Origin of the sequence: Klebsiella sp. 10-1, assembly GCF_009758445.1 — a bacterium.
Lineage (GTDB): Bacteria > Pseudomonadota > Gammaproteobacteria > Enterobacterales > Enterobacteriaceae > Klebsiella > Klebsiella scottii.
Genome location: NZ_WQRE01000002.1, coordinates 344,617 through 573,731 on the forward strand (window position 1 = coordinate 344,617; position 229,115 = coordinate 573,731).

A 229,115-nucleotide genomic window follows, 5' to 3' on the forward strand; every position below is an offset into this window, starting at 1 on the left:
CGCGGGTGACGGTAGTGCCGGTAGCCAGGGTACCGGAGAAAGAGGCCTCGATATTGGCATATCCGGATGCGCTTAGCCCGCCGCTGCACTGAAGCTCAATATTAAAATTTTTGCCGCCGGCGTAAGTGCCGACGCCGTTCAGATCGCTGCGCTTAATGGTCCCGACATCAACGTTCATATTCTTACCGCTGAGTACCGTACAGGACGGCGAGACCACGGTAATCGCATTCGCGCTCAGGTAGGTTTCCAGAATCGGGTTGTTGCCCCGCTCCCAGTCGTAGGAGGTATATTTCCCCGCCGCCAGAGTACCGCTGCCGGTAGTCGCGGCCGTTTTAATAATCTCCAGCGTAAAGCGGGAGCCTTCCAGCGAGTAGTTGGTGGTCCGGTTGATGGTGGATGAGAAAACGTCGGGATAGGTGATGTTCACCGTCGCGCCGCCGCGGCTAAAGCGCATGCCGATACCGGGCACGTTGGTAGAGTAGATCTTATTCCCCAGATCGGTGGAGCCTGTAGAGACAATCTTCGCCGCAAAGCGGTTGGTACCGGCGGTACAGCTGTAGCTGGCCCCGCCCGGTGCATTCATCGTCCAGTCCCGGGAGACAATCACCGAGCCCACCGGCAGATCGGGGGGAACCACAACCCTGCCGACCACCATATCCAGGTTCACCGTAGGCTGCGAAAGGCGCGTACAGGCGGCCCAGGCGGAGGTGGTCCCCAGCGCCATTAAGCCAATAAAAAGCGTCAGTTGTTTACTCAGCGACATACCCTTTCCTTTGATTTTGCCTTGCCCAGTTCCACCGTGCACTGCCCGCCGCTCCACTTAACGGTCGCGTGCTGAACGCTGGCGTCACTGATAAACATCATGCTGCCCTGGCCGACAACGCCAATCTCTTTGCCGCTCGGATCGAAAATGCTGGCAGCGAACGGCAGCGGCTGGTTATTCGCCTGGCGCGCCTGAATCGTAATGTTGTTCTGTACCGTGGTGCCAAACGAGACCTTCACGACGCTACCTTCCCAGGGCACGACCTGGGCCACGGTACGATCGAAGGCGATATCATCCTGGCTGCCCTTCGGATCGATCTCGATGGAGTTAATCCGGTACGGGCGCAGATATGGCAGGATGGCGTAGCCGTTGCCGTCGACGCGGGTGCCCGGTGAGCCTGGCAGCATAGCGCCTGCGGCATCTTTCGCTTCGATAAGCGCCATCGTGCTGCCGCTTTCCGGCGAGAACACCACGCCGTGGCGATGGGCGATCAGCGTCCCGCTGGCGCCCAGGCCGCTCTGGCGATACCCCTCGCCCTGGCTATAGCTGCCGTTCAGCGTGGTCCACGGCGTGCGGTAGCTTCCGTTCAGCGCGACATCATGCTGGCCGCCGGTGGCGGTGGTCGTTGAAACGCCGTAGTTGAGGTTGTTCTCACTATCCAGCGAACCGTTGATCCCGATCTGCGAGCTGCTAAAGCGGGAGTTATTAAACGAGGTATTCGACGTCAGGTTGGCGGTCCGGTTTTCGCCAAACCACAGCGGATAGCTGAAGTTAAGCGAGATGCGATCGTCGCGATTGTGGCCGGAGCTGTCCGGCGTATAAACGCGCTGCGCGCTGGCGGACCACGAGAGGCGGCCGAACATATTGTTATAGCTGAGCTGATACTGCTTCTCGGTGCCCGAACGGTTCCAGTAATCGGAGATCCGGCCGCTCAGATAAAAACCGCCCCAGCCGTCCGGCAGGTTCTGGTTAACGGTGAAGGTCATGCCGTTTTTCTGCCGCCACAGGGTGTAGCTGCTGTTGCGGTTCTTCTCCTGGTCGACGGCGTACAGCGCGTCGTTCAGGTTGTAGTAGCCTTTGGTGGAGTAGCGATAGGCCGCCAGAACGATGCTGGTCTGGGTATCGGTAAACATCCGGTTAAAGGTGGCGCGGTAGCTCTGGCCGCTCTCGTCGAGGGTGTCGCTTTTCAGCCGGGAGTGGGTGATATCTAACGACAGCGCGCCGATACCGGTATTCATCCCGGTCCCCAGCAGGAACGCCTGATAGTCATCAAATCCCGTAACGCCGGTATAGCCGGTAAAGACGTTATTCAGGCCGTGCTGCCAGGTTGCCTGGTACAGCATCGGCTTATTCCGCAGCCCGCTGTCATCGACCTTACCGGCCGACAGCGCATAGCGGGTCATCCCCGGACGCAGCAGCTGCGCCACCGAGGCATAGGGAACGCTAAACACCTGCACCGAGCCATCGGCCTCTTTGACCGAGACTTCAAGATCGTTACCGTAGCCGGAAGGGTATACGTCCTGCAGAGTAAACGGACCCGGCGGTACCGAGGTCTGATAGATAATGTTGTTTCCCTGACGCACCGTCACCAGGGCGTTGCTCTGCGCCACGCCGCGAATTTCCGGCGCGTAGGAACGCATTCCGTCAGGGAACATGTTGTCATCGGTCGCCAGGTTTACCCCGCGCAGACCAATGGTGTCGAAAAATTCACCGTTGGTAAAAATCTGCCCGCCGCTGACGATCGAGTTGATCTGCGGGATCGGCCGCTGGAGATAGGTCTGGTTGCTGTTCCAGTGCGCTTTCCCCTGCTGCTGCTGCCAGTTCAGGTTGCCGACATGCTTGAGCAGCCAGCCGTCCCAGGAGAGACCCGCGTTAAGCCCCAGATAGGCGCTGCTGTTATCAGAGCCATTATTTGCCGAGGTGTGGCTGGTCCAGGTATTCGCCATCCAGCCGAGGTTCAGCGCCGCAATGCCTTTATCCCAGAATTCCGGGCTGACATAGTTTTTCAGGCGCTGATCTTCGTAGATTTGCGGCACGGAAATTTCCAGGCGCAGAGAGGACTGGATCAGGTTGTCTTTAACGTTTTCTTCGCTACGCCACTCCTTCAGGCGCCCGCAGTAGCCTTCCTGCTTCCCCAGCTGTGGGTTGAGCTTTTCCGCGGCAATGCCGTAACGTTCGAGCATCTCTTTGGTGTAGCAGATCCCCATGTTGCCGTCTTTATCACGGGTAACCTTCAGCTCATAGCGCCCTTTCCACTCGTTGTTGGTATAGACGTCGAGCGAATAGGTCCCCTCAGAGATCGCGCTGGCGGAGAAGCGTGACAGATCGACCTTTTCCCGACTGCCAACGATAAAACCGTCGTTAAACTGGTATACCGTTCCCGGGTTTTCCTGTCCGCTGGAAAATGGCGGAAAGCAGAACAGCGCCATGGCGATCGCCGAACTTAACCTTCCCGGGCAGATGGTCCTCTGCTTCATGATAGTGTCCCTTATTTAACGGCTACTTTCACTGCCACATCTGCACCATAGTCATTGATATTATTAATCGTCAGGGTCTCGCCTCGGCTAACGGCAGAAGAGAGGGCAACGGTCTGACTGGACTGTGGAGCAAGCATCACCGTTTTGCTGTTCAGGGCTTTGCCGCCGTCACGGGAAATACGGCTCACGGTGAGATAAAATGGCGTAGGGTTGCTGACCGACAGGCTGCTACCGCTGGCTGAAAGCGCTAATTTCTCCGGCGCAGCGTCACGGTTGCCCAATCCGGTCGGGCGGTAGATAAACTTAAAGCGCGAACGAATTGCCAGCTGCAGGATGTTCTGTCCTTCATTTTTTTGATTAGCCTCTACCGGCGGTATTTCCAGCAGATTAAGCCACCACAGCGTCTCTTTATCTTTGGCAAGCCCGGCGCTGCTGCCAAGCTTAATACGTAAGGTCTGCCCGCTTTTAGCATCCACGCGGGATATTGGCGGAGTAATAATAAATGGCGTGGTAATCGTATCCGGCGTGGCGTCGGCGTTGCCGTTATCCAGCCATGCCTGCGCCAGCGCCGGGCGATCTGCGGTATTAGAAAGCTGTACCGTTATTTCTTTTTCATTTCCGGGATAAATAAAGCGGGTGCCGTTAACAATAATATTATTGGCGTGGGCCGCAAAACTAAAAATGAAACAGAAATAAAGGGCAATACGCTTCATGCTGACCTCAGACGGGAAAAATAAGCGGCAGCGGCTGCCGCTTTATCAATGCATATAACCGCCTCAATCAAGGCGGTTTATTTTCAGACGATAATTACTGGTAGGTAATTTCGTAAGTCGCGTAGCTGTTAACCACGCCGGTAGTTACGGTAGCCGGGGTGCTGGTAGCATAGCCAACGAAGTAGGTGAAGCGCGCGCCATCCTGAACGGCAGAAGCATCGCCAGTTGCTTTAGGCTGAGTGCTGTCGCCCGGGATGATTTTGTTGTTCAGAGTAGTGGCATCGTCTGTAGACAGAACCAGCTGGATGTTTTGTGCACCGGCAGCTTCGGTGTTAGCCAGGTAGCCAACCTGTTTGCCGGCAGCGCCAGCCAGCAGGTTACCGCCGGTCCAGTTCACGCCCAGTTTAGATACGTCGTCTTGTTTGGTGCCGTCGGCAGCCTGGCAATCAGAGACGTCAATGGTGAAAGATTTCGGTTTCAGGTAGGTGTCTGCACCCGCCGCTTTCACTTCAGTTAAGGTTACCGGAGACAGGTAAACGTTAGCATCGCTGCCCTGACCGTTTACGGAAACAGTACAAGATACGTCGGTAACTTTACCGAAGAAATTAACCTGGCCACCGCCAACGCTGGTATCAGCCGCATTTGCCGCTGCCATACCGAAAAATGCCGTTGCCATTGCTGCAGAGAGAAGAACCTTTTTCATTGCCATTTCCTTGTCAGAGTGAGTTTTGTATCAATAAACCAACAGTAAATCTGCAGACGATAAGAAGCGTTATGCGATGCCCACCGCTGCAACTGTGAATAGAAACTTCGACTGACCGGAAGCCGCAATATTTAAGGCGTCAGGACGCGAATTCAAATAATGAATTCGATAATGCTGTCGGCGTCAAAGAATGCTATTTTTCGCTGATAAATATACATTTGCTTATAACTTGTTACATCACGCTGACGATAGCCATCACCTATTAATTATCCATAAACAATAATCAAAAACGATGTGTTTGTTATTTACTTCAGCAAGGATAAGGCGCAAAGGATATATCTGTGGGGGGGAAATATAATGACAAATATTGCTATTTGATGACCATCGGGAACAATCTGAATAATAGCGATGATAGGGTGACGCAAAATCCAATACAAAACGTTCTGCCGCCGCGCTGAGGTGACGGCCGCGCCCGGCGCCCGCTGGCCCTACAGCTGCAGCTGGAAGTGCCGGGCCAGGGCGCGCTGTCCTTCCTCGCTAACGGAAACCTCGCGAAAGCCCGGCGTCAGAACAAACCAGCCCTTCTGCTGACCATGCCGTAGTATTGCGGCGCCGACGCTCCCGCCGGCATGAAAGCGCCTTTCGCTCCAGTCCAGGCAGGCGCAGCACGCTTTGCGTCGGCTATCGCCGGTTAATACGATCCCAAGACGGGAAAAGTGCGCTTCGCCTGCCGGCGTCACCGCCGAACCGTCGGGCGTAATCCAGGCCTCGCGCAGTAAAAAGTGATAAATGCCCACCGCCAGCTCGCCGGCGAGGTGATCGTAACAGGTCCTGGCCCGGCGTAAATTAACCGGCGTCCGGGTCGTCAGCGTCAGCGCGCCCTTCCCGGCCATAGTCATCATATTCTCCACCAGGCCGGCGACGTCCGCGCCCGCCAGCCGGTAGTAACGGTGCCTCCCCTGCGCCAGGCAAACCAGCAGGCGGCTGTTCACCAGGCGGCTCAGGTGCGCGCTGGCAGTAGAGGCGGAAATGTCCGCCGCCGTGGAAAGCTCCGTAGCCGTCCAGGCCCGGCCGTCCATCAGGGCGCAAAGCATCTTTACCCGCGAGCTATCGGCCATGGCGGAAGCTATCGCCGCCACGGCGACGGCCAACGACTCATCATCGGTAATGACTGCGGCAGGTTTGAGCATAATGCCTCACGCGTTAGTGGCCCAGCGGCGCGTCGCCTCCTGCGCCAGCGGGAAATTATCGGTAACCAGAATCAGGCGATTATCATGGTCGCTGTACTGGGTCAAAATATTAACCCCCTGCCCGGCCAGCGCGCGGGCGATAGCCCCCAGCTCTCCCGGCTGCTCCTGCTTCAGCCGGCGAATGAGCGGCTGAGTGACCGCCATCACCGGGATCCCGGCCTGTTCCAGCACCGCTCTGGCGCGCGCGCCATCGGCTACCAGAAAATGGGCATGGCACTGGTCGTTCACGGTGAAAACGCCCCCGCCCTCCAGGCCCACGCCGCCGCTGCCGAGGGTTTGCCCGAGCAGCGCCAGCGCTCCCGGCCGATTTGGCAGAATCACATAAATATCATACATGGCCGCGATCCTCGCCTTTTTCCGCGCCGTATTCGCGGATCAGCCGGGCAATGCGAATCTGATAGGCGGCAAAGATATTCGTTTTTCCCTCCTGCTGGGCCTCCCGATGGGCGAGGTTATTTTTCCAGGCCAGCACCGCCTGCTCATCGCGCCACCAGGAAAGCGACAGGATCTTCCCCGGCGTCGTCAGGCTCTGAAAACGCTCAATGCTGATAAAACCATCGATGGTGCTGAGCAGCGGCTTAAGCTCCGCCGCGAGCTCCAGGTAACGCGCCTGGCCTGCTGGCGCAACCTCGGCTTCAAAGAGTACGGCAATCATTGTGTCATCCTTATTTATTCAGCGGTGCCGCCACTCTATGCCTCCCGCGCCCCCAATGCTTCGCCGCCGGGCGAAGTATTCCCTGCGCCGAACGGGTCAAAAAACCGCCAATGCATTCACCAAAACAATAGCTAAGGCCCTGGGGAAGAAAAATCTCAGCGCCGTCGGCGTTTATTTCGCCTGAGCAATAAATCACAGAGAATTTCAACAACCTGCTGTTTTTATTGATTAAGTAAAATTAAAACGTCACCTCACCGTCATCTTAATGGCACAAAAGTGTGATCTAAATCGCACTTTTTGCAACGCACGTTATAGTTAGCAAGCTTATTATAAACCCATCGAAAGCACAGCGCTTTCCACCTGAAAAGTTAAAAGGAAAAACACCATGAAAAACGTAAAATTACTTGCCGCCGCCGGTATGCTGTCCCTGGTTTCTTTTGCTAGCTTCGCTCAGCACCCGGTCAGCGTGACCGCAGATACTCTGGACAACGCGGAAGCTAAAATCGCGACCATCGCTAAAGATCAGGGCGCGTCTTACCACATTACCGAAGCCTATACCGGTAACCAGGTTCATATGACCGCCGAGCTGTCCAAATAAGAGAATGGTTGCAGAGGGAGCTGCCGGACTGGTCGCCTGAAGGCGGCCCGTTTGGCTCCCGCCGCGCAATAACCATGCAGCAATGTCGGGCCCCTTTATGGGGCCTTTTTTGTTAGCGCGCGCTGAATCGACAGCACGCTGAGCAGCACCACGATCAGCCCCACCAGCGCCAGCCCCTGAATCTTCTGTCCGAGAACAATCCAGCCCAGCAGCACCGCGGTAACCGGACTGAGCAGGCTCAGCGCCGATACGGCCACCGGCGAGAGGCGGCTAATCCCGCGGAACCACAGACCGTACGCCAGCATCGCCCCCGCCACGCACAGCCACAGATAGCCCGCCGCCTGGGTCAGGGTCACCTGCTGTAAAGGAGGATCGACCAGCAGCGCAATCGGCGCCAGCACTATACCGCCAATCAGCAGCTGCCAGCCCGTCAGCGCCACCACCGGGAGCGATATCGCCCAGCGTCGGGAGAGCCAGGTGCCCAGCGCCATGCTTAGCGCCCCTAAAAACGCCGCGCCAATGCCCAGCGGCTCCAGCACCGTCTGCGGAGAAAGCAGCAGCAGCGCCATGCCGATAATACCGGTACAGGCCGAAGCAACCGCCATCCACGGCGATCGCTGCCTGTCCACGGACCAGGCCAGCAGCATCACCAGCAGCGGCTGAATGGCGCCGATCACCGCCGCCAGCCCGCCGGGTAAGCGATAGGCGGCAATAAACAGCAGCGCCTGGAATGCGCCAATATTGAGGATCCCGGTGACGATCAGCTTCCACCACTCATCGCGAAGAGGAAAGCGGCGGCACCAGATTAACAGGGCGATCCCCGCCGGGAGCACCCGCAGCAGCGCCGCGATAAACGGCCTGTCCGCCGGTAATAGCTGCGAGGTCACGATATAGGTCGTCCCCCAGATAGCCGGAGCCAGGGCGGTCAACAGCAGGTCAAAAACGGGCGAGCGCGAGAGAAAGGTCATGATTTTATCTTCACATCAAGGTAAATTAGTCAGCAAAGTATGTATCGATAGATATCTTGATATCAAGGTAAGTGGGCACGAATGGACAAATCACCTCAGGCAGACGCCGTAGATCGAATTCTTGAACAGTGGAAGCGGGAACGTCCCGATCTTGACTGTAGCCCGATGGGGCCGATTGGCCGCCTGAAGCGCTGCGCCATGCTGCTGGAACCGCGCGTCGAAGCGGCGTTTATCCAGCACGATCTGGTGCGCTGGGAATTTGACATGCTGGCGACCCTGCGCCGGGCGGGAGAACCGTTTACCCTTTCGCCGACCCAGCTTTTTTCAACGCTGATGATCACCTCCGGCACCATGACCCACCGTCTGAAAGCGCTGGAAAAACGGGGATTCATACACCGCTTAGCGAATCCGCAGGACGCGCGAAGCATGCTGGTGGCCCTGACGCCAGAGGGGCGGGAGCGAATCGATCGCGCGGTCGAAACGCACGTCGAAAACGAACGCCAGCTGCTGGCGGGACTCTCTGCAGAACAGCGCCAGCGGCTGAATGACGCGCTGACGGTCCTGATGCGCCTGCTGGAAGAGAATTAGCAGCCGGCGGCGATATAGTCGCCGTTGGCGCTAATCGGGATCACCGTCAGGAACAGCACGCAGGCAAACAGAATCAGAATGATGCCGCCGGCAATCTTCACCGCCGGAACCAGCAGCTTCAGGCGACCGCCGTTACCGGCAAACAGGCTGACCGCCCGTTCGCGCGCGTAGCGTACCGCCAGCGACAGGCCGAGGATCGACAGGGCCGTCCCCAGCGACATGGCCATCACCGCGGCAATCCCCCAGCTAACGATCCCCAGCGCGTTGGCAAACAGCAGGATCATAATCGCCCCGCTGCAGGGCCTCGCGCCTATCGCCAGCACCACCCCGAGACGGGTTTTCCAGTCCACCTGCGCCAGCTCGCGCCCGACGCCGTGGTGGCCGCAGCCGCAGTTCGGACTATGGTCGCGCAGAGGGGTCAGCGTGCCGATCGCTATTTTTCGCGGCCGTAGGTTTCTTAGCGTTTGATAAATAATAAATGCACCGAAGGCACCGACCATCAGCGCGCTGATTTTTTCCACGTACCAGCGGCTGGCGCTGAGATCGCCGGAGGCAAGATTCAGCCCTACCGCCAGAATAAAAACAAACAGGATGGCGCACACGCCCTGCATCAGGCTGCCGAGAAACGGCACCGCCCGCGCCGCCAGCAGGCCCTCCTGATTAGTGCTGAGATAGGTGGTAACGATAAATTTTCCGTGCCCCGGCCCCACGGCATGCAGCACGCCGTAGAGGAACGCCCCGCCCAGCAGCCATACTCCGCCGCTATATTGATGGTTGTTGAGCTGCAAAAGATACATCACCAGATAGCGGTGTAGCGCGATCTGCGTTGCCAGGCACCACTGAATAAATGCGCCCCAGTGCGCATGGAGCCCCCATCCGCACGACAATAACGCCAGCGCAGGCAAGCCCAGCGACAGCAGGCGCCAGTCACGCGCGAGAATGCGAGTTGTCATCATTTTTCGCCATTAAGTGGATCTGAATTGACCGCCGGGCGGACTACGTTCCTCCTCCGCCAGCCCGCTAAATACGCATAACATCAGCCCAATCTATCGTCGTCAGGCAAGGAGATGCTTGTGGAACACCATACCGCTTCTGAGCGCCCAGACAGCCACGAAAGCCGCTTCCATAAAGAAGAGCTCCCCTTTTTCTGGGTGGTCAACGTCTATGCAAAGTATACCCGGCAGATGGAAGTCGAATTAAAAAAAATCGACATCGACCTCTCCCGCTTTCAGGTGCTGATGCTGGTTCATCAGTACCACCGGGCCAGCATCTCCCGCATCACTGAATACGCCGTCAGCAAAATGCCCACCGTCACCAAAATTGTCTGCCGCCTGCGCGACGATGGCCTGCTGACCACCCACGTCAGCGCCAGCGACGGGCGCGGCCGTTCATCACACGTAGAATCCCCCTATCCCCTCACTCACCGCGCCTTCAGCGGCGCTATCGCGACGGATTCAGGCTCTCCAGCGGAAACGGACGATCCTGCACCACGGTTTTCATGACCAGCGTCGATCGCAGGTGCTGAACGCCGGGCATCGCGGATAGCTTGTCGTCATACAGTTTTTGAAACGCCGGAAGATCGCGGGTCACCACGTGCATCAAATAATCCGGATCGCCAAACAGGCGCTGCGCCAGCACGATCTGCGGGATCTCTTCAACCGCCTCTTCAAAGGCGCTCACCGCTCGCCTGTCCCCCTCTTTTAAGGTTGCAAAGACGATCGCCGTAAAGTTAAAGCCCATTTTTACCGGGTCGAGGCTGGCGCGATAGCCGGTGATAGTACCGTCCTGCTCCAGCGCGCGCAGCCGTCGATGGCACGGCGAGAGGCTGAGATTGACCCGCTCCGCCAGTTCAGTTATCGAGAGGCGGCCATCGGCCTGCAGTTCGGCAAGAATTTTTCGATCTATGCTGTCCATTTGGAAGATTTTCACTTTTAAAGGGTGTTTTAAGCATAACATTGAAAGCTCATTGCGCATCATTCCCGATATTCTTGCTGTTAACTTTTCGCAAGAGTTTGAGCGCAATAGCCATGCAAAATGCACCAAACCACGGTGGGGACCGCTCACTATGGAAATGAGTTTTATCGCGAGCTTCTGGCTGGTCTCTTTTCTGCTGATTATCACGCCAGGGGCCGACTGGGCCTACGCTATCAGCGCCGGTATTCACGGGCGACGGGTGGTTCCTGCCGTAGCAGGACTGATGTCCGGGCATCTGCTGGCAACCCTCGCGGTGGTCGCCGGCGTTGGGGTGCTGATCGCCGGGCATCCGCTGGCGCTGTCGACCATCACGCTGTTCGGCGCGGCCTATCTGCTGTGGCTCGGTATCGCCATTTTGCGCCATCCGTCGGCGCCGTCGGCCGCAGAGCAGCGGGCGGATAGCTGGCAAGGCTGGGCAATAAAAGGACTTTGCATTAGCGGCCTGAATCCAAAAGTCTTTCTTTTATTCCTCGCCCTGCTGCCGCAGTTTACCGATCCGCAAGGCAGCTGGTCGGTGGCGATGCAGATGTCGGCACTTGGCTGCCTGCACCTGATAACCTGCACGTTTATCTATTTACTGGTCGGCTATGGATCGAAAACGGTATTAGGCACCCGACCCCAGATGGCGCAAAGAGTCAGCATACTTTCAGGCATCATCATGGTGATAATTGCTCTGTTATTATTCTACGAGCAGCTCGGATAATGCCGCCGTACGGGCGCAAAGGCAGGAATATCGTCCTGATCGTTTAATCCCTGACGCCGCTGCGTAAATTTATGGCGCAGCGGCCAGCACTATTTTGGTCAGCTTCCCGGCGTGGATTCCGCCTCGTGGAATACCCTCCGGCGCGGATCAAAAAGATCGCTTCAGACGCAAATAATAATAGCGTCAAAAAACCCGATAAAATTAGCCTGCTTATTCAGGCGTAAAAAACACCGGCACCGAAAATTCCAGATAGCTCCAAAAGACTCCAAACCCCCGTAAACAAGGCGTTCAGCTGGTTCAGCGGCGCCGGGGAGATTTCGCCCTCACCGCCGCGTTAATAATTGATCGCTGGCGCCACACATATCGCTTTACTTATTATTACTATTCTCCGCCTGAATTTTGCAGTATGGTTTAACCGCTGTTGTAGTGATGCAGTGAATGCTATCCGGCGTGCATATCGTTCTTCGCAAGCTGCGGGACATTTACGCAATATTCATCTGCGGTACGCGGCCAGAACCCTCCGTCAGGGAATGATGGCGAGCCCGCCGGGAGTTTAATTATTACAGTACTATGAGTCAGGAAAGCTCCAGACCCATAGCCTATGCCTCTATATTTACGGAGCGCATAATCAGGAGAAAAGCAGGATGAACCGGACGTTGAAGCCCCCAGGAAAACCGTATTCTTTCAACAAGATAAAAAACCATCCGTCACTCTTTATGAAGCCACCGCTCCTCAACTGCGGGGATCTTTATGTTTCATTCATTATCTCAAACATAATGACCTGCCGGCAGTAATATATGCTGGAATACTTTTCCTGCTCCCCTGAAAGTACCGCGGAGAGGTAGAGTTAACGATTACAAATTACAGTCGGATGTAAAAGCTGGCCTGCTGACGATGGCCAGAACGTAATGTATGCCTGCAATTAAAAGGGATGATAATGAAAAATAACACCGATATCAAAAAAAGGAACTTCCTGACTCAAGCCGAAATAGAGTCGCTGTTGAAAGCTGCCAATACAGGAGTGCACGCCGCGCGTAACTACTGCCTGACATTATTGTGTTTTATTCATGGTCTGCGCGCCAGTGAAATATGCCGCCTGCAAATATCCGATATCGATCTCCGTTCAAAATGTATTTATATTCATCGTCTGAAAAAAGGATTCTCTACTACCCACCCGTTACTAAATAAAGAGATTCAGGCATTAAAAAACTGGCTGGATATCCGTACCGGCTATCCCGATAGCGACAGCGAGTGGCTATTTTTGTCACGTAAAGGCAATCCCCTCTCACGCCAGCAGTTTTACCAAATTATTTCTTCATCCGGAGGCCATGCCGGGCTGTCGTTGGAAATACATCCGCACATGCTCCGCCACTCCTGTGGATTCGCGTTAGCCAACATGGGGATAGATACGCGATTAATCCAGGACTATCTCGGACATCGAAATATCCGCCATACCGTCTGGTACACCGCCAGTAACGCCGGCCGCTTTTACGGTATCTGGGACAACGCCAAAGAGAAGCGGCGTATTAGCCTTATCCAGTAATCTTACCTGACGCCAGGGAAGGCGTTGTCACGAGCAGTAAGCGGGGAAACATTAATAAATATTAACCATGCGTTAATTGAGATTAATGTTCCCGCAAGTTCTTATTTACTCAGCAAAGAATCAAATAGCGATATCCCTGTATATATTCCGGATATCCATTCGCTATTTATAACCAGACCAGGAACCTGCCCCGCCGGACGTAATTGCCGCAGTCAGTCTGGACACCGACAGCGCGGAGCAGCCGGAGCGTACGCCTGGTACGTAAGGATTATTCGCCACGTTTACCCATTGGAGCGCCCTGCAGGACGTGGCAAATAAATAGCCTGACGGGATAGCTTCGAAACCATTCAGCGCTATTTTTCATCTATAATATCGCCACCAATATCTTTTTCCCTTTTGATTTTATGGACCTGGCAACGATTACCGGCGACTCTATTGTGGTATTGAATAAAATCCATAAAAATAAGAATTATCGCGTGGCGATATTTTGGCTATGTGTAAATGTAATGTGATCGCCTATTTGAACTTAAATACCTTCATATAATACGGTTTTAACATCGCGGATTATTTTTTAATCAGCCTGAACATTTTTTCAGGCTGAGGCCTTCGTGTAAATTAAATACAGGAGCAATGTATTGTGAATCGACGTCGTTTTCTTACCGCCAAAGAAGTTCAGGCTATGATGCTGGCCGTACGGCACGGACCAACCGGCGAACGTGATTATTGTCTTATTCTGCTGGCGTTTCGCCACGGCATGCGAATCAGTGAATTACTCAACCTGCACTACCGCGATCTTGACCTCAGCGAGGGGCGCATCAACGTCCGCCGGCTGAAGAACGGATTTTCAACCATCCACCCGCTGCGCTTTGACGAGCTGGAGGCGATTGAGCGCTGGACTCAGGTCCGCGCCGGCTGGAAGGCCGCGCAAACAAGCGACGCTATTTTTATCTCCCGCCGCGGCACCCAGCTCTCGCGGCAGCAGGCGTATCGTATTATCCGCAGCGCCGGCGAAGAGGCCGGAACCGCGACCCACACCCACCCGCACATGCTGCGTCACGCCTGCGGCTATGAGCTCGCCGAAAGAGGGACAGATACGCGTTTGATTCAGGATTATCTGGGACATCGAAATATTCGCCATACGGTGCGCTATACCGCCAGCAATGCCGCACGTTTTGCCGGATTATGGGAAAGAAATAATTTGCTGGATAAAAGCGTCCCTGAGCAGAAGAAATAAATTATTACTTTGATAAATAAGATAAATTTCGTGAATGAACAGGTCAATTGGGGCCAAACTGTTTATATCATAAAAATGTTTTGTAATCTTTTGCAACTGGCAAGTGCATATATTTCCAAAAATAATAAATATCTAATTGATTAAGAACACTTTTTACCCCGACATTTATTTACTTTCATTTCCATACCATTCGTAACTCTGCCTTGTCCTCTCCGCTGACTCAGCCGCTCTGCCTACGCTACCAAAAATAAAAATACAGCATAAAAAACCACAAAATAGAAAACAAAAGGCCTTAAAAACCAAATAAACACTGAATAATCCACACTTTAAGCATTTTAGTCCAATGAGTCAAAATGGCCCCAATTGACTCATCGTTGGGGCAAAAACTGAGCAGAGCCGGCAGTCGGACCATTCGGCTGACATATGGAATGCCTGGAAGGCACAAAGACTGCCAATTTCGGTTCGTAATATCGACATTGTTTAAAGGAAAACAACATGAAAATCAAAACACTGGCAATCGTTGTTCTGTCAGCCCTGTCCCTGAGCTCCGCGGCGGCTTTGGCCGATACCACCACGGTAAACGGCGGGACGGTGCACTTTAAAGGGGAAGTGGTCAACGCAGCCTGTGCAGTAGACGCCGGCTCTATCGATCAAACCGTACAGCTGGGCCAGGTGCGTTCAGCCAAACTCGCTACCGCGGGCAGCACCAGCTCCGCCGTTGGTTTCAACATCCAGCTGGATGACTGTGATACCAGCGTTGCAACTAAAGCATCCGTCGCCTTCTCCGGCACGGCGGTCGATAGCACCAACACTACCGTACTGGCGCTGCAAAACTCTGCAGCCGGCGGCGCAACTAACGTCGGCGTACAGATCCTCGACAGCACCGGCACCGCGCTGGCGCTTGACGGCGCAACTTTCGGTGCCGCCACCACGCTGAATGATGGCACCAACATCATTCCATTCCAGGCTCGCTACTATGCAACCGGCGCGGCAACTGCCGGTACCGCTAACGCCGACGCGACCTTCAAAGTTCAGTACGAGTAATTGACACATCACGCACGGATGCTCGTCGGGCCAGGATGGCCCGTTATCCATACAGGACTGGGGTAATCACGATGCAAGGAATGAAATCAGGTCTGTTGATCTTTTTGCTGCCGCCGCTGGCGCTGGCCGGTAACCAGTGGAACGTAACCCTGCCCGGCGGCAACATGCGTTTCCAGGGCGTCATTATCGCCGAATCCTGCCGCGTTGAAGCAGGGGATCGGCAGTTGACGGTCAATATGGGGCAAATCAGCAGCAATCGGTTTCATTCAGCAGGAGAAGATACTGACCCCGTCCCTTTCGCGATCCATTTACAGGATTGCAGCACCGCGGTCAGCCAGCGGGTGGGAATGACGTTTCACGGCGTTGCTGATGGCAAAAATCCGGACGTGCTCTCGGTGGGCGAAGGCCCAGGGATCGCTACCGGCGTCGGCGTCGCGCTGTTTGACAGCCAGGACCATCTGATCCCGCTTAATAGCCCACCAACGACCTGGTCACAGCTGTATACGGGACCAACCACGCTACATTTTGTCGCCAAATATCGGGCGACCGGACGTCAGGTGACCGGCGGAGCCGCAAATGCTCAGGCCTGGTTTTCGCTGACCTATCAGTAACCAGCCAGCAGGCATACCGGATACGGGAAACAACGGTGAGTATAAAAGGGGAAAACGTGAGAAAGAGACTGGGGATAACGCGCAGCCTGTTAGCGGGATTGTTGATGATAGCCACCGGCGGGTTTAGCACCTATGCCGATGCGGGCGTGGCGCTGGGAGCCACCCGGGTTATCTATCCTGCCGGGCAAAAGCAGGTCCAGCTGGCGGTAACCAATAACGATGACAACAGCACCTATCTGATTCAGTCGTGGGTAGAAAATGCCGACGGTCAGAAGGACGGACGCTTTGTGATCACCCCGCCGCTGTTCGCCATGCAGGGTAAAAAAGAGAACACCCTGCGGATCATCGACGCCACCAACAATCAGCTGCCGCAGGATCGCGAAAGCCTGTTCTGGATGAACGTTAAGGCGATCCCGTCGATGGATAAATCGAAGCTCAGCGACAATACCCTGCAGCTGGCGATTATCAGCCGCATCAAGCTCTACTATCGCCCGGCTAAGCTGGCGCTCTCGCCGGACCAGGCGACGGATAAGCTGCGCTTTCGCCGCAGTGCGAACACCCTCACGCTGATTAACCCTACTCCCTACTACCTGACGGTGACCGAACTCAACGCCGGAACCCGGGTGCTGGAAAACGCGCTGGTTCCGCCGATGGGCGAAGCCTCGGTGAAGCTGCCGCCGGACGCCGGCAGCGAGATCTCCTGGCGGACGATTAACGACTACGGCGCGCTGACCCCGCGGATGAAGGGCGTCGCGCAATAGCTACGGGGAAACCAGCGTTATCCCCTGAAATATAATAAGAACTGACTGCCGGGCGACTTCGGACCGGAGGGATTATGTCACATCTGAAATATGGACCGAACCGTTTGGTTTCTCCTCGCGCCCGGCGTCATGCCCCGCTTTTTGCACGACGGCTGGTGCAGTTCCCGCTGCTGCTTGCGCTTGCCACGCAGGCCTTTGCCGCGCGGGCGGAACTCTATTTTAACCCGCGTTTTTTGGCTGACGATCCGGCGGCGGTAGCGGACCTCTCCAGTTTCGAAAAGGGACAGGAGGTACCGCCCGGCACCTATCGGGTCGATATCTACCTGAACAACGGCTTTATGACCACCCGCGACGTGACCTTTAAGGCCGGGGAAGAGGATCATCGGCTGGCGCCCTGTTTGACCCGCGGACAGCTGGCGAGTATGGGCGTCAATACTCCCGCCGTGGCGGGAATGGATGCGCTGGCCGCCGATGCCTGCGTACCGCTGACCACCATGATCAAAGAGTCCACCAGCCGCTTCGACGTCGGCCAGCAGCGCCTGTACCTGACCGTTCCCCAGGCCTTTATGGGCAACCGCGCGCGCGGCTATATTCCCCCTGAGCTCTGGGATGACGGAATTAACGCCGGGCTGCTGAACTACAACTTTACCGGCAACAACGTGCACAACGATATTGGCGGCAGCAGCAGCTATGCCTACCTGAATCTGCAAAGCGGCCTCAACCTCGGCGCCTGGCGCCTGCGCGATAACACCACCTGGAGCTACAGCAGCGGCGGCAGCTCATCGAGCAACGAGAATAAGTGGCAGCACGTTAACAGCTGGCTGGAGCGGGATATTGTCCCCCTTCGCTCGCGCCTGACGCTCGGCGACAGCTATACCAACGGCGACGTGTTCGACGGCATCAACTTCCGCGGCGCCCAGCTGGCCTCTGACGACAATATGCTGCCGGACAGCCAGAAAGGTTTCGCCCCGGTCATTCACGGGATTGCCCGCGGGACGGCGCAGGTCTCGATCAGGCAAAACGGCTACGAGATCTATCAGAGCACGGTGCCGCCCGGGCCGTTCACCATCAACGACCTCTATGCCGCAGGTAACGGTGGCGATCTGCAGGTCACCATCAAAGAGACCGACGGCACCCGCCAGGTCTTTACCGTGCCGTGGTCAACGGTGCCGGTGCTGCAGCGCGAGGGCCATTCGCGCTTCGCCCTGACGGCGGGGGAATATCGCAGCGGCAACGACCAGCAGGAGAAGCCGAAATTCTTCCAGGGGACGCTGCTGCACGGCCTGGCGGCGGGCTGGACGCTGTACGGCGGCTCCCAGCTGGCCGACCGCTACCGCGCCTTTAACCTCGGCGTAGGTAAAAACATGGGCGAGTTCGGCGCCGTGTCGCTGGACGTGACCCAGGCAAACGCCACCCTGCCGGACGACAGCAAGCATCAGGGGCAGTCGCTGCGTTTTCTCTATAACAAATCGCTTAACGAAATCGGCACCAATATTCAGCTGGTCGGCTACCGCTACTCCACGCGGGGCTATTACAGCTTTGCCGATACCACCTATAGCCGGATGAGCGGCTACGACGTCGAGACCCAGGACGGCGTTATCCAGGTGAAGCCCAAATTCACCGACTACTACAACCTCGCCTACAGCAAGCGCGGCAAGGTGCAGGTCAGCGTCACCCAGCAGCTGGGACGCACCGCCACGCTCTACCTGAGCGGCAGCCACCAGACCTACTGGTCAACCGGCAAAGCGGACCAGCAGCTGCAGGCCGGGCTGAACGCCGCGGTGGACGATATCAACTGGACGCTGAGCTACAGCCTGACCAAAAACGCCTGGCAGCAGGGGCGCGACCAGATGCTGGCGGTCAACGTCAACATTCCGTTCAGCCACTGGCTGCGCTCGGACAGCAAATCAGCGTGGCGCCACGCCAGCGCCAGCTACAGCATGTCGCACGATCTCGATGGCCGGATGACCAACCTCGCCGGGCTCTACGGCACGCTGCTGGAGGATAACAACCTCAGCTACAGCGTGCAGACCGGCTATGCCGGAGGCGGCGCCGGCAACAGCGGCGGCACGGGCTATACCGCGCTGAACTACCGCGGCGGCTACGGCAACGCCAACGTGGGCTACAGCCGCAGCGACGGCTTTAAGCAGCTCTACTACGGCGTCAGCGGCGGCGTGCTGGCCCATGCCAACGGCGTGACCTTAAGCCAGCCGCTGAACGACACGGTGGTCCTTATCAAAGCGCCCGGCGCGGAAAAAGTGAAGGTGGAAAACCAGACCGGCGTGCGCACCGACTGGCGCGGCTATGCGGTGCTGCCTTACGCCACCGAGTACAGGGAGAACCGGATCGCGCTGGATACCAACACCCTCGCCGACAACGTCGATCTTGACGACGCCGTGGTCAGCGTGGTGCCAACGCATGGCGCGATCGTGCGCGCCGACTTCAAGGCCCACGTCGGGATGAAGCTGCTGATGACCCTCACCCGCAACGGCAAGCCGGTGCCGTTCGGCGCCATGGTGACCTCGGCGAGTAATCAGAGCGGCAGCATTGTCGCCGATAACGGGCAGGTCTACCTGAGCGGGATGCCGCTGGCCGGTCAGGTACAGGTGAAGTGGGGAGACGGGCCGGATGCCGGCTGCGTGGCCGATTATCGCCTGCCGCCGGAGAGCCAGCAGCAGGCGCTCAGCCAGCTATCTGCCGTGTGCCGCTAAGGAAAGGATCATGATGACAAAATCGCTCTATTTGCTGATGGCCGTGCTGTCGCTTGCCGTGGCCAACGCTTTCGCCGCCGACAGCACGATCTCCATCAGCGGCTATGTTCGGGATAACGCCTGCGCGGTGGCGGGAGAATCAAAGGATTTTACCGTCGATCTGCTGGATAACGCCGCCAAACAGTTTCATGCCGTCGGCGCAACCACTCCCGTGGTGCCGTTTCGCATCGTCCTGTCGCCCTGCGGCAGTTCGGTTACCGCGGTAAAGGTTGGCTTCACCGGGGTGGCGGATAACAACAACACCAGCCTGTTAAAGCTGGACAGCGGCGCGTCGGCCGCGGCGGGGATGGGAGTGCAGATCCTCGATACTCAGCAGGCGATGCTGCCGCTGAACGCCGCTTCCTCGGCGATAGCCTGGACCACCCTGACGCCAGGGCAGACCAATATCCTGAACTTTTACGCCCGCCTGATGGCGACCCAGGTCCCGGTCACCGCCGGGCACGTTAATGCCACAGCGACCTTTACGCTGGAATTTCAGTAACCGGAGGCTGAGATGAAATGGACTCACCCAGGATGGCTGGTGGCCGGAGCGCTGCTCATGGCGGCCTTCTCGCTACAGGCCGCCGACGTCACCATCACCGTTAACGGCAAGGTGGTGGCAAAACCGTGCACGGTGTCGACCACGAACGCCACCGTCGACCTCGGCGATCTCTACACCTTCAGCCTGGTCTCAGCGGGGGCCGCTTCGGCCTGGCACAGCGTGGCACTCGATTTAAGCAACTGCCCGGTGGGCACCTCGCGGGTGGTCGCCACCTTCAGCGGCACCGCGGACGGCACAGGCTATTACAAAAACCAGGGCACCGCCGGCAATATCCAGCTTGAGCTGCAGGACAGCGGCGGCACCACGCTGAACAACGGCGCCAATAAATCGGTGCAGGTCGATGACGCCACCCAGTCCGCCCATTTCCCGCTGCAGGTCAGAGCGCTGACGGTAAACGGCGGCGCCACCCAGGGAACCATTCAGGCGGTGATTAACGTCACCTACACCTACGCCTGAATCAGGAGAGTACGTTTATGAAAAAAATAGTCACCCTGCTGGCCGCGCTGGCGATGATGGGCTGGTCGATCAACGCCTGGTCCTTCGCCTGTAAAACCGCCAGCGGACAAACGATCCCCATCGGCGGCGGCAGCGCCAACGTCTACGTGAATCTCTCTCCCGCGGTGAGCGTCGGGCAAAACCTGGTGGTCGATCTGTCGACGCAGATTTTCTGCCATAACGACTATCCGCAGACCATCACCGACTACGTGACCCTGCAGCGCGGCTCCGCCTACGGCGGCGTGCTATCGAGCTTCTCCGGTACCGTAAAATACAACGGCAGCTCTTATCCGTTCCCGACCACCACGGAAACCTCGCGGGTGATTTACGACTCGACCACCGATAAGCCGTGGCCAGCCGTGCTCTACCTGACGCCGGTCAGCACCGCCGGCGGGATCGCCATTACCTCCGGCTCGCTTATCGCCGTGCTGATCCTCCATCAGACCAACAACTACAACAGCGATTCCTACCAGTTCGTCTGGAACATTTATGCCAATAACGACGTGGTGGTCCCGACCGGCGGCTGCGACGTCTCCGCCCGCGACGTGACGGTGACGCTGCCGGACTATCCCGGCTCGATGGCCGTCCCGCTGACGGTGCACTGCGCGCAGAACCAGTCGCTGGGCTACTACCTGTCGGGCACCACCACCGGCTCCGGCAACGCGATTTTCACCAATACCGCCTCCGCCTCGCCGGCGCAGGGGATCGGCGTGCAGCTAACCCGCGGCGGTACGGCGGTGGCCGCCAACAGCCCGGTATCGCTGGGTACGGTCGGAACGTCGCCGGTTAGCCTTGGGCTGACGGCAGAGTATGCGCGCACCAGCGGGCAGGTCACCGCCGGCAACGTGCAGTCAATTATTGGGGTGACGTTTGTCTACCAGTAAGGCGCCGATCCCGCTGCCCGCCCCAGCGGTGGACTGCATCCTCTCGCCGTGTTCGATGGCCGCGGAAGGACTGTCTTCGATGCTCGGCGCGGGAGGGCGGCGGCCAACGTTTTTATCTCCTCAGGCTCATGACGCGCCGTCGCTTCCCGACCCGGCGACCATCAGACGGATCGTGGTGTTTCTGCCCGACGATCCCTTCTGGCTGCTGTTTACCCTGCGCCAGGCAGCGTTGCTGCTCGACCGTAGCGCCAGCGCGCTGCCGATGCTGATCCTCAGCCGCAGCCCCGCCGGCTGGCTGTGGCAAACGCTGCTGTATCTGGTGGGCAGCCGGCGCCGCCTTGCCGCCGTCAAAACCGTCGCCTCCGACCTGCCCTGCCGGCAGCTGGCCTCGCTGCTGGGCCAGGCTGCGCCGGACTACCCTTCGCTGGAGACGCTGGCCTGTGAAGAGGCGGCCGCGCGCGGCATTCCCCCGACGGGCCTGAGCAAACCCGAATTCAACGCCGCGCTGGACTGGCTGCGCGGATACAGCATCACTCGCCAGGCCGAGCTGCGGGGCGTTAGCCATAAAACCCTTTATAACCAGAGATTGTCAGGACTGAAAAAGATGGTGGAACATCATCCGCATCTCGCTACCCGCTTCCCCGGAAGCCAGGCAAAAGGGCACAAAGCGCAGGCTTTCGCCACGCTTTCGGCGTTTGAGCGCGAGTTCGTGCACGCGATCCACTGTCGGCAGGTGTTTCCGGTGTTCCAGCCCATTACCGATGGCCGGCTGATGCTCAAGGGGATCGAGGTGCTGTCGCGCTGGCGACGCAACGGCAATGTGCTGCTGCCCGGCGAGTTTCTGCCGCAGGTGCGTGCGGAATATGCGTGGCTGCTGTTAACGGCCTTTGCGCTGCGGGAAGCCGTACAGGGGATCAACCAGCATAGCGGCGAATACTACTTCTCGGTGAACGTCCCGCCGGTCATCGCCGGTCATGACAATCTCATCCGCATGATGGAAGCGGCCCGCCAGCAGCTGCTTGAACCACGCTGGGCGGAGAGGCTGGTACTGGAATTTGCCGAAACCGTCGATCTCAACCGTCAGGGTAAGATCGGCAACAATATCGTGAAATTACAGCAGCAGGGCTTTCGTATTATGCTCGACGACTGCTTTTCACAAAGCAGCGTGATGTTTCCGGTCCGCGCGGTGCGCTTTAGCGAGTACAAGCTCGACATGAGCATCGTGAATGATTTCCAGCACGACGCCCACGCGCTGGCGCTGGTAAAAAGCCTGATCTACTACTGCCAGCTGACCGGAAGCCGCTGCATTGCCGAGGGGGTGGATAGTCTGGAAAAGCTGAATATGCTGAAGGCGCTGGGGATCGACAGGTTTCAGGGCTATCTGATCTCCCCCCCGGTCAATCGCGAAAACCTCGAAGATCTTATTCAACGCTTTTCACCGGGGCGATATGCCACGCCCGTTGCCGGGTAACGCGCGCTTCTTACTGAAATCACGGCGGTTTATGCCAGCTCCCACCCTCCACTCTCCTGCATCCCGGCAGGGGGGGCGCTCTTTTTCGGAATATGCCTGGTTCCCTTTCCTTGACAAAAATTGAACAATTTTACACAAACTCACATTTGTTCATTTTTCACATTGCAAGGATGCCAATGAACCGCGAAGCCATTATTTGCAAAGCGATCGCCTCAGCTATAGGCCTGTTTTTTCTGCTGCCGGCCCACGCCGCGGGCCCTGACGATCAGTTTATTATTCAGCAGCAGCGTCAGAAGGCGCTGGAACAGCAGCTGACGCCGCCGACGCCGGACGTGCGCCTTTCTGAGCCCTCTTCCAGCTTCGGGCGTATCCCTTTTCCGACGGAAACCCCCTGTTTTCCCATCCACCGCGTGGCGCTGAGCGGCCAGCAGGCGCTCCCCCGCTGGCTGCCGCTGCAGCGCATTGCCGACCAGGCGCAGGGGCGCTGTCTCGGAGGGAAAGGGATTAACCTGCTGATGAGCACCCTGCAAAACCAGCTGGTCGATCGCGGCTGGATCACCACCCGCGTGCTGGCGCCCTCCCAGGATTTGAAAAGCGGTACGCTGAAGCTGGCGATTGTGCCGGGCTACGTGCGTCACGTACGGCTGACGCCGCAGAGCGACGACTACATCCAGCTGTATAGCGCTTTTCCGGCCCATGAGGGCAATTTGCTCAACCTGCGCGATATCGAACAGGGGCTGGAAAATCTCCAGCGTCTGCCTACCGTCGAGGCCAGTATGGAAATTGTCCCCGGCGACAATCCCGGCGAGAGCGATATCGTTATTACGCGCAAACAGTCGAAGATGTGGCGTCTGGGGCTCTCGCTGGACGACTCGGGCACGGAAACCACCGGCCGCTATCAGGGCGGCGTGACGCTATCTCTGGACAACCCCTTCTCGCTAAGCGATTTACTCTATCTCTCCGCCAGCCACGATCTGAACGATAGCGGCGGCAAGAGCAGCCGCAACTACATTGCCCACTACTCGGTGCCTTACGGCTACTGGATGCTAGGGGTCACCGGCAGCGACTACGACTATCACCAGACGGTGGCAGGCCTCAACAGCGATTACCGCTACAGCGGCAAAAGTAAAAATCTCGACGTGCAGCTAAGCCGCGTACTGCACCGCAGCGGTACGCAGAAAACGACCTTCACCTACGACGTTCTGGCCCGCGAAACCCGCAACTACATCGACGATACCGAAGTCGGCGTACAGCGTCGCCAGACGGCAGCCTGGCGCGTGGGGCTACAGCATCGCCACTATATCGGTCAGGCCACTCTCGACCTCGGCGCCAGCTACCAGCGCGGCACCCGCTGGTTTGGCGCGCGGCCCGCGCCGGAAGAGTACGTCGGCGATGCCACCGCGCTGAGCAAAATCACCCAGCTCAACGCCCAGCTCGACCTGCCTTTTACCCTTGGGACACAAAATTTCCGCTACAACGTGCAGTATCTACGCCAGATCAGCAACACCCCGCTGACGCCGCAGGATCAGTTCGCCATCGGCAACCGCTGGACGGTGCGCGGATTCGACGGCGAGCGCACCCTCAGCGCCAGCCACGGCTGGTACGTCCGCAACGATCTGGCCTGGCGCACCCCGCTGGAGAGCCAGGAGCTCTATCTCGGCGCGGACTACGGTGAAGTCGGCGGCTACAGCTCTGATTACCTCATCGGCCAGCACCTGGCGGGCGGCGCGATCGGCGTTCGCGGCAGCGCCTTCAATACCGGCTATGACCTGTTCGCCGGAACGCCATTCTCGAAGCCGGATGGGTTCCACACCAGCGCCGTGACTCTTGGCTTCAACCTGAACTGGAGCTGGTGATGCGCGTTGGACAATACGAGATTAAGGCGCCGCTGATCTTCGGCGGCGCTGACAACGAAGCCGAAGTGCTGGGGGCCAGCGTCTGGCTATGGATGCATTCGCCGATGCACCGGGATGCCCCGCTGCACGCCCTGCCCACGCTGCTGATGCCGATCATCAAGCGCCGTCAGTATGTGCTGGTTATCCAAAACGAGCGGCCGGTGTTTTTTCTCAGCTGGGCGTGGCTCAGCCGGGAGTCGGAAGCCCGCTACCTCACCCGTCCGGCGATTGAGATGCGCGAGACTGACTGGGACAGCGGCGACCGGATGTGGTTTTGCGACTGGATCGCGCCGTTCGGCCATACCGCCGCCATGAACGCCCTGATGCGCCAGGACATCTTTGCCGACCACTGCGCACGGGCGCTCTATCACCGGGGCGAGCAGCGCGGCAAGCGGGTGGTGACGTTCCACGGCCGCCGCGTCAGCCGCGAACAGGCCAGGGCCTGGCGGCGGACTCACCCGCTCGCCGTCAACCTGCCGGAAGCGTTTAAAGGACTAAACCATGAATAAGAACCTCTACCGTATTGTGTTCAACAAAGCGCGCGGCATGCTGATGGTGGTGGCGGACATCGCCCGATCCGGACGCGCCGGCTCCGCACGTTCTTCCGCGCCGGGACGCCTCCCGCGCCAGCTGCACGGCAAGGTCAGCGCCATCAGCCTCAGCCTGTGGCTGGCGATGGGCGTTATTCATCCGGCGCAGGCCAATATCGTCGCCGACGCCGGAGCGCCGAAAAACCAGCAGCCAACGGTGTTGCCGAGCGCCAACGGTACGCCGCAGGTCAATATTCAGACCCCGTCGGCCGCCGGGGTATCGCGCAATACCTACAGCCAGTTCGACGTCAACCAGCAGGGGGCGATCCTCAATAACTCGCATAAAAACGTGCAGACCCAGCTGGGCGGCATGGTGGCGGGGAATCCCTGGCTGGCGAAAGGGAAAGCGAAGGTCATTCTGAACGAGGTCAACTCGCGCGACCCCAGCCGGCTAAACGGGATGATAGAAGTGGCCGGGAAAAAGGCCCAGGTGGTGATCGCCAACCCGTCCGGCATTACCTGTAACGGCTGCGGCTTTATCAACGCCAACCGCGCCACCCTGACAACCGGCCAGGCGCAGATTAATAACGGCAATCTCACCGGCTATCAGGTCGAACGCGGCGAAGTGACCATCGAAGGCGCCGGGATGGAGAGCTCGGGGGCCGATTACACCGATATTATCGCCCGCTCGGTGAAGGTTAACGCCGGGCTGTGGGCCAAAGATCTGCGGGTCACCACCGGGCGCAACCGGGTGGATGCCGCCCACCAGCGCATCGAAAAAACCGGCGACGATCCGGCCACCCGTCCGCAGCTGGCGGTGGATGTCGCCAGCCTCGGCGGCATGTACGCGGGTAAAATCCGCATGGTCGGCACGGAGAGCGGCGTCGGGGTGCGCAACGCCGGCGCCATTGGCGCCCAGGCCGGGAGCGTGAACCTGACCGCCGACGGCCGCATTGAAAACAGCGGCACGCTGCGCGCCAGCGAAAACGCCGCCGTCCGCACCGCCGGCGAGTTCAGCAACGGCGGCGCGCTGACCGCCGGCCATAATGTGGACATTCAGGCGGCCAGCCTCACCAGCAGCCGCAGCAGCGTGCTGGCCGCCGGAGTACAAAATGACGGTAAGCTGGCGGAGAGCGGCGACCTGCGGCTGCACGCCGACGGCCAGCTGAGCGTCCACGGCCAGACGCTGGCCGGCGGAAACCTGCACGCCAGCGGCCAGGGGGTGGACGTCAGCGGCAGCCGGACCCAGGGCCAACGGGTCGAGCTGGACAGCGGCGCGGGCCACCTGCTCACCCAAAATGCCGAGGTCAACGCCCGGGATCTGACCCTGCGCAGCGGCCAAACGCTCAACAACGACGGCGGCACGCTCAGCGCCGACGCGATAACCCTCTCCGCCCGGCATCTTTCGAACCGCAAAGGCAAGCTGGTGCAGACCGGCGGCGGCACCCTGGCGGTCAATCTGCCTGGCGATATCGATAACCGGGAGGGGGAGATTGCCGCCAACGGCGATATTCAGCTCGCGGCGCACTCCGTCGATAACCAGGGCGGGAAAGTGCTGGCGGCGCAGGGCGGCAGCCTGACGGCACACGCCGGGACGACGCTGGATAACCGCAAAGGCACCCTCGCCGCGGCGGGCGATACCCGGCTCGACGCCAGCATTCTCAATAATAACGAGGGGCTGATTTCCGCCGCCACCGGCAGCGGCGAGATCCGCAGCACGCAGGCGGTCAGCAACGGCAAAGGGCGCATCGAAGCGGCCAAAACGCAGACCATCAGCGCCGCCGGGCTGGATAACCAGCAGGGCGTTATCGTCGCCGACCGGGCCACGCTGGCGCTCGCCGACGGCACCTTCAACAACCAGTCCGGCTCGCTGTACTCGCACAGCGCGCTGAATATTCACAGCGGCGCGCTCAATAACCAGCGCGGCTACCTCGCCAGCGGCGGCACGCTCACCTTCAAAGGGGGCGATGTTGATAACCGTGCCGGTCAGTTCGCAGCGGAGCAGGCCCTGAACGCCAGCTTCAGCGCCTTCCAGAACCACGAGGGCAGCCTGAAGGCGCTGGGCGCGATGACGCTGAACGGCGGCACGCTGGACAACGCTCGCGGGATCGTCGGCGCAGGCGGCGCGCTCGACGTTGGCGTCACCAGCCTCGACAACCGCCAGGGCACCCTGTTCAGCAACGCGGATACCCTGCTCCACGCCGACCGGCTGGACAACCAGGGCGGCCAGCTGGCGGCGCAGCGGACGCTGAGCGTTAACGGCGGGCAGCTGGTCAACGATAGCGGCGGCCTGATCCAGAGCGGCGAGGGCCTGACTCTCGCCGCCGACGATATCAGCAACCGCAGCGGCAGCATCATCAGCAGCGCAGCCGCCACCCTGCGCAGCCGGCACCTGCACAACGGCGGGGGAGAGATCCAGAGCGTCGGCGATCTGCTGATCGATAGCGCCCGCGGCATCGTGGACAATATTTCCGGGCTGATGCGCAGCGGCGCGACGCTAACGCTCACGGCCGCCAGGCTTATCAACCAGAATACTCTCGGCGACAATCAGGGGCTGGAGGCGCAGAACATCGCCCTGGCAACCGAGACGATCGATAACCAGAGCGGGATGATCCTGGCCGATAAATCGCTGACGGTACGCAACGACGGCGAGCTCAACAACCGCAGCGGCGGGCTGGCGGCCTCCGGGACGGTGGATATTCGCGGCGACGGGCTGGCGCTGCTAAACCAGGGCGGCACGGTGAAAGCCGGCGAGATGCTGCGCATCGACGCGGACGGTCTCGACGGCGGCGGCCAGCTGCTGTCACTCGGCGATATGGCGCTGAGCAGCCGCCAGTCGCTGAATAACAGCGGGACGATGGTGGCCAACGGCAGCTTCACGCTCATCTCTGCGGGGGATATCACCAACGGCGGTAAGCTGCTGGCGGGCAGCAGGCTCGATCTCACCGGCCGCAGCCTGAACAACGAGGCCAGCGGCGAAATTAACGCCGGGCAAAACACGCTTAACGTCAGCGACACGCTGTTCAACGCCGGGCTGATCGACGGCGGCTATACGCGGATTAACGCCGGAACCCTCACCAACAGCGGCAGCGGGCGCATCTACGGCAACGCCATTGGCGTCAACGCCGTCACCTTCAACAACCTGGCGGAAAACGGCACGGCGGCGACCCTTGCCGGGCGCGAGCGCGTCGACCTCGGGGTGCAGACCCTGAACAACCGCGACCACGGGCTGATCTACAGCGGCGGCGATCTGCTGATTGGCGGCGCGCTGGGGGATAACGGCGCCGCGATCGGCCGGGCGGGAACGATCGATAACCACAGCGCGACGATCGAGTCCGCAGGAAATATGACGATCGCCGCCGGGCAGATCAACAACATCAACGATCGCTTCGCCATCGGGATCGTCACCGTTGCTCAGGAGCAGGTGACCGAATATCAGCACACCGGCTCCCCCAACCGCTGGAACGCCGCGGACGACGGCGTGTTTGTCGACAGGAACTCCGCCGATGGCCTGCGCAATCTGAATACCCCGGACGACACCGGCAGTAATAACGATAGCTTCAACCAGTTCGACTATACCCGCACGGTGGAAGAGACGCGGGTCCTCGAATCCGACCCGGCGAAGATCCTCGCCGGCGGCAATATAACGCTCACCGGCGACCGCCTGCTGAACGATAAGAGCCAGGTCATCGCCGGCGGTACCCTGGCGATCGCCGGCCTGCAGGAGGTGAAAAACGACGACGTAACGGGCGAGCGGCGAACCACCGACGTCGGTACCGCCACCCACTACTACCGCATTCGCCACAAAGGGGGCGACGAGCAGGGCCGCGACCGTACCGCATATACGCCGCCGACCGAAATTCAGAGCATTTCCCTGAAGCCGGGGCAGCTTATCAGCGGCGGCAGCGTCGAGGGCACGCCTCTCACCATCGCGCCGCTGACCCCGCAGGGCACGGCGGCGGCGATCGGCGTGGCGGGCGCCGTCGCCGGTCAGCACACCGTTTCGCCCGGCGAGCCGGTCACGCCGCCGGCGGGCCAGCAGTTTGAGGTCACGCCCGCGGAAGGGGCGATTCGCATCGTCGGCCCGAACACCACCCTGCCGGATAACAGCCTGTTTACGGTCAACCCCGCCAGCGACGTGCCGTATCTGGTGGAGACCGATCCGCGCTTCACCAACCAGAAGCAGTGGCTCGGCAGCGACTACATGCAGCAGGCGCTGGCCGGCAACGGCGACACGACGCTGAAACGGCTGGGAGACGGCTACTATGAGCAGCGGCTGATCCGCGAGCAGGTGATCGCCCTGACCGGCCAGCGCTACCTTGACGGCTACACCAGCGACGAAGAGCAGTTTAAAGCCTTGATGGATCAGGGTATTACCTTCGGCAAACAGTACGCGCTGAAGAGCGGCGTGGCGCTGACCCCCGAGCAGATGGCGCTGCTGACCGGCGATATCGTCTGGCTGGTGAACACCACGGTGAAAATGCCGGACGGCTCGCTGCAGAGCGTGCTGGTGCCGCAGGTCTACGCCAAAGTTAAACCGGGCGACATCGACGGCTCCGGCGCGCTGCTCGCCGGGAATAACGTCAGCATCAGGCTCAACGGCGACCTCTTCAGCAGCGGCACCCTTAACGGCCGCCGCGTCCTGCAGCTTGACGCCGACAATATCACCAACCGGGCGGGTACCCTGACCGGCGACGACGTGCGCCTGAGCGCCCGCAACGATATCAATAACATCGGCGGCATCATCCAGGGCGACAGCAGCCTGCAGGCGGTGGCCGGACGGGACATCAACGCCACCACCACCCTCGCCGACGCCCGGAGCGTCAGCGGCGATAACCGCTTCAGCCGCACCACCATCGACAGCGTCTCCGGCATTTATGTCCAGGGCGATGACGGCAGTCTGACGCTGCACTCCGGCCGCGATATCACCCTCAGCGGCGCGCAGGTGGTCGCCAGCGGCGAACGCGGCGAAGTCCGGCTGGTCGCCGGGCGCGATATCCAGCTCAACGACGTCACCACCGCCTGGCGCGATAGTCTGGTGTGGGATGCCGACAACGCCCTCAGCCAGAGCCAGAGCAGCAGCACCGGCAGCGAAGTGACCGGCAAAGGCAGCGTCACGCTGAGCGCCGGGCACGACCTCAGCGCCCGCGGCGCCCTCCTCTCCTCCGGCGCAGCGCTGAACCTCGGCGCAGGCAATAACCTCACCCTCGCGGCGGGCGAAAACAGCCAGGACCTGGACGAGCGCCACAAGGTCACCGGCAGCAGCGGCTGGCTGTCCAAAACCACCACCCGCACCCAGGACAGCGTGTCGCGGCAGACGGCCCAGGGCAGCGAGCTGAACGGCGACAGCGTCAGCATCACCGCCGGCAACGACCTCACAGTGCGCGGCAGCAGCGTGGCCGGCAGCGGCGACGTGGCCCTGCGGGCGGGCAACAATCTGCGGATCGACACCCAGGATGAGTACAACAGCGAGCAGCACCTGAAGCAGGAGAAAAAATCGGGGCTGATGAGCTCCGGCGGGATCGGCTTCAGCTACGGCACCCAGAGCGTTAAAACCACCGATACCGGGGCGGATGTTACCCGGGCAGGCAGCACCGTCGGCAGCGTGAACGGCGACCTGACCCTGCGCGCGGGCGACAACCTGACGGTCAACGGCTCCGATCTGATCGCCGGGCAGGACATGGCCCTGAGCGGCAAAAACGTCGCCATTACCGCCGCCGAAAACCAGAGCCGGCAGACCCATGTGGTCGAACAGAAAACCTCCGGCCTGACCCTGGCCCTCTCCGGCGCGGCGGGCAGCGCCCTCAACAGCGTGGTGCAGGCCACCCAGGACGCCAAATCCGCGGGCAGCAGCCGCCTGCAGGCCCTGCAGGGGGTGAAGGCGGCCCTCTCCGGCGTGCAGGCCGGTCAGGCCGCCCGTCTGGATGCGGCGCAGGGCAACGATCCGGCCAACAACAATACCGTTGGCGTCAGCCTCTCTTACGGCAGCCAGTCGTCGAAATCGACCCGGCGCAGCGAGCAGACCACCGCCCAGGGCAGCAGCCTGACGGCGGGTCGCGACCTCAGCATCACCGCCCGCGAAGGCGACCTGAATGCGGTCGGCAGCCAGCTGAAGGCGGGCAACGACGTGGCTCTCTCCGCCAGCCGCGACCTGAACCTGATCTCTGCTGAAAATACCTCGCTGCTTGAAGGCAAAAACGAAAGCAAAGGCGGCACGGTCGGCGTCGGGATTGGCGTGGGCTCCGGCGGCTGGGGGATCAGCGTCTCCGCCAGCGCCAACAAGGGCAAAGGTAGCGAAAGCGGCAACGGCACCACCCACAGCGAAACCACCGTCGATGCCGGCAACAGCCTCATCCTCAACAGCGGACGCGACACCACCCTCACCGGTGCTCAGGTCAGCGGGGATAAAGTCATAATGGACGTGGGCCGCAACCTGACCCTCACCTCCGAGCAGGACAGAGACCGCTACGACTCAAAACAGCAGAACGCCAGCGCCGGAGGCAGCTTCACCTTTGGCTCCATGAGCGGCTCCGCCAGCGTCAACCTCAGCAAGGACAAGATGCACAGCAACTACGATTCTGTGGTGGAGCAGACGGGCATCTTTGCCGGCAAAGGCGGCTATGACATCACCGTCGGCGAGCATACGCAGCTGGATGGCGCGGTGATTGGCTCGACGGCGACGGCGGACAAAAACCGCCTCGACACCGGCACGCTGGGCTGGGGCGATATCGACAACCGGGCCGATTTTAAAACCGAGCACCAGAGCGTCGGCTTCAGCAGCGGCGGCAGCATCGGCAGCCAGTTCGCGGGTAACATGGCCAACGGCCTGCTGACCGGCGGGAACAACGAGGGCCATGACAGCAGCACCACCCGCGCGGCGGTCAGCGATGGTGACATCATCGTGCGGGATAAGGATAAGCAACAGCAGGACGTGGCGAACCTCAGCCGCGACGTGGAGCATGCCAACCAGACCCTGTCGCCGATATTTGATAAGGAGAAGGAGCAGCAGCGCCTGCAGCAGACCCAACTGATTGGCGAGATTGGCAACCAGGTGGCGGATATTGCGCGCACCGAAGGACAGATTAGCGCCATCAATGCAGGCAAGGCCGAGCTGGCGGCCCACGATGTGCACGAGCCGGAGAAAGGCGCCAGCAAGGAGGCCTGGGAGCAATATAACGCTCAGGTGGCCGCCACCGAAGGCTATAAGGCCGCGCAGCAGCAATGGGGGACCGGGAGCAGCGTCCAGCAGGCGATTCAGGCGGCAACCGCCGCCGTGCAGGGCCTGGCGGGCAGCGACCTGAAGGCGGCGCTGGCCGGCGGCGCGGCGCCGTATGTGGCGGAGGTTATCGGCCACTACAGTAATCTGGATGATGCGGGCAAGGTCGCCGCGCATGCGGTGGTCAACGCCGCCCTTGCCGCCGCGCAGAACCAGAACGCCCTCGCCGGCGCCGCTGGCGCTGCAACCGGCGAACTGATCGGCATCATCGCCACGCAGATGTACGGCAAAACGGTCAGCGAACTGGACGAAACGCAGAAGCAGACCGTCTCGACCCTGGCAATGCTGGCGGCGGGACTGGCGGGTGGGCTGGCAGGAGACAGCAGCGCCTCTGCGGTTTCCGGCGCGCAGGCCGGGAAAACGACGGTTGAAAATAATTATTTAAGCAGCACTCAGGCATTGGCCTTTGATAAGGAGCTTGCAGATTGCCGGAAATCAGGAGGTGATTGCCAGGCCGTTATTGATAAGTGGAAGCAAGTTAGCGATAAGCAAAGTGCTGAAACCGATCAGAAGCTGAAGGATAACCCGCTGGAAGCCGTAGTTGTTGATAAAGAAGTGGCTCAGGGCGGTATTGATATGGCCGATCGCCCTGACTGGTTGAATGGCATTGGTGCCGATGTAATGAGCAGTGATGAGGCCAAAGCCTACGTTCAGCAGTGGAACGGCCGGGATCTGACGAAAATAGATCAAAATAGTCCTGAATGGATGAAGTATGCCGCGTTCGTATCTGATCCAGAAAATCAGGCTGCATTAGTATCACTGGGAATGTTAGGTAAAGATCTTGTACTGATAGCAAAAAATAGTTTTACAACTAAGTCATTATTTAATGAAATGACAGCTCAGGGTATTAAGTTTACACCTGAAAATGTTGTGAGTGCTGCAAAAGACAGTAGCGGCAAGATTATTTTTCTTGAAAAAGGTAGCTCCAAAGCAGGGCTGCAACATATTGTGGAAAGCCATGGTAGCCAATTTGCGCAAATAGGTGTATCAGAGGCGCGCATTCCTGATATAGTAATGAAAGCCGTCACTGATGGTAAAATAGTTGGTTATCAAGGCAATGGCACTGGCCGTCCAATTTATGAGACCATGATAAACGGTAAGAAATATAATATTGCTGTCACCGTAGGAAATAACGGGTATATCGTGGGAGCCAATTTACGAGGTTCAGTAAAATGAAAAAAATAAAATTAATGGCTGATTATCAGTGTCATCCATTGTGGGGAGTAGCTCCTGAAGAACTTGGTGATATATCACCTGAAAAATTGCCAATATCTTCAGGATTAAAAAGTAGTCTTGAAGAGTGGGCTAAGCGATATGATGCCATTCTCAATATCGATGATCCTGCATCATCGGGTTTTAAAAATAAGGAAGAAGAAAAGTTGTTTATTGACGATGGCTATAAATTAGCCCAACGTCTTCGTGAAGAACTAGGGAATGAATACGAAATAATTTATCAGTCTTGAATGATAAAATCCCGGCCACTGAGCCGGGATTTTATCTTTAACGAGTACTTACTGTGGAGCAGACACAGGCTGGACTGGATAAACTGGCTAAAGGTGACCTGCCTGAAGGTGATAACATCACAGAAGTGATTGTGGATGGCTATAAGTGTTGGTATAGCAACAACAGGCGCTTGGCTAGGTGGAAATTTTGGTAAATATGCACCTGGAGTCATCAATTCAATAACAGGAAAGGAAGTACCTGGTTTCACTTTTGATACCGTAGGTTCACTTGGAACAGAGTTTTTAGGTGGGTATACAAAAGAGTTACTAAATAAACCTGTGCAGAAAGATACATCTAAACAAGATAACGAAGGAAAAAATGATTTCATATATCAAACTATTAATTTACTCTTGCATTTTCTGCATATTGGTCTGTTTTATTTTAGGCGTTGGAGCTTCATTCATCGAACATATTAAAAACGGTTACTTTTTGATCCCCGAAGGACAGATAAAAAGAGCAATTGTTTTTGGATGCATTGCAGGGGTGGCTATTACGTTAGCAACTATAGTTTTTAATTTAATAGATAAATACAACTCGCGAAAATTACCTCCTTCAGATCCTGATTGATCTTCACAAAAAACCCGGCCGCCTGAGCCGCCGGGATTTTACTTTAAGGATCAGTCACGGCTTCGATTCAGGCAATCATAGCGGGGCTTCTCCCGCCGGATGACCGGCAGGTCACCGGTATTATTAAGCGCACCGGGGAACATCTTGATCCATAAGTCCATTTTCTTCTTGCTGAAATGAGCCGCGCTTAACCCTTCGGCACAACCGAACAACTCCCGGCTGTTCTGGGCGGTGATCACAATGCAATCTGGCATCACTCTGATTTTTATCGGCATACCCGGTGTAAATCCGGCCTGCGAAAGCCAGTCACCCTGGAGAGGGATATAGTCATGCCGCATACGGTCATAAAACTCCGTGCGGTTAAGCGGTTGTGATGACTCCGTTGTGGATCTATTCTGCAAGTGCTTAACGGATTTTTTACGTAACAGCTCGCAATTTTCGCCACTAGTTTCTGATTCATCAGATTCTATTTTGGCAATAGCACTTTCTGGCTTAAAATTCTGCTCAGCCATATTCAACTCCTGTTCAGTTGTCTGTGGTTAGCGGTAAAAAGGTGGTGGTACACCTTCTTACCGCGCTCTTTAAAAACCTTCCTGTTTATTCCATCCCTCAGTTATGACAAGAGAAGTTTTATCTGGCTTCATTATATCGCACTGAATAAAAACACAGTATATATTGCATAGACATTGTTGATTATTGCGAAGTGGATTCAGGGAATAATATAATTTCATGTAACGTTGCATTATTAATAAGGACACACCGTTTTTCTGCCATCAGTAGCGGCATTGATGGTATGCATCCCCTGCCCTCCATCAAGAATGGCGGACTGCCGAACACCTCCGCCCATACCCTGGACACAGTGGCGAGTCAGATGTACAGGCAACGAGGTGAACGGCAACACTAAAGGGCAGCGCTGAGCGAGAAGCGGACATTCGGAATACATAGTTTATCTCCTGAGAGTCCAGGAAATCGTCCGCCCTCTTCAGAGTGACATTATAAATATGGATAGAGAATAAAGTCAGGCGTTAAGCCCACCGTAACTCACCGGAAAAAGTCATCCACCGAATCGCTCCACTCATGGCCGGACACAGACCATACCTTGTTTATCGGGGGAGGAAATCCGCTTCTGCAGTACCCATTTTTCCCCACGAAATCGAACGCTCCATGCGGATATCCGTTGATAAGGAGCACGCACTTCTGACTGTCTTCTGACCAGCCGATTTTAACGTCAGAAGGAATGTGGCCGTCTGAAATATCCTCGACATTGTAGATATGTACTGCATCCTGAATCGGGTTTCCATCAACGGACTCATCGAGCGCGTAGAAATACCCGGTCTGGCCGTCGTCTTCAAATACGGCGGCCAGCATCCCCTCAGGAGCCAGGCTTTTTATCACCTGCGCTTCTCCAGTAATGAGCTGAGCCTGTATCGTCACTAAAATCGTCATACCGATGACTCTCCTTTCCCTGGTTGTTTGGTTAGGCTGCTTTCTAACTGACAAGCAATCTACCATAACATCCCGATCGCGAATCACACTTCCTCCCATACCATGTTATGGTTAAAAACTTTCATAACATGAGGATAGATGCATGGTAGTCAGAACATGGCACGGATGCGTACCGTTCAGGCATGCAGAAGGCTTTGCAAATCATCTGCAAAAGACAGGTGTTGAACATTCTGAAGGGACACCAGGAAATCTGGGAGCATATGTACGCAGAGAGACGCAGGGTGAATGGGAGCATTTCTTCCTGGCAACTTACTGGAAAGATCTTGATGCCGTGAAAGCATTCGCAGGCGAACAGTACCAGATTGCAGTCACCTATCCGGATGACGAGCAATTTGAGTTGCTATCTGATCCTTACGTTTTCCAACACAATGTCCAGACGGTATCACCTCTATAGTCATTCACTGGCCGCTGCCATGAGGCGGCCTTTTTCTCTTCTGAGTCTGCCCAGTTCTCATATTTAATTTAATAAAGAGTTCTTTGCAGTACCACCGCCAGCACCCTCAGACTGATAACAACCGTAATAATTGAATGCTTTTCAGCGCAGTGAAAAATAATATTGTTTTGAGCATTATCGGACTGGACCAGTAAGGTTTGAAATGAAAGGATCGTGTTTGTGCGGGGGTATTCCTCCGAAAGATGTGCTGACAGTTTTTCTGAGGGATTATAATCACTGACAGGAATGTTCTTCTGCTAATCGCTTAACTAGCGACTTAAATGGCCGATTTGAGCGAGTAGAGGAAATTCGAAATTGTTCTCACCGCCAGTTAATCTTGACCAGGTCTGGACCATACTCGAGCCAGGGTCATAAAAGGCTCACCGACGAAAACGGTGAGCCTGCTTGCTTATTAACGTATCACGCTAACATTTTCCAGTTTCACTGAACTTTCAGGTTTATCACCTACTTGCACAGAGACCGGGACAAATACGTTGAATTCTTGCAGCCAGGCGAGTTTATTACTGCTTCCCTGCTGCCCTTCATTCGTTTCATAACACTCAACTAATAGATACTTCCCACTAAACTCAGGTGCAATGCTATTCGCGTCCCCAGGACTAACACCACTCAGATATGCAGCTTCCGACTTTCGTTCTGTGCGCTAATTTTGCTGCGACGGATGATCGGCTGCAGGCTCGGCACCGCCTTCGGGGAATAGCCGCTGACGCAGCGTCAGCGTCTCAGTCGGGTTCCCTAACAGGCCGCGCTGTTTCAGCTCCGGGATCACCCAACGGGCAAAATCCTCAAAACAGCCTGGAGAAAGCCACTGCGCAAGATTAATGCCATCGGTATCGCTCTCTTGCAGCCACTGCGCCAACTGCCCGGCAACGCTGGCACCACTGCCGACAAAGGTCTTCTGCCGCCCTAGCCCCTGCTCAGGATGAAATACTTCGCGCAGCGTGCGGCTCGGTTGTCCATCCTCGCCGGCGACCATTTTCAGCAGCGAGCGGTTAGAGTTGGTCTGCTGCCATGCCAGCGGCGCATCCAGCGAATGGCCGGAAAGATCGACGCCGGTGCTGGCGCCATAATGGATCAACGCGCCCTGTAAATCATAGCGCGCGCTTCGTTCTGAATAGCGCTGCTGCGCTTCACTCTCGGTCTCTGCGGTAATGACCGTTACCGCGCTGATAAACTTAATTGCCCCCGGCGAGCGACCAAACTCCGCCGCCCGCGACTTAATGGCCGTGACCTGTCGACGGACGCCGCTGGCGTCCAGCCCGGCGACAAACACCACCTCCGCATGACGAGCAGCAAAATCAATGCCGCGTGGCGAGCCCCCGGCCTGAAAAATGACCGGCGTCCGCTGCGGGCTGGGTTCAGAGAGGTGCGCGTCCGGTACGGTAAACCAGCGCCCCTGATGGCGGATCGGGTGGACTTTGGCGGGGTCGGTATAAAGCCCCTCCCTCTTATCACGCTTCAGCGCCGCCCGCTCCCAGGAGTGCTGCCACAATTTGTAGCTAACTGTCAGAAACTCGTCGGCACGCTCGTAGCGTTCGTCATGATCGATCTGCTTTTCCAGTCCGAGATTGCGCGCCGCGCTCTCCAACTGTGAGGTTACGACGTTCCAGGCAATACGCCCATTGGTCAGGTGATCGAGAGTGGTAAATTTTCGCGCCAGCAGGTAAGGCTGCTCATAGGTAGTGGAGACGGTGATACCGAACCCCAGCCGCTTTGTCTGTGCCGCCATGGCGGAGACCAGCAGCAGCGGATCGATAAGCGGAGACTGGATGCCTTGCTTAAGCGAGGCCGCAGGGCTGCCCTGCCAGCTGTCAATCAGCCCCAGCGCATCGGCAATAAACAGGCAGTCAAAATCGTTCTCTTCCAGCAGCTTCGCCAGACCTACCCAGTACTCAATATCGGTATAACGATGGCTTTGGTCCTGCGGGTCGCGCCACATACCGTAGTTAATATGTGAAACCGCCGCCATCGTAAACCCGCTGAGAATAATGTTATTGCGCATGTCATTTACCGAAATAAAAAGAACTGACAATAAATAAAACCATTTTTATCGACAATTATTAAATCCGGCAAACCAAAGTCGAAAACCGCAAATTAAAAAAATAGAATATAAAATCACAAATGCGCATTTATGCTCTTTTTTTTCCAGTGCTAACATCGCCTTCAGACCTGATGGAAAGACAAAAAATTCAGGCAAATATTACAAAGACCTGCATTCAAAACTTGGACATCGCCATGAAAAACAAGAACTTTCCATCCGGGATATTATTATCTCGTCGTAAGCTATTACAGCTTACGGCTATTTCCACCACATTATTAATGGGATTAGGACTGCCCGGTTTGTCCTTTGCTGAGGATAGCGATGAGAAATCTCGTTATGGCAAAATCTTAATTATTGGTCAGGCTCTGGAACCGACGATTTACGATCCTAACCGACAGTATTCTTATGAAACCTACCGGGTTGATAAACATATTTATGAGTCGTTGGTCGCAGAAGATCTCTCCGTACCCGCGGCGCAGGGCACCCCGCCGATCGTCCCCGGACTGGCGACCCGCTGGGAAATCAATGATGATGCAACCGTCTTTACCTTCCATCTCCGCGAAGGGGTCAAGTTCCATGACGGTACGTCGTTTGACGCCGAAGCGGTGCGTTTTAACGTGCGCCGTTATACCGATCCACAGTTTGAATACTATGACGCCCGCTCACAGGCCACCATGGCTCAGGTCTATCACGATCTGAAAGCAATTGAGGTCGTTGATCCGCTTACCGTCCGCTACACCTTCAACCAGCCTTTCCCTGATTTCCTGCGTTTCTTGCCGCAGGGCAACTGGGTTTCCGGTATTTTCAGCCCGGAGGCGCTGAAAAAATGGGGTCAGGACGGGCTGGCGGAGCACCCTACCGGCACCGGCCCGTACCGCTTTGTGCTGCGGGTACGCAACGACCGCACCGAGCTGGTTCGCAACGACGACTGGTGGGGCAAAAAGCCGTATATGGAAAGGCTGATCTTCCGTCCAATTCTCGACGGCAGCACAGGCGTCAGCGCGCTGCAATCGGGCCAGGTGGATATCCTGTCACGTACCCCGACCGACGCGGTAGATCTGCTCTCACAAAGCGGCTATACGGTGCACGACAGCACAGAGGCCAACCAGCTGTTCCTCGGCTGGAACTTTGCCAATAAATATACCAGCCAGCTGGCGGTCCGTCAGGCGGTGATTAAGGCCATCAACCGCGAAGAGCTGGTGAAATCGCTGCTCAACGGCCACGCGGTGGCGAGCTACAGCATACTCAACCGTTCTAATGAAGCTTTTCTGGCCGAGCAGAAAGACTATGCCTACGACCCGGAAGGGGCGAAAAAGCTGCTGGCCGATGCGGGCTACCAGCCCGGCGAAGTGAGCTTCACCATCATCACTTACGACCAGAACCAGCCGGTTATCGAGTGGATCCAGCGCGATCTCAGCAAGGTCGGCATTACCGTGAAGGTCGTGTCGCAGGAGTGGATCACCTACAGCTCGCATCTGGCCAACCTCGCCGATGACACCGGGCTGTTCACCATGGAGTGGGGGCTGATTAGCCCGCAGTGGCTGAACGTGGCGTGGAAAAACTACGTGGTTTCGCGGGGCAAAGGCGAAAAGGTGATTACCGGCGTCGCGCCGCTGATTGCCGAGGCCAGCGTAACCATCGACCGTCAGAAAGCGTTGACCCTGTGGCACCAGGTCAACCAGCAGTTCCAGCAGCAGGCGGCGTTCGTCCCGCTGCTGGAGCTGAACCGCGTGTTTACCACATCGCCTGCCGTCCAGGGCTTTAACGTACCGGCGCAGAACTTCTACGACCTGACCCGCGTGTGGCTGAAATCATGATACGCATCGTACTGCTTCGGCTGGCGCAGGCCGTCCCGCTGCTGTTTCTGATCTCGCTGCTGGTGTTCCTGATTGCTAAGCTGGTACCCGGCGACCCGATCGCCAACGCGCTGGCCGGCCAGCTCTCCGCCGAAGCTATCGAGCAGATCCGTCACGTCTACGGGCTGGATAAACCGGCGGCGGTCCAGTACCTGCTGTGGCTGAAAAATCTGTTCAGCGGTGACTGGGGAACTTCGCTGACCCTGCGCGCGCCGGTGGTAGAGGTACTGAGTAGCGCCTTCGCCAATACCGCCATCCTTACCGGCGCCGCGGTGCTGATGTGCCTGATCCCCGGCGTGGCGGTCGGCGTGGCGTGCGGTCTGTGGCAGAACACCCGCCGTGACCGTCTGGTGATGCTGTTGGTGCAGCTCGGCCACAACGTCCCCATCTTTTGGCTGGCGGTATTTTTCATCTGGCTGTTCGCCGTCAAGCTGCGCTGGTTTCCGGTCTCCGGCATGTACGACATGCGCGGCGATCGCGGACTCGGCGATCTTCTGCACCATCTGTTTTTACCGGCGCTTTCGACGGCGCTGATCTCAATGCTGATCCTCGCTCGTCAGGTGCGTAACAGCGTAATTGGCATTATGAATGCCGACTACATCCGCACCTACCGTGCGCTAGGCTATCCCACCGCGCTGCTGCTATGGCGGCACCTCGGACGCAATCTTCTGGCGCCAATTGTCAGCATTACCGGGCTGCAAATCGGCTACCTGCTGAGCGGCGTCATTTTTATCGAGAAAATTTTCGCCTGGCCCGGCATTGGCACCCAGCTGTACAACGCCGCGGCTGGCCAGGACTACCCCACCATTCAGACCGGGGTGATGCTGATTGCCGCTTGCTTCCTCGCCGTCAACCTGCTCAGCGACATCCTGCAGGATTGGCTCGACCCGCGCCACCAGGGAGCCCGCTAATCATGACCACGACCCTGTTCCTGCGCCGGCTCTCCCGACACGGGCTGGCACTGTTCGGCCTGTTTATTTTGCTCACCGCGCTGCTGGTCTCTCTGCTGGCTCCGTGGCTTTCGCCATACGACCCGCTCGCTTCGTTTGACGGCCTGCGCCTGGCGCCGCCGGGAACGCCGGGTCATTTACTCGGCCTGGATAATCAGGGACGCGACGTACTGAGCCGAATCATCTGGGGCGGGCGTAGCCTGCTTACGGCTTCGGTGCTGCCGATTATCTTCGCCGCGCTGATTAGCCTCGCGCTCGGCATGCTGGCAGGTTTTCGCGCCTCGGCCTTTTCCGAACTGATTATGCGCAGTATGGACATGCTGTTCGCCTTCCCGATGGTGCTGTTGGCCATCGGCCTCTCAGCAGTGCTGGGCAGCGGCTATCCGACGCTCATCATCACCCTGATTTGCAGCGTCATTCCCTACCTCACCCGCGTGGTCTATCGGGATACTCGCGCCGAGGCGGCGAAAGAGTACGTCGAGGCGCTACGCGCCCAGGGGGCGTCGACCGTCGACATTCTGTTCCGTGAAATCCTGCCCAACGTGGCGACGCCGCTGCTGGTTTACACCACCTCGTTGCTCGGCGGCATGGTGGTATTTCTGGCCGGCCTCAGCTTCCTCGGCCTCGGCGTACAGCCACCGCAGGCGGACTGGGGACGCATGGTTGGCGAAGGCGCGCAGATGATGATCCTCGGTGCGCCGCACGTCGCTACCGCTCCAGCCCTGGCGATCGTGCTGCTGTCGTTGGCTTTTAACTGGCTGGGGGACGGCTTGCGCGATCTCCTTGACCCTTACCAATAAGGAGCGGCAACCATGAGCCTGCTGCAGATTGCCCACCTTAACGTGCTTTTTCACCGCCAGAACGTGCAGGCGGTGGACGATGTCTCCCTGACCGTTGCTCCCGGAGAAGTGCTGGCGCTTGCGGGCGAATCCGGTTCCGGAAAAAGCGTCACCGCCGCCGCCATTCTCGGCCTGCTGCCTGCGGGCCAGGCGACGGTCAACGGCAGCATCGCTTTTGACGGCCAGCCCTTGTTGCACCAATCCACCGCGCGGCTTAATCGTCTGCGCGGACACGATATTGCGATGGTGTTTCAGAACTCGCTTTCCACGCTAGACCCGTCATGGCGAGTGGGCAAGCAGCTGCAGCACAATCTGCGCCGCCTGCATCCGGCGCTGGGGCGGCGCGCTCTGCGTGATGAGGCGCTGACGTGGCTTACCCGGATGAAAATCCGTCAGCCGGAGCAGGTAATGGCGCTCTATCCGCACCAGCTTTCCGGCGGTATGCGCCAGCGCATCCTGATTGCCCTCGCCGCCATGTGCCGCCCGCGGCTGCTGATTGCCGATGAGCCCACCACCGCTCTGGACGCCACCGTGCAGCGCGAGGTGCTCCAGTTGCTCAAAGAGCTGTGCCAGCAGCAGCAGATGGCGCTGCTGATCATTACTCACGATTTCGGCGTGGTGGCCGCGTTAAGCGACCGCGTCGCAGTTATGCAGCACGGGCGCATCGTTGAGCAGGGGTCAACGGCTGACCTTATCGCCGCGCCGCAGCACCCGTATACCCAATCGCTGCTGGCGGCGGTACCGTGGCCGAACACCACGCCGGTGGCCGAATACCACGACGAAGACGCGCCGCTGCTGCAAACCCGCGGATTGGGAAAAGATTTCTGGCGCCGGGAGACGCGGGGATGGTGGCCGAAAAAGGTGGCCGTTACGGCGGTTAACGACGTCAGCCTGACCGTTCAGCGCGGCGAAATTGTCGGCATTATCGGCGAGTCCGGGTCCGGAAAATCCACCCTGGCGCGGCTGCTGGCGCAGCTGATCCCAGGCGATCGCGGCGAAATGCGCTTTGCTGGCGAGCTGGTGAGCAACAAGGATAAGGACAGCATCACTACTCTGCGTTGTCAGCTTCAGTGCGTCTTTCAGGACAGCCTGGCCTCATTCAACCCGCGTCTGACGCTGGAAGAGCAGCTGGTTCGCCCGCAGTTCCGTCTTGGCACGGTCGCACAGCGTCCGCAGGCGGTAGCGCGCGCCAGGTCCCTGTTTAGCGAAGTTGGGCTGGACGTCGCTCTGCTGCAGCGCTATCCGCACCAGCTCTCCGGCGGTCAGCGCCAGCGCGCCAATATTGCCCGCGCCCTGGCGGTAAATCCCCGCTTCCTGCTGCTCGACGAACCCACCTCCGCGCTGGATCTCACGGTACAGGCGCAGGTAATGGCGCTGCTCACTCGTATGCATCGCCAGCACGCCCTGACCTGCCTGTTTATCAGTCACAACCTGGCCCTGGTCGCGCAGTTTTGCCAGCGCATTGTGGTGATGGCCCGCGGCCAGATAGTGGACGATTTCCCGCGCCACGCGCTGTACGCCGCGGATCGTCATCCGATCACCCGGCAGCTGCTGGCCGCCAGCTACCTGCTGCCAACGGGCACGACGGACGCGGCATTAAAACGTTTTGCCTGACCCATTTTAATAAGGACGCACCATGACAACCGCAAAAAAACAGCTGTTATTCAACGGCTTTATGATGAACGTCGTCGGCCATGTCTCCGCCGGACTGTGGCGGCACCCCGATGACCGAGCCAGCGAATACACGACTCTCGACTACTGGCTGCACATTGCGCGCCTGCTCGATGAGGCCGGTTTTGACGCTATGTTTATCGCCGACGCGCTGGGGCAGATAGACGTCTACCAGGGCAAACCCGATGCCGCGCTGCGTACCGCCGCGCAGTCGCCGGTCAACGATCCGCTGCTGCTGGTCTCGGCGATGGCCGCCGCCACCCGACAGTTGGGGTTTGGCATCACCGTTTCAACCACCTACGAGCATCCGTATCTGCTGGCGCGCAAGTTCACCACGCTCGACCACCTGACCAAGGGGCGAGTGGCGTGGAACATCGTGACGTCGGTGCTGGAGTCCGCCGCGCGTAACCTCGGGCTGGAAAAACAGATGGACCACGACGAACGCTACGAGCGTGCGCAGGAGTTCCTTGAGGTGACCTACAAGCTGTGGGAAGGCTCGTGGGAAGACGATGCGGTACGCCGTGACCGCGAGGCGGGCGTCTATACCGACCCCGCCAAAGTCCACCCGATCCGCCATCAGGGGCGCTGGTTTACCGTGCCGGACGCGCACCTCTCTGAACCCAGCCCGCAGCGAACGCCGGTGCTGTTCCAGGCTGGCACCTCTGACCGGGGTCGTCTGTTTGCCGCACAGAATGCCGAAGTCGTGTTCCTCGGCGGCACCACGCCGCAGTCGATCGCGCAGAATATCGACAAAATTCGCACCCTGGCGCATGAACAGGGGCGCGGCGCCGAGGCAATTCGCTTTATCACCGCCATCAGCGTGGTGGTCGATGAGGACGATGCCAGGGCACACGCCAAATTCCAGGACTACCTCAACTACACCAGTCAGGAAGCGGCGCTGGCGCTGTTCTCTGCCTGGACGGGAGTGGACTGGTCCGGCTGGTCGCTGGACGAGCCGCTCAAATATATCGAAACCAACGCCAGCCGCTCGGCGCTGGCCGGGCTGACGCGCATTGACGCCGAGCGCCAGTGGACGGTGGGCGATATCAGTAACTACATCGGCATCGGCGGCATTCACCCGACGCTGGTGGGTAGCCCGCAGAGCGTCGCCGACCAGCTGGAAGCCTTTGCCGACGCCTCCGGGGTTGATGGCTTCAACCTCGCCTACGCCATCAGCCCCGGCAGTTTCGAAGATTTTGTCCGCTGGGTGGTGCCGGAACTTCAGGCGCGGGGACGCATGCGTCGGGCGGACGGTACGTCGCTCACCCTACGCGAACGCCTGCAGGGTCGCGGGCAGCAGCGGCTGCGCGACGATCACCCCGGCACCCGCTTTCGTCAACTAACAGATGGCTATCCTCAGGAGGTGCAATGAGTATCCATCTGCACTGGTACCTGCCGACCAATGGCGACAGCCGGGGGATCGTCGGCGCAGGCGATGACTCTCAGCACATCAGCGGCATCAGCGGCCAGTTCCGCCCCGCCACCCTCGATTATCTGATCGATATTGCCCGCAGCGCAGAGCGCCTGGGCTTTGAAGGCGTACTGACACCGACCGGCAGCTGGTGCGAAGACGCATGGCTCAGCACCATGGCTATTAGCCAACACACCGAGCGGCTGAAGTTTATCGTTGCCTTCCGTCCGGGTTTTATTTCGCCAACGCTGGCCGCTCATCAGGCGGCAAGCTTCCAGCGGCTGACCGAGGGACGGTTGATGATCAATATCGTCACCGGCGGCGATCCGGTTGAGCAGCGCCGCTACGGCGACCGGCTGGATCACGACCAGCGCTACGCCCGCAGCGGCGAGTTTATCGCCGCGTTTAAAGGCGTTAGTCACGCCAGGAACAGCGGCCAGCCGTTCGATTTTCACGGCGAGCACTATCAGCTTGAGCAGGCCACCCTGCTACCCTCGCCGTGGTCAGTGCCGCCGGTGTTCTTCGGCGGTTCCAGCCCGGCAGCCCAGCAGGTTGCCGCCGCGCAGGCCGACACCTGGATTAGCTGGGGCGAACCTCCCGAACAGGTCGCTCAGCAGCTGGCGACGGTGCGCGCGCTGGCCGCCGCCCAAGGGCGTACGCCGAGCTTCGGCATCCGCTTTCACGTCATCAGCCGCGACAGCGAAGAAGAGGCCTGGCGTGAGGCCGCCCGCCTGCTGCTCGGCATAACCCCGGAGCGCATTCAAAGCGCCCAGCTGCTTTTGGGGCGCACCGAATCCGTCGGGCAAAAGCGCATGAGTGCTCTGCTTGACGATATTCAGGCCGAGAAGGTAACGCCGGAAAACGTCCGTCTGCTGGAGATCGCCCCTAACATCTGGAGCGGCTACGCGCTGGTGCGCGGCGGCGTAGGTACCGCCATCGTCGGCAGCCACCAGCAGGTCGCGGAGAAGATCCAGGCCTTCCACGCGCTGGGCATTGAACACTTTATTTTATCCGGTCAGCCGCATCTTGAAGAAGCTTACTGGTTTGCCGAGGGCGCAGGTGCCCTGCTACGCCGCAGCGGACTGCTGCACTCACCACACCAACCATAAAAAAACATCGCCCCTAAGAGAGGAACTATGAGCCATGCTCAGGACATTTATGCAGGACTTAACCACCAGGAATTCGTCCACTGGAAAGTAGTGGCTCAGGAAGTCGCGGACCGTCTCTATGCCACCTTGCTGGAGCGCGATCGCGCCAATAAACATCCGTTTGAAGAGATAGACTGGCTGCGTCAGAGCGGCCTGCTCAAGCTGGCGGTGCCGAAGTCGCTGGGCGGTGGAGGGGCGAATCTGGTGCAGGCGCTGGAGATTGGCCGCATTATCTCTGCTGCCGACGGCTCGATCGGCCAGCTGATCACCTACCACTACTCCAACGGTGTCTGGAGCTACATTCTCGGCAACCGCGAGCAGTGGGAGTTTATCGCCCGCGGCGTCGCCAACGAAGGCTGGTTCCAGTCGAGCATCAGCAACCCGCGTGACCCGCGCCTGAAGCTGGAATGGGACGGTAACGATCTCTACGTCACCGGGCGTCGCACTTTTGCCACTGGCGCTGCCGTTTCGCAGGTAATGACCATCGCTGTATGGATAGAGGATCGGCTGGTGCAGTACCAGGTTACCGCCGATCGGCCGGGGATCGTCTTTAACGATGACTGGGACAACCTCGGCCAGCGCCTGACCGCCAGCGGTACGCTGGAATTCAACCGCGTGCGTCTTCAGGAGAAAGATCGCCTCACCGGGCTGGAGGAGAAGCCGGAGAGCGCGCTGCTGCGCAACGCCCTGCGCAACCAGTTCAGCCAGTTGATTTTTGTCCACTTCTACCTCGGCATTGCCGAAGGCGCGCTGAAGCAGGCCGCCGCCTATTTCCGTGACACCGTACGCCCGTGGCCGGAGTCCGGCGTGGAGAGCGCGCTGGAAGACCCGTATCACCGGCTGAAAGCGGGCGAGCTCTCCTCCGATCTCGCCGCCGGGATCGCGCTGGCGGAAAAAACCGCGCACGCCTTCCAGGATGCCTTCCATGCCGGCGACGATCTCACCGAAACCCAATGGGGCGAACTGGCGCTGCTAACCGACCAGGCCAAGGTCATAGCCAACAACGTGGCGCTAAAAATCAGCAACGAGATCTTTGAGCTGACCGGCGGGCGATCCACCAGCAATCAGTACGGGCTGGACGTTTTCTGGCGTAACGTGCGTACCCACACGCTGCACGATCCGGTGACCTATCGTACGCGAGAAGTGGGCGACTACGTGCTGAGCGGCAAGCTGCCGACGCCGCGCGTCTACTCGCCGCCGAAACGCTAAGGAAGCGACGATGCCGGAGATTCGGATTATCTATGACCCCGCCGAGCTGCTCGCTGCCGCGACGCTGTTTCGCCAGGCGATGTTCGGCCTCCCCGGGGGCGTCACGCCGGTGGAGGCGTGGGCCGAACGCTACGTGGTGCCGGGGCGCGTTTATACCGCTTCGTTCGACGGCCAATTAGCGGGCACCAGCAACAGTTTCCCCGGCGAACTGACTCTGCCGGGCGGCCAGCGAGTGCCGCATGCCGCCGTCACCCACGTCGGCGTCCTGCCCCACTTCAGCCGTCGCGGCGTGCTGCGGGCGCTATTCAGCCAACAGCTGGCCGATCTTTACCAGCAGGGGGTAGCCGTCGCCACGCTGCGCGCTTCGCAGGGCACCATTTACGGGCGCTTCGGCTACGGTATCGCCACGGCTATTCAGGATCTTAGAGTTGACAAACGCGAGCTGTCATCGCTGCCCGCCGCCGAAGGTGATATTCGCCTGCTGCCTCACGCCGACGCCTGGGAGGCGCAACAAACCGTCGTGACGCGCTACCCGCAGCGCCACGCCGGCACGCTGACCCGCTGGCCGCAGTGGTGGGCGCTCCAGCAGCATCGTCTGGCGCACAGCAGCCTGAACCATTATGTGGCGCTGGCGCTCAAAGATGGCGAGCCTCAGGGCTTTGTGCGTTATCACGCCAGGCCCGACGACAACTGGTTGTACAGCGCTGAGCGCACGCTGGTGGTTGACGATCTGCACGCCGCTGACCCGCAGATAGCCGCGCAGCTGTTCGGCTATCTGCTGCAGCTTGATATCGCGCGCTATATCGAACTGCCGCACCGCCCGGTGGATGACGCCCTGCCGCTGCTGCTGGCAAATCCTCGCGCGGTGCAGCAAGTCAGGCGCGTCGACGAAAGCTGGCTGCGAATCCTCAACGTCGAGCGGACGTTTAACGCCCGAGCCCTTGGCGACGGCGAGGCGCTCACGCTGGCGATTGATGACCCTCTGATTGAGGCAAACCGCGGCGTCTGGCGGCTATCGTCTGGCGGCATTCAGCGCAGCGCCGGCCAACCGGATATCTCGCTTGGTATCGATGCGCTTGCCATGCTGCTGCTCGGCGAATACACCGCTCACCAGCTCGTGGCCGCACGCCGTATTCAGCCTCACCATTCGCAGTCCACCGCGCGTTTGACGCGCTTGCTGGCCTGTCATGAACATCCCTGGTCGGGGATTTTCTTCTAACTTTTTCTGGAGATTTTTTGATGCACAGCATTCGTTGGCCCCTGATGGGCCAGGCCCTTTTTGTTGCCTTCATCACTAGCGCAATGGTTCCGGCGTTTGCCGAAGAGGCTGCGCCACAGCCCGGTGGCACGCTGAAGATTGCCTCATTACAGCCGGATCTTGACGCCTTCGATCCGCTGACCGGCTACTCGGTTGACTCGTGGGAGATCCTGCGGGCGGTCACCCGCCAGCTGGTCACCTACCCCGGCTCGACCAGCAGCCTGAAGGATGACACCACGCTGGTTGGCGATCTGGCAAAATCATGGGACGTCAGCGCCGATGGCAAAACTTACACCTTCCACCTGCGCGACGGTATTCGCTTCGCCGGGCCGACGACGCGGCCCATTGTGGCAAAAGACTTCGTCTACGCTATCAAGCGTTTCTGCGATCCCAACAAGCAGGTGGCGGCGGTGAACTACTTTAACCTCGCTTTCTCCGGGTTTGCCGATTACTGCCAGGCGTTCAGTAAAGTCGCTACCGGCGATCTTGCCGCCAGCAAGGCGTTCATTGACGGCCACGAGATTGCAGGCGTCAGCGCGCCAGACGACAAAACGCTGGTACTGCGCTCCGACAGCAAAAACTACGACTTCCTCAACATTCTGTCGATGAACTTCGTCACCCCGCTGCCGGAAGAGGTCGCTTCGCGCTACTTCCCGGACTCACAGGAGTTTCGCAAAAACTTTCCGTCCAGCGGGCCGTATGAAGTCGCCAGCTACGCCAGCGGCCAGAAGCTGGTATTAAGCAAAGTGAAAGACTACAACCACGCGGAAGACCCGGCGCGTAAAGCCTGGGTTGACGCCATCGAGGTGAGTTTTACCGGCAACAACGAAGACAGCGTGATGCAGCGTATTCAGGCGGGCGATGCGGATCTGTCGCTGTACCTTGACGTACCGCCGCAGGCCGCGGTTCGTCAGTATCTGCTGAAAAAGAGCCCGTATCTGCACGCCGCCAACAGCGGTGCGGCGAACTTCATCGCCATTAACGCTCAGCCGCAGGCGAAGAGCGCCGGCGCAACAGCCCTGCGCGACCTGCGCGTGCGCCAGGCGTTGGCCTACGCGGTGAACAAGTCGCACCTGGTGCAGGCGCAGGGTGGGAAAATCGCCGCGCTGCCGCTGGGGCAGATTATCACCAGCACCCTGCTCGGCCATGAGCCGTTCGATCCGTACGCCACCACGGACAGTAAAGGCGACCCGGAAAAAGCCAAAGCGCTGCTGAAAGAGGCCGGACTGGCGGATGGGCTGACGTTGGATCTGGTCTATCGCGCCAATAACCAGTTCAGCACCCTGGCGGTGATCCTCAAAGAAGATCTGGCCCGCTCGGGGATTCGCCTGAACCTGATCCCGGTGCCGCCGCCGCAGTTTATGTCGTATTTACAAAGCCCGGAAAACCGCTGGGATCTTGCACTCGGTCAGACCTCCCCTGACTGGCAAGGTCCGGCGACGCGCATGCTGCTCGGAGGCTGGCTGAATTCAGATGCCTCGCCATGCGGGCGCGGCAACGTCTACGCCATCTGCTACAGCAACGACAAGCTGAACCAGTTAGCGAAGCAGGCCTACAGCTCGGACAACCCTGGCCCTATCTGGCAGGAAGCTGACCGCCTGGTCTCCGCTGACCTGCCGTGGATCCCGCTGTTTGAGAAACGCCGCATTGCGGTGACGTCTGAGCGCGTCACAAACTGGACGTGGTCTTCGCTGGCGACCCAGGCCGATATCACCAATATTGCGCTGAAGCCTTAAGGGGGCGTCATGCCATTACTCAATGTACGCGACTTAACAATTGGCCTTGACCCGCGTAGTACGCTGGTCAAAGGCGTCAGTTTTCACGTCGAGCCGGGAGAAACGCTGGCGGTAGTGGGCGAGTCAGGGTCGGGGAAAAGCCTGAGCCTGCTGGCGGTGCTTGGCCTGTTACCGACACAGATGCGCGTGCAGGGAGAGATTGTCTTTAACGACCAGCCGCTGCACGCCTTTACGGCGAATCAAAAGCGCCAACTGCGCGGCGCGCAGATAGGCTACGTGTCGCAGGACCCTCTAAGCAATCTGCACCCGCTGAAAAGCGTCGGGCGGCAAATCGAGGAGGCGATCCTCGCTCACCGGCGCGTGGGGCGTAAGGCCCTACGCACGCAGGTGCTATCGCTGCTGGCGGAGGTGGGCATTGCGGATGCCGCCCGCCGCTATCACGAGCGTCCGGCGAAGTTCTCCGGCGGCCAGCGCCAGCGGGTGATGATCGCCATCGCCATTGCGTTGAATCCGTCGCTGATTATCGCAGATGAGCCAACTACCGCGCTGGACGCCACCGTCCAGGCCTCAATTCTGCGCCTGTTGAAGCGGCTCCAGCGCCAGCATGGCTGCGCGCTGGTGTTTATCAGCCACAACCTACGGGTGGTGGCTGATATTGCCGACAGGATCGTGGTAATGCAGCACGGCCAGGTTGTCGAACAGGGTGCAGCACGCGCCCTTTTCGACGCGCCGCAGCATGACTATACCCGCTCACTGCTGCAGGCGGGCTGGCATCCGCGCGCCCCGTCTCCCTTCCGTTACGACGAGGCGACGCCGCTGCTGGAGGTGAGTCAGGTTTCGCGCAGCTTTGTCAGACCCTCGCGGCTCTGGCCGGGAAAAGCGGCCGCGCCGGTATTGGATGGCATCAGTTTTAGTCTGCATGAGGGGGAGATTCTCGGCCTGGTCGGCGAGTCCGGCTCCGGGAAGAGCACGCTGGGGCGCATCGTCGTCGGACTGGACCGCCCGGACGGCGGCACGCTGACGCTGGCGGGCCAGCCGTGGAAGGAGCCGGGTAGCCATCACCCGGAACGCCACGCGGTGCAGATGGTGTTTCAGGATCCCTACAGCAGCCTCAATCCACGGCGGCGCGTTGACGACACGCTGGCTCAACCGCTGCAGCTAACCGCCCTACGCGAACGCGGCCAGCCGCTGTCGCCGCTGGCGCTCAGGGCGGCTATCGACGATCTGCTGGCGCAGGTGGAGCTGCCCGCTTTAGCGGCCTCGCGCTACCCGTCGCAGCTGTCCGGCGGCCAGCGCCAGCGGGTGGTTATTGCCCGTGCGCTGGCGATGAAACCGAAGCTTATCGTCGCCGACGAGGCGGTGTCGGCGCTGGATATCACCACCCAGCACCGCATCATTCAGCTGTTTATCCGACTGCGTAGCCGCTATGGCCTGTCACTTCTGTTTATTTCGCACGACCTCGATGCGGTGGCGGCGCTGTGCGACCGCGTATTGGTACTGCAGGCAGGGCACATTATCGAACAGGGCAGCACCGAGCAGATCTTCCAGCGGCCCCAGCACGCATGGACGCGCCTGCTGCTTGCGGCCATTCCCGGCACCGGCCATCGTTTTAGCGAGGAGGTAGTCTATGAGTCAGCCGCTGCTTTCTGAGCCGTTCGCCCTCCCGCCTGTGACGTTCTGGCAGAGGCTGTGGCGGGAACCGAGCGCCCGTCGTGGACTGGTGATTGTGGCGCTGATGGTACTTGCGGCGCTAGCTGCGCCAATGGTCGCCGCATGGCTAGGTCATAGCGAAACCGGGCAGTTCCGTGATAGCGCGCTGTCGGATATGGGCCTTCCCGTAGGGCCGAGTGCAGCGTTTCCGCTCGGCGCGGATGATAACGGTCGCGACGTGCTGGTGCGCACCCTGTACGGCACCCGCATTTCGCTGCTGATCGCCGTCCCCGCCACCACTCTGGCAATGCTGATTGGCCTGTTCGTCGGGCTGTTTGGCGGCTATCGCGGCGGGCGCATTGACGCGCTGTGTCAACAGCTGATCAATCTGGTACTTTCGTTTCCGTTCGTGGTCACGGCGCTCAGCCTGCTGGCGCTGAATCAAGGCGGCGAGAGCGGTCCGCGCGTCGACCCTGTGTGGGTCGTGATCTTTGTGATTACCTTCTTCTCCTGGGGCTACTTTGCGCGCCTGAGCCGAGGGCTGGTGCTGGATCTGCGCCAGCAGGAGTTCGTGGCTGCCGCGGTGCTGATGGGTGAAAGCCAGTGGCGCATTTTGTGGCGCGATATCATTCCCGGCGTGTTGCCGACGATGGGCGTGTACTGGGCCATCCAACTACCTACCAACATCATCGCTGAAGCCACCCTTTCCTTCCTTGGCGTAGGCATTCCCGCACCCGCCGCAAGCCTTGGCAATATGATTGCCGACGTGCAGCGTTCGGCGATGTATCAGGTACAGCCGTGGTTTCTGGCTGCACCCGCGCTGGCGCTGTTTTTCATCGTACTCGGTTTTAACTGCCTCAGTAGCGGCCTGCGTGACGTACTGGACCCTCATCTGGAGCGACGATAGTCATGACTTTTTCCACTCTGTTTAACACGCTGCTGCGTAGCGCCCTGACGCTGCTGCTGGTGCTGATCGTCGCCTTTTTACTCACCCGTATCGCCTATCAGGATCCGGCGGTGATGCTGGCGCCGCGAAACGCCACGCCAGAGGCCGTTGAGGCTATAGCCCGGGCGCTGCACCTCAACGATCCCTGGTATCAGCAGCTGCGCTATTTCCTGCTGCGTGGCCCGGAGATCCAGGGCGCGCCGGTGGGCATGCTGCACTGGCCGCCAGCGCTGGGCTACTCGTTCCGTTTCCAGACGCCGGTCACCCAGCTGATTTTGGAGAAGGTGCCGGTTACGCTGTCGCTGGCGCTGGGGGCGCTGGTTATCTGGACGGTGGTGTCGCTGCTCACCGGCGTGCTGGCGGCACGCTACCGCGACCGCTTTGTCGACCGCCTGCTGGCGTTCTTCGCCTACGTCGCGCTGTCGCTACCCACCTTCCTGAGCGGGATGCTGATTATCTTCTTCCTGTTTTATCAGCTGTCGCTGTATAACATAAACTGGTTTCCTGCTGGCGGCTATGTGGCCCTGCGCGATGACCCGTGGCAGTGGGCGCGGCATCTGGCGCTGCCGTGGCTGACGCTGACGCTGGCTGAAACAGCTATTTTTCAACGCGTGTTGCGCAGCAGTATGCTCGACGTGCTGCACAAGGACTATATCCGTACCGCGCGGGCAAAAGGGGTGCGCGAGTGGCGGGTATACTTCGATCACGCGTTAAAGCCAGCGCTTAGCCCGGTATTGATGCTCACCGGGCTGGAGCTGGCGGCGATTATGGGCGGCGCAATTGTCACCGAGAAGATGTTCGGCCTCGACGGCGTCGGACGGCTGGCGATTGATGCGGCGCTGGACGGCGATTTCCCGGTAGTGATTGGCACCACCATTTTCGCCGCCTGCGTGTTTATTGTCTCTAACCTGTTGACCGATCTTTTTCACCGCCTGTTTTTACGGAGTCAATGAAGGTGTAAGCACCCCGTATCTATACCTGGTGGCGATGGACCGGCACGATGGCGCAGAAAACCAGCGGAAAGAAATCTCGGTGAAAGGGTATGCGCGCTCAGGCATGGGGAAGAGTCATTAATATTTCGAGCCTGGCAGCGCTGATGCCGCCGGACAAGAGGCCAGATTATGCTGCGGCGAAGGCCGGGAGATTACATAACGTTATTCCTGTTCGGGGCGGTTGCAAACGGTGAATACCGTTTCACCCGGCACCATTCATAGCTCCAGCCTGGATAAAGCCTTTCGTCAAACGGCTAAAAATATCGGGCTGGCTTACGATGCGCGGTGGGAAGACATTGACCGGTCGGTGCTTCCCATGTTCGCCCAGGTTCCGATGGGCCGCGTTGGTGGCATGTGGCCCGGACTCTAAAGGCGCAGCGGGTCGTAGCCCCGCTCAGCTGTTCAATGACATCGGCTTACTCCCCCCAGGAGGCAGGCCAAATAACCGACGCACCCAGTTCAGAAACGCGCCGTAAGGCCTGCCCAGACAAAGCATCATCAGCGCGGCGCCGAGAGTGCCTCGAATCAGCCCGCTTCCCGAGGCGCCGCTGAAGGCAATGATCAGCGCATAGATCGGCACCTGGAAACTGACCAGGGCCGCGCTGTCCCATAGCAGCTGAGACACCCGCCCAGGGCCGGCGCGCAGCATCAGCCAATCCCGCCAGATGCCGTAGGGTCTTGCGACCGGAACCATCAGGGCCGCTCCCAGAAGACGGGCGTGGAGAACCTGCTCCCACGTCATACCGGCTATCACCCGTTCGTTAATAATGCCGGTTGTCGTGAAGAAGAGGATCAGCGCAGCGGTATCTGCAATAAATGCGGTCCGACGCATCGACCGTTCCGGGGGTTGAGGCAAATTACATTTCCTGTCGTGGTGGGGGGATTAAACGCCTTCTCATTCACCGAGAAGCTTAAAACTATAGCATACGGGCATTTTGCAGGACCGCGGCCGCACGCAGGTGCGATATCCGCCGCCGCTCATTGCGGCGGCCCTGACCTCCCGCCGTAACCGAAACCATTTACCTGCCGCTCCCCCCGGATTACAGGCCTGTTAATACTTAGACGCGCATGCTGAAACCCATTTAAGATAATCAACCGCATGCTAAGCGCACGCCTCGCCACTGTCCGCACGGACAAGATGCCGCACTCTGCAATGTGCAAAAAAAGATAACAAGCGCCCGTTACGGGCTGCTCACCAGGCCGGTACCACGATGCTGGCCGGAATATTGGCTTTGAATGGGATAAGACTATGGGTTCACTGGTATCCGCAGCGGACGATTCGCTGCTGCGGCACAGGTCGTTCGTCACTTTTTGGCTGGCGCGCACCTGTTCATCGTTTGGCTTTCAGATGTTTTCGGTTGCCGTTAGCTGGCAAATTTACGCCATCACCCACAGCGCGATGGCGCTGGGGATGATCGGTCTGATGCAGTTCCTCCCCTCAGTGCTGCTGGCCCTGCCCGCCGGACACCTCGCGGATCAGTTCGATCGCCGGCGCATTGTGCTGTTAGGCCAGCTCATCGAATGGGCGGCCTTACTCGGGCTGGTGGCACTGACGCTGCTGCACTGGGCGGACAAAGTTGAGATTTGGGGGCTGGTCTTCTTAATCTCGGTGGCAAAAGCGCTGGAGTGGCCGGCGATCACCTCGATGCTGCCGGCGCTGGTGCCGCCGCCGATCCTCGCCCGCGCGATGGCGGCCAGCTCCGTCGGAGGACAGGCGGCGGTGATCGTCGGCCCAACCCTGGGCGGCCTGCTGTACGTGGCGGGTCCGGAAGTGGTGTACGGCGTCTCCGCCCTGTTCTATCTGTTCTCGATTGTGCTGGTGAGCCGGCTGCGCTACGAGCGGCCGCCGCAAACCCGCCTGCCGATGAACCTCAAGAACCTGTTTGCCGGCGTGCATTTTATCCGCGAGAGAAAAGACGTGCTGGGGGTGATCTCGCTCGATCTGTTTGCCGTGCTCCTCGGCGGGGCGACGGCGCTGCTGCCGATCTTCGCCCAGGATATTTTGCACACCGGCCCCTGGGGGCTGGGGATGCTGCGCGGTGCGCCATCGGTCGGCGCGCTGCTGGTGGGCGTCTGGCTCAGCCGCAACAAGCTGGAGAAGAACGTGGGCCTGATCATGTTCGCCTCGGTGGCCGGCTTTGGCCTGGCGACGCTGCTGTTTGCGCTCTCGACAAAGCTGTGGCTCTCCCTGCTGGCGCTGGCCGCGCTGGGCGGGTTCGATATGGTGAGCATGGTCATTCGCGGCGCGCTGGTGCAGCTGGATACGCCGGATGATATGCGCGGCCGGGTGAACGCGGTGAACGCCATCTTCATCAATACCTCAAACCAGCTTGGCGAGTTTGAATCCGGCCTGCTGGCGGCGTGGATGGGCGCCGTACCGGCCGCGGCGCTTGGCGGGATTGGCACGCTGGTGGTGGTGGCGGTATGGATGACCATTTTCCCGCATCTGCGTAAAAGGCAGAAGCTGGAAAATGAAGGCACCCGCTGATAGCAGAAACAAAGCCTGGAGATGCGGCGTACTTTATGCGCGAAGCCGGAAACGTGCTGCTGAAATAATATTGACGGGCACGGCTCCGGCAAAAAATTATGGCTAAGCTCTTTCTCAACGAAATAAGCGCCAAAAAATAGATCCCGGATGCGAGGAGCGCGCCTGCGTTCATCCCTGAAATTTAGCGCCGGCGAAAGCCGGCGTATTTATATCAGGCGCGGATATCATCGTATTCGCGGGTATTATCAAACTCATGTTTAGCAAACGGACATAGCGGGATAATTTTACGCTGCTCGCCGCGCATTTTTTCCACCACCTTCGCCACCAGCCGTTTACCTACGCCCTGCCCTTTCAGGCTCGCGTCCACGTCGGTATGTTCAATAATGCTGAGATGCTCCCCGGTGGGCACAAAAACAATTTCGGCAACCTGATTGCCCTCGGCGTCATTGACGTAAAACTTGTTGTGACCTTCCAGTATTTCCATCACTTCCTCACTTATTTTTGGCGATACTTCAGGGCGCCGCTCGGGCAGGTATCAATGACGCGCACGACCGTGGCGACATCCACCTCATCCGGCACGATCCACGGCTTACGTTTCAGATTGAAGAGCTTCGCGCTACCGCGTACGCAATTCCCCGAATGCTGGCAAATTTCCGTATTGAAGTAGACATCGATTTTCTCTCCCCTGTAGGCGCGAAACCCCGCGTCCAGTAGCTGCTTATCCATGACATTGCCCCATTATTTTTATTGTTCAGATCCTAAGCATAGTCCTGGCGGGAGGCGCTGACTACGGGCAGCAACAGAAACCCTCCGCCCCTATTTCGCCGGCCCCGGCGCCATTAATGCAAAATAAATGCGTTGATATTCACCAGTTTTGTAAAACCGAGCCTCAACCGGAGGCAGAAATATAGGCCTTGAGTCTTCCTGATTGCTCGCAGGGGGATTAAACTCATTCCACAATGATATGAGCGCGCAGGTACCCTCCCTTGAATCGTATAGTGAAGCTGGCCCCTCCGGCACTATTATTAACCTCGCCTTTAATTTCCGGCTGCTCTTTATCGCCGGCGATTCCGGTATTAGGCGCCGCATTTCCAGGCTGGTTCTTCTGTTTATTGGGCGGCGTATTTTTACTCATTCCCTGCCATATCCTGATCGTCCGCCGGGGCTGGCAGTCGCGATTTTCGCCGCTGGTCTTCAGCTACCTGGCGCTGATGTTCCTGTTCGCCACGATCCTGTGGTTCCTTTTCTTTGTTAACTAAGCCGCTATGACAAACTCCAGCCCAAGCGTATTACGGAAAAAGTGGCCCCTGCTGGCCCTCGTCCTCGCCGCGATCGTGGCGCTTATTGTGGTTATCTGGCAGCTCCAGACCTCGCCGGCCACCAACGACGCCTACGTCTATACCGACACCATTGACGTGGTGCCGGAAGTGAGCGGGCGGATCGTCGAGATGCCGATCCGCGACAATCAGCGGGTGAAAAAAGGCGATCTGCTGTTCCGCATCGATCCGCGCCCCTACCAGGCGATGCTCGACGATGCCAAAGCCCGGCTGACGACCCTCGATGCGCAAATCATGCTGACCCAGCGCACGATTAAGGCCCAGGAGTACAACGCCCGGTCGGTGGCCGCCGCCGTAGAGCGCGCCAGGGCGCTGGTTAAGCAGACCACCTCTTCCCGCACCCGCCTTGAGCCGCTGGTGCCGCAGGGCTTTGCCTCGCAGGAAGATCTCGACCAGGCGAGAACCGCGGAAAAGGCCGCCCGCGCCGAACTGGAGGCGACGCTGCTGCAGGCGAAGCAGGCCTCCGCCGCCGTCTCCGGCGTAGACGCGATGGTTGCCCAGCGGGCGGGGATTCTGGCGCAGATTGCGCTGGCGGAACTGCACCTTGAATTTACCGAAGTCCATGCCCCCTTCAACGGCGTGGTGGTGGCGCTGAAAACCACCGTCGGCCAGTACGCCTCGGCGCTCAAGCCGGTATTTACCTTAATGGATGACGACCGCTGGTACGTGATCGCCAACTTCCGCGAAACCGATCTTAAAAACGTCCGCCCCGGCGTTCCGGCGCGGGTCACCGTCATGACCAACCACGACAGATCCTTCGCCGGGGTGGTGGACTCCGTGGGCTCCGGGGTGCTGCCCGAGGGCGGGAGCGTGATTGAAGGCCTGCCGATTATTCAGAAGAGCATCAACTGGGTCCACGTTTCCCAGCGCTTCCCGGTGAAGATCGCCGTCAAAGATCCCGACCCTGAACTGTTCCGCATGGGCGCCTCCGCCAGCGCCGTGCTTCAGCCGCAGTAAGGGGAAGGCATGCAAAACATGTGGTCATTTCTGAGCCGGGAACTCCGCGATGTGCCGGGCCGGGCCAACTATACCCTGCGCCTGACGCTAAGCTGCGCGGTGCTGATCGTCCTGTTTATGACCCTGCAGATCCCCTTTCTGGCCGTCGCGCTGATCGTGGTGTTTTACGTCAGCCAGCCTAACGTGCTGATGATCAAGCTGGTGAGCGTGGTGTTTTTTATCACCGTCAGCGTGGCGCTGGGCAGCGTGCTGCTGATCATCAAATGGACCTATGATTATCCGCTGATCCGCCTGGTGGCCTCGGTATTCCTGTTTTTCGGCGCGATCTACCTGATGCGGGTGCTGGGCAAGCTGGGGATGGCCTTCTTCGTGGTGGCGCTGGTGGTTATCTACGCGCAAACCTTCCCGTCGATGACCAGCCAGAGCGAGGTTCTGGTGCGCCTGCTGCTGTGGCTGTGGGTGGTTATTAATACCGCCATTGTGGTCACGCTGCTGGTTAACGCCTGTTTTCAGCAGGCGTTTCCCGGCTACCAGCTCAAGGCGCGGATCGTCGTGCTGCTGCGCCAGGTTGCGCAGCTCCTCGTTCAGCCGGGGCCGCTGAAAAACCAGCCGACGTTTAAAGAGATCGCCGAAAACTTTGCCCAGCTAAACTCGCTCTATAAGCAGGCCACCCGCTCCAGTCCGGAGATTGCCGCCGACCCGCAGGGGTGGCAATCGCTGATGGCCGCCGCGCTGCATTGCTATCACCTTGCCGCGCTGCTTCAGCCGGGAGATGACCATCCCGCGGAGCGCCAGCAGCTCTCCGCCGCGCTCTCGGCGCTGGCCGGGAACCTGCACCCCGACGCGCTGCCCGCGCAGCCGGAGATCGTCGCCCAGGATACCGCCAACGGCGTGATCCTGCAGGAGATGGCCGCCACCCTGGGCAAGCTGGCCCGCGGCGAAGCGGTTGCGCTACCGGCCGGGGAAGAGGAAAAAGCCCCGCTGCTGCTGCCCGATGCCTGGAGCAATCCGGCCTACCTGCACTTCGCCCTCAAAACGCTGCTGGCGACCCTGCTGTGCTACGTTTTTTATACCGCCGCCGACTGGCAGGGTATTCATACTATTATGCTGAGCTGCGTGATTGTCGCCCAGCCGGGGCTAGGGGCGACCCTGCAGAAGACCTGGCTGCGCATCGGCGGCGCCCTGCTCGCGACCCTGCTGGCGCTGCTGCTGATCGTCTACGTTCAGCCGCATACCGAGTCTATCGTCGGGCTGCTGGGGATGACTCTACCGGTGATGGCGCTGTCGGCCTGGATCGCGGCCGGCTCGGAGCGCATCGCCTACGCCGGGATCCAGATTGGCTTTACCTTTTCGCTGGCCTTCCTCAACTGGTTCGGGCCGCTGGCCAATTTAACCGAGCTGCGCGATCGGGTTATCGGCATCCTGCTCGGGGTGCTGGTCTCTTCGATCGTCCACCTCTACCTGTGGCCGGATAGCGAAGCCGTGCAGCTAAAATCTCGCCTGGCGCGGCTCTACCGGCAGATCGCCGGCTACCTGCGCGCCGGGGATGATGAGGTCAAGCTGGTGCCCCTGTTCCACTCCCTGAACGGTGCCGAAACGCTGATGCATCGGGTGGCGGCCGAGCCGCTCAACGCCTGGGCCCACCCGCATCCGGAGGCCAAAACCTGGCCGGTCAAAGCGACCTGGCTCCAGGCCCAGGAGATCGTGCGCTTAAGCGAAGGCTACCGGCTGTACGCCGCGCCGGGAGATGATTTCCTGCAGCGCAGCGCCGCGCAGCTTCAGGCCTACGCTGATGATATCGAACGCCAGCAGGCCGCGCCGGAGCCGCTCCGCGGGCTTCATCCGGATCGCCACAATCCCTTTGGTCCGCCGCTGGCGACATTACTGACGACATTACCGACGTGGTCGTCCGCACCTTCAGCTATTCCGCGACAGGCAGATAAGTCATGAGAAAAATGGACACCGCAGCACGCTATCTGCGCTACTCACCCCTCGCTTTCCTCCTGCTCGCCGGGTGCGCGCTGATTCAGGACGAGCCCGCGCAGGTCAGGATAGTCAACCCTCAGCAGGCGGAACTCGCGCAGGTGATTCATCTGGCGAACAGCGGCTGGCCGGCGGCCAGATGGTGGGAAGGCTATGACGACGCTCAGCTCAACATGCTGGTGAACCGCGCGCTGCAGAACTCCCCGACCATGCAGGCCGCCCGGCTGCGCATTTCGCAATCGCAGTCAACCGTAGAGCTGGCGCAGTCGGCAATGGGCGTGCAGGCCACCGCGGTGGCGGCGCAAAACCGCCTGCGGGTGACCAATAAGCAGTTCACCTGGCCCTACTCCTACTCTCTGCCGGTCGATAAAAACGGCCCCTGGTACACCCTGAATACGGTGGGCGTCGGCGCGACGCTGAATATCGATTTATGGGGCGCCGACCGCGCCCACGTCGCGGCGGCCATCGGCGAGAAGAACGCGCGCCAGGCGGAAACCGCCGGTATCGAGCTGGATCTCGCCAGCAGCGTGGCGCAGCTGTACTTCGCGATGCAGGCCACCTTCCAGAAAATCGAGCTGCTCAACCAGCTGGAAGAGATTGCCCGCCTGTCGGTGCAGGCGCACGAGCACCGCACCCGCCGGGGCGTGGAGGATAGCGTCGATATCGCCAACGCCCAGGCCGAGCTGCTGGCGGCGCAGCAGCAGACGATTGCCGCCAAAGGCACCCTGACCCAGTATCGCGAAACCCTGCGCGCGCTGATTGGCGCCGACGCGCACAGCATGCCGGAGCTCCACCCGGTTCCGCTGCCGACGCTGCAGGAAACGCTGCCCGACTCGCTCTCCTTCGAGCTGCTGGCCCGCCGCCCGGATCTGCAGGCGCTGCGCGGCTACGTCAGCGCTTCGTTAAGCCAGGTCGATGCGGCGAAGGCGGCGTTTTACCCGCACTTTGATATCAAGGCCTTCTGGGGATATAACGCGCTGAGCGTCGGGGATCTGTTTAAATCGACGTTCCAGCAGATCAACCTGCTGCCCGGCCTCTATCTGCCGATCTTCGACGGCGGCCGCCTGAACGCCAACTTGCGCTCGGTGCGCACCGCCAGCAATATTCTGATTAAGCAGTACAACCAGGCCGTTCTCGACGCCGTTCGCGACGTGGCGATAAGCTCAAGCCAGCTCAACGATCTCAACCAGCAGGCGGCGCTACAGAAGCTGAAGGTGACCGCCGCCCTGGCCACCACCCACAGCGCCAGCGCGCACTATCAGCGCGGGCTGATCAGCTACTACGCCGCCCAGGAAGCGCGTCGGCCGGCCATCGCCCAGCGGCTGATGCTGCTGGATATCCAGGCCCAGCGCCTGAGCACCGACGTGACGCTGATCAAAGCGCTGGGCGGCGACTATCGCAGCCCGCTGGCTGAAATCAGCGCGAAGTAACGCGTCCGGGGCGGCGAACGCAGCCCCGCAGAAGTGACCGCGCGCTTAGTTTAATAGCTGCCACTCTCGCGCCTGATTGACCGCCTGGATGCGGCCGCTGACCTGCAGCTTTTCGTACAGCTGCTTGAGATGCCATTTCACGGTTTCCGCCGAAATCCCCAGCTCCCGCGCCATTCCCTTATTCGAGTAGCCTTCGGCAATCAGGCGCAGGGTTTGCCGTTCCCGCTCGGTTAAGCGTACGGCTACCGGCGCGGAGCGCCCGGCGTTAACCGGGACTCCGGCGGCGGCAAACTGCGCCAAAAGCTGCGTCAGATCGGCGCTGAACTCCGCCCCTGCCGCGCCGCGTTTAGCGATCAGCTGCAGTAACGACGCCAGCGCCGGGCCGCCGTCCAGCAGACTGCGCAGCAGCTTCTGGCGTATTGCCCGCCGCAGCGCGGGAACGCCGACCGCGACGGCCTGATCCTGGGCATTCGCCTGCCACAGGGCCTGCGCCTGCAGCAGCCGCAGGCGCACGGCGAACAGCCACTCCCCGCAGCGCTCCTGGGCGGTCGCCAGCGCATCGAGCCGCTGCGCCGCCGCCATCGGCTCCCCTTGGGCCATCAGCACCCGACTGTGGCTTAAGGCCAGCGAGGCGTGCGCCACATCGCTTTTGCCCGCGTCGCCGGCCAGCGCCTGCAGCCGGGAGAGCAGCGCTTCGGCGGCGGAGGTATCGCCGTCCTGCAGCAGTTGGCTGATTCGCTCGGCCAGCAGCGGAGCCTGCGCCCGCAGCCACCCGCGCTGAACCGCCAGCCCTTCGGCGTGCAGCAGCAGCGACGCCGCGTCCTCCCTGCGGGCGTTGAGTCGCGCCAGCTTCGCCAGCACGATGTAGCAGCGGCTGAAGCCGTCGGGGGGACAAAAATCATCGATCATCTCCAGGCGCAGCGTCAGCAGAGCATCAATGCGCTGCGTCTCCCCCTGCTCCCAGGCGATTTCGGCGAGGATCGGCGCCAGCGTCGCGCCGCTGCTGGAGCGGGCGCCGGTCTGCCGTTCCGCAGCGTGCAGCGCCCGGCTTGCCTGGCGTTCCGCCTCCGCCAGATTGCCCTGGCGCAGGTATCCCTGGGCCATGACGAAGGCCCGGTACACGCCGACGAACAGATTGCGGTTGGCCTCGCGCGCGCCCGATACCCGCTGCTGCACGTCGAGCGCCTGCTGAGGCCGGGAGTTGGCCAGATGACAGTAGCTGAGAATATTGCACACCAGGCCATCGACCCACACGTCGCCGCAGGGCACCTCCCGCAGCAGCGGCTCGACGATGGTAATACTCTGCGGAATATTCTCGGCAAAGGCTTCGCAAATCGCCCGCACCACGCGCAGCTTGACCCACGAGCTGTGGGCTAATCCTTCGCCGCTGGCCGCCGCCAGCGTTTCGAGCGCATCAAGCAGCCGGCGGGCATCCTGAAAGCGAAAGCGGTGCGCCAGCGCCCAGGCGAGGTTAATTTGCAGCTCGATCCGCGAAGGGTCCAGATCCGCCGGCAGATAGCCGAGCCAGCGCACCATCGTGTCGATATCCCCCTCTTCCGCCAGCGACTGCGCCCCCGCTTCCGCATGCCCGGCGCCGCCCTTACCCGCGGCAAGGGCGTGGCGTATCGCCTCCGCCCACAGCTGCTGTCCGGCAAACCAGCTGCCGGCGCGCTCGTGCAGCTGGCGAATATCCTCCTCACCGCCGTGCTGCAGGCGAGAAAGCAGCGCGTCGCGCATCAGCGGATGGTAGCGAAACCACAGCCCGCCCTCGTCGAGGGCGGAAAGAAACAGGTTGCGCTGCGCAATCCATGCCAGCATCGCTTCGCCGTTAGCTTTGCCGGTCACGGCGTCGCACAGCGCCGGATGCAGCCGGTTGAGCACCGACGTTTGCAGAAGGAAGTCGAGCACCTCGGCGGGCAAAGGGGCAAAAATGACTTCGTCAAGATAGCGGGCGATTGAGCGCGATCCGGCGTTCAGCCCGCCTGCAGCCGGATGGGAAGGCGCGCGGCCGCTGGATAAGGTGGCCATTTTCATCCCCGCGACCCAGCCTTCCGTCAGGGCCACCAGCCGGGGGATCTCCTGCTGGCTATATCCCGGCGATAGCGCGGCGGAAAAATAGGCGCTGGCTTCGCCGACGTTAAAGCGCAGCTCGCTATCGTCCACCTCCACCAGCTGATCCTGCATTTGCAGCCGGCTCAGCGCCAGCGTCGGCTGGCAGCGGCTGCCGATAATCAGGTGCAGGGCGGGCGGGGCGTGGTTCAGCAGCCAGCTTAGCCCCGCATGGATCGCCGGGTGGGAGATGTTCTGGTAGTCATCAACAATGAGATACAGCGGGTGCGGGCAGCGGTGGAGCTGGTTAACCAGCTCCGCCAGAAACAGCGTGAAATCGGCCGCAAGGCTGTCATCAGCCTGCTGGAGAAACGCCGGGCTCCACCCTTGCCACAAGGGCGCCAGCGCCGCCTGAAGATAGCGCATAAACAGCGGCGGCGGGCCGTCGTCTTCATCAATGCTCAGCCAGGCGATGGCATCCCCCTGCTGCTGCCGATGATGGTACCACTGGGCCAGCAGGGTCGTTTTGCCGAACCCGGCCGGGGCGCACACCAGCGTCAGCGCGCTGCCGGCGGCGGCATCCAGACGCTGCAGCAGGCGGTCGCGCAGCTGCAGCGAGCCGGGTGAACGAGGCGGCGTAAAGCGGGTGGCGATAAGCGGCAGTTTGCGCGTAAAACCCAAAGGTTGTTCGGGAACAAATTCACTCAGCGAGTCATCCGTTAAGGGCAAAAATTCCATCGTGCCGTTACCTTTTCATCCAGTCCATCCCCCGAGTGTAACTCAAGGAGAGGAGGTTGAACCAAGCCATCGCTGCGATCCCAGGGCGCTGCCCGCCTTTTCGTCGCTGGCCCCCTTATCCCCCCCAGCTGGGGGGTAGGCCACGTTTATCCGCCGCTATACAGTAGTTCCATTCTCTGGCGCTGATGCTCCCCTGGCCCGCTGCGCCCTTCTCGCGCCGGGCCTGCTACGCATCGGGCCGCCATCGTTTATTAATCAGTTCAAGGTGAGTACAGAATGGCTATCGAAAATAAAGTGGCGTTGGTCACCGGCGCGGGTCAGGGCATTGGCCGCGGGATTGCTTTACGTCTGGCTAAAGATGGCGCGTCGCTGATGCTCGTCGACGTCAACCCGGAAGGAATTGCCGCCGTCGCGGCTGAGGTCGAGGCCCTGGGCCGCAAGGCGGCCACGTTCGTGGCGAATATTGCCGACCGCGATCAGGTTTACGCCGCAATTGACGAGGCGGAAAAGCAGCTGGGCGGCTTTGATATTATTGTTAACAACGCCGGTATTGCTCAGGTGCAGGCGCTGGCCGACGTGACCCCGGAAGAGGTCGATCGCATCATGCGCATCAACGTCCAGGGCACGCTGTGGGGCATTCAGGCGGCGGCGAAAAAATTTATCGACCGCCAGCAGAAAGGTAAAATCATCAACGCCTGCTCCATTGCCGGACACGATGGCTTCGCCCTGCTGGGGATCTATTCCGCAACCAAATTTGCCGTACGCGCGCTGACCCAGGCGGCGGCCAAAGAGTATGCCAGCCGCGGCATCACGGTCAACGCCTACTGTCCGGGGATTGTCGGTACCGGCATGTGGACCGAAATCGACAAACGTTTCTCCGAGATTACCGGCACGCCGGTCGGTGAAACCTACAAAAAATACGTGGAAGGCATCGCGCTGGGCCGTGCCGAAACGCCGGACGACGTGGCCAGCCTGGTCTCCTATCTGGCGGGCCCGGACTCTGACTACGTTACCGGTCAGGCGATCCTGATCGATGGCGGCATCGTCTACCGCTAAATCCTGAAGCCGGGCCGCCTTCACCCCGCGGTTCGGCTGACATTGCCCTTCTTCCGCACGCCTTCTGCCGCTTAACTTCTGACTTAACTTCTCGCTTAACTTCACCCGCACGCCTGCCGGCTATGCATCATAGCGCTGGACTTAATTTTATATCGATCATAATATTTTACCCGACATAAAATTATCCTGTCGACATCGACATCAGCCCGACGGAGCAAATACGTGAATACCCCCCAACATACGCAGGGGCTGCGTGAGCAAAAAAAGCGCCTTACGCGTCAGCAGCTCTCCAATACCGCCACCGAACTGTTTATTCAGCACGGTTTTGATAACGTCACCATTGCCGATATTGCCGCCGCGGCCGGCGTCTCGAAAATGACCGTGTTCAACTATTTCCCGCGTAAAGAGGAACTCTATTTCGATCGCATCGACGAAATCCACCAGCTGCTGCAGCAGGCCTTCGATCGGCATCCCGGGCTGGCGCCGGTCGCGGTGTTCTCCGCGCTGGTCCAGGAGCTGATGAGCCAGCAGCATCCGCTGGTCAGAATGGATCGGCGGGTGGCGGCGTTCTGGCAGGGCGTTCACGCCAGCCCGTCGCTGCAGGCCTACGCGCTTGAGCAGTTTGCCCTCCTGACCCAGGCGCTAGGCGCCGTGATCTCGTCGCGCCTTCAGCGGCCCGACCAGGACCCGCTGGCGCAGCTGATCGCCAGCATCGTGCTCAACGGCTGGCGCATTGCCTTTAGCGACGCGCTGCGCCTGCAGCAGGACCAGCCCGCAGACGCCGTTCGCGAGCATTTCCTCGCGCTTCTCGAACGTAGTTTTCATGCCGCCAGCGCCGCCGCGCAGGATACTCCCTATGCGTAGCGCCCCGCGTTGAGCCGACCATGAACAGAACCCTGAGCGTTATTTTTATCACTATCTGGCTCGACGCCGTCGGCATCGGGCTTATTTTCCCGCTGCTGCCGCAGCTGCTTAAAGAGGTGGTTCACACCGCCGATATCTCCCCTTACATCGGCATTCTGGCGGCGCTGTATGCCCTGATGCAGTTTATTTTCGCCCCCCTGCTCGGCGCGCTAAGCGATAATTTCGGCCGCCGCCCGATACTGCTCATTTCACTGGCCGGGGCGGCGCTCAACTATCTGCTGATGGCTTTCTCCAGCCATCTTTGGCCGCTGCTGCTCGGGCGGGCTATCGCCGGCCTCACCAGCGCCAACATTTCGGTGGCGATGGCATGGCTGACGGACGTGACGCCGGCGGAAAAGCGCGCCGGCCGCTTCGGGCTGTTCAACGCCACTTTCGGCGCGGGATTTATTATCGGTCCGGTGCTCGGCGGCGTACTGGGCGATTACGCCCTGCGCCTGCCGTTCCTCGTCGCCGCAGTGCTGAACGGCGCTAACTTCCTGCTGGCGCTGCTGGCCCTGCAGGAGTCGCGCCGGCCGGCGAAGCGCAAAATGGCGCTCGCCGAACTCAATCCCCTCCGGCCTATGCGCTGGCTATTCTCGGCCAAAGGGCTGCTCAGCATCGCGCTGGTGTTCTTTTTCTTAAGCGCCACCGGGGAGGTCTACGGTACCTGCTGGACGCTGTGGGGGCAGGATATGTTTCACTGGAATGGGCTGTGGGTTGGCCTGTCGCTGGGCGCGTTCGGCGTGTGCCAGACGCTGGCGCAGGCCTTTTTGCCCGGCCCGGCAGCCCGCAGGCTCGGCGAGCGCGGGGCTATTCTCTGCGGCATCGCCAGTGCCAGCATAGCGCTGATTATCCTGTCGCTGGCCCACCAGGGCTGGGTTGTCTTTGCGGTGATGCCGCTGATCGCCCTCGGGGGCATCGGCGCGCCCGCCCTGCAGGCGCTGGCAACCCGCCAGGTCAACGCCGATCGGCAGGGGCAGCTGCAGGGCGTACTGGCCTCCACCGTCAGCCTGGCGTCGATCGTCGCGCCGCTGGCCTTTTCGTCGCTCTATTTCGGACTCAGAACATGGTGGCCCGGGGCCATCTGGCTGTCGGTGGTGGTGCTGTACGCGTTTGCCGTGCCGCTCATTTACCGCTGCACGCGCCGGGAGCCGTAGCTCGCAGACGAAAAAAAGCCGGCGCATCAGGCGCCGGCTTGCAGGATCTCGCTTCTTTTACCGTCAGGCGTTCGCCGCCGGCTGCTGTGCGGTTTTGGTCTGGGTATTTTCCAGCATCCGGCGTACCGGAACAATCAGCACGCAGAGTACGGCGGCGCAGATCAGCAGCGCGATCGAGCAGCGGGCGAAGAGGTCCGGCAGCATATCCAGCTGGTCGGCCTTCACGTGCCCGCCAATCAGGCCGGCGGCCAGGTTACCCAGCGCGCTGGCGCAGAACCAGAGCCCCATCATCTGACCACGCATTCTTTCCGGAGCCAACAGCGTCATGGTCGCCAGACCAATCGGGCTCAGGCACAGCTCGCCCAGCGTCAGCATCAGAATACTGCCGACCAGCCACAGCGGCGATACCCCTGCCCCGCCGTTGCTCAGCACGTTTTCAGCGGCCAGCATCATCAGACCGAAGCCGCCGGCGGCGCAGAGAATACCGATAACAAACTTGGTGATGCTGCTCAGACGGACGTTTTTACGCGCCATCGCCGGCCATGCCCAGCTGAATACCGGCGCCAGCAGAATGATAAACAGGGCGTTAATCGACTGGAACCATACCGCCGGAATTTCGAAACTGCCGATGGTGCGATTGGTGTAGTCGTTGGCGAACAGGTTAAACGACGTTGGCTTCTGCTCGAAGGCCGACCAGAAGAAGGCGGCTGAGACCAGCAGGATAAAGCACACCAGCAGGCGAGCGCGCTCTTTGCGGCTCAGGCCGGCAAAGGCGAACAGATAGATAAAGTACAGCGCGACCGACGCCGCAATGACGTACACCAGCGTACTGGCGACCGCCACGGGGTTAATCACGATAATGCCCTGAGCAATCAGGGTAATCACCGCCGCAACCCCAATCGCCAGCGCCAGCAGCCAGGCGCCGACGCCGTTTTTCTTCGCCACCGGACTATTCCAGGTGGAGTCCAGCCCCACTTCACCGTCATAGCGTTTCATGGCCGGAACGGCGAACAGGCGGAAGATAACCAGCGCTACCAGCATCCCGATACCGCCGATGCCAAAGCCCCAGTGCCAGCCGTGGGATTTGATCAGCCAGCCGGAGATCAGCGGGGCAATGAACGAGCCCATATTGATGCCCATATAGAACAGCGAGAATCCGCCGTCGCGGCGCGCGTCGCCCTTCTTATACAGCGTGCCGACCATCACCGAGATACAGGTCTTAAACAGGCCGGAACCGAGCACGATAAACATCAGCCCGATGAAGAACAGGGTGTCGCCCATCCAGGCAGAGAGGGCAATCGACAGATGGCCGAGCGCAATCAGAATCGAGCCATACCAGACGGCCTTCTGCTGACCCAGCCAGTTATCCGCCAGCCAGCCGCCCGGCAGCGCCGCAAGGTACATACTGCCGGCGAAGATACCGACGATCGCCGACGCGTTTTCGCGCGCCAGCCCCATTCCGCCGTCATAGACGGTGGCGGCCATAAACAGGATTAATAGCGGGCGAATGCCGTAAAAAGAGAATCGCTCCCACATTTCGGTAAAAAACAGCGACCCTAGCGGATAGGGATGACCAAAGAAGGTCCGACTTTCGTTTTTATTAACAGAGGAATGCATAACTTCTCCCAATAAGGTGCGCCGAAGCGCCTGTAAATCGCGGAAAGCGCGTTGACCATTTTTTCATTTGGCCAATCATTTACTTAAAATTTAATATTATTTAACCATTTGATAACCGGATAGTGGTTTTGTCTAGCCCCTTACCCAGACTTTTTAGATGAAAAGTCGACAAACGTCTACTTTTATAGATTTTAAGTTTGTCCAGGTGTGAATGCTGTTGACATTGCCATCTCGGGGATTTTTATAATTTTATTGTTTATAAACATAAAGTTAATGAATATCCATTCAGCAAAGATGGATAGCCAGCGGCGGCGGAATAACGTGATTAAAAGTAGGGTAAATACGCGGTTGGCAGAGTCTGTGTCGGGAAAGGCTGATAAATACGGCTATTGATTTGGCGCCGGTCGTCGGGCGCCAGCGGCCCCCCGCCGCTAAGCAGGGGGCCAGACGCCTATGCGGCGTCCTGTAAAATAAACATCCCGTACGGATGAATCTGCAGGAAGTAGCTATCCCCGACGTCAGGCTGCAGGCGGGTGGCGTTGATTTGCAGCAAAATCTGCTGGCCGTGCCACTCAACGATCGCCTCATACTGCGGCCCCATATAGGCCACGTGCCGGATGACGCAGCGCTGGCTCTCGCTCCCCTGCTGGCTGAGGGTAATCGCCTCCGGGCGGACGCCAACGGTGCCGCTTCCGCTGGCGGTAAAATGCGGCGGACGCGGCAGACGGTAGCCGTGGATCTCCACGCAATCGGCGCTGAAGCTGGCCGGGAACAGGTTCGCGTCGCCCATAAAGCTGGCCATAAAGCGCGAAGCGGGCTGACGGTACAGCGCCTGCGGCGAGCCAATCTGCATGATGCTGCCTTTGTTCATCACCAGCACCGTATCGGAGACCGCAAAGGCCTCGCTCTGATCGTGAGTGACGTACAGCGAAGTAATATTGAACTGCCTTTGCAGCTCGCGGATCTTATCCCGCATGCTGCGGCGCAGGTTGGCGTCAAGGTTGCTCAGCGGCTCGTCGAACAGCAGCACCTTCGGCTTGAGGATCAGCGCCCGGGCCAGCGCCACGCGCTGCTGCTGCCCGCCGGAGATCTGATCGACAAAGCGATCCTCATAGCCCTCCAGGTCGACCATCGCCAGCGCCTCCTTCACCCGCGCTTTTGTCTCGCTGCGCGATACGCCGAGCATCTTCAGGCCGTAGCCGACGTTTTCCCCCAGCGACATATGAGGGAACAGCGCGTAGGACTGGAACACCATGCAGATATCGCGCTGCTGGATGGAGCGGTGGGTAACGTCTTCGCCATCGATAAAAATCTGCCCGCTGGTGGGCTTTTCCAGCCCGGCCACCAGCCGCAGCACCGTGGTTTTCCCGCAGCCGGACGGGCCGAGCAGCGTCACCATCTGCCCCTGCGGAATGGCAAGATTAATGGTTTCGATAACGGTGTTATCGCCAAAGCGCTTGCCGACGTTGCGCAGCTCAACGAAATGTTTTTGAGTCATAGAATTACGCCTGATTTTTGGCTTTTGAGCGGGAGATTCGCGCCTCGCCGATCAGCCAGTCAAAGAGGAAAATAATCGCCAGCATCACGACTATCAGAATGGAGCCGTAGGCGATCGCCACGCCATATTCGCCGTCTTCTACCCGGTTGAGAATGTAGGCCGTTGCCACCCGGGTATCCGGCGTGACGAGGAAAACAATCGCGCTGACGGTGGTAATGGCGCGGACGAAGCTGTAGATCAGCGCCGACAAAGTGGCCGGCCGCAGCAGCGGCAGCAGGATATGGGTAATGGTGCGTAGGCTCCCGGCGCGCAGGCTGAGCGAGGCCTCATCCAGCGATTTATCGATCTGGCCCAGGCCGGCAATGCCCGCCCGAATGCCGACCGGCACGTTGCGCATCACCATCGACATAATCACAATCGCCGCCGTACCGGTGAGATAAACCGGCGCGCTGTTGAAGGCCAGGATGTACGACACCCCCGCCACGGTGCCGGGAACCGCGAAGCACAGCATGGTGGTAAATTCGATGGTCTTTTTGCCCTTGAACTGCTGGCGCACGACGACCCAGGCGATCAGCAGGCCAAAACCTGCGGTGATGGGCGCCGCAATCCCGGCGTACAGCAGGGTATCAAGCAGCGAAGGCCACGCGCCGTCGCTCATCCCCTGGCCAAACAGCTTAATAAAGTTATCCAGCGTCAGGGTATAGTCCACGCCCCAGTTGACGGTGAAGCTGCCGTAGAAAATGCTGCCGTAGAGCAGGGCGTTGAAGGCAATCCAGATCGCCAGCAGGGCCACCACGCCCCGCACCAGCATCGCCGGCAGCGGCTGCACGTCGCCGCGGTAGGACTTGCCGGAAACGGTCACGTAGGAGCGCTTGCCAATCCACATATACTGCACGCAGAACACCAGCAGCGAGAACAGCAGCAGGAATGCGCCGAGGGTGCTGGCGGCCTGATAATCCAGCTGCGAGCCGGTAATGTAGAAGTAGATCTGCGTCGCCAGCACGTCGAAGTTGCCGCCCAGCACCAGCGGGTTGCTGAAGTCGGCCAGCGACTGCACGATAACAATCAGGAAGGCGTTCGCCAGCGCCGGTTTGAGCAGCGGGACGAATACGCCGTTAAAGGTTTGCCAGCGGCTGGCGCGCAGGGTATACGACGCCTCCTCCAGCGAGGGGTGGATGGTCTTGATAGCGCCGTCGAGGATCATAAACGCCATCGGGGTAAAGGCCAGCACCTGCGCCAGCCAGATGCCGGTAAAACCGTACAGCCAGTTGGTGTTGGTCAGCCCGAACCAGGTCACCATAAATTCGGTCACGTAGCCGGAGCGCCCCATCATCAGCGTAACGCCAAGCCCCACCACGAACGGCGGAGTGACGATCGGCAGAATCGAGAAGATGCGCCCGATGATCGCGCTGCGCTTCGCGATGCGGGTGGTGTAAATCGCCAGCACCAGACCGAAGAAGGTGCAGCCGATCCCGACGGCAATCGACAGCAGGATCGAGTTGATAATGACCTGTACGATATGAGCCTGGGAGAGGACGCTGAGGAACGCCAGCGGCGCGAACTCCCCGGCCGCATTGGTGAACATCGGGATAAAAATGGCGATGCTCGGCCAGACGATAAAAATGCCGATCAGCGCGATGATGGTAATCAGCGAGCCAATCACAAAGCGGTCGCCGCCCAGCCATTCGAGGCGCGTCAGCGCCAGGGTCATGATCGCGCCCAGCGCCACGAACAGCACGATGGCGGCGTAGCCTAAACCCCGGCCCTCTACGCTGGCGCTGATGACGATAAAGGCCATGCACAGCAGCGCCCAGCCGGCGTCAAAATAGTGGCGGGCCCGCTGCTCGCGGCGCGCTTCGCTAAGCGGGCGGACCAGCAGCAGGCTCGGGAGCAGATACCATAGCCAGCTAACGTTGACCTGCGACCAGCCGTAGGCGGCGAGGATCTCATCGCGCGTCGACTCCAGCAGGCCGTAATCCAGGCTCCAGCCCGGCAGCAGGGCAAACGCCAGCCAGCCGAGTAAAACCCACAGGAATACCGCATCCCGTTTTTTCGCGGGATGAAGAGCTAATGTGTGTGACATAAGTTTTCCGGGTGTTGTTGGCCCGACGCGGACGCCGGGCGATAACCACTTGTCGCGGGCTTATTGACCCATCTTCACGTCGGCGACCCATTTGTTAATGAGCGCTTTGCGGACTTCCGTTGAGCCGTACTTATCCATGTCATAGCTGATAAGCTTGAGGTCATCGAGCTTCAGCGAGTTTGGCGAGGTTTCCGCCGTGGTGTTGGTGAGGATTTGATAAGATTTGCCCTTCTTCCACGCCAGCTCCTGGGCATCCTTCGACAGCACCCAGTCAACGAACAGCTTCGCGTTCTCCGCGTTGCGCGCGCCCTTCAGAATGCTGACGCCGCCAATCTCGTAGCCGGTTCCCTCGCACGGGGAGATCAGCTCCAGCGGCGCGCCCTGCTCTTTTTCCAGCGAGTAGTCGTGAAGGAAGCCGATGCCGATCGCCGTTTCGCCGCGCGCGGCGTTACGCGCCGGGGCGATGCCGGATTTGGTGTACTGGGAAACGTTGGCGTTGAGCTGTTTCAGATAATCAAACGCCTGGTCTTCACCCCACAGCTGGACGAAGGTCGCCAGCGCGGTGTAGGCGGTGCCTGAACTCTGCGGATCGGCAATCTGGATCTCGCCTTTGTATTCCGCTTTGGTCAGATCTTTCCAGCATTTTGGCACCGGCAGATTCTTCTCTTTCAGCCGCTGCGTGTTGACGCCGAAGCCGAGGATCCCGACGTAAACCGCCGAGGAGAGGTTGCCTTTCACCTTCGCCGGATCGCGGAATTTCTCCATGATCTGCGCCAGATTTGGCGACGGGTAGGCCTGCAGGAGCCCCATTTCACCGGCCTGCGACTGCGGGTCCAGCGTTCCGCCGTACCAGACGTCGGCCTGCGGGTTTTTCTTCTCCGCATCCACCTTCGCCAGGGTACTGCCGGAGCCGTTGCGGATAAATGAGGTTTTAACATCGTACTTTTCGCCGAACGCTTTGGTTTCGACTTCGCACATTTCGTTGGTGGCGCTGCAGTAGACCACCAGGCGGCCTTTAGCCTGCGCCGCGCCGGTAAGGGCGGCGAGCGCGAGCCCGGAAGCAATGAGGGTAGAGAGAAGCGTTATTTTCATTATTCAGCCCTTCAGGATGTTGTGTGATTGCGAGAAACGGTGACGCCCGCCATCAGCAGGGGCATCAGTAATAAACCCATCAATACGGCGGCAAGCGAGAGCAAGCTGAACATCCCCGACCAGCCGTAGCGTTCGATAACCTGCGACAGCGGCCACCCGGCCAGCGCGGCCCCCAGATAGGCAAATACGCCGAGAAAACCGCTGATCGACCCCGCCGCCTGCTTGTGCCCGCACTCAACGGCGGCAAGACCAATGAGCATCTGCGGACCAAAGACAAAAAAACCGACGCTAAAAAAGCACATCGCCAGCAGCGCGTAGTGGTGCACCGGCGCCAGCCACAGCGCGGCGACCGAGACCATTAACCCCAGCGTGAACAGCAGGAGCATCGGCGCGCGCTGGCCGCTGAACAGCAAATCTGAACCCCAGCCGGCAAACAGCGCCCCGAGCAGGCCGCCGGCCTCGAACAGCATGACCGTGGCGTTGGCGCTCAGCAGGTTGACGCCGTGGCTCTCCGCCAGCCAGATGTTGCCCCAGTCGTTGAGCGCGATGCGGATCAGATACACCAGCACGTATGAGGCGCCCAGCAGCCAGATCATCGGGTTCTGCAGCATGGTGGTGCGCAGCATCTGCCACAGCCCCATCGGCGGGCTCTGCAGCTCCTGGCGCAGCTCCAGCGGATCGTTGCGCCACTCGCCCACCGTCGGCAGCCCCTCCTCCTGCGGCGTGCCCCGCAGCTGCGTGGTCAGCCAGATGCCGAGCACGATGCTGATGAGACCCGGCGCCAGCATCGCCGCCCGCCAGCCGAAAAAGTGGGCGGCTAAGGCGCAAACCAGCGGCACGATCGCCCCGCCGATATTGATGGAGGTGTTCCAGCATCCCCACCAAAAGCCGCGTTCGTTGCGCGAATACCAGTGGGTTAACAGCCGGGCGCAGGGCGGCCATCCCCATCCCTGGAAAAAACCGTTTAGCGTCCAGATAAACAGCAGCACCGGCAGGGAGTGGCTAAACACGAACAGCACGTTCAGGACTCCGGTCGCCAGCAGGCCAATCCCCATAAACGCCCGCTGCCCGTGGCCGTCATGCCACAATCCGGCGGCAAATTTCGACAGGCCGTAGCTCAGATAAAACAGCGAGCCGATCAGCCCGATGTCGCTTTTGCTCAGCCCCATGTCCAGCTGCAAAACCGGCAGCACGTAGTTGATGCTTTTACGCGTCAGGTAGAACGCGGCGTAGCCAATCACCATGCACAGCAGCAGCCTCGGGCGCTGGGTCCGGTAGCGTTGAGCGATCTGTGCAGCAGACAGTGAGGGCATAGCGTTCTCCGTTTAGGCTGACGATATAAAAGCGCGGGGCAAAATGGATGAGAGAAAGTCCGGTGCGGCTAAGACTTTTTCCTGGTTAGCGAAGTGTTTGTGACGAAAATGTGGGCAGGTTAACAATTACGCGCGTGCCGCCGCGTGATTCCAGGGTCAGCTCCCCGCCGAGGGCGTGGACGCGCTCGCGAATGCCCTGCATGCCAAAGCCCGGCGTATTCTGCGGGCCGAGGCCGCTGCCGTTGTCCCGCACCTCGAGGTACAGGCCGTCGCCCTGCTGGCAAAGCAGGATCGCCACCTCGCTGGCGCCAGCGTGCTTGCTGACGTTATTGAGCAGCTCCTGCAGCAGGCGATAGAGGGTAAAGACCAGGGTTTCGTTGGCCGGCGGGGCCGCCAGCCGGTAGTCAAAGCGGCAGTTAATCCCGCGTTCGGCAAAGGCGAACTCCTTCACCAGATGGTGCAGCGCCTCCTTGAGCGACAGTTCGTCCAGCGCCGGGGGGCGCAGCTGGCGCAGCATCTGGCGGGTGGAGTGGTGAATGCGCTGGGCCAGCTCGCCGATCTGTCCGGCGGCCTCAATCGCCAGGGCGGTGCCGCCGGCCCGTTTGACCAGCTGCGACTGGATCTGAATGGCGGTGATGTTCTGCCCGATTTCATCATGCAGCTCGCGGGCGAGATGCTTGCGGGTGTCCTCCTCCGTGTGGATCAGCTTCTCCGTCAGCTCGCGCCGGGTCTGCAGCTCCTGCTCCAGCCGGCGGCGATAGCGATCGAGATTGAGCGCCAGGTGCTGCTGGCGGCTGATGGCGATACCCAGGCCGATCCCCAGCAGCGACTGGGTGGCGAGGAAAATTTCAAGCTCCAGCAGGTCCGTAAATCCGCCGCCCACCTGGCGCGCGATGGCGATCATCATGCTGCCGAGCAGACCGGACAGCACGCCGCCCTGCCAGCCAAACTTCCACGCCATCACCACGTTAGGCAAAAACACCACGATCAGCAGCAGCCGCTCCAGCGCCGGGGAGAGCACCATCTGGGTGCCGATGCCGATGATAAAAAACAGGCTACACCAGATAATCAGCGAGGCGCGCAGCGGCGGGTTGCTGGTATCCAGCCCCAGCAGCTGATAGCGATGCTGCTGGCGCAAAAACTCGAACATCAGATAGACAAACGGCGCCAGCAGCACGCCGCCGGTAAACGAGGCTAGCCCGAGCAGCGTCGCGGGGCTCTGCAAAAAGGCGATCAGGGCCAGGGTCTGGAGCAGCGCGTTGGCGCTGACCGCCGCAATCAGCAGCGACAGCCGCTGCCAGTAGAGCGGAAAGCGGTACCAGAAACGCTGCGCCATATACGCCGACAGCATGCCCACCAGCGGGACGATCGCAATCGTGTAGCCGGTCAGCAGCTGCTCGCTTCGCAGCCAGACGATCGCCGCCAGCGGCGGCAGGACAACCGCCGGCCAAAAGCGGCGCGGCAGCAGGATCAGCAGCGCCAGATAGACGCCCTGCGGCAGGAACAGCACCGCCTGCTGGCCGTTGTGGGTCAAATAAAAGCTGAGCGTCCACAGCATCAGCCAGCCGCTTCCCCAGGCCAGGGTGATAAACAGCGTCAGGATCAGATGACGGGACGCGCGTGTCATCAATGGCCCGTCAGCAGCTGATTATCGAGAGCGAAATGCACCAGCTCAATGGTGCTGCCGCACTGCAGCTTACCCAGCACGTTAGCCCGGTGCACGTGGACGGTTTTATGGCTCAGCGCCAGGCTGAAGGCGATCGCCTTAACGCTCTCCCCTTTCACCAGCAGCTCGAATATCTCCCGCTCGCGCGGGGTCAGGACGTCGAGCGCTTTTGGCGATGATTCGCCGCCGCGCAGCGCTTTGAGCGCATCAACGCACAGATAGTGGCCGCCCATCCCCACCGAACGTACCGCCTGCACCAGCTCCTCCGGGCCGCAGCGTTTGGTAAGATAACCGCTCGCCCCGGCATCGATGGCGCTCTGCACAAAAGCCGGGGTGTCATAGATGCTGAGAATAATGGCGCGAAATCCGGGGTGCTGCTGGCGCAGGCGTTTGAGCAGGCTCAGGCCGTTCTCGTCCGGCATGGCGACGTCCAGCACCGCAACGTCAATTTCGCTGCGCATCAGCGCGGTCCACGCCTCGGCGGCGCTGCTGTACTGTCCCGCCACGATAAGATCGTCTTCCAGATTTAATAGCTGGGCAAAACCGGATCGAACGACCACATGGTCATCCACCAGGGCGACTTTGATCATGATGAAATACTCTTGCCGGAAGGTCGTTTTATGATGCCTGTTACCGCGGCGCAGGCAATGCCGCAGCCGCCGTTATGTAATGCATGTAACAAAATTGCAATAAACCGCCCCGTACAAAAGATCGCCCGATAGAAAAATTTTCCGAATAGATGTTCCCCCTGCCGCGTTTACCCATCACCAACACCGCTGATGGAGTCCCTTGTTATGACAGAACTATCCCCCACCGCGCAGCGCCAGCGCTATGACGGCTTGACGCTGACGCTGCACTGGCTGACCGCCGCCTGCGTCATCTTTCTCTTTTCCAGCGCCCACATCTGGGCGTGGCTGGAACGCGGCACGCCGTTGCGAAAAGAGCTGCAGGCCCTGCATATCTCGTGCGGCATCGTGCTGGCGCTGACGATCGTCGTGCGCCTGCTGTGGCGTATTATCAGCCAGCGCTCCCCGCGCTACGCCCTGCCGCCGACCCGGGATTCGCGCCCGATAAAGCTTGCCGCGCACGCCGTCCACGGGATGCTGTACCTGTTGCTGTTCGCCCAGGCCGCGCTGGACTTTCTGTTTCGCTGGGCTCAACAGGAACCGTTCCGCTTTTTTGGCGGGCTCGATCTCTCCGGCTGGGTGAACATCGATCCCGCGCTCAGGCATAGCCTGGGGGAGTGGCACAACAACGTGGCGTGGGCGCTCATTATTCTCGCCTGCGCCCACGCGCTGGCGGCGCTGGCCCACCACTACCTGTTTCGCGATAACGTGCTGTCCCGCATGCTGCCCGGTCGCACCGGCCGTTAATCCCTGCCCTCCCGCGCGAATAGCGCGCGGGGGAGTTTAGGCCCGATGCCGGACTTTAGCCTCGATGGCGATATCAATGGTGACGGTATCCCCCACCAGCGCCACCACCCGGCTGCTGGTAAACCGGATCGCCGGGTAGCGATCGGCGTCGAAAAAAAGGCTACTTTTCATTTGCCAGGTCAGCAGGCTATTGGAGGCCGCGAGGGTGGCGACCGGGATGGAGACGCTCAGACGATCGTCCATGTCATTGTCCATATCCAGCGTCAGCTCCCCCGTTACGCCGGCAAGATGCGTCTGCGAGGTGCCGCCGAAAGCGTGCCATGAAAGCCCGATAGCGGTGTCGGGGGTGCTGATGCCGTAGCTAACCGGCATCGCGTACAGCGGGGCCGAGCAAGAGCCCGAAGGCCATAGCGGAAACAGTGCGCGTCATAGTGGGTTATCCTCAGTGTCGATAGCCGGTAAACGCGCCTGGATCCGTTTTTATTCATTTCTATTTTTGCCGGCGGATCGGTAATGAGCCGGTTTGCCGGCGACGCGCGTAGCGGTTGAGCGAATGAGTTGTTGATGGTAAACAGGGGAACGCTTAATACGGAGATCAATAAATGTCAGCAGCATACGCCTTTGTGGAAACCGTTCCCCCGGCAGACGATTTTTGTCGCCTGCGCGTCATCTCCGGTTTAACGCCCCGCCCTCTTGAGGCGGCTAAACGCGCGCTGCCCCGCAGCTGCCACGGCGTATACGTGGAGTATTCCGGGCTGATTGTCGGCATGGGACGCATCGTTGGCGACGGCGTGCTTAACTTCGAGATCGTCGATGTTGCCGTCGATCCGGCGCATCAGGGAAAGGGGCTGGGGCGAAAAATCATGGAGCATCTGATGGCCTGGCTTGAGCTGCATGCGCCGGCGGGCGCCTACGTCAGCCTGGTCGCCGACGTTCCCGAGCTGTATAAAAAATTTGGCTTTCAGCTGGTGCGCCCGGAGAGCGAAGGCATGGCGCTGGTGTGGGGATCGCAAAGGCGCTGAAGGTATGCATCGATTTCCTGATGGACTATTTTCAGCAAGATCCTCCCGTTGGCGAAGCGCTGTGGAGGAAAATCACCGCTGAGGATGGGGAGAACCGGCTGGTTTAACCAGGGGCAGGCAGGCGCGCTATCGGGGCCGCTAAGCGGCCCTTACCTCCCCGGGTTGCAGCCTGGAGCCGTTAGCTTCGTCGGCAAGTTCCCCTCCTCCACCCGAGTTAGCTAAATGGATGCGCTGCCTGCAATTACCCTGTGACAAGGGGCGATAAACTATTTACGGTTTATTATTTCCGCCGGGATAGCTTCGCCGTGGTATTTTTCGTAAATGGCGTTTAGTTTTCCATTTTTAAGATTGGTGACAATCCATTCATTTAATTTTTCTTTCAACTCCGGTTCACCTTTTTTAACTCCGATGGCTAAATCAAATACCGTTAGGGTTAATTTGGGCTCAAAGCTTAATTTAGGATTCTGTTTTTTAATCTGGTTAACCAGCGTGGCGGAAGTGGCGACCGCATATGCCTGACCGCTAACGGCGGCGGTGACTAAGGTTGCATCATCATCATAGCGTTGAATGCTATAGCCCTTTTTCATCGCATCCTGACTCAGCATTGAGTCCTGAGTGGTGCCGCGCGTAACGGTAATTGCATGCCCTTTTAAATCGGCCCAGTCACTGACTTTGGTGGCGGCAGGTGCCGCAATAACAGAGCGCAAGCCTGCATAAGCACGGGTAAAATCAATCACCTGCGCACGCTGTGGCGTGACGGACAGGGTTGAAATGACGATATCTGCCTTACCCGTTTGCAGGTTCGGAATACGCGTCGGTCCGGTAGTTTCAATAAATTTCAGTTTTAATCCCCAATCCTTCGCCAGCAGTTCAGCGGTTTCAACATCGGATCCTATCGGTTTCATCGCCGCATCCAGCATGCCTGAAGGCGGCAGTGACATATCGGTGGCGACACGCAGTTCGCCGCGTTGTTGAATGTCTTCCAGCGCGTTTGCCGAGGCCGGCTGGGCGATAAGTGCTGTTACCATGCTGGCGAGTAGGGCAATCGATTTTGCGTATTTCATTATTATTCTCCTGATGAGGATGGGTACAGGGTATCGGGTGAATTACAGATCGTTGGCAATAAACTCCTTTAAGGCCTCGGTTTCCGGCGCTTGCAAAATGGCGGCACTCCCGCTTTCATGCACTTTTCCCTGATGCATGAAGATCACTTTATCGGCGACTTTGCGTGCAAAATTCATTTCATGCGTCACCATGATCATCGTCATGCCGCTCCCAGCCAGCCGCTCAATAACGCGCAGCACTTCGCCGGTTAATTTAGGATCCAGCGCCGAAGTGACCTCATCAAAAAGCATCACTTTTGGTTTCATCGCCAGAGAGCGGGCGATAGCGGCACGCTGCTGCTGCCCACCGGAGAGTTGCTCAGGATAGCTGTCCACTTTATCCGCGAGCCCGACCTGTTCCAGAACGGAGAGCGCTAGCCTTCTGGCTTCTGCTTTCGGCATTTTTTTCACCGCGACCGGACCAAGCGTAACGTTCTGCTCAATGGTGAGATGGGGAAACAGGTTGTAGCTCTGAAATACAATACCAACGTCCTGGCGTAACTTACGCAAATCGACTTTGGGATCCTCCACTTTATAGCCACACACTTCGATACTGCCGCCATTGATGGTTTCTAACCGATCGATACAGCGGAGCGCAGTGCTTTTGCCCGAGCCGCTGGCACCAATCAGCGCCACGACCTGGCCCTGATTCACTGAAAACGAGACATCTTTCAGCACTGAATTATGACCAAAACTCTTCTGTACGTTACTTAAGGTAATGATTGACATAACTTTATCCTTATCCTCGATTAACGCGCGCCGCAATGGCCTGCAGGCGCTTAGCCTGTTTCTGTGGTGCTCCGCGTTCCAGCCTGCGGCTTAATGCTGAAACCGGAAAACACAGGCAGAAGTAAATGACGGCAACGATCAGATAGATAATAAAGGGCTGGAAAATCGAGTTGTTGATGAGCTGGCCAGCACGCGCCAGCTCGACAAAACCCACCACCGACGCCAGCGAGGTGTTTTTGATTATCTGTACCGAGAATCCAACGGTAGGTGGCGTTGCCAGCTTGATTGCTTGCGGCATAATCACTTTGAACATGCGCTGAGTGCGCGACAGTGCCAGACATTCGGCCGCCTCCCACTGTGCGCGTGGAACCGCTTGTATGCAGCCGCGCCAGATCTCACCGAGATAGGCGCTGGCATAAATGGTAAGAGAGATACCTGCTGCCAGCAGAGGAGCTATCGAATAACCGAGTTGAGGTAAGCCGAAGTAGACCATAAACATGATGATCAGTAGCGGCGTACCCTGAATTAGCTGCACCCATGCGCTGACCAGAAGACGCAGCGGCTTCAATGGCGCAATGCGTCCCAGCGCAATGAGGAACCCCACCAGACCGCCACCGCCAAAGGCCATTAGTGACAAAATCACCGTCCACAGCGTGCCATCAAGCAGAAACTGTAGATGGGCAAAGTTAAGAGGAATATTCATCTACGACTCTCCTTAAATCGACGTGCCAAGACGGCGGCGGCGAGGGAAAATCACCTGACCAAATAGCCAGAATATCACTCGCATCAACAGCGACAGCGCGATGTAAATACAGGCCACGATGAAGAACGTTTCAAAGGGGCGATAGGTTTCTGACTGGATAAAATTGGCCGTTGCCGTGAGCTCTTCCGCTGAAATTTGCGATGTCACCGATGATGCCAGCATCAGCAAAATAAACTGGCTGGTTAGCGAGGGGTAAACGCGCTCAATCGCCGGGCGCAGCGCCACATGCCAGTATTGCTGCCAGCGATTCAGCCCCAGCGTTTCGGCGGCTTCCCACTGGCCTTTGTGAATCGACTCGAAGCCGGCGCGCATAATCTCTGCCGTATACGCCCCGACGTTGATGGTGAGTGCAATGACTGAAACCGTGAAAGCGCTGAATGAGAAGCCCAGACTGGAGAGACCAAAATAGACCAGGAAGATCTGCACCAGAAAAGGCGTATTGCGAATCGACTCGACATAAACGCCCGTCAGGCGCGCCAACCAAACCGAATCAGAACGACGCGCCGCTGCGCAAAGCGTGCCGATCAGAAAACCGGTTAACGTCGTCACCAAAGCCAGTTTGGCGGTGAGTAGCGCGCCACTCCACAGAAGCTGCCACTGCGCGAGAATTGCTGTGAAATCGAGCATCATAAGGTCAACCCCGGTTATTTTGTTACGCTGTTTTGCTGGCCGGTCAGGCGGTCGTAAACTTTAAAGAGCGCCTGATTGCCGTTGGCACCTTCGCCATAGGCCTGCGCGTTTTGATACTGTGAGGCGACCAGCGCGGTAGCGGGCAGTGGGACCGGATGCTTCTGAGCGGCCTCCAGCACAAGACGCAGATCCTTCATCATCAGGTCGATGCGAAATCCTGCGGAGACATCACCGTCAATCATGGCGCTCCCCAGCTTATCGAGCATCCAGGAGGCTGCCGAACCGCCCATCAGCACCTCGCGCATCTGAGGAAGATTAATATCCCAGGCGCGCGCCAGCGCTAACGCTTCACAAATCGCCTGAATATTGATGCCACAAATCAGCTGGTTACATAGTTTTACCGTCTGCCCCGCGCCGGATGCGCCAACGTGATTGAGCGTGGTGCCCATCGCGCGCAAATAAGGAGTAGCCTGAGCAAAGCCCTCGGCGCTGCCGCCCACCATGATCGTCAGATTGCCGTTTTTTGCGCCGACCGGGCCACCGGAAACCGGAGCATCCAGCATCGTGACGCCAATTGTTGCCAGAGATTCGCTTAGCTGGCGCGTCGCGGCGGGTGCGATAGTGCTCATATCAACAAACAGTTTCCCGCGCGGCGGGTTGCTCAGCAGTCCGCCGGCACCGCGCACTATCTCTTCAACCTGCGGGGTGTCGGGCAGCATGGAGATGACGATATCGGCATCGCTGATAGCGCTGGAAAGATCGCTGACTACGTCCACGCCATACTGGCGGAGCGCATCACCTGCTGTTGTGACGACATCAAACGCGCGAACGGTAAAACCTGCCTGTGCCAGATTACGCGCCATCTCGCGGCCCATGACGCCAAGTCCAATAAACCCGACAATGCCGGAAGTGCTGTTACTCATCGTTATGCTCCAGGTTGATGGTTAGTTAAGTTGTTCCAGTTGAGCGAGCTTCGCGACGCGACGAACAAAGTCGTCGTCATGCACAAACTTCGCTTCGAGGAAAGCCATAATCAGATCGCGAGCGAGCCACGGCCCGACAATTTGCGCCCCCATACACATGACGTTGACATCGTCATGCTCCACCGACTGGTGCGCGGAGTGCACGTCGTGGCAGACCGCCGCGCGGATACCTTTTACTTTGTTAGCGGCGATAACCGCCCCGACGCCGGTGCCACATACCAGAATGCCGCGCCGATCTGCGCTGCTGCGCACCTTGCTGCATAACGCTAAGGCGATATCCGGAAAATCAACCGGTTCGGGGTCGTGGCTGCCGACATCGTCAATCTGATATCCGGCCTGATGCAGCCACTGTTTAAGCTCCTGCTTGAGGTGAAATCCTGCGTGGTCACTGCCAATCACAATCTGCATCTGCTGTTTTCCTTTTACGGAGTAGTGAAGGTCGATGAACCGCTGCTGGCCTTGAGGATGGTGGCGCGGCGGCGAAAATCTGAGCCAATCTCGAAGTGGCGGCCAAGTAACTCATCGGCTTTATTTTCATCACGTTCGACGATGGCGGAAAAAATGGCGCGGTGATGGTTAATGAGGAACTCTTCAATACCCTCGACCTGAATGATCTGCTCGCGGCGGTCAAGGTGTGAACGGCGCATCAGCATGCTGATGGACTGATAAATATTGATAAGCGTGGGCGAACCGGATGCGGTGACGATGCTTTCGTGAAACCTGAAATCCGCTAAAGCACCGAGTTCGGGGGTGCGAATGGTTTCGATGATTTCACCGAGACAGGCGGCCAGGCGATCGTAGTCACTTTGTGTCGCGCGGCGACAGGCTAAACGAACGGCCTGACGCTCAATAGCGATTCGTGCCTGCATGACGTCATCTACCACGTTGGGCTGGTGGGCAAGAACGAAAGTAAAGAATTCGCCGAGAATTGAGACATCAGGTTTGGTTACCACGGTACCAATGCCGTGGCGGATCTCCACCGCCCCGACCATGGCGAGCGCCCGCAGCGCCTCGCGAAGTACGGGGCGACTCACGCCTAACTTTGCCGAAAGCTCACGCTCCGGCAGAAGGCTATCTCCGGCTTTCAGTTCGCCATTGAGTAGCTGATCCCGCAAAAACTTTACAACTCGGTCGTAGCCGCTGCCGGCTTCTGTCTTTTCGCGCCTGATTTCCATGTGATCTCACCAGTGGTCTGTAGTGGTAATACCAATGGTAGATGTGTTAGTGAAATATTAACGTGATGTTGATCGTTAATTGATCAGTTGTTTTTGTGATGTAAGCAACAATGAGTGGAGAAAGCTGGACGGAACAAGAAAATGCTTAGCCGCTGGCTGACAAAAGGTTGTGGTGAACTGAGCAACGGCGGGCAGATGGGAAATGGACAGGTAGCGGAGAGGCTGCTGGTAGCGTGCGTTAGGATTTAGCTGAACCGGGAAAAGGGCCCGCACAAAAAATGATAGCGGAGCCGTCGCCCGGACCTATCGGGGATGATGAGAGATATTTGCGAACGGAGATCGGCCTGATTTTTCCCAGGCGGCGAGTTAACCTTCTTGTCCTCGAATAGCCGAGGGTGCCTGTACATTACTCTGCATTGAGCTGTCTCATCTCATTATCCCGCCAGCGTTCCCAACGGTTCCTGAGCTCACTCCTGCTGGTGCCAATATCTTCATTCAATATCGTCACCTGGCGTATGCGCTCAGCCCGGAAGTGACGAAAGCCGCCGCGTAGTTCGCACCAGCTAATGAGGAGACAGCAGTTCTGGTCATAGCCCAACACCACCGGCCAAACGGTTCTTTGAGTGATGTCACCGGACCTGGAGCAGTAATCCAGCAACAGCTTTTTGCCTTCCCGAATGGCGATGCGTATATTCCGCGTATCGGGTTTGAAGCTGCCTGACTCATCCGGTTTTATCCCTACCGCCGAATAAGATAAACAACCGAGCAGCCTTGCGGGGACTGCCGAGGCGATTTTTGCCAGCACATCGCTGGCGTTATTCGCCAGAGTCGCATCCGGTAAGCGCCGCACCAGCTCTGCGCCAAGAAAGATGGCTTCCAGCTCCTCGGCCGTAAACATCAAAGGCGGCATGTCGTAATCTGCACTTAAAACATAGCCACAACCCGCCTCCCCCTCTACCGGAACCCTTTGCCCTGCGAGATCCGCAATATCCCGGTAAATGGTTCGCTTTGATACTTCAAGCTCTTCGGCCAATTTCGCCGCGGTGACCGGAAGCGTCGAACGCCTGAGTATCTGGAGAATCTGAAACAGCCTGTCTGCACGTCGCATTTTTTCATCCTGTTGCCACCACGCTGTCAGCATACCTGAGTGAAGATATTTTTCAGAGGCCGCGCTATTCGCCGCCATAATGGAGCTTCGCTATGAAATTCGTATCTGTCCGCCTGATTGCGCAAAACATCAAAGACGTTGTGCAGTTTTATGAATTAGTTACCCGCAGCAAGGCTGACTGGCTAGCCCCGGTTTTTGCGGAAATCGTCACGCCGGTAGCCGTTATCGCCATAGGTAGCGTTGAGACGGTAGCTCTGTTCAAAGAGGGCAGCGCCCAGCCCGCATTGAATCGCTCGGTAATTTTGGAGTTCAGGGTCGAAGATGTCGATGCCGAATTTAATCTTTTAAAAGAACAAGTTGAAGTGGTTCATCCCCCTAAAGATTTACCCTGGGGAAACAGGACGGCACAGTTTCGCGATCCCGAAGGCTCGTTGATTTCACTTTATACTCCGGTAACGGAAGCAGCGAAAACGCGCTTTAATCGGGGATAAGAGAGAGACGAACCGATAAGAAGCTCTCCCGGCCGAAAGAAAGATGGGAGAGCTGCTCGGGGAAGCCCCACGCCTGAGGCGACGACGAACGGGGCCGGCCGAATCAGTTTATTTCAGCGGCAAATAGATATCCGTGAGCAATTCATGTTCCGCCACCTCATGCACAAAGTTGTGGTAATGAAAGAAGAGCGGGAAGTGGCGCAGCTCTTCTCCGCTACCGGGCAGCCAGTCGCGGTACAGAGCCTGCGCCAGCCCGGTTAACGCGTCGTGCGATCCCTGATGGCGCAGCACCGCGCATCGGCCCGCGGGGATGTCGCTATTAACCACCCCGAAGCGATTGTCTTCGGCAATCGGTGAGGTTACCGTTCCGCAAATATGGAACGCAAATTCATCCGACGGCGTTGTAGCCGGATCGTCCGGAGCAAGACCATACGTCTGGCTGCTGGCAACGGGCGAATAACCCGTGGTTTTTCGCCATTCAATAAAGCGGGCCGCAGTTTCGTTTATGAGCTCCGGCTGGCCACGGTGGCTCAACATGGCAACCGACGTGGCGGAAAAGTTAATGATCCTGACCTGACCTTGCATCGTTTTTCTCCTCGTTTGATAAGGTTCTGATATCCGCTGATGCCACTCTACCCAAGGGGGCTGCTGGCGAAACTGCGTCGGTGACAGACCAAACATTTGCCGGAAGGCGCGGCTAAATGATTCGGCATGCTGAAAACCGGCGTCGAACGCGATATCAGTGATTTTCTCTAACGGATTAAAAGCCAGCCGATAGGATGCGCGTTTTAAGCGCATCATCTGGATGTAACGACCAGGCGACATGCCGCAATAGCTGCAAAACTGACGATGGAAATGAAATGGCGAAAAGTGGGCCACTTCGCTGAGTTTTTCCAGCAACAGCGCGTCGTCAAGATGGCGGTCAATATAATCGAAAACCTGATTAAAACGTCTGGCGTAACTATCGGTTTTGTTATCACACATGGCTTCCTCCGTGCCTCTTAATATGCGCAAAGGCGATTTGATTTGCCTGACCGATCTTGCGCAAAATAACAAAACGTCAAAAGAAACCAGTCGCAAGGTGCGGCGTTATCAATGATGGCGCCGGGATGCGTCAAAAATGGAGTATGCCGCTCCAGAACTGGCGGTTGGCAATGAGCCGTTTTATTATCGAGTTCGGTGACCGCCTGAGCGATCGCCTTTAATACGGTGGCAGTTACACAGAATTATTTACAGGGTCTGTGATGGCATAGCATTTCAAGGGCTTTCCTGGAGCTGCGTTTGTTTGTGCCGACACGGTTTTGAAAGCTATAAAGCGCTGAGGTAATAGCAGCCCTATTTATGGTGATTTGTGGGTATTCCTGAACCAGACAGCCGCGCGAGCTGGTGACGCACTCAAATTACGATATGCAGATTTTAATCATCTGGAAGGCAACATTCTGAACCTGAAGGAGCAAAAGACCGGGAAAACCCGTTCTATTATGCTGGCAGCGAGAGCGCTCGAACTAGTTGCACAGCGCCGCGCTGATAATCCAGGGCATGAATATCTCTTCGAAGTTGACAGCAACCGGGCCAAAGACAAACCGATCTGCCGCGTAACAGTCTCAGCAAAATTTAATTACTCCCCCTCTGAGGTTATGCGGTTGGTCGCTCGTTCCAGGCATCCGTGAACTGAATATTCCCGTCGTGAATCTTCCATGTGATTTTCTCGTACTGCAAGCTGACACTTTCAACGTGGTTCATTTTGTCATTAGCTGCAAGTTTGCAGTTAGGAACACCGCAGTTAACACCTGTGATTTTCACGTTTTCCATCAGCACAGAGTAATACGGTACTTCCTGCCCTGCGTCGTTGATGTGCTAGAAACGAATCTCCGCGCTTTTCAGTGTCTGACCAGTTGCAGCGGCCTTATAAAGATACGGAGTAGAGCTATCAACTTCCTTTTCAATCATCATTGATGAATGTTGACGGGTCCCGGTGATCTTACCGTTGGCATTGTCTACAGGTAAGTTGATTCAGTGGCTCAGTCCGATGATCTCAATGCTGCCGTCACGATCCTGAACGTCAACAGATCCCTTTATGTCTGCACCGCCATCGTCTTTAAGCCACATATACGGGGGAATTGGCATTTTATTTGCTCCTTATTTTTCTAAGTAACATCATTGTTAAACGGTAAAGAACAGTTGTTATAGAAAAAACAACGATTACAGATATATAAAAATAGAGATCATAAAAGTTGTCGGCTCCAACCTCTCCAGGCCCGTAAACTATATGCCCAATCTGGCTGGCTAGTTCATGGCTCATCCATGTTTCAGGATTTCCGAGTGTGCGACCAACAACCAAAGATAAAAGGATGTAAAATGCTACTTTGATAACTCTACGGGCAAGTGTTCGAGCCATTGGCTACCACCTCAACCCAACCACGAGCCATAAGAGAACGCATACAGGGAACCTGAATAGGGGATGTGTTTATTTAATAGCGCGTTTCGGATGGTGGCAAAATCTGAGCTATGAGCTATCGTTATGCAACCTTCAGAGACAGTGCCAGGGTGAAGCCGAAACAATCCACTGTGAACATTGTTTATCCAGGTACCATCATCAATGCCCCAATCATCCTTATACAAAGCAAACCATTCATCACGCCCAAACTCGGTTCCGTAGTACATCTTATTGAATAAGTCTTGCGCTTTAGCCTTCGCCCACGATCCTAAACCACCTGATCCACGTTCAACTATCCAGTATTTGCCAGGTGGAATCGGGCCATTATCGGGTACGGCTCCACAGCCGCCCTTATTGCGATATATGCCTTTGCCAGAGTGGGCCATGAACACACCCACGCCGTACAGGTTGAAAGGTGCATAATCTGCCCCGTTCAGTATCAACTTTCCTTGTAGAGCCACAATAACCCTTTATTTAACATAGGTATTGATCGTTAATCGTACACCTACGCAATCGGATACGGGAAAGATATCTTCAAAGAAATTTCTGATTTTAGGCAATAGAAGCCATAAAGCCCCGTTAGTGGTAAGGAGACAAGTGGAGCGTAGCGACTTCATCAGATTGCCAGAGGGATCACGCCTTATCGGGTGCTCGTGTACCGTTAGGAGCGTGAGCGAAGCGTTGGCAGAGCCGGTTCTGTAGCTACCGGGGCGTTCCACTATTCACCTGTTTACGTGGCTCATAGAGCCACACATCGGGCTTAAATGCATGTAATCAATCTGCTTCGGGAATTGTGCCAGGCCAGGTATACGGCTTTTTGTTCGTTGTTGTGCTATCGCGGTAAGAACCCGGAACCACCGCCAGCGTGGTGGTATGCTCCCCATATACCACAGACCAATCACGCGACAGGTGCGGGCGTAGTTCAACGGGTAGTTAAAGTTGTACCTGTAAAGCAGGGCAACGTAACTAACTGAATAATCTAACTTGTTGATGATGCAGGAGATCTGGAGCGGGCGAAGGGAATCGAACCCTCGTATAGAGCTTGGGAAGCTCTCGTTCTACCATTGAACTACGCCCGCAAAGAGGTGCGAGGGTCATTATAGACCTTACGCACCGTCTGACAAGACTGAACCATGCTAACTGCTGATAAAATAACCCGTTAGCACTTAGGCTTACTGCCCTGCGGCGGTAAATAGCGCTGCGGATCGATGGCCGTTGCCCGGTAGCGTATCTGGAAGTGCAGACGCACGGAGTCGGCATCGGTGCTGCCCATCGTGGCGATCTGCTGGCCTATCTTCACGCTCTGGCCGTTATTGACCATCATTTTATCGTTATGCGCATAGGCGCTGATGTAATCATCGCTGTGCTTAATCATGATCAGATTACCGTAGCCGCGCAGCTGGCTGCCGACGTACACCACCTTCCCCGTTCCGGCCGCATACACCGGCTGGCCGCGCGTACCGGCGATATCAATTCCCTTATTGCCACCATCGTTTGAGGAATAAGGCAGGATGACCTTACCGCTGGTCGGCCAGCGCCAGCAGCGCTGTCCTACCGGCGGCCACGATACCGGCGGCAGGGCGGCCGGCGACTTAGCCGCAGCGGTGCGGGTCGCGCTGCTTTTCTTAGCGGCCTTTCCGGCGCTCGCTCCCGATGCGCTGTTCAGCTTCAGGCGCTGTCCCACTTCAATGGTATAAGGCGGCGAAAGATTATTCAGCCGGGCCAGATCTTTGACGCTGGTGCCGGTGGTGCGGGAAATTCGGTACAGCGTATCACCGCGTTTGACGGTATAGGCGGAACCAGAATCAGATGAACTGGAGCATCCGGCAATCACCAGGCTGCTAACCAACATCATCGTGATATAAAAGCGTTTTCTCATCAGGCGTCCTGCACTCAACACAAACTCTCACCTCGTCAGAATGGACGAATATCATACCAGCCCATAGCCGGATCCCCAATCGATACGCCTCTTATCCTTAAGGATTAAACGCCCGGCGGAAAGCGGCCAATATAGCGCCTTCCCGCCGTCCGCGAGGAGCCTGGGCTTGTTTTGATAATGCCTTTCGTCCGCAAATGATCTACCCTAACGGCCTGAGTACATGGCCCGGCGGGTTTGTACCGGGTCATTTTTTATTTTCAGGAGTCGTCATGACCGGGGAACACGTCATTTTGCTGGACGAGCAGGATAAGCCAGCCGGCATGCTGGAAAAGTATGCCGCTCACACCTTAGATACCCCACTACACCTCGCGTTTTCCTGCTGGCTGTTTGATGAACGGGGCCAGCTGCTGGTCACCCGGCGTTCGCTGGAGAAGAAAGCCTGGCCGGGCGTGTGGACCAATTCGGTCTGCGGGCACCCTCAGGAGGGCGAAACGTTCGAGCAGGCCGTCACGCGGCGCAGCCGCTTTGAGCTCGGCATCGAAATTACCGGCATCGCGCCGGTCGCGCCTCGGTTCCGCTACCGGGCCGTCGCCCCCAACGGCATCGTCGAGAACGAAGTTTGCCCGGTATACGCCGCCCGCGTCACCGGCCCGCTGCGGCCGAATAGCGATGAGGTTATGGACTATCAATGGTGCAGGCTGGAGGATCTGCTAAACGCGCTGGCGATAACGCCGTGGGCCTTCAGCCCGTGGATGGTGCTGGAGGCCACGGATGAGGACGCCCGCACGGCGCTGCAAAAATACGTTGCGTCACTGAGCTGAGCTTCGCCTCATACGGCCATCGCGCAGGATCGCGGCGCACCAATAAAAAACCCCGGCACGCAGGCCGGGGTTTTATCATTCGCGATCGGTCTTATTTAACCGGGCGCATTGCCGGGAACAGGATCACGTCGCGGATGGTATGGCTGTTGGTAAACAGCATCACCATGCGGTCGATACCAATGCCCAGGCCAGCGGTCGGCGGCAGGCCGTGCTCCAGCGCGGTCACGTAGTCTTCGTCGTAGAACATCGCTTCGTCGTCGCCGGCGGCTTTGGCGTTCACCTGATCGAGGAAACGCTGCGCCTGGTCTTCAGCATCGTTCAGCTCGCTGAAGCCGTTACCGATTTCACGTCCGCCGATGAAGAACTCAAAGCGGTCGGTGATTTCCGGGTTGTCGTCGTTACGACGCGCCAGCGGAGAAACCTCAGCCGGGTACTCGGTGATGAAGGTCGGCTGAATCAGGTGCGCTTCGGCCACTTCTTCAAAGATCTCGGTCACAACGCGGCCCAGACCCCAGCTCTTCTCAACCTTGACGCCGACGGCGGCGGCAATCGCTTTCGCAGAGTCGAAGTTATCCAGATCCGCCATCTCGGTTTCCGGACGGTATTTCTTGATAGCCTCGCGCATGGTCAGCTTTTCAAACGGCTTGCCGAAGTCAAAGGTCTGATCGCCATAAGGCACCGCGGTGTTGCCGAGAATATCCTGCGCCAGGGTACGGAACAGGGATTCGGTCAGCTCGATCAGATCCTTATAGTCCGCATACGCCATATAGAGTTCCATCATGGTGAACTCAGGGTTATGGCGTACGGAGATGCCTTCGTTACGGAAGTTACGGTTGATCTCGAACACGCGCTCGAAGCCGCCGACAACCAGACGCTTGAGGTACAGTTCCGGCGCGATACGCAGGTACATGTCCAGATCCAGCGCGTTGTGATGGGTGATGAACGGACGGGCGGAGGCGCCGCCTGGGATCACCTGCATCATCGGGGTTTCAACTTCCATAAAGCCGCGACCGACCATGAACTGGCGAATGCCGGCCAGGATCTGCGAGCGCACTTTGAAGGTGTTGCGGGATTCGTCGTTGGAGATCAGATCCAGGTAGCGCTGGCGATAGCGCGCTTCCTGATCCTGCAGGCCGTGGAATTTGTCCGGCAGCGGGCGCAGGGCTTTGGTCAGCAGACGCAGCTCGGTGCAGTGGATAGACAGCTCGCCGGTTTTGGTTTTGAACAGCTTGCCGCGCGCGGCGATGATGTCGCCGAGGTCCCACTTTTTGAACTGCTCGTTGTAGACGCCTTCCGGCAGATCGTCACGCGCCACGTACAGCTGAATGCGGCCGCCGACGTCCTGCAGGGTCACGAAGGAGGCTTTACCCATGATACGACGGGTCATCATGCGGCCAGCCACCGAGACCTCAACGTTCAGCGCTTCCAGCTCTTCGTTTTCTTTCGCATCGAAGTCAGCGTGCAGTTGGTCAGAGGTATGGTCACGACGAAAATCGTTCGGGAACGGAATACCCTGCTCGCGCAGCGCAGCCAGCTTTTCACGACGGCTTTTCAGTTCATTATTAAGGTCAATTGCCGCGTCAGCGCCCTGTGCTTGTTGTTCAGACATGTTGGTTCCTCATAACCCTGCTTTCAGACTTGCTTCGATAAATTGATCCAGGCTGCCGTCAAGCACCGCCTGAGTGTTGCGGGTTTCCACCCCGGTGCGCAGATCTTTAATGCGGGAATCATCCAGCACGTAAGAACGGATCTGGCTGCCCCAGCCGATGTCCGATTTGGTATCTTCCATCGCCTGCTTCTCGGCATTTTTCTTCTGCATTTCCAGTTCATAAAGCTTGGCTTTCATCTGCTTCATGGCCTGGTCTTTGTTTTTGTGCTGTGAACGGTCGTTCTGGCACTGCGTGACTAACCCGCTTGGAATGTGGGTAATACGCACCGCGGATTCGGTACGGTTAACGTGCTGACCGCCCGCGCCGGAGGCACGGTAAACGTCAATACGCAGGTCCGCCGGGTTGATCTCGATGTCGATATCGTCATCGACTTCCGGGTAAACGAACGCGGAGCTGAAGGAGGTATGGCGACGGCCGCCGGAGTCGAACGGGCTCTTACGTACCAGGCGGTGAACGCCGGTTTCGGTACGCAGCCAGCCGTAGGCATAATCGCCGATAATCTTGATGGTCACGGACTTGATGCCCGCCACTTCGCCTTCAGACTCTTCGATAATTTCGGTCTTAAAGCCGCGCGCTTCGGCCCAGCGCAGATACATGCGCGTCAGCATGCTGGCCCAGTCCTGCGCTTCGGTGCCGCCGGAGCCGGCCTGAATATCGAGGTAGCAATCGGCGCTGTCGTACTCGCCGGAGAACATGCGGCGGAATTCAAGCTGAGCCAGCTTCTCGTCGAGCACGTTAAGCTCGGCGACGGCTTCGTTGAAGGTCTCTTCGTCCTCGGCTTCGACAGCCAGCTCCAGCAGGCCGGAAACATCTTCCAGGCCCTGGGACATCTGATCGAGGGTGTCAACGATGGCTTCCAGTGAAGAACGCTCTTTACCCAGCGCCTGTGCGCGCTCGGGTTCGTTCCACACGTCCGGCTGTTCCAGCTCGGCGTTTACTTCTTCCAGACGCTCTTTCTTAGCATCATAGTCAAAGATACCCCCTGAGAACGTCGGAGCGCTCCGTGAGGTCCTGAATACGGTTTTTTACCGGATTTATTTCAAACATGATCGATTTTCTTTTAATGGATTGGTCAAAATGCGGTGATAAGAGCGGAATTGTACCGGATCCCCGCTCTCTTTTATACACACTTCAGCCTTCAGGCGGCCTCTTTGTTGCCGGTTTTTTCATCAGACCGGCCAAAGATGGTCAATGATAAGCTGCAGGCTGCGGTTGCCGCGAAACTCGTTGATATCGAGCTTATAGGCCAGAGTGACTTCGCGCACGCCGTTATCCGGCCAAATCGAGGTATCGACGTTAAAGGCAATCCCGTCCAGCAGCGGCCCGCCGCCAACCGGCTCGACCATCACCTTGAGGTGTCGCTCGCCCACCAGACGCTGCTGCAGCAGGCGGAAACGGCCGTCGAACAGCGGTTCCGGGAACATTTGCCCCCACGGCCCGGCCTCACGCAGCATCTGCGCCACCTCCATGCTCATCTCCCCGACGTCCAGCGGGCCGTCGGAAACCACCTCCCCCTGCAGCAGCGCGGGGTCCAGCCACTCGGTCACCAGCTCGCCGAAGCGCTGCTGAAACTCCTCGAAGCGGGCCTCTTCCAGCGACAGCCCTGCCGCCATCGCGTGGCCGCCAAATTTGAGGATCAGCCCCGGGTTCAGCGTGTCGAGACGCTCCAGCGCATCGCGCATGTGCAGCCCCTGGATAGAGCGGCCGGAGCCTTTTAACAGCCCGTCGCCCGTCGGCGCGAAGGCGATAACCGGGCGGTGAAAACGCTCTTTAATTCGCGAGGCCAGGATACCGACCACGCCCTGATGCCACTGCGGGTGATACATCGCCAGCCCGCCGGGCAGCGCTTCACTGCTGCGTTCAAGCTGCTGGCACAGCGTGAGCGCTTCCGCCTGCATCCCCTGCTCAATCTCTTTGCGCGTCTGGTTCAAGGCATCCAGCTCGTTGGCCAGCACCCGCGCTTCGCCGGCGTTATCGCACAGCAGCAGCGCCACGCCGACCGACATATCGTCCAGCCTTCCCGCCGCGTTCAGCCGCGGGCCAAGGGCAAAGCCGAGATCGCTGGCCGCCAGCTTCTGCGGGTCGCGGTTGGCAATTTCCAGCAGCGCCTTAATCCCCGGACGGCACTTGCCCGCCCGAATGCGGCTCAGCCCCTGCCAGGTGAGGATGCGGTTATTAGCATCCAGCGGCACCACGTCAGCCACCGTTCCCAGCGCGACCAGATCCAGCAGCTCCGCGAGGTTAGGCGCGGCAATTCCCCGCGTTTCGAACCAGTTTTTATCGCGCAGGAAGGTGCGCAGCGCCAGCATCAGGTAAAACGCCACCCCGACTCCGGCCAGCGATTTTGACGGGAAGCCGCAGTCGCGCAGGTTCGGGTTGACGATAGCTTCCGCCGCCGGCAGCGTGTCGCCCGGCAGGTGGTGATCGGTAACCACCACCGGGATCCCCAGATCGTGCGCGCGATCGACGCCGCTATGCGAGGAGATGCCGTTGTCGACGGTCATAATCATCTGCGCGCCGCGGGCGTGGGCCTGATCGACCACTTCCGGGCTCAGACCGTAGCCATCTTCAAAACGGTTCGGTACCAGATAGGAGACGTTGCCGTAGCCCAGCGCGCGCAGCGCCAGCACGCTCAGGGCGGTGCTGGTGGCGCCATCAGCGTCAAAATCGCCGACGATTACAATATGCAAATCCTGCTGGAAGGCGTCGTAGAGCATCTCCACGGCTTTATCGATGCCGTTCAGCTGCGCCCACGGCAGCATGCCTTTAACGCCGCGCTCCAGTTCCTGCGCGCTGCGTACGCCGCGGCTCGCGTAGAGCCGCTGCAGCAGCGGCGAAAGGTCGGCGGGAAGCTCCGCGCCATCGGCCGCCTCACGGCGGCGCAGTTGTGTCTGTTGTTTCACGCGAATTATTTACCGCTGGTTTGTTTTTGATGCTCATCGAGGAAGGCTTTCAGCTCTTTCGGTCCCTGATAGCCCGGCAGCACGTAGCCGTTGCTCAATACCATTGCCGGCGTACCGTTGACGCCGAACTGCACGCCAAGCGTGTAGTGCTTGCTGATATCCACGCCGCAGCTGGCCGGCTGTACGCCTTTGCCGCCCATCGCGTCATCCAGGGCTTTATTGCGATCTTTGGCGCACCAGATGGCCTGCATATCCTGCTCCGTCTGGCTCTGCAGCCCCTGGCGCGGGAAGGCCAGGTAACGAACGGTGATGCCCAGCGCGTTGTAGTCGCTCATCTCTTCATGCAGCTTGTGGCAGTAGCCGCAGGTGATATCGGTAAAGACGGTGATGACGTGTTTTTCCTGCGGCGCCTTATAGATAATCATCTCTTTTTCCAGCGCGTTCAGCTTACCCACCAGCAGCGAGTTAGTGACGTTAACCGGCTGGGCGCCGCTGACGTCATACATCGGTCCCTGAATTACGTGCTTACCGTCGTCGGTCACGTACAGCACGCCGCTGTCGGTCAGTACGGTGCTCATGCCGCTAACCGGCGAAGGCTGAATGTCCGTGCTCTGCACGCCCAGCTTGGCCAGCGACTGCTTGATCGTCGCGCTGTCGGCGTGCGCTGCGCCGGAGAGCGTTGCCGCCAGCAGGGTGAACATCAGTAAACCTTTTTTCATACTCAATCCTTTTTATTCAGCACTCACGCCCGCGGGTGGTGCTGTTGATGAAGTTGTCTCAGACGCTCGGTCGCCACGTGGGTGTAAATCTGCGTCGTCGAGAGATCGCTGTGTCCTAACAGCATCTGCACCACGCGTAGGTCAGCGCCATGATTTAGCAAATGCGTCGCAAACGCGTGACGTAAAACGTGCGGGGAGAGCTTCGCGCTGTCGATCCCCGCCAGCACCGCGTAGTGCTTAATTCGATACCAGAAAGTCTGTCGGGTCATTTGCTGCGCGCGCTGGCTGGGAAAGAGCACATCGGAAGCTACGCCGTTCAGCAGCCAGGGACGTCCGTACTCAAGGTAGTTCTCAACCCACAGCACCGCCTCTTCGCCGAGCGGCACCAGCCGCTCTTTGTTGCCTTTCCCCACCACCCGCAGCACGCCCTGGCGCAGGCTGATATCGCTCATCGTCAGGCCCACCAGCTCCGAGACGCGCAGGCCGGTGGCATACAGCACCTCCAGCATGGCCTTGTCGCGCAGCTCCAGAGGCTGCTCCACCAGCGGCGCCTGCAGCAGGCGGTCCACCTGCGCTTCGCTGAGATCTTTCGGCAGACGCTGCGGCAGCTTTGGCGACGCCAGCAGCGCGCTGGGATCGTCGGTACGGATTTTTTCCCGATACAGATGCTGGAAAAAACGGCGCACCGCGCTTAGCAAACGCGCGGTGCTGGTGGCCTTATAGCCGCCGGTTTGCCTTTCGGCCAGCAGCGACTGGAGGTCCTCCCCGCTGACGCTGACAAGCGTCAGCCCGCGATGATGCAGCCATTCCACGACCATCGTCAGGTCCCGACGGTAGGCGCTCAGCGTATTTTCCGCGAGGTTGCGCTCCAGCCACAGGGCATCAAGAAACTGTTCGATTTGTGCCAGATCCTGTTCCACATCGGCCTCTTTGCTCGTTAAATCGTCCCCAGTATACCCAAATAAGCCGCACGACTGGACAAAAACGGCGGCGACGGGCTGCCTGAAGTATGACGGGTATCATCACCTTTCTGGTAGACTAGACGCAAAGTCACAGCATGAATTGAGATGTTTACGCAATGAACATAGGCCTTTTTTACGGTTCCAGTACCTGCTACACCGAAATGGCTGCGGAGAAAATCCGCGATATTATCGGCCCTGAATTAGTGACCTTGCACAATCTGAAAGATGACTCCCCTGAGCTGATGACCCGCTACGACGTGCTGATCCTCGGCATCCCGACCTGGGATTTCGGCGAGATTCAGGAAGACTGGGAGGCTATCTGGCCGCAGCTCGGGACGCTGGATCTGCAGGATAAGATAGTGGCGCTGTACGGCATGGGCGACCAGCTGGGCTACGGCGAGTGGTTCCTCGACGCGCTGGGCATGCTGCACGACAGGCTGGCTACCCGGGGCGTGAAGTTTATCGGCTACTGGCCGACCGAAGGCTATGAGTTCACCAGCCAGAAGCCGATCGTCGCCGATGGCCAACTGTTCGTTGGCCTCGCGCTTGATGAAACGAACCAGTATGACCTGAGCGACGATCGTATCCAGAGCTGGTGCGAGCAAATCCTTGGGGAAATGGCCGAACAGTTCGCCTGATTTTAGCGGCGAGCCTGACGCGCCAGGCTCTTAGTCCTGCGCCGGTTTGTGCAACACCAGCCGGCGCAAATCGCGCCACTCCCTCGCATCCATGCTATCAGCCGCCACCCACAGGTGCTGGCTGCGACGCGTTTGCGTATGGCGCAGACGCAGCAGCATCCCGCTGTTGATCACCCACGGTATGCCGACGATCTCCCACTCCGCTTTTTGCCAGCGCAGTCGGGAATCGGTCATCAGCTTTATTTCTCCCTGGCAGGCGTGGATCCGCCGCTGGCTGCGTACGCAGTCAAACACCACCAGAGAGAGCAGCAGTAGCCATAGCGGGGTGTAGCTGAGCGGCCAGGGCATCAGCAGGACGATAGCCGCCACCACGCCGTGGAGCAGCAGCGAGAACCACTGCGAACGCCAGGAAATGCGTAAATCAGATTGCCACAGGACCACGTTCCCGATTCCGAGTCTGGATTAATTTTACCATCCGCTGCAGCTGCGCGTCGGAGGGTTCGCCGTGATTCATCAGCCAGTTGAACAGATCCGGGTCGTCGTTTTCTAACAACCGGATGAACAGCAGCTTGTCTTCATCGCTGAGCGTATCGTACTCATACTCGAAAAACGGCATAATGGAGATGTCGAGTTCACGCATACCCCGGCGGCATGCCCAGTGGATGCGGGCTTTATTATTAATGTCCATGTTATCCTTCCAGCGTAAAGGGATATACCCGTCATACTTCAAGTTGCATGTGCGTTAGCCGCGTTCGTTCCCCCCAGTCACTTACCCGAGTAAGCTCCTGGGGACTCGCTCACTTGCCGCCTTCCTGCAACTCGAATTATTTAGGCTATAGGTTAGTTTAACCCGTTTTTAGCACTTACTTTACAGCATTATCGAGAAGCGCGAGCAGCATTCCACAAAAACCGTAAATTTATTATGGTTTTATCCATTTCCTTCGTTCGCCTCCTTACGCCCTTAGGGCACAAATGGCCTGCCGAAAGCGCTTGCATTGCACCATAGCTCTTTTACCATTAGTCATTCACTCTGCGTTAAGCTATTCAGGACATGACTATGGCTTTTACACCTTTTCCTCCACGTCAGCCCTCTTCTTCCGCGCGGCTGCCGTTAACGCTGATGACCCTGGATGACTGGGCGCTGGCGACAATCACCGGTCAGGATGCGGAGAAATATCTGCAGGGGCAGATCACCGCTGATGTCAGCGCGCTGACTGACGATCGCCACCTGCTGGCCGCGCACTGTGACGCCAAGGGTAAAATGTGGAGCAACCTGCGCGTGTTTCACCGCGACGGTGGCTTCGCGTGGATTGAGCGCCGCAGCCTGCGCGACGCGCAGCTGACCGAACTGAAAAAGTACGCGGTGTTCTCTAAAGTGACCATCGCCGCGGATGATGAACACGTCCTGCTGGGCGTCGCCGGTTTCCAGGCCCGCGCCGCGCTGGCTCCGCTGTTCAGCGAACTGCCGAATGCCGATAAGCAGGTGGTTACCGACGGCGCGACCAGCCTGCTGTGGTTTGCGCATCCGGCGGAACGTTTCCTGCTGGTTACCGACGCTGAGACCGCCATCCGGGTGACCGAAGCCCTGCGCAGCGATGCGCAGCTGAATAATAGCCAGCAGTGGCTGGCGCTAAATATTGAAGCGGGTTTGCCGGTCATCGATAGCGCCAACAGCGCGCAGTTTCTGCCGCAGGCCACCAACCTACAGGCGCTGGGCGGCATCAGCTTTAAAAAAGGCTGCTATACCGGGCAGGAGATGGTCGCCCGGGCAAAATTCCGCGGAGCCAACAAGCGGGCGCTGTGGTCTCTGACCGGGAAAGCCAGCCGCGTTCCGCAGGCCGGGGAAGATCTTGAGCTGCAGATGGGCGAGAACTGGCGCCGAACCGGCACCGTGCTGGCCGCCGTACAGTTAGATGATGGTCATCTGCTGGTACAGGTGGTGATGAATAACGACATGGAGGCGGACAGCGTGTTCCGCGTACGCGATGATGCCGGAACGTTAAGCATCACCCCGCTGCCGTACTCGCTGGAAGAAGAGTAGCTTTCCGTTCGCGGATAATGGCGCCAGCGCTCTGCGCTGACGCTACTATCCACGCGACCCACGCGACCAAACCTTCGCCGCGCCCGGGCAGGCTGATTTATTTAAACCTGCCCGACGTACAGATAGATCGCCAGAAAGTGACAAACGCTGCCGCCGAGAACAAAGCCGTGCCAGATGGCATGGTTGTAGGGTATCCGCTTGCAGACGTAGAAGATAACCCCCAGCGAATAGACGATCCCCCCGACCGCCAGCAGCGTCACCCCGCCAACCGCCAGCTTAATCGCCAGCTGATAAACCACGATTAGCGACAGCCAGCCCATCGTCAGATAGGTGACCAGAGACAGAATTTTAAAGCGGTGCGCGATGGTCAGCTTAAACAAGATCCCCAGCAGCGCCAGGCTCCAGATAACGATCATCAGGCCGCGCGAGAGCGGCGAGTTGAGCCCCACCAGCAGAAAAGGAGTATAGGTACCCGCAATCAGCAGATAAATGGCGCAGTGGTCGAATTTTTTCAACCATAGCTTCGCCCGCTGATGCGGAACCGCGTGATAAAGCGTAGAGGCGAGGAACAGCAAAATCATGCTGCCGCCGTAGAGGCTGTAGCTGGTAATCGCCATAGCGCTGGCGTTAGCGTCCACCGCCTGCACCAGCAGCAGCACCAGGCCAACGATACCAAACACCAGCCCAATCCCGTGACTGATGCTGTTGGCAATTTCCTCTGCCAGAGAATATCCCTGGGTGATTAATGGTTTGCGAACCATATTTGACTCCGAAAACGTGAAAGCTTTCAACGCTCACCTAGGGTAACTGAGAATGATTCCAGTGAACACCTGTTAGCTAAAATAAAACGATGAATATTTGTAAGTAGTTTAAAATCATAATGTTACATCAAAATTTCACCTAACAGTCGTTCGCTATTTATCAAAGCAGTTTGAATTCAATGACATAAAACTGGTCTTCATCCGGGTAGATCTCCGCGATGACCTGCCGCAGCTGCGCGAGGGTCATATTTTCCTGCTGTGCATGCCGTTCGCTCAGCGTCGCCAGGGTTACCGTTGAGGTTGCGACCACGCTAATCGTGCAAAAATAGCCGTCATCTTCATAGCGCCCGACGCGCAGCACGTCCCCGACTTTGAAATGCGACTCCGCGGCATTGCGGATGGTGATCGTTTTGCGGCCGCTAAGGATGTCGTCCTGAAAGCGCTGAAAAAAGGTTATGTCATTCGGCTGCATGATATCATTCCGTCCTGGTCATTCTGAATTGTGAGTTATTACTGTGAGTATGTTCTCCCACGCCGCTATTGCCAGTCTCAATAATCTTGAGATGATGGTCTACCACTACGTCATTAAGAATCGTGACAAAGTGATGTATATGACCATCCGCGAGCTGGCGGAAGCCGCCGGCGTTTCCACCACCACCGTGCTGCGTTTCTGCCGCAAGCTGCAGTGTGAGGGGTACTCAGAGTTTCGCATACGCTTTAAATTATATCTGGAGCAGAATGAGCCTCAACAGGCAAATATCGGCGCCAGCGAAATTATGAGCTTTTTTAAAAGCGTCAATAACGATGAATTTGATGATTTACTCGAACGCGCTGTGGATATTATCCTCGCCTCAGAGCGTATTATTTTCGTCGGTGCCGGAACCTCCGGCGCGCTGGCGAAATATGGCGCACGGTTCTTCTCCAACGTCGGGAAATTCAGCAACCATATCGACGATCCCTATTTTCCGGTGACTAACGATATGGCGCGCAACGCGCTGGCAATCGTCCTCTCCGTTTCCGGTGAAACCGAAGAGATCCTGCGCTTTGCCGGCCAGTTCAGCCTGCATCGCTGTAAAGTGATGTCGATAACCAGCCACGAACACTCGCGGCTGGCGAAGCTGGCTGATTTCAACCTCTCCTGGCACATACCGCAAACGCGCATCGGCGGCGTCTACGATATTACGACGCAAATTCCGGTTATTTATATTCTTGAAAGTCTGGGGCGTAAATTAGCCCGCAAAATAGCCTGAAAATAACACCCTGTTTTTTCGATGTAACATATTCCAGGCGCAGGAAATTGTTATATCGTGACATTTATATGCTCTTTGCTAGACTCGAAAACAACGAAACATCAGACGAGATTAGCAACAATGAAAAAAATACCCTTAGCGAAAGATTTTTTATGGGGCGGCGCGGTCGCGGCGCACCAGGTGGAAGGCGGCTGGAATAAAGACGGCAAAGGCCCGAGCATTTGCGACGTGCTGACCGGCGGCGCCCACGGCGTGCCGCGCGAGATTACCCACCAGGTAGAGCCGGGTAAATATTACCCGAACCACGAAGCCATTGATTTCCACGGCCGCTACAAAGAAGACATCAAGCTGTTCGCCGAGATGGGTTTCAAATGTTTCCGCACCTCCATCGCCTGGACCCGCATCTTCCCGCTCGGCGACGAAACTCAGCCGAACGAAGAGGGGCTGAAATTCTATGACGACATGTTCGATGAGCTGCTGAAGTACAACATCGAACCGGTTATCACCCTCTCCCACTTTGAAATGCCCCTGCACCTCGTGCAGCAGTACGGCGGCTGGACGAACCGTAAAGTCGTCGATTTCTTCGTGCGCTTTGCCGAAGTGGTCTTCGAGCGCTATAAGCACAAAGTGAAATACTGGATGACCTTTAACGAGATCAACAACCAGCGTAACTGGCGTGCGCCGCTGTTCGGCTACTGCTGCTCAGGCGTGGTCTATACCGAGCATGAAAACCCGGAAGAGACCATGTACCAGGTGCTGCACCATCAGTTCGTGGCCAGCGCGCTGGCGGTGAAGGCGGCGCGACGCATCAACCCGGAGATGCAGGTTGGCTGCATGCTGGCGATGGTCGCCCTCTACCCGTTCTCCTGCAAGCCGGAAGACGTGATGTTCGCTCAGGAGTCGATGCGCGAACGCTACGTCTTCACCGACGTGCAGCTGCGCGGCTACTACCCAACCTACGTGCTGAACGAGTGGGAGCGACGCGGCTTCAGCATCAGGATGGAAGAGGGCGATGAGCAGATCCTGCGCGAAGGCACCTGCGACTACCTCGGCTTCAGCTACTACATGACCAACGCGGTGAAGGCCGAAGGCGGCAGCGGCGATGCCATTTCCGGCTTTGAAGGCAGCGTACCGAACCCGCACGTTAAGGCCTCCGACTGGGGCTGGCAGATTGACCCGGTGGGCCTGCGCTACTCGCTGTGCGAGCTGTACGAACGCTATCAGAAGCCGCTGTTTATCGTTGAAAACGGCTTTGGCGCCTATGACAAGGTAGAAGAGGACGGCAGCATCAACGATGACTACCGCATCGACTACCTGCGCGCCCACGTTGAAGAGATGATAAAAGCGGTCACTTACGATGGCGTCGAGCTGATGGGCTACACCCCGTGGGGCTGCATCGATTGCGTCTCCTTCACTACCGGCCAGTACAGCAAGCGCTACGGCTTTATCTACGTCAATAAGCACGATGACGGTACCGGCGATATGTCCCGCTCGCGTAAGAAGAGCTTCAACTGGTATAAAGAAGTGATTGCCAGCAACGGCGAAAAGCTCTGATTTCATGCTCTGCCTCCTCCTCTCCCCTGCCGGGAGAGGAGTCCCCCCCGCCCGGACACGTCTTTACAGCTTCGCATTGCCAAAACGCTTCCACCCGCGAAGATAGGCCATGTGAATAACTGAGGCGATCATGATTAAGCGACAGCGAAAAGCCATTCTTCTTGTAGTCCTTGCCTGTCTGGTGGTGCTGGTATGCGCAGCGTATGGTGGGGCTGGAGAGGTGGCTGGCACGCAAAAAAATGGCGCTGCCGACGGTTAACGACCCCGACGGGCGGCTTTCAGGCCAGCGGGACGTACAGGTCACGCCAGCCCTGGAGGTGATTTCTCGCGGCGAGGTGAAATCCATCGCCACCGGCTGGAGCAGCGGCTGGGGAGTGCGCCTGCGGCTATGGCTGGCGTCATAACCTCATGAACCCGGGCAAAGCGCAGGCCGCCGCCCGTATTGCGCACTGGCCGGAGGTTATTTTCCTCCGGCCAGCTCAAGGAAGCTGCCGGTCACGTAGGAAGCTTTATCGCTCAGCAGCCAGGCGATCGCCTGGGCGACCTCTTCCGGCTGCCCGCCGCGCTGCATCGGCAGCGCCGCTTTCACCCGCTCCACGCGCCCCGGCTCGCCGCCGGAGGCGTGCATGTCGGTATAGATAAACCCCGGACGCACGCCGTTAACGCGAATGCCCTGCGCCGCCACCTCCAGCGACAGGCCGGTGGTCAGCGTATCGACCGCCCCTTTCGACGCGGCGTAATCAACGTATTCCCCCGGTGAGCCCAGACGCGCCGCCGCCGAAGAGACGTTGACGATGGCCCCGCCCTTGCCGCCGTGACGGTGCGACATCCGCTTCACCGCCTCGCGACAGCAGAGGAAATAGCCGGTGACGTTGGTGCTCAGCACCCGATTAATCCGCTCGGCGGTCAGGTCTTCAACAGAACTCTGCGTAAACAGAATACCGGCATTATTCACCAGCGCGCCCAGGGGTTCGCCAAGGCGGTCGATGCCGGCAAACATCGCCATCACCTGCGCTTCGTCGCTGATATCCGCGCGCAGCGCGATAGCCTTGCCGCCCTGGGCAATAATCTCATTCACCACTTCCGTCGCCGCGCTCACGTTGTGATGATAATTCACCGCCACGGTATAGCCTTCCTGCGCCAACAGCAGCGCCGTCGCCCTGCCAATTCCGCGGCTCGCGCCGCTAATCAGTGCTACCGTCATCGCATTCTCCCAAAAAATAAAGGCGCCGCAGCGCCTTTAAAAGATAGTCTAATCAGCTAATTACTGATATTCGCTCAGCGGAACGCAGGAGCAGAACAGGTTACGATCGCCGTAAACATCGTCCAGACGCTTCACCGTCGGCCAGTATTTATTCGCCAGGCCTGCCGGGAACACCGCCAGCTCGCGGGTGTACGGATGGCTCCACTCAGCAACCAGCTCGCCCTGGGTGTGCGGGGCGTTCACCAGCGGGTTATCCGCCAGCGGCCACTCGCCCGCTTTCACGCGATCGATTTCGCCGCGGATCGCCAGCATCGCCTCGATAAAACGGTCCAGCTCAACTTTGCTTTCCGATTCGGTCGGCTCAACCATCAGCGTACCGGCCACCGGGAAGGACATCGTCGGCGCATGGAAACCAAAGTCGATCAGACGCTTGGCAATATCCAGCTCGCTGATGCCGGTCTCTTCCTTCAGCGGACGAATATCCAGAATACATTCGTGCGCCACGCGGCCGTCGCGGCCGGTATAGAGCACCGGGAAAGCCTCTTTCAGGCGCGTCGCAATGTAGTTAGCGTTGAGGATCGCCACCTGGCTGGCCTGCTTCAGCCCTTCCGCGCCCATCATGCGGATATACATCCAGCTGATAGGTAAAATAGAAGCGCTGCCGAACGGTGCCGCGGAAACCGCGCCCTGACGGGTCAGCATGCCTTCAATTTGCACCACGCTGTGGCCCGGCACGAACGGCGCCAGATGCGCCTTCACGCCGATTGGGCCCATGCCCGGGCCGCCGCCGCCGTGCGGGATGCAGAAGGTTTTATGCAGGTTGAGGTGCGACACGTCCGCGCCGATAAAGCCCGGAGAGGTGATCCCCACCTGAGCGTTCATGTTCGCGCCGTCGAGGTAAACCTGGCCGCCGAAGCGGTGCACAATCTCGCACACTTCGCGGATGGTCTCTTCGTAAACACCGTGCGTTGACGGGTAGGTCACCATGATGCAGGAGAGATTTTCCCCCGCCTGCTCCGCCTTGAGGCGCAGATCCGCGAGATCGATGTTGCCGTTTTTATCACAGGCTACCACCACTACCTGCATCCCTGCCATCTGCGCGGATGCCGGGTTGGTGCCGTGCGCCGAGCTTGGGATCAGGCAGATATCGCGATGGCCTTCATTGCGGCTTTCGTGGTAGTGGCGAATCGCCAGCAGGCCCGCATATTCCCCCTGCGCGCCGGAGTTCGGCTGCATGCAGACGGCGTCATAGCCGGTCAGCTTCACCAGCCAGTCGGAGAGCTGGGCGATCATCTGATGGTAGCCTTCCGCCTGTTCCGCCGGGCAGAACGGGTGCAGCTCGGCAAACTCAGGCCAGGTGATCGGGATCATTTCCGCCGCGGCGTTAAGCTTCATGGTGCAGGAGCCCAGCGGGATCATCGCCTGATTCAGCGCCAGATCTTTACGCTCCAGCGAGTGCATGTAGCGCATCATCTCGGTTTCGCTGTGGTAGCGATTAAATACCGGGTGGGTCAGGATCGCATCGTCGCGCAGCATGCTGGCAGGGATCGAACGGCTGTCGAGCGCCACGTCTTTGTCCAGCGCATCGATATCCAGCCCGTGCGCGTCGCCAAGGATCGCGCGGAACAGGTTCAGCACATCCTGGCGGGTGGTCGCTTCATCAAGGGTGATACCGACCGCGTTGTGAATGTCGCTGCGCAGGTTAATTTCCAGCGCCTCGGCGCGCGCCAGCACCGCGGCTTTGTCGGCAACGTCGACGCACAGGGTGTCAAAGTAGTGCGCGTGGCGCAGCTTGAGCCCTTTCTTCTGCAGGCCATCGGCCAGAATATCCGTCAGGCGATGGATGCGGCTGGCGATACGCTTCAGGCCAGCGGGTCCGTGGAAGACCGCATACAGGCTGGCGATGTTGGCCAGCAGCACCTGGGAAGTACAAATATTGGAGTTCGCTTTCTCGCGGCGGATATGCTGCTCGCGGGTCTGCATCGCCATGCGCAGCGCGGTGTTGCCGGCGGCATCTTTCGATACGCCGATAATACGGCCAGGCATGGAGCGTTTGAATTCATCTTTTGCTGCAAAGAAGGCCGCGTGCGGACCGCCGTAGCCCATCGGCACGCCGAAACGCTGGGCGGAACCGAAGACGATATCGGCCCCCTGCTTGCCCGGAGCGGTCAGCAGCACCAGCGCCATAAAGTCGGCGGCGACGCTCACCACGACCTTGCGCGCTTTAAGCTCGGCAATCAGGCCTGAGTAATCGTGCACTTCGCCGGTAGTACCGACCTGCTGCAGCAGCACGCCGAAAACGTCCTGATGATCGAGCGCTTTTTCCGCGTCATCGACGATAACATCAAAGCCGAAGGTTTCCGCGCGAGTGCGGACCACGTCCAGCGTTTGCGGATGCACGTCGGCAGCCACAAAGAAGCGGTTCGCGTTCTTCAGCTTGCTGACGCGCTTCGCCATCGCCATCGCTTCTGCGCCGGCGGTTGCTTCATCCAGCAGCGAGGCGGAGGCGATATCCAGCCCGGTCAGATCGAGCGTGACCTGCTGGAAGTTCAGCAGCGATTCCAGGCGGCCCTGCGACACTTCCGGCTGATAAGGGGTATACGCGGTATACCAACCCGGGTTTTCCAGCATATTGCGCTGAATAACCGGCGGCAGCTGCACGGCGGTGTAGCCCATACCGATGTAAGACTTAAAGCGCTTGTTACGCCCGGCGATCGCCTTCAGTTCCGCGAGAGCGGCGAATTCCGTCGTCGCATCGCCGACCTGAGGCGGCGTTGCCAGCTGAATATCCTGCGGCACAATCTGGCCAATCAGGGCGTTAAGCGAATCGGCGCCAACGGTTTTCAGCATCTCCTGCTGTTGCTGAGCATCCGGACCGATGTGACGTTCAATAAAGGCGCCGCGGTTTTCAAGCTGACCTAAAGTCTGAGTCATGAGCGATGGTTCCTGAAACGTGCAGTGAATCGTAATTGTCTGACTGGTTCGCCCGGTGGAGCACTAATGCTCGCCGGGCTTTAATACGCAAAATCATTCACGCGGCGGGCAGCGACACCCCTGGTGCTGACAAAAGCCTGCGGCGTGAAGGATGGAGGTACTTACTCGTCTTCTAACAGCGCGGCGTAGGCCGTCGCGTCCAGCAGCGCCGCGACCTGAGCTTCATCGCTGGCTTTGATTTTGAAAATCCAGCCAGCGGCGTACGGTTCGCTGTTAATCAGCTCCGGGGAGTCGTTCAGCTCTTCGTTCACCGCAAGGATCTCGCCGCTAATCGGGGCATAAATATCCGAGGCCGCTTTTACCGATTCCGCAACGGCGCAGTCATCGCCGGCGTCAACGGCCGTCCCGACTTCCGGCAGATCGACGAAAACCATATCGCCAAGCAGCTCCTGCGCGTGCTCGGTGATGCCAACGGTGTAGGTGCCGTCGGCTTCTTTGCGCAGCCATTCGTGTTCTTTACTGTATTTCAGTTCTGCTGGTACGTTGCTCATCAATTCATCTCCAAAAGGGGGAATCACGCAACGGCTTTGCCGTTACGAACAAAAACGGGTTTAGTCACTTTTACCGGCATTTCGCGGTTGCGGATCTGTACAACGGCCGTTTCACCGATGCCTGCCGGTACGCGTGCCAGTGCAATACTGTAGCCCAGCGTAGGGGAGAACGTCCCGCTGGTGATAATACCCTCTTGCTGATTACCGTCAGCGTCGGTAAAGCGCACCGGCAGACCGCCGCGCAGCACGCCCTTCTCGGTCATCACCAGGCCAACCAGCTGCTCGGTGCCTTTTTCACGCTGCAGCTCCAGCGCCTCACGACCAATAAAGTTGCGATCGGCAGGTTCCCAGGCAATGGTCCAGCCCATATTTGCCGACAGCGGGGAGACGCCTTCGTCCATCTCCTGGCCGTACAAATTCATCCCGGCTTCCAGACGCAGCGTATCGCGAGCGCCGAGGCCGCAAGGCTTCACGCCCGCGTCCAGCAGGCTGCGCCAGAAATCTGCGGCCTGCTCTTTCGGCAGCGCAATCTCATAGCCCGCCTCGCCGGTATAGCCGGTGGTGGCGATAAATAACTCCCCCGCCTGCACGCCAAAGAACGGCTTCATGCCTGCGACGGCCTGGCGCTGCTGCTCGTTAAACAGGGTGGCGGCTTTCTCTTTCGCCTGCGGCCCCTGAACGGCGATCAGCGCCAGATCGTCGCGCACGGTTATCTCCAGGCCATAAGGTTCAGCCTGCTCGCCGATCCAGGCGAGGTCTTTTTCGCGCGTCGCGGAGTTAACCACAAGGCGGAAATAATCTTCCGTCAGGAAATAGACAATCAGGTCATCGATAACGCCCGCCGAAGCGGTCAGCATTCCGCTGTACAGCGCCTTGCCCGGGACGGTGAGTTTCGCCACATCGTTAGCCAGCAGATAGCGCAGGAACTCGCGAACCCGGCTACCGTGGAAGTCGACGATGGTCATGTGCGAGACGTCGAACATGCCGGCATCGCGGCGCACCGCGTGGTGCTCATCAATCTGGGAACCATAGTGCAGCGGCATCATCCAGCCGTGGAAGTCCACCATGCGAGCGCCGCACAGCGTGTGTTGTTCATACAACGGAGTCTGTTGAGCCATCTTTTCCTCGTCGAATAAAACGGAACCAGCTACTTTTTTTGGCGGCGATTTCGCCCCGCGAAATCCGGCATCGACGCCCTTCGCTGGCGCCGACGCAAACGTTACCTTTGGCCTGAACTTACCACCGAAACCGGCGTTAAACCATAAGGTAAATCAGGACATCACATTAGCTTATGACCAAATCTCGCCGAAAACTCTACAGAATTATTGACTGGTAAAAAGCGATTTATGCCACATAAAATTAACATAACAAAAGAACTAAGCAGGTGATGATGATATTTTATGCGAATAAACGGGCCTGATTTCTTTCACAAAAAAAGAGAGACATTAATAAAACTAATGCGAAAAAACGGGTGAGATTAGATTATTTCAAATGAGAGGGGGAAACCCGGCGCGAGGGCCGGGAGAGAGAAGTGTGACGCGCTTAACGTAACCAGGCCGGAAGGTCGTTTAGCCCCATCGCCTGGCGGATCAGCTGCGGCTTCACGCCCGGCAGCGTATCGGCCAGCTTGAGACCGATATCGCGCAGCAGCTTCTTCGCCGGATGGCTGCCGGCAAACATTTCGCGAAAGCCCTGCATCCCCGCCAGCATCAGCGCGGCGCTGTGCTTGCGGCTGCGCTCATAGCGACGTAGATACAGATGCTGGCCAATATCCTTGCCCTGGGCATGCAGGCGCCGGATCTCATCGATAAGCTCTGCGGCATCCATAAAGCCCAGGTTCACCCCTTGCCCGGCCAGCGGGTGGATGGTGTGAGCGGCATCGCCAACCAGCGCCAGCCGATGGGCGGCAAACTGGCGCGCATAGCGGCCGGTGAGCGGGAACACTTCGCGCTCGCTCTCAAGCTGGCACAGGCCAAGGCGGTTATCGAAGGCAATACTCAGCGCCTGATTAAACGTCGCCTCATCCGCCTGCTGCATCTGCTCCGCTTCCTGCGGCGATAGCGACCAGACGATAGAGCACAGGTGCGGATCGCTGAGCGGCAGGAAGGCGAGGATACCGTCGCCGTGGAAGGCCTGGCGCGCAATAGCCTGATGCGGATCTGCGGTACGGATAGTGGCCACCAGCGCGTGATGGCGATAGTCCCAGAACGTCAGCGGAATATCGGCTTTGTTGCGCAACCAGGAGTTGGCGCCGTCGGCGCCGACCACCAGCCGGGCGGTCAGCATGCTGCCGTCCTGCAGGCTGAGAAACGCTTCGTTCTCACCCCATGCGACCTGCTGCAGCTGCGCCGGGGCCAGCAGCGTGACGTCAGAACAGCGCTGCGCCTTTTGCCACAGCGCGTGGTGAACGACCGCATTTTCAATAATGTGCCCGAGATGGCTGAAGCCCAGGCTCTGGTCATCAAAGCTGATGCGGCCAAAGCTGTCTTTATCCCACACTTCCATACCGTGATAGCAGCTGGCGCGCCGGGCGATAATTGTTGGCCAGACGTCAAGCTTGCTCAGGAGCTTCTCGCTGGCGGCGTTAATCGCTGAGACCCGCAGCGCTGGCCGCGCATCGGCGCTCAACGGCTGTGGTTCAGCCTGCTCAAGTACGGCTACGCGCAGCCCGCTGCCCTGCAATCCGCAGGCCACCGCCAGCCCCACCATGCCACCGCCCACAATGGCCACATCAACACTTTGCACGTTCAACTCCTTAACGGGGGACCCAACCGAGGGTACGCTGCGCCAGCGCATCGCGCGCCGGAGTAAATAATTCCATCGCCATCAGGCCGACGTTACGCCCCGCTACCAGCGGCGCCCAGCGGTTGGCAAACAGATGAACCAGGCCATCGGTCACGCCGATAGTGGCGGACTTATCATCCGCTCGCCGCGCCTGATACTGGTCAAGCAAAGCATAATCGCCGGGATCGCGGCCGCTGGCCTGGGCCACAATTTCAGCCAGGCTCATCACATCCCGCAGGCCAAGGTTAAACCCCTGCCCGGCAATGGGATGCAGCGTCTGCGCCGCGTTGCCGACCAGCGCCAGGCGATGGGAAACCGCGCTGGTGGCGGTGGTTAGCGCCAGCGGATAAACGCTGCGCGCCCCGGCGTGGGTAATACGCCCCAGCCGCCAGCCAAACGCCTGCTGCAGCTCGTGGCAAAAACGTTCATCAGACCAGCTCAGGACGTCGTCATACCGTGACTGAGGATGGCACCACACCAGCGAGCAGCGGCCCTGCGACATCGGCAGCATCGCCAGGGGACCGTGCTCGGTAAACCGCTCAAAGGCGCGCCCCTCGTGGGGCAAAGCGGTGCTAACGTTGGCAATAATCGCCAGCTGTTGATAGGGCTGCTGCTGCCAGCTGATACCGCAGCGGGCGCCGATCGTCGAGCGCGATCCGTCCGCCGCCACCAGCAGCCTGCCGTCGATCGTTTCGCCGCTGTCCAGCGTGATGCTGACGCCCTCCTCCCATCGGCTGACGTTTTCTACTTTTGCCGGACAGTGCAAAGTAATACCCGGCGCATCGCGCAGTTGCGCAAACAGGCGCTGGCCGATGTCGTGCAGCTCGACGACCTGGCCCAACGCCGCAAGGCCATAGTCCTGCGCGTCCAGAGTGACAAACCCCGCGTGGCCGCGGTCGCTGACGTGCACGCGCTGAATCGGCGTCGCGCAGTCGGCGATCTCCTGCCAGATACCGACGCGCGCCAGCTGCTGGCAGGTTCCTGCCGCCAGCGCAATCGCCCTGGCGTCAAATCCAGGATGCTGAGAAGAGTCCGGCGCTGCCGCTTCCACCAGATGAACCGGCAGCGCGCCGTCGGTCAACCGGGAGATAGCCAGGGCCAGGGTCGCGCCGGTCATTCCGCCGCCAACGATCAGCACGCTCATGATCGCTGTGCCGCGGCCATCAGCGCTTCGATGTCGTCCGCGCTTTTCACCACTCCGGCGGTCAGATTTTCATTGCCGTCAGCGGTTATCACAATATCGTCTTCGATGCGGATACCGATACCGCGATACTGCGGCGGCACGTCGGCGTCCGTCGCAATATACAGCCCCGGCTCAACGGTCAGCACCATGCCCGGTTCGAGAACCCGCGAGCGGTCGACATCGTAGTTTCCGACATCATGCACGTCCAGCCCCAGCCAGTGGCTCAGGCCGTGCATAAAGAACGGGCGGTGCGCATTGTTAGCCAGCAGCTCTTCAACATCCCCTTTAAGGATGCCGAGGCGTACCAGGCCGACGACCATTATCCGCACGACTTTCTGATTTACCTCCTGAATAGAGGTTCCCGGGCGATAGAGCGTCAGCGCGGTTTCCAGCGATTCGAGGACAATGTCATAAATCTCGCGCTGGGCCGGACTAAATTTGCCGTTCACCGGGAAGGTGCGCGTGATATCGCCCGCATAGCCGCGGTATTCGCAGCCGGCATCGATCAGCACCAGATCGCCATCGCGCAGCTCGCACTCGTTTTCGGTGTAATGCAGAATGCAGCCGTTGTCACCGCCGCCAACGATGGTGTTATAGGAAGGGAAGCGGGCGCCGTGGCGGTTGAATTCATGAAGGATTTCGCCTTCCAGCTGATATTCGTACATCCCCGGCTGACATTTTTCCATCGCCCGGGTGTGGGCCAGCGCGGAAATTTCTCCGGCGCGGCGCAGCACATCAAGCTCTTCTGGCGATTTGAACAGGCGCATCTCATGCACTATCGGCCGCCAGTCGATGACGGAATTTGGCGCCTGCAGGTTCTGGCGCGAGCCTTTACGCAGCTTTTCCAGCGCCGTGAAGACGATTTTATCGGCGTAGGCATATTCGCCCTGCGCAAAATAGATGGCGTCAAGGCCGTTCAGCAGCTGGTATAGCTGCTGGTTAATTTCGCTGAATGCCAGAGCGCGATCGACGCCGAGCTTCGAGGGCGCGGCGTCCTGCCCAAGGCGACGGCCGAACCAGATTTCCGCCGTCAGATCGCGGACGCGATTAAACAGCACGCTGTGGTTATGGGTCTCGTCGCTTTTAATCAACACCAGCAAGGCTTCAGGCTCATTGAAGCCTGTGAAGTACCAAAAATCGCTGTTCTGCCGGTAGGGATATTCTGAATCTGCGCTGCGTACCGCTTCCGGCGCGGCGAAAATGAGCGCCGCGCTGCCTGGCTGCATCTGCGCTAACAGAGCCTGGCGACGAGAAAGAAATTCCTGCTGTGTCATGACGCCCCCTCAACAAATTGTAATTAGTGTAGTGTCGGCTTGCGTACTTCTGGTGCGGTTGGCTGCTGGCGCGAGAAGGTTTCATGGCACAGCAGCGCGGCAACGCGTACGTACTCGATAATCTCTTCTAACGACATCTCCAGCTCTTCCTGGTCTTCGTCTTCGTCGTAGCCCAGTTGCGCAATGTTGCGCAGATCGTCGATAGCTTCGCCGGTTTCATCTTTGACTTTATCGAGCTTCGGCTGAGTCACCCCAAGGCCTAGCAGGAAGTGGTTAACCCAACCGGCCAGCGCATCGGCGCGTTCAAATACGGTCACGCTATCCCCTTCCGGCAGATAGAGCTGGAACAGAAAGCCATCGTCTTCCAGCGAGTCGCTGGTTGCGGAATGCATGTTGCGCAGAGACTGCGCCAGCTCGTGGCCAAACGCGAGACCTTCGTTAGTCAGGTCATGCACCAGCGGCTGCCAGCTGCTGTCTTTATTGCCGCCGCACAGGATACCGCTGATCAAACCGTGCATTTCGGCCGGGGTTAAGCCCACGCCCTGTTGGTTCAGTAACTGGTCTACGGCGTGGTAACCAGGCATTTCGTTCTGTATAGACATGCGCATTCGTCATCGTTGGGAGGAATATTCATGATATGCTACCACTTTGGACCCTGGTGAACCAGAATAGGGCTTGTACCTTCGCATCAGGGTAGCTATAGTGTCGCCCCTTCGTAGCCCGGGGTATGGGCGTGAAGGCCGCGCAGTCAATCAGCAGGAAGGTGGCATGTCTGCACAACCCGTCGATCTCCAAATTTTTGGCCGTTCACTCCGCGTGAATTGCCCGCCTGAACAAAGGGATGCCTTGAGTCAGGCAGCTGACGACCTGAATCAGCGGTTGCAAGATTTAAAAGAACGCACTAGAGTCACAAATACTGAGCAGCTGGTCTTCATCGCCGCGTTGAACATCAGCTATGAGTTAACTCAGGAAAAAGCGAAAACCCGCGACTACGCCTCCAGTATGGAACAGCGTATTCGGATGCTTCAGCAGACCATCGAACAAGCGTTGCTTGAGCAAGGTCGCATAAGCGAAAGAACCGGGCCGAAGTTTGAATAACACTTTGCAATTAACTGTGTTAGAGTAATCGCAAGAACAAAATTTCTCTGAGATGTTTGCAAGCGGGCCAGTCCCCTGAGCCGATATTTCATACCACAAGAATGTGGCGCTCCACGGTTGGTGAGCATGCTCGGTTCGTCCGAGAAGCCTTAAAACTGTGACGACGCATTCACCTTGAACCAAGGGTTCAAGGGTTACAGCCTGCGGCGGCATCTCGGAGATTCCCTTCTTTTAGCGCTTCATTTCGCACGACTTCGCTTTCAGCATTTCACCTTCTGTGTATTACACTACGCCTACATGCATAACCGGCTCACGTCGTGACGTGATAATGCCAAATCAGGCGATCTATCATGACCCAAATTTCTGATACCCGCTCAACCCGACAGCAGATTCGCCAACACATCCGCCAGCTTCGACGCGCGCTGACGCCTGAACAGCAGGCACGCTTCGCCGGGCTTGGCGCGAACCGCATGATGGCCTATCCGCCGGTGACCCTCGCGCGAACCGTCGCGCTGTTTCTTTCATTTGACGGCGAGCTGGATACCCAACCGCTGATTGAACAGCTGTGGCGGGCGGGAAAACGCGTCTATCTCCCCGTGCTCCACCCTTTCAGCCCGGGAAACCTGCTGTTTTTGCACTACCATCCGCAAAGCGATCTGGTGATAAACCGCCTGAAAATTCACGAGCCACAGCTTGACGTGCGCGACGTTCTGCCGCTGTCCCAGCTTGATGTGCTGATTACGCCGCTGGTCGCCTTTGACGCGCTCGGTCAGCGCCTGGGAATGGGTGGGGGATTTTACGACAGAACGCTGCAAAACTGGCGGCAGTATCATCTGCAGCCCGTCGGCTACGCCCACGACTGCCAGCAGGTCGACGCGCTGCCGACGGAGCAGTGGGATATCCCGCTGCCCGCGGTGGTTACGCCGTCGAAAACCTGGAGCTGGTAAAGCGCCGGGTTAACCGACGCGGATGACGCTTTAAGCTGATTCAGGCAGGCCGCTAGCCAGCCCGCCAGTCGCAAAAAGATTAGAACAACAGACGCGCGCGGATGGTGCCCGGAATCGCCTTCATTGCCAGCAGCGCCTGCTGCGCCACATCCTCTTCGGCTTCAATATCGATAACCACATAGCCCATCTGCGGGGTGGTTTGTAGATACTGCGCCGCGATGTTGATGCTCTGAGCGGCAAAGATCTGGTTGATTGCGGTCAGGACGCCCGGACGGTTTTCGTGGATATGCAGCAGACGGCGGCCGCCGTGCAGCGGCAGCGACACTTCCGGGAAGTTAACCGCAGAAAGAGTTGAGCCGTTGTCGGAATACTTCGCCAGCTTGCCCGCCACTTCCAGACCGATGTTCTCCTGCGCTTCCTGGGTAGAGCCGCCGATATGCGGCGTCAGGATCACGTTGTCGAACTCGCACAGCGGCGAGGTGAACGGATCGCTGTTGGTCGCCGGTTCGGTAGGGAAGACGTCAATTGCCGCGCCTGCCAGATGCTTGCTCGCCAGCGCATCGCACAGGGCCGGGATATCGACCACGGTGCCGCGAGAGGCGTTGATCAGCAGCGCGCCAGGCTTCATCAGCGCCAGCTCTTCCGCGCCCATCATATTTTTGGTGGAGGCATTTTCCGGCACGTGCAGGCTCACCACGTCGCTCATGTTCAGCAGGTCGGAGAGATGCTGCACCTGGGTGGCGTTACCGAGCGTGAGTTTACTTTCAATATCATAGAAATAGACGTGCATCCCCAGCGATTCGGCCAGAATGCCCAGCTGCGTACCGATATGGCCGTAGCCGATAATACCCAGCTTTTTGCCACGCGCTTCAAAGCTGCCGACCGCCAGTTTGTTCCACACGCCGCGGTGCGCTTTGGCGTTAGCTTCAGGGACGCCGCGCAGCATCAGCAGCAGCTCGCCAATGACCAGTTCGGCAACGGAGCGGGTGTTAGAAAACGGGGCGTTAAAAACGGGGATACCGCGTTTGGCCGCAGCGTCCAAATCAACCTGATTGGTTCCGATACAGAAGCAGCCGACGGCGACCAGTTTTTCTGCGGCAGCGAAAATCTCTTCCGTCAAATGAGTACGGGAGCGCAGGCCAATGAAATGGGCATCACGGATCGATGCTTTCAGCGCTTCGCTATCCAGCGCGCCTTTGTGAAATTCAATGTTGGTATAGCCTGCAGCGCGGAGGTTATCCACCGCTTTTTGATGCACACCTTCAACCAGCAGAAACTTAATCTTGTCTTTTTCCAGTGATACCTTAGCCATTTCCCCGTCCTGTTTTTGTCTTATCTGATGTCGTGCGGAACGACACTTCATCCCAGCAACATATCAAAAAAAACTATCGCGGCAATATGAACGTTTGCGTCGACGTCCTGAAGAAATATCACTCAGAGGGAAATAGCAGGACAAAAAACCAGAAAGGGAAAGAAAGGTAGATTGTTACTCAGGCTAGTTGCATAAATGTGACAGAAGTCACCAAATTCAGCCTGGAGAAAAAATATTTGCGAGGGAGCGATTCGCGCTCCCTCCGATCGGATTATTTTACGATGGTTTTAACGCCATCGGCGGTGCCGATCAGCGCGACATCGGCGCCACGGTTGGCAAACAGCCCCACGGTCACTACGCCAGGGATACCGTTAATGGCATTTTCCAGCGCGATCGCGTCGAGGATTTCGAGGCCGAAAACGTCGAGGATAACGTTACCGTTATCGGTGATCACGCCCTGGCGGTACTCCGGACGGCCGCCGAGCTTCACCAGTTCACGCGCCACGGCGCTACGAGCCATAGGAATAACTTCTACCGGCAGCGGGAATTTGCCGAGGATATCGACCTGCTTGGAGGCGTCGGCGATACAGATAAACTTGTCCGCAACCGAGGCGATAATCTTCTCGCGGGTCAACGCCGCGCCGCCGCCTTTAATCATCTGCATATGGCCGTTGATCTCATCGGCGCCGTCAACGTAAATTCCCAGACGGTCGACGCTATTGAGATCGAAAACCGGAATGCCAAGGCTTTTCAGTTTTTCGGTGGAGGCATCGGAGCTGGAAACGGCACCCTCGATCTGCCCTTTCATTGTGCCCAGCGCATCAATAAAATGCGCGGCCGTGGAGCCGGTGCCGACACCGACGATGGTGCCCGGCTGTACATACTGTAATGCCGCCCAGCCTACTGCTTTCTTCAGTTCATCTTGCGTCATGATTATGGTCCGAGATGTGAATACCTGAGGCGCATTATAGAACATCAGGGGTGTTATTGTCCCTGCGACGGGGATCACACAACTGAGCAGACTATTTTCGTCTTCATCAAAAAGAAATTTATGTCATAGTGCAAGTTAATGAAAAGTTATGGGGGTACGCCAGAGCAATGAAACGACCGGACTACAGAACACTACAAGCGCTGGACGCGGTGATAAGAGAACGTGGGTTTGAGCGCGCCGCGCAGAAGCTATGCATTACACAGTCCGCCGTCTCTCAGCGTATTAAACAGCTGGAAAACATGTTCGGCCAGCCGCTGCTGGTGCGTACCGTACCGCCGCGTCCTACCGAGCAGGGGCAGAAGCTGCTGGCCCTGCTGCGCCAGGTTGAGCTGCTGGAAGAGGAGTGGCTGGGTGATGAACAAACCGGATCCACGCCGCTGCTGCTGTCGCTGGCGGTGAACGCCGACAGTCTGGCGACCTGGCTGCTGCCGGCGCTCTCCAGCGTGCTTTCCGACTCCCCTATTCGCCTGAACCTGCAGGTGGAAGACGAAACCCGCACCCAGGAGCGCCTGCGCCGCGGCGAGGTTGTCGGGGCGGTCAGTATTCAGCCGCAGGCGCTGCCAAGCTGCCTGGTCGATCAGCTCGGGGCGCTGGACTACCTGTTTGTCGCCTCGAAAGAGTTTGCGCAACGCTATTTTCCCAACGGCGTAACCCGCTCGGCGCTGCTCAAAGCGCCGGTGGTCGCCTTCGATCATCTCGACGACATGCACCAGGCGTTTTTGCAGCAGAACTTCGATCTGCCGCCGGGCAGCGTGCCTTGTCATATCGTTAACTCATCGGAGGCCTTTGTGCAGCTCGCACGCCAGGGCACCACCTGCTGTATGATCCCGCATCTGCAGATTGAGAAAGAGCTGAACAGCGGCGAGCTTATCGATTTAACGCCGGGCCTGTTCCAGCGCCGGATGCTCTACTGGCATCGTTTCGCGCCGGAAAGCCGGATGATGCGCCGGGTCACCGATGCGCTGATTGCCTACGGTCACAAGGTGCTGCGCCAGGACTAAACGCCGGGCATAAAAAAAGCCACTTCAGCTGAAGTGGCTTTTTTGCATCTGGCTTACTGCGCCGCGGCGGCCGGTTTCTCCGGCGCCGCCGGCTGGGCTGGCTGCAGCTCAAAGACCACATCCACCTGATCGTCAAACTGAATCGTCGCCTGCTCGTAGGTTTCCTGGGCGGAAACCGGCGCGGCATCGGCGGCTTTCATCATGCGAACCATCGGGCTCGGCTGATAGTTCGAGACATGGTAGCGAACGCTATAAACCGGGCCCAGCTTGCTATGGAAGCCGGCAGCCAGCTCCTGAGCCTGGTGCACGGCGTCGTCGATCGCCGCCTTACGCGCCTTATCTTTATAGGCATCCGGTTGCGCAACGCCCAGCGATACGGAGCGAACTTCGTTCAGACCGGCCTTCAGCGCGCCGTCCAGCAGACCGTTAAGCTTGTCCAGCTGGCGCAACGTCACTTCGACAGTGCGCACGGCACGGTAGCCTTTCAGGATGCTTTTGCCATTCTGGTAATCATAGTCAGGCTGGGTGCGTAAGTTCGCGGAGTTGATATCCTTCTTGGCGATGCCGTTCTTTTCCAGGAAAGAGAGGTATTGCGCAACGCGGTCATCGGCCTGCTTTTTCGCCGATGCGGCATCTTTCGCGGCAACGTTGACCTCAATTGCCAGGGTCGCAATATCGGGCGCCGCAGCAACGCTGGCGGTCCCCGAAGTCACAATGTGGGGGCCATTTGGCAATTCATTTGCCTGAGCTGCCATTGAGCTGAATCCGATTGCTGCCGCCAGGGCCATGAGCTTTAACTTCACTGTCGTTTCTCCATCTACATTGGTCGCCCATATACGGACGCATGCCAGCAAGCTTAACGCGTATAAGCGAAAAGTCCATCGGACTAAGCCTGGTTGACCAGCGCCTGTACGTGTAAAAAGCCATCTTTCGCCAGCTGGACGGCGATCAGCCACATCACCAGGCCAACCAGCACGTTAATGATCCGCTGCGCCCGGGCGGTGCGCAAACGCGGCGCCAGCCAGGCCGCCAGCAGAGCCAGGCCGAAGAACCACAGGAACGAAGCGCTGATGGTGCCGAGCGCAAACCAGCGCTTCGGCTCAACCGCCAGCTGCCCGCCCAGGCTGCCGAGCACCACGAAAGTATCGAGATAGACGTGCGGATTCAGCCAGGTTACCGCCAGCATGGTGACAATAATTTTCCAGCGCCCCTGCTTCATCACCTCCGCGCTCGCCAGTTCCAGATTGTTACTAAAAGCCGTTTTCAGCGCGCCGAAACCATACCATAACAGGAAGGCCACGCCGCCCCAGGTTACCAGCGCCAGCAGCCACGGCGACTGCATCAGCAGCGCGCTGCCGCCAAAGATACCGGCGCAGATCAGCAGCAGATCGCTAATGGCGCACAGCAGCGCAATCATCAGATGATACTGGCGGCGAATCCCCTGATTCATTACAAACGCATTCTGCGGGCCAAGCGGCAAAATCATAGCCGCTCCCAGGGCAAGCCCCTGAAAGTAATACGATAACATAGTGGTTTTTCCGATGAGGTCGTTAATGCAGGTGAATATAGCGCGAACAAATCATTAGAGGAAATTGATAATATTAATCATTAATAAGCCAGGCTAATAATACAGATACAATAAAGGCCAGCAGGTGCTGGCCTTAGGTTATTGCTGGCGCTGAGCTACTCCGCCTGCTCCTGCGGACGGATAACGTGCACGTCCATCTGCGGGTACGGGAAGCTGATACCGTTGGCATCAAAGTCGCGCTTGATACGCTCCAGAACATCCCAGTAAACGCTTTGCAGATCGCTGCTCTGGCTCCAGACGCGGATCACGTAGTTAACCGACGACGCGCCCAGCTCATTCAGGCGTACGGTCCTTTCACGATCTTTCAGGATACGATCGTCTGATTCGATAATATTGGTCAGCAGCTGTTTCACTTTATCAATATCGGCATCGTAGGCAACGCCAATAATAAATTCGTTGCGGCGAACCGGCTCACGCGAAAAGTTAATGATATTACCGGCGATAATTTTACCGTTCGGGATCACCACAATTTTGCCATCGGCAGTACGCATGGTCGTGGAGAAAATCTGCACGTTCAGCACGGTACCGGCCACGCCGCCGAGATCGACGTATTCACCCGCGCGGAACGGGCGGAACATCACCAGCAGCACGCCAGCGGCGAGGTTAGACAGCGAGCCCTGCAGCGCCAGACCAACGGCTAAACCGGCGGCACCGAGTACGGCAATCACCGACGCCGTCTGCACGCCTACGCGGCCTAAGGCGGCAATCAGGGTAAAGGCGATAACAGCGTAGCGCACCAGCGCGGAAAGAAAATCGGCAACGGTGGCATCAATCTTACGCGCCAGCATCAAACGATTAACCGTGTTCGACACCATGCGCGCCACGATCATCCCGACGATAATAATCGCGATCGCCGCGACGATGTTGACGGCATAGCTCAGGAGCAGCTCCTGATTACGCACCAGCCATGAGCTGGCGTTGTGTATGCTATCGGCAACGTTCAAATCTTCCATTTAACATTCCTTATAAATACCCGGGCGGGAAATAAAAAACCAGGCCTGCAAAACGGCAGGTAGGTTAAGGGTAAACAATAAGCACGTATTTTGCCAAGCCGATCACAGTTTCTCCCTGGAATATCCTTTTGAGTAGAAACGAAAAAGCCCGCAATTAAGCGGGCTTCAGGGTAAGAAACGGAATTTTCTTACAGAACGTCGATCGCGTTCAGCTCTTTAAATGCCTGCTCCAGACGAGTCACCATGGACGTCTGAGCAGCGCGCAGCCATACGCGCGGATCGTAGTATTTCTTGTTCGGCTGGTCTTCGCCTTTCGGGTTGCCCAGCTGGCCCTGCAGGTAAGCTTCGTTAGTTTTGTAGTACTGCAGGATACCGTCCCAGGTTGCCCATTGGGTATCGGTATCGATGTTCATTTTGATCACGCCGTAGCTTACGGAGTCTTTGATTTCCTGAGCAGAAGAACCGGAACCGCCGTGGAAGACGAAGTTCAGGCTGTTGTGCGGCAGGTTATGTTTCTTAGAAACATATTCCTGAGAGTCGCGCAGGATAGTCGGGGTCAGAACCACGTTGCCCGGTTTGTACACGCCGTGTACGTTACCGAAGGAAGCAGCGATGGTGAAACGCGGGCTGATCTTGCTCAGTTCAGTGTACGCGTAATCAACGTCTTCCGGCTGGGTGTACAGGGCAGAAGCGTCCATGTGGCTGTTGTCCACGCCGTCTTCTTCGCCGCCGGTGCAGCCCAGTTCGATTTCCAGGGTCATGTCCAGTTTGGCCATGCGCGCCAGGTATTTAGAGCAGATTTCGATGTTTTCGTGCAGGGACTCTTCGGACAGGTCAATCATGTGGGAAGAGAACAGCGGTTTGCCGTGAGCGGCGAAGTGTTTTTCACCCGCGTCCAGCAGACCGTCGATCCACGGCAGCAGTTTCTTCGCGCAGTGGTCGGTATGCAGAATAACCGGCACGCCGTAGTGTTCAGCCATCTGGTGAACGTGATGCGCGCCAGAGATAGCGCCCAGGATTGCCGCACCCTGAGGAACGTCGGTTTTAACCGCTTTGCCCGCGATGAACGCAGCGCCGCCGTTAGAGAACTGAACGATAACCGGAGATTTAGCTTTTGCAGCTGCTTCCAGAACGGCGTTGATGGAGTCAGTACCCACACAGTTAACCGCTGGCAGTGCGAAGTTATTCTCTTTAGCTACCTGGAACACTTTCTGAACGTCATCACCAGTGATCACGCCAGGTTTTACGAAATCAAAAATTTTAGACATGTTACGTAGTCCTGTATCTTCGGCCGTTTCTGCTCGTCACAATTCGTGCTGCCAGTGCGTTGGCTCTTCTCGCTTACCGCCGCCGCTAACTTGCGTAAGCCGCCGGGGTTCGCCGTGTCGCTGCCTTCCGGCAACGCGAATTATTTAGAGCGACAATTGAATAGAATTTGAAAAACAGGCGGTGTTACCCGCCTGTACAAACTTACTTCTTAGCGCGCTCTTCGAGCATTGCTACTGCTGGCAGTACTTTGCCTTCCACGAATTCGAGGAACGCGCCGCCGCCAGTAGAGATGTAGGAAATTTTGTCCGAGATGCCAAACAGGTCAATTGCAGCCAGGGTATCGCCGCCGCCTGCAATGGAGAAAGCTTCGCTGTCGGCGATAGCGTTAGCCACGATTTCAGTCCCTTTACGGAAGTTCGGGAACTCGAACACGCCGACCGGGCCGTTCCACAGAATGGTTTTGGCGTTTTTCAGGATATCAGCCAGCTTCTGCGCGGAAACGTCGCCGAGGTCCAGAATCTGCTCTTCATCTTTGATGTCGTTAACAGATTTCAGGGTTGCGGTCGCAGTTTCGGAGAATTCAGTCGCTACGCGAACGTCGGTCGGAACCGGGATGTCGCAGGTAGTCAGCAGACGCTTAGCTTCGTCAACCAGGTCAGCTTCGTACAGGGATTTGCCGACGTTGTGGCCCTGAGCGGCGACGAAGGTGTTGGCGATACCGCCACCGACAATCAGCTGGTCAGCGATTTTAGACAGGGAGTCCAGAACGGTCAGCTTAGTGGAAACTTTAGAACCACCGACGATGGCAACCATCGGGCGAGCCGGCTCTTTCAGCGCTTTACCCAGCGCGTCCAGCTCTTCAGCCAGCAGAGGGCCGGCGCAGGCTACGTCGGCAAATTTACCGATACCGTGGGTAGAAGCCTGGGCACGGTGGGCGGTGCCGAATGCATCCATAACGAACACGTCGCACAGCGCCGCGTATTTTTTAGACAGCTCTTCGTCGTCTTTCTTTTCGCCTTTGTTGAAGCGAACGTTTTCCAGAACAACCAGTTCACCGGCGGCAACTTCAACGCCGTCCAGGTAATCTTTAACCAGACGTACCGGGCTGGACAGTTTGTCTTTCAGGTAATTAACAACCGGCAGCAGAGAGAATTCTTCGTTGTACTCGCCTTCGGTCGGACGACCCAGGTGAGAAGTGACCATCACTTTAGCGCCCTGCTTCAGAGCCAGCTCAATGGTCGGCAGAGAAGCACGAATACGCGCGTCGCTGGTTACTTTACCGTCTTTAACTGGTACGTTCAGATCGGCACGGATAAAAACGCGTTTACCAGCCAGATCCAGATCGGTCATCTTAATTACAGACATGGTGAATCCTCTCAATTTGATTCATAAAGTTTTGCAGACGCCATGCGCTTCATCCTGCAAGCTGCCTCTTTGCTGGCTGCCCCACTCACCCCAGTCACCTACTTTGTAAACGCCTGGGATTCATTCAGCTGCCGCCTCGACGCAACCTGAAGATTCCGTACACGGTAAGTCTTACCTGAAACCTTGAGCGGCCATCGCTAACGTCGTGTCGAGCATCCGGTTAGCAAAGCCCCATTCGTTATCGCACCAGACCAACGTTTTGATCAAATGCGCTCCACTCACCCGCGTCTGGGTGCCATCAACGATGGCGCTGTGCGGATCGTGGTTAAAATCTGTCGAGACTAACGGTAATTCCGTATAGTCAACTATACCATGAAATGTTCCCTGCGCTGCTTTTTGCAGCAACTGGTTGACTTCACTAGCCTTTACCGGTTTTTTCACCGTTACGCTCAGGTCGATCGCCGTCACATTTATCGTCGGTACACGAACCGCAATCGCTTCAAAACGGTCGTTAAACTGAGGGAAAATACGCGCGATCCCCGCCGCAAGTTTAGTATCAACCGGAATAATTGACTGACTGGCCGCACGCGTACGGCGTAAATCCGGATGATAGGCGTCTATAACCTGCTGATCGTGCATGGCGGAGTGGATCGTCGTTACCGTCCCTGACTCAATGCCGTAGGCATCATCTAGCAGTTTAATGACCGGAATAATGCAGTTGGTGGTGCAGGAGGCGTTGGAGACAATGCGGTGCTCTGCACGTAGCTCATCATGGTTAACGCCGAACACGACGGTGGCATCGAGATCGTTACCCCCGGGATGCGAAAAGATGACTTTCTTCGCCCCAGCCTGAAGATGGGCTTCGCCATGCTCACGGCTGCCGTAAACCCCGGTACAATCAAGTACGATATCAACCGCCAGCTCTTGCCAGGGTAGCGCCTCTATTGAAGCTTCGTGCAGCAGGCGAATGACGTCATCGCCAACGTAAAGCTGCTCTCGCTCCTGGCGAACGTCCCAGGCAAAGCGCCCATGGCTGGTGTCATATTTCAACAAGTGCGCGATGCCCGCAGCATCCGCCAGCTCGTTGATTGCCACCACGGTAATTTCCGCACGACGCCCGGATTCATATAAAGCGCGAACCACGTTGCGTCCTATGCGACCGAAGCCATTAATCGCAATGCGTATGGTCATAGGTCTCCTGCAAGGTTATCCCTGATGTGAGGTGGCTGACAGAGTAATCCAGCAACGCCCGGAGGGAAACCTTACCCGTCGCAAACTGCGACTGATTGATTAATTGTCGAACATTTAGACGACTGAAACGCTTCAGCTAGAATAAGCCAAACGAGGAATAAAAGGAATGCTTGTCCAGCACGAGAAGCCTGTAATCTGACCTACATCACATTTTCACTGGAATAATATGCAGCTTCATGACGAGCATCGGGAATAACAGCAACAAAAAAGCCGGGCGTTAGCCCGGCTCATTCTTATACTCGCGTCGCGGCGCGCGTTGCTCAGAACTACAGCAGCGCTTTCGCCTTAGCGACAACGTTCTCAACGGTGAAGCCGAACTCTTCGAACAGCAGCTCGGCCGGCGCAGACTCGCCGAAGCTCGTCATGCCGACGATAGCGCCGTTCAGGCCCACGTATTTGAACCAGTAGTCGGCGATACCCGCTTCCACCGCCACGCGAGCCGAAACCGCTTTCGGCAGCACCGATTCACGGTACGCCGCATCCTGCTTGTCGAACGCGTCGGTGGACGGCATGGATACCACCCGCGCCTTCACCCCTTCCGCAGACAGCTGGTCCCACGCGGCAACCGCCAGCTCAACTTCTGAACCGGTGGCGATGAAGATCAGCTCCGGCTGGCCGGCACAATCTTTCAGCACGTAGCCGCCGCGGGCAACGTTCGCCAGCTGCTCTGCCGTACGCTCCTGCTGCGCCAGGTTCTGACGCGACAGGATCAGCGCCGTCGGGCCGTCGTGACGCTCAACCCCGTATTTCCACGCAATCGCCGATTCCACCTGGTCACACGGACGCCATGTGCTCATGTTCGGCGTCACGCGCAGCGAAGCCACCTGCTCGACCGGCTGGTGCGTCGGGCCGTCTTCCCCCAGACCGATGGAGTCGTGGGTGTAGACCATCACCTGACGCTGCTTCATCAGCGCCGCCATACGCACCGCGTTACGGGCATATTCCACGAACATCAGGAAGGTGGAGGTGTACGGCAGGAAACCGCCGTGCAGGGAGATACCGTTGGCAATCGCGGTCATCCCGAACTCACGCACGCCGTAATGGATATAGTTACCCGCGGTGTCTTCGTTGATGGCTTTCGAGCCGGACCAGATAGTCAGGTTCGACGGCGCCAGGTCAGCTGAGCCGCCGAGGAATTCAGGCAGCAGCGGGCCGAAGGCTTCAATCGCATTCTGCGACGCTTTACGGCTGGCAATTTTCGCCGGGTTAGCCTGCAGCTTCGCGATGAACTCGTTCGCTTTCGCGCCGAAGTCGGCCGGCATCTCGCCTTTCATACGACGGGTGAATTCAGCCGCTTCCTGCGGGAAGGCGCTGGCGTAGGCCGCGAACTTCTCGTTCCAGGACGCTTCTTTTGCCTGACCGGCTTCTTTTGCATCCCACTGCGCGTAGATGTCAGACGGGATTTCAAACGCCGGGTGATGCCAGCCCAGCGCCTCGCGGGTCAGCGCGATTTCCGCGTCGCCCAGCGGCGCGCCGTGGGAGTCGTGGGTACCGGCTTTGTTCGGCGAACCGAAGCCGATGATGGTTTTGCACATCAGCAGGGACGGTTTGTCGGTCACCGCGCGCGCTTCTTCCACCGCGCGTTTGATGGCGTCGGCGTCATGGCCGTCCACGCCGCGCACCACGTGCCAGCCGTAGGCTTCGAAACGTTTAGCGGTATCGTCGGTGAACCAGCCTTCAACGTGACCGTCGATGGAGATGCCGTTGTCGTCATAGAACGCCACCAGCTTGCCCAGCTTCAGGGTACCGGCCAGGGAGCACACTTCGTGAGAAATGCCTTCCATCATGCAGCCGTCGCCCATGAACGCATAGGTGAAGTGGTCAACGATATCGTGGCCCGGACGGTTGAACTGCGCCGCCAGGGTTTTTTCGGCAATCGCCATCCCGACCGCGTTGGCAATCCCCTGGCCCAGCGGGCCGGTGGTGGTTTCAACGCCGGCGGTGTAGCCGACTTCCGGGTGGCCCGGGGTTCTGGAGTGCAGCTGACGGAAGTTTTTCAGTTCTTCAATCGGCAGGTCATAACCGGTGAGATGCAGCAGGCTGTAAATCAGCATCGAGCCGTGGCCGTTGGACAGCACGAAGCGGTCGCGGTCAGCCCAGGTCGGGTTGTTCGGGTTATGATTCAGGAAATCACGCCACAGGACTTCGGCAATGTCAGCCATACCCATCGGGGCACCCGGGTGGCCGGATTTGGCTTTCTGTACCGCGTCCATGCTCAGCGCACGAATAGCGTTAGCAAGCTCTTTACGTGAGGACATTTTGACTCCAGTTCGGACTGTTGAAGGCCATACCCTTAACGACTTGACGAGAGCGCGTTTTGGGCTACGCCAGAAAAAAGTGTCAACAATGTAACCCAAGCGACAAAGCATGTACATGGAGCATCCTTTTGTGGTTTAAGAAATCTCCGGAACACGTTGTGCTGCCCCGGAATCCTCTCGCCCGTATCACGCAATACTCTTTATAATTTGTGCAGGATGCGACATGCTTATCGTCGCCTTTTTCAGACAAAAAATCGTAAGATTGTGGAAGATAAAAATGAAAATTCGCTCAACTATTCTTGCCCTTGGGATTGCAGCAACCCTTACCGGATGTCAGAACATGGACTCCAACGCCCTCCTCAGCTCCGGCGCCGAAGCTTTTCAGGCTTATTCTCTGAGCGACGCGCAGGTCAAAACCCTCAGCGACCAGGCCTGTAAAGAGATGGATAGCAAGGCTACCCTTTCGCCGGCCGGCAGCGAATACAGCAAGCGTCTGAATAAAATCGCCGCCGCGCTGGGCGACAATATCAACGGCCAGCCGGTCAACTACAAAGTCTATGAAACCAAAGACGTCAACGCGTTTGCGATGGCTAACGGCTGCATCCGCGTCTATAGCGGCCTGATGGACATCATGAACGATAACGAAGTGGAAGCGGTTATCGGCCACGAAATGGGCCACGTCGCGCTGGGTCATGTGAAGAAAGGCATGCAGGTGGCGCTCGGCACCAACGCCGTTCGCGCCGCCGCCGCGTCGGCGGGCGGTATCGTCGGCAGCCTGTCGCAGTCTCAGCTGGGCGCTCTGGGCGAAAAGCTGGTGAACTCGCAGTTCTCCCAGCGCCAGGAGTCCGAAGCGGACGACTACTCCTACGATCTGCTGCGTAAGCGCGGGATCAATCCGTCGGGACTGGCCACCAGCTTCGAGAAGCTGGCTAAACTGGAAGCCGGGCGTCAAAGCACCATGTTTGACGATCACCCGGCATCGCAGGAGCGCGCTCAGCACATCCGCGATCGCATGAAGGCGGACGGCATTAAATAATCCCGGAGCCCCTCTCTGCAGCGCCAGAGAGGGGGTAACGGCTTAATACAGCGTTTTCTGCGGCGGCCCGGCAAAGCGCAGGGCGCCAATCTGCCCCATTTTGACCTCCACCACCGACGGCCCCGGCATCGCCAGCGCTTCGGTCATCACCGACTGGAAATCCTCCGCCCGCTCAACGCTCCACGCCTGCAGGCCGATGGCCTGCGCCAGCAGCGTGAAGTCCGGGGTATGCAGCTCGTTGTAATACTGGCGGCCGCCGAAATACTTATCCTGAATCCCGCGCATCACGCCGTAGCCGCCGTCGTTCATAATCAGCAGAGTGACGTTAGCTTTTTCCTGCGCCAGGGTCGCCAGCTCCCCCAGATTCAGGCTCAGCCCGCCGTCGCCGACGAGGCCGACCACCTTACGCTGCGGATTGGCAATCGCCGTGCCGATCGCCATCGGCAGGCCCATGCCAATGGCTCCGGCCAGCGAGTGGATGTTCATTAACGGGCCGTGGGCGCGGAACAGACGGCTCCCCCACAGGCTGCCGGAAACGGTGATATCGCGCACCAGGATCCCGTCGTCAGGCAGCGCCTGGGCGATGGCGTCGTTCAGCTGCGCGTAGGCGCCGCACTGCTCGCGCAGCCCAATCTCCGCCAGCGCGACCGCCTCTTTGACCTGCGCATCCCACTGGACATTACCCCATTCACGCCCCTGCGCTTTTTCCGCCAGCGCCGCCAGCAAAGTGGCACAGTCGGCGATCAGCGTGTTATCCATCAGATAGTTACGGCTGGCCGCCGCCGGATCGATATCAATCTGCACCCTTGGCGACGGCAGCTCCAGGGTCCAGGAGCGGGTTTCGTTGCTGCGCAGGCGCGAGCCCGCCACCAGGGTAAAGTCACATTGCGCCATCAGCGCTTCAACGGACGGCGAATTGTGGAACGCGCGCAGGCTGGCGCGGTGCCCGTCCGGCAGCACACCGCGGCCGTGGGTGCTGGAGATCACGGTCATTCCGGCATCGGCCAGTTTTTTCACCGCCGCCGCGCTGCCTATTGTTCCGCCGCCCAGCCACAGCAGCGGCCGTTTAGCCTGCCTGAGCTGCGCCCACAGCGCATCGACGGCGGCGCTATCGGCAGCCGCAGCCGGGGCCGCTTTCAGCGCGGCGGTCACCAGCGATGCCGGGATTTTAGCGCCCTGAATATCAATCGGGATCTCAACCGAGACCGGACCGCACGGCGGCGTTTGCGCCTCCTGAATCGCCTTATGCAGGATAGCCAGCGCCTGGCTGGCGTTGCTGATGCGGTACGCGCGCTTCGAGCTGGCCTTCAGGAAGGTCAGCTGGTCGCGGGTTTCGTGAATAAAGCCGGTGTCGGCATCGAGCCAGGTTTTCTCCACCTGACCGGTGAGGTGCAGCAGCGGCGTACAGGCGTTCATCGCCTCCACCAGCGCCCCTACCGCGTTGCCGGCCCCCGCGCCGGTGCTGGTCAACGCCACGCCCAGTCCGGAAAAGCGCCCGTGGGCGTCGGCCATAGTGACCGATCCGGCCTCACCGCGCGCCGGAACAAAGCGGATATTTCCGCGCTGGCCTACCGCATCGGCGATCGGCAGGTTGTGAATAGAGATGACGCCGTAAATAGCCTCAACGTTGTACTGCTCCAGCGTTCTGGCGATGGCTTCGCCGACGGTTATCATTTCGCTCATTGCACACCCTTCTCTTAGTCGCACCAGTGGTTGACGCTATTACCCGTCGCCAGATAAATGCTCTTTTGTTGCATCCAGGCCTTGAGCCCCTGAATCCCTTTTTCGCGGCCCAGGCCGCTCTCTTTAAAGCCCCCGAACGGGGTGGAAATGGAGAAAACCTTGTAGGTGTTGATCCACACCGTCCCGGCTTCCAGGCGATCGCTTAAGCGCAGGGCGCGTCCGCTGTCCCGCGTCCAGACCCCTGCCGCCAGGCCGTAGACGGAATCATTGGCTTCGCGGATCAGCGCCTCCTCATCGCTGAAGGTCATCGCCACCAGCACCGGGCCGAAGATCTCCTCCCGGCAGGCGCGGGCCGCGTTGGTCAGCCCTTCAACGATGGTCGGTTGAAAATAGCTGCCTGCCGCCAGCGTCGGGTCCGCCGGGATCTCGCCGCCGCACAGCACCCGGCCGCCTTCGCGTTTAGCCAGCTCGACGTACTCCAGCACGCTGTCGCGGTGCTTAGCATTAATCAGCGGCCCGACGTGGGTTTCTGCGCTAAACGGATGGCCGATTCTGAGCCCGCGGGTCAGCTCCAGCAGGCGCGCCATCAGCTGCGGGTAGACATTTTCATGCACAAACAGCCGCGAGCCGGCGATGCAGGCCTGGCCGCCGGAGCTAAAGATGCCGTAGCAGATGCCCCGCGCCGCCTGCTCAATATCGGCATCTTCCAGCACGATAGTCGGCGATTTTCCGCCGAGCTCCAGCGACGCCGGGATCAGCTTTTCCGCCGCTACGTGCGCCAGATGACGTCCGGTGCTGGTGCCGCCGGTAAAGGAAATTTTGCGGACCTTGGGATGGCGGGCCAGCGCGTCGCCAATCACCGATCCTTTACCCGGCAGCACGCTGAGCAGACCCGCCGGCAGGCCGGCCTGTTCGAAGATCCGCGCCAGCTCCAGCGCCATCAGCGGCGTGGCCTCCGCCGGCTTGAGGATCACCGCGTTACCGGCGGCGATCGCCGGGGCCACTTTTTGCATCTCGCTGGCGATCGGCGAGTTCCACGGCGTGATTGCCGCCACCACGCCCAGCGGCTCGTAGCGGCTGAGCGTCAGCAGATCCGCCTGCCGGGGGGTCGGCAGTTCGCCCTCCAGCAGTTCGCAGGCGGCGGCAAAGTAGCGGGCGCTGCCCGCCGCGCTCATCACCAGGCCTCGCGCCTCCGCCAGCGGCTTGCCGTTGTCGCGGCTCTGCATCCGCGTCAGCTCCTCAAGGCGGGATTCGATAATATCCGCCACTTTATGCAGGATCTTTGCCCGCAGATGGGGCAGCATGCTGCGCCACGCCGGCTGGCGCCAGGCGCTTTCGGCCAGCGCGATCGCCTCATGCAGATCGTCAAGGCTTGCCGCATGAAGCGCGGCGTTTACCGAGCCGTCGGCCGGAAACAGGCTGTGCATCAGGTTGCCGCCGCCGTAGCGCCAGCGACCGCCGATAAAAATCTTTAACTCATCCATCGCCGCCTCTTTGCGCTATGCCAGTTCGCGGCAGGCGCGAACCGCGCTCAGTGCCGCCAGGGTGGAAGTTTTTGGGTTGCTGGCGAGCGGTAATCCGCTGAGCTCCAGGTGGAACTCGCCAAACGCGCCCTGTACATGCAGCGTATGGGTATTGCGTTTGGTCGTCGGATCGACCATCAGCTGTACCCGGGTATCGTCCATCCCGATGCCGCCCAGCGCGACGGTTGCCGCAACGTTGGCGTTCGCCGGAAACAGACGAGCCGCTTCGCGCGCGCTGCCTTCAAAAAAGATTTTTGCTTCACTGACCGCGTTGAGGTCGATGAGCATTTCCGCATAGCTGCCGCGCCAGCTGGCTGGGCTTTTGCGCGACCGGTAGGTCACCTGCTCAAGACCGCCCTCTTTCGCTGCCGCCAGGCCGTCGATACCGGCCACGGCTCCGGCAAGCAGGGTTAGCCGGCCTCCGGCGCTCGTTAAACGTTTTTCCAGCTCGCTATCCGCCAGCGCGCCGGTGGAGATCACCGCCAGATGCCAGCCGCGCTTGAGAATAGCTTCGCCAAACTGCGCCACCGCCTGCTGGCTGGCGCACTCCAGCACCAGATCCGGGGTTTGCGTACAGGCCTGCGGGTCGTCCAGCGCCACCACCGCGTCGCCGAAGCGTTGGCGGATCGCCGCGTGATGCGCCTCGCGCGCCACCACCCAGCCCAGAGCAACCTGCGGCGGCAGGCGTTCAATCACCGCCTGCGCCATCGCGCCATAGCCGATGAGCATGATCTTTTTCATCTCAACTCCTTACAGATGGCGGCAAAAGCCGCCGGAGACATCCAGCGCCGCGCCGGTAGTAAACGACGCCAGCGGCGAGGCGAGGAACAGCAGCGCCTGTGCCGGTTCCTGCGGTCTGCCGAGACGCGCCATCGGAATGCCGCGCCTGCGCGCGATATCCGCCGTCCACTCGGGCCAGCTCTGACTCCTGTCCGTGCGGTTTTCAAAGCGCCGCTGCCACTGCCCGGACTCCACCATGCCGAGCAGAATGGAGTTCACGCGAATGCCTTTGGCTATCAGATCCTTCGACAGCGTCAGGGTCATGTTGAGCAGCGCCGCGCGGGCGGCGGAGGTGGCGATCATGTGCTCCTCCGGCTGCAGCGCCAGCAGCGAGTTCACGCAGGTGATCGAGGCGATATCCGAGCGCTCAAGCTGCGCCTGAAAGGCTTTTACCGGGTTAATCACCCCGAACAGCTTGAGCTCAGCCTCATGCAGCCACGCCTCCCGCGGCGTATCGGCGAAGTGCGCCACGTACCCCTGGCCGGCGTTATTAATCAGCATGTCGGCATCGCCAAAGCGGGCCGCTACCGCCTCGGCAAAGCCCCGCACCTCGTCTTCTTTCAGCACGTCGCAGCGGTAAGAGAAGACCTCCGCTCCGGGATATTCGTTTTGCAGCGCCGCATGGGCGCCGGCGAGCCGGTCCGGATCGCGGCCGCAGAAGGCGACCTTCGCCCCTTCGGCCAGCAGCAGGCGCAGCGTTTCAAAGCCAATCCCTGACGACCCGCCGGTAACCACCGCTACGCGGCCTTCAATTTGTGCATTCATCGCGCACCTCTTCCCTTACCCGTAAAAGCTGTTGATTGAAAAATATGTCGTTATCGAGATAGCTGGCGTGCCCCGCTCGCGGGATGCCGACGAACGGCATGGCGTAGCGCAGCGCCAGCCCCTGCACCAGCTCCGGCTGGGTAATGGCATCCTGCTCACCGCACCACGCCTCAAAGCGGCCGCCAAAATCGCCAAGCCAGCGGTGAATATCGTCATGGGCCAGCATCCACGCCGCGGCAAGATAGCCCTCGGCGCGCAGCCTGCGCATGCCGGCGGCGACGACGACGACGTTGGCCTCATCCGTACAGGGGTGCAGCAGCTTCGCGGCCCGGCTCTGCGCCATCGCTTCGCCGCCGGAGGCCATCTGCTGCCGGCGGCCCAGCCAGATTTTTTCACGCTGCGCGGCTTCTGCCCGGCCGTAGCCCTGAGCGGCATCGGCCAGCACCAGGCGCAGAACGCGCCCGGGATACTTTGCCGCAAAGGCGCTGGCCACCAGCGCGCCCAGCGAGTGGCCCACCAGCACCGCCTGCTCAACGCCGGCGCTGTCCAGCAGGCGCGCCAGCGCCTCGGCATAGTCGCCGGCATCGGCTTGTGCGACCGGCAGCATCGGGCTTTCGCCATAACCGGGCATATCCCAGGCCAGCACGCGGTAGCCGGGCAGCGCCATCTGCTTATGCCAGGAGGCCGCGCCGGAGCTGATACCGTGCAGCAGCACCAGCGGCGTGCCGCTCCCCTGTTGACGAAAACCCGTCATACCGCCTCCTTAACCGCGCTTCACTTTTGACAGGGGATGATCTTCCGGATAGGTCGGGATATTCGGCTTGCGGGTGCCGAGCATCACGCACATCAGCGCTTCCTCTTCGCCGTGGTTAAACAGCCCGCGGTAGATCCCCGCCGGGACGGAGATCAGGTCGCGCTCGCGCAGCACGGTTTCGGTGTAGCTGTCGCCGTCCTGAACCATCAGGGTTATCTGCCCCTTGAGCATGAAAAACACCTCTTCGACATCGTCGTGCAGGTGCAGCGGCCCTTCGCACTTCGCCGGCAGCACCATGGTGGAGAAGGTGAAGTTCTCCGCCGCCACGGTATTGGTGTCGTTGGCGACGCCGGTGGCGCCGGTGCCGATGTAGCGCATCTGGGCGCGGCGGTATTTCGGGTCGAAATCGGCCTGGAACTTCAGCGCATTCCAGTCATATTTGCGTCCTTCAAAGCGCGCGATACGCGACTCAATCCACTCTTCCATCGTCAGGTGCTCAGGCTTGAGGCCCTGTTTTGCAGTTACGCTTGAATCTGTCATCGTCTTCTCCTCAGTAACGTCTTAGCAGCGGCAGCAACAGGAGACAGCCTACGACCGCCATCACCGCCAGAAAGATCAGTCCGGAATCCATGCTGTGGGTGAAGGCGATAAGCGCGCCCATCACCGCAGGCGACAGGGCGCCGGCAAAGTTTCCCAACCCGTTGAAAATCCCACCCGCCGTGGCGCTGACCCGGGGATGGGTCGCCTTCGCCAGCAGCGCAAAAATATTGGGGGCGCCGGTTCCCCACATGAAGGTGCTAAAGCTCATCGCCGCGATAACCGTTAGCGGAGTGGTGAAGTGCATCACCGCCGCCAGACCCACCGCCGCTCCGGCCAGCGAGATAAAGCAGGCGGCCGCGCGTTTATCCACCCGGTCTGAAAGCCACGCCCCGATGATTTCGCCGAGCAGCATGGCGATAAACGGCATCGACGACAGCCAGCCGGCGTGCTCCAGGTGGATACCCTTGCCCTTAACCAGGTAGCCGGGAAGCCAGCCGTTGATGCCCCACAGATAGGCCAGGAAAGCGATATTGAAGACGCAGATCATCCAGAAGTGCGGACTGACAAACAGCTCCCGGCGGGCGCTACGCCGCTCTTCCTGCGAACTCTCGGCTGCGGACGTTTTGCCCTCCAGCTGGATCCCGCGCAGGCCGATACGGACAAAAATCAGCACCGGCGCCGTCAGCATCGCCATCGCAAAGAAGGTGCTTTGCCAGCCGAAGGTGCTGAGCAGCCAGATGGAGAGCGGGAAGCCGATGGCCGCGCCAACCGGCGTACCGAGCAGCCACAGCATGGTGGCGCGCGCCTGCAGACGCTGCGGGAAGGTGTGGCGCACGATGGCGAAGGCCAGCGGAAACAGCGGCCCTTCGGCGATACCGAGCAGCACGCGCAGCACGATCATGGCGCTGTAGCTGTGGGTGAATCCCATCATCACCATCAATACGCACCACGCCACCATCATGCCGGTGAGCAGGCGCAGCGGCGCGATGCGGTCTCCCAGCCCGCTGAGCAGAACCGAGGAGAAACCGTAGCTCAGTAAAAAAGCGCTCATCAGGATGCCGAGGCGGGTGGTATCAAAATCGATGCCCATCGCCTGCTGGAAATGGCTATCGGAAAACAGCGCCGCGATGCTGATTTTGTCGAAGAACGCCAGCAGCACGCAGGCCAGTAACGACAGCGGAATGGCCCAGCGAACCGCTTTTTCAGGCGCGTGGACGCCCTCACCGCCCGCCACGGAGGGCGCGGTGTTGGTCTCTAATGTGGTCATCTCTCCCCCTTAAGGGTGCGCGGGTGTTATCGCAATGACATCAGCGAAAAGGTCAGATCGTCGAGCGGCACGGCGGAAAGATCCCTCCCCGCCGCCATCCAGCGCTTCGCCAGCTTGACGGCGCGCGCATCGTTAAACGCCACCAGCTGGCTGAGGCGGCCGTCGCCAGCGATCGAGAAAAACAGCGGCCCTTTGGGATCGCGGCGAACCACCGTCCGGGTTCCCGGCTGCGGAATACCGAGGATCTGAATATTGTGCGCGTATTGATCCGACCACAGCCACGGCGCTTCGTCGTAGCCCTCAGCCTGCGGATCGAGCATCGCTTTTGCCGTCGCCACCGCCTGATTCTGGGCAAAGGCCCACGACTGAATGCACAGACCGAACCGGTGATGGCGGGCGACATCGCCGGCGGCGAAAATAGCCGGATCCGCGGTCCGCCCCTGGGCGTCGACCACGATCCCGCGATCGACCGGCAGGCCCGCCTCCTGCGCCAGCTCGAGGTTAAGATCGACGCCGATCCCCACCACCACCGCATCGAAGGTCTGACGTCGGCCGTCGCAGCGGATCACCGGCAGGCCGTCGCTATCTTCGAGGCCAAGCGCGCCGCACCCCGTGCGGACGTTGACCCCCTGATCCCGGTGCAGCCATTCCAGCTCCTGCGACACTTCGCCGCTCACCGAGCGCATGCACAGCGCCGGCTGCTGTTCGTATAGCGTGACCTCGACGCCGCTTTTGCGCGCCGAGGCGGCAATCTCCAGGCCAATCCAGCCGCCGCCGACGATCGCCAGCCGGGTGCTGGCCGCCAGACGCTGCTTCAGCCGCCGGGCATCCTGCCAGTGGCGCAGAGTGTAGACCTGCGGATGCTGCGCCCAGGCCTCGCCGGGCAGGCGGGCGCGGCCGCCGGTGGCGATCAGCAGGCGGTCGTAGGTTAGCCGCTCGCCGCCGCTCAGGCGCACGGTTTTGCTCTCGCGCTCGATGGCCTCCGCCCGCTGCGGGCGATACCACGTCAGGTTCAGCGCCTGCTGAGCTTCCGCGCTAAACAGACGCGGCAGCGCCGGTTCGGCCTCCAGCAGCGCCGCTTTCGATAGCGGCGGACGTTCGTAAAAATCCCACTCCTCTTCAGCGATGACGCAAATCTCGCCGTCAAAGCCTTCATCACGCAGCGTTTTTGCCGCCCAGCCGCCGGCCTGGCCGCCGCCGATAATCACTATCCGCACCGTCATACCGCCTCCGGCTTTTTCTGCTGGCGGCGGGTATCGTGGTCGATACCGCCCTCCACCGCCCACTCGGTAAAGGAAACCAGGGAGTGTTCCAGCTCGCGCGGCTGCCAGTTTTCCGTCAGATAGTCGTCGTTGGTGTAGTACTCAAACGCCCCGCCGGTCGGGCTGTTGACGTACCAGAAATAGGCCGAAGAGACCGGGTGGCGGCCGGGGCCGATAAAGGTGCTCCACTGGCTTTTGTTCATCGCGATCCCGCCGCCGATCACTTCGTGAATATCGCGCACCGTAAAGGCGACGTGGTTAAGGCCGCGCTTGCGAGTCGGCAGCTGTAATAAAAAGAGATTGTGATGACCGCCGCGGACGCCGCAGCGCAGGAACACCGCGCGGTTGATATAGCGATCGGAAACCTGGAAACCCAGCACCTCGCGGTAGAAGGTCTCTACCGCCGCCAGCTCCTCAACGAAGAACACCACGTGGCCGATGTTGATCGGCTGAGCGCGGTCATAAACCGGGCTAGGCGTATCGATCCTCCGCACGTCGCCCCACTGGTTTATCGGCTCGACCTCCAGCGCGACCGGCGTCTGCCGGCTCACCTGGACCCGCAGCGTCATGCCGTTCGGGTCCTGGCACTCCAGAGCGCCGTCCACTTCGCGAAAGGCCGGCTGCTGCGCCAGCTTCGGACGCAGCGCGTCCAGCGCCGCCTGGTCCGCCACGCCCCAGGTCATCCGGCGCAGGGTATTACCCGCCTCAAAGGCGGGCGGCAGATCCGGGCTGTTGATCGGGTTCAGCAGCACCTGAGCGCCGCTCAGGGTGGTAAAACGCCGGCCGTCGGCATCGCTCGTCAGGCCAAAATCACGCATAAATTTGGCGCTATGGGTCAGGTCGTCGACGCCAAATTCCAGCTTTTCAATTCCGGTTACACTCATCGTTCGTTGCCTCTTTACCGTTCTGTCGCCCGGATTTGGGCGTAAAACATGCCCGACGCACCCAAGCGCCTGCAGTTAACGTATTGATTTAAATAGCCTGAGCTAAATGCCCGAGGAAGCCTGAAATTTTGTCCGCCGCCATGCTGACATCGTTTTGCAGCCGCTCGCGGTCGGCCTGCGGGATCTCATCCGACGGCACCAGGATACTGACGACCGCCGCCACCCGTCCGCTGCGATCGTAGACCGGGTAAACGATGGAGGAGATCCCGTGACGGTAGAAGGACTCGCCAATCACAAAGCCCCGCGCTTTATCCTGCTGCACCATCTGCCACAGCGCCTCGCGGTCGTGAATTTGCCCCGGCGTATTGCCCGGCAGCCGTTCGTCAGGAAACAGCTGTTCAAACTCACGGCGGGAGACGTCGGTCAGCAGCATGCGGCCAAGCGAGGTGCAGTGGACCGGCAGCCGGGTGCCGATGCTGACCTGATTAATGCGCGAGCCGGCGGCGCTGACGCGGGCGATATAGATAATGTCGCGCCCGTCGCGGATCGCCAGGTGGCTGCTGCACTGGCTGGTATCGCGCAGCTGTTCAATCACCGGCTGGCCGACCTGCGCCACATCCAGGGAGGCGATATATTCAAAGCCAAGACGCAGGACGTTCATCCCGAGCGAAAAGGTATTGGTGCGCGGATTGCGCTCCAGAAAGCCCATATATTCCAGCGTCTGCACCACGCGATAGGCGGTCGCTTTCGGCATATCCACCAGCCGATGCAGCTCGGCAAAGGTGAGATCGCGATGCTGCTCGCCAAATGCCAGCAGCAGCTCCAGCCCCCGCTCCAGGCCCGGCACCAGGTACTTCACTTCCCGCTCGTTTGCCATACCGCCTCGCCTCTTTAGTTAAAAACAAATCCGCCGTTGACCGGGATCAGCTGTCCGGTGATAAACCGCGACAGCTCACTGAGCAGCCACACCACGCTGCCGGTAACATCCTCCGGCTGCTGGGCGCCGCTCAGAGCCCGGCCGTTCTCATACAGCTGATGACGTTCAGCCGGAACATACTCGGTTGCCTCAACCCGGGTCAGCCCCGGAGCGATAGCGTTAATGCGAATGCGCTTCTCGCCAAGCTCCCGCGCCATTGAGCGGGTCATGGCGATGACCGCACCTTTGCTGGCGACGTAGGCCATCAGACGCGGCGCGCCCCACAGCGCGGTGTCCGACGCCACGTTAACGATCCCGCTGCCTTCACGCAGCAGCGGTACCGCCGCCCGGGTGACCAGCCAGGTGCCCTTGACGTTAACCGACATCACCCGATCCCACAGATCCGGATCGTAATCGATCATATTCTTGCCGCCGACGCCGGTGGCCATTGCGGCGTTATTCACCAGCCCGTCGATGGAGCCCCGTTCGCCAATCGCGCTAAAAACCTGCTCGATTGAGCGCGGATCGGCCAGATCGATAACGTAAGACTCGATGGCAAAACCCCGTTCGCTGAGCCCATGCGCGCTCTCGGCCAGTTGGCCCTCGAGGATGTCGCACATCACGACTTTCGCGCCCTGCTCCGCACAGGCTTTGGCGAAGTGATAGCCCAGCCCGCGCGCGGCCCCGGTCACCACGATGCGTTTACCTTTCAATAGTCCGTTCATCAGGCGGCGCCCTGCTGTTCATCCCGCGCCGCCAGCTGCTCTTTGGCCGCTTTTTGCATCATGCGGCGCAGGCGCGACAGCCCGACGTCGTGCTGATAGAGGTATTCATGGTCGCGGGCGTTCGGCGCCAGGCTCTCCAGCACCACGCGATCCTGCTCCAGCACTTCCCAGTGCAGTTTTTCCAGACGGTTGCGGTACATAAAGCGCCACATATCGCGCTGCCAGCCCTGTACGCCGCGGATACGCCAGAAAAAGACCCGACAGTTGTCATTATCTTCCGGTACCACCATGCCGACGATAAAGAAGTGGCCTCCTGGCCCAAAGCGTTTCTGGTACGGGATCGACAGGCGCATCCAGCAGGCCCCGCTGTTACCCAGCTCCACCCAGTCAAAGTTGACGCCGCTCTGGCCTTTTTTCTCAAAGATAAAGCCGGTTTTGGTCGGCTGAAGCACCATGTCCGCTTTACGCTCACCTTCCGCCATCGAGTGTGAAGAGGAGTGCAGGTAGGTGCCGTGCATCGGGTCCATAACGTTTTCCAGCGCGTACTGATAGTTGCATTTCCACGCGGCGGTGCAGAGAAAGTTGCTGTATTTGTCGCCGTTAGCCAGCTCTTCCGGGAAGCTCAGCTCATCCGGCTGCTGGTTCGCCGTCGCGCCAAACCATAAAAAAATCGCCCCGTGCGCTTCCTGAACGCTATAGCTGCGCACGCACTGCTGGCCCACCAGCGGGCACTTGTCGACCGCCGGGACATCTTTCACTTCGCCGCTCCCCGCCACTTCCACGCCGTGATACCAGCAGGCGATGCGGTCGCCGAGGTTCCAGCCCATCGACAGGCGTGCGCCGCGGTGCGGGCAGCGGTCTTCCAGCGCCTGCAACTGACCGTCTTTGTTACGCCACACCACAATTTGTTCGCCGAGACGGGTGATGCCTACCGGCGCGGACTGCACTTCCCAGCTTGCCAGCACCGGATACCACAGGCCGCGTAAACCTTTATCGAGATAGTTCTGTACCGTTGTCGTCATCGCTGTGTCCTCAGTATCCGTTTACCTGCAAAAAAGCCTCAAAGCTGGCTTCACTCCACGGTTCGCCCTGCTGGTCGTGCATCCTGAGGCCGTTCAGCCCGTCCACCAGCTGCGTCAGGTTTTCCGCCCCCTGCTCAAACAGCCCTTCAAGGGTGGCGATAAGCTGCAGCTCCCAGCTTTCTGGGACGCGACTGCGGGTCTGCCAGATAAGATTTTCGTAGTCGCCCGGCTTGTGAATATTGCCGTTTCCGCCTTCGGCGGGCGGCGTAAACTGGCGGCTTTCCGGCAGCGCCGGGTTGAAGTTCAGGGTTTCGCTCATGCCACGCTCTCCTCGATAAAAGTAATCTGGATCTGATTGTCGAATACCCGCACCGGGTAACGATTGAGGTTACGACCGCCCGGACCATGCAGACATTGACCGGTTTTCACATCGAATACCGCTTCGTGCAGCGGACATTCGACCTTGCCGTCTTCCACAAAGCCCTGGCTTAACAGCGCGTAGGCATGGGGACATACGTCCTCCAGCGCGTAATACTCGCCATCAATCAGATAAATGCCGATTTCTTTACCGTCGATATTGCCGCTATAAGGGAAATCTTCCTGTACCTGCTCTGCGTCACATACGCCTATCCAGCTCATCACGATCCTCCAGGCTTTGTTTCATATATGAAACTCTGTTTCTTATTTAATACGGTCAATATAAAAGCGTTCAATCTTTCGTCAAGCGGCAATGTGAAGGATTTGTTAAGTAGTCGTGATTTAATTAGCTAAGTGTGCAATCGATCACGAAAAATTGCGGTAATATGAAATTGTGATATTTAAAACGTGGCGTGAAAATAAATTAAGCGGGAACTTAACTTTTCGAAAACGACTATTGACTTCTTTTCCATATAATCATTAAAAATGATAAAGCCGGCTTCACATCAAGTTTCACAGGTGAAACAAATTTTAATTAATTTTTTATAAAACAATGAGTTTCACCTATGAATCATTTTACATCCGTGACTATCACCGCTATTTAAAAATAATGAAGCTGATTCATAAATGACCGGGGGAAAAGAATAAAAATGACCGCAAAATGGCAAGGAACAATCGCGCTACTGTTGTTAATTATCATCTCTTATATTGATCGGGTAAATATTTCAGTGATGATACTGAACCCTGAATTTGCTGCCCACTTCCAGTTAAATGAAAACAGAATGTTACAAGGAATGCTGATGACCTGCTTTCTTGTGGGCTATGGCATTTCGGCATTACTCTTAACGCCGGTGATAGAAAACCGGCTGCACTACCGGCAGGGACTATTAATCAGCATCGCTATCTGGGCGGCGGTATGCGCCGTTTCTCCGCTGCTCGGCTCGCTGTTCGGGATGCTGATCGCCCGCGTTATCTTAGGCATTGCGGAAGGGCCGCTATTTTCACTCAAAACGCGCTTTATCAGCGACAGTTTCGCCGCCAGCGAGATCGGCAAACCGAACGCGGTCACCGCGCTCGGGGTCTCGCTGGGGCTGGCGGTGGGCTTCCCGCTGGTCACTTTTTTAATCGAGCATCAGGGGTGGCAAGGCTCTTTCTATAGCCTGGCCGCGCTTAATCTGCTGCTCGGCGGCGGGCTGATCTGGCGCTTCCTGCCGGCTCCGGCCGCGGCGGCGCAAAGGTCTCGCTCCGGCTTCAGGCAGACGTTTCAGCTAGCCTGGCGTACGCCGCTCCTCGGCTGGATCCTGCTGGTCGAGATCGCCACCCTCAGCTATCTGTGGGGCAGCAGCGCCTGGCTGCCGGCGTGGCTGCGCGATGAGCATCACTTCTCGCTACAGGCCACCGGCGTTCTGGCGGCGATCCCCTTTCTGCTCAGCCTGGGCTCAAAACTTCTTGGCGGCGTGCTGCTCGATAAAATGCGTCCTGAACAGGCCCCGCTGCTGTTTATCAGCGGCGGCTTTCTGACGGCCTGCTCGATACTGGCGCTGATGCTCAGCCACCAGCCGGCGTGGCTGGCGCTGTTTATGCTGTCGGCCAATATCTTTTGGGGGCTTCAGGGGGCGGCGATACCGGCGGTGGTGCAGCATCACGCGGCGAGGGAGGCGGTTGGCAGCGCCTACGGCATCATTAACGGTATCGGCAATATCTGCGCGGCGTTTATCCCGCTGCTGATGGGGCTGGTGATGAAGTCGGTCGGGTCGGTCAGTTCAGGATTTTCGGTACTGGTGGCGTCACAGGTGGTCACCCTGCTTGCCGGAGGGGTACTGCTGCTGCGCATGCGTCGCGCAGCAGCCGTGAGCACTTAGGGATTATTCGCCCTTTTTCGCCGCCTGGATATAGAGCATTTCCAGCGCCAGGGTCGCCGCCGCCAGGGCGGTGATCTCGGACTGGTCGTAGGCCGGCGCCACTTCCACCACGTCCATGCCGACGATGTTCAGATCCTTCAGGCCGCGCACCAGCTTGATCGCGCGATCCGAGGTCAGCCCGCCGATCACCGGCGTGCCGGTGCCCGGCGCAAACGCCGGATCCAGGCAGTCGATGTCGAAGGTCAGGTAGACCGGCATATCGCCAACGATCTGTTTGATCTGAGCGATAACATCGTCAGCGGTACGATCGTTAACCTGGCCCGCATCCAGCACGGTAAAGCCGTTGTCTTTGTCGAACTCGGTGCGGATACCGATCTGTACGGAATGGTTCGGATCGATCAGGCCTTCGTTCGGCGCGGTGTAGAACATGGTGCCGTGGTCAAACTCGCAGCCGTTGGCGTAGGTGTCGGTGTGGGCGTCGAAATGCACCAGCGCCATTTTACCGAAATGTTTTGCGTGCGCGCGCAGCAGCGGCAGAGTGACGAAGTGGTCGCCGCCGAAGGAGAGCATACGTTTCCCGGCCGCCAGCAGTTTTTCAGCGTGGGCCTGCAAACGTTCGCTCATGTCGCGCGCATCGCCGAAGGCGTAAACCAGATCGCCGCAGTCGACAACGTTCAGACGTTCACGCATGTCGAAGTTCCACGGGAAGCGGTTGCCTTCCCAGGCAAGGTTGGTGGAAACCTGACGAATCGCCGCCGGGCCGTGACGCCCGCCCGCGCGGCCGGAGGTTGCCGCATCAAAAGGAACGCCGGTGATCACCCAGTCAGCGTCGCTGTCGTACGGCTGGAAGTTCAGCGGCAGACGCAAAAAACCAAACGCGTTAGAGACCAGGGAATTATCGTATTGATGACCTAAAGTGCTCATGGGTGTGACCTCTTTTTACAGGCGATATAGTTAAAAATGCACATAAAAAAACCCCTCCGCGTCGTTAGGCCCGACGAGGAAGGGTTTGAATAGGGTGACTGCTTGTTGGGCGAATTATCGCCGTTAATGCCTGCGGGTTCAAGTCGGTATCGCGTTTGTGCGACCTGATGCCCCCTCCTTCACAAGAGAGGGCGCGCAGCATGTTACTCGTCTTCCAGATAAGTGTAGCCGTACAGGCCCGCTTCGAACTCTTCGAGGAACTGCTGCTGCAGCGCCTCGTCGAGACCGGAGTTTTTCACCTGATCGCGGAACTGGGTCAACAGCGTGTTCGGATCCAGCTGCACGTACTGCAGCATATCCGCCACGGTATCCCCTTCGTCGGAGAGCTCAACTTCAACGCTGCCGTCAGGGAAGACGAACACGTCAACCGCTTCGGTATCACCGAACAGGTTGTGCATGTTGCCGAGGATCTCCTGGTAGGCGCCAACCATAAAGAAGCCCAGCATCGGCGGGTTATCAGGATCGTATTCCGGCATCGGCATGGTGGTGGCGATCCCGTCGCCGTCGACGTAGTGATCGATAGCGCCGTCGGAGTCGCAGGTGATATCCAGCAGCACCGCGCGGCGCTCAGGCACCATGTTCAGCCCTTCCAGCGGCATCACCGGGAACAGCTGATCGATACCCCACGCGTCCGGCATCGACTGGAACAGGGAGAAGTTGACGTAAATTTTATCCGCCATCCGCTCCTGCAGTTCGTCAATGATTGGCCGGTGCGCGCGGTTGCTCGGGTCGAGCTGTTTCTGCACTTCGTGACACATGTTCAGATACAGCTGCTCCGCCCACGCGCGCTCCTGCAGGTTGAAGGTGCCGGAAGAGTAGCCGATATGAATATCGTGCAGGTCCATCTGGCTATCGTGCAGCCATTCGCGCAGCGAGCGGCGGTTGCCGGTCTCGTGCATCTCAAGCCAGGTTTCCCACATGCTCTGCAGCGGGCGCGCCGCATCTGCCGCAGGGGGGGTCGCCTCGGTGTATTCGTTACGCTCAACGCCGATGATGTTGGAGACCAGCACGGTGTGGTGCGCGGTGACCGCGCGGCCGGACTCGGTAATCACCGTCGGGTGCGGCAGGCCGTTCTCTTCGCAGGCGTCGCCAATCGCCCAGATAATGTTGTTAGCGTACTCGTTCAGGCCGTAGTTTACCGAGCAGTCGGACTGCGAACGGGTGCCCTCATAGTCCACGCCCAGACCGCCGCCGACGTCAAAGCACTGGATATTGACGCCCAGCTTATGCAGCTCGACGTAGAAGCGTGAGGATTCGCGTACGCCGGTGGCGATATCGCGGATATTGGCCATCTGCGAGCCAAGGTGGAAGTGCAGCAGCTGCAGGCTTTCCAGATGCCCCGCCGCGCGCAGAATCTCAACCAGCTGCAGAACCTGCGTTGCCGCGAGGCCGAATTTGGATTTCTCGCCGCCGGAGGACTGCCATTTACCGGAGCCCTGCGAGGCCAGACGCGCGCGGACGCCAAGACGCGGCACCACGTTCAGGCGCGCGGCTTCTTCCAGCACGATGGCGATTTCCGACATCTTTTCGATGACCAGATAGACCTTGTGGCCCATCTTTTCGCCCACCAGCGCCAGGCGGATATATTCACGGTCTTTATAGCCGTTACAGACGATCACGCTGCGGGTCATGCCCGCATGCGCCAGCACCGCCATCAGCTCGGCCTTTGAACCGGCTTCCAGACCCAGCGGCTCGCCGGAGTGGATCAGCGACTCAATCACGCGACGATGCTGGTTAACCTTGATCGGGTAAACCAGGAAATAGTCGCCGTTATAGCCGTAGGATTCGCGCGCGCGCTTGAAGGCGGCGTTAATCGAGCGCAGGCGATGCTGCAGAATCTGCGGGAAGCAAAACAGTGCAGGCAGGCGCTGCCCTTGCGCTTCGCGCGCTTTGACTAATTCGGCAAGATCGACGCGCGCTTCCGGTACGTCAGGATCCGGGCAAACGCTGATATGGCCCAGCTCGTTGACGTCGTAGTAGTTATTACCCCACCAGGCAATATTATAAGTACGTAGCATTTTGCTAGCTTCCTGGGAGCTCATCGCCACCTCCTGCATAGAACGTAGTACACCGTGTTCGCCTGCTGACGAAGGCGAAACCATAGACATGTCGTCAGACATAGCGAACCTCAATTTTTAATAATAAGTGTAAGACAGTTAACTACTATCGCAGTCCAAAGACGCGATAACAACCCATGAACAGTCCTAAACCCCAGCAGATAGTGCTGGCGCTGCGACTGCGCGACCGGTTTCTTCTTCATATGATAATAAAACACGTACCCGAACGTAGTGTGACAGTCCGGAGAAACCACGAGAAAACTCTTGCGATAGAGAGCAAGAGAGCCCTTGTTCAGTTTTCTGACGACCTTCCGGCCCTGGAATCCTGAGAAGCGCCGAGATGGGTAGAACATCGGCAGGTATGCATGAAAGAGATGCAGATTGCGGGATCTTGACGCGCGACGGAACGACGCGACGAATCAGGTGAAAAACGTGGGTTCATTATCTGGTATCACCTCCACACTGCCCCGAAACGGGCCAGCGACAAGTCAAAGCTATATACCTGGCAGCAGGCGCAAAGGCCGCTGCGGGATTCTGTAAATACAGAGTGCTTAACCCGGCTGGAAGTGGCGTCACGAGGTACTCTTCGTGCGCTGTCATAATGAGCCGCGCGCGGCGTTTTATACCGATAAGCAGGCTAAAATGCAAAATAAAAATATGCGTGTTGCCGCATCTGGCAGGAAAAATTTCCACCGACTATTGCGCATAAATGCGATGCGCATCAAAAAAGTCTGGAAATGGGATTAAGATTTGACCTAAAATAGCCGTCCAGAAGTTAATCCGTCTATACTGATTAACACTCAGACTGCTCGTGTCACTACCTGCAAGCTTTGGTAGAGTCGTCTAACAAAGCCTCTCCACACAACAGTATGAGCTATACGAATACTCCACAGGTAAAATAAAACATGGCAAAACACCTCTTTACGTCCGAGTCCGTATCAGAAGGGCATCCAGACAAAATTGCTGACCAAATCTCCGATGCCGTGCTTGACGCGATCCTTGAACAGGATCCGAAGGCCCGCGTCGCGTGTGAAACCTACGTCAAAACCGGCATGGTTCTGGTTGGCGGTGAAATCACCACCAGCGCATGGGTTGATATCGAAGAGATCACCCGTAATACGGTTCGTGAAATTGGCTACGTGCATTCCGATATGGGCTTTGACGCCAACTCCTGCGCCGTTCTGAGCGCAATCGGCAAGCAGTCCCCGGACATCAACCAGGGCGTTGACCGTGCCGATCCGCTGGAGCAGGGCGCGGGCGACCAGGGCCTGATGTTTGGCTATGCCACGAACGAGACCGACGTGCTGATGCCGGCGCCGATCACCTATGCTCACCGTCTGGTGCAGCGTCAGGCTGAAGTGCGTAAAAACGGCACTCTGCCGTGGCTGCGTCCGGATGCGAAGAGCCAGGTGACCTTCCAGTATGACGACGGCAAAATCGTCGGCATCGATGCGGTGGTGCTGTCGACTCAGCACGCGGAAGATATCGATCAGAAATCGCTGCAGGAAGCGGTGATGGAAGAGATCATTAAGCCGGTTCTGCCGACCGAATGGCTGAACAGCGCCACCAAATTCTTTATCAACCCGACCGGTCGCTTCGTTATCGGCGGCCCGATGGGCGACTGCGGCCTGACCGGACGTAAAATCATCGTTGATACCTACGGCGGCATGGCTCGTCACGGCGGCGGCGCGTTCTCCGGTAAGGACCCGTCTAAAGTTGACCGTTCCGCAGCTTACGCAGCGCGCTATGTAGCGAAAAACATCGTTGCCGCAGGCCTGGCCGATCGCTGTGAGATTCAGGTTTCCTACGCTATCGGCGTGGCTGAACCGACCTCTATCATGGTTGAAACCTTCGGCACCGAAAAAATTGCTTCCGAGCAGCTGACTCTGCTGGTGCGCGAATTCTTCGACCTGCGTCCGTACGGCCTGATTCAGATGCTGGATCTGCTGCACCCAATCTACAAAGAAACCGCGGCATACGGTCACTTTGGTCGCGAACATTTCCCATGGGAAAAAACCGACAAAGCCGCCCTGCTGCGCGAAGCTGCCGGCCTGAAATAAGCGCAAGCTTTACCGTTTCGAAGGCCAGCCTCGCGCTGGCCTTTTTCTTTATCTCTTCTCCATACCTTCCCCCCCTGCGCTCCGCGTCTTTCCGCTTCTCCGCTCTTATATGTCAAAAAAATGAAAGCGATTACATCAGATTAAAAGCCATTAGTTAGCTGCGATGCGGCGTCAATGAAACAACCTTTCACAATGTTACATACTGTTTCAGGAAAGTCTGATTCCCGTTTTTATCTCGTCGACTAAAATTACATATAATACTGATTTATATGTTTATTTATTGATTGCGTTTCTTTACCTTAGTGTAAACGATTACACAGCCGTGATTACAATCACATTTTTTTGCTACGCACTCCCCTACTCTAAGCATCGACAGAATCAATAACTCAACTGGAGGGCGTTATGCCTGACAACAAAAAACAAGGGCGCTCGAACAAAACGATGACGTTCTTTGTCTGTTTCCTCGCCGCACTGGCCGGCCTGCTTTTTGGCCTTGATATCGGCGTCATTGCGGGTGCCCTGCCCTTTATTGCCAACGAGTTTCAAATTACCGCTCACACTCAGGAATGGGTGGTGAGCTCGATGATGTTCGGCGCCGCGGTCGGCGCGGTCGGCAGCGGCTGGCTCTCTTTCAAACTGGGCCGTAAGAAAAGCCTGATGATCGGCGCGATCCTGTTCGTTGTCGGCTCCCTGTGCTCTGCCGCCGCGCCGAACGTTGAAGTGCTGCTGATTTCCCGCGTACTGCTCGGCCTCGCGGTGGGCGTCGCCTCCTACACCGCCCCGCTGTACCTGTCCGAAATTGCGCCGGAGAAAATCCGCGGCAGCATGATCTCGATGTATCAGCTGATGATCACCATCGGTATTCTCGGCGCCTATCTGTCGGATACCGCGTTCAGCTACAGCGGCGCATGGCGCTGGATGCTCGGGGTTATAATCATCCCGGCCATTCTGCTGCTGATTGGCGTTTTCTTCCTGCCGGACAGCCCGCGCTGGTTTGCCGCCAAACGCCGCTTTGTCGACGCTGAACGCGTGCTGCTGCGCCTGCGCGATACCAGCGCGGAAGCCAAACGTGAGCTCGATGAAATCCGTGAAAGCCTGAAGGTCAAACAGTCCGGCTGGGAGCTGTTTAAAGAGAACAGCAACTTCCGCCGCGCGGTGTTCCTCGGCGTTCTGCTGCAGGTGATGCAGCAGTTCACCGGGATGAACGTCATCATGTACTACGCGCCGAAGATTTTTGAACTGGCGGGCTACGCCAACACCACCGAGCAGATGTGGGGGACGGTTATCGTCGGCCTGACCAACGTGCTGGCGACCTTTATCGCGATCGGCCTGGTTGACCGCTGGGGCCGTAAGCCAACGCTGATCCTCGGCTTTATCGTCATGGCCGTCGGCATGGGCGTGCTGGGCAGCATGATGCATATCGGCATCCACTCCACGATCGCACAGTACTTCTCCGTGCTGATGCTGCTGATGTTTATCGTCGGCTTCGCCATGAGCGCAGGCCCGCTGATCTGGGTGCTGTGTTCAGAAATTCAGCCGCTGAAGGGCCGCGATTTCGGCATCACCTGTTCCACGGCCACCAACTGGATCGCCAACATGATCGTCGGTGCGACCTTCCTGACCATGCTGAACTCGCTGGGCAGCGCGAACACCTTCTGGGTCTATGGCGGTCTGAATATCCTGTTCATCTTCCTGACCCTGTGGCTTATTCCGGAAACCAAAAACGTTTCGCTGGAACATATCGAACGTAACCTGATGAAGGGCCGCCCGCTGCGTGAAATCGGCGCTCGCGACTAGTCATCACCGCGCTTCCTCCCCCCGCGGGAGGAAGCTTCTTCTTGCTCTCATCTCCTCGCCGCACTATCCTCTGGCGCTATGAAGACACCCCGAATTCCCATCGCTACGCAGCAGGCCGTGATGCGCAGCCTGCGGGAAAAACTCGCCCTGGCGAACCTCAAGCTTGAGCGCCGCTATCCGGAACCCGCGCTGGTCTATCAGCAGCGGGGAACCTCCGCCGGCACCGCCTGGCTGGAAAAGAATGAAATTCGCCTCAACCCGGTACTGCTGCTGGAAAATCAGCAGGCGTTTATCGATGAGGTGGTGCCGCACGAGCTCGCGCACCTGCTGGTGTGGAAGCACTTCGGCCGCGTGGCGCCGCACGGCAAAGAGTGGAAATGGATGATGGAAAGCGTGCTGGAAGTGCCGGCCCGACGCACCCATCGCTTCGAACTTGATTCCGTGCGCAGAAATACCTTCCCCTACCGCTGCCAATGCCAGCAGCACCAGCTGACCGTTCGCCGTCATAATCGCGTGATGCGTGGGGAAGCAACCTACCGCTGCGTTCGCTGCGGCGATCTGCTGGTCGCTGAAGAGTAAATATCGGGTATAACTGGAAATTTTCTGATCTGACTGATTGCATCTGACAATCTCATTCGCTACGTTGCGGGCTCGTTTTGACACGGAGTTCACGATGTCCCGTACTCATATTTTTGCCGCAGCGTTTCTGACTGCGGCCTGTAGCGGTCAGGCTATGGCCGAAGGAATCAATAGTTTTTCCCAGGCAAAAGCCGCCGGAGTGAAGGTTAACGCCGATGCCCCCGGTGACTTCTACTGCGGCTGCAAAATCGACTGGCAGGGTAAAAAAGGCGTTATCAACCTGCAATCCTGCGGCTATAAGGTGCGTAAAAACGAAAACCGCGCCAGCCGCGTCGAGTGGGAGCACGTCGTTCCGGCGTGGCAGTTTGGCCACCAGCGCCAGTGCTGGCAGGACGGCGGGCGTAAAAATTGCGCCAAAGATCCGGTTTACCGCAGGATGGAAAGCGATATGCACAACCTGCAGCCGGCGGTCGGCGAGGTCAACGGCGACCGCGCTAACTATATGTACAGCCAGTGGAACGGCGGCGAAGGCCAGTACGGTCAGTGCGCGATGAAGGTGGATTTTAAAGAGAAGGTTGCCGAGCCGCCGGTGCGCGCTCGCGGCGCAATTGCGCGGACCTACTTCTATATGCGCGATAGCTATCAGCTCACGCTTTCCCGTCAGCAAACCCAGCTTTTTAGCGCCTGGAATAAGACCTACCCGGTAACCCGCTGGGAGTGCGAACGCGATGAGCGTATCGCTAAAGTTCAGGGCAACCACAATCCTTACGTCCAGCAGGCTTGCCAGGCACAAAAGAGCTAACCTACACTAGCGGCAATTGTTAATTTGCAGGTCCCGCTATTCTCCCGCGACCGCGGGAAAGAGAGGACCTGCGCGAAGAACGGAATATCAAGCATGCGCACTCCCCGCATCCACCACCCTGAGCCGATTATCGTCGGTAGCCAGATAGCCCTTTCCGACGACGCTGCGAACCACGTTGGCCGCGTATTGCGAATGGGTAAAGGCCAGGCCATTCAGCTTTTTGACGGTAGTAATCAGGTATTTGCAGCCACTATCGTCGACGCGGGCAAGAAAAACGTGACGGTTGAGATCGTCAGCGGCGAGAGGGACGATCGCGAATCGCCGCTGCATATTCACCTCGGTCAGGTGATGTCGCGCGGCGAAAAGATGGAATTCACCATCCAGAAATCGATCGAGCTTGGAGTAAGCCTCATTACGCCACTGTTTTCCGAGCGCTGCGGCGTTAAACTGGATGCCGAACGCTTGCAGAAGAAGATCCAGCAGTGGCAAAAAATCGCCATTGCCGCCTGCGAGCAGAGCGGCCGCAACGTGGTGCCAGAGATTCGCCCGGCCATGCAGCTGGAGGCCTGGTGTGCGGAGCAGGATGATAGCCTGAAGCTGAACCTGCACCCTCGCGCCAGCGCCAGCATTAACACGCTGCCGCTGCCGGTGGAGCGCATTCGTCTGCTGATTGGCCCTGAAGGGGGGCTGTCAGCGGAAGAGATCGCGATGACCGCTCGTTACCGGTTTACTGATATTCTGTTGGGACCGCGCGTTCTGCGTACAGAGACAACTGCGCTAACTGCCATTACCGCGCTACAGGTGCGTTTTGGCGACTTAGGTTGAAGCGTTAACGGAGAATAATAATGATCAAGCTCGGCATCGTGATGGACCCCATCGCAACCATCAACATCAAGAAAGACACCAGCTTCGCCATGCTGCTGGAAGCCCAGCGTCGCGGCTACGAACTCCATTATATGGAGATGAACGACCTGTACTTAATCAACGGCGAGGCCCGCGCCCGTACGCGCACGCTGAGCGTAGAGCAGAACTACGACAAGTGGTACGAGTTCAGCGGCGAGCAGGATCTGCCGCTGGCGGATCTCGACGTGATTCTGATGCGTAAGGACCCACCGTTCGATACCGAGTTCATTTACGCCACCTATATTCTGGAACGCGCTGAAGATAAGGGCACGCTTATCGTCAACAAGCCGCAGAGCCTGCGCGACTGTAACGAAAAGCTGTTTACCGCCTGGTTTGCCGACCTGACGCCGGAAACGCTGGTCACCCGTAACAAGGCGCAGCTGAAAGCCTTCTGGGAAAAGCACGGCGATATTATTCTCAAGCCGCTGGACGGCATGGGCGGTTCATCTATTTTCCGCGTGAAAGAGGGCGATCCTAACCTGCCGGTGATTGCGGAAACGCTGACCGATCTCGGCAGCCGCTACTGCATGGCGCAAAACTATCTGCCGGCCATCAAGGACGGCGATAAGCGCGTGCTGGTTGTCGACGGCGAGCCGGTTCCCTGGTGCCTGGCGCGTATTCCGCAGGGCGGAGAGACGCGCGGTAACCTCGCCGCCGGTGGTCGCGGCGAAGCGCGCCCGCTGACCGAGAGCGATTGGGAGATTGCCCGCCGCGTCGGCCCTACGCTGAAGGCCAAGGGCCTGATTTTCGTCGGTCTGGATATCATCGGCGATCGCCTGACGGAAATTAACGTCACCAGCCCAACCTGCGTACGCGAGATTGAGGCCGCCTTCCCGATCTCCATCACCGGCATGCTGATGGACGCCATTGAGAAGCGCATCGCTAAGTAAGCCCGAGGCTCACGGATGAGCCAGTTGAAAACGCAGCGTCCTTATTGCATCCGGGACAAGCCAGCTTGCTTCAACGAAAGCTAAAGAGTAAAGGGGCCAACGCCCCTTTACTCTTTTGTTCTCTTGCTCTTTTGCTCTTTTGCTCTTTTGCTCTTTTGCTCTTTTGCTCTTTTGCTCTTTTGCTCTTTTGCTCTTTTGCTCTTTTGCTCTTTTGCTCTTTTGCTCTTTTGTTCTCTTGCTCCTTGCTCTTCGCTTTTTACCCTTTATCTTTCGCTTTTTACTCTTCGCCCTTTTCGAACCGATAATCGGCCAAACTGATTCAACGAAAGATTTCAGGTTACAGGAAGGCGGCGACGCAGCGAGCGCCCGGGAGCATAGTTTACTATGTGACCGGGGCGAGTGAGGAAGCCAACGCACCTGTAGCGTGAAAGATAAAGTTGAATCGACAGAGCGGCACTTTGCCCGCATACTAGGTGCTGCTTTTTTGAACCAGGAACAGAACCTCTGACAATGAATTTACAGCATCACTTTTTGATTGCCATGCCTGCTCTTCAGGACCCCATATTCCGCCGCTCCGTGGTTTATATCTGCGAGTACAACGATGATGGTGCCATGGGTATTATCGTCAACAAACCGCTGGAAAATCTGCAGATTGACGGGATTCTGGAGAAGCTGAAAATTGTCGCTGAGCCGCGCAATCCCGATATTCGCCTCGATAAGCCGGTCATGCTTGGCGGCCCGCTGGCGGAAGATCGCGGCTTTATTCTGCACTCGCCGCCCTCTGATTTCTCTTCCAGTATCCGTATTTCCGACAATACCGTGATCACCACGTCGCGGGACGTGCTGGAAACCCTCGGAACCGATAAACAGCCGAGCAACGTACTGGTCGCGCTGGGCTACGCCTCCTGGGAGAAGGGACAACTGGAGCAGGAGCTGCTTGATAACGCCTGGCTCACCGCCCCGGCCGATCAGAATATTTTGTTTAAAACGCCGATAGCCGATCGCTGGCGCGAAGCGGCAAAGCTGATTGGGATCGATATTGTGACGATGCCCGGCGTTGCGGGGCACGCATAATGAGCGGAACCTTACTGGGCTTTGATTTTGGCACCAAAAGCATCGGCGTCGCGATAGGGCAACGCATTACCGGCACCGCCCGCCCTCTTCCTGCGCTCAAAGCGCAGGATGGGAAACCGGACTGGAACGTTATCGAAAAGCTGCTGAAAGAGTGGCAGCCGGAAGCCGTTATCGTCGGCCTGCCGCTGAATATGGACGGCACCGAGCAGCCGCTAACCGCGCGCGCGCGCAACTTCGCCAATAAAATTCACGGCCGCTTTGGGGTACAGATTACCCTGCACGATGAGCGTCTGAGTACGGTGGAAGCCCGCGCCGGGCTTTTCGAGCACGGCGGATTCCGCGCCCTGAATAAAGGCAGCATCGACTCGGCCTCGGCGGTGGTTATTCTGGAAAGCTACTTCGAGCAGGGTTTTTAAGCCCGTCGATGATGGCGCCGCCGAACCGGCGCCATCATCGCTATGACCTAGTGACGGAGATGCTCGTTAGCCCAGCTCACCGCCTGGGTACGATTCTTCACGCTCAGCTTGCGAAAGACGTTATACAGATGAGTGCGCACCGTATTCTCACTAATGAACAGCGCACGAGCAATATCCATATTCGTCGCACCGCAGCGCAGCTCGTTTAAGATTTCACATTCACGTTCCGTCAGCGGAGAGTTTTCCGCCGGTACCGATGCATGATTCGCAGCGTACATCGCCGGGTGCATAACGCTCAATTCAGCCGTCTGTTGGCCGTTCAGCACGGCCTTAACGCCCTCAATTAAACGCGATTCATCATCGTCATGGCGGAAGACTCCGTAGAGCGCGGGCCACTGCGCCATCTCATAGAGTTCATACTTTTGTGCGCTGTTGATAATCAGCAGGCGCGGGTTCTCTACCTGCGATCGAATAATATCTCGCCACACTCCGTTCAGCTTTTTATTCGACACGGCAATATCAAATAATATTACGGAGCCTTTCGCTAAGCGCTGCATCAGAGGCTTATTGATATTATGCAGGGTCACCGCAATCGATAGCTTTTCCGCCAGTCTGTTGACAAAAAACTTACTCTGAATCGAGGGATGAGTAATAAAGACAATCTGCCGAGAATAATTTGAATTACCTGATAAATTAATCACTTAAAACTCTCCTTAGCAAGCATCCACCATCATGGTGGTTAAATGAATTAAAAACAAAAAATCACATATCCATTAATAAACTGAAATAATCTTACATAATAAAAAAATATTTTATGGGAATCATCCTATGCCCATAAACAGCATAAGTCGAATTCATTAAAAGTGTCAAAAGATAATCTAAATTTTTTCCCATTTCTGCGAGGATAATGTCTAAATCAATTCCCGCCGCTCATTATTCTGCATCAATCATTTACGTTCATCTATATTTATAATCAATATCAAAGAACATTAATAAAACATTACGATAACAACAAACTGGCATGACGACTGAATATTAAACCTCCGGCTACAGGCGGCCTGATGACACACGCTGTTGAAAACTTTGCGTAAAAGTCTGCATCCCGCTCTGCTGTCCGGTCTGCATCACTCCGGGTAATTGATGGGTTTTACCTTCGCGGATCAAATTTGCCACCGCCGGTGTATTTACCAAAAGCTCGAATAGCGCAACTCTCCCGCCAGATATATCCGGCAATAATTTTTGTGCCAGTACGGCGCATAAACTTCCCGCCAACTGGCCGCGAACCTGATCTTTTTCCTGAGCAGGAAAAACGTCAACCAGGCGCTCAACCGCCTGCGCGGCCCCGCGGGTATGCAGCGTGGCCATCACCAGGTGCCCGGTCTCCGCCGCCGTCAGCGCCAGGCGGATGGTCTCGCTGTCGCGCAGCTCGCCCAGCAAAATGACGTCCGGGTCCTGGCGCAGCGCCACCCGCAGCGCCGCAGCAAACGACGGGGCGTGGCGGCCAATTTCGCGCTGCTGGACCAGGCATCGTTCGCTGTCATGGACAAACTCCACCGGGTCCTCAAGGGTCAGGATATGGCCATCGAGGCGCTGATTGAGATAGCCAACCATCGCCGCGAGGGTGGTCGATTTACCGCTGCCGGTAGCGCCGGTCACGAGGATCAGCCCGCTCTCTTCATTGAGCAGCTCGGTTAGCGCGGCGGGGACGCACAGCGCATCAAGCCGCGGGCAGGCTTCCGGCAGCAGGCGCAGCGCCAGCGACAGCCCGCGCGTGTGGGCGAATGCGCTGGCGCGAAGGCGCGGCCCGCCGGGTAGCGCCAGCGCAAAATCAACCTGTCCGCCGGCCTGCCACTGGGCCTGCTGTTCATCATTGAGCCACTGCGCGAGTATTTTGCCGATCTCCGGCGACGTAAAGGGTGCGGGCTCCAGCCTCCCCTGGCGACGCCAGCGCGGCGCCGAGGCATTGCACAGGTGTAGATCGGAGACGTTATGCTTTACACTAAGGGCCACTATTTCTTCCAGCTCCATAACTCATCCTCGGAATATGAACGATATTGCGCATAACCTGGCACAGGTCCGGGACAAAATCTCAGGCGCTGCCGCTCGCTGCGGCCGCTCGCCAGAAGAAGTTACGCTGCTTGCAGTCAGTAAAACCAAACCTGCGAGCGCGGTTGAAGAAGCGGTGGCTGCCGGTCAGAGGGCGTTCGGTGAAAACTACGTGCAGGAAGGGGTGGAAAAAATTCGCCACTTTCAGGATGCCGGGGTTCGCCATCTACAGTGGCACTTTATTGGCCCGCTGCAGTCCAACAAAAGTCGTCTGGTGGCGGAACATTTCGACTGGTGCCACACCGTCGACCGGCTGAAGATCGCCGCCCGGCTTAGCGAGCAGCGTCCGGCGCATTTGCCGCCGCTTAACGTGTTGATTCAAATTAATATCAGCGACGAGCAAAGCAAATCAGGGATCCCGCCTGAGGAGCTGGATGCATTGGCGGCAGAGATAGACGCCCTGCCGAATCTGCAGCTGCGCGGATTAATGGCCATCCCGGCCCCAGAGTCAGAGTATGTAAGGCAGTTTGCCGTCGCCCAACAAATGGCGGTAGCATTTGCGCGACTTAAGGCGCACTACCCTGCGGTCGATACGCTGTCTCTGGGAATGTCGGATGATATGGAAGCCGCTATCGCGGCGGGAAGCACTATGGTGCGCATCGGTACCGCAATCTTCGGTGCGCGCGACTACAGCAAAAATTAAGGAATCTGAGGAACGCCATGAAGACGTTGACTTTCCTGCTTTCAACGGTCATTGAACTCTACACCATGATCATGTTGTTACGCGTCTGGATGCAGTGGGCTCGCTGCGACTTTTACAACCCCTTCTCGCAGTTTGTGGTGAAGGCAACCCAGCCTGTCGTTGGGCCGCTGCGCCGCATTATCCCGGCCCTGGGGCCGCTCGACAGCGCCTCGATGCTGCTGGCCTTTATTCTCTGCGTCATCAAAGCCATCGTGCTGTTTATGGTGGTCACCTTCCAGCCGATCATCTGGATTTCCGCGCTGCTGATCCTGATTAAGACTATCGGCCTGCTGATTTTCTGGGTGCTGCTGCTGATGGCGATTATGAGCTGGGTGAGCCAGGGCCGCAGCCCGGTTGAATACGTGCTGATGCAGCTCGCCGACCCGCTGCTGCGCCCTATTCGCAAGCTGCTGCCGTCAATGGGCGGGATCGACTTCTCGCCGATGGTGCTGGTTCTGCTGCTGTACGTGATTAACATGGGCATTTCCGAACTGCTTCAGGCAACCGGTAACGTTCTGCTTCCGGGGCTGTGGATGGCGCTATGAGTGCCGTCGAAGCCTGCGCCGACGGGCTGGTCTTGCGGCTGTATATTCAGCCCAAGGCCAGCCGTGATAGCATCGTTGGTTTACATGGCGACGAGCTCAAAGTCGCCATTACCGCCCCGCCCGTTGATGGTCAGGCAAATGCCCATCTGATTAAGTTCCTCGCCAAACAGTTTCGCGTCGCGAAAAGCCAGGTGCTTCTTGAAAAAGGCGAACTGGGCCGTCATAAGCAGATAAAAATCATTAACCCGCAACAGATCCCGACTCAGGTCGCGGCGCTGACAGAATAAGAGCCTGGCTCTAAACAGGATTAATCATGCAAAAAGTTGTTCTCGCCACCGGCAATGCCGGAAAGGTCCGCGAGCTGGCCTCGCTGCTGGAAGATTTTGGTCTGGATATCGTTGCTCAAACCGAGCTGGGAGTAGACAACGCCGAAGAAACCGGCCTGACGTTTATCGAAAACGCCATTCTGAAAGCCCGCCATGCCGCACAAATTACCGGCCTGCCGGCGATTGCCGATGACTCCGGCCTGGCGGTAGATGCGCTAGGCGGCGCGCCGGGGATCTACTCCGCGCGCTACTCCGGCGAAGATGCCAGCGACCAGCAGAACCTGGAAAAGCTGCTCGTCGCCCTGCGCGACGTCCCTGACGATAAGCGTCAGGCGCAGTTCCACTGCGTGCTGGTCTACCTGCGTCATGCCGCAGATCCAACGCCGATTGTTTGTCACGGCAGCTGGCCCGGCGTGATTGCCCGCAGCGCGGCAGGCAGCGGCGGCTTTGGCTACGATCCTATTTTCTTTGTTCCGTCTGAGGGTAAAACCGCGGCGGAGCTGAGTCGTGAAGAAAAAAGCGCGATATCCCACCGCGGGCGCGCGCTGAAACTGTTACTGGAAGCATTACGTAATGGCTAATTTGCCACCTCTGAGCCTGTATATTCACATCCCGTGGTGCGTGCAGAAGTGCCCGTACTGCGATTTTAACTCGCACGCGTTGAAGGGCGAGGTACCGCACGACGACTACGTGCAGCACCTGCTCAACGATCTGCGGGCCGACGCGCACTACGCCCAGGGCCGTGAAGTCAGGACTATTTTTATCGGCGGCGGTACGCCAAGCCTGCTCTCCGGGCCGGCGATGCGGACCCTGCTCGACGGCGTTCGCGCCTGCCTGCCGCTGGCCGCCGACGCCGAGATCACCATGGAGGCCAATCCCGGCACCGTGGAGGCCGATCGCTTTGTTGAGTATCAGCGCGCGGGGGTCAACCGGATCTCCATCGGCGTGCAAAGCTTTAGCGAGGCAAAGCTGCAGCGTCTGGGACGTATTCACGGCCCGGCCGAGGCGAAACGCGCGGCGCATCTGGCCACCGGCCTCGGTCTGCGCAGCTTCAACCTCGACCTGATGCACGGCCTGCCGGACCAGTCGCTGGATGAAGCGCTGGACGATCTGCGCCAGGCCATCGAGCTCAACCCGCCGCACCTGTCGTGGTATCAGCTGACGATTGAGCCGAATACCCTCTTCGGCTCCCGTCCGCCGGTGCTGCCGGATGACGATGCGCTGTGGGATATTTTTGAACAGGGGCATCAGCTGCTGACGGCGGCAGGCTATCAGCAGTATGAAACCTCCGCCTATGCCAAACCCGGCTACCAGTGTCAGCACAATCTTAACTACTGGCGCTTTGGCGACTACCTCGGCATCGGCTGCGGGGCGCACGGTAAGGTGACTTTCCCTGACGGACGCATTCTGCGAACGGCAAAAACGCGCCATCCGCGCGGGTACATGGAAGGCCGCTACCTTGAGCGCCAGCACGACGTCGAGGCGGCGGATAAGCCGTTCGAATTCTTTATGAACCGTTTCCGCCTGCTCGAAGCCGCGCCGCGTGACGAATTCAGCCGCTATACCGGCCTTGATGAGAGCGTGATTCGTCCGCAAATTGCCGCCGCCATCGCCCAGGGCTACCTGGCTGAAGACGCGCACTGCTGGCAGATAACCGAGCACGGTAAGCTGTTTTTAAACTCGCTGCTGGAGCTGTTCCTGAGCGAAGATTAAGCATCCGGGCGGCCCTTCGCCGCCCGTTTTTTTGCCGCACGATCCCCCTTTTCAAGGTCGTTTTTTCCTCCGCGCTTCGGTCAAAACGCCTGCTCCTTTTTTATTCAGATCTTTGCAGCCAATCACAAATACACATCGATATTTTTCCATTTCTTGACTCCTTTTTTGCGCAGTGGTAATCCTGCTTCATCGGTTGAGCAAATGTAAAACCGAAGTATCCTACATGTGAATTATTGGTAACTCTTATTAAAAAAGTCTTTATGACGTCGGCCGAGGCCGGCGGGCTCAAGCATATAAAAAAGAGGGTAAGGCAATGAATTACCGTAAAGTTTTTATCGCACTTGCAACAATATCCGCCGGCATTACCGCTTCAGCACAGGCAGCGGAATCCGCCACGGTCGCCTTTTTAATGCCCGACCAGGCATCGACGCGCTACGAGCAGCATGATTTTCCCGGCTTCAAGGCGGAAATGAGCAAACTGTGCGCCGACTGCAAGGTCATTTATCAAAACGCCAACGCCAGCGCCACCCTGCAGCAGCAGCAGTTCAACTCGGTCATTGCCCAGGGAGCGAAAATCATCGTTCTCGATCCGGTGGACTCTTCCGCCGCCGCCGCGCTGGTTGCCAACGCCCAGGCGCAGGATGTCAAAGTGATCGCCTACGACCGCCCTATCCCGGCGAAACCGGCAGATTTCTACGTCTCGTTTGATAACGAAGGGATTGGCTATGCCATCTCTAAATCCTTGACCAGCCACCTGAAAGAGAGCGGCGTACCGCAGGATGCCGGCGTGCTGCAAATCAACGGCTCCCCTACCGACGCGGCGGCGGGACTGATCCGCGACGGTATCCACCGCGGCCTGAAAGAGTCGGGCTACAAAACCCTGGCGGAATTTGATACGCCGGAATGGGCGCCGCCAAAAGCGCAGGAGTGGGCTGCCGGGCAGATAACCCGCTTTGGTGACAAAATTAAAGGCGTGGTTGCCGCCAACGACGGCACCGGCGGCGGGGCGATTGCCGCCTTCAAAGCCGCTGGCGTCCAGCCGTTACCGCCGGTCACCGGCAATGACGCCACCATCGCCGCGCTGCAGCTCATCATCGCCGGCGACCAGTACAACACCATCTCAAAACCGTCTGAGATCGTCGCGGCGGCGGCGGCGAAAGTGGCCGTTGAGTTTATTGAGGGTAAGAAGCCTCAGGCCAGCACCACCCTGTACAACACCCCGTCGCAGCTCTTCACCCCGGCGGTGATCACCGCGAAAAATATTAAAGCGGAAATCTTCGATAAAAAGATCCAGACCTACGCTCAGGTTTGTACCGGCGAATACGCTGCAGCCTGCCAGAAGTTAGGCATCGAAAAGTAATTTTGCCCATACGCCCGTCATCCAACGGCGGGCGTAGTTTCGCAATAATTGAGGTCTCTTCCATGTCGCAAGAACAAGAGAAAGTATCGACGGCCGGGCAACCGATCCTGAAGCTAAGCAACGTCTCTAAACACTTTGGCGCCGTCTGCGCCCTGGCGGATATCGAGCTGGAGGTCCACGCCGGTGAAGTGGTGGCGCTGGTTGGCGATAACGGCGCGGGAAAATCTACGCTGGTTAAAATTCTCGCCGGCGTGCATCAGCCTACCGACGGCACCATTGAGTTCGACGGCAGGGTCGTCACGCTTGATAGTCCGGGGAAAGCGCTGGAATACGGTATCGCCACGGTTTTTCAGGATTTAGCGCTGTGCGAAAACCTGGACGTGGTGGCCAACCTGTTTTTAGGCCAGGAGATCTCGCCTTTACAGCTGGATGAGGTTGCCATGGAGGTACGGGCGTGGACGCTGCTGCAGGAGCTGGCGGCTCGTATTCCGTCGGTGCGAGAGCCCATCGCTTCGCTCTCCGGCGGCCAGCGTCAAACCGTAGCCATTGCCCGCTCTCTGCTGATGAATCCCAAAATTATCATGCTGGATGAGCCGACCGCCGCGCTCGGCGTCGCCCAGACGGCGGAAGTGCTCAACCTGATCGAGCGCGTTCGCGAACGCGGCCTCGGCGTCATTATTATCAGCCATAACATGGAAGACGTCCGGGCGGTTGCCGATCGCATCGTGGTGCTGCGCCTCGGGCGTAATAAAGGGATCTTCACCCCCGACGCCTCCAACCAGGATCTGGTCGCCGCCATTACCGGCGCAACGGAAAACGCCGTTTCGCGCCGCGTTGAACGTAAATCACAGTTAAGTTCTTCTGGAGTGATTTAATTTTATGAACAGCAAGACAGAATCCCGCCCGGCCCTGGATCGCAGCGACGAGCGCGTCCAGCACAACGATGGTCTGTTCGGCGTGGTGCGTGCGCAAATCAATCGTATCAGGACCGGCGATCTCGGCACCGCCCCGGTGATTGCCGGACTGATTGTTATCTCCCTGGTGTTTACCTGGCTCAACCCGGTGTTTATTGCGCCGAATAACCTGGTTAACCTGCTTTTTGACTGCGCCACCGTAGGCTTTATCTCTCTGGGGATCGTCTGCGTGCTGATGCTAGGGGAAATCGACCTTTCGGTAGGTTCGATGAGCGGCCTTGCCTCGGCAATCGTCGGCGTCCTGTGGGTCAACGCGGGCTGGCCGGTGGCGGCGGCTATTGGCGTGGCGCTGCTGTGCGGTATCGCCGTCGGCCTGATTTACGCTCTGCTCTATAACCGCGTCGGGATGCCGAGCTTCGTGGCGACGCTCGCCGGCCTGCTCGCGCTGCTCGGGATGCAGCTGTACATTCTTGGCCCCAGCGGCAGCATCAACCTGCCCTACGCTTCGCCGCTGGTTCGCTTCGGCCAGCTGATGGTCATGCCGGGCTGGTTCTCCCATACCCTGGCCCTGCTGCCCGGTCTGGCGCTGCTGACGTTTGGCCTTAAAACCCGCGTACGCCGCCTGCAGGCCAACCTCTCCGCGGAGTCCGTCAGCTCGCTGCTGCTGCGCGCGGCGCTGCTGACGGTGATTTTTGAGGCTGCCGTTTTCTACCTCAACCTGGGCCGCGGCGTACCGTGGATTTTCGGTCTGTTTGTCGCGGCGGCTATGGTGCTCAACTATGCGCTGAAGCGGACAAAATGGGGCCGCTCGATGTTTGCGGTCGGCGGCAACCGGGAGGCCGCGCGGCGCTCGGGGATTAACGTCAGGGCCATTTACGTCAGCGCCTTTGTGCTCTGCGCGACGCTGGCGACATTCGGGGGGATTCTGGCGGCTTCGCGCCTGGCCTCAGCCAGCCAGCAGGCCGGTACCGGCGACGTTAACCTCAACGCCATCGCCGCGGCGGTGATCGGCGGCACCAGCCTGTTTGGCGGGCGCGGCAGCGCCTGGTCCGCGCTGCTGGGGATCATCGTGATTCAGTCGATTTCGAACGGTCTGACGCTGCTGAATCTGCCGTCATCCCTGCGTTATATCATTACCGGCTGCGTGCTGGCGATTGCGGTGATTATCGACTCTCTGGCCCGCCGCTCCCGCGTATCGCACGGGCGTGCCTGAATCGAGAGGATTAAAGAGAATAGTGCGCGGCTCGGGCGTAACGGGCCGCGCAATGAAAAGGTTATTTCAGTGAACTCACCAGCGTCTTGCGGCTATCTTCAAGGGAAACCACCCGGCTGCAGACATCTTTGCCGAACTGCTGGAAATCCGCTTCCTGATTCTTCCACTCTTCCTGAATCGCCGTTTGCAGGCCACCCAGGCTACCGAGGATCCCCTGCAGCGGATTGCCGCCGCCCTTGAGAACCGCCTTCGCGCCCATCTCGTTAATGCTGTCCTGCAGGATGCCGCCCATCGCCTGATTGACCAACTGCTGGCCGTCGGCGCGGACCTGATCGATCGCTTTATAATGGAAGGTCAGCCCATCGCTGCGGCGTTCAATAATCCGGTTCATCTGCGTTTTTAGCTGCGCGTCCAGTTTGGTCAGGCGACCGTGCATGCTGCTGCTGGTTCCCACCTGCTCGGTGATGATTTTATCCAGCGCCGTGCGGCCTTTTTCAACCCGGGCGCGCGCGCCGTCGTCAATCCACGGCAGGCTGCTGCGCAGGCTGGCCTGATAATCCTGAGCCTGCTCGCGCTGGGCCGCATTCAGGGAATACTGTTTTCCGTTCCAGGTAAGGCTGCCGTCCGGCATAATCACCAGATCGCCGTTCTCCCCTTTCACCTGCACCTTCTGCGGGCTGAGGATCACGTCGTCACGCGGCGTGACGCTACACTGGTAGTCCGCATGCGCGGTCAAAGCGGTGACGGACAGCGCCACCGCCAGCAGCGTTTTGCGCATCATAAAGCTCCCTTCAGACAAAGCGGGTCGGCAATTGCCGACCCTTGTCAAACTTAGTCCCACCAGACGTCAAAAAGTTCGCTGGTGCGCACGTCGGCAAGCTGGCGCTCTTCCAGCCACTTGCGGACAATGGCCTGATGCTCTTCGGTGCATTTACCGATTTCCTGCATGCAGATCAGACCTTCCCAGGAGAGGTAGCCGCTGCCGTCAAACGCCAGTTTGTTCGGCTCGATCACTTCATTGATCAGGTCATTTACGGTCTGGTCGATATGCTCTTCGCTGCTCCCTTCCGGGAAACGCCAGGCGACAGAAAAGCCCATTTCCTGAAACTCGTCGATATGCATTTTCTTACGCAGACGACGGCTACGATTCTTTGCCATTATTTCACCCTCTCGAACATTAAGTCCCATACGCCGTGGCCAAGACGATGGCCACGCTGTTCAAATTTGGTTACCGGGCGCGATTCCGGTCGCGGTACATAGTCGTTGCTTTCAGACAGGTTACGATAGCCGTCGAGCGAAGACATCACTTCCAGCATATGCTCGGCATACTGCTCCCAGTCGGTCGCCATATGGAAGACGCCGCCGAGCTTGAGCTTGCTTTTCACCAGTTCAGCAAACGGCGCCTGCACGATGCGGCGTTTATTATGCCGCGCTTTATGCCACGGGTCAGGGAAAAACAGCTGCACCATATTAAGGGAGTTATCCGCAATCATGGTGTGCAGCACTTCGACCGCATCGTGACACATCACGCGCAGGTTTTGTACACCCTCTTCCTCAGCGGAAGCAAGGCACGCCCCGACGCCCGGAGAATGGACTTCAATACCGAGGAAATTCTGCTCCGGTTTCGCCTTGGCCATCGCCACCAGCGAGGCGCCCATGCCAAAACCGATCTCTAAGGTGACCGGCGCCTCGCGGCCAAACAGCGAAGCTAAATCAAGCGGCGCATCGGTGAACTCAACGCCCATCACCGGCCAGATAGTATCCAACGCGTGCTGTTGCCCTTTGGTCAGGCGGCCCTGGCGGCGGACGAAGCTACGAATGCGGCGCAGAGGACGGCCGTTTTCATCGAACTCCGGAGATATGACGTCGTTTTTCATAAAGGTTAGGTCTGCTTGTGAATGTGTGCGGAAAACGGGCATTATCCAAAGTTACCCGACGGATGCAAGGGTTTACAGCCTCTCGCCCTTGTGCTGCAATCTGCCACCCTGTTATCGCAATTCCGGAGCTGCAGCTTTGACTTTTCTCGCCGCGCAATTTTCAACCCAGGTGCTGGAGTGGTACGACAAATACGGGCGTAAAACCCTGCCATGGCAAATCGGCAAAACGCCTTACAAAGTATGGCTCTCCGAGGTGATGTTGCAACAAACTCAGGTGGCAACGGTTATCCCTTATTTTGAACGCTTTATGGCGCGTTTCCCAACGATTATCGATCTGGCGAATGCCCCGCTGGATGAAGTCCTGCATCTGTGGACCGGCCTCGGCTACTACGCCCGGGCGCGCAATTTACATAAGGCGGCGCAGCAGGTGGCAAACCAGCACGGCGGCGAATTCCCGCAGACCTTTGATGAAGTGGCCGCGCTGCCCGGCGTCGGGCGCTCGACGGCGGGCGCCATTTTATCGCTCTCTCTGGGCAAGCATTATCCGATTCTCGACGGCAACGTAAAGCGCGTGCTGGCCCGCTGCTATGCGGTAAGCGGCTGGCCGGGAAAAAAAGAGGTCGAGAAGCGGCTTTGGGGGATTAGCGAAGAGGTCACGCCGGCCAAAGGGGTCGAGCGTTTTAACCAGGCGATGATGGATCTCGGGGCGATCGTCTGCACCCGTTCGAAGCCCAAATGCGCGCTTTGCCCGCTGAATAACGGCTGCGAGGCGTACGCCAATAATTCATGGACTCAATATCCAGGCAAGAAACCGAAGCAGACTATTCCGGAACGCACCGGCTATTTTCTGCTGATGCAGCACGGCGACGAGGTGTTTCTCGCCCAGCGTCCGCCGGTGGGATTATGGGGCGGATTATTCTGTTTTCCGCAGTTTGAAGATGAAGAGACGCTGCGCGAGTGGCTGGTACAGCGGCAGATTAAGGCCGATAATCTGACGCAGTTGACCGCGTTTCGCCACACTTTCAGCCATTTCCACCTGGATATTGTACCGATGTGGCTTACAGTGCACTCATCCGGCGCATGCATGGATGAAGGCGGCGCACTCTGGTATAACTTAGCGCAGCCGCCGTCGGTCGGTCTGGCGGCTCCCGTGGAACGCCTGTTGCAACAGCTGAAGGCCGGGGCGTTGGTATAGCGTTCTGGCGAATTAAAGAGGATGAATCATGAGCAGAACTATTTTTTGTACTTTCCTGCAGCGCGAAGCGGATGGCCAGGATTTCCAGCTGTACCCGGGCGATCTCGGCAAACGCATCTATAACGAGATCTCCAAAGAGGCCTGGGCCCAGTGGCAGCACAAGCAGACCATGCTGATCAATGAGCAGAAGCTCAACATGATGAACGTGGAGCACCGCAAGCTGCTGGAGCAGGAGATGATCCAGTTCCTGTTTGAAGGGAAAGATGTGCATATCGAAGGCTATACGCCGCAGGAAAAACGGTAAGGGCCGACGGCTCTTGCCCCCACCAACACAACGCACGCTCCCGGAATGATGAAAAAATATTTAGCGCTAGCGCTCATTGCGCCTTTGCTCGTTTCGTGTTCCAGCTCGAATAAAAAGGGCGCCGGGTATGACGAAGCGTGGGTAAAGGACACTAACGGCTTCGATATCCTGATGGGACAGTTTGCCCATAACGTCGAAAATATTTGGGGGTATAACGAAGTCCTGCTCGCCGGGCCGAAAGACTACGTTAAATATACCGACGGGTACCAGACCCGCAGCCACATCAACTTTGATGAGGGTACCATCACCGTCGAGACCCTCGCCGGAACCGATCCCACCGGGCGTCTTCGTCAGACGATCATTAAAACGCTGCTGATGGGGGACGATCCGGGCTCCATTGACCTCTATTCCGATACCGACGATATCCAGATTTCGAAAGAGCCGTTCCTGTACGGCCAGGTGGTGGACAATCACGGCGATCCGATTCGCTGGGAGTGGCGCGCCTCGCGTTACGCCGACTATCTGCTGCAGACGCGGCTGAAAAGCCGCAGCAACGGCCTGCGAATCATTTACAGCATCACCATCAACCTGGTGCCGAACCACCTCGATAAGCGTGCGCATAAATATATCGGCATGGTGCGCCAGTCGGCGCGGAAGTACGGCATTGATGAATCGCTGATCCTGGCGATAATGCAGACCGAGTCCTCTTTCAACCCTTACGCCGTCAGCCATGCCGACGCGCTGGGCCTGATGCAGGTCGTCCAGCACAGCGCCGGGAAAGACGTTTTCCGTTCCCAGGGAAAATCGGGCCTGCCGAGCCGCAGCTTCCTGTTCGATCCGGCCAGTAATATCGATACCGGCACCGCGTACCTGGCGATGTTGAACAACGTCTATCTTGCCGGTATCGACAACCCCACCTCGCGCCGCTACGCCGTCATCACCGCCTATAACGGCGGCGCGGGAAGCGTACTGCGGGTCTTCTCCAGCGATAAGGTTCAGGCTGCCAACATCATTAACAGCATGACGCCGGGCGATGTCTACTCGACGCTCACCACCCGCCACCCCTCCGGGGAATCCCGCCGCTACCTGTATAAAGTCAACACGGCGCAGAAATCCTACCGCCGCAAATAGGGTCTTTATCCTTTACCCGGCTCTCGTTACGCGCACGAGAGCCGGGTCGTTCGGCGCCCTTTTCGCTACGCGCCATACGAAAACGTTATTTGCATCACAATCTAATCTGCAAATTAATATGGATTGCATTTATTTGCGGAAGGTAACAAAACATGATGCCGCTTGCTGATAGAATTTCATCAAATCGTAGTCCTGAATGTAACCATAACAACAGCTCCCCCGCTTACTCGTGAGGAAAATAACATGAACCTTAAGCTGCAGCTTAAAATATTGTCGTTTCTGCAGTTCTGCCTTTGGGGTAGTTGGCTGACTACGCTGGGCTCCTATATGTTTGTGACGCTTAAGTTTGACGGAGCGTCTATCGGTGCCGTGTACAGCTCGCTGGGTATTGCCGCCGTGTTCATGCCTACGCTGCTGGGGATCGTGGCGGATAAGTGGATCAGCGCGAAGTGGGTGTATGCGCTATGCCATCTGGTCGGGGCGGGAACGCTGTTTATGGCGGCCCAGGTCACCACGCCGGGTGAGATGTTCCTGGTTATTCTCCTCAACTCGCTGGCCTATATGCCAACGCTGGGGCTGATTAACACCATCTCCTACTATCGTCTGAAATCCGCCGGCATGGATATCGTCGCCGATTTCCCGCCTATCCGTATCTGGGGAACCATCGGTTTTATCATCGCGATGTGGGCCGTGAGCTTCGCCGGCTTCGAGCTGAGCCATATGCAGCTTTATATCGGCGCAACGCTCTCCGTCGTGCTGGCGCTGTTCACCCTGACGCTGCCGCATATTCCGGTCTCTAACCAGCAGAAAAACCAGAGCTGGAGCACCATGCTGGGCCTGGACGCATTTGCCCTGTTCAAAAACAAGCGGATGGCGATCTTCTTTATCTTCTCCATGCTGTTAGGCGCTGAACTGCAGATCACCAACATGTTCGGTAATACCTTCCTGCACAGCTTCGACAATAACCCGCTGTTCTCGGGCAGCTTTATCGTCGAGCATGCGTCGGTAATGATGTCGATTTCCCAGATCTCCGAAACCCTGTTTATCCTGACCATTCCGTTCTTCCTGAGCCGCTACGGCATTAAGAACGTCATGCTGATCAGTATCGTGGCGTGGATGCTGCGCTTCGGCCTGTTCGCCTACGGCGACCCAACGCCGTTCGGCACCGTGCTGCTGGTTCTGTCGATGATTGTCTACGGCTGCGCCTTCGACTTCTTCAACATCTCTGGTTCGGTGTTTGTCGAGAAAGAGGTAAGACCGGAAATTCGCGCCAGCGCCCAGGGGATGTTCCTGATGATGACCAACGGCTTTGGCTGCATTCTCGGCGGCGTGGTGAGCGGGAAAGTGGTAGAGATGTATACCACCGACGGCATCACCAACTGGCAGCCGGTGTGGCTGATCTTCGCCGGATACTCGCTGGTTCTGGCCTTCGCCTTCGTCGCGCTGTTTAAGTACAAACACGTCAGACAGCCTGCCGCAGTCCAGCAGAGCGCCTGATAACAGCCCGGCGGCGCTACGCCTGCCGGGCAACAACACGCCACGCCCCGAGCTCGCGCCGGGGCGTTTTTTTATGCCTTCAGCACGTTGCCGTACAGCCGCTTGATGCCGTCAGGATCCGTTTCGCTGTAGACGCCCTGCAGCTCCGGCGAGAAGCCGGGCAGCATATTGACGCCCTCCTCCAGCGCGAGGAAGTAGCGCAGCACCGCCCCGCCCCACACCTCGCCCGGCACCACGCACAGCACGCCCGGCGGATACGGCAGCGCCCCCTCCGCCGCAATGCGACCTTCGGCCTCGCTCAGGCGCACGAGGTCGACGTTACCGCGAATAAATTCGCGGTTCGCATCCTGCGGATTCATCACCACGCGCGGGAAGCTCCGCTTGCGGAACATCTCTTTTTGCAGATCCTTAACCGCAAAACTGACGTACAGATTGTGCATCTCCTGGCATAGCTCGCGGATAGTGTAATCACGATAGCGCACCGGATATTTGTTATAGATGGTCGGCAGCACGTCAGCCAGCGGGGTATCGGCTTCGATATGCTGTTCAAACTGCGCCAGCATCGCCACCAGCTGCGCCATTTTTTCAGCGCTCTCGGCCGGCGTCAGCAGGAACAGAATCGAGTTCAGATCGCACTTCTCAGGCACAATGCCGTTTTCGCGCAGGTAGTGCGCCAGAATCGTCGCCGGGATACCAAAATCGGTATATTCGCCGCTTTGCGCGTCGATGCCCGGCGTGGTCAGCAGCAGCTTGCAGGGATCAACGAAGTACTGATCGCCCGCATAGCCCTCAAAACCGTGCCAGCTGGCGCCCGGCTCAAAGCTGAAGAAGCGCCGCTCGCGGGCGATGGCTTCGGTCGGATGATCCTGCCACGGGCGCCCGGCCACCGTCGGCGGCACAAATGGCTGAATCATTTTGCAGCGGGCGAGGATCGCCTTGCGCGCTTCAATACCCAGCGCTACGCAATCAGCCCACAGCCTGCGGCCGCTTTCGCCTTCATGAATTTTGGCATTCACATCCAGCGCCGCAAACAGCGGGTAAAACGGGCTGGTCGACGCGTGCAGCATAAAGGCGTTATTCAACCGCTTGTGCGGGCAGAACCGCGCCTGGCCGCGCAGGTGGTTATCCTTCTTGTGGATCTGCGACGTTTGCGAGAAACCGGCCTGCTGTTTATGCACCGACTGGGTGACGAAAATGCCCGGATCTTCAGGAGTCAGATCGAGCAGCAGCGGCGAACAGTCGGCCATCATCGGAATAAACTGCTCATAGCCGACCCACGCGGAATCAAACAGGATGTAGTCGCACAGGCTGCCAATTTTATCCACCACCTGACGGGCGTTGTAGACGGTGCCATCGTAGGTGCCAAGCTGAATCACCGCCAGACGGAACGGCCGCGGCGCATCGGCCTTTTCCGGCGCCACTTCGCGAATAAGGTTGCGCAGGTAGCCTTCATCAAAGCAGCGATCATCGATGCCGCCGATAAAGCCAAACGGGTTGCGCGAGGCCTCCAGATAGACCGGCGTGGCCCCGGCCTGAATCAGCGCGCCGTGGTGGTTGGATTTGTGGTTATTACGGTCAAACAGCACCAGGTCGCCGCGGGTGAGCAGCGCGTTGCTGACCACCTTATTCGCCGCCGAAGTGCCGTTAAGGACGAAATAGGTCTTGTCGGCGTTGAACACCCTCGCCGCAAACTTCTGCGCGTGTTTGGCGGAGCCTTCGTGAATCAGCAGATCGCCCAGCTTGACGTCGGCATTGCACATATCGGCCCGGAAGATGTTCTCGCCAAAGAAGTCAAAGAACTGACGGCCCGCGGGGTGTTTTTTAAAAAATGCCCCGTGCTGATGTCCCGGACAGGCAAAGGTGCTGTTGTCCATCTCGACGTATTGAGTCAGAGTATTAAAGAACGGCGGCAGCAGGTTGTCTTCATAGCGGCAGGCCGCCGCCTCCAGCTCCAGCCAATCCTGCTCTTTGCCGGTCATCACCGCCGCGACGCCGTCCGGCTTTGCCATTTCGGTCTCGCTAAGCAGATAGACCGGCAGGTTAAACCCGCTACGCTTAAGTAGAGAGAGGATGCCGCTGCGGCTGTCCGCTGCGGTAATGACGACTGCCGCCACATCGGTAAAATCAGTATTGTCCAGCGCGACCACGCGACGGTGGGTGGACAGATGGGGGACCAGCTCGCAGCTGGCGGCAATGTGCATTGATTTCATTAGCGCGAATACCCGTTTCCGGAGAGTAAAAGGCCTCAGACAGGGCGTTCACGCCTTGTCCAACGAAATGTCAGGGTCCGACTGGATTCCAGCTCCGACCGCCCGACATCAGTAAAAGCAGACCGGGTCCGCTTTTACTGTTGTCCTGCAGTGAGCATACGCTGCCTTCACCGCATGCGGGGAAGAGGATCGAGACTAAGAGTAGCAAGATGAGGCGGCTTACGCATCTGCGCGCGGCGGCAATGCGTTGGCGATGTGGTCATCCCGGCGGCCTCATAGTTGAAGAGAAGAAAATTCGCGCAATAATGTCACCTTTGCCATACCCAGGCAAGATGAATTACATATGCAGTCACATCACTGTTCCACGAGCCTTTACGCCGTGGCAGGTTCATAATAATGCACTTATTAGGGATAATTAACGGGAGCACGCTGTGGTTACAGGACCTTTTATTAACGCCTGCGCGGTGCTGTCAGGCGGCATCATTGGCGCACTGTTAAGCCAGAGATTGCCGGAGCGCATCCGCACATCGATGACCTCTATTTTTGGTCTCGCCTCTTTGGGCATTGGTATTTTATTAGTGGTTAAATGCGCCAACCTGCCGGTGATGGTGCTCGCCACCCTGTTGGGCGCCCTGCTTGGCGAAGTGTGTAATATGGAGAAAGGGACCAACGCGCTGGTCGGCAAGCTCCAGCAGATATTTTCGCCGAAGGGCAAGCGGCGGGTTGCCGCCCATGACTCTTTTGTTCAGAGCTACGTCGCGATTATCGTGCTGTTCTGCGCCAGCGGCACCGGGATCTTCGGCGCGATGCGCGAAGGCATGACCGGCGACGCCAGCATTCTTATTGCCAAAGCGTTCCTCGACTTTTTCACCGCCACCATTTTTGCCTGTTCTCTTGGCATTGCCGTCGCGGCGATAAGCGTTCCGATGCTGGTTATCCAGCTCACGCTGGCGGCCTGCGCTGCGTTAATTATGCCCTTGACGACCCCGATGATGATGGCCGATTTCAGCGCCGTTGGCGGAATGCTGCTGCTGGCGACCGGGCTGCGCATCTGCGGTATCAAAATGTTTGCGGTGGTTAATATGCTGCCGGCGCTGGTGCTGGCAATGCCGCTATCGGCAGCCTGGAGCCTCTTTTTCGCCTGAAGCTGCGTGCTTTTAATGCAATGTGGTGATAGATTGTCCATCCTGCGTTGATTTGATGAAATTTCGTTGACGCAGCGAGGCGAATCGGTTTTAATGCGCCCCGTTGCCCGGATAGCTCAGTCGGTAGAGCAGGGGATTGAAAATCCCCGTGTCCTTGGTTCGATTCCGAGTCCGGGCACCACTATTCAGAGAACCCAGCCGATGGCTGGGTTTTTGCATTTCTGCAGCCGGACTCTCCATCGAACTACGTTCGATTATTCGCCGCCAGCGGCTCACCCCTGCGGGGCCGGCGCGACAGGCGCGCCGTTCAACGCCTCCGGCGTTAGTCCGAGTCCGGGCACCACTATTCAGAGAACCCAGCCGATGGCTGGGTTTTTGCATTTCTGCAGCCGGACTCTCCATCGAACTACGTTCGATTATTCGCCGCCAGCGGCTCACCCCTGCGGGGCCGGCGCGACAGGCGCGCCGTTCAACGCCTCCGGCGTTAGTCCGAGTCCGGGCACCACTATTCAGAGAACCCAGCCGATGGCTGGGTTTTTGCATTTCTGCAGCCGGACTCTCCATCGAACTACGTTCGATTATTCGCCGCCAGCGGCTCACCCCTGCGGGGCCGGCGCGACAGGCGCGCCGTTCAACGCCTCCGGCGTTAGTCCGAGCCGGGCACCACTATTTAAAGAACCCGCCCAAAAGGCGGTTTTTTGCATTTCTACGGCCGGACTCTCCATCGAACTACGTTCGATTATTCGCCGCCAGCGGCTCACCCCTGCGGGGCCGGCGCGACAGGCGCGCCGTTCAACGCCTTCGGCGTTAGTCCGAGCCGGGCACCACTATTCAGAGAACCCGCCCAAAAGGCAGGTTTTTGCATTTCTGCGGCCGGACGGGGCTGCTTCCGGATATTTCTCGTCAGGCGTACTATACACCTGTGTTATAGCTACATACCCGCCACTGAAGATTGCTTCAATGTAAGCGGCCTGCCATCCGCTGTCGAGCGTCATCAGCGGAATGCTGAGTGTGTCACCGCCGGTAGTCCGAGTACCGGGAACTGAGTTGCATTTAATATCGCAGGCATAACGAAAATCCCTTACACCAAATAATTAACTTTGAGGGGCTAAAAGTATGTAAGCCGCATACTGTGTACCGGTAACTACTGCATTCATCAGCATATGAAGAATCACTGGCATCAAAAGCCCCCGGCTCTTCACCCGCGCCGCCGTGAGGGTTAAAGAAACCAAAAACAACATGATAAAGGTCCTTATTTCCGTATACTGCAAGTGGACTGCCGAAAATATCAAGGACACGATGATAGCGGCACCATAAATATTTCCCCGAAACCAGAATTTAAGTATGTTAAACAGGCATCCACGGAAGACGATTTCTTCATAGACAGGCGCAATGAAAATTAGCAGAATGGCATTAATCCAAAAAATGTATCCTCCGAGAGTCGCCTGGGATTCGGACCATTTTTCAGCTTTATTTATCCCGAAAAGATAAGGGAAAAGATACTGAACAAGCAGAATAATAAGAAACAGTATCATAAACGTTTTAAGCCGAAAACTACCGACCCCCATGCCTTCTCTTTTACGGAAAAAGATATAATAGAGAGGAATAATGAACATAAATTCCAGAGTAATGAGTAACGGAATCAGAAGCCCTCGCGCCATAAGTTCTGCACCGTTTCTTAAAAATAAGGGGATAAAGGTTATCCCGAAGAACAGTATGAACATAGCAAAACATCCGGATACGGATTTGTTTCTTTCAATATATTCACAGCTGTATTTTTTGTCTTCCATTTCATCATTCCTGATACAAATCAATAACTTAAGACCATAGCCGAAATTTACCATCGCGTAAGGCCTCGGACTCGTCAGGTAGTAGTGTGTTACATTTCCTCTTCATTTGACCAGATTTATTTAGTATCGAATGATTCAGGTAAGTAAGTACAGGCTGGATACCTGCCTTTGACGAAGAAATATTAATAGCATTGCTTTAGTCGTGTCCTGCAGACGCATTCAATAAAACTACCCGCGCGGCCGATTTTACTGTTATTTCTCCGTGAGCGATAATTATCCGTGTTATATTAAGATGTTTTATCGCTTGATTAACATAATTTTCACTCTCAGTATTCAGCGCACTTATGGCCTCATCCATGCATAAAATACCGGGACAACGGTAAAGCGCTTGTGCAATAAAAACCCGCGGTTTCTGCCCGCCAGAAAATCTTGCTACCGGTTCGCTAATCAGCGCCTCATAACCCACGGGCATTTTTATGATAACTTCGTGAATAAAGCTGGATCTGGCGGCGCGCTCCACCATCCACGCCCCATCGATATTTTCAGCGAAACCGCAGATATTTTCTCGAACAGAGTCTGAAAACAGCCGGTCATCCTGCATCACACAGGCAATCATTCTGTGATAATTATTGACACCCAGCGACCTGATATCCGTACCGTCTGCCGGACTCGGGTACAAACAGCCCGCACAGTACCTTTACCAGGGTGATTTTCCCTGAACCTGAAGGCCCGATAATCGCCACAATTTCTCCTGGTTTTATACTGGTGTTCAGGTTGCTGAAAACGGGCGCAGACTGACCGTCATAACGAAAACTCAGGTTCCGGATCTCCAGTGCTACCGGATGTATATCGGCTTGCATAGCCGTATCAGGTTTCCGGGCTTCCCGCGCGTTCAGGGCGATAATTCAATACTTGCCTCTTTAGAGTGCAAATATTATCGAATTGAATATTCTAGCGATAAATCTGAGTAATATATTGGCGCTAGTTTAAGTCATAACATAACAATAAAAATGCCAATACCGCTCTTTCTTGCCGGCAAGAGGGGATATAAACAATGTTTGTTTAACTCCAGGTGCAGCCCGCAAGGCGACGTTCATCTGTTTACATCACCGCGTAGCGCAAGCGTTCAAGGAGGTCCCCGGGCCCCGTGGGGTCGTCCCCGTTCATCCGGCCGTCGAATCCATGCCAGCGCGGTGGACATTAGCGTTATTTAGCAGGGTCATTTCGCAAATTGTCATCGCCCAGGCCGCCAATAAACGGCAGACGTATACGTAACGGCGTGAAATCCAGCCCCACGTTCAGCCCCAGCAGGTTGAGTTCAAATCCCTCTTCAGCCCCCAGCGTAACACCGGCAATCCCCAGCACCGACACCTGTACCCCGCGTCCGGATGGCGGGAGGCCGATGGGATCCAGCAGCGAGCGAAAATCTTTCCCCACCGCGTTGGCGGGCATATCCAGCTTGAGCGCAGGCACCTCGCGCCCAATATGGGCAATAAAGGTGTTACTGTTGGGCCCTGGCCAGGCGTGGTAGGTATCCGGCCAGGGATAGGTGGCAATGGCCGCGACAATCTGCGGAATCATGGCTTCGGCCTCTTGCCCCCGGTGTTCCACCAGCAAACGGGGCTTCGCCCCGAACCAGTAGCCATCCGGAGGGTTACGATTGCGGCGCACCTTTTCCCCGCCTCCCCAGCTAATCACTTCGTAACGGCTATATTCCGTCTCCCCGGCGCGTTTATAGATGATCCATGGATGTACCGCCACCACCCCTCTCCATCCCCAGGTCGGCGCAGCGTAGACCTGCACAATGGCCAGCCTGGCGTTTTGCTGAGGGTCGGGCGCCAGCCCCGCTGAGTCACGGCGGGCGGACCACCAGCCCTCCTGCGAGCGCTGCTCACGCTGATGCATCGCCTGGGCCAGGCTGGCGCCAAGAGAGAGCAGGATGATGCAAAGAAGACTCAGACAAACGATTTTTATGATCATGGCAGCCTGTATTCAGGGAGGAAACATCCATATGCGCGATTATTGTACTGATTGCGCTGCGCATCAAGACAGTTCGGCAGCGCCGAACTGCGACGTTTCCACAAAAAACGCTGGCGGCGTGCCTTTCACCGAAACGCCGCGCCAGCGCCTCCCGTTACATGGATTTTTTAACTTCGTCCTTTTTTTTCATCGCCATCCCGGCGCCAGGCTTTTTCTCCTTCGTCATCATGGTGCCAGGATGTTTATCAGCTTTCATCATCATGGTTGCGGAATGATCATCGGCCTTCATCATCGCGCCGGAGTTATGGTCTGCTTTCATCATGGTGGTCGATGACGTTTCGCTCGTCGTATCTGCCGCATAGCTCACCGTCACGGAGCCCATAGCACAGACGGCTGACAGTGCGAAAATAGCTAATTTTTTCATAATATTTTCCTCAGTTATTGTCGATACACCCGCGATACCATTACCGACTATCCGCCACATCTGTTCCCCAAAGCCTCACGCAAATTTAAATTAAATGTGATATTTCAACGGCAGCAGAGGGAGTTGTGTAAGCTGCAAGAGTAGACGGGAAAATGGGGGGTTAAATATGACAGGCGTAACCGCAAAAAAAATCCTGATCGTCGAAGATGACGCCGACATTGCCGACCTTCTCGCCCTTCACCTGCATGATGAGGGCTATGACGTTACCCATGCTAATGACGGTAATAAAGGCGTCGCCCTGCTGGAAAGCGGCGGCTGGGATGCGCTGATCCTCGATTTAATGCTCCCCGGTATCGACGGGCTGGAGATCTGCCGTCGCGCGCGTAATATGGCCCGCTATACGCCCATCATTATTATCAGCGCCCGCTCCAGCGAAATACACCGCGTGCTTGGCCTGGAGCTGGGGGCTGACGACTATCTGGCAAAACCGTTTTCCATGCTGGAGCTGGTCGCCCGCATCAAGGCCCTGTTTCGCCGTCAGGAAGCGATGATCAGCGCCATGAAAATGGATGCAGGAATGTTGCGTTTTGCCGGCCTGGTGATAGATCCCATCGCGCGTGAAGTACATCTGGATCGCAAACCGGTGGAACTCACGCCGCGTGAATTCGATCTGCTCTATTTTTTCGCTAAAAACCCCGGCAAAGTGTTCTCGCGCATGAGCCTGCTCAATCAGGTCTGGGGCTATCAGCATGAAGGCTATGAGCATACGGTCAATACGCACATTAACCGCCTGCGGATCAAGATTGAACATAACCCGGCGGAACCGGAGCGCCTGCTAACCGTCTGGGGAATGGGATATAAATTTTCCCCCGCGGTCGAAAGCGCAACATAAGCAGCCGGTCGTAAAATATCTCTTCTCCCGATGTCGGCCGGCTGCTAGCCGGAAAAAATGCCGCCCCGTAGGGCAAACCGCGCCCCCTGACGGCGACGCGGTGGGGAATCATTAACCTTTCACCAGCACCGGTTCGCTATTCCACAGCGCCGGGAAGTTTTTTTTCAGCTGCTCAACTTTGGGTTTGTCATTGATCACAATGTACGGGTAATCGGGGTTGTCGTTGAGGAAGTTCTGATGATATTTCTCCGCCGGATAGAAGCTGGCGCGCTCCTCAACCGTAGTCACCAGCGGCGCGTTGAAACGGTGGCTGCCGTTAAGCTGGGCAATATAGGCCTTCGCTACGCTCTCCTGCGAATCATTCATCGGGAATATCGCTGAGCGATATTGCGTACCGTAGTCCGGCCCCTGCCGGTTCAGCTCCGTCGGGTTATGCGCGACCGAGAAGAAAACCTGTAACAGCTGGCCGTAGGTTACCTGCTGCGGATCAAAAGTGATCTGTACCGACTCGGCATGACCGGTCATACCGGTGCTCACGCTATCGTAATAGGCGGTGCGGGCTTTGCCGCCGGCATAACCGGAAGTCACATTAGTGACGCCTTTGACGTGCTGGAAAACGCCCTGCACGCCCCAGAAACAGCCGCCGGCAAGGACGGCGGTTTCCAGACGCGTCGAACCAGGAGCCTCATCCTGCAGCGGCGCGGGAATAATTACCGCGGGTTCAGCTTCAGACCAGGCGACGCTCTGGAATACCAGCGCGCTAACCACCAGAGCCGAAGCGCCTACGGCACGGATACAATGGGTCATTTTTTTCATCTTCGTAGCCACCTGTATTAACCAAATGTGAAAGCGTATGCGTCTACATCCGGATCTTTAAACTCAATGCTGAAGGTGTGTTCCCCCACCCCATCAGACCCGCGAACTAACTGATACAAACGCTGTTCCGTCACCGTGCCGCTACCGTCGGCGGCCACGTCGGCGCCGTGCATCCTGCCCGGAGCCTGGCCATCGACCAACACCTTAAAGCGAACGGGTTTCCCGTCCCTACCCGGCCCCAGAACCAGATGCAGGTCGCGAGCATGGAACTGATAGGCAATCTTGCCGGTGCCGCCGTTCAGCGTGATATGCTCGTCGCCGATGGTCCAGCGTCCTTCCAGCCCCCATGAATCGAGGGGCAGCGCCGCAATATGGTAATCAGCGGGCTGGTCTTCGCTGACCTTATCGGAGGCAAAGTTTGCTCCGCGCGAATAGCCGAGGTAGGTTTCCGGTGAGATATTGCTTTGACCGCTGGCAGCCTGTTCAACGCCCGTAGCTGAAACCGTACTGACGCTATTATCGACATTTTTCGCCCCCGCCTGACGCAGCAGCTCCTGAATCACATGTTCGGAGCGGTCATAATCGCCTTCGCCGAAATGTTCGTAACGGATATGCCCGCTGGCATCAATAAAGTAGTGCGCTGGCCAGTACTGGTTATGAAAGGCGCGCCAGATGCGGTAGTCGTTATCGATCGCAACCGGATAAGTGACCCCCAGCTTTTTCGCTTCTTTCGCAACGTTGCGAATATCTCTTTCAAAGGCGAATTCCGGCGCGTGCACGCCAATCACTACCAGCCCCCGATCGCGGTACTTCTCCGCCCAGGCTTTAACGTAAGGCAGTGAACGCAGGCAGTTGATACAAGAGTAGGTCCAGAAGTCCACCAGCACGACTTTGCCGCGCAGCGCTTCCGGGGTCAGCGGCGGCGAGTTCAGCCACTGCACGGCGCCGGTCAGTGGCGGCGCCAATCCTCCATCGCTCAGCAAAGATGACATACCGTTATCAGCCGTACTGGCTACGGCGCTGGCGGGGGTTGCCGCAGGCGCCGAGGCATATTTTCCGCTGCCCGGAGAGAGTTTTTGTATCAAGGATTGTTCAATACCGCCGGTTGATGCCGTCGAAATCCGCGCCAGGACGCCGGTGTCCAGTCCGAAACCGATCGCCGCCACGCCCATCAGCATACCGACGCCGAGCGCGCGGCGGATCCACTCCCCAACCCCCAGCGAGCGCTTCATGGTGGCGAAGACTTTACCGCCAATCAGCAGCGCCAGCGCCAGCGAGGTCGCCGCACCGGCGGCATAAGCCAGCAGCAGCAAGGTGGAGTTGATATTCGCGCCCTGCAGCGCCGCACCGGTCAGTACCAGCCCGAGGATCGGCCCGGCACACGGCGCCCATAGCAAACCGGTGGCAATACCCAGCAAAAACGAGCTGCCCGCGCCGGAGGATTTACCGACGGTAATCCGGTTTGACAGGGAATTCCCGGCAGAGACCAGCGGATGCATGATCCGATCCGCCAGGCGGGGGAACAGCAGCGTTATCCCAAATAGCGCCATCAACACCAGCGCGGCGTCACGACCATACTGGTTGGCCGCCACCACCCAGCCTCCGCCCACGGCAGCCAGCGTGGCAAACAGCGTAAAGGTTATCGCCATTCCCGCCAGCAGCGGCAGACCGGTGCGCATAAACGACCGATCCGAACGGGCAAAAACAAACGGCAGCACGGGTAAAATACAGGGGCTGGCGATGGTCAACAGGCCCCCAAGATAAGCAAGAAAAATAACCAGCATAATCAGCGTCCTTATTGTGGACAGTGGGGGCTATATTTTTTCCGGTCTAAACAGCATCGCATAGCCATTCATGCAATAGCGTAGTCCGGTCGGCGCCGGGCCGTCGCTAAACAGGTGGCCCAGATGCCCCCCGCAGCGGCGGCAATGAATTTCGTCGCGCACCATGCCAAATGAGCTATCGCGGCTCTCTGCCACCGCGTCATCCAGCGGTTGCCAGAAGCTGGGCCAGCCGGTGCGGCTGTCAAATTTAGCGGCGGAGGAGAAAAGCGGCAGCTGGCAGCCCGCGCAGACGAAGGTGCCGCGCCGGTGTTCATTGTTCAGCGGGCTGGAATAAGGTCTCTCGGTCCCCGCCTTCCGCAGGATGTAATACTGCTGAGGCGTCAGGAGCTTCTGCCACTCCTGCGGGCTATGGGTTATGGCAAACTTTGCCCCCGCCGGGGCAGCAGTCGCTTTGCCATCAGCGGCAAACAAAGAGGGGAAGCGCCCTACCGCCAGTACGCCGGCCGCGATCGCGCTGCCTCCCAGCAGAAAATTTCGTCGGTTTAACATCATCGCCCCGCGTTCTGTGGAAAAGGAATGATGTCAACTTACAGAGGAAGTTCTTATCAAATCCTCCCGAAACGTTCACAAATTTGTGATAACTTTCGCCGGGTAGGGAGAGGTGGGAGCGCTACAATTTATATTTCTTTAGAAACAGAAGATTAGAGAATATTAAAAAAGATACTTCCGCGTAAATTTGGCTGACGTCCGCAGAGGCCGAAACCGGCGGAGCTTCGATCCGAATGCTGCAGGAAATGTCGCCCTTCAGGGGGAAAGGTGTCGACTCATGGCATATCAGCAAGACTGGCAGTTTGTTTTTGCCGGTTATACAGACAGAGAGATTTCATCGTTTGCGATTTGCCATTATCCATTCTTTTACCGGAAATAATGAGGGCCGAGTAACCGACATCATCACTAAAATCTATGCGCTGTCCTGTCACCTTTTTATGCAGCAGGTCGCTCTTTGCCAGGCATGAGCGTTGGATAGTTTTATCAAATTCTTTCCACGCTGCCTCTGAGGAGGCAAATGCGCCAGCTGGCAGCAGTAATACAGGAACCAGTGCGATTAGTTGTAATAGTTTCATACAGATATCTCCAATATAAGGGGAGTAAGTACCGGTGGCGTAAAGAACGTGCCAACAATATAACTCATCTTTTATTTTCAACAGCCGCTGCGGTCGGATTATTTCGGCGTTCTGTTTTCAGGCGCTTTAATACCTCAGAGCGCTGAATGACTGCCGTCGCTATCTGCATCAGACTTGCCGGCACGCGCCCCCCGTGGTTTCATTGAGAACGGCCGCGCCGTGGCGCAGCGTCTCACCAGACCGCTCCGCGTTGGCCCGGCTACAGGCGACAGTTGGCGATGAGTGATGAGAGAGAGCGTCTCGCAATGAGTGCGAGGACAGGTGCGCAGGAGCGGTAAACAGAAAACCCAGCCCGTGGTTGGCTTTTACATTTTCGCAGCCGGACGCGTGGCGCTACTGCACATATAGGTCGGCAGCGTTCCCAAAAGAAAGAGATAGCTACCATTTTTCTGTTCATTAATACGCATATAGATATTTTTTCCCGGATAGACGAAAAACAGCGGCTCATATTTTTCCAGCCAGCTATCCGGCACGTTATCGTCCGGGAATTTAATATTGTGTTCTGATACCAGGTACCAGACACGGCCTTTGCGCGTCACCAAAAACGATATTTTACGGTTAATAACTCTGTTCGGCTCCCCCTGCACGTGACCGTTAATGCTGAGCGTCCCGCTCTTCCCGTCTACGGTGTAATTCATCCACAGAATGAGGGTCGTATCCGGATGATGCTGGACAAAACTCACCCGACAGGAGAACGGCGCGACATAATAGCGACACCACAAAAAATAACTCGCCAGCACGGCGCCGAGCAGCAGGCAAAAGCAGGACAGGTAAAGCACCTGACGATGATGGGCCATGCTAACGATCCTCAATAAAATAGTCCGAAATGCAGCGGTTTGGCTCCTTCATCGACCGATCGCACCGAATAACGGAGGCTCGAGGCAGCAGAGCATACCTGCCGATATACACCCATGGATAATTCACGCAGCCATCTTTAAATTGCCCGGCGTAGGTCAGCGCCCTGGCCCGCTCATCCTGCGTCTGGATGCTATTGGTCAGATAAACCCGGCACTCTCCCACCGTACCCGCAAAGTAATAACCATCGATAAAAAGAGTTTCCCGGGAAAAACTATGATTAATCATTCCTGCGCCTGTGAATAACAAAACTAAAAATAACGCTTTCGTCCACCACCGCAGGCGTTTAGGTGAATAAGCCGCTATTACAGGCTGCACTGTAGGTTCAGCCTGCGGAACGCTCTCCGCATCCGAAAGCGCAGTATCATATACTTCATCATCTGACGTTTGCCGCGGAACCTCTTTAATCGTTATCGTAGTTTCGCTGGATAATGTTAATCCAATACGCGGGATCGTGACGATCGGATCGCTATTGAAGCCAATTTTTTTCAATCCCTTGCGTAGAACAGAAATATTCTGGTAATAGGTATTGGGTGAAACCAGCATCCCTCGCCTTTGCCAGACGATATCCATGCACTCCTGTTGCGTGACAATGGCGCCGGCTCGCTCTATTAATAATAATAAACAGCGCCCTGCGGGCGAATTGAGTACCACCACGCGATCCGGGTTGCTGAGATCGCGCAGCGTGCCGTCCACAGGATGAAACTCAACTATTTCATTGATAATATAATGCTTGTGCATACAATCGGTGAAAAATCTCCGGTTAAAGCATGTCGGTAGTACCCAGGTCTTATCACCATATGGATGAGAAGAGATTAATCCTTCTCCTCTCTGAGGGTAATATGGCCGATAAATTCGTTGCTGTATATCACAGCAACTGGCGAAACATCTTATTTTCCTGTCATTGCTCTGCAGGTTAACTGAAGTACAATAAACGCTAACCCCATTCCTCACCCCGTTCCCGAGCGCCGCCTGACGGGCGTCAACGCCCTTCTCTTATCTTTTCTTAAGTAGATCTTATCTTCACTCAACCGACGGGAGAGCGCTTTCCTGCGGCCCGATTCCCGTGCCCTGACCATTCGCTTCGCCGCTATATCTCCCGTAGAAAACCTCCATCAAGCAGCTGATACAAAAGGAAAAATAAAAATATGAACTTCGCTTAACGCGAGGTTTAGGCATTGAGAAAAAACGATAATAAGGAGTACGAAAAACCTGTCGGCGCGGGGAACTGAGGCCCGTTCGTCCACGATTAAGCCAATATAGTTCGGCGAACGGGTTCATCGGACGGCCTCACGCTTTGCAATTAATATAAATTAAGATTAATTGAGATTACGTAGTCATCTCCCGGGGTATAGTAGTTCCACAGAGTGAAAGGCTTAATTGCTTTAAAAATACAGGAATACAGGTTGATACCTGTCATACGCATACGGGCTGACCTCATTATTATTATAAATCGAGGGAATAACATGGCGAGTAAGCTTGAACTACAGCATCATTTAAATATTGCGTTAATCGGTGGCGATCGCTTTGCACGCTGTGGCATTACCGCCTTATTGCAAGGAATGTATTCTGGTATTCAAATCACAACATCGACGAATGATTACCAGCACCTTGACGATCTTTTAGCAATGACCAAAATTGACGTTATTTTTATTTCAGGTATAGAAAAACACCATACCGGAATGGATTGTCTGGCGTACATCAAAACGATTAAAGCCAGTTACCCGGAGGTACTTATATATATGTATTCCGCAGCAGTGAATTCATTGTTGTGGGTACACGGTGATATTGATGCCTATATTTCATTACAGGATCCGCTTTATCGCTGGCGAACCTGTTTATTAAAAGTGGCGGAAAGCCGCTATCAACCGAAAAAGAAATCAATGGCGCTTTCGCTAACGCCAGGGGAATGGAGGGTATTGAAGAAACTGAGAAATGGGTTGGATATACGTTATATAGCAGAAATAGAGAAGCTTTCATACCGCCGTGTCAGCGCGTTAAAAAGCTCAGCAATAAGAAAACTCGGGCTCAGGAATAAAACAGATTTACTGGTGTTTTTAACCAGCTAAATCTGCAGCCTTCAGAGCCAGTCTCGTAATAACAAAACTATGGAATCAGAAAAATGAAAGCTTACTTAAATAGCAAAACTCTGCTGGCGCTGGGCATTGCGGCCCTGCTGCCTGCGGGCTCCTCGCTGGCTGCCACCACCAGCGGCGGCACCGTAAATTTCAGCGGCAGCGTCGTGACCTCAGCCTGCGCCATCAGCGCCAACAGTGGCAACATTGACGTCGATCTGGGTGAAGTTCGTACCGCCACGCTGGCCGCGGCGGGCAGTGAAGCCAACACGGCAAAAGCGTTCGCCATCACCCTTGAAGATTGTGAAATCGCCGATACCTCCGCCGGCACCGAGGAAAACCCAATCCCGGCGACTACGGTTTCCGTAACCTTCACCGGCATCCCGGATAGCACCGATGCTGACGGCCTGGCCGTCGGCTCAAACGGCAGCAGCAGCTCGGCGCAAAACGTCGCTATTCGCCTGTATGACGAACAGGGCAACGTCGTGAGGCTTGGCGAGTCCGCCGCGCCCGTCGAGCTGCGTAGCGGCTCGAACACCCTAAACTTCAGCGCCAAATACTACTCTCCGCAGGGCAACGCCACGGCTGGCGATGCCAGCGCTGTAGCCACCTACACCGTAACCTATTCGTAATCCTCTGGCCCGGGCGGGTCGCCGGGCCAGGCTCAACTTTCAGGAGAGACGCTATGCGCTCATTAACATGGATTTGTCTGCTCGGCTCGCTGTGCTCATCCGCAGCCTGTGCCGGCGGCGTGGGCCTGGGCGCAACGCGAATGGTCTACCTCGGCAGCGCGAACCAGTCGATGCTGCAGGTCAGAAATACGCATCCCGACGCCTCATTCCTCATCCAGTCATGGGTTGAAAATGAGCAAGATCGGCACTCCAACGATTTCGTCATTACGCCGCCTCTGTATGTCTTAAAACCGGCAACCGAGAGCGTGGTGAAAATTATGTTTAGCGGTAAATCTCTGCCGCAGGACCGGGAAACGCTGTACTGGATTACGGTCAAAGCCATTCCGCAGCAATCCAAAAGCGCCTCCAGCAATTCGCTGCAGTTTGCCTCAGCGAACCGCATAAAAGTTTTTTACCGCCCGGAAGGGCTGCAAAGCGGCGCCAGCGAGGGGTGGAAAAAAATAACCGGCGACTACCGCGCGGGCAAAATTACGCTCAATAACCCAACGCCTTATTACCTCACCACCATCAATTTAAAAGTCGATGGTAAGCCGGTGCAGCCGGCGATGGTCCCACCAAAAGCAAGCGTCACGCTGGCGGGCTCATTCAGTCAGGCAAGCGCTTTTAGCTATCAGACCATCAATGATTACGGCGCATGGACGCCCACCGTCAGCCTGTCGTTGAACCGGAAATAAAATAAAAAAGGTGCGATCGCGTGAAAGCAAAAATCGTCTGTGCCCTGATGATCTGCCATGCCATTCGGTATGTCTCTGCCGCAGAGAACGATTTGCAATTTAATCCTGCGTTCCTCAACGGTGAAAGTGGAAATATTGTCGACCTCTCATGGGTCAATGCGGGGAGCGCCTTACCGCCGGGCGAATACAACATTAACGTATATATCAATAAAAATTACGCCTTCACCGGAAACGTGGCATTCAGCGTTGATAAAAATACAGCGCAGGACGACGCCCAGCCCTGCGTCACGGCGCAGCAGATTGCCGCCCTGGGCATTGATAGCCGCCAGGCCGCAGAAGAGCGGCTGCCGCTGACCCGGCAATGCTATTTTTTAAATCACGCGTTCCCCGGCGCCAGCTTTGACTTCGACCAGAAGACGCTGACGCTCAATCTCAGCCTGCCGCAGAGCTATATGCGTAATCTTCCGCGTGGATACGTCAGCCCTGAGAGCTGGGAGTCCGGGATCCCTGCTGCGTGGCTGAACTATGTCGTTAACGGCGCCAACAATGAGTACCGGGGCAATAAGCGCACCCGCACCCGGCAGCTGTTCGTTAGCCTGAACAGCGGTGTGAACCTGGGCGCGTGGCGGCTGCGCGACTACACGACGTGGACCAAAGATGCGAATACGCTTACCCACGTACAAACCTGGCTGCAGCGGGATATACCCGCCCTACGAGCGCAGGCGTACGCTGGGGAAACCTACACTTCCGCTCAGGTCTTTGACTCCGTAGGCCTACGCGGTATCGCCTTGAAAACCGACGATAACATGCTGCCGGCCAGCCTGAACGGCTATGCGCCGGAGGTTCGCGGCATCGCCCGCAGCAGCGCGACCGTTACCGTCCAGCAGAACGGCAACACCATTTATCAGACCAGCGTCCCCTCCGGGGAGTTTATGCTGAAAGATCTCTACCCCACGTCGTCCGGCGGAGATTTGCTGGTGACGATTCAGGAGAGCGACGGCAGCAAAACGCAATATACCGTTCCGTTTGCCAGCGTGCCGAACCTCGTGCGCAGCGGGCAGATAAAATATGCCTTCGGCGCCGGGAAACTTCGCGCCGTCAGCAATCAGAACACCCCGACGTTTGCCCAGGGAGAGCTGTTTTTCGGCTGGGAATACGGCCTCACCTTTTACGGCGGCGCTCAGCTTGCAGAGCGCTACAGCGGGCTCGCGCTGGGCATTGGACAAAATCTCGGGCGCTTTGGCGCGTATTCCGTCGATGTGACCCACGCGCGCAGCATACTGGCCGACGATCGGCCCTACACCGGGGATTCCGTGCGCCTGCGCTACAGCAAGCTGCTGAACAATATCGGCACGCGCTTTAACTTCTATTCGCTGCGCTACTCAACGCAGGGGTTCTACACCCTCAGCGATACCGCCTATAAGGGGATGACGGGCGGTATGACGAAGCAGGTCACGGAGGCAGACGGCACCGTCACCACCAGCTATGAGAACGTGTATAACCTGCATATGTCGCGCAAAGCGAAAAATCAGCTGCTGCTGTCGCAGCCAATGGGTAGGTTTGGCTCGCTTTCTCTGTCATGGGATCGGCAAACCTACTGGCGCACCGCCAGCAAAACGCAAAGCATGCAGTTTGCGTGGAACGCTATGGTTCGCAACGTCTCGGTTGGCGTGAGCTTTCAGCGCAGCACCAGCCTGTTCGATAACCATAAAGATAACGTTGTGGCGATGTCGCTTTCCGTGCCGTTCGGCAACCCGCAGCTGGCCACCAGGGCGCGTTTTACCACCACCCATGCGGACTCAACGGGAGCCACCAGCAGCGCCGGCGTAAGCGGCTACGTTCCCGGACAGGAGAGCCTGTTCTATAACGTTAATCAGCGCTACGGCGCGCAGCTGCGGTACGGCGGCGATGCCGCGTTGCAGTACGAAGGCCAGCGCGGCGATTACAGCCTGGGCTACAGCTACTCCAGCGATTCCCGCAGCCTCAGCTACGGCATGAGCGGCGGCGCGGTGCTACATGAAGATGGCCTGACGCTCAGCCAGCCGCTGGGGAATACTAACATCCTGATCAAAGCGCCGGGGGCCGGTAGCGTGGCGGTGCTTAATCATAAAGGAGTCAAAACCGATAGCCGCGGCTATGCCGTCATTCCTTACGCCACGCCGTATCGCATCAACCAGGTCGCGCTGGATGTCACTACCGCCGGAAACAACGTTGAGCTGGAGAACGCCATCGTGAGCAAAACGCCGACCGATGGCGCGCTGGTGCGCGCAACCATCGTCACCCGCCGGGGCGCGAAGGCCCTGTTCACGATCGGCTACCGCAACGAGGCGCTGCCGTTTGGCGCCATCGTATCGCTCGCCGATGAGCAGACCAGCGGCATCGTGGGGGATGGCGGCAGCCTTTATCTCGCCGGCCTGCCGGCTGAAGGCACGCTCAGCGCCGTTTGGGGACAAGACAGCGACAAAAGGTGCGTCGTTAAATATCGTCTGAACCCGGAGGATTACAGCGCCCGCACGGGCCTTTATACGCAGGAGGCGGTATGTCAGTAGCAGCCCGGATATCAGGCATAGCGCTGCTTATTGCCCTCGCCGCCCCGGCTTGCGGCTACGACGTGCTGGTCTCCGTAACCGGAAACCTGATCGGCAATACCTGCGTGGTTTCCGCCGATTCAGCAGAACAAACCGTCCCGCTGGGCACCATCGGCATGAAGCAGTTTCACTCGCCGGGAGCGGTAAGCAATATCAAACGGGCCTTCACGCTCACGCTGGAAGAGTGCGGCCCAACCTTTATCGGAGTGAAGATCCGCTTTAGCGGCACGCCGGATGACCTCAACCCACAGCTGATTAAGGTAGACGACGGCGGAGCGAGCGGCGTGGCGGTACAAATCCTCGATAAAGACGGGGTACCGATCCCGCTGGAAGCCCAAACGGCGGCCTACGGGGCGTCGGGAGACGAACGCGTGCAGATGACATTTTATGCCCGGCTGGCGGCCAACGGCGCCGCCGTCAGCGCCGGTGACGTTTCGGCCATCGCGACCTGGACTACGGAGTATCAATAATGCGTTTCTTACTGCTTGTCTGCTGGCTGTGCGTCAGCGCCAGGGTTTTGGCATTGGATTGGGTATCCGACATTACGCTCTCGCCCCAGCCGATGACCTACACCGGCCCCGCGGACTCCGTTATGCCGGGAAATATTATCGGCTCAGCGTGGAGCGCCACGGCCAGCGTGCAGCGGGTGTTCTGGTGCGGATACCTGTTCGTCTGTACCAAAGGAACTCTCGAACCCGGCAGCAGCGCCGTGTCTGCGGGGATCGCCGTCAACGTCGATGGCGTAAGCTATAGCGTTTTTGAAACCGGCATCCCCGGCATCGGCTATATCATCGGCCTGAAGGATTTTAACGGCACAACCTACGTGCCGCTACAAACCGGCGTGACCCAAAGCTACCCCGCCGATGGCACCAACGGCATGGCTTTCGATTTAGGTTGGTCGGCAAAATTAACGTACATTAAAACGGACAGCGCGCTGAAGTCAGGCGTATACCAGATCCCAGCCATCAACGCCGCAATCCTGACGGCTTATAATAACGAAACCAAAACGGCACAGGTGATCATCAACCCGACGACCATTACGGTGACGGCCAGCGGCTGTACGGTGAGCACCAAAAGCGCCAGCATCGATCTCGGCGCTCCGGATATTCATACGTTGCCCAACGTGGGCAGCACCTCGCTATCGGGCTCATTTAACGTCAGCCTGACCTGCGACGAACAGGTGGCGCTCTATGCGGTAATGACGGATCAGACCACGCCAGACAACACCTCCTCTGTCGTTACGCTGACCAACGATTCTACCGCCTCCGGCATCGGCGTACAGTTCTTCTATAACGGCAGCGGCCCGCTGATGATGGGGCCGGACAGCTCCGCAGCGGGTACCGTAAACCAGTTCTTTATCCAGACCACGGCGACGACCCAAATAGTGTCGCTACCGTTCCAGGCGCAGTACGTCCGCACCGGGGAGCTGGTGCCGGGAAGCGCAAACGCCCTCGTGAGCATTACGTTTTCCTACCAGTAACGAGCGTCGCCGCCGGCGTCTTATTTTGATACGTCTGCGGCGAAATACTCGTTGGAGATCCGCTGGTAGGTGCCATCGGATTTGATTCCCGCCAGCGCCGTATTGATAGCCTGACGCAGATCCGGATTCCCCTTGCGGATTAATACCGCCTCCCGCTCAGCATCGGCCCTTTCCGCCACAATTTTTACCGGGGCGTCGGGCTTATGCTTTTTGAAATCGAGGAACGAGAGGTTGCTGTTAATAGTCGCATCCGCGCGTCCCTGCGACACCAGCGCGATAGACTGATCGAAGCCATCGGTTCCCACCACTTCAGCGCCATTTTCGCGGGCAATTTGCGCATAGTTACTGGTCAAGGTATGCGCCGATTTCTTGCCTTTTAAATCAGCAAAGGTATGAATGTCGGTGTTTTTCTCATTCACGATCAGTACGGCTTTAGGGGAAATGTAGGGATCGGAGAAGTCATACTTCGCCTCCCTCTCGGGCGTAATGGATACCTGGTTTATCACCGCATCGTAGCGATTAGCATCCAGACCGGCCACCAGGCCATCCCACTTACCTTCAACGAACTCGGCCTTTACGCCAATCCGTCTGGCAATTTCACGCGCGATATCAACATCAAAACCCACCAGCTTTCCCGCCGTATTGTGGTAGGTAAACGGCGGGAAGGTCCCTTCGGTGCCGACTTTAAACACGCCCGCTGTTTTTATCTTTGCCAGGTCGTCCTGCGCAGCCGCCGCATGCGCCACGCCCAGTTGGATCGCGGTAGCCAGTAATGCCGTCATCAGTACTTTCATCATTAACTCCTTAGTCTGCTATGCCGTGTTGTTGTTTTAAATTTCCCAGGAATCAGGAAACGTTTCGGTCAATGTGGAAATAAAAATTTGCGTCCGCGTTTTCCTCGCATGGGTAAAAATATCCCGCGAGCTACCGCTCTCGATAATCTGTCCGGACTCAAGAAACACGACCTGACTGGCTATACTGGCGGCCAGCCGCAGATCGTGAGTGGCCATCAGCATGGTTGTCCCCTCCTGCGCCAGCTGACGCAAAACAGAAATCACCTCCAGCGACAGCTCAGGATCGAGCGCCGAAGTTGGCTCATCGCAGAGCAGCACCTTAGGTGAAGGCGCCAGCGCGCGGGCAATAGCCACGCGCTGCTGCTGGCCACCGGACAGCATCGCCGGCCAGGCATGACGCTTATGCAGCAGACCCACCTTCGCCAGCAGTTCCTCGGCGCGGGCCCTCGCGCGTTCGACAGGCCATTTCTGCACCACAATCAGCCCCGTCATAATGTTTTCAAGTACCGACAAATGAGGGAACAGCTGAAAATTCTGGAAAACCATCCCGGTTTGCTGGCAAATACGCCTGATATCCTTTCTCTTCGGCGCCGCATCGGCGGAGAACACAATATTTTCCTGGCCAATAGTTAATTTCCCGGCCTGCGGCAGCTCAAGTAGGTTAATGCAGCGTAATAGCGTACTTTTGCCGCTTCCCGATGGCCCAATAAGCGCGGTAACGCTCCCCTCGGCAATATTTAACGAAATATCGTGCAGGACCTTTTGCCCAGCGAAACTTTTCTCAAGCCCGGACAGGGTTATCATTATTATGTTCCTTGCCTGAGGTATTTTTTTCTAACCGGGCCTCTAGCCTGGATTGCAGGTACGACAGCACCGAGCTGATTAATAAATAGATAATAGCGGCTTCGGTATACAGTATTAATGGCTGATAGGTCACGGCGGCAATTCTCTGAGCAGCTAAAAAAAGCTCCGGCACGGTAATCACTGACGCCAGTGAAGTATCTTTCACTAACGAAATAAAGGTATTCGATAACGGCGGTACGGCCACCCGCGCGGCCTGCGGCAAAATAATATGGCGCAGCGACTGCCACCAGTTCATGCCGATCGAGTGCGCGGCCTCCCACTGCCCCCTGGCGACGGAAAGCAGCGTCGCCCGGATAACCTCAGAAGTGAAGGCCCCGACGTTCAGCGTAAAGCCAATAACCGCGGCAGGAAAAGCGTCGAGAGTAATTCCGATACCCGGCAGCGCGTAAAAAATCAGAAACAGCTGCACCAGCAGCGGAGTGCCGCGAATAACCCAGACATAAAAACGCACCAGCAGCCGTAGCGGCCGCGGCCCGTACAGCCTGATAAGCGCCGCGACAAACCCCAGCCCGAGGCCCAGAGCAAACGAAATTAACGTAATAGGGATAGTAAAAACCAGCCCGGCATAAAGCATCGGCCAGAATGAACTTATCGCTAATGATATAAATTCAGGCACATCTCACCTTTTCTTCCGGCGCTTGCTGAATAAGCCCGGACGCAATAGCAAATCGTTCTAATTTAATAAAGGTTATCATGCGCCCGGGCTCGCACGTATCTATCAAAAACGGTATTGAATATCTGGCTTTGTTATTTGTTTTCGATAAAAAGCTATGCTCCAGCAGCCTGATTCAGGCACCTCCCCCTGGATATTTGTCGCTATGATTTTTTTAGCCATCCTTTTCTGAAAAACGCATTTGCGTCGCCGCAAAAATGCATTAATCGCTGAAAATTACGCCAAAAATAGTAATTTTCAGATATCAATACACCCAGGCGGCTAACAACCTTTCCCTCCGGATGGCTAAATAGAATCTTATATTCCATTTTGCTCTTATGAGCGGTTAAATATTCTTTAATTTGCCAAATTCACAGACCTACCATTCGTCATCTCGATACGAATGGGTAAATAGTCATGTCACTCTTTCATTCTGTTAGCGAACTTATCGGCCACACGCCCCTGCTTCAGTTGCACAAGCTGGAAACCGGCCCCTGTAGCCTGTTCCTGAAGCTGGAAAACCAAAATCCCGGCGGTTCTATTAAGGATCGCGTTGCGCTGTCGATGATTAACGAGGCTGAACGCCTCGGTAAGCTAAAGCCAGGCGGCACGATTATTGAAGCCACCGCGGGCAATACCGGGCTCGGCCTGGCGCTCATTGCGGCGCAAAAGAACTACCGCCTGATCCTCGTCGTCCCCGACAAAATGAGCCGCGAGAAGATATTCCATCTGCGGGCGCTGGGGGCAACGGTGCTGCTCACCCGCTCCGATGTTAATAAAGGCCACCCGGCCTACTATCAGGATTACGCCCGTCGCCTGGCGGAGGAGACGCCGGGGGCATTCTATATCGATCAGTTTAATAACGAGGCCAACCCGCTGGCGCATATCAGTACCACCGCGCCAGAAATCTTCGCCCAGCTGGATGGCGATATCGACGCCATTGTCGTTGGCGTCGGCTCCGGCGGTACCCTCGGCGGGCTGCAGGCGTGGTTTGCCGAACACTCGCCGAAAACGGAATTTATTCTTGCCGATCCGGCGGGATCGATCCTCGCCGATCGGGTAGAAACCGGCCGCTCCGGCGAGGCGGGATCGTGGCTGGTCGAGGGGATTGGCGAAGACTTTGTTCCGCCGCTGGCCCATCTCGACGGCGTGCATACCGCCTATCGCGTCACCGACAGGGAGGCGTTTGCTACCGCGCGTGAGCTGCTGCAGACCGAAGGCATTCTTGCCGGCTCTTCAACAGGAACGCTGCTGCACGCCGCCCTGCGCTACTGTCAGGCGCAGACCACCGCCAGGCGCGTGGTGACCTTTGCCTGCGACAGCGGCAACAAGTATCTGTCGAAAATGTTCAACGATGACTGGATGCGCCAGCAGGGGCTGCTGACCCGCCCCTCGCGCGGCGATTTAACCGATTTTATCGCCCTGCGCCATGACGAAGACGCCACCGTCACCGCCGCGCCGGACGACACGTTGGCCACCATTCTTGCGCGCATGCGCCTGTACGACATCTCCCAGCTGCCGGTACTGGAAAATGGCCGCGTCGTTGGGATCGTCGATGAGTGGGATTTGATTAGCCACGTCGAGGGCGACAGCCAGCGCTTTGCGCTGCCGGTCAGAGAGGCTATGACCCGCAACGTCGAAACCCTCGATAAACGCGCGCCGGAAAGCGCGCTGAAAGCCATTTTCGATCGCGGCCTGGTGGCCGTCATCGCCGATAACGATCGTTTTCTCGGCCTGATCACCCGCAGCGACGTGCTGACCACCTGGCGTAACCGACTTGAACACTAAGGATCGTCCATGAAAAACTTAAATACATTGAGCGTCCACGGCGGCACCTTTAATGATGCGCACGGCGCCGTCATGCCGCCCATTTATGCCACCTCCACCTTCGCACAACCGGCACCCGGGCAGCATACGGGCTATGAGTACTCGCGCAGCGGCAACCCTACCCGCCATGCGCTGGAAACGGCCATTGCCGAACTGGAGAGCGGCTCCCGCGGCTACGCCTTTGCTTCCGGGCTGGCGGCGATTTCCACGGTGCTTGAGCTGCTGGATAAAGACAGCCATCTGGTCGCCGTCGACGACGTGTACGGCGGAACCTGGCGGCTGATCGAAAACGTCCGTCGCCGCAGCGCCGGCCTGCAGGTAAGCTGGGTCAAACCCGACGACCTGGCGGCGATTGAGGCGGCCATCAGGCCGGACACGCGAATGATTTGGGTTGAAACGCCGACCAACCCGCTGCTCAAGCTGGCGGACCTCGGCGCCATCGCGGCGATTGCCCGGCGGCACAATCTCATCAGCGTCACCGATAACACTTTCGCCTCACCGGTCATTCATCGTCCCCTCGAACTGGGGTTTGATATCGTCGTGCACTCGGCGACAAAATATCTGAACGGCCATTCCGACGTGGTGGCGGGCCTCGCGGTGGTCGGCGACAACCCCGAGCTGGCGGACCGGCTCGGGTATCTGCAAAATGCGGTGGGCGGCGTGCTCGACCCCTTCAGCAGCTTTTTGACGCTGCGCGGTATTCGCACCCTCGCTCTGCGTATGGAGCGCCACAGCAGCAACGCGCTTGCGCTCGCCGAATGGCTGGAACAGCAGCCGCAGGTGGAAAAGGTGTGGTTCCCGTGGCTGGCGTCGCACCCGCATCATCAGCTGGCGCGTAAGCAGATGGCGCTGCCTGGCGGTATGATTTCGCTGGTGGTGAAAGGCGACGATCGCTATGCGGAGCAGGTTATCGGCAGGCTGCGCCTGTTTACGCTGGCGGAGAGTCTCGGCGGCGTGGAAAGCCTGGTCAGCCAGCCGTTTAGCATGACCCACGCTTCCATTCCTCTGGAGCAGAGGCTGGCAAACGGCATTACGCCCCAGCTCATTCGCCTCTCCGTCGGCATTGAGGACGCGCAGGATCTGATTGCCGACTGGCAGCAGGCGCTGCGGGACTAAACAACAAACCCGCCGGCCGGCGGGTTTTACTTTTGGCGTATCGGCTGCGCGTAACCGCGCTCAGCCAAACAGCTTGCCTTTAAGCAGGTTCACGCCTTCAGACAGCAGATCCTGCCGCGCAGGAGCCTCGCCTTCAGGGGATAAACCGTCGACAATTTTCGGCAGATACTCGGAGATGAGCGACGAGGCGGTCTGCGGGTCGATCCCGAGCTTTGCCGCAAGATCCTGCAGCGCTGGCGATCCGAAAACCGAGGTGACCTGGTCGCTGGAGACCGGGATATTGCCCTGCTGGCCGATCCAGGATTCAACTATCTCGCCCAGGCCGCCGCTGCGGAATTTTTCAAGGATCCCCTGAACGCCCCCCTGCTGCTGGACCCAGGCCATGATTGCCTGCAGCTGCTCCGCTTTACCGGCCTGGCCGCCGAGCATGCCGCCAATTTGATCAAGTAGTCCCATTACCGACTCCGTAACAATAGATCGTGCATAAACGCCGCTTTTCCCGCCTTACTTATTCGGGATAATCAGCACCTGTCCCGGATAAATCTTGTCGGGATGCTTCAACATCGGCTTGTTGGCTTCAAAGATCCGCTGATAGTCATTCGCCGAGCCATACACGGTTTTAGAAATAGCACTCAGCGTATCGCCGGATTTCACGGTGTAGTAGCGACTCTCGGCGCCGCTCTGCGTCACGCTAACGTTGTCGCTGACCTGGGCAATGCCGGTGACGTTACCCACCGCCACCATAATTTTTTCTTTATCCTCCTGCGAGCCGACGTCGCCGCTGACCGTCGCGGTGCCGTCTTCGGCCACGGTGATGCTGACCTTATCCGCGCCGGGAAGATTAAGCGCATCGATATGCTTTTTCAGCTTATCGGCCTGGCTCTCTTTGTCCCCGCCCGAAACGGCATCCCAGATTTTCTCGCCCGCTTCTTTCACAAAACTCAATAAACTCATACCAATCTCCTTTTAGCAGAAGTGATCTATGAAGAACGTTCATCAGACCAGACCAGATAATAATAGTTCATAAATAGCGCCCGCCCTCGTTCAGCACGTGCTCGACAAACCGGGTCAGCTTCGGCAACGGACGAAGATCCTGACGCCAGAGCAGATGTACCGGGCGCGGTTCGGGGGTATAGGCCTCAAGTATGCGGACGAGTTTTCCGCTGGCAAGATCCTCCGCCAGCAGCACTTCCGGCTGCAGCAGCAGGCCGGCTCCGGCGATGGCCGCCATCCTCAGTCCGTAGCCGTCGTTGCAGCGGAGGATCGCATCGCGCCTCCAGCGCACCTCTTCCGTTATTCCCGGCAGCTTCCACTCGTTGCGCGCGGTCCACACCGTATGGGAGAGGCAGAGATGGCCGGCAAGATCGGCAGGCGTGAGCGGCGTGCCGTGCCGGTTGAGATAGGCGGGAGCGGCACAGATCACCATCCGGTAGGCACAGAGATATTTCGCCACCAGGTCTGTTTGGTGAATATCGCCAATGCGGACCGCCAGATCGAACCCTTCATCGACCAGATCGACCAGCCGGTTGGTCAGATCGAGCTCCACGCGCACGTCCGGCCACTGCTGGAGGAAAGTGGCGGTCAGCGGCGCCATGACGCAGGCGCCAAATGAGGTCGGCGCGCTGATGCGCAGCGTCCCCGCGGGCGCCAGCCGCAGTCGTTCAACCGAACTTTCGGCGATCGAGACCTGCTCCAGAACGCGTTTCGCCTCTTCATAGTAGACCCGCCCGGCGTCGGTCAGGCTCTGACGACGGGTATTACGCTCAAGCAGGCGGGTCGCCAGCTGACGTTCGATGAGGGCGATATATTTGCCCACCATCACCGCCGACATCTCCAGGTGCGATGCCGCTTCGGTAAAACTGCCGTACTCCACCACGGCGATAAACGTTTCCATTCCGCGCAGCTTATCCATATTCCAAACCTCTGGTTAGTAATCATCTAACTTTTTGCCAGTTTATCCGATATCCATTTCATTAAAGAATAGAGGCTCACAACTTATCAGGAGTCAGCCATGAAAATCGTCGTTATCGGCGCCAGCGGTACCGTGGGCCGTGCGGTCACCGCAGAACTTAGTCGTCAGCATGAAGTCATTCGCGTCGGTCGTACTCAGGGCGACCATCAGGTTGATATCACCTCCCAGCACAGCGTGCATGCGCTGTTTGAGAAAACTGGTCAGGTTGATGCGATTGTCTCGGCGAGCGGAAACCTGTTCTTTGGCCCGCTGGCCACCATGACCGACGAGGATTTCAACCAGGGTCTGCAGGACAAGCTGCTGGGGCAAATTCGCCTGGCGCTAACCGGCCAGCGCTATTTGAACGACGGCGGCTCCATTACCCTGATTAGCGGAATTGTCGCGCATGAGCCGATTGCCCAGGGCGTCAACGCCACAACGGTTAACGCCGGACTGGAGGGCTTCGTCCGCGCCGCCGCCTGCGAACTGCCGCGCGGGATCCGCATCAATCTGATCAGCCCTACGGTGCTGACCGAATCAGCCGCCGCCTATGACGGGTTCTTCCCGGGCTTTGCCAGCGTCCCGGCCGCTGCGGTGGCCCAGGCGTATCGCCGCAGCGTGGAGGGGATCCAGAGCGGTCGGATATACACCGTCGGCTACTGATACTCCGCCCGATGATAATAACCCGTGATGCTGGCGGGTTATTATTTATATATGCAGAGGCCATCTCTTCCCCGTGAATCAGATAAAAGCCGACGCGACGTGTTTTAAATATTGATCCATCGCACACTATGAATAAATCAATTTTATTGTGAAGAACCTCGCATATTTTATTTATGCGCAGCAGCTGATCTCCACCGATTCCGCTCAGCAACGCGATGATTTACCTCAGATTAGATTTACCATTTCTCTGATTTATGGTCATGGGTTGCCGAATTAAAGCGCCTTTTATATTCCCTACAATAAACAGGCCTTTGGTTTTATTTCAGACAATCAATCATTCCACGCCGCATCTTCCTGCTCGAATAATTATCTCGCTTAAAATATCCGCCCAGATTGTTAAATATAAAACAAGCAAGGCCGCAGCATAAACTTCTAAAAAACAGCGGAAGATGGCCGTCCGGAAACGACAATCAGGCCACGGGTCCCGGGTAAAGCACTTTTTTTATATCGACGTTCGACATTTTTAATAATTTCCAAAATGATACGAGATTGTGAGAATAGTAAACGAAATGTTATGATGAGTAGATTAGCTGTACTCCTCATTGGAATATCAATCTAACGCTGATTTATACCCATGATGCCTCAGGCGCCATCGTTGTTGGCTGCGTTCGCTCAGCTAGCGGCCTGCTGTTGCCCGAATCATTCACGGTATAGACCCGCAGTGATGAGAGAGCACCATGACTAAACATCAACCTGTCAACGTTGAAAATCTCGAAAGCAATACCATCAGACCTATCCCTCTGAATATGCGACACGGCAAACCGGGCGATCTGTTTACCATCTGGTTTGGCTCTAACATCATGCTGTTAACCGTTATCACCGGGGCGATGTCGGTAACCATTTTCCATCTTTCTTTTTTCTGGTCAGTCGTTGCGCTGTTTATCGGCAGCCTGGTCGGCGGGCTGTTTATGGCCCTGCATTCCGCACAGGGTCCCAGGCTGGGGGTGCCGCAAATGGTGCAAACCAAGGGCCAGTTTGGTTCCTATGGTTCGGTGCTGGTGGTGTCCATCGTCGTATTAATGTATATCGGATTTACTGCCTCCAGTCTGGTATTAGGCGGGCAGTCCATGCACGCCATCTATAAGCCGATGAACTCCGATGTGGGGATTATTATCGTCGGCGCCCTGAGCCTGTTTGCCACAATTTTCGGCTATAAGATCATTCACTCCTACGCCAGAATTATGTCGTGGATATCCGGTATTGTGCTGGCCGCAACCTTTCTGTGGATCGTCTTTATCCACGGGCTGCCGGTAGATTTTCTCGATCGCGGCGGCTTCAACAAAGTCGGCTTCCTCGGCGCGGTCTCTATTGCTGCACTGTGGCAGCTGGCCTACGCCCCCTATGTCTCTGACTACTCGCGCTATATGCCTTACAGCACCAACGATAAAAGCGTCTTTTACGCCAGCTACTTTGGCTGCATCTTAGGCTCTTATCTGCCGATGGTTCTCGGGGTGCTGGTGGCGACCAGTATTGGTAGCGATGATATTATTCAAGGCATTATTGACCTCACCGGCGGCTTCGGCGCGGTGGTCATCGTGGTGCTGGCGTTGGGGATTGCCGCCACTAACTCCATGATGCTGTACTGCGGCGTGCTCTGTACGCTGACTCTGGGTCAGACCTTTATTGACGGCTGGTCGCCGATGGCTCGCGCCAGGATAATCACCGCCATCCTCACGATGCTCCTCGAAATAGCGCTGGCGATCTATGGACAGGAAAACTTCTTATTAATCTATACCAACTTTATTACCATCCTGCTATATGTTCTGGTGCCGTGGACGGCAATTAACCTGGTGGATTATTACCTGGTCGCGCACGGTGAATATGATGTTGAGTCCTTCTTTAAGCGTGACGGCGGAATATATGGCTACTTTAATGCTACCGCCATCTTCTGCTACCTGTTGGGGATATTAGTTGAGGTGCCGTTTATGTCGACGGCGATCTATACCGGCCCTGTTGCAACCGCATTTGGCGGGGCTGATTTATCATGGATTATTGGCCTGCTGGTGGTTTCACCGGTCTATTACACCCTCTCTAAAGCGAAGGCGGTGAAGAATATCGCCCTGGTGAAAGAGAAAGTTTAGCGCTTCGCTTTCTATACCCGAAATAACCCGAACATCAGGAAGGCGGCAGCTTGAGGTATAGCGGGTATATTCAGTACGTTTTACTGACTCCGGATAAACCATCCGGAGTTTTTTTATCCATATACGGCTACAGAGCAAGGCTGAAACACAGAAGGAAGGAGGGACAGGCACAGGTCGGGGGGTAAAAAACGCGCCTTAATTCAGGCGCGTAAACGTTAAGACAGAGCCATCCAGCGGCGCAAATTACCCAGCATCGTCAGGCACTTCTCCAGCTGATCCAGGGCGATAAACTCATCCGCTTTATGTCCTTGCTCCATACTTCCAGGCCCGCAGATAAGCGTGGCTACGCCCGCTTCATCAAACAGACCGCCCTCGGTACCGAAGGCCACGGTGGAAAACGCCTCGCTTTGCGCCCACTGCGCCAGCCAGCCGGCAAATTCCGACTGCGGGTCGCTTAGCAGGCCCGGATAGCGGCTGAGCGGGCGAAAGGTAATATCCGCCTGCGCCGCAACCGCCCGCATCGAGGTCAGCAGTTCGCCGGCGGCATAGCCGCGCAGCTCGGCGAGCGTCGGCTCAAGCGAAACGTCCGGCAGATGGCGAATTTCAAAATCAAACTGGCAGCTTTCCGGCACAATATTGAGCGCCGCCCCGCCGTTAATCACCCCAACCTGCAGCGTGCTGTAAGGCGGATCAAAGCGGGTATCCTGGCTTTGCGCCAGCTTTTCGCCGAGCGAACCTAAACGGGTGATCAGCTTTGCCGCATACTCGATGGCGTTTACGCCGTGGGGGGCGTAGGCCGAATGGCAGGCCTTGCCCTGCACCGTACAGCGCATGGCCAGCTTGCCTTTATGGCCGTAGACCGGACGCATCTCGGTGGGCTCGCCGATGATGCATAGCGCCGGCTTGTCCTTCGAGGCTTTAAGGTGGTCCACCAGGCTACGTACGCCAAGGCATCCGACCTCCTCATCGTAGGAAAAAGCCAGATGCAGCGGCATGCGTAAAGGTTGGGAGAGAAAGTCGGGAACGGCGGCCAGCACGCAGGCGATAAAGCCTTTCATATCGGTGCTGCCGCGGCCGTAGCACCGGTCGTCGCGCAGGGTGAGTTCAAAAGGGGGCACCGTCCAGCGCTGCCCGTCAACCGGGACCACATCGGTGTGCCCCGACAGCATCACGCCCCCCGGCCCCTGCGGGCCAAAGCGGGCGTAGAGGTTGGCTTTTTTGCCTTCCTCATCAAAGAAAAGCTGCGTGGTTATGCCATAACCGCGGAGATACTCATCGATATAGTTAATCAGCTGCAGATTCGATTCGCGGCTGGTGGTGTCGAATGCCAGCAGCGTTGCCAGGATCCGTTTCAGGTCGCTATTCATCACCGGGTACTCCGTAACTGGGGGCCTCCCGCGGGTCGAGCGCGCGCGTAATATAGGCCTGCATCTGCGGCTCGTACGCCAGCCACAATGCGCTAAGTTCGCCAATCGGATCCTGCTCATGCCAGTCAACGCGCAGGTCGACCAGCGGCCAGGAGTAATCATCCACCACTTTCACCGCCGCAGAGTGCACCGGCCCGGCCTCGCCGCCGCAGCCCAGCCCTGCCTGAAGGGCGGCCAGCAGGCGCGTCGCCATCTCCCCTTCGGCCTGCTGGAATTCGGCAACCATCGCCTCAACCACCGCGGGGCTGGCCAGCATATTGCCGCCGGCGATACAGTTCACCCCTTCGGCGACGTGATAGATGCCGAGGGTTTTATCGCCGCTAAACGAGGCCGTTTCCCCGCTGGCATTGATGGCGATAATTTGACGATAGCGGCTGAAATCATCCTCCGCCAGCGCCTTGCGTAGCGCCTTTTCCGGAGCCAGCCCCTGCTCCAGCTGCGCGAGCGTCAGCTGGCCGAGGGCAGGCAGGGTGATATTTTGGCTGGATACCGCGCCGACTCCCGCCTGCAGCCACGGACAGCGGGCGCCGACGGCAATGCTGGAGGAGCTTATGGCGATGCCAAACTGCCCGGTTTCCGGGCAGAATGCCGCGATAGAAAACGTCATGGCTGCTCCTTATTTCACAAAGTCATCGGGGATCACGGCGATCACGTCAATTTCCATCAGCCACTGCGGCTGCGCCAGGGCGGAAATAACCAGCCCGGTGGAGATAGGAAATACGCCCTTCAGCCACCTGCCGACTTCCTGATAGACCGGCTCACGGTAGCGCGGGTCGATAATATAGGTGGTGGTTTTCACAATATGCGACAGGTCGCTTCCGGCCTCTTCCAGCAGCTGCTTGACGTTCTTCATCGCCTGTTCGGCCTGCGCCTGCGGGTCGCCCAGCCCCACCAGATTGCCTTCAAAGTCCGTGCCCACCTGGCCACGCACGTAGACGGTGTTACCGGCGCGCACGGCCTGGCACAAATCGTTGTCCAGGGTCTGATTAGGATAGGTCTCTTTGGTGTTAAACATGCGAATACGCGTATGTGTCGGCATCATTTTTATCCTGATTAATAGCTACAGTTCAGCGCTGACCGGCATCCCGGTACTGGCTGTATTTCCGCTGGGTGGCGATATGGTCGGCGATGTGCTTCGCGTCGTGCCAAACGCCCCAGATAAAGGTCGAACCCCGACGCGACAGCCACGGCAGGCCGAGGAAATAGACCCCCGGTTCGCTGGAGACGCCGCGCTGGTGCTGAGGGCGATTCTGCGCGTTAAAGGCGTTAACGTTGAGCCAACCGTAGTCTACGGCGTAGCCGGTCGCCCAGATGATGCTCGTCACCCCGGCCTGCGCCAGGTCCAGAGAGAGGATCGGCGACGTCATGCACTGCGGATCGGCTAAAAATTCACGCGCCGCAGGCTCCAGCGGCAAATCGAGGCCGTTGGCCGCAACGTAGGCGTCAGCGGCGTCCAGCAGCGAGAGGTAGTTTTCATCGCCGCGGCGGATGTTGTCGCACAGGTCCGGCAGGAAGGTCGCGACGCCGGATGCAAACGCCTTCGTCAGCCCGACCAGGGTGATGCCGCGCTGCGCCAGCTCGCGAAAATCCACCGTCCGCCCGCCGTGGGCGCCGCTCACCGCGATGGTGACGTGCTCTTTCCCCGGCTCGCTGGCGGGGGCATCCCACAGGCCCAGCACCCCCAGCCACCAGCAGAAATCGCGGTTGCGGTAGGCACGCGGCGGCCGATCGTGGGCGCCGACGGAGAGATAGACCTGGCGGCCCGCGCGCTGGAGCTCATCGGCGATCTGCACGCCGGAAGAACCCGCGCCAACCACCAGCACCGCGCCGGCAGGCAGCTGCTCCGGGTTGTAGTATTTGGCGGAATGGATCTGATGAATGTTGCCCTCTTTCGGCGCAATCGGCGGAATAACCGGCTGCTGGAACGGCCCGGTCGCGGCAACGATACGCTGCGCTTCGATCACCCCATCCGTGGTTTCAACGGTAAATCCTGGGCGCCCGCTGTTGCGAACCGCGCTTTTTACCTCCACGCCGGTACGCACCGGCAGGGAGAATTTCCTGACGTAATCTTCAAAGTATTGCGCAACGTCGTCCTTGGGAATAAAGCTATCCGGCTGGGCGCCTTTAAACTCCATTCCCGGGAAACGGTCGTGCCACGCCGGGCCGTTCGCTACCAGCGAATCCCAGCGCCCGGTACGCCAGGCCTCCGCGATACGGTTTTTCTCGATAACCAGATGCGAGATCCCCTGCTGAGTCAGATGCTCACTCATGGCAATACCGGCCTGACCACCGCCAACAATCAGCGTATCAATTTGTGTTTTTTCTACGGTCATAAATGTGTCCTTCGAATGGAGTTCAATCGCCAGGAATAAACCACTGCGCAGGACCGAGGTTAATAAACAGTAACAAACAGGTAAATTATTATAAATTTAGATCCTGAGAATAAAATAGTGATGCAGAACGCAGCGTATTGAATCTAAAAGATAAAAGTAGATTTATCGCAAAATAACTCGCCAGATAATTTTGCGCTTAGCGATTATTTAGCGACGGCGCGGGAGCGCCCCCGAGGGGATATAAAAAATATATTCAGAGGATCGTTTTTTTATATTCAGTAAATGATCCGCTAAATATAAAAACGACCCGCCGCTAACGCGAGCCGCTGTGATGAATAAAACCAGGGTCAGGCCACCCGCGCCTCCTGCTGCGGCGGGCTGAGTACCGCGTTGCGGCAATATTCCATAAACAGTTTGGCGGGATTAGTGGGCTCGCTGCTGCGCAGATGGGCCATTACCAGCGTCGAGTTGGCCATCTCATCCTGAATATCGACGCAGCGTACCTGCTGCCCGTCGTAGGTGATATCAGAAACCGGGCGGGTCACCAGAACCGAAAAGCCCAGCCCCTGACCGACCATACAGCGCACCATCTCAATCGACGGCGAACTATAGGCAACCTGCGGGTTGTAGCCTTTGTCTTTGAAAATACTGATAAAATAGTTACGGCTGGGGACGACGTCCAGCAGCACCATCGGCAGGTGGCTCAGCTCCGATAGTTTGACCGACGCCCGCTGCGCCAGCGGGTGATTCGCCGGCAGCAGCGCGTAGGGCTTTTGCGGGGCGTTCAGGCTCTCGGTGTGAATCGAGACATCCAGCTCGAGATCGTACATAAACGCCAGGTCGAAGCGGCCGCGGTGCAGGCCGTGGGCAATTTCATGCTGCTCGCCATCGTAAATTTTAATGGTGATATCCGGATAAATGGTCTTAAACCCGGCGATGAGCGAGGGTAAATAGAGCGGCGCCGCGGTCTCGAAGCAGCCGACAGAAACCACCCCTGACACCAGCTCATTATCCGCCCTGGAGTTTTGCTCGAACTGGTATGAGAGCCGGAGCAGCTCCTTCGCTTTTTCATAAAAGCGCTGCCCGCTGGAGGTCATGGAAACCCCCTGCGCATGGTGGCGAATAAAAAACTGCTGCTCAAACATATCCTCCAGGGTTTTAACCGCAATGGAGATGGAGGGCTGCGCGATATGGAGCTGCCGGGAGGCTTCGGCAATGCTCTCCGCTTCGACAACGGCAACAAAGTATTTGAGCTGTTTCAGGGTGAAATGGGGCATACGATACCTTATTTTTTGTTGGCAAAGAGACGGATTAAACAGGATTAAACTATGCTCCCCCTCATGCGCAACCCCGCCAGCAAATAAAGATCAACAATCCGACATCGGTCAGGTTTTTACAGAAAATTAACATGCAGGCGCTGAAAAAACGGCGGCCCCGTCACGGGACGGCGGCGTGACAGCTGAAGATAAAAAAGCCGCCTATATTTTTTTAATTCCTTAAGTAGGCATCTGAGAATATTAAACATTGTCAGAGACAGCATAGCGAGCCGGTATTAAAAATCCGCAGATAAAATAAAAACTCTTTAATTACATAATATTAAAATCAAGGCTGACGAACTCCTTTGAGCGGCGTCACACAAATTTTCCTCGGCAAAAACATCGGGCCCGCAGCGCTTTGCCGGGCTAACAAAGTTTTTTATGGAGGTTACCTAGATTTTTAGTCCTTTCTCACTTATCCCCCCTCCGGCATCATGAATTAACGGCAACAAATAAATAACAATTACGCAACACGATAACGGAGAGGCTTATGACTGATAGAACCTTTTGGCAGAGCAGGCTGCAGGAGCAGCGCTTGATCGGCCATGCCATCGTCGATGGACAACCCTACATCGCCAAAAGCCGCCGCGTTTTCCCGGTCATCAACCCCGCGTCCAATGCGGTGCTCGCCGAGGTCACGGCGCTTCAGGCAGAAGATATTGCTATCGCAGTACAATCTTCCCGTAGGGCCTTTAACTCAGGCATCTGGTCAGGGCTATCCGCGCAGGAGCGCAAAGCCGTTCTGCTGCGGCTATCGGGGCTGATCCTCGAACATCGCGAAGAGCTGGCGCTGCTGGAGAGCGCGAGCATGGGTAAACCGGTCAACGATGCGCTGAACGTTGACGTTCCCGGCGCGGCGCACGTTTTCAGGTGGTACGCCGAAAGCGTGGATAAGATTTACGACGAGGTAGCGCCCGCCAGGAAGAACTCTCTGGCGACCATCACCCGCGAAGCCATTGGCGTCGTGGCGGCCATCGTGCCGTGGAACTTCCCGCTCGACCTCGCCTCATGGAAGCTCGGCCCGGCGCTGGCGGCCGGCAATAGCGTGATCCTCAAGCCTTCCGAGAACTCGCCGTTTTCGGCGCTGCGCCTGGCGGAGCTGGCGCTGGAAGCGGGTCTCCCGGCGGGCGTGCTGAACGTCGTCACCGGGCTGGGTACCGAAGCCGGCAGCGCCTTAGGCCTGCATAACGACGTCGATACCATCACCTTCACCGGCTCTACCGCCGTCGGTAAAGCCTTTATGGCCTACTCCGCGCAGTCCAACCTGAAGCAGGTCTGGCTGGAGTGCGGCGGCAAAAGCGCCAATATCATCTTCGCCGACTGCCGGGATCTCGATCTGGCCGCCGAAAAAGCGGCTTTCGGCATCTGCTTCAACCAGGGCGAGGTCTGCTCGGCTAACTCTCGCCTGCTGGTCGAGCGGACAATTTACGCCGAATTTATCCCTAAGCTGCGGGAAAAAATGCAGGCGTGGGCGACGTCTCATCCCTTCGATCCTGAAGCCAAAATGGGCGCGATGGTCAGCGCGGCGCATACGCAAAAGGTTATGAGCGCCATCCGCGCAGCCGAGCGCGCCGGCGCCCGCGTCCTTATCGGCGGTCGCGAGATTGAGATCGACGGCATCGCTAACTACGTTGAACCGACGCTGATCGAAGTCGCAAATACCGATACCTCGCTGTGGCAGGAGGAGATTTTCGGCCCGGTGCTTGCCGTGATGCCTTTTGACGACGAACAGCAGGCCGTCACCCTGGCCAATCAGCACATTTACGCCCTCGCCGCTTCGCTCTGGACCGACGATATCCACCGCGCCCATCGCGTTGCCGGAATGCTCAACGCCGGGACCGTATCGGTGAATACCGTCGACGCGCTGGACGTCACCGTGCCGTTTGGCGGCAATAAACAGTCTGGTTTTGGTCGCGACTTGTCGCTGCACGCCTTCGACAAGTTCACCAGCCTCAAAACGACTTGGTTCCAGTTTCGCTAGCACCCGGCAGCTTTCGCATTTTTAGATTCCGCTTACAGGAGAGAAGAAGATGACTACCTCGAATAACCCGCAGCGCAGCACCCCGGATTATCAAAGCGCGGATGCAGCACACCATATCCACGCCTTTCTCGACCAAAAGGCGCTGAATGCCGAAGGGCCTCGCGTTATGGTACGCGGGGAGGGTCTGTACCTTTGGGATAACGACGGCAACAAGTATCTCGACGGGATGTCCGGCCTGTGGTGCACCCAGCTCGGCTACAGCCGCCAGGATCTGGCGGATGCGGCAGCGGCGCAGTTCGCAAAGCTGCCGTATTACAATATGTTCTTCCATACCACCCACCCGACGGTGATCGAGCTCTCCGAGCTGCTGTTCAGCCTGCTGCCGCCGCACTACAGCCATGCGATTTACACCAACTCAGGCTCTGAATCGAACGAAGTGCTGATCCGCACCGTTCGCCGCTACTGGCAGATCCTCGACAAGCCGCAGAAGAAGGTGATGATTGGCCGCTGGAACGGCTATCACGGCTCAACTCTGGCCGCCACCGCGCTCGGCGGGATGAAGGCGATGCACGCCATGGGCGGCATGATCCCCGACGTGGCCCATATCGACGAGCCCTACTGGTACATGCACGGCGGCAGCCTGACGCCGCATGAGTTTGGCCTGCGCTGCGCCGGTCAGCTTGAGGAGAAAATCCTCGAGCTGGGCGCGGAAAACGTGGCCGGTTTTATCGCCGAGCCGTTCCAGGGCGCGGGCGGGATGATTTTCCCGCCGGAAAGCTACTGGCCTGAGATCCAGCGTATTTGCCGGAAGTACGATGTCCTGCTGTGCGCCGATGAGGTCATTGGCGGCTTTGGCAGAACCGGCGAGTGGTTCGCGCATCAGTACTTCGGCTTCGAGCCGGATACGCTGTCCATCGCCAAAGGGCTGACCTCCGGGTACGTGCCGATGGGCGGCCTGGTGCTGAGCAAGCGCATGGCGGAAGTGCTGGTTGAAAAAGGCGGCGTCTTCGCCCACGGTCTGACCTACTCCGGCCACCCCGTTGCCGCCGCCGTGGCGATTGCCAACCTGAAGGCGCTGCGTGATGAAAATCACGTCACCAACGTACGCGATAACACCGGCCCGTATCTGCAAAAAACCCTGCGGGAGGTGTTCGACAATCATCCGCTGATCGGCGAAGTTCAGGGCGCAGGCCTCGTCGCGGCCCTGCAGTTCGCGGAAGATAAAAGCACCCGTCGCCGCTTCGCCAATGAGAACGAGCTGGCCTGGCGCTGCCGGACAATCGGTTTTGAGGAGGGGGTGATTATTCGCTCGACGCTGGGGCGCATGATTATGGCGCCGGCGCTGATCGCCGGACGTAGCGAACTGGATGAGCTGGTCGAAAAGACCAAACGCGCTATCGACCGTACGGCGAAGGAAGCCGGCCTGCTGTAACACCCTGCCCGTTGGCGAAGCGATGATTACCCTTGCCGAAGGCCCGCCAACCTGATGACCCGAACGCCCGCGACCCTGCGGGCGTTCGCCGGATGCCGACGCTGTAACTATTTCGTCATTAATTTCGTCGCCGCCGATTATTTGCGCAGAATGCAGGCGGATCGGCAAAACGTTACGCCATGCGTAAAGGCAAAACAAAAATTATGTTTCAAAAAATCAGATAGTTCGCCATCATCACCGTTGGCAATGGCTGCTGTTACCATAAAAAGTAGTTGATCTGATACGCACAAGCTCTTATTTTGCTTATCAGTTTTTCAAACGAGATAAAACGATGCCTACTATTACAGCTGGTAGTATGAAAGAAGCTAAAGAGTTAGTTAACTGCGGGAAATATAAGGAAATAGTTCTTAATTTTGATATTGATGCCGATGATTTCTTCACCCTCGCGACATCCCAACACGCAACCAAAATCACCATCTCCGACAAAAACACCCACTCACCGGTAAAATTAGAAAAATAATTAAAAACCTCTGAGGTATTTCTTATGTTGCTATTTATTGGCACAGCGGCAGTTGCTTTTCTCTCTTCATTAATGCTGATCTGGCTCGACGATCGCATCAGCGAGCAGGACTAAACCCCGGCGCGCAGTTCCCTTCTCTTATTTTACATGCCCGTATGCGCTCGTCGTGCAGCGCTACGGGCTGTTCCAGCTGCACCCGATAAACTCACCGTTCTGCGGGAAAGCGTGAAGGCTCCGCGCCGTTTCGCGACGCGGAGTGAAAGCGCGGTCGTTACAGCGATTTCGCCAGGCGCTCGACGGCGGTCAGCAGACCCGCTTCCGACACCGTTGAGTAGGAGAGGCGCAGCGTGCGGGTGTCCGGATTGTCGTTATAGAACGCTTCACCCGGCACGTAGACCACGCCGTTTTCGAGAGTCTTTTTCATCCATTCCATAGTATCGAACGGATAGCGGAAACGGGCCCACAGGAACATGCCGCCTTTTGGCCGGCTGAACTCCAGATGCTCGCCAAGCTGGCTCTCAAGGGCATCGGCCAGCGCGACGCACTTCCTGCGATAGTCTTCGCGGATCAGGGCTATCTGGTTCTCCAGACGATTCATCGCCAGATATTCCGCGGTAATCACCTGCGACAGCATGTTGGTGTGGAGATCCGCCGCCTGCTTAACGATCACCGTTTGCTGCGCCAGCCAGTCCGGCATCACAATCCAGCCAATACGCATGCCTGGGGCGAGGATCTTGGAGAACGTCGAGGTGTACACCACCTGCTCCTCGCAGCCGAGCTCCTGCGCATACTGATACAGCGGGCGGCGGACTTCGTCGGTAAAGCTGATTTCACCGTAGGGATCGTCTTCGATAATCACGAAATCATGCTGCTTCGCCAGCTCAACCACCCGACGGCGGCGATCGGCGCTCAGGGTTTTGCCGCCCGGGTTGCCGAAGGTTGGCACCAGATACACGGCCTTCACCCTGGTGGTCTCCAGCAGATCCGCCAGCTGCTCCACCAGCATGCCGTCGTCGTCGGTATCGACGCTGAGGATATTAGCCTGAGCCAGCTGGAACACCTGCAGCGCGGCCAGGTAGGTCGGGCGCTCGACAACGATCGCATCGCCCGGATCGAGCAGCGTACGCGCGACAATATCCAAAGACTGCTGCGAACCTGAGGTGATATAGACATGGCTTGCCGGGCAGGCAACGCCGCGCGCCTGACACAGTTCGCTAACGGCCTGACGCAGCGGCGGATAGCCTTCGGTCAAACCGTACTGGAACGCATCGTTGAAACGCCCGCTCATCACCTGCTGCACCGCCAGATTCAGACCTTCGGTATCAAACAGCTCCGGAGCCGGGATCCCACCACCCAGAGAGATAACGCCGGGCAGTTTGCTGTGCTTGAGAAGTTCGCGGACGGCGGAGGGTTTGAGTTCACCCGCGCGGGCGGCGAGTCGCCGATCGTGCATATTATGTTCCTTTTTTGTCTGTCTTGTTGTTGTGGTTTGTTAACTATTTGGTACCAATTTTTACCGCAAAAGCCCCGGCAGCGCTACGCTTACCGGGGCTTTTGCGGCCCGTGCGATTCGGCGCCGCCAGAATTATCGTCTATCGCTGTCTTTCAGCACAATTAACGGTTCAATATCGCTCTCTTTTTTGACGACCAGCGAATCATCGCCGCGCAGACAGGTGCCGCCATAGTTACCGCCAACGGTAAAGGTGCATACCTGGATGTATTTACCATCCACTTTCGGCAGGCACCACAGCTGCTGGTAAATATTTTTGCGATCGACAAACTTCCCGCTGGTCTTATCCAGCACCTCGTCGTCAGGACTTATCAGATCGATATTGTTCCCGCAGCGCCCGGAGATAGGCTTAACCGCATAGCCGGTTTTCGCCAGATCGTCGTTGACGACGAAATCGGTATCCAGCAGATAGCGATGATTCGGGAACAGCGACCACAGCACCGGCAGAATCGCCTTGTTGCCGGGGATCACCGTCCACAGCGGTTCGAATACCAGTACCTCGGGGCGCAGCAGGACGTCAATCAGCCGCACCTCATTTTGCGGATGTCCGGTGCGGATCGGCACGGCGGCGTACTCGTCAGCGCTGACCTCACGCACCTGCTCAATGGCGGTTTCCCATGCCCAGGTTTTCCAGACGCAGTTAACCAGGCGCCCGTCGCCGTCAATCAGCTGCCCGGCGGCATCCCAGCGCAGCTCATCAAGACCAAAGAGGATTTTGCTGTCGAATCCGGCCTGGGTGAGCGAACGCTGGATAAACAGCGCGTGGTAGTTCTCCTCCAGATCCTTATCCTGCATGATGTGCACAAAAGGCCGCGCCCGGCTGTGCTTCCACGCGCCCGCCAGCTCATCCAGCAGATCTTCCGCCGGGTTATGCCCGCTGCCGTAGTAGCCCTGTTTCAGCCACTGTTCGAGGATCAGCCCGCCTTCGGTATGGCAGGAAGCGGAGTCGGCATTGTATTCATAGACCTTCAGCCCGCGCTCATCCATACAGAAATCCATGCGGCCGGTAATCATATGGTGGCGACGTCGCTGCCATGAGAGGCGCAGACGCGGCCAGAGAATTTTGGGGATATCGAACAGCGCCAGCAGGCTGTCGTCTTTCATCACCTTATCGGTGGCGTGCAGGTACATCAAATGCAGCTCGTTGGTCGCTTTGATCAGCTCCTGCTCGGCGCTTTCGGTAATGGTGAAATACTGGTAGGGATCGGCATTAATAAAGTGGCCGTTGGCGTCAACGTAGGCTTTCTGCAGCGTATCTTTCTCATTCAGCCACTTACCGCGAAACTGCCCGTTATTCGGCAGCCGGGCGCCCCGAATGGCCATCGCCTCGCCCGGCAGCACCGGCTGCGGCAGGCTGTGCTCGGTATCGGCGGTCTGGATCATCCAGCCGAGGATCTGAGTGTCCGTAAAGGTATCTTTGAGGGTGTAGATGCCGTCCTTCACGTCGAGGGTTAATTCACGCGTCCACTGCTGGCCCTGCGGCAGCGGCGTGTGGATAACGTTTTGCTCGGCGATCCTGACCTTATTACCCACCAGCTGCGTAATCACCGCCACGTGGCCCGTATGCTTAAACTCGCCGCCCTTCTGCCAGATCAGCAGGGAACCCACCATCGGCGGACGACGCGAGCCGTTAGCAAAGGCCTGCAGCGGCAGAATGTTGTCGTTAACCACCTCGCGCAGAAAGCGCAGGGAGAAGATTTCATACGCCATGCCGACGTCGGTGAAGACAAAACCGTAGGTGAGAAACAGGAAGCGGCGCGCGAACTCAACGCACTGCCATTTGTGCCCCATATACTCATTATTGATATAGCTGCGGAACGTGGCGTCATCCGGATAGTCTTGCGGATTTAAGCTGCTGTAGTTCGATGAATAGATTGCCACGCCGCCCGGCGCGTAGCCTAACAATGTACCAAAAGGGGCATCACTGCTTGTCGATCCTTTACTCATTAGCCTGACCTCAAATTAATGCAGCCCGGGCAGTTGGCGGAACAAAACTCCCTCTTCTTATCCTGCCGCAGGCACTTACCAGACAGAGGTGGAATAATGATACCACTCATTCGATTCGCTAATTGTGCCCTTACGGAAAATAACCCTGCGCCGCAGGGCAAAAGTGATATCGTTTATCTGAGATATAACAACAAATCGCGAATTAACGTCAGGAGTTGATTATGAGCACACAACCACATCTGCAAGCACAACCGCTGGTCTGGGGACATGGTCCGCGTACTTTTGAGGTTTTCCTGGAACCAACCTGCCCGTATTCGGTACGCGCATTCAACAAGCTCGACGACCTGCTCGACGAGGTCGGCGCGGATAACGTGACCATCAAAGTTCGCCTGCAGTCCCAGCCCTGGCATATGTTCTCGGGGGTCATCGTGCGCTGTATTCTGGCGGCCTCCACCCTGCCGCACGGCAGAGAGCAGGCGCATAAGGTGCTGAAAGCGGTTGCCGACCATCGCGAAGAATTCGAATTTACCGACCACTGCAGCGGGCCGAATATGAACGCAACTCCGCAGCAAATTGTTGAGCGTATCGAGCGCTACAGCCACGTTCTGCTTTCCGCCGCGTTCGCCCGCCCGGAGCTGCAGACGGAGATCAAATGGCATAGCAAATATGCGCGCCAGAACGGTATCCACGTGTCGCCGACCTTTATGGTCAACGGGCTGGTGCAGGCGGATCTCGGCAGCGGCGACGATATCAGCGTCTGGGCCGCGCGGATAATGGCCTGATTTAGGGCGCTGCCCCGGCGAGCGTAACGCGGCCGGGGAAGCCGTCCGGGAATATCGGCAGCGGGTGAATAAGCCTCACACTGTTAAATCCTTAATATTCCACCTGCTACACTCCCTGAACACCTCACTACAAAGGCAGACCAGCATGTCAGAGAATAACTACCAACCCCCGAAAGTGTGGGAATGGAAGCAGAACAACGGCGGCGCGTTCGCCAACATCAACCGTCCTGTCTCCGGCGCAACTCATGAACAAGAGCTGCCGGTCGGCTCACATCCGCTTCAGCTCTACTCCCTGGGAACGCCTAACGGCCAGAAGGTGACGATCCTGCTGGAAGAGCTGCTGGCGCTGGGAGTAAGCGATGCGGAATATGACGCCTGGCTGATCCGGATCGGCGAAGGCGATCAGTTCTCAAGCGGCTTTGTTGCGGTGAACCCGAACTCAAAAATCCCTGCGCTGAGCGATCGCTCAACCACGCCGCCAACGCGCGTGTTTGAATCCGGCAGCATTCTGCTTTATCTCGCGGAGAAGTTCGGTTTCTTCCTGCCCAAAGATCCGGCCGGGCGCACCGAAACGCTGAACTGGCTGTTCTGGCTACAGGGCGCGGCGCCGTTCCTCGGCGGCGGTTTTGGCCACTTCTTCAACTACGCGCCGGTGAAAATCGAGTACGCAATCGACCGCTTCACGATGGAAGCCAAGCGCCAGCTCGACGTGCTGGATAAACGGCTCGCCGATAACCGCTACGTTGCCGGAGAAGAGTACACCATCGCCGATATGGCTATCTGGCCGTGGTACGGCAACGTGGTACTCGGTGGCGTCTATAACGCCGCTGAATTCCTCGACGCCGGGAGCTATAAAAACGTCCTGCGCTGGGCGCAGGACGTAGGCAGCCGTCCGGCGGTTCAGCGCGGGCGGATCGTTAACCGCACCAACGGCCCGCTCGACGAACAGCTTCACGAGCGCCATAGCGCCAGCGACTTCGACAGCCAAACGGAAGACAAGCGCCAGGCATAAGGCCACGCCAGCCGAAGGCTTCGGCCTTCGGCTATTAGCGCTCCAGGCGATATCCCGCCATAAAGTAGCGCATCGCAGTGCAGGAACTCCCCTCCTTAAAGAAATCCATAATCATGTTCCGGTCCAGGCCATAGCGACGGGTGAGAATCCCGGCCTCCCACGCGCTAAGCTGGCGATCGCCGGTTTTTTCAAACATCCGCTGAGAATAGCCGAGTACAAACCCGCGCTTATAGTCGGCACAGAAATTCGCGGCGCTGCTGGCGCTGTCAGCCTGAGCCGCCTGCAGCCCGGCCATTAAACCTTTACCAAAATGGTTATCCATCGCTTTCCCCTCAATCGTTATATACAAAATTATATAGCGATTTTTTAAGCAATGGGTAGCGCTATTTCAGCCGATCGCGCTAGCGTAAATACTTCCCGAACCAGTCCAGGGTTCTCTGCCACGCCAGCTCCGCAGCGGCCCGGTCATAGCGCGGCGTGGAGTCATTATGAAATCCGTGATTAACCCCCTGGTAAATATAAGCCTCATAGACCTTATGCTGCGCTTTGAGCGCCTCTTCATAGGACGGCCAGCCCTGATTGATTCCGCTATCGAGGCCGGCGTAGTGCAGCAGCAGCGGCGCCTGAATCTTGTCGACTTCATTGAGCGGCGGCTGTCGGCCGTAGAACGGCACCGCGCAGGCCAGTTCAGGGATCGCCACCGCGGCGGCGTTGCAAACGCCCCCGCCGTAGCAAAAACCGGTGATGCCGACTTTTCCCGTCGCCTGCGGATGCTTCGCCATAAACGCCACCGCGGCAAAAAAGTCGTTCATCAGCTTCACGGGATCGACTTTCTGCTGCAGCTCTCGCCCCTCATCATCATTGCCGGGATAGCCGCCGACGGAGCTCAGGCCATCCGGCGCCAGGGCGATATAGCCCGCCTTCGCTACCCGCCGGGCAACGTCTTCAATATAGGGATTGAGGCCGCGGTTCTCATGTACCACCACCACCGCCGCGGCTTTGCCGGCCATCTTCGTCGGCGTCACCAGGTAAGCGCGCACTTCGCCATGACCGTCCGGAGAGGGATAGTGAATATATTCCGCGCGGATATCCGGGTCGGTAAACGCCACCTGTTCCGCCAGGGCATAGTTCGGTTTCAGCAGGTTAAACAGCGCCAGCGCGGTCATTCCGCCCACGGCATATTTCCCCGCCAGCTGGAGAAACTCGCGTTTGCTGATTTTACCGTGGGCATAGTAGTCATAGTACTCGAGCAGCTGCTGCGGGAAATCTTTGGCCGTCAGTCGCGTCATCGCATGTTCTCCGTAAGTGAAGGCCCTTTAAGCAAAGCATAAGCTCGCCGGGATGCCAGAAATCTCGCGCAGTGTGATCCAGCAAACGCCTCATCGGCGACTTAGCGTCTAAAGTAGAACGTCGTTTTAAATTAAAAAGGAGAGATCATGTCCTGGTTCGCTAACCCTGGCCGCTACGATCGGATGCAGTATCGCTACTGCGGCAAAAGCGGCCTACAGCTGCCCGCGCTGTCGCTGGGCCTGTGGCATAACTTTAGCCACGGTAACGCGCTGGATGACCAACGAGCCCTGCTTCGCAAGGCCTTCGATCTGGGCATTACCCATTTTGACCTGGCCAATAACTACGGGCCGCCGCCCGGCAGCGCCGAGGAAAACTTTGGCCGCCTGCTGCGGGAAGAGTTTGCCGCCCACCGTGACGAACTCATTATCTCGACCAAAGCCGGCTATTCCATGTGGCCGGGACCCTATGGTTCCGGCAGTTCACGAAAATATCTGCTGGCCAGCCTCGACCAGAGCCTGCAGCGCATGGGGCTGGATTACGTCGATATTTTCTATTCTCATCGCGTTGATGAGAACACGCCGATGGAGGAGACCGCCGCAGCGCTGGCGCAGGCGGTGCAGAGCGGTAAGGCCCTGTACGTCGGCATCTCCTCCTATTCGCCGGAACGCACGCAGCAGATGGCCGCGCTCCTGCGCGAGTGGAAAATTCCGCTGCTGATCCATCAACCCTCCTATAACCTGCTTAACCGCTGGGTCGACAGTAGCGGATTGTTGGATACGCTGGAGGAGCACGGCGTAGGCTGCATCGCCTTTACGCCGCTGGCACAGGGCCTGCTGACCGGCAAGTATCTCCAGCAGATCCCGGAAGGTTCGCGAATGTTTTATGAAGGGAAGAGAGATCGTGGCCTGACGGAAAATATGCTCAGCGAGCCAAACGTCCGGAGCCTGCGCCTGCTGCAGGAGATGGCGCACGGCCGCGGTCAGAGCATGGCGCAAATGGCGCTGAGCTGGCTGCTGAAAGACAGCCGGGTGACGTCGGTACTGATTGGCGCCAGCCGTCCGCAGCAGCTAGAAGAGAACGTAAAGGCGCTGGAAAACCTGACTTTCAGCGCCGAAGAGCTGACGCAGATCGACCAGCACGTGGCGGATGGTGAGCTGAATTTGTGGCAGGCTTCGTCGGATAAGTAAATCGCTGGCCCGGTAGCCAAACGCTGCCGGGCAAGCAGGGATCAGTGCTTAACTTTGGTCAGGCGATCGAGATAGCCCATCACAAACGCCGACAGCACGAATGTCAGGTGGATAATGACGTACCACATCAGCTTGTTGTCCGGCACGTTCTTCGCATCCATAAACACCCGCAGCAGGTGGATCGAGGAGATAGCGACGATGGAGGCCGCCACCTTATTTTTCAGCGAGGTGGCGTCCATTTTCCCCAGCCAGCTGAGCTTCTCTTTACCCTCGTTGATATCCAGCTGAGAGACAAAGTTTTCATAACCCGAGAACATCACCATCACCAGCAGACCGCCGACCAGCGTCATATCCACCAGCGACAGCAGGGTAAGAATCAGGTCCGACTCCCCCACGCTGAAGATATGCGGCAGGATGTGGAGAATCTCCTGAAAAAATTTGATCGATAGCGCCACCAGCCCCAGAGAGAGGCCAAAATAAACCGGTGCCAGCAGCCAGCGTGAGGCGTACATGGCATTTTCCAGAAAACGTTCCATAAGACCCTGTAAGTTAAAAAAAACGACCGGCATTATATCGCAACCTGCCAGCGTGAATGCAACATCCCGTCAGCGCGCGGATCGGCAGACATAAAAAAGGCTGGCACAAGGCCAGCCTGGGGAGAGATGTCGGTGAGGGCTACTGCGCTTTAACGGTCTCTTCGCCCACCAGACCAATCTTCAGATAACCCGCCTGATGCAGGGTATCCATGACCTTCATCATCGTCTCATAGTCCACGGTTTTATCCGCGCGGAAGAAGACGGTGGTGTCTTTCTTACCTTCAGTCAGCGTATCCAGCGCGCCGATCATGTTCTCTTCGGTGACCGGATCGTTGCCGAGGAACATGGCTTTATCCGCTTTCACCGACAGATAGATCGGCTTTTCCGGACGCGGCTGCGGCTGGCTGGAGGACGCGGGCAGGTTCACCTTCACATCAACCGTCGCCAGCGGAGCCGCCACCATAAAGATAATCAGCAGCACGAGCATGACGTCGATAAACGGCGTCACGTTAATATCGTGCATTTCGCCGTTATCATCGAGGTTTTCGTTAAAATGCATTGCCATAAAGCATCAACCTACTCGTAATTTCTGCGCGGTACGTACCGGGGAAGTGCCGCTGGCGCTAAGGTCCAGATCGCGGCTTTGCAGCAGCAATACCTGGGCGGCAACGTCACCGAGGGTGGCTTTGTAGCTGCCGATCATACGGGCGAAGATGTTATAGATAACCACCGCCGGGATAGCGGCGAACAAGCCAATTGCCGTTGCCAGCAGCGCTTCCGCGATGCCAGGCGCGACAACCGCGAGGTTGGTGGTCTGAGTCTGGGCAATGCCGATGAAGCTGTTCATGATGCCCCAGACGGTACCAAACAGGCCGACGAACGGGGAGATGGCGCCAATGGTCGCCAGATAGCCGTTACCGCGGCCCATATAACGACCCACAAACGCCACGCGGCGCTCAAGGCGGAAACCGGTACGTTCTTTAATGCCTTCGTTATCTTCGACGCCGGCCGAAAGCTCCAGCTCGTTTTGCGCTTCATTGATAAGCTGCGTGCTCAGGCTTTTAGGATGGAAAGCGTTGGCGATATCACTGGCCTGATCGAGGGAGCGCGCTTCGCCAAGTAACTGCTGTTCGCGCTTGAGGCGGCGCTTGCTGGAGAGGATTTCCGCACCCTTGCCGAAGAAGATAGCCCATGTGACTATCGACGCCAGAATCAGGCCGATCATCACGACCTTAACGACAATATCGGCATGATGATACATACCCCAAACGGAAAGATCCGCCTGCATCAAATTATTACCCACTCTGAGTCTCCAGGACGTAAATCACAAAATCTGAGCATAATAATATCAAAACGGCATCGAATTGATAGTGGTTCTCATTAGTATTTACACTGTGCAGCAAATCACGTTTATTTTCCTTGCGCTTACGCAGTAAAAAAGTGGCCGCCGGGGATTTGGTAAAATTTTTGCCTGTATCCGCCGTTAGCCGGTACACATCCGGGTATTCATGCTAGTTTAGACGTCCAGACGTATAAAAACAGGCAAAAACATGGCTGACAAACATCTTGATACCGCTCTGGTCCACGCCGGGCGCAGTAAAAAATATACCTTAGGATCGGTAAACAGCGTGATTCAGCGCGCTTCATCGCTGGTATTCGATACCGTCGAAGATAAGAAACATGCCACCCGCAACCGGGCGAAAGGCGAGCTGTTTTACGGCCGCCGCGGCACGCTGACCCACTTCTCGCTGCAGGAAGCCATGTGCGAGCTGGAAGGCGGCGCCGGCTGCGCCCTGTTCCCCTGCGGCGCGGCGGCGGTGGCCAATACGATTCTGGCGTTTGTTGAGCAGGGCGACCACGTTCTGATGACCAATACCGCCTATGAGCCGAGCCAGGATTTTAGTACCAAAGTGCTTGCCAGACTCGGCGTGAGCACCGGCTGGTTCGATCCGCTGATTGGCGCCGATATCGCCCGTCTGGTCCAGCCGAATACCCGCGTGGTATTTCTCGAATCTCCGGGGTCGATAACTATGGAGGTCCACGATGTTCCGGCGATCGTCGCGGCCGTGCGCAGCGTTGCCCCGGAAGCGATCATCATGATCGACAACACCTGGGCTGCAGGCGTGCTGTTCAGGGCGCTGGATTTCGGCGTCGATATCTCTATTCAGGCCGGCACCAAATACCTGATTGGCCACTCCGATGCGATGGTCGGCACCGCGGTCGCCAACGCGCGCTGCTGGGACCAGCTGCGTGAGAACGCCTATCTGATGGGGCAGATGCTCGACGCGGATACCGCCTATATGACCAGCCGCGGCCTGCGCACCCTCGGCGTGCGCCTGCGTCAGCACCACGAGAGCAGCCTGCGCATCGCCGAATGGCTGGCGCAGCACCCGCAGGTGGCGCGGGTCAACCATCCAGCGCTGCCGGGCAGCAAAGGGCATGAGTTCTGGAAGCGCGACTTTACCGGCAGCAGCGGTCTGTTCTCGTTTATTCTCAATAAGCGGCTGAACGATGCCGAGCTGTCCGCTTATCTGGACAACTTCAGCCTGTTCAGCATGGCCTACTCCTGGGGCGGGTTTGAATCGCTGATCCTGGCTAACCAGCCGGAGCACATCGCCGCCATCCGTCCTGAGGCTGAAGTCGATTTCAGCGGCACGCTGATCCGCGTCCATATCGGTTTAGAAAATGTTGACGATCTGTTGGCGGATTTAGCGGCGGGCTTCGCGCGTATCGTGTAAAGTGACAGCCAGTGGCAATAATTGCGGACGTTCTGTTAGAGGCGGCCGCTTTTGTTGCGCCCGGGATCAAGGTGTTCGGGCCTCTTCAGGAGTACACTAGTCAAAAATACGGTACCACTTAGGAAAGTCCATGGTTGTTATTCAAGAGATTGTCGCCGCGCTCTGGCAACATGATTTTGCCGCATTGGCGAACCCTCACGTTGTGGGCGTTGTATATCTGGTCATGTTCGCGACCCTGTTTCTCGAGAACGGTCTGCTGCCGGCCTCATTTTTACCCGGTGACAGCCTGCTGCTGCTCGCCGGCGCGCTGATTGCTAAAGGCGTCATGGACTTTGTGCCCACCCTCGCCATTCTGACGACGGCGGCCAGCCTCGGCTGCTGGCTGAGCTATGTCCAGGGGCGCTGGCTCGGCAATACCGAGACCGTTAAGGGCTGGCTTTCCCATCTACCGCAAAAATATCATCAGCGTGCGACCTGCATGTTTGATAAGCATGGGCTGCTGGCCCTGCTGGCCGGGCGTTTCCTGGCCTTTGTGCGCACCCTGCTGCCAACAATGGCCGGTATTTCCGGGCTCTCCAACCGCCGCTTCCAGTTCTTCAACTGGCTCAGCGCGCTGCTGTGGGTCGGCGTGGTTACCGGACTCGGATATGCGCTGAGCATGATCCCTTTCGTCAAGCGCCACGAAGATCAGGTGATGACCTGCCTGATGATCCTGCCTATCGCTCTGCTGGTTGCCGGCCTGCTGGGTACGCTGGTGGTGGTCATTAAGAAAAAGTTCTGCAGCGCCTGATTGACCTTCCCGGGAGGGCGCCGGCGCGCCTTCCCCGGAGCGTACGCTTCCTGTCACATCCCCTGAATCGTTCTGATCCGCGCCGCATCTTCGCCCGGCGTCATGCCAAAATAGCGCTTAAACTCCCGGCTGAACTGCGACGCGCTTTCGTAGCCTACGCGCATCGCCGCCGCGCTGGCCTTCATCCCGTCGTGGATCATCAGCATCCGCGCTTTATGCAGGCGATAGCTTTTCAGATACTGCAGCGGTGATGTGCTGGTGACCGATTTAAAATTGTGATGAAACGCCGAGACGCTCATGTTGGCCTCTGCCGCCAGCTGATCGACGCTCAGGTTCTCGGTGTACTGGCTTTCAATGCGCTTGAGGACGCGGCTGATCAGGCTGAAGTGGGTTTGCCGGCTCACCAGCGCCAGCAGCGCCCCGCCGCACGGCCCGGTCAGCACGTAGTAAAGCATCTCGCGAATAATCTGTTTGCCCAGAATGCGCGCATCCAGCGGCCGCTCCATCACGTCCAGCAGCCGTTCAGCGGCGCACAAAATCTCCTCAGAGAGCGCCGCCGAGTTGATTCCGCTCGATGCCACCGCGGGCTGGAAGCGCTCATCCTCGCCAATATCCATCAGCAGCTCCTGCAGCTGCAGAATATCAACGTTCAGCCGTAGCCCCGCCAGCGGAACCTCCGGCGTCGCGAAGGTCTCGCACTCAAACGGCAGCGGTACCGTCAGCAGCAGATATTCATTGGTGTCGTAACGAAAAGTCCGCTCATTTATGTAACCAATTTTATGACCCGAAAAGAGAAAAACGATGCCTGGCTGATACATCACCGGCGTGCGCGTTCCCGGCTGCGTGCCGTACAATAACCGAATATCAGGCAGGAGTTCGCTGAGTTTTTCTTCGTTATTTTTCAGATTGTTAACCTTTTCAGTTAGCAGCTGACATATCTGGGAACGCTTCATTTACGGTGACTCTCCAGTCGTTTTTTCACGACTTCATTGTGCGCATTCCGCAGCTTTTTCTCCAGCCCCACGGAGAAATGGGCAAGACATCGGCAGGAATGTGCATTGAGGGGAACGGATGAGGGGACCACAATGTCCGTCATCTGGCCGGGATATCTTCTCTGCCGGCAGTTTTCTCTTATTGAGGTGATGAGCAATGAACAATTTCGATCTGTATACCCCAACCCGTATCCTCTTTGGTAAAGGTGCCATCGAAAACCTGCGCGATCAAATCCCGGCGGGAGCCCGTATTCTGGTCACCTACGGCGGCGGCAGCGTGAAAAAAACCGGCGTGCTGGATCAGGCCCTGAGCGCGCTCAGCGATTTTGAGGTGCTGGAATTCGGCGGTATTGAACCGAACCCATCCTACGAAACGCTGATGAACGCGGTCAAAATTGCCCGTGAACAGCAGATCACCTTCCTGCTGGCGGTTGGCGGCGGTTCCGTGCTCGACGGGACGAAATTTATCGCGGCCGCCGCGCATTATGATGAAAGCGTCGATCCGTGGGAAATCCTCGAAACCTACGGTAAAAATGTCAAAAGCGCCATCCCGATGGGTTCCGTGCTGACGCTGCCGGCGACCGGCTCCGAGTCCAATAAAGGTGCCGTAGTTTCACGTAAAACCACCGGGGACAAGCGCGCCTTTATGTCTTCCCACGTGCAGCCGGTGTTTGCGATTCTCGATCCGGTCTACACCTACACCCTGCCTCCGCGTCAGGTTGCCAACGGCGTGGTTGACGCATTTGTCCATACCGTTGAGCAGTACGTAACCTATCCGGTTGATGGCAAAATCCAGGACCGCTTTGCCGAAGGCATCCTGCTGACCCTGATCGAAGATGGCCCGAAAGCGCTGAAAGAGCCGGAAAACTACGACGTGCGCGCCAACATTATGTGGGCCGCGACCCAGGCGTTAAACGGCCTGATCGGCGCCGGCGTTCCGCAGGACTGGGCAACGCATATGCTGGGACATGAGCTCACCGCCATGCACGGCCTTGACCATGCCCAGACTCTGGCCATTGTTCTGCCGGTGCTGTGGAATGAAAAACGCGATACCAAACGCGCTAAGCTGCTGCAATACGCCGCCCGCGTGTGGAATATCACCGAAGGTTCTGAAGATGAGCGTATCGACGCGGCTATCGCCGCAACGCGCAATTTCTTCGAGCAGCTCGGCGTACCGACTCGCCTGAGCGGCTACGGTCTTGACGGTAGCTCCATCCCGGCGCTGTTGGCTAAACTGGAAGAACACGGGATGACTCAGCTCGGTGAAAACCAGGATATCACTCTCGACGTCAGCCGCCGTATTTACGAGGCTGCACGCTAATTTTCCCCTGCTGATACGCCCTCTCCTTCGGGTCATCGGATGCGAAGGAGAGGAGTTTAACTACCGTTTTTAGCTATTTCGTCCAGACTTAATGCTACCCCTTAGCGAAATGTACCCCGCTAAGTTTCATTAACAGGAGGAAGGCATGACACATCCAACCGTGATAAAACTGCACGACGGCAACCTGATGCCACAGCTGGGCCTCGGCGTGTGGAAAGCAGGCAACGAGGAGGTCGTCTCCGCCATTCACAAGGCGCTGGAAGTCGGTTATCGCTCTTTTGACACCGCCGCCGCGTACCAAAACGAAGCCGGCGTCGGCAGCGCGCTGAGCCAGGCTGACGTCCCTCGCGATGAGCTGTTTATCACCACCAAGCTATGGAACGACGATCAAAAACGCCCGCACGAAGCGCTGCAGGAGAGCCTGAACAAGCTGCAGCTCGACTACGTCGATTTGTATTTAATGCACTGGCCGGTTCCGGCGATCGACCATTTTGTTGAAGCCTGGAAGGGCATGATTGAGCTCCAAAAACAGGGGCTGGCAAAAAGCATTGGCGTCTGTAATTTCCAGGTCCACCATCTGCAGCGGCTGCTCGATGAAACCGGCGTGGTACCGGTTATTAATCAGGTCGAACTCCATCCCCTGCTGCAACAGCGCCAGCTGCACGCCTGGAACGCGACGCACAAAATCCAGACCGAATCCTGGAGCCCGCTGGCTCAGGGCGGCGAAGGCGTATTCGATCAGAAAATCGTCCGCGAGCTGGCCGATAAGTACGGCAAGACGCCGGCGCAGATTGTGATCCGTTGGCATCTCGATAACGGCCTGGTGGTGATCCCTAAATCGGTGACCCCTTCGCGTATCGTGGAGAACTTTAACGTCTGGGACTTCCGTCTCGATAAAGACGAACTGGGAGCAATGGCGAAGCTGGATATTAACAAGCGCCTCGGGCCAGACCCTGACCAGTTTGGCGGTTAACCTTCCTTCCTGACCGCAGGGCGGTTTTTCGGTTATCCCGGACGGTGGCGCAGCGGCCGCCCTCTCCGGGCAACCTCATCCCTTTATTCCGTCACCCCGGCCAGACTTGCGCTGCCGGGGCACTTCGTTTTAGCGGGACGCTGAGCGAACGCGTTTTTTCGCTCCGCCGGCAGGCGCCTGCCGCTGATGCTCAACCGGCGTATGCTTTGTCAAGGCCGGGCGAGTATGGCGATTCTGGCGACGCGCTTCACGCATCTCGTCCAGCGTCGGCGCAGGCACCAGGCAGTCGCGGCGTGAGCCGATCAGGTGCTTTTTACCCATCGCCTCCAGCGCCTGGCGGATCAGGACCCAGTTTGCCGGATCGTGGTAGCGCAACAGCGCTTTATGCAGGCGGCGCTGCTTATCCCCTTTCGGTACCACCACGTCTTCGCTTTTATAACCAATTTTGCTCAGCGGGTTTTTGCCGGTGTAATACATGGTGGTTGAGTTCGCCAGCGGCGACGGATAGAAGTTCTGCACCTGATCCAGACGGAAACGGTTTTTCTTCAGCCACAGCGCCAGGTTCACCATATCTTCATCGCGGGTGCCCGGGTGCGCGGAGATAAAGTACGGGATCAGATACTGCTCTTTCCCCGCCTGTTTTGAGTAGCTATCGAACAGCTCTTTGAAGCGATCGTAGCTGCCCATCCCCGGCTTCATCATCTTCGACAGCGGCCCTTCTTCGGTATGCTCAGGGGCGATCTTCAGATAGCCGCCGACGTGGTGGGTCGCCAGCTCTTTGATATAGCGCGGATCCTCCACGGCAATGTCATAGCGCACCCCGGAAGCAATGAGGATTTTCTTGATCCCCTTCAGATCGCGGGCGCGGCGATAAAGATTAATCGTCGGCTCGTGGTTGGTATCCATATGCGGGCAGATGTCCGGATATACGCACGACAGGCGACGGCAGGTCTGCTCCGCACGCGGCGACTTGCAGCGCAGCATATACATATTGGCCGTTGGGCCGCCGAGGTCGGAAATCACCCCGGTGAAGCCGGGAACCGTGTCACGAATCGCCTCGATTTCGTTAATGATCGAATCTTCGGAACGGCTCTGAATAATGCGCCCTTCATGCTCGGTTATCGAACAGAAGGAACAGCCGCCGAAGCAGCCGCGCATAATATTGATAGAGAAGCGGATCATCTCATATGCCGGGATGCGGCTATCGCCGTACGCCGGGTGCGGAATGCGCTGATACGGCAGCGCAAACACGCTATCCATCTCCTCCGTCGACAGCGGAATGGCCGGCGGGTTAACCCAAATATAGCGCTCGCCGTGCTTTTGCATCAGCGCGCGCGCGCAGCCCGGGTTGGTTTCATGATGGAGAATACGCGACGCGTGGGCGTACAGGACCTTATCCCCTTTGACCTTCTCAAAGGACGGCAGCAGGACGTAGGTTTTTTCCCACGGTTTCGGGCGCGGCGGCTGAACGGTGACCGGTTTAACCTCTTGTTTTGCCGGCTGAACGGTTTTGTTGTCCGCACACGGCAGATCTTCGCCGTACGGATGCGGGATCGGATCAATTTTGCCCGGAGTGTCGAGACGGGTGGAATCGACGCCGCTCCAGCCCGGCAGCGCTTCTTTCACCATGATTGCGGTATTGCGCACGTCGCGAATCTGCGTAATCGGCTCGCCCGCGGCCAGGCGGTGCGCCACTTCTACCAGCGGGCGTTCACCGTTGCCGAACATCAGCATATCGGCCTTGGAATCAACCAGCACCGAGCGGCGCACGGTATCGGACCAGTAGTCATAGTGCGCGGTGCGACGCAGGCTGGCCTCAATGCCGCCGAGAATAACCGGGACGTCTTTCCACGCCTCTTTACAGCGCTGGGTATAGACCAGAGTCGCGCGATCCGGGCGCTTGCCGGCGACGTTGCCCGCGGTATAGGCGTCGTCATGGCGCAGCTTGCGGTCGGCGGTGTAGCGGTTGATCATCGAGTCCATGTTGCCGGCGGTTACGCCGAAGAACAGGTTCGGTTTACCCAGGCGCATAAAGTCATCTTTATTATTCCAGTCCGGTTGGGAAATAATCCCGACGCGGAACCCCTGCGCCTCCAGCATGCGGCCGCAGATAGCCATGCCGAAGCTTGGGTGATCGACATACGCATCGCCGGTTACCAGAATGATGTCGCAGCTATCCCAGCCAAGTTGATCCATCTCTTCGCGTGACATGGGTAAAAACGGCGCGGGGCCAAAACAGGCGGCCCAGTATTGCGGCCAGGAAAAAAGGTCACGATCCGGTTGGATCAGGGATATTGCGCTCATATTGCTTCCGGGGGAAAAAATGATAAAAAAATAACCAAAGGGCGGCGATTATAAGCCGGATTGCCACAGGAAATGAAGGGAGTTTTTCTCTTACCCTAACCGTTGGCCGGTTAGGGTAGCGGGTATTACGGCGCCGGGTTAACCAGGATCTGGCCAATCGAGCCGCGGTCGGCGAGCTCCAGCGTCTGGCTAAGGAACTGGAACGGGAAGTGTGACCAGGAGGGCTGGGCGTAGTACACCAGCAGCTCCACCTGCCCGTCGATCCAGACGGTATCTTTCCAGCCGCGGTCTTCCGGGAACGGCGTGGAACCGTTGACGTTGCGCACCTGGAACATCACCCCTTCGATATGGAACGACTGCGGTCTGTCGGCGCGTACCGTCCAGCGCTCCCAGGTTCCCTGCTGGGCGGTAATATCGATGCGCTGCGGATCCCAGAGCTGACCGTTAATCCCCGGATCGTCGCCGAGCGAGATATCGCGGCTGCGGGTCGGCGTCCCGGTCAAAATATCCGTCGGCAGCAGGCGTACCGGCAGGCTGTCGGTGACCAGCGGCAGCAGGCCCGTTGGGCGCAGGGTTAACAGCAGCGTCGAAATCAGAATGCTCGAGGGCTCGAAGAAACCGCGAATGCGATCGACGATGCTCGCCGCTTCGCCGCAGGTAATCGACACCTCATCGCCGTTGGTCATGTCCACCAGGATCTCACGCCGCTCGCCGGGAGCCAGAGAGAGCTGTTTCAGCGAAACCGGCGCCGGCAGAAACCCCTGATCGCCGGAGATAACGTGCAGCAGTCGGCCATCGCTCATCTGCAGCTGATAGCGGCGGGAGTTAGAGGCGTTCAGCAGGCGCAGACGCACCCAGCCGCGCGAGACCTCTACGTACGGGCCCTGTACGCCATTAACCAGCAGCGTATCGCCGACGAAGCCGCCGCTGCCGGGCTCGCTGTATTCCGGCGTGCCGAAATTATCCAGCCGCTTGTCCTGAATAATGACCGGAAAATCATCCACGCCGTAGTGGTTAGGAATGGGCAGATTTTTGCTGACCTCGTCTTCCACCAGCCACATCCCCGCCAGGCCGTTGTAGACCTGTTTGGCCATATGGTTTGGCGTATTCGCCTGATACCACAGGGTGGAGGCGCTCTGGCGGATAGGCAGCACCGGCGCCCAGTCGGCGTTCGGCGACATCATCCGCGCCGCGCCGCCAATCAGCGGGCCGGGAACCTGCAGGCCGCGAATGGTCATGGCGACGTTTTCAGCCAGGCGGTTGCTGTAAATCAGCTTAACGTCATCGCCGTTCCACACGCGAATAGTCGGCCCAAGATAGCGACCGTTTACGCCCCACACCGACGCGCGGGTGCCCGGCGTAAATGACCAGTGCGCGCGCTGCAGGGTCAAAAACAGCGGCTGGCCGCGGCGGGATTCGAGCAGCGGAGGAACGGGCAGTGCTGGCTGTTGGCCGGCGGCATGTGCGTTCAGCGGCGCGGCTCCCGCGCACAGCGCTACGCCTGAAGCCTTAATAAACTGACGCCGACTGAGTGACATATTAACTCCATGAAATACTGATAAATCAAAAAGGGAATTCGTTTCCCGCTAGCACCAGGCTCGCGTTAGCCCGGCGTTTCCTGTTTATTTCATACCCGCGGCTTCACGTTCCGCTACTTCGCGATCCAGCTCTTCAATCTTCGCAGCCATCAGCTCGCGGCAGTGTTTCGCCAGCGCGCGAACGCCGTCTTTACCAAACTCGCT

Annotated in this window: 214 protein-coding genes, 2 tRNA genes, 1 other RNA gene and 6 pseudogenes (2 of these 223 only partly in view); 102 read left to right on the forward strand and 121 right to left on the reverse strand. The window is 58.0% G+C overall.

Features of this window, described 5'->3' with window-relative positions:
* From GO007_RS09705 to GO007_RS09735, 7 genes are all read right to left on the reverse strand, one after another.
* Positions 1–763 carry the 5' portion of a fimbrial protein gene (locus tag GO007_RS09705; RefSeq protein ID WP_095098981.1) on the reverse strand. The gene continues 233 nt to the left of window position 1, outside the view, so 763 of the gene's 996 nt are visible here — the first part of the coding sequence; its start codon is at positions 761–763; the stop codon falls past the left edge of the window.
* Positions 754–3,240 (reverse strand): fimbria/pilus outer membrane usher protein, encoded by a 2,487-nt coding sequence (locus tag GO007_RS09710; protein ID WP_095098984.1) that lies wholly within the window; start codon positions 3,238–3,240, stop codon positions 754–756. The genes GO007_RS09705 and GO007_RS09710 overlap by 10 nt, the downstream gene beginning before the upstream one ends.
* A gap of 11 nt (positions 3,241–3,251) precedes the next feature.
* Complete coding sequence (locus tag GO007_RS09715; RefSeq protein ID WP_095098987.1) at positions 3,252–3,953, reverse strand: fimbrial biogenesis chaperone; 702 nt, start codon at positions 3,951–3,953, stop codon at positions 3,252–3,254.
* A 94-nt stretch (positions 3,954–4,047) separates the two neighbouring features.
* Positions 4,048–4,656, reverse strand: a complete 609-nt coding sequence (locus GO007_RS09720) for a fimbrial protein (RefSeq protein ID WP_095098989.1) — start codon at positions 4,654–4,656, stop codon at positions 4,048–4,050.
* A gap of 488 nt (positions 4,657–5,144) precedes the next feature.
* On the reverse strand, positions 5,145–5,846 hold the full coding sequence (locus tag GO007_RS09725) for an ArsR/SmtB family transcription factor (protein WP_095098992.1): 702 nt from the start codon (positions 5,844–5,846) through the stop codon (positions 5,145–5,147).
* A 6-nt stretch (positions 5,847–5,852) separates the two neighbouring features.
* Complete coding sequence (locus GO007_RS09730) at positions 5,853–6,242, reverse strand: amino acid-binding protein (RefSeq protein ID WP_095098995.1); 390 nt, start codon at positions 6,240–6,242, stop codon at positions 5,853–5,855.
* The gene (locus GO007_RS09735) at positions 6,235–6,561 is read right to left on the reverse strand and encodes an antibiotic biosynthesis monooxygenase family protein (RefSeq protein ID WP_095098998.1); all 327 of its coding nucleotides are present in this window, start codon (positions 6,559–6,561) and stop codon (positions 6,235–6,237) included. Before GO007_RS09735 ends, GO007_RS09730 begins: the two co-directional genes overlap by 8 nt.
* A gap of 385 nt (positions 6,562–6,946) precedes the next feature.
* Between GO007_RS09735 and GO007_RS09740 the strand changes: the two genes are divergently transcribed.
* Positions 6,947–7,159 carry a YdgH/BhsA/McbA-like domain containing protein gene (locus GO007_RS09740; protein WP_095099001.1) on the forward strand — a complete coding sequence of 71 codons (213 nt, stop codon included), beginning with the start codon at positions 6,947–6,949 and terminating at the stop codon, positions 7,157–7,159.
* Positions 7,160–7,254: 95 nt separating this feature from the next.
* Here the strand turns inward: GO007_RS09740 and GO007_RS09745 are convergent, their stop codons facing one another.
* A complete protein-coding gene (locus GO007_RS09745; RefSeq protein ID WP_095099004.1) occupies positions 7,255–8,127 on the reverse strand; it encodes an EamA family transporter in 873 nt (290 codons plus the stop codon).
* 81 nt (positions 8,128–8,208) lie between these two features.
* Between GO007_RS09745 and GO007_RS09750 the strand changes: the two genes are divergently transcribed.
* A complete protein-coding gene (locus GO007_RS09750; protein WP_095099007.1) occupies positions 8,209–8,715 on the forward strand; it encodes a MarR family winged helix-turn-helix transcriptional regulator in 507 nt (168 codons plus the stop codon).
* Here the strand turns inward: GO007_RS09750 and GO007_RS09755 are convergent.
* Entirely contained in the window at positions 8,712–9,668 is a 957-nt protein-coding gene (locus GO007_RS09755) for a nickel/cobalt transporter (RefSeq protein ID WP_095099010.1), read from the reverse strand. The two genes, GO007_RS09750 and GO007_RS09755, sit on opposite strands and share 4 nt — an antisense overlap.
* 120 nt (positions 9,669–9,788) lie before the next feature.
* Between GO007_RS09755 and GO007_RS09760 the strand changes: the two genes are divergently transcribed.
* Positions 9,789–10,217 (forward strand): MarR family winged helix-turn-helix transcriptional regulator, encoded by a 429-nt coding sequence (locus GO007_RS09760; protein WP_370525540.1) that lies wholly within the window; start codon positions 9,789–9,791, stop codon positions 10,215–10,217.
* On the opposite strand, the gene GO007_RS09765 is transcribed toward GO007_RS09760, so the two are convergent.
* Positions 10,156–10,629 (reverse strand): Lrp/AsnC family transcriptional regulator, encoded by a 474-nt coding sequence (locus GO007_RS09765; RefSeq protein WP_189339848.1) that lies wholly within the window; start codon positions 10,627–10,629, stop codon positions 10,156–10,158. The two genes, GO007_RS09760 and GO007_RS09765, sit on opposite strands and share 62 nt — an antisense overlap.
* A gap of 151 nt (positions 10,630–10,780) precedes the next feature.
* Between GO007_RS09765 and GO007_RS09770 the strand changes: the two genes are divergently transcribed.
* The 16 genes from GO007_RS09770 (at position 10,781) to GO007_RS28910 (ending at position 34,367) form a co-directional block, all read left to right on the forward strand.
* A complete protein-coding gene (locus GO007_RS09770) occupies positions 10,781–11,392 on the forward strand; it encodes a LysE family translocator (protein WP_095099016.1) in 612 nt (203 codons plus the stop codon).
* Between the two features lie 937 nt (positions 11,393–12,329).
* Positions 12,330–12,935 carry a tyrosine-type DNA invertase gene (locus GO007_RS09775; protein ID WP_095099019.1) on the forward strand — a complete coding sequence of 202 codons (606 nt, stop codon included), beginning with the start codon at positions 12,330–12,332 and terminating at the stop codon, positions 12,933–12,935.
* Positions 12,936–13,572: 637 nt separating this feature from the next.
* On the forward strand, positions 13,573–14,169 hold the full coding sequence (locus tag GO007_RS09780) for a tyrosine-type DNA invertase (protein ID WP_095099022.1): 597 nt from the start codon (positions 13,573–13,575) through the stop codon (positions 14,167–14,169).
* A 495-nt stretch (positions 14,170–14,664) separates the two neighbouring features.
* Positions 14,665–15,213, forward strand: a complete 549-nt coding sequence (fimA, locus tag GO007_RS09785) for a type 1 fimbrial major subunit FimA (RefSeq protein WP_095099025.1) — start codon at positions 14,665–14,667, stop codon at positions 15,211–15,213.
* A 71-nt stretch (positions 15,214–15,284) separates the two neighbouring features.
* Positions 15,285–15,824 carry a type 1 fimbrial minor subunit FimI gene (fimI, locus tag GO007_RS09790; RefSeq protein ID WP_143350157.1) on the forward strand — a complete coding sequence of 180 codons (540 nt, stop codon included), beginning with the start codon at positions 15,285–15,287 and terminating at the stop codon, positions 15,822–15,824.
* A gap of 35 nt (positions 15,825–15,859) precedes the next feature.
* On the forward strand, positions 15,860–16,585 hold the full coding sequence (locus GO007_RS09795) for a fimbria/pilus periplasmic chaperone (protein WP_095099028.1): 726 nt from the start codon (positions 15,860–15,862) through the stop codon (positions 16,583–16,585).
* Positions 16,586–16,659: 74 nt separating this feature from the next.
* Entirely contained in the window at positions 16,660–19,296 is a 2,637-nt protein-coding gene (locus GO007_RS09800; RefSeq protein WP_095099031.1) for a fimbrial biogenesis usher protein, read from the forward strand.
* 13 nt (positions 19,297–19,309) lie between these two features.
* Positions 19,310–19,837, forward strand: a complete 528-nt coding sequence (gene fimF, locus GO007_RS09805) for a type 1 fimbrial adaptor subunit FimF (RefSeq protein ID WP_095100083.1) — start codon at positions 19,310–19,312, stop codon at positions 19,835–19,837.
* A 12-nt stretch (positions 19,838–19,849) separates the two neighbouring features.
* On the forward strand, positions 19,850–20,353 hold the full coding sequence (fimG, locus tag GO007_RS09810; protein WP_095099034.1) for a type 1 fimbrial minor subunit FimG: 504 nt from the start codon (positions 19,850–19,852) through the stop codon (positions 20,351–20,353).
* 17 nt (positions 20,354–20,370) lie between these two features.
* Positions 20,371–21,276: a fimbrial protein gene (locus tag GO007_RS09815; protein WP_095099037.1), complete on the forward strand. Its 906-nt coding sequence runs from the start codon at positions 20,371–20,373 to the stop codon at positions 21,274–21,276.
* Positions 21,263–22,747, forward strand: coding sequence for an EAL domain-containing protein (locus tag GO007_RS09820; RefSeq protein WP_370525541.1), 1,485 nt, complete (start codon positions 21,263–21,265; stop codon positions 22,745–22,747). The genes GO007_RS09815 and GO007_RS09820 overlap by 14 nt, the downstream gene beginning before the upstream one ends.
* A 176-nt stretch (positions 22,748–22,923) precedes the next feature.
* A complete protein-coding gene (locus GO007_RS09825; protein ID WP_095099043.1) occupies positions 22,924–24,603 on the forward strand; it encodes a ShlB/FhaC/HecB family hemolysin secretion/activation protein in 1,680 nt (559 codons plus the stop codon).
* Positions 24,603–25,151, forward strand: a complete 549-nt coding sequence (locus GO007_RS09830) for a toxin-activating lysine-acyltransferase (RefSeq protein ID WP_095099046.1) — start codon at positions 24,603–24,605, stop codon at positions 25,149–25,151. The genes GO007_RS09825 and GO007_RS09830 overlap by 1 nt, the downstream gene beginning before the upstream one ends.
* Complete coding sequence (locus GO007_RS09835; protein WP_095099049.1) at positions 25,144–33,624, forward strand: hemagglutinin repeat-containing protein; 8,481 nt, start codon at positions 25,144–25,146, stop codon at positions 33,622–33,624. Before GO007_RS09830 ends, GO007_RS09835 begins: the two co-directional genes overlap by 8 nt.
* On the forward strand, positions 33,621–33,911 hold the full coding sequence (locus GO007_RS09840) for a hypothetical protein (protein WP_095099052.1): 291 nt from the start codon (positions 33,621–33,623) through the stop codon (positions 33,909–33,911). The genes GO007_RS09835 and GO007_RS09840 overlap by 4 nt, the downstream gene beginning before the upstream one ends.
* Positions 33,912–34,046: 135 nt before the next feature.
* A complete protein-coding gene (locus GO007_RS28910; RefSeq protein ID WP_189339849.1) occupies positions 34,047–34,367 on the forward strand; it encodes a hypothetical protein in 321 nt (106 codons plus the stop codon).
* Between the two features lie 201 nt (positions 34,368–34,568).
* Here GO007_RS28910 and GO007_RS09850 read toward each other — a convergent pair whose 3' ends face one another.
* Both GO007_RS09850 and GO007_RS09855 read right to left on the reverse strand, forming a co-directional pair.
* Positions 34,569–35,030: a SymE family type I addiction module toxin gene (locus GO007_RS09850; protein ID WP_095099058.1), complete on the reverse strand. Its 462-nt coding sequence runs from the start codon at positions 35,028–35,030 to the stop codon at positions 34,569–34,571.
* A gap of 529 nt (positions 35,031–35,559) precedes the next feature.
* Entirely contained in the window at positions 35,560–35,964 is a 405-nt protein-coding gene (locus GO007_RS09855) for a DUF2251 domain-containing protein (protein WP_095099061.1), read from the reverse strand.
* 142 nt (positions 35,965–36,106) lie between these two features.
* Here GO007_RS09855 and GO007_RS09860 point away from each other — a divergent pair, with 142 nt between their 5' ends.
* Positions 36,107–36,418, forward strand: coding sequence for a hypothetical protein (locus tag GO007_RS09860; protein WP_095099064.1), 312 nt, complete (start codon positions 36,107–36,109; stop codon positions 36,416–36,418).
* 700 nt (positions 36,419–37,118) lie between these two features.
* Here the strand turns inward: GO007_RS09860 and GO007_RS09865 are convergent.
* Positions 37,119–38,477 carry an LLM class flavin-dependent oxidoreductase gene (locus GO007_RS09865; RefSeq protein ID WP_095100086.1) on the reverse strand — a complete coding sequence of 453 codons (1,359 nt, stop codon included), beginning with the start codon at positions 38,475–38,477 and terminating at the stop codon, positions 37,119–37,121.
* 338 nt (positions 38,478–38,815) lie between these two features.
* Between GO007_RS09865 and GO007_RS09870 the strand changes: the two genes are divergently transcribed.
* From GO007_RS09870 to GO007_RS28920, 14 genes are all read left to right on the forward strand, one after another.
* Positions 38,816–40,333, forward strand: a complete 1,518-nt coding sequence (locus tag GO007_RS09870; protein WP_223261772.1) for an ABC transporter substrate-binding protein — start codon at positions 38,816–38,818, stop codon at positions 40,331–40,333.
* Positions 40,330–41,283 carry an ABC transporter permease gene (locus GO007_RS09875; protein WP_045858055.1) on the forward strand — a complete coding sequence of 318 codons (954 nt, stop codon included), beginning with the start codon at positions 40,330–40,332 and terminating at the stop codon, positions 41,281–41,283. Before GO007_RS09870 ends, GO007_RS09875 begins: the two co-directional genes overlap by 4 nt.
* A gap of 2 nt (positions 41,284–41,285) precedes the next feature.
* Complete coding sequence (locus GO007_RS09880) at positions 41,286–42,122, forward strand: ABC transporter permease (protein WP_095099067.1); 837 nt, start codon at positions 41,286–41,288, stop codon at positions 42,120–42,122.
* Between the two features lie 12 nt (positions 42,123–42,134).
* On the forward strand, positions 42,135–43,775 hold the full coding sequence (locus GO007_RS09885) for a dipeptide ABC transporter ATP-binding protein (protein ID WP_095099070.1): 1,641 nt from the start codon (positions 42,135–42,137) through the stop codon (positions 43,773–43,775).
* A 22-nt stretch (positions 43,776–43,797) separates the two neighbouring features.
* Entirely contained in the window at positions 43,798–45,204 is a 1,407-nt protein-coding gene (locus tag GO007_RS09890) for an LLM class flavin-dependent oxidoreductase (protein ID WP_095099073.1), read from the forward strand.
* The gene (locus GO007_RS09895; RefSeq protein ID WP_045858063.1) at positions 45,201–46,352 is read left to right on the forward strand and encodes an LLM class flavin-dependent oxidoreductase; all 1,152 of its coding nucleotides are present in this window, start codon (positions 45,201–45,203) and stop codon (positions 46,350–46,352) included. Before GO007_RS09890 ends, GO007_RS09895 begins: the two co-directional genes overlap by 4 nt.
* Before the next feature lie 27 nt (positions 46,353–46,379).
* Positions 46,380–47,600 (forward strand): acyl-CoA dehydrogenase family protein, encoded by a 1,221-nt coding sequence (locus GO007_RS09900; protein WP_095099076.1) that lies wholly within the window; start codon positions 46,380–46,382, stop codon positions 47,598–47,600.
* A gap of 10 nt (positions 47,601–47,610) precedes the next feature.
* Positions 47,611–48,819 carry a GNAT family N-acetyltransferase gene (locus GO007_RS09905; RefSeq protein WP_095099079.1) on the forward strand — a complete coding sequence of 403 codons (1,209 nt, stop codon included), beginning with the start codon at positions 47,611–47,613 and terminating at the stop codon, positions 48,817–48,819.
* Positions 48,820–48,839: 20 nt separating this feature from the next.
* Entirely contained in the window at positions 48,840–50,594 is a 1,755-nt protein-coding gene (locus tag GO007_RS09910; RefSeq protein ID WP_095099083.1) for an ABC transporter substrate-binding protein, read from the forward strand.
* A 9-nt stretch (positions 50,595–50,603) separates the two neighbouring features.
* The gene (locus tag GO007_RS09915) at positions 50,604–52,244 is read left to right on the forward strand and encodes a dipeptide ABC transporter ATP-binding protein (protein ID WP_095099086.1); all 1,641 of its coding nucleotides are present in this window, start codon (positions 50,604–50,606) and stop codon (positions 52,242–52,244) included.
* Positions 52,222–53,151: an ABC transporter permease gene (locus GO007_RS09920; protein WP_095099089.1), complete on the forward strand. Its 930-nt coding sequence runs from the start codon at positions 52,222–52,224 to the stop codon at positions 53,149–53,151. Before GO007_RS09915 ends, GO007_RS09920 begins: the two co-directional genes overlap by 23 nt.
* Positions 53,152–53,153: 2 nt before the next feature.
* Entirely contained in the window at positions 53,154–54,143 is a 990-nt protein-coding gene (locus tag GO007_RS09925; RefSeq protein ID WP_095099092.1) for an ABC transporter permease, read from the forward strand.
* Positions 54,144–54,232: 89 nt separating this feature from the next.
* A complete protein-coding gene (locus tag GO007_RS29540; RefSeq protein ID WP_198389041.1) occupies positions 54,233–54,376 on the forward strand; it encodes an SDR family NAD(P)-dependent oxidoreductase in 144 nt (47 codons plus the stop codon).
* Positions 54,373–54,552 carry a hypothetical protein gene (locus tag GO007_RS28920; protein ID WP_198389042.1) on the forward strand — a complete coding sequence of 60 codons (180 nt, stop codon included), beginning with the start codon at positions 54,373–54,375 and terminating at the stop codon, positions 54,550–54,552. The genes GO007_RS29540 and GO007_RS28920 overlap by 4 nt, the downstream gene beginning before the upstream one ends.
* Before the next feature lie 24 nt (positions 54,553–54,576).
* Here GO007_RS28920 and alaE read toward each other — a convergent pair whose 3' ends face one another.
* Positions 54,577–55,014, reverse strand: a complete 438-nt coding sequence (alaE, locus tag GO007_RS09935; RefSeq protein ID WP_223261773.1) for an L-alanine exporter AlaE — start codon at positions 55,012–55,014, stop codon at positions 54,577–54,579.
* Positions 55,015–55,431: 417 nt separating this feature from the next.
* On the opposite strand from alaE, the gene GO007_RS09940 reads away from it, so the two are divergent.
* Positions 55,432–56,670, forward strand: coding sequence for an MFS transporter (locus GO007_RS09940; RefSeq protein WP_095099101.1), 1,239 nt, complete (start codon positions 55,432–55,434; stop codon positions 56,668–56,670).
* Between the two features lie 211 nt (positions 56,671–56,881).
* Here GO007_RS09940 and GO007_RS09945 read toward each other — a convergent pair whose 3' ends face one another.
* Both GO007_RS09945 and yjdI read right to left on the reverse strand, forming a co-directional pair.
* Positions 56,882–57,154, reverse strand: a complete 273-nt coding sequence (locus GO007_RS09945; RefSeq protein WP_095099104.1) for a GNAT family N-acetyltransferase — start codon at positions 57,152–57,154, stop codon at positions 56,882–56,884.
* 11 nt (positions 57,155–57,165) lie between these two features.
* Positions 57,166–57,396 carry a 4Fe-4S mono-cluster protein YjdI gene (gene yjdI / locus GO007_RS09950; protein ID WP_095099107.1) on the reverse strand — a complete coding sequence of 77 codons (231 nt, stop codon included), beginning with the start codon at positions 57,394–57,396 and terminating at the stop codon, positions 57,166–57,168.
* A gap of 260 nt (positions 57,397–57,656) precedes the next feature.
* Here yjdI and GO007_RS09955 point away from each other — a divergent pair, with 260 nt between their 5' ends.
* From GO007_RS09955 to GO007_RS09970, 4 genes are read left to right on the forward strand one after another with little or no spacing between them, the layout of a single operon-like run.
* The gene (locus GO007_RS09955; RefSeq protein ID WP_095099110.1) at positions 57,657–57,929 is read left to right on the forward strand and encodes a YtcA family lipoprotein; all 273 of its coding nucleotides are present in this window, start codon (positions 57,657–57,659) and stop codon (positions 57,927–57,929) included.
* Positions 57,930–57,935: 6 nt separating this feature from the next.
* A complete protein-coding gene (mdtN, locus tag GO007_RS09960; RefSeq protein ID WP_095099113.1) occupies positions 57,936–58,964 on the forward strand; it encodes a multidrug transporter subunit MdtN in 1,029 nt (342 codons plus the stop codon).
* A 9-nt stretch (positions 58,965–58,973) separates the two neighbouring features.
* Positions 58,974–60,914 carry an FUSC family protein gene (locus GO007_RS09965; RefSeq protein ID WP_095099116.1) on the forward strand — a complete coding sequence of 647 codons (1,941 nt, stop codon included), beginning with the start codon at positions 58,974–58,976 and terminating at the stop codon, positions 60,912–60,914.
* Positions 60,911–62,377: an MdtP family multidrug efflux transporter outer membrane subunit gene (locus tag GO007_RS09970; RefSeq protein WP_095099119.1), complete on the forward strand. Its 1,467-nt coding sequence runs from the start codon at positions 60,911–60,913 to the stop codon at positions 62,375–62,377. Before GO007_RS09965 ends, GO007_RS09970 begins: the two co-directional genes overlap by 4 nt.
* Before the next feature lie 45 nt (positions 62,378–62,422).
* Here the strand turns inward: GO007_RS09970 and GO007_RS09975 are convergent, their stop codons facing one another.
* Positions 62,423–65,164, reverse strand: a complete 2,742-nt coding sequence (locus GO007_RS09975; RefSeq protein ID WP_095099122.1) for a LuxR C-terminal-related transcriptional regulator — start codon at positions 65,162–65,164, stop codon at positions 62,423–62,425.
* Positions 65,165–65,440: 276 nt separating this feature from the next.
* On the opposite strand from GO007_RS09975, the gene GO007_RS09980 reads away from it, so the two are divergent.
* The 3 genes from GO007_RS09980 to GO007_RS09990 all read left to right on the forward strand — a co-directional run bounded on the left by GO007_RS09980 (position 65,441) and on the right by GO007_RS09990 (position 68,280).
* Positions 65,441–66,220 carry an acetoin reductase gene (locus GO007_RS09980; protein ID WP_041147129.1) on the forward strand — a complete coding sequence of 260 codons (780 nt, stop codon included), beginning with the start codon at positions 65,441–65,443 and terminating at the stop codon, positions 66,218–66,220.
* A gap of 222 nt (positions 66,221–66,442) precedes the next feature.
* Entirely contained in the window at positions 66,443–67,084 is a 642-nt protein-coding gene (locus GO007_RS09985; RefSeq protein ID WP_095099125.1) for a TetR/AcrR family transcriptional regulator, read from the forward strand.
* Between the two features lie 20 nt (positions 67,085–67,104).
* Positions 67,105–68,280, forward strand: a complete 1,176-nt coding sequence (locus GO007_RS09990) for a TCR/Tet family MFS transporter (RefSeq protein ID WP_095099128.1) — start codon at positions 67,105–67,107, stop codon at positions 68,278–68,280.
* Positions 68,281–68,343: 63 nt separating this feature from the next.
* On the opposite strand, the gene GO007_RS09995 is transcribed toward GO007_RS09990, so the two are convergent.
* The 7 genes from GO007_RS09995 to GO007_RS10025 all read right to left on the reverse strand — a co-directional run bounded on the left by GO007_RS09995 (position 68,344) and on the right by GO007_RS10025 (position 78,139).
* The gene (locus GO007_RS09995; protein WP_095099131.1) at positions 68,344–69,897 is read right to left on the reverse strand and encodes a peptide MFS transporter; all 1,554 of its coding nucleotides are present in this window, start codon (positions 69,895–69,897) and stop codon (positions 68,344–68,346) included.
* A gap of 451 nt (positions 69,898–70,348) precedes the next feature.
* Complete coding sequence (gene fbpC / locus GO007_RS10000) at positions 70,349–71,395, reverse strand: ferric ABC transporter ATP-binding protein (RefSeq protein WP_095099133.1); 1,047 nt, start codon at positions 71,393–71,395, stop codon at positions 70,349–70,351.
* 4 nt (positions 71,396–71,399) lie between these two features.
* Entirely contained in the window at positions 71,400–73,478 is a 2,079-nt protein-coding gene (locus GO007_RS10005) for an ABC transporter permease (protein WP_095099136.1), read from the reverse strand.
* A gap of 60 nt (positions 73,479–73,538) precedes the next feature.
* Positions 73,539–74,570, reverse strand: coding sequence for an ABC transporter substrate-binding protein (locus GO007_RS10010; protein ID WP_095099139.1), 1,032 nt, complete (start codon positions 74,568–74,570; stop codon positions 73,539–73,541).
* 11 nt (positions 74,571–74,581) lie between these two features.
* Complete coding sequence (gene uhpC, locus GO007_RS10015; RefSeq protein WP_095099141.1) at positions 74,582–75,883, reverse strand: MFS transporter family glucose-6-phosphate receptor UhpC; 1,302 nt, start codon at positions 75,881–75,883, stop codon at positions 74,582–74,584.
* Positions 75,884–75,968: 85 nt separating this feature from the next.
* Positions 75,969–77,510, reverse strand: coding sequence for an MASE1 domain-containing sensor histidine kinase (locus GO007_RS10020; RefSeq protein WP_095099144.1), 1,542 nt, complete (start codon positions 77,508–77,510; stop codon positions 75,969–75,971).
* Entirely contained in the window at positions 77,510–78,139 is a 630-nt protein-coding gene (locus GO007_RS10025) for a response regulator transcription factor (RefSeq protein ID WP_095099147.1), read from the reverse strand. The genes GO007_RS10020 and GO007_RS10025 overlap by 1 nt, the downstream gene beginning before the upstream one ends.
* A gap of 204 nt (positions 78,140–78,343) precedes the next feature.
* On the opposite strand from GO007_RS10025, the gene GO007_RS10030 reads away from it, so the two are divergent.
* Positions 78,344–78,922, forward strand: a complete 579-nt coding sequence (locus GO007_RS10030) for a cytochrome b (protein WP_095099150.1) — start codon at positions 78,344–78,346, stop codon at positions 78,920–78,922.
* Positions 78,923–78,958: 36 nt separating this feature from the next.
* Here GO007_RS10030 and GO007_RS10035 read toward each other — a convergent pair whose 3' ends face one another.
* Positions 78,959–79,294: a YceI family protein gene (locus tag GO007_RS10035; protein WP_370525542.1), complete on the reverse strand. Its 336-nt coding sequence runs from the start codon at positions 79,292–79,294 to the stop codon at positions 78,959–78,961.
* Between the two features lie 230 nt (positions 79,295–79,524).
* Between GO007_RS10035 and GO007_RS10040 the strand changes: the two genes are divergently transcribed.
* The gene (locus tag GO007_RS10040; protein WP_095099153.1) at positions 79,525–79,944 is read left to right on the forward strand and encodes a GNAT family N-acetyltransferase; all 420 of its coding nucleotides are present in this window, start codon (positions 79,525–79,527) and stop codon (positions 79,942–79,944) included.
* Positions 79,945–80,210: 266 nt separating this feature from the next.
* Here GO007_RS10040 and GO007_RS10045 read toward each other — a convergent pair whose 3' ends face one another.
* The 8 genes from GO007_RS10045 to GO007_RS10080 form a co-directional block, all read right to left on the reverse strand.
* Positions 80,211–81,008, reverse strand: coding sequence for a transporter substrate-binding domain-containing protein (locus GO007_RS10045; protein ID WP_095099156.1), 798 nt, complete (start codon positions 81,006–81,008; stop codon positions 80,211–80,213).
* 42 nt (positions 81,009–81,050) lie between these two features.
* Entirely contained in the window at positions 81,051–81,776 is a 726-nt protein-coding gene (locus GO007_RS10050; protein WP_095099159.1) for an amino acid ABC transporter ATP-binding protein, read from the reverse strand.
* Between the two features lie 10 nt (positions 81,777–81,786).
* A complete protein-coding gene (locus GO007_RS10055; RefSeq protein WP_095099162.1) occupies positions 81,787–82,479 on the reverse strand; it encodes an amino acid ABC transporter permease in 693 nt (230 codons plus the stop codon).
* A 12-nt stretch (positions 82,480–82,491) separates the two neighbouring features.
* Positions 82,492–83,169, reverse strand: coding sequence for an amino acid ABC transporter permease (locus GO007_RS10060; RefSeq protein WP_095099165.1), 678 nt, complete (start codon positions 83,167–83,169; stop codon positions 82,492–82,494).
* Positions 83,170–83,183: 14 nt separating this feature from the next.
* Complete coding sequence (locus GO007_RS10065) at positions 83,184–84,092, reverse strand: NAD(P)-dependent oxidoreductase (RefSeq protein WP_095099168.1); 909 nt, start codon at positions 84,090–84,092, stop codon at positions 83,184–83,186.
* Between the two features lie 21 nt (positions 84,093–84,113).
* The gene (rpiB, locus tag GO007_RS10070; RefSeq protein ID WP_095099174.1) at positions 84,114–84,560 is read right to left on the reverse strand and encodes a ribose 5-phosphate isomerase B; all 447 of its coding nucleotides are present in this window, start codon (positions 84,558–84,560) and stop codon (positions 84,114–84,116) included.
* A 14-nt stretch (positions 84,561–84,574) separates the two neighbouring features.
* Entirely contained in the window at positions 84,575–85,327 is a 753-nt protein-coding gene (locus GO007_RS10075; protein WP_095099176.1) for a FadR/GntR family transcriptional regulator, read from the reverse strand.
* A gap of 406 nt (positions 85,328–85,733) precedes the next feature.
* Positions 85,734–86,513: a helix-turn-helix transcriptional regulator gene (locus GO007_RS10080; RefSeq protein WP_223261774.1), complete on the reverse strand. Its 780-nt coding sequence runs from the start codon at positions 86,511–86,513 to the stop codon at positions 85,734–85,736.
* Positions 86,514–86,527: 14 nt separating this feature from the next.
* On the opposite strand from GO007_RS10080, the gene GO007_RS10085 reads away from it, so the two are divergent.
* A complete protein-coding gene (locus tag GO007_RS10085) occupies positions 86,528–86,926 on the forward strand; it encodes a VOC family protein (protein WP_095099178.1) in 399 nt (132 codons plus the stop codon).
* Between the two features lie 108 nt (positions 86,927–87,034).
* On the opposite strand, the gene GO007_RS10090 is transcribed toward GO007_RS10085, so the two are convergent.
* Positions 87,035–87,910 (reverse strand): AraC family transcriptional regulator, encoded by an 876-nt coding sequence (locus GO007_RS10090; RefSeq protein WP_095099180.1) that lies wholly within the window; start codon positions 87,908–87,910, stop codon positions 87,035–87,037.
* 365 nt (positions 87,911–88,275) lie between these two features.
* Here GO007_RS10090 and GO007_RS10100 point away from each other — a divergent pair, with 365 nt between their 5' ends.
* Complete coding sequence (locus GO007_RS10100; protein WP_157349164.1) at positions 88,276–88,596, forward strand: tyrosine-type recombinase/integrase; 321 nt, start codon at positions 88,276–88,278, stop codon at positions 88,594–88,596.
* Here GO007_RS10100 and GO007_RS10105 read toward each other — a convergent pair.
* The 5 genes and pseudogenes from GO007_RS10105 to actS all read right to left on the reverse strand — a co-directional run bounded on the left by GO007_RS10105 (position 88,562) and on the right by actS (position 91,242).
* Positions 88,562–89,053, reverse strand: a pseudogene (locus tag GO007_RS10105) (Hcp family type VI secretion system effector). The gene GO007_RS10100 and the pseudogene GO007_RS10105 overlap by 35 nt on opposite strands.
* 1 nt (position 89,054) lies before the next feature.
* A complete protein-coding gene (locus GO007_RS10110) occupies positions 89,055–89,324 on the reverse strand; it encodes a hypothetical protein (RefSeq protein ID WP_095099186.1) in 270 nt (89 codons plus the stop codon).
* A pseudogene (locus GO007_RS10115) lies at positions 89,302–89,824 on the reverse strand (DUF2778 domain-containing protein). The gene GO007_RS10110 and the pseudogene GO007_RS10115 overlap by 23 nt, the downstream one beginning before the upstream one ends.
* Positions 89,825–90,368: 544 nt before the next feature.
* A tRNA-Gly gene (locus GO007_RS10120) sits at positions 90,369–90,442 on the reverse strand.
* A gap of 80 nt (positions 90,443–90,522) precedes the next feature.
* Positions 90,523–91,242, reverse strand: coding sequence for an amidase activator ActS (gene actS / locus GO007_RS10125; RefSeq protein ID WP_095099190.1), 720 nt, complete (start codon positions 91,240–91,242; stop codon positions 90,523–90,525).
* A 269-nt stretch (positions 91,243–91,511) separates the two neighbouring features.
* Between actS and idi the strand changes: the two genes are divergently transcribed.
* A complete protein-coding gene (idi, locus tag GO007_RS10130) occupies positions 91,512–92,063 on the forward strand; it encodes an isopentenyl-diphosphate Delta-isomerase (protein WP_095099193.1) in 552 nt (183 codons plus the stop codon).
* 91 nt (positions 92,064–92,154) lie between these two features.
* On the opposite strand, the gene lysS is transcribed toward idi, so the two are convergent.
* From lysS to xerD, 5 genes are all read right to left on the reverse strand, one after another.
* Complete coding sequence (gene lysS, locus GO007_RS10135; RefSeq protein WP_095099195.1) at positions 92,155–93,672, reverse strand: lysine--tRNA ligase; 1,518 nt, start codon at positions 93,670–93,672, stop codon at positions 92,155–92,157.
* Between the two features lie 9 nt (positions 93,673–93,681).
* A protein-coding gene (gene prfB / locus GO007_RS10140) for a peptide chain release factor 2 (protein ID WP_143350158.1) occupies positions 93,682–94,780 on the reverse strand; the annotation gives its coding sequence in 2 pieces (ribosomal slippage) (positions 93,682–94,704 and positions 94,706–94,780; 1,098 coding nt in all).
* 122 nt (positions 94,781–94,902) lie between these two features.
* On the reverse strand, positions 94,903–96,636 hold the full coding sequence (gene recJ / locus GO007_RS10145) for a single-stranded-DNA-specific exonuclease RecJ (RefSeq protein WP_095099197.1): 1,734 nt from the start codon (positions 96,634–96,636) through the stop codon (positions 94,903–94,905).
* A 5-nt stretch (positions 96,637–96,641) separates the two neighbouring features.
* Positions 96,642–97,355: a bifunctional protein-disulfide isomerase/oxidoreductase DsbC gene (gene dsbC, locus GO007_RS10150; protein WP_095099199.1), complete on the reverse strand. Its 714-nt coding sequence runs from the start codon at positions 97,353–97,355 to the stop codon at positions 96,642–96,644.
* A 23-nt stretch (positions 97,356–97,378) separates the two neighbouring features.
* Complete coding sequence (xerD, locus tag GO007_RS10155; protein WP_095099202.1) at positions 97,379–98,275, reverse strand: site-specific tyrosine recombinase XerD; 897 nt, start codon at positions 98,273–98,275, stop codon at positions 97,379–97,381.
* Positions 98,276–98,433: 158 nt separating this feature from the next.
* Here xerD and fldB point away from each other — a divergent pair, with 158 nt between their 5' ends.
* Positions 98,434–98,955 carry a flavodoxin FldB gene (fldB, locus tag GO007_RS10160; protein ID WP_095099209.1) on the forward strand — a complete coding sequence of 174 codons (522 nt, stop codon included), beginning with the start codon at positions 98,434–98,436 and terminating at the stop codon, positions 98,953–98,955.
* 30 nt (positions 98,956–98,985) lie between these two features.
* Here fldB and GO007_RS10165 read toward each other — a convergent pair whose 3' ends face one another.
* Together GO007_RS10165 and sdhE are read right to left on the reverse strand one after the other, a co-directional pair.
* A complete protein-coding gene (locus GO007_RS10165) occupies positions 98,986–99,396 on the reverse strand; it encodes a protein YgfX (RefSeq protein ID WP_095099212.1) in 411 nt (136 codons plus the stop codon).
* Complete coding sequence (gene sdhE, locus GO007_RS10170; protein ID WP_095099214.1) at positions 99,377–99,643, reverse strand: FAD assembly factor SdhE; 267 nt, start codon at positions 99,641–99,643, stop codon at positions 99,377–99,379. The genes GO007_RS10165 and sdhE overlap by 20 nt, the downstream gene beginning before the upstream one ends.
* Positions 99,644–100,012: 369 nt before the next feature.
* Between sdhE and ygfZ the strand changes: the two genes are divergently transcribed.
* On the forward strand, positions 100,013–100,996 hold the full coding sequence (gene ygfZ / locus GO007_RS10175; protein WP_095099216.1) for a tRNA-modifying protein YgfZ: 984 nt from the start codon (positions 100,013–100,015) through the stop codon (positions 100,994–100,996).
* Between the two features lie 101 nt (positions 100,997–101,097).
* Here the strand turns inward: ygfZ and trhA are convergent, their stop codons facing one another.
* Positions 101,098–101,757: a PAQR family membrane homeostasis protein TrhA gene (gene trhA / locus GO007_RS10180; protein ID WP_095100095.1), complete on the reverse strand. Its 660-nt coding sequence runs from the start codon at positions 101,755–101,757 to the stop codon at positions 101,098–101,100.
* 160 nt (positions 101,758–101,917) lie between these two features.
* Entirely contained in the window at positions 101,918–102,229 is a 312-nt protein-coding gene (gene yqfB / locus GO007_RS10185; protein WP_095099218.1) for a N(4)-acetylcytidine aminohydrolase, read from the reverse strand.
* Positions 102,230–102,278: 49 nt separating this feature from the next.
* Between yqfB and GO007_RS10190 the strand changes: the two genes are divergently transcribed.
* The 4 genes and pseudogenes from GO007_RS10190 to GO007_RS10205 form a co-directional block, all read left to right on the forward strand.
* Positions 102,279–103,007: a MurR/RpiR family transcriptional regulator gene (locus tag GO007_RS10190; RefSeq protein ID WP_095099220.1), complete on the forward strand. Its 729-nt coding sequence runs from the start codon at positions 102,279–102,281 to the stop codon at positions 103,005–103,007.
* Between the two features lie 120 nt (positions 103,008–103,127).
* Complete coding sequence (locus GO007_RS10195) at positions 103,128–104,561, forward strand: 6-phospho-beta-glucosidase (protein ID WP_095099227.1); 1,434 nt, start codon at positions 103,128–103,130, stop codon at positions 104,559–104,561.
* A gap of 130 nt (positions 104,562–104,691) precedes the next feature.
* Positions 104,692–104,778, forward strand: a pseudogene (locus tag GO007_RS10200) (copper resistance protein); the annotation flags it as partial.
* A pseudogene (locus tag GO007_RS10205) lies at positions 104,768–104,965 on the forward strand (thioredoxin domain-containing protein); the annotation flags it as partial. The pseudogenes GO007_RS10200 and GO007_RS10205, both read left to right, overlap by 11 nt.
* Positions 104,966–105,021: 56 nt before the next feature.
* Here the strand turns inward: GO007_RS10205 and GO007_RS10210 are convergent.
* From GO007_RS10210 to GO007_RS10245, 8 genes are all read right to left on the reverse strand, one after another.
* Positions 105,022–105,765, reverse strand: a complete 744-nt coding sequence (locus tag GO007_RS10210) for an SDR family oxidoreductase (protein WP_095099233.1) — start codon at positions 105,763–105,765, stop codon at positions 105,022–105,024.
* Between the two features lie 60 nt (positions 105,766–105,825).
* Positions 105,826–108,699 (reverse strand): aminomethyl-transferring glycine dehydrogenase, encoded by a 2,874-nt coding sequence (gene gcvP / locus GO007_RS10215; protein ID WP_095099235.1) that lies wholly within the window; start codon positions 108,697–108,699, stop codon positions 105,826–105,828.
* A 161-nt stretch (positions 108,700–108,860) separates the two neighbouring features.
* A complete protein-coding gene (gcvH, locus tag GO007_RS10220; protein ID WP_095099238.1) occupies positions 108,861–109,250 on the reverse strand; it encodes a glycine cleavage system protein GcvH in 390 nt (129 codons plus the stop codon).
* A gap of 23 nt (positions 109,251–109,273) precedes the next feature.
* On the reverse strand, positions 109,274–110,368 hold the full coding sequence (gcvT, locus tag GO007_RS10225) for a glycine cleavage system aminomethyltransferase GcvT (protein ID WP_095099242.1): 1,095 nt from the start codon (positions 110,366–110,368) through the stop codon (positions 109,274–109,276).
* 424 nt (positions 110,369–110,792) lie between these two features.
* Positions 110,793–111,995, reverse strand: a complete 1,203-nt coding sequence (ubiI, locus tag GO007_RS10230) for an FAD-dependent 2-octaprenylphenol hydroxylase (RefSeq protein WP_095099245.1) — start codon at positions 111,993–111,995, stop codon at positions 110,793–110,795.
* 10 nt (positions 111,996–112,005) lie between these two features.
* Positions 112,006–113,178 (reverse strand): 2-octaprenyl-6-methoxyphenyl hydroxylase, encoded by a 1,173-nt coding sequence (gene ubiH / locus GO007_RS10235; RefSeq protein WP_095099248.1) that lies wholly within the window; start codon positions 113,176–113,178, stop codon positions 112,006–112,008.
* The gene (gene pepP, locus GO007_RS10240; protein WP_095099251.1) at positions 113,175–114,491 is read right to left on the reverse strand and encodes a Xaa-Pro aminopeptidase; all 1,317 of its coding nucleotides are present in this window, start codon (positions 114,489–114,491) and stop codon (positions 113,175–113,177) included. Before pepP ends, ubiH begins: the two co-directional genes overlap by 4 nt.
* 23 nt (positions 114,492–114,514) lie before the next feature.
* A complete protein-coding gene (locus GO007_RS10245) occupies positions 114,515–115,093 on the reverse strand; it encodes a YecA/YgfB family protein (protein ID WP_143350159.1) in 579 nt (192 codons plus the stop codon).
* 166 nt (positions 115,094–115,259) lie between these two features.
* Between GO007_RS10245 and zapA the strand changes: the two genes are divergently transcribed.
* The 3 genes from zapA to GO007_RS10260 all read left to right on the forward strand — a co-directional run bounded on the left by zapA (position 115,260) and on the right by GO007_RS10260 (position 116,536).
* Positions 115,260–115,589: a cell division protein ZapA gene (gene zapA, locus GO007_RS10250; RefSeq protein ID WP_041147162.1), complete on the forward strand. Its 330-nt coding sequence runs from the start codon at positions 115,260–115,262 to the stop codon at positions 115,587–115,589.
* Between the two features lie 41 nt (positions 115,590–115,630).
* Positions 115,631–115,814: non-coding RNA, 6S RNA (gene ssrS / locus GO007_RS10255), on the forward strand.
* A gap of 125 nt (positions 115,815–115,939) precedes the next feature.
* Complete coding sequence (locus tag GO007_RS10260) at positions 115,940–116,536, forward strand: 5-formyltetrahydrofolate cyclo-ligase (RefSeq protein WP_095099257.1); 597 nt, start codon at positions 115,940–115,942, stop codon at positions 116,534–116,536.
* A gap of 79 nt (positions 116,537–116,615) precedes the next feature.
* Here the strand turns inward: GO007_RS10260 and serA are convergent, their stop codons facing one another.
* Together serA and rpiA are read right to left on the reverse strand one after the other, a co-directional pair.
* On the reverse strand, positions 116,616–117,848 hold the full coding sequence (gene serA, locus GO007_RS10265) for a phosphoglycerate dehydrogenase (protein WP_045857132.1): 1,233 nt from the start codon (positions 117,846–117,848) through the stop codon (positions 116,616–116,618).
* Between the two features lie 271 nt (positions 117,849–118,119).
* Positions 118,120–118,779, reverse strand: a complete 660-nt coding sequence (gene rpiA / locus GO007_RS10270) for a ribose-5-phosphate isomerase RpiA (protein ID WP_045857130.1) — start codon at positions 118,777–118,779, stop codon at positions 118,120–118,122.
* A gap of 167 nt (positions 118,780–118,946) precedes the next feature.
* Between rpiA and argP the strand changes: the two genes are divergently transcribed.
* Positions 118,947–119,840 (forward strand): DNA-binding transcriptional regulator ArgP, encoded by an 894-nt coding sequence (gene argP / locus GO007_RS10275; protein WP_041147167.1) that lies wholly within the window; start codon positions 118,947–118,949, stop codon positions 119,838–119,840.
* Positions 119,841–119,893: 53 nt separating this feature from the next.
* On the opposite strand, the gene GO007_RS10280 is transcribed toward argP, so the two are convergent.
* The 7 genes from GO007_RS10280 to tkt all read right to left on the reverse strand — a co-directional run bounded on the left by GO007_RS10280 (position 119,894) and on the right by tkt (position 128,524).
* Positions 119,894–120,643, reverse strand: coding sequence for an oxidative stress defense protein (locus GO007_RS10280; RefSeq protein WP_095099260.1), 750 nt, complete (start codon positions 120,641–120,643; stop codon positions 119,894–119,896).
* Between the two features lie 83 nt (positions 120,644–120,726).
* The gene (gene argO / locus GO007_RS10285) at positions 120,727–121,368 is read right to left on the reverse strand and encodes an arginine exporter ArgO (protein WP_095099264.1); all 642 of its coding nucleotides are present in this window, start codon (positions 121,366–121,368) and stop codon (positions 120,727–120,729) included.
* Between the two features lie 155 nt (positions 121,369–121,523).
* The gene (mscS, locus tag GO007_RS10290) at positions 121,524–122,381 is read right to left on the reverse strand and encodes a small-conductance mechanosensitive channel MscS (protein ID WP_095099267.1); all 858 of its coding nucleotides are present in this window, start codon (positions 122,379–122,381) and stop codon (positions 121,524–121,526) included.
* A 188-nt stretch (positions 122,382–122,569) separates the two neighbouring features.
* Complete coding sequence (fbaA, locus tag GO007_RS10295) at positions 122,570–123,649, reverse strand: class II fructose-bisphosphate aldolase (RefSeq protein WP_045857123.1); 1,080 nt, start codon at positions 123,647–123,649, stop codon at positions 122,570–122,572.
* Positions 123,650–123,851: 202 nt separating this feature from the next.
* Positions 123,852–125,015 (reverse strand): phosphoglycerate kinase, encoded by a 1,164-nt coding sequence (pgk, locus tag GO007_RS10300; protein ID WP_095099270.1) that lies wholly within the window; start codon positions 125,013–125,015, stop codon positions 123,852–123,854.
* A gap of 171 nt (positions 125,016–125,186) precedes the next feature.
* Positions 125,187–126,206 carry an erythrose-4-phosphate dehydrogenase gene (gene epd, locus GO007_RS10305; protein ID WP_041147173.1) on the reverse strand — a complete coding sequence of 340 codons (1,020 nt, stop codon included), beginning with the start codon at positions 126,204–126,206 and terminating at the stop codon, positions 125,187–125,189.
* Positions 126,207–126,532: 326 nt separating this feature from the next.
* A complete protein-coding gene (gene tkt / locus GO007_RS10310; RefSeq protein ID WP_095099273.1) occupies positions 126,533–128,524 on the reverse strand; it encodes a transketolase in 1,992 nt (663 codons plus the stop codon).
* Positions 128,525–128,801: 277 nt separating this feature from the next.
* Between tkt and loiP the strand changes: the two genes are divergently transcribed.
* Positions 128,802–129,560 (forward strand): metalloprotease LoiP, encoded by a 759-nt coding sequence (loiP, locus tag GO007_RS10315; protein WP_095100098.1) that lies wholly within the window; start codon positions 128,802–128,804, stop codon positions 129,558–129,560.
* Between the two features lie 42 nt (positions 129,561–129,602).
* Here the strand turns inward: loiP and GO007_RS10320 are convergent, their stop codons facing one another.
* The 14 genes from GO007_RS10320 to GO007_RS10385 form a co-directional block, all read right to left on the reverse strand.
* Positions 129,603–131,243: a thiamine pyrophosphate-binding protein gene (locus tag GO007_RS10320; RefSeq protein ID WP_095099276.1), complete on the reverse strand. Its 1,641-nt coding sequence runs from the start codon at positions 131,241–131,243 to the stop codon at positions 129,603–129,605.
* Between the two features lie 14 nt (positions 131,244–131,257).
* Positions 131,258–132,727: an aldehyde dehydrogenase gene (locus GO007_RS10325; protein WP_095099279.1), complete on the reverse strand. Its 1,470-nt coding sequence runs from the start codon at positions 132,725–132,727 to the stop codon at positions 131,258–131,260.
* Positions 132,728–132,742: 15 nt separating this feature from the next.
* On the reverse strand, positions 132,743–133,507 hold the full coding sequence (locus GO007_RS10330) for an aspartate dehydrogenase (protein WP_095099282.1): 765 nt from the start codon (positions 133,505–133,507) through the stop codon (positions 132,743–132,745).
* A 9-nt stretch (positions 133,508–133,516) separates the two neighbouring features.
* Positions 133,517–134,311, reverse strand: a complete 795-nt coding sequence (locus GO007_RS10335; protein ID WP_095099285.1) for an SDR family oxidoreductase — start codon at positions 134,309–134,311, stop codon at positions 133,517–133,519.
* A complete protein-coding gene (locus GO007_RS10340) occupies positions 134,295–135,065 on the reverse strand; it encodes an alpha/beta fold hydrolase (RefSeq protein WP_095099288.1) in 771 nt (256 codons plus the stop codon). Before GO007_RS10340 ends, GO007_RS10335 begins: the two co-directional genes overlap by 17 nt.
* Positions 135,066–135,074: 9 nt before the next feature.
* A complete protein-coding gene (locus GO007_RS10345; RefSeq protein ID WP_095099295.1) occupies positions 135,075–135,605 on the reverse strand; it encodes a cupin domain-containing protein in 531 nt (176 codons plus the stop codon).
* 10 nt (positions 135,606–135,615) lie between these two features.
* Positions 135,616–136,872: an MFS transporter gene (locus tag GO007_RS10350; RefSeq protein WP_095099297.1), complete on the reverse strand. Its 1,257-nt coding sequence runs from the start codon at positions 136,870–136,872 to the stop codon at positions 135,616–135,618.
* A gap of 26 nt (positions 136,873–136,898) precedes the next feature.
* Entirely contained in the window at positions 136,899–138,095 is a 1,197-nt protein-coding gene (locus tag GO007_RS10355; RefSeq protein WP_095099299.1) for an NAD(P)/FAD-dependent oxidoreductase, read from the reverse strand.
* Entirely contained in the window at positions 138,092–139,018 is a 927-nt protein-coding gene (locus GO007_RS10360; protein WP_095099301.1) for a VOC family protein, read from the reverse strand. Before GO007_RS10360 ends, GO007_RS10355 begins: the two co-directional genes overlap by 4 nt.
* Positions 139,019–139,106: 88 nt before the next feature.
* Entirely contained in the window at positions 139,107–139,895 is a 789-nt protein-coding gene (locus GO007_RS10365) for an IclR family transcriptional regulator (RefSeq protein ID WP_095099303.1), read from the reverse strand.
* A gap of 14 nt (positions 139,896–139,909) precedes the next feature.
* Positions 139,910–140,659, reverse strand: a complete 750-nt coding sequence (locus GO007_RS10370) for an SDR family oxidoreductase (RefSeq protein WP_095099305.1) — start codon at positions 140,657–140,659, stop codon at positions 139,910–139,912.
* Positions 140,659–141,681 (reverse strand): aromatic ring-hydroxylating oxygenase subunit alpha, encoded by a 1,023-nt coding sequence (locus GO007_RS10375; protein WP_095099307.1) that lies wholly within the window; start codon positions 141,679–141,681, stop codon positions 140,659–140,661. Before GO007_RS10375 ends, GO007_RS10370 begins: the two co-directional genes overlap by 1 nt.
* Before the next feature lie 10 nt (positions 141,682–141,691).
* A complete protein-coding gene (locus GO007_RS10380) occupies positions 141,692–142,000 on the reverse strand; it encodes a recombinase-like helix-turn-helix domain-containing protein (RefSeq protein ID WP_095099310.1) in 309 nt (102 codons plus the stop codon).
* On the reverse strand, positions 141,997–142,320 hold the full coding sequence (locus tag GO007_RS10385) for a Rieske (2Fe-2S) protein (protein ID WP_095099312.1): 324 nt from the start codon (positions 142,318–142,320) through the stop codon (positions 141,997–141,999). Before GO007_RS10385 ends, GO007_RS10380 begins: the two co-directional genes overlap by 4 nt.
* Positions 142,321–142,748: 428 nt before the next feature.
* Between GO007_RS10385 and GO007_RS10390 the strand changes: the two genes are divergently transcribed.
* Positions 142,749–143,960 (forward strand): MFS transporter, encoded by a 1,212-nt coding sequence (locus tag GO007_RS10390; RefSeq protein ID WP_095099314.1) that lies wholly within the window; start codon positions 142,749–142,751, stop codon positions 143,958–143,960.
* A gap of 3 nt (positions 143,961–143,963) precedes the next feature.
* Here the strand turns inward: GO007_RS10390 and speB are convergent, their stop codons facing one another.
* From speB to GO007_RS29700, 4 genes are all read right to left on the reverse strand, one after another.
* On the reverse strand, positions 143,964–144,884 hold the full coding sequence (speB, locus tag GO007_RS10395) for an agmatinase (RefSeq protein WP_095099316.1): 921 nt from the start codon (positions 144,882–144,884) through the stop codon (positions 143,964–143,966).
* Positions 144,885–145,087: 203 nt separating this feature from the next.
* Complete coding sequence (gene speA, locus GO007_RS10400; RefSeq protein WP_095099319.1) at positions 145,088–147,064, reverse strand: biosynthetic arginine decarboxylase; 1,977 nt, start codon at positions 147,062–147,064, stop codon at positions 145,088–145,090.
* Positions 147,065–147,072: 8 nt separating this feature from the next.
* Complete coding sequence (yqgB, locus tag GO007_RS10405) at positions 147,073–147,204, reverse strand: acid stress response protein YqgB (protein ID WP_115191897.1); 132 nt, start codon at positions 147,202–147,204, stop codon at positions 147,073–147,075.
* 89 nt (positions 147,205–147,293) lie between these two features.
* Complete coding sequence (locus tag GO007_RS29700; protein ID WP_428983843.1) at positions 147,294–147,443, reverse strand: hypothetical protein; 150 nt, start codon at positions 147,441–147,443, stop codon at positions 147,294–147,296.
* A gap of 463 nt (positions 147,444–147,906) precedes the next feature.
* Between GO007_RS29700 and metK the strand changes: the two genes are divergently transcribed.
* The 8 genes from metK (at position 147,907) to ruvX (ending at position 155,522) form a co-directional block, all read left to right on the forward strand.
* The gene (gene metK, locus GO007_RS10410; protein WP_095099323.1) at positions 147,907–149,061 is read left to right on the forward strand and encodes a methionine adenosyltransferase; all 1,155 of its coding nucleotides are present in this window, start codon (positions 147,907–147,909) and stop codon (positions 149,059–149,061) included.
* A gap of 402 nt (positions 149,062–149,463) precedes the next feature.
* Complete coding sequence (locus GO007_RS10415) at positions 149,464–150,858, forward strand: sugar porter family MFS transporter (protein ID WP_095099325.1); 1,395 nt, start codon at positions 149,464–149,466, stop codon at positions 150,856–150,858.
* A 78-nt stretch (positions 150,859–150,936) separates the two neighbouring features.
* Positions 150,937–151,437 (forward strand): SprT family zinc-dependent metalloprotease, encoded by a 501-nt coding sequence (locus GO007_RS10420; protein ID WP_095099327.1) that lies wholly within the window; start codon positions 150,937–150,939, stop codon positions 151,435–151,437.
* Between the two features lie 94 nt (positions 151,438–151,531).
* Entirely contained in the window at positions 151,532–152,239 is a 708-nt protein-coding gene (endA, locus tag GO007_RS10425; protein ID WP_095099330.1) for a deoxyribonuclease I, read from the forward strand.
* Positions 152,240–152,332: 93 nt separating this feature from the next.
* Positions 152,333–153,064 carry a 16S rRNA (uracil(1498)-N(3))-methyltransferase gene (gene rsmE, locus GO007_RS10430; protein ID WP_095099332.1) on the forward strand — a complete coding sequence of 244 codons (732 nt, stop codon included), beginning with the start codon at positions 152,333–152,335 and terminating at the stop codon, positions 153,062–153,064.
* A 20-nt stretch (positions 153,065–153,084) separates the two neighbouring features.
* Positions 153,085–154,032, forward strand: coding sequence for a glutathione synthase (gshB, locus tag GO007_RS10435; protein WP_095099335.1), 948 nt, complete (start codon positions 153,085–153,087; stop codon positions 154,030–154,032).
* 510 nt (positions 154,033–154,542) lie between these two features.
* Positions 154,543–155,106, forward strand: a complete 564-nt coding sequence (locus tag GO007_RS10440) for a YqgE/AlgH family protein (RefSeq protein ID WP_041147199.1) — start codon at positions 154,543–154,545, stop codon at positions 155,104–155,106.
* The gene (ruvX, locus tag GO007_RS10445) at positions 155,106–155,522 is read left to right on the forward strand and encodes a Holliday junction resolvase RuvX (RefSeq protein ID WP_095099338.1); all 417 of its coding nucleotides are present in this window, start codon (positions 155,106–155,108) and stop codon (positions 155,520–155,522) included. The genes GO007_RS10440 and ruvX overlap by 1 nt, the downstream gene beginning before the upstream one ends.
* A gap of 47 nt (positions 155,523–155,569) precedes the next feature.
* On the opposite strand, the gene GO007_RS10450 is transcribed toward ruvX, so the two are convergent.
* Entirely contained in the window at positions 155,570–156,223 is a 654-nt protein-coding gene (locus GO007_RS10450) for a LuxR C-terminal-related transcriptional regulator (RefSeq protein WP_095099341.1), read from the reverse strand.
* Positions 156,224–156,569: 346 nt separating this feature from the next.
* Positions 156,570–157,550 (reverse strand): type IV pilus twitching motility protein PilT, encoded by a 981-nt coding sequence (locus GO007_RS10455; protein ID WP_095099343.1) that lies wholly within the window; start codon positions 157,548–157,550, stop codon positions 156,570–156,572.
* Positions 157,551–157,566: 16 nt separating this feature from the next.
* Here GO007_RS10455 and GO007_RS10460 point away from each other — a divergent pair, with 16 nt between their 5' ends.
* The 8 genes from GO007_RS10460 (at position 157,567) to GO007_RS10495 (ending at position 164,381) form a co-directional block, all read left to right on the forward strand.
* A complete protein-coding gene (locus tag GO007_RS10460) occupies positions 157,567–158,271 on the forward strand; it encodes a YggS family pyridoxal phosphate-dependent enzyme (protein ID WP_095099346.1) in 705 nt (234 codons plus the stop codon).
* A 17-nt stretch (positions 158,272–158,288) separates the two neighbouring features.
* On the forward strand, positions 158,289–158,855 hold the full coding sequence (locus GO007_RS10465; RefSeq protein ID WP_041147204.1) for a YggT family protein: 567 nt from the start codon (positions 158,289–158,291) through the stop codon (positions 158,853–158,855).
* Positions 158,852–159,142 carry a DUF167 family protein YggU gene (gene yggU / locus GO007_RS10470; RefSeq protein WP_041147205.1) on the forward strand — a complete coding sequence of 97 codons (291 nt, stop codon included), beginning with the start codon at positions 158,852–158,854 and terminating at the stop codon, positions 159,140–159,142. The genes GO007_RS10465 and yggU overlap by 4 nt, the downstream gene beginning before the upstream one ends.
* Before the next feature lie 26 nt (positions 159,143–159,168).
* Entirely contained in the window at positions 159,169–159,762 is a 594-nt protein-coding gene (locus tag GO007_RS10475) for an XTP/dITP diphosphatase (RefSeq protein WP_095099349.1), read from the forward strand.
* Positions 159,755–160,894 (forward strand): radical SAM family heme chaperone HemW, encoded by a 1,140-nt coding sequence (gene hemW, locus GO007_RS10480; protein WP_095099352.1) that lies wholly within the window; start codon positions 159,755–159,757, stop codon positions 160,892–160,894. Before GO007_RS10475 ends, hemW begins: the two co-directional genes overlap by 8 nt.
* 313 nt (positions 160,895–161,207) lie before the next feature.
* Positions 161,208–162,254, forward strand: a complete 1,047-nt coding sequence (locus GO007_RS10485) for a substrate-binding domain-containing protein (protein WP_095099355.1) — start codon at positions 161,208–161,210, stop codon at positions 162,252–162,254.
* Between the two features lie 62 nt (positions 162,255–162,316).
* Positions 162,317–163,129 (forward strand): ATP-binding cassette domain-containing protein, encoded by an 813-nt coding sequence (locus GO007_RS10490; protein WP_095099358.1) that lies wholly within the window; start codon positions 162,317–162,319, stop codon positions 163,127–163,129.
* A gap of 4 nt (positions 163,130–163,133) precedes the next feature.
* A complete protein-coding gene (locus GO007_RS10495) occupies positions 163,134–164,381 on the forward strand; it encodes a sugar ABC transporter permease (protein WP_095099361.1) in 1,248 nt (415 codons plus the stop codon).
* 61 nt (positions 164,382–164,442) lie between these two features.
* On the opposite strand, the gene GO007_RS10500 is transcribed toward GO007_RS10495, so the two are convergent.
* From GO007_RS10500 to trmB, 3 genes are read right to left on the reverse strand one after another with little or no spacing between them, the layout of a single operon-like run.
* On the reverse strand, positions 164,443–165,162 hold the full coding sequence (locus tag GO007_RS10500; RefSeq protein ID WP_095099364.1) for a YggN family protein: 720 nt from the start codon (positions 165,160–165,162) through the stop codon (positions 164,443–164,445).
* Between the two features lie 50 nt (positions 165,163–165,212).
* Positions 165,213–165,539, reverse strand: a complete 327-nt coding sequence (locus GO007_RS10505) for a YggL family protein (protein ID WP_095099367.1) — start codon at positions 165,537–165,539, stop codon at positions 165,213–165,215.
* Positions 165,539–166,258 carry a tRNA (guanosine(46)-N7)-methyltransferase TrmB gene (gene trmB, locus GO007_RS10510; protein ID WP_095099370.1) on the reverse strand — a complete coding sequence of 240 codons (720 nt, stop codon included), beginning with the start codon at positions 166,256–166,258 and terminating at the stop codon, positions 165,539–165,541. The genes GO007_RS10505 and trmB overlap by 1 nt, the downstream gene beginning before the upstream one ends.
* A 136-nt stretch (positions 166,259–166,394) precedes the next feature.
* Here trmB and mutY point away from each other — a divergent pair, with 136 nt between their 5' ends.
* The 4 genes from mutY (at position 166,395) to GO007_RS10530 (ending at position 170,385) form a co-directional block, all read left to right on the forward strand.
* The gene (mutY, locus tag GO007_RS10515) at positions 166,395–167,453 is read left to right on the forward strand and encodes an A/G-specific adenine glycosylase (protein ID WP_095099373.1); all 1,059 of its coding nucleotides are present in this window, start codon (positions 166,395–166,397) and stop codon (positions 167,451–167,453) included.
* A 28-nt stretch (positions 167,454–167,481) separates the two neighbouring features.
* Complete coding sequence (locus GO007_RS10520) at positions 167,482–167,757, forward strand: oxidative damage protection protein (protein WP_095099376.1); 276 nt, start codon at positions 167,482–167,484, stop codon at positions 167,755–167,757.
* A 48-nt stretch (positions 167,758–167,805) separates the two neighbouring features.
* Entirely contained in the window at positions 167,806–168,888 is a 1,083-nt protein-coding gene (gene mltC / locus GO007_RS10525; protein ID WP_095099379.1) for a membrane-bound lytic murein transglycosylase MltC, read from the forward strand.
* Positions 168,889–169,131: 243 nt separating this feature from the next.
* Positions 169,132–170,385, forward strand: coding sequence for a nucleoside permease (locus GO007_RS10530; RefSeq protein ID WP_095099383.1), 1,254 nt, complete (start codon positions 169,132–169,134; stop codon positions 170,383–170,385).
* A 71-nt stretch (positions 170,386–170,456) separates the two neighbouring features.
* Here GO007_RS10530 and GO007_RS10535 read toward each other — a convergent pair whose 3' ends face one another.
* Positions 170,457–172,595 carry an ornithine decarboxylase gene (locus tag GO007_RS10535; RefSeq protein WP_095099385.1) on the reverse strand — a complete coding sequence of 713 codons (2,139 nt, stop codon included), beginning with the start codon at positions 172,593–172,595 and terminating at the stop codon, positions 170,457–170,459.
* A 431-nt stretch (positions 172,596–173,026) separates the two neighbouring features.
* Here GO007_RS10535 and GO007_RS10540 point away from each other — a divergent pair, with 431 nt between their 5' ends.
* On the forward strand, positions 173,027–173,740 hold the full coding sequence (locus GO007_RS10540; protein ID WP_095099387.1) for a DUF554 domain-containing protein: 714 nt from the start codon (positions 173,027–173,029) through the stop codon (positions 173,738–173,740).
* Between the two features lie 105 nt (positions 173,741–173,845).
* Positions 173,846–173,921: transfer RNA gene (locus GO007_RS10545), tRNA-Phe, on the forward strand.
* A gap of 913 nt (positions 173,922–174,834) precedes the next feature.
* Here GO007_RS10545 and GO007_RS10555 read toward each other — a convergent pair.
* The 4 genes and pseudogenes from GO007_RS10555 to GO007_RS10570 form a co-directional block, all read right to left on the reverse strand.
* A complete protein-coding gene (locus tag GO007_RS10555; protein WP_095099389.1) occupies positions 174,835–175,530 on the reverse strand; it encodes a CPBP family intramembrane glutamic endopeptidase in 696 nt (231 codons plus the stop codon).
* A gap of 196 nt (positions 175,531–175,726) precedes the next feature.
* A pseudogene (locus GO007_RS10560) lies at positions 175,727–176,432 on the reverse strand (ATP-binding cassette domain-containing protein); the annotation flags it as partial.
* A 304-nt stretch (positions 176,433–176,736) separates the two neighbouring features.
* Entirely contained in the window at positions 176,737–177,510 is a 774-nt protein-coding gene (locus tag GO007_RS10565; RefSeq protein ID WP_095099391.1) for a DUF3750 domain-containing protein, read from the reverse strand.
* Positions 177,511–177,664: 154 nt separating this feature from the next.
* Entirely contained in the window at positions 177,665–177,934 is a 270-nt protein-coding gene (locus GO007_RS10570) for a hypothetical protein (protein WP_095099393.1), read from the reverse strand.
* 166 nt (positions 177,935–178,100) lie between these two features.
* Here GO007_RS10570 and GO007_RS10575 point away from each other — a divergent pair, with 166 nt between their 5' ends.
* Positions 178,101–178,826 carry a response regulator transcription factor gene (locus GO007_RS10575; protein WP_095099396.1) on the forward strand — a complete coding sequence of 242 codons (726 nt, stop codon included), beginning with the start codon at positions 178,101–178,103 and terminating at the stop codon, positions 178,824–178,826.
* A 111-nt stretch (positions 178,827–178,937) separates the two neighbouring features.
* Here the strand turns inward: GO007_RS10575 and msrA are convergent, their stop codons facing one another.
* From msrA to GO007_RS10605, 6 genes are all read right to left on the reverse strand, one after another.
* Entirely contained in the window at positions 178,938–179,642 is a 705-nt protein-coding gene (gene msrA, locus GO007_RS10580; RefSeq protein WP_095099400.1) for a peptide-methionine (S)-S-oxide reductase MsrA, read from the reverse strand.
* Positions 179,643–179,659: 17 nt separating this feature from the next.
* Positions 179,660–181,426, reverse strand: coding sequence for a cytochrome c biogenesis protein DipZ (locus GO007_RS10585; protein ID WP_095099403.1), 1,767 nt, complete (start codon positions 181,424–181,426; stop codon positions 179,660–179,662).
* 30 nt (positions 181,427–181,456) lie between these two features.
* On the reverse strand, positions 181,457–181,975 hold the full coding sequence (msrB, locus tag GO007_RS10590) for a peptide-methionine (R)-S-oxide reductase MsrB (RefSeq protein WP_095100101.1): 519 nt from the start codon (positions 181,973–181,975) through the stop codon (positions 181,457–181,459).
* A gap of 275 nt (positions 181,976–182,250) precedes the next feature.
* Positions 182,251–182,550, reverse strand: coding sequence for a hypothetical protein (locus GO007_RS10595; protein WP_095099406.1), 300 nt, complete (start codon positions 182,548–182,550; stop codon positions 182,251–182,253).
* 365 nt (positions 182,551–182,915) lie between these two features.
* Complete coding sequence (locus tag GO007_RS10600) at positions 182,916–183,407, reverse strand: hypothetical protein (protein WP_095099407.1); 492 nt, start codon at positions 183,405–183,407, stop codon at positions 182,916–182,918.
* 1 nt (position 183,408) lies between these two features.
* Positions 183,409–184,206, reverse strand: coding sequence for a winged helix-turn-helix domain-containing protein (locus GO007_RS10605; protein WP_095099408.1), 798 nt, complete (start codon positions 184,204–184,206; stop codon positions 183,409–183,411).
* A gap of 725 nt (positions 184,207–184,931) precedes the next feature.
* Between GO007_RS10605 and GO007_RS10610 the strand changes: the two genes are divergently transcribed.
* The 6 genes from GO007_RS10610 to GO007_RS10635 are packed head-to-tail and all read left to right on the forward strand — an operon-like array spanning position 184,932 to position 190,974.
* The gene (locus GO007_RS10610) at positions 184,932–185,534 is read left to right on the forward strand and encodes a helix-turn-helix transcriptional regulator (RefSeq protein ID WP_095100104.1); all 603 of its coding nucleotides are present in this window, start codon (positions 184,932–184,934) and stop codon (positions 185,532–185,534) included.
* 53 nt (positions 185,535–185,587) lie between these two features.
* Complete coding sequence (locus GO007_RS10615; protein ID WP_095099410.1) at positions 185,588–186,172, forward strand: fimbrial protein; 585 nt, start codon at positions 185,588–185,590, stop codon at positions 186,170–186,172.
* Between the two features lie 53 nt (positions 186,173–186,225).
* Positions 186,226–186,906, forward strand: coding sequence for a fimbrial biogenesis chaperone (locus GO007_RS10620; protein WP_095099412.1), 681 nt, complete (start codon positions 186,226–186,228; stop codon positions 186,904–186,906).
* 20 nt (positions 186,907–186,926) lie between these two features.
* Entirely contained in the window at positions 186,927–189,455 is a 2,529-nt protein-coding gene (locus GO007_RS10625; protein WP_095099414.1) for a fimbria/pilus outer membrane usher protein, read from the forward strand.
* Positions 189,446–189,964, forward strand: coding sequence for a fimbrial protein (locus GO007_RS10630; protein ID WP_095099418.1), 519 nt, complete (start codon positions 189,446–189,448; stop codon positions 189,962–189,964). The genes GO007_RS10625 and GO007_RS10630 overlap by 10 nt, the downstream gene beginning before the upstream one ends.
* Positions 189,964–190,974 carry a fimbrial protein gene (locus GO007_RS10635; RefSeq protein WP_095099422.1) on the forward strand — a complete coding sequence of 337 codons (1,011 nt, stop codon included), beginning with the start codon at positions 189,964–189,966 and terminating at the stop codon, positions 190,972–190,974. Before GO007_RS10630 ends, GO007_RS10635 begins: the two co-directional genes overlap by 1 nt.
* 20 nt (positions 190,975–190,994) lie before the next feature.
* On the opposite strand, the gene GO007_RS10640 is transcribed toward GO007_RS10635, so the two are convergent.
* From GO007_RS10640 to GO007_RS10650, 3 genes are read right to left on the reverse strand one after another with little or no spacing between them, the layout of a single operon-like run.
* Positions 190,995–191,768, reverse strand: coding sequence for an amino acid ABC transporter substrate-binding protein (locus tag GO007_RS10640; protein ID WP_095099425.1), 774 nt, complete (start codon positions 191,766–191,768; stop codon positions 190,995–190,997).
* Between the two features lie 36 nt (positions 191,769–191,804).
* Positions 191,805–192,572 (reverse strand): amino acid ABC transporter ATP-binding protein, encoded by a 768-nt coding sequence (locus tag GO007_RS10645; protein WP_095099428.1) that lies wholly within the window; start codon positions 192,570–192,572, stop codon positions 191,805–191,807.
* Positions 192,550–193,206 (reverse strand): amino acid ABC transporter permease, encoded by a 657-nt coding sequence (locus GO007_RS10650; RefSeq protein ID WP_157349188.1) that lies wholly within the window; start codon positions 193,204–193,206, stop codon positions 192,550–192,552. The genes GO007_RS10645 and GO007_RS10650 overlap by 23 nt, the downstream gene beginning before the upstream one ends.
* A 489-nt stretch (positions 193,207–193,695) precedes the next feature.
* Here GO007_RS10650 and GO007_RS10655 point away from each other — a divergent pair, with 489 nt between their 5' ends.
* On the forward strand, positions 193,696–195,072 hold the full coding sequence (locus tag GO007_RS10655; protein WP_189339858.1) for a pyridoxal-phosphate dependent enzyme: 1,377 nt from the start codon (positions 193,696–193,698) through the stop codon (positions 195,070–195,072).
* Between the two features lie 9 nt (positions 195,073–195,081).
* Positions 195,082–196,227, forward strand: a complete 1,146-nt coding sequence (locus tag GO007_RS10660; protein WP_095099437.1) for a trans-sulfuration enzyme family protein — start codon at positions 195,082–195,084, stop codon at positions 196,225–196,227.
* Positions 196,228–196,287: 60 nt separating this feature from the next.
* Here the strand turns inward: GO007_RS10660 and GO007_RS10665 are convergent, their stop codons facing one another.
* The 3 genes from GO007_RS10665 to GO007_RS10675 form a co-directional block, all read right to left on the reverse strand.
* Positions 196,288–196,683: a YidB family protein gene (locus GO007_RS10665; protein WP_095099440.1), complete on the reverse strand. Its 396-nt coding sequence runs from the start codon at positions 196,681–196,683 to the stop codon at positions 196,288–196,290.
* A 48-nt stretch (positions 196,684–196,731) separates the two neighbouring features.
* Positions 196,732–197,181 carry a peptidoglycan-binding protein LysM gene (lysM, locus tag GO007_RS10670; RefSeq protein ID WP_095099443.1) on the reverse strand — a complete coding sequence of 150 codons (450 nt, stop codon included), beginning with the start codon at positions 197,179–197,181 and terminating at the stop codon, positions 196,732–196,734.
* A 67-nt stretch (positions 197,182–197,248) separates the two neighbouring features.
* Positions 197,249–198,139: a LysR family transcriptional regulator gene (locus GO007_RS10675; protein ID WP_095099446.1), complete on the reverse strand. Its 891-nt coding sequence runs from the start codon at positions 198,137–198,139 to the stop codon at positions 197,249–197,251.
* Between the two features lie 99 nt (positions 198,140–198,238).
* Between GO007_RS10675 and GO007_RS10680 the strand changes: the two genes are divergently transcribed.
* Together GO007_RS10680 and GO007_RS10685 are read left to right on the forward strand one after the other, a co-directional pair.
* Positions 198,239–198,841: a short chain dehydrogenase gene (locus GO007_RS10680; protein WP_095099449.1), complete on the forward strand. Its 603-nt coding sequence runs from the start codon at positions 198,239–198,241 to the stop codon at positions 198,839–198,841.
* 737 nt (positions 198,842–199,578) lie between these two features.
* Complete coding sequence (locus GO007_RS10685; RefSeq protein ID WP_095099452.1) at positions 199,579–200,982, forward strand: purine-cytosine permease family protein; 1,404 nt, start codon at positions 199,579–199,581, stop codon at positions 200,980–200,982.
* 215 nt (positions 200,983–201,197) lie between these two features.
* Here GO007_RS10685 and argE read toward each other — a convergent pair whose 3' ends face one another.
* From argE to GO007_RS10710, 5 genes are all read right to left on the reverse strand, one after another.
* Complete coding sequence (gene argE, locus GO007_RS10690) at positions 201,198–202,349, reverse strand: acetylornithine deacetylase (RefSeq protein WP_095099456.1); 1,152 nt, start codon at positions 202,347–202,349, stop codon at positions 201,198–201,200.
* Positions 202,342–203,016 (reverse strand): DUF1028 domain-containing protein, encoded by a 675-nt coding sequence (locus GO007_RS10695; protein ID WP_095099459.1) that lies wholly within the window; start codon positions 203,014–203,016, stop codon positions 202,342–202,344. The genes argE and GO007_RS10695 overlap by 8 nt, the downstream gene beginning before the upstream one ends.
* Positions 203,017–203,025: 9 nt before the next feature.
* Complete coding sequence (locus tag GO007_RS10700; protein ID WP_095099463.1) at positions 203,026–203,448, reverse strand: RidA family protein; 423 nt, start codon at positions 203,446–203,448, stop codon at positions 203,026–203,028.
* Between the two features lie 28 nt (positions 203,449–203,476).
* Positions 203,477–204,742 (reverse strand): flavin-containing monooxygenase, encoded by a 1,266-nt coding sequence (locus GO007_RS10705; RefSeq protein ID WP_095099465.1) that lies wholly within the window; start codon positions 204,740–204,742, stop codon positions 203,477–203,479.
* A 347-nt stretch (positions 204,743–205,089) separates the two neighbouring features.
* Complete coding sequence (locus tag GO007_RS10710; protein ID WP_095099468.1) at positions 205,090–206,019, reverse strand: LysR family transcriptional regulator; 930 nt, start codon at positions 206,017–206,019, stop codon at positions 205,090–205,092.
* Positions 206,020–206,548: 529 nt separating this feature from the next.
* Between GO007_RS10710 and GO007_RS10715 the strand changes: the two genes are divergently transcribed.
* The 3 genes from GO007_RS10715 (at position 206,549) to GO007_RS10725 (ending at position 209,991) form a co-directional block, all read left to right on the forward strand.
* The gene (locus GO007_RS10715) at positions 206,549–208,039 is read left to right on the forward strand and encodes an aldehyde dehydrogenase (protein WP_095099472.1); all 1,491 of its coding nucleotides are present in this window, start codon (positions 206,549–206,551) and stop codon (positions 208,037–208,039) included.
* A 49-nt stretch (positions 208,040–208,088) separates the two neighbouring features.
* The gene (locus GO007_RS10720) at positions 208,089–209,471 is read left to right on the forward strand and encodes an aspartate aminotransferase family protein (RefSeq protein WP_095099475.1); all 1,383 of its coding nucleotides are present in this window, start codon (positions 208,089–208,091) and stop codon (positions 209,469–209,471) included.
* Positions 209,472–209,802: 331 nt separating this feature from the next.
* Complete coding sequence (locus GO007_RS10725) at positions 209,803–209,991, forward strand: hypothetical protein (protein WP_095099478.1); 189 nt, start codon at positions 209,803–209,805, stop codon at positions 209,989–209,991.
* Between the two features lie 271 nt (positions 209,992–210,262).
* On the opposite strand, the gene GO007_RS10730 is transcribed toward GO007_RS10725, so the two are convergent.
* Entirely contained in the window at positions 210,263–211,444 is a 1,182-nt protein-coding gene (locus GO007_RS10730) for an aminotransferase-like domain-containing protein (protein ID WP_095099481.1), read from the reverse strand.
* A 132-nt stretch (positions 211,445–211,576) separates the two neighbouring features.
* Positions 211,577–213,448, reverse strand: a complete 1,872-nt coding sequence (gss, locus tag GO007_RS10735; protein WP_095099487.1) for a bifunctional glutathionylspermidine amidase/synthase — start codon at positions 213,446–213,448, stop codon at positions 211,577–211,579.
* A 221-nt stretch (positions 213,449–213,669) separates the two neighbouring features.
* Here gss and GO007_RS10740 point away from each other — a divergent pair, with 221 nt between their 5' ends.
* On the forward strand, positions 213,670–214,230 hold the full coding sequence (locus GO007_RS10740) for a DsbA family protein (protein WP_095099490.1): 561 nt from the start codon (positions 213,670–213,672) through the stop codon (positions 214,228–214,230).
* Between the two features lie 145 nt (positions 214,231–214,375).
* Entirely contained in the window at positions 214,376–215,242 is an 867-nt protein-coding gene (yghU, locus tag GO007_RS10745) for a glutathione-dependent disulfide-bond oxidoreductase (RefSeq protein WP_095099493.1), read from the forward strand.
* 34 nt (positions 215,243–215,276) lie between these two features.
* On the opposite strand, the gene GO007_RS10750 is transcribed toward yghU, so the two are convergent.
* Together GO007_RS10750 and yghX are read right to left on the reverse strand one after the other, a co-directional pair.
* Positions 215,277–215,564: a DUF2623 family protein gene (locus GO007_RS10750; RefSeq protein ID WP_095099496.1), complete on the reverse strand. Its 288-nt coding sequence runs from the start codon at positions 215,562–215,564 to the stop codon at positions 215,277–215,279.
* Positions 215,565–215,643: 79 nt separating this feature from the next.
* Positions 215,644–216,531 (reverse strand): YghX family hydrolase, encoded by an 888-nt coding sequence (gene yghX / locus GO007_RS10755; protein ID WP_095099499.1) that lies wholly within the window; start codon positions 216,529–216,531, stop codon positions 215,644–215,646.
* Between the two features lie 147 nt (positions 216,532–216,678).
* Here yghX and mgrA point away from each other — a divergent pair, with 147 nt between their 5' ends.
* Positions 216,679–217,719 carry an L-glyceraldehyde 3-phosphate reductase gene (gene mgrA, locus GO007_RS10760; RefSeq protein WP_095099502.1) on the forward strand — a complete coding sequence of 347 codons (1,041 nt, stop codon included), beginning with the start codon at positions 216,679–216,681 and terminating at the stop codon, positions 217,717–217,719.
* Positions 217,720–217,760: 41 nt separating this feature from the next.
* Here mgrA and GO007_RS10765 read toward each other — a convergent pair whose 3' ends face one another.
* The 3 genes from GO007_RS10765 to exbB all read right to left on the reverse strand — a co-directional run bounded on the left by GO007_RS10765 (position 217,761) and on the right by exbB (position 219,558).
* The gene (locus tag GO007_RS10765; RefSeq protein WP_041147753.1) at positions 217,761–218,255 is read right to left on the reverse strand and encodes a TIGR00645 family protein; all 495 of its coding nucleotides are present in this window, start codon (positions 218,253–218,255) and stop codon (positions 217,761–217,763) included.
* A gap of 139 nt (positions 218,256–218,394) precedes the next feature.
* The gene (exbD, locus tag GO007_RS10770) at positions 218,395–218,820 is read right to left on the reverse strand and encodes a TonB system transport protein ExbD (protein ID WP_045856883.1); all 426 of its coding nucleotides are present in this window, start codon (positions 218,818–218,820) and stop codon (positions 218,395–218,397) included.
* A gap of 6 nt (positions 218,821–218,826) precedes the next feature.
* The gene (gene exbB, locus GO007_RS10775; protein WP_095099506.1) at positions 218,827–219,558 is read right to left on the reverse strand and encodes a tol-pal system-associated acyl-CoA thioesterase; all 732 of its coding nucleotides are present in this window, start codon (positions 219,556–219,558) and stop codon (positions 218,827–218,829) included.
* A 247-nt stretch (positions 219,559–219,805) separates the two neighbouring features.
* On the opposite strand from exbB, the gene metC reads away from it, so the two are divergent.
* Entirely contained in the window at positions 219,806–220,993 is a 1,188-nt protein-coding gene (metC, locus tag GO007_RS10780) for a cystathionine beta-lyase (RefSeq protein ID WP_095099509.1), read from the forward strand.
* 130 nt (positions 220,994–221,123) lie between these two features.
* Complete coding sequence (yghB, locus tag GO007_RS10785; protein WP_095099512.1) at positions 221,124–221,783, forward strand: DedA family general envelope maintenance protein YghB; 660 nt, start codon at positions 221,124–221,126, stop codon at positions 221,781–221,783.
* Between the two features lie 53 nt (positions 221,784–221,836).
* Here yghB and GO007_RS10790 read toward each other — a convergent pair whose 3' ends face one another.
* Positions 221,837–222,736: an AraC family transcriptional regulator gene (locus GO007_RS10790; RefSeq protein ID WP_095099515.1), complete on the reverse strand. Its 900-nt coding sequence runs from the start codon at positions 222,734–222,736 to the stop codon at positions 221,837–221,839.
* A gap of 196 nt (positions 222,737–222,932) precedes the next feature.
* Here GO007_RS10790 and yqhD point away from each other — a divergent pair, with 196 nt between their 5' ends.
* Both yqhD and dkgA read left to right on the forward strand, forming a co-directional pair.
* Positions 222,933–224,096, forward strand: a complete 1,164-nt coding sequence (gene yqhD, locus GO007_RS10795) for an alcohol dehydrogenase (RefSeq protein WP_095099521.1) — start codon at positions 222,933–222,935, stop codon at positions 224,094–224,096.
* 145 nt (positions 224,097–224,241) lie between these two features.
* Positions 224,242–225,069 (forward strand): 2,5-didehydrogluconate reductase DkgA, encoded by an 828-nt coding sequence (dkgA, locus tag GO007_RS10800; RefSeq protein ID WP_095099523.1) that lies wholly within the window; start codon positions 224,242–224,244, stop codon positions 225,067–225,069.
* 83 nt (positions 225,070–225,152) lie between these two features.
* Here dkgA and GO007_RS10805 read toward each other — a convergent pair.
* From GO007_RS10805 to plsC, 3 genes and pseudogenes are all read right to left on the reverse strand, one after another.
* Positions 225,153–227,447, reverse strand: a pseudogene (locus GO007_RS10805) (YgiQ family radical SAM protein).
* Between the two features lie 51 nt (positions 227,448–227,498).
* Entirely contained in the window at positions 227,499–228,911 is a 1,413-nt protein-coding gene (ftsP, locus tag GO007_RS10810) for a cell division protein FtsP (protein WP_095099529.1), read from the reverse strand.
* A gap of 84 nt (positions 228,912–228,995) precedes the next feature.
* A protein-coding gene (gene plsC, locus GO007_RS10815) for a 1-acylglycerol-3-phosphate O-acyltransferase (protein WP_095099532.1) crosses the window boundary here: on the reverse strand, positions 228,996–229,115 show its end. It continues 618 nt past the right edge of the window; 120 of the gene's 738 nt are visible here — the last part of the coding sequence; the start codon falls outside the window, past its right edge; it ends in the stop codon at positions 228,996–228,998.

What these genes read in the sequence shown, in the direction of transcription:
- GO007_RS09710 (WP_095098984.1), bottom strand. Translation starts at nt 3,240, where the DNA reads ATGAAGCAGAGGACCATCTGCCCGGGAAGGTTAAGTTCGGCGATCGCC.
- GO007_RS09715 (WP_095098987.1), bottom strand. Translation starts at nt 3,953, where the DNA reads ATGAAGCGTATTGCCCTTTATTTCTGTTTCATTTTTAGTTTTGCGGCC.
- GO007_RS09720 (WP_095098989.1), bottom strand. Translation starts at nt 4,656, where the DNA reads ATGAAAAAGGTTCTTCTCTCTGCAGCAATGGCAACGGCATTTTTCGGT.
- GO007_RS09725 (WP_095098992.1), bottom strand. Translation starts at nt 5,846, where the DNA reads ATGCTCAAACCTGCCGCAGTCATTACCGATGATGAGTCGTTGGCCGTC.
- GO007_RS09730 (WP_095098995.1), bottom strand. Translation starts at nt 6,242, where the DNA reads ATGTATGATATTTATGTGATTCTGCCAAATCGGCCGGGAGCGCTGGCG.
- GO007_RS09735 (WP_095098998.1), bottom strand. Translation starts at nt 6,561, where the DNA reads ATGATTGCCGTACTCTTTGAAGCCGAGGTTGCGCCAGCAGGCCAGGCG.
- GO007_RS09740 (WP_095099001.1), top strand. Translation starts at nt 6,947, where the DNA reads ATGAAAAACGTAAAATTACTTGCCGCCGCCGGTATGCTGTCCCTGGTT.
- GO007_RS09745 (WP_095099004.1), bottom strand. Translation starts at nt 8,127, where the DNA reads ATGACCTTTCTCTCGCGCTCGCCCGTTTTTGACCTGCTGTTGACCGCC.
- GO007_RS09750 (WP_095099007.1), top strand. Translation starts at nt 8,209, where the DNA reads ATGGACAAATCACCTCAGGCAGACGCCGTAGATCGAATTCTTGAACAG.
- GO007_RS09755 (WP_095099010.1), bottom strand. Translation starts at nt 9,668, where the DNA reads ATGACAACTCGCATTCTCGCGCGTGACTGGCGCCTGCTGTCGCTGGGC.
- GO007_RS09765 (WP_189339848.1), bottom strand. Translation starts at nt 10,629, where the DNA reads ATGGACAGCATAGATCGAAAAATTCTTGCCGAACTGCAGGCCGATGGC.
- GO007_RS09770 (WP_095099016.1), top strand. Translation starts at nt 10,781, where the DNA reads ATGGAAATGAGTTTTATCGCGAGCTTCTGGCTGGTCTCTTTTCTGCTG.
- GO007_RS09775 (WP_095099019.1), top strand. Translation starts at nt 12,330, where the DNA reads ATGAAAAATAACACCGATATCAAAAAAAGGAACTTCCTGACTCAAGCC.
- fimA (WP_095099025.1), top strand. Translation starts at nt 14,665, where the DNA reads ATGAAAATCAAAACACTGGCAATCGTTGTTCTGTCAGCCCTGTCCCTG.
- fimI (WP_143350157.1), top strand. Translation starts at nt 15,285, where the DNA reads ATGCAAGGAATGAAATCAGGTCTGTTGATCTTTTTGCTGCCGCCGCTG.
- GO007_RS09800 (WP_095099031.1), top strand. Translation starts at nt 16,660, where the DNA reads ATGTCACATCTGAAATATGGACCGAACCGTTTGGTTTCTCCTCGCGCC.
- fimF (WP_095100083.1), top strand. Translation starts at nt 19,310, where the DNA reads ATGACAAAATCGCTCTATTTGCTGATGGCCGTGCTGTCGCTTGCCGTG.
- fimG (WP_095099034.1), top strand. Translation starts at nt 19,850, where the DNA reads ATGAAATGGACTCACCCAGGATGGCTGGTGGCCGGAGCGCTGCTCATG.
- GO007_RS09815 (WP_095099037.1), top strand. Translation starts at nt 20,371, where the DNA reads ATGAAAAAAATAGTCACCCTGCTGGCCGCGCTGGCGATGATGGGCTGG.
- GO007_RS09825 (WP_095099043.1), top strand. Translation starts at nt 22,924, where the DNA reads ATGAACCGCGAAGCCATTATTTGCAAAGCGATCGCCTCAGCTATAGGC.
- GO007_RS09830 (WP_095099046.1), top strand. Translation starts at nt 24,603, where the DNA reads ATGCGCGTTGGACAATACGAGATTAAGGCGCCGCTGATCTTCGGCGGC.
- GO007_RS09835 (WP_095099049.1), top strand. Translation starts at nt 25,144, where the DNA reads ATGAATAAGAACCTCTACCGTATTGTGTTCAACAAAGCGCGCGGCATG.
- GO007_RS09840 (WP_095099052.1), top strand. Translation starts at nt 33,621, where the DNA reads ATGAAAAAAATAAAATTAATGGCTGATTATCAGTGTCATCCATTGTGG.
- GO007_RS28910 (WP_189339849.1), top strand. Translation starts at nt 34,047, where the DNA reads ATGGCTATAAGTGTTGGTATAGCAACAACAGGCGCTTGGCTAGGTGGA.
- GO007_RS09850 (WP_095099058.1), bottom strand. Translation starts at nt 35,030, where the DNA reads ATGGCTGAGCAGAATTTTAAGCCAGAAAGTGCTATTGCCAAAATAGAA.
- GO007_RS09855 (WP_095099061.1), bottom strand. Translation starts at nt 35,964, where the DNA reads ATGACGATTTTAGTGACGATACAGGCTCAGCTCATTACTGGAGAAGCG.
- GO007_RS09860 (WP_095099064.1), top strand. Translation starts at nt 36,107, where the DNA reads ATGGTAGTCAGAACATGGCACGGATGCGTACCGTTCAGGCATGCAGAA.
- GO007_RS09865 (WP_095100086.1), bottom strand. Translation starts at nt 38,477, where the DNA reads ATGCGCAATAACATTATTCTCAGCGGGTTTACGATGGCGGCGGTTTCA.
- GO007_RS09875 (WP_045858055.1), top strand. Translation starts at nt 40,330, where the DNA reads ATGATACGCATCGTACTGCTTCGGCTGGCGCAGGCCGTCCCGCTGCTG.
- GO007_RS09880 (WP_095099067.1), top strand. Translation starts at nt 41,286, where the DNA reads ATGACCACGACCCTGTTCCTGCGCCGGCTCTCCCGACACGGGCTGGCA.
- GO007_RS09885 (WP_095099070.1), top strand. Translation starts at nt 42,135, where the DNA reads ATGAGCCTGCTGCAGATTGCCCACCTTAACGTGCTTTTTCACCGCCAG.
- GO007_RS09890 (WP_095099073.1), top strand. Translation starts at nt 43,798, where the DNA reads ATGACAACCGCAAAAAAACAGCTGTTATTCAACGGCTTTATGATGAAC.
- GO007_RS09895 (WP_045858063.1), top strand. Translation starts at nt 45,201, where the DNA reads ATGAGTATCCATCTGCACTGGTACCTGCCGACCAATGGCGACAGCCGG.
- GO007_RS09900 (WP_095099076.1), top strand. Translation starts at nt 46,380, where the DNA reads ATGAGCCATGCTCAGGACATTTATGCAGGACTTAACCACCAGGAATTC.
- GO007_RS09905 (WP_095099079.1), top strand. Translation starts at nt 47,611, where the DNA reads ATGCCGGAGATTCGGATTATCTATGACCCCGCCGAGCTGCTCGCTGCC.
- GO007_RS09910 (WP_095099083.1), top strand. Translation starts at nt 48,840, where the DNA reads ATGCACAGCATTCGTTGGCCCCTGATGGGCCAGGCCCTTTTTGTTGCC.
- GO007_RS09915 (WP_095099086.1), top strand. Translation starts at nt 50,604, where the DNA reads ATGCCATTACTCAATGTACGCGACTTAACAATTGGCCTTGACCCGCGT.
- GO007_RS09920 (WP_095099089.1), top strand. Translation starts at nt 52,222, where the DNA reads ATGAGTCAGCCGCTGCTTTCTGAGCCGTTCGCCCTCCCGCCTGTGACG.
- GO007_RS09925 (WP_095099092.1), top strand. Translation starts at nt 53,154, where the DNA reads ATGACTTTTTCCACTCTGTTTAACACGCTGCTGCGTAGCGCCCTGACG.
- GO007_RS29540 (WP_198389041.1), top strand. Translation starts at nt 54,233, where the DNA reads ATGCGCGCTCAGGCATGGGGAAGAGTCATTAATATTTCGAGCCTGGCA.
- alaE (WP_223261773.1), bottom strand. Translation starts at nt 55,014, where the DNA reads ATGCGTCGGACCGCATTTATTGCAGATACCGCTGCGCTGATCCTCTTC.
- GO007_RS09940 (WP_095099101.1), top strand. Translation starts at nt 55,432, where the DNA reads ATGGGTTCACTGGTATCCGCAGCGGACGATTCGCTGCTGCGGCACAGG.
- GO007_RS09945 (WP_095099104.1), bottom strand. Translation starts at nt 57,154, where the DNA reads ATGGAAATACTGGAAGGTCACAACAAGTTTTACGTCAATGACGCCGAG.
- yjdI (WP_095099107.1), bottom strand. Translation starts at nt 57,396, where the DNA reads ATGGATAAGCAGCTACTGGACGCGGGGTTTCGCGCCTACAGGGGAGAG.
- mdtN (WP_095099113.1), top strand. Translation starts at nt 57,936, where the DNA reads ATGACAAACTCCAGCCCAAGCGTATTACGGAAAAAGTGGCCCCTGCTG.
- GO007_RS09965 (WP_095099116.1), top strand. Translation starts at nt 58,974, where the DNA reads ATGCAAAACATGTGGTCATTTCTGAGCCGGGAACTCCGCGATGTGCCG.
- GO007_RS09970 (WP_095099119.1), top strand. Translation starts at nt 60,911, where the DNA reads ATGAGAAAAATGGACACCGCAGCACGCTATCTGCGCTACTCACCCCTC.
- GO007_RS09975 (WP_095099122.1), bottom strand. Translation starts at nt 65,164, where the DNA reads ATGGAATTTTTGCCCTTAACGGATGACTCGCTGAGTGAATTTGTTCCC.
- GO007_RS09980 (WP_041147129.1), top strand. Translation starts at nt 65,441, where the DNA reads ATGGCTATCGAAAATAAAGTGGCGTTGGTCACCGGCGCGGGTCAGGGC.
- GO007_RS09990 (WP_095099128.1), top strand. Translation starts at nt 67,105, where the DNA reads ATGAACAGAACCCTGAGCGTTATTTTTATCACTATCTGGCTCGACGCC.
- GO007_RS09995 (WP_095099131.1), bottom strand. Translation starts at nt 69,897, where the DNA reads ATGCATTCCTCTGTTAATAAAAACGAAAGTCGGACCTTCTTTGGTCAT.
- fbpC (WP_095099133.1), bottom strand. Translation starts at nt 71,395, where the DNA reads ATGACTCAAAAACATTTCGTTGAGCTGCGCAACGTCGGCAAGCGCTTT.
- GO007_RS10005 (WP_095099136.1), bottom strand. Translation starts at nt 73,478, where the DNA reads ATGTCACACACATTAGCTCTTCATCCCGCGAAAAAACGGGATGCGGTA.
- GO007_RS10010 (WP_095099139.1), bottom strand. Translation starts at nt 74,570, where the DNA reads ATGAAAATAACGCTTCTCTCTACCCTCATTGCTTCCGGGCTCGCGCTC.
- uhpC (WP_095099141.1), bottom strand. Translation starts at nt 75,883, where the DNA reads ATGCCCTCACTGTCTGCTGCACAGATCGCTCAACGCTACCGGACCCAG.
- GO007_RS10020 (WP_095099144.1), bottom strand. Translation starts at nt 77,510, where the DNA reads ATGACACGCGCGTCCCGTCATCTGATCCTGACGCTGTTTATCACCCTG.
- GO007_RS10025 (WP_095099147.1), bottom strand. Translation starts at nt 78,139, where the DNA reads ATGATCAAAGTCGCCCTGGTGGATGACCATGTGGTCGTTCGATCCGGT.
- GO007_RS10030 (WP_095099150.1), top strand. Translation starts at nt 78,344, where the DNA reads ATGACAGAACTATCCCCCACCGCGCAGCGCCAGCGCTATGACGGCTTG.
- GO007_RS10035 (WP_370525542.1), bottom strand. Translation starts at nt 79,294, where the DNA reads ATGCCGGTTAGCTACGGCATCAGCACCCCCGACACCGCTATCGGGCTT.
- GO007_RS10040 (WP_095099153.1), top strand. Translation starts at nt 79,525, where the DNA reads ATGTCAGCAGCATACGCCTTTGTGGAAACCGTTCCCCCGGCAGACGAT.
- GO007_RS10045 (WP_095099156.1), bottom strand. Translation starts at nt 81,008, where the DNA reads ATGAAATACGCAAAATCGATTGCCCTACTCGCCAGCATGGTAACAGCA.
- GO007_RS10050 (WP_095099159.1), bottom strand. Translation starts at nt 81,776, where the DNA reads ATGTCAATCATTACCTTAAGTAACGTACAGAAGAGTTTTGGTCATAAT.
- GO007_RS10055 (WP_095099162.1), bottom strand. Translation starts at nt 82,479, where the DNA reads ATGAATATTCCTCTTAACTTTGCCCATCTACAGTTTCTGCTTGATGGC.
- GO007_RS10060 (WP_095099165.1), bottom strand. Translation starts at nt 83,169, where the DNA reads ATGATGCTCGATTTCACAGCAATTCTCGCGCAGTGGCAGCTTCTGTGG.
- GO007_RS10065 (WP_095099168.1), bottom strand. Translation starts at nt 84,092, where the DNA reads ATGAGTAACAGCACTTCCGGCATTGTCGGGTTTATTGGACTTGGCGTC.
- rpiB (WP_095099174.1), bottom strand. Translation starts at nt 84,560, where the DNA reads ATGCAGATTGTGATTGGCAGTGACCACGCAGGATTTCACCTCAAGCAG.
- GO007_RS10075 (WP_095099176.1), bottom strand. Translation starts at nt 85,327, where the DNA reads ATGGAAATCAGGCGCGAAAAGACAGAAGCCGGCAGCGGCTACGACCGA.
- GO007_RS10080 (WP_223261774.1), bottom strand. Translation starts at nt 86,513, where the DNA reads ATGGCGGCGAATAGCGCGGCCTCTGAAAAATATCTTCACTCAGGTATG.
- GO007_RS10085 (WP_095099178.1), top strand. Translation starts at nt 86,528, where the DNA reads ATGAAATTCGTATCTGTCCGCCTGATTGCGCAAAACATCAAAGACGTT.
- GO007_RS10090 (WP_095099180.1), bottom strand. Translation starts at nt 87,910, where the DNA reads ATGTGTGATAACAAAACCGATAGTTACGCCAGACGTTTTAATCAGGTT.
- GO007_RS10110 (WP_095099186.1), bottom strand. Translation starts at nt 89,324, where the DNA reads ATGGCTCGAACACTTGCCCGTAGAGTTATCAAAGTAGCATTTTACATC.
- actS (WP_095099190.1), bottom strand. Translation starts at nt 91,242, where the DNA reads ATGAGAAAACGCTTTTATATCACGATGATGTTGGTTAGCAGCCTGGTG.
- idi (WP_095099193.1), top strand. Translation starts at nt 91,512, where the DNA reads ATGACCGGGGAACACGTCATTTTGCTGGACGAGCAGGATAAGCCAGCC.
- lysS (WP_095099195.1), bottom strand. Translation starts at nt 93,672, where the DNA reads ATGTCTGAACAACAAGCACAGGGCGCTGACGCGGCAATTGACCTTAAT.
- dsbC (WP_095099199.1), bottom strand. Translation starts at nt 97,355, where the DNA reads ATGAAAAAAGGTTTACTGATGTTCACCCTGCTGGCGGCAACGCTCTCC.
- fldB (WP_095099209.1), top strand. Translation starts at nt 98,434, where the DNA reads ATGAACATAGGCCTTTTTTACGGTTCCAGTACCTGCTACACCGAAATG.
- sdhE (WP_095099214.1), bottom strand. Translation starts at nt 99,643, where the DNA reads ATGGACATTAATAATAAAGCCCGCATCCACTGGGCATGCCGCCGGGGT.
- ygfZ (WP_095099216.1), top strand. Translation starts at nt 100,013, where the DNA reads ATGGCTTTTACACCTTTTCCTCCACGTCAGCCCTCTTCTTCCGCGCGG.
- trhA (WP_095100095.1), bottom strand. Translation starts at nt 101,757, where the DNA reads ATGGTTCGCAAACCATTAATCACCCAGGGATATTCTCTGGCAGAGGAA.
- yqfB (WP_095099218.1), bottom strand. Translation starts at nt 102,229, where the DNA reads ATGCAGCCGAATGACATAACCTTTTTTCAGCGCTTTCAGGACGACATC.
- GO007_RS10190 (WP_095099220.1), top strand. Translation starts at nt 102,279, where the DNA reads ATGTTCTCCCACGCCGCTATTGCCAGTCTCAATAATCTTGAGATGATG.
- GO007_RS10195 (WP_095099227.1), top strand. Translation starts at nt 103,128, where the DNA reads ATGAAAAAAATACCCTTAGCGAAAGATTTTTTATGGGGCGGCGCGGTC.
- GO007_RS10210 (WP_095099233.1), bottom strand. Translation starts at nt 105,765, where the DNA reads ATGACGGTAGCACTGATTAGCGGCGCGAGCCGCGGAATTGGCAGGGCG.
- gcvP (WP_095099235.1), bottom strand. Translation starts at nt 108,699, where the DNA reads ATGACTCAGACTTTAGGTCAGCTTGAAAACCGCGGCGCCTTTATTGAA.
- gcvH (WP_095099238.1), bottom strand. Translation starts at nt 109,250, where the DNA reads ATGAGCAACGTACCAGCAGAACTGAAATACAGTAAAGAACACGAATGG.
- gcvT (WP_095099242.1), bottom strand. Translation starts at nt 110,368, where the DNA reads ATGGCTCAACAGACTCCGTTGTATGAACAACACACGCTGTGCGGCGCT.
- ubiH (WP_095099248.1), bottom strand. Translation starts at nt 113,178, where the DNA reads ATGAGCGTGCTGATCGTTGGCGGCGGAATGACCGGCGCGACCCTGGCC.
- pepP (WP_095099251.1), bottom strand. Translation starts at nt 114,491, where the DNA reads ATGACACAGCAGGAATTTCTTTCTCGTCGCCAGGCTCTGTTAGCGCAG.
- GO007_RS10245 (WP_143350159.1), bottom strand. Translation starts at nt 115,093, where the DNA reads ATGTCTATACAGAACGAAATGCCTGGTTACCACGCCGTAGACCAGTTA.
- zapA (WP_041147162.1), top strand. Translation starts at nt 115,260, where the DNA reads ATGTCTGCACAACCCGTCGATCTCCAAATTTTTGGCCGTTCACTCCGC.
- GO007_RS10260 (WP_095099257.1), top strand. Translation starts at nt 115,940, where the DNA reads ATGACCCAAATTTCTGATACCCGCTCAACCCGACAGCAGATTCGCCAA.
- serA (WP_045857132.1), bottom strand. Translation starts at nt 117,848, where the DNA reads ATGGCTAAGGTATCACTGGAAAAAGACAAGATTAAGTTTCTGCTGGTT.
- rpiA (WP_045857130.1), bottom strand. Translation starts at nt 118,779, where the DNA reads ATGACGCAAGATGAACTGAAGAAAGCAGTAGGCTGGGCGGCATTACAG.
- argP (WP_041147167.1), top strand. Translation starts at nt 118,947, where the DNA reads ATGAAACGACCGGACTACAGAACACTACAAGCGCTGGACGCGGTGATA.
- argO (WP_095099264.1), bottom strand. Translation starts at nt 121,368, where the DNA reads ATGTTATCGTATTACTTTCAGGGGCTTGCCCTGGGAGCGGCTATGATT.
- mscS (WP_095099267.1), bottom strand. Translation starts at nt 122,381, where the DNA reads ATGGAAGATTTGAACGTTGCCGATAGCATACACAACGCCAGCTCATGG.
- fbaA (WP_045857123.1), bottom strand. Translation starts at nt 123,649, where the DNA reads ATGTCTAAAATTTTTGATTTCGTAAAACCTGGCGTGATCACTGGTGAT.
- pgk (WP_095099270.1), bottom strand. Translation starts at nt 125,015, where the DNA reads ATGTCTGTAATTAAGATGACCGATCTGGATCTGGCTGGTAAACGCGTT.
- epd (WP_041147173.1), bottom strand. Translation starts at nt 126,206, where the DNA reads ATGACCATACGCATTGCGATTAATGGCTTCGGTCGCATAGGACGCAAC.
- tkt (WP_095099273.1), bottom strand. Translation starts at nt 128,524, where the DNA reads ATGTCCTCACGTAAAGAGCTTGCTAACGCTATTCGTGCGCTGAGCATG.
- loiP (WP_095100098.1), top strand. Translation starts at nt 128,802, where the DNA reads ATGAAAATTCGCTCAACTATTCTTGCCCTTGGGATTGCAGCAACCCTT.
- GO007_RS10320 (WP_095099276.1), bottom strand. Translation starts at nt 131,243, where the DNA reads ATGAGCGAAATGATAACCGTCGGCGAAGCCATCGCCAGAACGCTGGAG.
- GO007_RS10325 (WP_095099279.1), bottom strand. Translation starts at nt 132,727, where the DNA reads ATGGATGAGTTAAAGATTTTTATCGGCGGTCGCTGGCGCTACGGCGGC.
- GO007_RS10330 (WP_095099282.1), bottom strand. Translation starts at nt 133,507, where the DNA reads ATGAAAAAGATCATGCTCATCGGCTATGGCGCGATGGCGCAGGCGGTG.
- GO007_RS10335 (WP_095099285.1), bottom strand. Translation starts at nt 134,311, where the DNA reads ATGAATGCACAAATTGAAGGCCGCGTAGCGGTGGTTACCGGCGGGTCG.
- GO007_RS10340 (WP_095099288.1), bottom strand. Translation starts at nt 135,065, where the DNA reads ATGACGGGTTTTCGTCAACAGGGGAGCGGCACGCCGCTGGTGCTGCTG.
- GO007_RS10345 (WP_095099295.1), bottom strand. Translation starts at nt 135,605, where the DNA reads ATGACAGATTCAAGCGTAACTGCAAAACAGGGCCTCAAGCCTGAGCAC.
- GO007_RS10350 (WP_095099297.1), bottom strand. Translation starts at nt 136,872, where the DNA reads ATGACCACATTAGAGACCAACACCGCGCCCTCCGTGGCGGGCGGTGAG.
- GO007_RS10355 (WP_095099299.1), bottom strand. Translation starts at nt 138,095, where the DNA reads ATGACGGTGCGGATAGTGATTATCGGCGGCGGCCAGGCCGGCGGCTGG.
- GO007_RS10360 (WP_095099301.1), bottom strand. Translation starts at nt 139,018, where the DNA reads ATGAGTGTAACCGGAATTGAAAAGCTGGAATTTGGCGTCGACGACCTG.
- GO007_RS10365 (WP_095099303.1), bottom strand. Translation starts at nt 139,895, where the DNA reads ATGGCAAACGAGCGGGAAGTGAAGTACCTGGTGCCGGGCCTGGAGCGG.
- GO007_RS10370 (WP_095099305.1), bottom strand. Translation starts at nt 140,659, where the DNA reads ATGAACGGACTATTGAAAGGTAAACGCATCGTGGTGACCGGGGCCGCG.
- GO007_RS10375 (WP_095099307.1), bottom strand. Translation starts at nt 141,681, where the DNA reads ATGACGACAACGGTACAGAACTATCTCGATAAAGGTTTACGCGGCCTG.
- GO007_RS10380 (WP_095099310.1), bottom strand. Translation starts at nt 142,000, where the DNA reads ATGAGCGAAACCCTGAACTTCAACCCGGCGCTGCCGGAAAGCCGCCAG.
- GO007_RS10385 (WP_095099312.1), bottom strand. Translation starts at nt 142,320, where the DNA reads ATGAGCTGGATAGGCGTATGTGACGCAGAGCAGGTACAGGAAGATTTC.
- GO007_RS10390 (WP_095099314.1), top strand. Translation starts at nt 142,749, where the DNA reads ATGACCGCAAAATGGCAAGGAACAATCGCGCTACTGTTGTTAATTATC.
- speB (WP_095099316.1), bottom strand. Translation starts at nt 144,884, where the DNA reads ATGAGCACTTTAGGTCATCAATACGATAATTCCCTGGTCTCTAACGCG.
- speA (WP_095099319.1), bottom strand. Translation starts at nt 147,064, where the DNA reads ATGTCTGACGACATGTCTATGGTTTCGCCTTCGTCAGCAGGCGAACAC.
- yqgB (WP_115191897.1), bottom strand. Translation starts at nt 147,204, where the DNA reads ATGAAGAAGAAACCGGTCGCGCAGTCGCAGCGCCAGCACTATCTGCTG.
- GO007_RS29700 (WP_428983843.1), bottom strand. Translation starts at nt 147,443, where the DNA reads ATGAACCCACGTTTTTCACCTGATTCGTCGCGTCGTTCCGTCGCGCGT.
- metK (WP_095099323.1), top strand. Translation starts at nt 147,907, where the DNA reads ATGGCAAAACACCTCTTTACGTCCGAGTCCGTATCAGAAGGGCATCCA.
- GO007_RS10415 (WP_095099325.1), top strand. Translation starts at nt 149,464, where the DNA reads ATGCCTGACAACAAAAAACAAGGGCGCTCGAACAAAACGATGACGTTC.
- GO007_RS10420 (WP_095099327.1), top strand. Translation starts at nt 150,937, where the DNA reads ATGAAGACACCCCGAATTCCCATCGCTACGCAGCAGGCCGTGATGCGC.
- endA (WP_095099330.1), top strand. Translation starts at nt 151,532, where the DNA reads ATGTCCCGTACTCATATTTTTGCCGCAGCGTTTCTGACTGCGGCCTGT.
- rsmE (WP_095099332.1), top strand. Translation starts at nt 152,333, where the DNA reads ATGCGCACTCCCCGCATCCACCACCCTGAGCCGATTATCGTCGGTAGC.
- gshB (WP_095099335.1), top strand. Translation starts at nt 153,085, where the DNA reads ATGATCAAGCTCGGCATCGTGATGGACCCCATCGCAACCATCAACATC.
- GO007_RS10440 (WP_041147199.1), top strand. Translation starts at nt 154,543, where the DNA reads ATGAATTTACAGCATCACTTTTTGATTGCCATGCCTGCTCTTCAGGAC.
- ruvX (WP_095099338.1), top strand. Translation starts at nt 155,106, where the DNA reads ATGAGCGGAACCTTACTGGGCTTTGATTTTGGCACCAAAAGCATCGGC.
- GO007_RS10455 (WP_095099343.1), bottom strand. Translation starts at nt 157,550, where the DNA reads ATGGAGCTGGAAGAAATAGTGGCCCTTAGTGTAAAGCATAACGTCTCC.
- GO007_RS10460 (WP_095099346.1), top strand. Translation starts at nt 157,567, where the DNA reads ATGAACGATATTGCGCATAACCTGGCACAGGTCCGGGACAAAATCTCA.
- GO007_RS10465 (WP_041147204.1), top strand. Translation starts at nt 158,289, where the DNA reads ATGAAGACGTTGACTTTCCTGCTTTCAACGGTCATTGAACTCTACACC.
- yggU (WP_041147205.1), top strand. Translation starts at nt 158,852, where the DNA reads ATGAGTGCCGTCGAAGCCTGCGCCGACGGGCTGGTCTTGCGGCTGTAT.
- GO007_RS10475 (WP_095099349.1), top strand. Translation starts at nt 159,169, where the DNA reads ATGCAAAAAGTTGTTCTCGCCACCGGCAATGCCGGAAAGGTCCGCGAG.
- hemW (WP_095099352.1), top strand. Translation starts at nt 159,755, where the DNA reads ATGGCTAATTTGCCACCTCTGAGCCTGTATATTCACATCCCGTGGTGC.
- GO007_RS10485 (WP_095099355.1), top strand. Translation starts at nt 161,208, where the DNA reads ATGAATTACCGTAAAGTTTTTATCGCACTTGCAACAATATCCGCCGGC.
- GO007_RS10490 (WP_095099358.1), top strand. Translation starts at nt 162,317, where the DNA reads ATGTCGCAAGAACAAGAGAAAGTATCGACGGCCGGGCAACCGATCCTG.
- GO007_RS10495 (WP_095099361.1), top strand. Translation starts at nt 163,134, where the DNA reads ATGAACAGCAAGACAGAATCCCGCCCGGCCCTGGATCGCAGCGACGAG.
- GO007_RS10500 (WP_095099364.1), bottom strand. Translation starts at nt 165,162, where the DNA reads ATGATGCGCAAAACGCTGCTGGCGGTGGCGCTGTCCGTCACCGCTTTG.
- GO007_RS10505 (WP_095099367.1), bottom strand. Translation starts at nt 165,539, where the DNA reads ATGGCAAAGAATCGTAGCCGTCGTCTGCGTAAGAAAATGCATATCGAC.
- trmB (WP_095099370.1), bottom strand. Translation starts at nt 166,258, where the DNA reads ATGAAAAACGACGTCATATCTCCGGAGTTCGATGAAAACGGCCGTCCT.
- GO007_RS10520 (WP_095099376.1), top strand. Translation starts at nt 167,482, where the DNA reads ATGAGCAGAACTATTTTTTGTACTTTCCTGCAGCGCGAAGCGGATGGC.
- mltC (WP_095099379.1), top strand. Translation starts at nt 167,806, where the DNA reads ATGAAAAAATATTTAGCGCTAGCGCTCATTGCGCCTTTGCTCGTTTCG.
- GO007_RS10530 (WP_095099383.1), top strand. Translation starts at nt 169,132, where the DNA reads ATGAACCTTAAGCTGCAGCTTAAAATATTGTCGTTTCTGCAGTTCTGC.
- GO007_RS10535 (WP_095099385.1), bottom strand. Translation starts at nt 172,595, where the DNA reads ATGAAATCAATGCACATTGCCGCCAGCTGCGAGCTGGTCCCCCATCTG.
- GO007_RS10555 (WP_095099389.1), bottom strand. Translation starts at nt 175,530, where the DNA reads ATGGAAGACAAAAAATACAGCTGTGAATATATTGAAAGAAACAAATCC.
- GO007_RS10565 (WP_095099391.1), bottom strand. Translation starts at nt 177,510, where the DNA reads ATGATCATAAAAATCGTTTGTCTGAGTCTTCTTTGCATCATCCTGCTC.
- GO007_RS10570 (WP_095099393.1), bottom strand. Translation starts at nt 177,934, where the DNA reads ATGAAAAAATTAGCTATTTTCGCACTGTCAGCCGTCTGTGCTATGGGC.
- GO007_RS10575 (WP_095099396.1), top strand. Translation starts at nt 178,101, where the DNA reads ATGACAGGCGTAACCGCAAAAAAAATCCTGATCGTCGAAGATGACGCC.
- msrA (WP_095099400.1), bottom strand. Translation starts at nt 179,642, where the DNA reads ATGAAAAAAATGACCCATTGTATCCGTGCCGTAGGCGCTTCGGCTCTG.
- GO007_RS10585 (WP_095099403.1), bottom strand. Translation starts at nt 181,426, where the DNA reads ATGCTGGTTATTTTTCTTGCTTATCTTGGGGGCCTGTTGACCATCGCC.
- msrB (WP_095100101.1), bottom strand. Translation starts at nt 181,975, where the DNA reads ATGTTAAACCGACGAAATTTTCTGCTGGGAGGCAGCGCGATCGCGGCC.
- GO007_RS10595 (WP_095099406.1), bottom strand. Translation starts at nt 182,550, where the DNA reads ATGAAACTATTACAACTAATCGCACTGGTTCCTGTATTACTGCTGCCA.
- GO007_RS10600 (WP_095099407.1), bottom strand. Translation starts at nt 183,407, where the DNA reads ATGGCCCATCATCGTCAGGTGCTTTACCTGTCCTGCTTTTGCCTGCTG.
- GO007_RS10605 (WP_095099408.1), bottom strand. Translation starts at nt 184,206, where the DNA reads ATGCACAAGCATTATATTATCAATGAAATAGTTGAGTTTCATCCTGTG.
- GO007_RS10610 (WP_095100104.1), top strand. Translation starts at nt 184,932, where the DNA reads ATGGCGAGTAAGCTTGAACTACAGCATCATTTAAATATTGCGTTAATC.
- GO007_RS10615 (WP_095099410.1), top strand. Translation starts at nt 185,588, where the DNA reads ATGAAAGCTTACTTAAATAGCAAAACTCTGCTGGCGCTGGGCATTGCG.
- GO007_RS10620 (WP_095099412.1), top strand. Translation starts at nt 186,226, where the DNA reads ATGCGCTCATTAACATGGATTTGTCTGCTCGGCTCGCTGTGCTCATCC.
- GO007_RS10630 (WP_095099418.1), top strand. Translation starts at nt 189,446, where the DNA reads ATGTCAGTAGCAGCCCGGATATCAGGCATAGCGCTGCTTATTGCCCTC.
- GO007_RS10635 (WP_095099422.1), top strand. Translation starts at nt 189,964, where the DNA reads ATGCGTTTCTTACTGCTTGTCTGCTGGCTGTGCGTCAGCGCCAGGGTT.
- GO007_RS10640 (WP_095099425.1), bottom strand. Translation starts at nt 191,768, where the DNA reads ATGAAAGTACTGATGACGGCATTACTGGCTACCGCGATCCAACTGGGC.
- GO007_RS10645 (WP_095099428.1), bottom strand. Translation starts at nt 192,572, where the DNA reads ATGATAACCCTGTCCGGGCTTGAGAAAAGTTTCGCTGGGCAAAAGGTC.
- GO007_RS10650 (WP_157349188.1), bottom strand. Translation starts at nt 193,206, where the DNA reads ATGCTTTATGCCGGGCTGGTTTTTACTATCCCTATTACGTTAATTTCG.
- GO007_RS10660 (WP_095099437.1), top strand. Translation starts at nt 195,082, where the DNA reads ATGAAAAACTTAAATACATTGAGCGTCCACGGCGGCACCTTTAATGAT.
- GO007_RS10665 (WP_095099440.1), bottom strand. Translation starts at nt 196,683, where the DNA reads ATGGGACTACTTGATCAAATTGGCGGCATGCTCGGCGGCCAGGCCGGT.
- lysM (WP_095099443.1), bottom strand. Translation starts at nt 197,181, where the DNA reads ATGAGTTTATTGAGTTTTGTGAAAGAAGCGGGCGAGAAAATCTGGGAT.
- GO007_RS10675 (WP_095099446.1), bottom strand. Translation starts at nt 198,139, where the DNA reads ATGGATAAGCTGCGCGGAATGGAAACGTTTATCGCCGTGGTGGAGTAC.
- GO007_RS10680 (WP_095099449.1), top strand. Translation starts at nt 198,239, where the DNA reads ATGAAAATCGTCGTTATCGGCGCCAGCGGTACCGTGGGCCGTGCGGTC.
- GO007_RS10685 (WP_095099452.1), top strand. Translation starts at nt 199,579, where the DNA reads ATGACTAAACATCAACCTGTCAACGTTGAAAATCTCGAAAGCAATACC.
- argE (WP_095099456.1), bottom strand. Translation starts at nt 202,349, where the DNA reads ATGAATAGCGACCTGAAACGGATCCTGGCAACGCTGCTGGCATTCGAC.
- GO007_RS10695 (WP_095099459.1), bottom strand. Translation starts at nt 203,016, where the DNA reads ATGACGTTTTCTATCGCGGCATTCTGCCCGGAAACCGGGCAGTTTGGC.
- GO007_RS10700 (WP_095099463.1), bottom strand. Translation starts at nt 203,448, where the DNA reads ATGCCGACACATACGCGTATTCGCATGTTTAACACCAAAGAGACCTAT.
- GO007_RS10705 (WP_095099465.1), bottom strand. Translation starts at nt 204,742, where the DNA reads ATGACCGTAGAAAAAACACAAATTGATACGCTGATTGTTGGCGGTGGT.
- GO007_RS10710 (WP_095099468.1), bottom strand. Translation starts at nt 206,019, where the DNA reads ATGCCCCATTTCACCCTGAAACAGCTCAAATACTTTGTTGCCGTTGTC.
- GO007_RS10715 (WP_095099472.1), top strand. Translation starts at nt 206,549, where the DNA reads ATGACTGATAGAACCTTTTGGCAGAGCAGGCTGCAGGAGCAGCGCTTG.
- GO007_RS10720 (WP_095099475.1), top strand. Translation starts at nt 208,089, where the DNA reads ATGACTACCTCGAATAACCCGCAGCGCAGCACCCCGGATTATCAAAGC.
- GO007_RS10725 (WP_095099478.1), top strand. Translation starts at nt 209,803, where the DNA reads ATGCCTACTATTACAGCTGGTAGTATGAAAGAAGCTAAAGAGTTAGTT.
- GO007_RS10730 (WP_095099481.1), bottom strand. Translation starts at nt 211,444, where the DNA reads ATGCACGATCGGCGACTCGCCGCCCGCGCGGGTGAACTCAAACCCTCC.
- gss (WP_095099487.1), bottom strand. Translation starts at nt 213,448, where the DNA reads ATGAGTAAAGGATCGACAAGCAGTGATGCCCCTTTTGGTACATTGTTA.
- GO007_RS10740 (WP_095099490.1), top strand. Translation starts at nt 213,670, where the DNA reads ATGAGCACACAACCACATCTGCAAGCACAACCGCTGGTCTGGGGACAT.
- yghU (WP_095099493.1), top strand. Translation starts at nt 214,376, where the DNA reads ATGTCAGAGAATAACTACCAACCCCCGAAAGTGTGGGAATGGAAGCAG.
- GO007_RS10750 (WP_095099496.1), bottom strand. Translation starts at nt 215,564, where the DNA reads ATGGATAACCATTTTGGTAAAGGTTTAATGGCCGGGCTGCAGGCGGCT.
- yghX (WP_095099499.1), bottom strand. Translation starts at nt 216,531, where the DNA reads ATGACGCGACTGACGGCCAAAGATTTCCCGCAGCAGCTGCTCGAGTAC.
- mgrA (WP_095099502.1), top strand. Translation starts at nt 216,679, where the DNA reads ATGTCCTGGTTCGCTAACCCTGGCCGCTACGATCGGATGCAGTATCGC.
- GO007_RS10765 (WP_041147753.1), bottom strand. Translation starts at nt 218,255, where the DNA reads ATGGAACGTTTTCTGGAAAATGCCATGTACGCCTCACGCTGGCTGCTG.
- exbD (WP_045856883.1), bottom strand. Translation starts at nt 218,820, where the DNA reads ATGGCAATGCATTTTAACGAAAACCTCGATGATAACGGCGAAATGCAC.
- metC (WP_095099509.1), top strand. Translation starts at nt 219,806, where the DNA reads ATGGCTGACAAACATCTTGATACCGCTCTGGTCCACGCCGGGCGCAGT.
- yghB (WP_095099512.1), top strand. Translation starts at nt 221,124, where the DNA reads ATGGTTGTTATTCAAGAGATTGTCGCCGCGCTCTGGCAACATGATTTT.
- GO007_RS10790 (WP_095099515.1), bottom strand. Translation starts at nt 222,736, where the DNA reads ATGAAGCGTTCCCAGATATGTCAGCTGCTAACTGAAAAGGTTAACAAT.
- yqhD (WP_095099521.1), top strand. Translation starts at nt 222,933, where the DNA reads ATGAACAATTTCGATCTGTATACCCCAACCCGTATCCTCTTTGGTAAA.
- dkgA (WP_095099523.1), top strand. Translation starts at nt 224,242, where the DNA reads ATGACACATCCAACCGTGATAAAACTGCACGACGGCAACCTGATGCCA.
- ftsP (WP_095099529.1), bottom strand. Translation starts at nt 228,911, where the DNA reads ATGTCACTCAGTCGGCGTCAGTTTATTAAGGCTTCAGGCGTAGCGCTG.